Genomic DNA, 227,398 nt, shown 5'->3' with positions numbered 1-227,398 from the left:
CACAGCTGGTAAAGATGCCGCGCCCCTGGTCGTACCAAGCGGGCGAGCATCGTGAAGAACGGCCGCGGATCGTCGGCCGCCCACCACGCCAGCTCCGTACCGCTCGCGCGGGACGGGGCGTGCGGGGTCGTATATCCACTGCGCCGGTAAGCGAGCAGGGCGGGCAGGTCGATGTTCTCGACCACGTACTGATGGCCCGCCCGCTGTTCCCCCTCCGGGACGTCGCGGCCGGTCAGCGAAAGGTGCATGGCGCGGACGACGTCGACGCCCGCCTCGTTCTCGAACAGGCGGAACTGGGCGCCCATCCGCGGATTGAAGTCGAGCAGCTTGTACTGTCCGTCGCGCCGGTCGAAGCGCAGGTCGAGGTCGACGATGCCGGTGAAGCCGATCTGCTTGATGAAACGCGCGGCGATGTCCGCGAGTTCCGGATTGTCGACGACGTACGCGTTCGCCGTCATGCCCGCGTGCGGCGGCCACGAGCGGACCTTCACTCCGGTGAACATGGCCTGTGGCGTGGAGTCCTGGTCGAAGTAGGCGTGCACGATCCAGTCCTCGGCGTCCTCGCGCGGCAGGTACTCCTGAAGGATCACGCCGGGCCGCTCGCCCCAGTCACGGGCGAGTACCCGCAGCCCCTCGGGGGACGCGATCTTCGTCGTCCCGTTCACCGCCGGGCTGCTGCGGCGTGTGAACGCCTCCCGGTTCTTCGCGACGACCGGGAAGCGCGCCTTCTCCGCGAACTCCTCGATCTCGGCGTGACTCGCCGGGAACACCGCCGCCGGGGACGGGATCCCGTGCTCCGCGCACAGCTCGTGCAGCCCTTGCTTGCTGGCCAGACGGCGCGGCAACTCCCGCTCCACGCGCGGGAAAAGGTACCCCGCGCCGGCGAGCGGATCCTGGTGCTCGGCGATGAGGACGGCCGCTTCCTCATCCGTCGGGATCAGCACCGAGGGCCGCCCGATGCGACGCGCGATGCGCAGCAGCCCCTCGACGAGGCGCCCCGACTCCTCCGCCCCGCTGGTCCGCCAGGGAAAGGCCCGGTGCAGATAGCGCGAGGCCGCCGCGGGCGTGAACCGGTCCTCGGTGATCGCGTACATGGGCACGCCGAGACGGCCCAGACTGCGGATGGCCCCCACACCACCGTGGTGCAACGGGTAGTCGCCGAACTTGACGATGAGACCCGGTACGTCCCGGTCCACGGCGAGCGGCACACCTCTGGCGCCGCCGCGAGCACTACCGGCACCGGTACTCCTGGCCACGGGTCCCCCCACGTGTCCTGTTCCCCCCTTAGGACATGGACCCACCCCGTCCGCGTCCACCGGACATAGACGCTAAGCCGGAACCGACCACTCCATCAACGGGTCATTCGGACATTGCGAACTCTTTAGGCACTGCCCGAACCCGCGTCTCCCACGTAACGTGAACCGCAATCGATGGAATGTGAGGCAGGTAGGTATGGCTGGCACGCCCGAGCACACCCCGCTCGACCTCCCCGAAGGCGACCCCTTCGGACCGCACAACCTTCCCTACGGGGTCTTCTCCCACGGCACCGACGGTGCGGAGCGCACGGACGGCGCCGACGGCGCGCGCCGGGTCGGTGTACGCCTCGGCGACCACGTCCTCGACGCGGGCGCGGCGGCCGCGGCCCTCGGCTCCCCCTACGTCTCGCTCCTGGCCCGGCCGAGCCTCAACCCCCTGCTGGCGGCGGGTCGTACGACCTGGTCCGACGTGCGCCGCGCGCTGACCGCCTGGGTGACGGTGCCCGCCCACCGCGAGACCGTCCTGCCTTTCCTGCACCCCCTCTCCTCGGTCACGCTGCACCTCCCCTTCGACGTCGCGGACTACGTCGACTTCTACGCATCCGAGAACCACGCCTCGAATCTCGGCCGGCTCTTCCGGCCCGACGAGGAGCCGCTGAAGCCCAACTGGAAGCATCTGCCCGTCGGTTACCACGGCCGGGCCGGCACCGTTGTGGTCTCCGGAACCGACGTGGTACGCCCGTCGGGCCAGCGCAAGGCCCCCGCCGACCCCGCCCCGGTCTTCGGCCCGTCGGTCCGCCTCGACATCGAGACGGAGGTCGGCTACGTGGTCGGAGCCCCCTCCGCGCAGGGCACCTCGGTGCCGCTGTCCGCCTACCGCGACCACGTTTTCGGCCTCTGCCTCCTCAACGACTGGTCGGCGCGCGACATCCAGTCCTGGGAGACGGTGCCGCTCGGCCCGCACCTCGGCAAGTCCTTCGCCACGTCGATCTCCGCGTGGATCACGCCGCTCGACGCGCTGGACGCTGCGCGCGTGCCCGCACCGCCACGCACGGTCCCGCTGCTCCCCTATCTGGACGACGCCGAGCCGGCCCTGGACCCCGCGGGCTACGACCTGCGCATCACGGTCTCCCTCAACGGCCATGTCATCTCCGAGCCCCCCTTCTCCGGCATGTACTGGACGGGCGCCCAGATGCTGGCCCATATGACGGTGGGCGGCGCCTCGCTGCGCCCCGGCGACCTCTACGGGTCCGGCACCATCAGCGGCACCGAGGAGAACGAGCGCGGCTCGCTCATCGAGATCACCTGGAACGGGCAGCGGCCCCTCGAACTCCCCGACGGCAAGCGGGGCTTCCTGGAGGACGGCGACGTGGTCACCCTCTCGGCATGGGCCCCGGGCCCGGACGGCACCCGGGTGGGCCTCGGAGACGTCACCGGCAGGATCGTCGCCGCGCCCCACTGACAACCCACCGGCCCCGCACGCACAGACGGACCAGCGCCCCGTAAGGGGCGCGGGGAACTGCGCGAGCAACCACGACGGCGCCGCACCCGCCAACGAATCAGCAACCGGCAACGGCGCCGAGGCGCCCGTCGGCCGGAGGACGCGTCACCAGTCGATGTCCTCGGGCTCGGGCTCGGGCTCGGGCCCGAAGTCCGGCTCCGACTCCGACGCCGGAGCCTGGGCCTGGGTCTGGGTCTGGGTCTGGGCCTGGGCCTGGGCCTGGGCCTGGGCCTGGGCCTGGGCCTGGGCCTGGGCCTGGGTCTGGGTCTGGGCCTGCCCCAGGGGCTGGGACTGAGCCGGCACACCATGGCCGGCACCGCCCCCGTCAAGCGCGGCGGCCAACGCCGCAAGCGCACCGTCGCCCCACGTAGCCAGCTTCTTCTCGCCGACCCCGCCGATCGTGCCCAACTGGGCGAGCGACGTGGGCTGTTGAACGGCGATCTCCTTGAGCGTCGCGTCATGGAAGATGACGTACGCCGGAACCCCGTTCTCCTTCGCCTGCGCCCCGCGCCACGACCGCAGCGCCTCGAAGACGGGCAGCAGCTCCTCGGGCAGATCGGCGGCGGGCGACTTGGCCTTGCGGTCGCGCGCGGTGGCCCGCGTCGCCGCCTTCGGGGCCTCCTTGCGCAGCCGCACCTCGCGCTCCCGCCCGAGGACGCTCGCGCTCTCCTCCGTGAGCACCAGCGTCCCGTACTCGCCCTCGACCGCGATGAGCGACTGGGCCAGCAACTGCCGCACCACGCCCCGCCATTCGGTCTCGCTCAGCTCCTCGCCGATACCGAAGACGGAGAGCTGGTCGTGGTCGAACTGGATGATCTTGGCGGTGCGCCTGCCCAGCAGGATGTCGATGATCTGGCCCGCGCCGAACTTCTGCCCGCGCTCGCGCTGCAGCCGCACCACGGTGGAGAGGATCTTCTGCGCGGCGACGGTGCCGTCCATGGTCTCGGGCGGGGTCAGACAGGTGTCGCAGTTGCCGCAGGCCTCGGGCGCGTCCTGGCCGAAGTAGGTCAGGAGCTGGGTGCGGCGGCACTGCGCCGTCTCGCACAGCGCCAGCATCGAGTCGAGGTGGGCGGAGGCGCGGCGGCGGAACGCCTCGTCCCCCTCCCCCATGTTGATCAACTTCCGCTGCTGGACGACGTCCTGCAGCCCGTACGCCATCCAGGCCGTGGACGGCAGCCCGTCCCGCCCGGCGCGGCCGGTCTCCTGGTAGTACCCCTCGACGGACTTCGGCAGGTCGAGGTGGGCGACGAACCGGACGTCGGGCTTGTCGATGCCCATGCCGAACGCGATGGTCGCGCAGACGACCAGGCCCTCCTCGCGCAGGAACCGGGACTGGTGCCTCGCACGCGTGCCCGCGTCGAGTCCCGCGTGGTACGGCACCGCCTCGATCCCGTTCCGACAGAGGAACTCGGCCGTGGCCTCCACCGACTTGCGCGACAGGCAGTACACGATGCCCGCGTCGCCCTCGTGCTCCTGCTTGAGGAAGGTGAGCAGCTGCTTCTTCGGGTCGGCCTTGCCGACGATCCGGTACTGGATGTTGGGCCGGTCGAAGCTCGCCACGAAGTGCTTGGCGTCCGGCATGCCCAGGCGCTGGGTGATCTCCTGGTGCGTGGCATGCGTCGCCGTCGCCGTCAGGGCGATGCGCGGGACGTCCGGCCAGCGCTGCCCGAGCACCGACAGGGTCAGATAGTCCGGGCGGAAGTCGTGGCCCCACTGTGCGACACAGTGCGCCTCGTCGATGGCGAAGACGGAGATCTTGCCGCGGGAGAGCAGATCGAGCGAGGAGTCGAGCCGCAGCCGCTCCGGCGCCAGGTAGAGCAGGTCGAGCTCGCCCGCGAGGAACTCGGCCTCGACGGTGCGCCGCTCGTCGAAGTCCTGCGTCGAGTTCATGAACCCGGCGCGCACACCGGCCGCCCGCAACGCGTCCACCTGGTCCTGCATCAGCGCGATCAGCGGCGAGACGACGACCCCGGTGCCGGGCCTGACCAGGGCCGGGATCTGGTAGCAGAGCGACTTGCCGCCGCCGGTCGGCATGAGGACGACGGCGTCCCCGCCGCTCACCACGTGCTCGATGACCGCTTCCTGCTCGCCGCGGAAGGCGTCGTACCCGAAGACTCGGTGGAGCGTGCTCAGCGCCTCACTGCCCACGCCCTCGCCGCGGAAGCTCTCGCCGCCGATGCCTTCGCCGCCGATGCTTCCGGCACGCTCGACGTCCTCGCGCTCCGTCACCTCGCTCATACTCACAGTCCCATTCATCGCCTGTCCCCCGCGCGCCGTGGCTCGACGTCTCCAGCAACGATAGGGGTCCAGACCGACAACCCCCGAAGTTATCCACAGGTGCCTTGACAGCGAAGTGCCCGACACCCCTTTCCAGGGGCGCCGGGCACCGGAACGCTCGTACGAACGCGGCAGCGGCTACCGCACGAAGACGCTCGCCTGACTCGCCAGGTCCAGGAAGTACTGCGGCGCGAGGCCGAGCACGACCGTGACCGCTACGCCCACCGCGATCGTCGTCATCGTCAGCGGCGACGGCACGGCGACGGTCGGCCCGTCCGCCTTCGGCTCGCTGAAGAACATGACGACGATCACTCGGATGTAGAAGAACGCGGCGATCGCCGACGACACCACACCGACCACGACGAGCGCACCCGCGCCGCCCTCGGCCGCGGCCTTGAACACCGCGAACTTCCCCGCGAACCCGGAGGTCAGCGGGATACCGGCGAAGGCGAGCAGGAAGATCGCGAAGACCGCGGCCACCAGCGGCGAGCGCCGGCCGAGCCCCGCCCACTTCGACAGGTGCGTCGCCTCGCCACCCGCGTCGCGCACCAGGGTCACCACGGCGAAGGCGCCGATCGTGACGAAGGAGTACGCGCCCAGGTAGAAGAGGACCGACGAGATCCCGTCGGGGCTCGTGGCGATGACACCGGCCAGGATGAAGCCGGCGTGCGCGATGGACGAGTACGCGAGGAGCCGCTTGATGTCGGTCTGCGTGATCGCGACGATCGCGCCCGCGAGCATCGTGACGATGGCGATGGCCCACATGACCGGCCGCCAGTCCCAGCGCAGACCGGGCAGGACGACGTAGAGCAGGCGCAGCAGCGCACCGAACGCCGCGACCTTCGTGGCGGCCGCCATGAATCCGGTGACCGGCGTCGGGGCGCCCTGGTAGACGTCCGGGGTCCACATGTGGAAGGGGACCGCGCCGACCTTGAACAGCAGGCCCATGACGACGAGCGCCATGCCGATGAGCAGCAGCGCGTCGTTGCCCATGGTGCCGGCGAGGGCCGGGTCGATGTTCTGCACGGAGCCGTCGGCGACGCTCGCGATGGTGGCGTACGAGACGGAGCCCGCGTAGCCGTACAGCAGCGCGATCCCGAACAGGGTGAAGGCCGAGGCGAACGCGCCGAGCAGGAAGTACTTGACCGCGGCTTCCTGCGACAGGATCCGCTTGCGGCGGGCCACGGCGCACAGCAGGTAGAGCGGGAGGGAGAAGACCTCCAGGGCGACGAAGAGCGTCAGCAGGTCGTTCGCCGCGGGGAAGACCAGCATTCCGCCGATCGCGAAGAGGACGAGCGGGAACACCTCGGTGGTGGTGAACCCGGCCTTCACGGCGGCTTTTTCGCTGTCGCTGCCGGGTACGGAAGCGGCCTGCGCGGCGAACGAGTCGACGCGGTTGCCGTGCGCCTCCGGGTCGAGCCGCCGCTCCGCGAATGTGAAGATCGCGACGATGCCTGCCAGCAGGATCGTCCCCTGGAGGAAGAGCGCGGGTCCGTCGACGGCGATCGCGCCCATGGCCGCGATGTGTGCCTTCGTGGTGCCGTAGCCGCCGGCCGCCAGCGCCACGACCGCCGCGAAGGCGGCGGCGAGCGCGACGACCGCCAGGAACACCTGTACGTAGTAACGGGACTTTCGGGGCACGAACGCCTCGACCAGGACCCCCAGGACGGCGGCACCGATAACGATCAAGGTCGGGGACAATTGCCCGTATTCGATCTTCGGTGCGTCGATCTTGGAGATCGGATCGGCGGCAGTTGTCCACAGGCTGTGGACGGCTGAAGCGCTCACTTGTGGGCCGCCTCCACTTCCGGCTTCGGGTCCTTCTTATGGACGTCGGACATGGTGTGCTTGACCGCCGGGTTCACCAGCTCGGTGAGCGGCTTCGGGTACACGCCCAGGAAGATCAGTACGGCGATCAGCGGGACGACGACGGCGAGCTCACGCACCCGCAGGTCGGTGATGCCTTCGGTGGAGGGCTTCACCGGGCCCGTCATAGTGCGCTGGTAGAGGACCAGCGTGTAGAGCGCGGCGAGGACGATGCCGAAGGTGGCGATGATGCCGATCACCGGGTAGCGCGTGAACGTGCCGACCAGGACCAGGAATTCACTCACGAACGGGGCGAGCCCCGGCAGCGAGAGCGTCGCGAGTCCGCCGATCAGGAACGCGCCGGCGAGCACCGGGGCGACCTTCTGCACACCCCCGTAGTCCGCGATGAGCCGCGAGCCGCGCCGCGAGATCAGGAACCCGGCGACGAGCATCAACGCGGCGGTGGAAATACCGTGGTTGACCATGTAGAGCGTGGCGCCGGACTGGCCCTGGCTGGTCATCGCGAAGATGCCCATGATGATGAAGCCGAAGTGCGAGATCGACGCGTACGCCACAAGGCGCTTGATGTCGCGCTGGCCGACGGCGAGCAGCGCTCCGTAGACGATGCTGATCAGGGCGAGCACCAGGATCACCGGTGTCGCCCACTTGCTCGCCTCCGGGAAGAGCTGGAGGCAGAAGCGGAGCATCGCGAACGTGCCGACCTTGTCGACAACTGCCGTGATCAGTACGGCGACCGGGGTCGTGGCCTCGCCCATCGCGTTCGGCAGCCAGGTGTGCAGCGGCCACAGCGGGGCCTTCACCGCGAAGGCGAAGAAGAAGCCGAGGAAGAGCCACCGCTCGGTGTTGGTCGCCATGTCGAGCGAGCCGCTCGCGCGTGCCTGCGCGATTTCCTGGAGCGAGAAGTTCCCCGCCACCACGTAGAGGCCGATGACGGCCGCCAGCATGATGAGGCCGCCGACGAGGTTGTAGAGGAGGAACTTGACGGCCGCGTACGAACGCTGGGTGGCCGCCTCCTTCTCGCCGTGCGGGCCCGCGCGGTCACCGAAGCCGCCGATGAGGAAGTACATCGGGATGAGCATGGCTTCGAAGAAGATGTAGAAGAGGAAGACGTCGGTGGCCTCGAAGGAGATGATCACCATCGCCTCGACCAGCAGGATCAGGGCGAAGAAGCCCTGCGTCGGACGCCAGCGGCCCGCAGCGAAGCTGCCAAGAGATTCAGCGCCGGTCTCCTGCGGGTCCGCGTCGTGCCACCCGGCGAGGATCACGAACGGGATCAGCAGCGCGGTCAGCGCGACGAGCGCGACCCCGATGCCGTCCACACCCAGTTCGTACCGGACTCCGAAGTCCGCGATCCACGCGTGGGATTCGGTGAGTTGGTAGCGGCTGCCGCCCGGGTCGAAGCGGATCGCGACCACCGCCGCGAGGACGAGCGTCCCGACCGAGACGAGGAGCGCGAGCCACTTGGCCGCGGTGCGCTGTTTCGCCGGCACGGCGGCCGTGGCGATCGCGCCCACGGCGGGGAGCACCGCTGTCGCTGTCAGCAGAGGAAAGGACATCGGTATCAGACCGCCCTCATCAGCAGGGTCACGGCGGTGATGAGCGCCGCACCGCCGAACATCGAGACGGCGTACGAGCGCACGTAGCCGTTCTGGAGCTTGCGCAGCCGGCCGGAGAGACCGCCCACGGAAGCCGCCGTCCCGTTGACCACACCGTCGACCAGGGTGTGGTCGACGTAGACCAGCGAGCGCGTGAGGTGCTCGCCGCCGCGTACGAGGACGACGTGGTTGAAGTCGTCCTGGAGCAGGTCGCGCCGGGCGGCGCGGGTGAGCAGCGAGCCGCGCGGGGCGAGCACCGGGACCTCTCGGCGCCCGTACTGGAGCCAGGCAATGCCGACACCGATCACCAGGCACACCATGGTGGCCCCGGTGACCACGCCGGCGCTGATCGGAGCGTGGCCGTGGCTGTGACCGGTGACCGGCTCCAGCCAGTTCAGGAAGCGGTCGCCGATGGAGAAGAAGCCGCCCGCGAACACCGAGCCGATGGCGAGCACGATCATCGGGATCGTCATGGACGACGGCGACTCGTGCGGATGCGGCTCGTGGCCGTCCGCGTCGGGCTGCCAGCGCTTCTCACCGAAGAACGTCATGATCATCACGCGGGTCATGTAGAACGCGGTGATGGCCGCGCCGAGCAGGGCCACGGAGCCGAGGATCCAGCCTTCCGTGCCGCCCTTGGCGAACGCCGCCTCGATGATCTTGTCCTTGGAGAAGAAGCCGGACAGGCCGGGGAAGCCGATGATGGCGAGGTACCCGAGGCCGAACGTCACGAAGGTGACCGGCATGTACGTGCGCAGCGCGCCGTACTTCCTCATGTCCACCTCGTCGTTCATGCCGTGCATGACCGAACCGGCGCCGAGGAAGAGCCCGGCCTTGAAGAAGCCGTGCGTCACCAGGTGCATGATCGCGAAGACGTAGCCGATCGGGCCGAGGCCGGCGGCCAGGACCATGTAGCCGATCTGCGACATCGTCGAGCCCGCGAGGGCCTTCTTGATGTCGTCCTTCGCGCAACCGACGATCGCACCGAACAGCAGCGTGACCGCGCCGACGATCGTGACGACCAGCTGCGCGTCGGGGGCGGCGTTGAAGATCGCCCCGGACCGCACGATCAGGTACACGCCGGCGGTCACCATGGTCGCGGCGTGGATGAGGGCCGAGACCGGGGTCGGGCCCTCCATCGCGTCCCCGAGCCAGGACTGCAGCGGGACCTGCGCCGACTTGCCGCACGCGGCGAGCAGCAGCATCAGGCCGATCGCGGTGAGCTTGCCCTCGGACGCGTCACCGACGCTGTCGAGCACCGGCTTGAAGGCGAACGTCCCGAAGGTGGTGAACATCAGCATGATCGCGATCGACAGGCCCATGTCGCCGACCCGGTTGACCAGGAACGCCTTCTTCGCGGCCGTGGCCGCGCTGGGCTTGTGCTGCCAGAAGCCGATGAGGAGGTACGAGGCGAGGCCCACGCCCTCCCAACCCACGTACAGCAGCAGGTAGTTGTCGGCGATGACCAGCAGCAGCATCGCCGCGACGAACAGGTTCAGGTAGCCGAAGAAGCGGCGGCGCCGCTCGTCGTGCTCCATGTACCCGATCGAGTAGATGTGGATCAGCGTGCCCACACCGGAGATCAGCAGCACGAACGTCATCGACAGCTGGTCCAGCTGGAAGGAGACGTCCGCCTGGAAGCCCTCGACGGGGATCCAGCTGAACAGGTGCTGGCTGAACGTGCGGTCCTCCGGGCCCTTGCCGAGCATGTCGGAGAAGAGCACGACGGCGATCACGAAGGAGACGGCCGCGAGCAGCGTGCCGAGCAGGTGACCCACCCGGTCCAACGCCCGCCCGCCGCACAGCAGTACGGCCGCTCCGAGCAGGGGCGCCGCTACCAGCAGCGCAATCAGGTTCTCTGCATTCATGTGGTTCGCGGCCCCTTACAGCTTCATCAGGCTGGCGTCGTCGACCGAGGCCGAGTGGCGGGAACGGAACAGCGACACGATGATCGCGAGTCCGACCACGACCTCCGCGGCGGCGACGACCATCGTGAAGAACGCGATGATCTGGCCGTCGAGATTGCCGTGCATCCGGGAGAACGCGACGAACGCGAGGTTGCACGCGTTCAGCATCAGCTCGATGCACATGAAGACCACGATCGCGTTCCGCCTGATAAGCACGCCGGTGGCGCCGATCGTGAACAACAGGGCGGCGAGATACAGGTAGTTGACCGGATTCACTTCGACGTCTCCTCCGAACGCTCCAGACGGTCGGCCGAGCGCTGCTCCAGGGCCTTGAGGTCGCTCAGCGCCTCACCGGAGACGTCCCGGATCTGGCCGCGCTGGCGCAGCGTCTGCATGACCGTGAGCTCCGAGGGGGTGCCGTCGGGCAGCAGGCCCGCGATGTCCACCGCGTTGTGCCGGGCGTAGACACCGGGGGCGGGCAGCGGCGGCAGGTGCTTGCCCTCGCGCACCCGCTCCTCGGACAGCTCCCGCTGCGTCTTGGCCCGCTCGGTGCGCTCGCGGTGCGTGAGCACCATGGCGCCGATGGTGGCCGTGATCAGCAGGGCGCCGGTGATCTCGAAGGCGAAGACGTACTTGGTGAAGATGAGGGTGGCCAGGCCCTCCACGTTCCCGTTCGCGTTCGCCTTGCCGAGTCCGTTGAACTGCTTCAGCGAGGCGTTTCCGATCCCCACGATCAGCAGGACACCGAAGCCGAGCCCGCACAGGGCGGCCAGCCAGCGCTGCCCCTTGATGGTCTCCGTCAGGGAGTCCGCCGCGGTGACACCGACGAGCATGACCACGAAGAGGAACAGCATCATGATCGCGCCGGTGTAGACGACGATCTGCACGATGCCCAGGAAGTACGCCCCGTTGGCCAGGTAGAACACCGCGAGGATGATCATGGTCCCGGCGAGGCAGAGGGCGCTGTGCACGGCCTTCTTCATCAGGATCGTGCACAGCGCGCCGATGACGGCGACCGTGCCGAGGACCCAGAACTGGAAGGCCTCGCCCGTAGAGGTCGAGTAGGCGGCGAGCTGCATCATGCCTCGGCCCCCTCGGGGTCGGGCTTCTCGCCCTTGCTGACGGCCACTTGCGGCTCGGTGCCCGGCGCCGCCTCGGTGACCAGACCCCGGTAGTAGTCCTGCTCGTCCATGCCGGGGAAGATCGAGTGCGGCGACTCGACCATGCCCTCGTCGAGTCCGGCGAGCAGCTGCTCCTTGGTGTAGATCAGGCTGGCGCGGCTGCTGTCGGCCAGCTCGAACTCGTTCGTCATCGTGAGCGCGCGCGTGGGGCACGCCTCGATGCACAGGCCGCACAGAATGCAGCGCGCGTAGTTGATCTGGTAGACGCGGCCGTACCGCTCACCCGGGGAGTAGCGCTCCTCCTCGGTGTTGTCCGCGCCCTCCACATAGATGGCGTCCGCCGGGCAGGCCCACGCGCACAGCTCGCAGCCGACGCACTTCTCCAGGCCGTCCGGATGGCGGTTGAGCTGGTGCCTGCCGTGGAAGCGCGGAGCAGTGGTCTTCGGCTGCTCCGGGTACTGCTCGGTCAGCCGCTTCTTGAACATGGCCTTGAAGGTCACACCGAAGCCGGCAACGGGGTTCATGAACCCGGGCGCGGTGTCCTTCTCGTTCTCGTCAGCCATCGGACGCCTCCTTTCCGTCACGAGATCCGCCAAGTGATTCGTCACTCGCAGTATCGGGGCCACCACTGACAATCAACTCCCGCTCATGGCGCGGGCGTCGGCGCGGCACGGGCGGCAGGGTCTGTCCGGGCAGCGGAGGCACCGGGAAACCGCCCGCCATCGGGTCGAAGGCGGCCGGCTCCTCGACCTCCGCACGCTGCTTGGCTCCCCGGTCGCGGAAGATGTCCACGACGAACGACAGCAGCAGGATCACGAGGATGGCGCCGCCGATGTACAGGGCGATATCGGCGAAGTCGTAGTTCTCGTTGTGCAGGGTCCGCACGGTCGCGACGAGCATCAGCCACACCACGGAGACCGGGATGAGCACCTTCCAGCCGAGCTTCATCAGCTGGTCGTAGCGCACGCGTGGCAGCGTGCCGCGCAGCCAGATGAAGAAGAACAGCAGGAGCTGGACCTTGATGACGAACCAGAGCAGCGGCCACCAGCCGTGGTTCGCGCCCTCCCAGAACGTGGAGATCGGCCACGGTGCGCGCCAGCCGCCCAGGAAGAGCGTCACGGACACGGCCGAGACCGTCACCATGTTCACGTACTCGGCGAGCATGAACATCGCGAACTTGATGGACGAGTACTCGGTGTTGAAGCCGCCGACGAGGTCGCCCTCGGACTCCGGCATGTCGAACGGGGCGCGGTTCGTCTCGCCGACCATCGTCACGATGTAGATCAGGAACGAGACCGGCAGCAGGACGATGTACCAGCGGTCGTGCTGCTGGGCGACGATCTCCGAGGTCGACATCGACCCCGAGTACAGGAACACCGACGCGAACGCGGCGCCCATCGCGATCTCGTAGGAGATCATCTGCGCGCAGGAGCGCAGACCGCCGAGGAGCGGGTACGTGGATCCGGAGGACCAGCCGGCGAGGACGATGCCGTAGATGCCGACGGAGGCGACCGCGAGGATGTAGAGCATCGCGATCGGCAGGTCGGTGAGTTGCATCGCCGTACGGTGACCGAAGATCGAGACCTCGCCCCCGGACGGACCGAAGGGGATCACCGCGATCGCCATGAAGGCGGGGATCGCCGCGATGATCGGCGCAAGGATGTAGACCACCTTGTCCGCGCGCTTGACGATCACGTCTTCCTTGAGCATCAGCTTGATGCCGTCGGCGAGCGACTGGAGCATGCCCCAGGGACCGTGCCGGTTCGGGCCGATGCGCAGCTGCATCCAGGCGACGACCTTGCGCTCCCACACGATGGAGAACAGCACGGTCACCATCAGGAAGGCGAAGCAGAACACCGCCTTGACGACGACCAGCCACCACGGATCGGTGCCGAACATCGACAGGTCTTCGAGTGCCATCGGGCTCAGTGCCGTGGGGCTCATGACTGCACCTCCGGGGCCGCGGCGGGCGCCGGGCCGATCTTCACCAGGTCGCCGGGGACGGCACCGGTGTCCGAAGCGACGCCGCCGCCGACGGAGTTGAGCGGCAGCCACACCACACGGTCCGGCATCTCCGTGACCTGGAGAGGCAGAGCGACCGCGCCCGCGGGCCCGGTGACGGCCAGCGCGTCGCCGTGCCGCAGACCGATCTCGGCGGCCGTGGCGGCGGACACGCGCGCGTGGGCGGCATGCCGCGTACCGGCGAGCGCGTCGTCGCCGTCCTGCAGACGGCCCTGGTCGAGCAGCAGCCGGTGCCCGGCGAGAACGGCCTCACCGGAGGCCGGATGCGGCAACTGGGCGCCGGTGTCCAGCGGTTCGGTCGCGTGCGGCCCGTCCCAGTTGCCCAGACGGTCCAGCTCCCCGCGCGCGGCGCGCAGATCGGGCAGCCCCAGGTGTACGTCCATGGCGTCGGCCAGCATCTGCAGCACGCGCGCGTCCGTGGGCGCGACGCGGCGCGTCATCTGCTCGGGCTTGAGCGCGGCCTCGAACATCCGGGCCCGGCCCTCCCAGTTGAGGAACGTGCCCGCCTTCTCGGCGACCGCGGCCACCGGGAACACGACGTCCGCGTGGTCGGTGACCTCGCTGGGCCGCTGTTCGAGGGAGACCAGGAAACCCACCTCGTGAAGCGCTTCACGCGCGCGTACCGGGCTCGGCAGGTCGGCGACCTCGACTCCCGCCACGACGAGGGCCAGCAGTTCGCCGGTGACGGCGGACTCCACGATCTGGCCGGTGTCCCGCCCGAAGCGGTGCGGCAGTTCGGCCACACCCCAGGCGGCGGCGACCTCGCCCCGCGCGCGCGGGTCGGTCGCCGGACGGCCGCCCGGCAGCAGCGACGGCAGCGCGCCCGCCTCGACGGCGCCGCGCTCACCTGCGCGCCGCGGGACCCACACCAGCTCGGCGCCGGTCGCGGCCGCGGCCCGCACGGCGGCGGTGAGTCCGCCCGCGACGGCCGCGAGCCGCTCGCCGACGACGAGCACGGCGCCTTCGGTGCGCAGCGCCGTCGCGGCGGCCTCTCCGCCGTCCTCCAGGCCGACGCCGGAGGCGAGCGCGTCCAGCCACTCGGTCTCGGTGCCCGGCGCGGCGGGCAGCAGCGTGCCGCCCGCCTTCTCCAGGCCACGCGTCGCATACGTAGCGATCGAGAAGACCTTCTGCCCGTGGTTGCGCCAGGCCTTGCGGAGCTTGAGGAAGACGCCGGGCGCCTCCTCCTCCGATTCGAAGCCCACGAGAAGCACCGCGGGGGCCTTCTCCAGCTTCTTGTACGTGACTCCGCTGCCGTCCAGATCACGGCCGCGGCCCGCGACCCGCGCGGCGAGGAAGTCCGCCTCCTCGCTGCTGTGCACGCGCGCGCGGAAGTCGATGTCGTTCGTGTCGAGGGCGACGCGCGTGAACTTGCTGTACGCGTAGGCGTCCTCGACCGTCAGCCGGCCCCCGGTGAGGACACCGGTCCTGCCGCGCGCCGCGACGAGCCCGCGGGCGGCGGCCTCCAGCGCCTCCGGCCAGGAGGCGGCCCGCAGCTCACCGGAGTCGGCGTCACGGACCAAGGGAGTCGTCAGCCGGTCCGGCTTCTGCGCGTACCGGAAGCCGAACCTGCCCTTGTCGCAGATCCACTCCTCGTTGACCTCGGGCTCGTTGGCAGCGAGGCGGCGCATGACCTTGCCGCGCCGGTGGTCGGTGCGGGTCGCGCAGCCACCGGCACAGTGCTCGCACACCGACGGCGACGACACCAGGTCGAAGGGCCGGGAGCGGAATCGGTACGCCGCCGAGGTCAGCGCCCCGACCGGGCAGATCTGGATGGTGTTCCCGGAGAAGTACGACTCGAAGGGGTCGCCCTCGCCCGTGCCGACCTGCTGGAGCGCGCCGCGCTCGATCAGCTCGATCATCGGGTCGCCCGCGATCTGGTTCGAGAACCGGGTGCAGCGGGCGCACAGCACGCACCGCTCGCGGTCGAGCAGTACCTGCGTGGAGATCGGGACCGGCTTCTCGTAGGTGCGCTTCTTGCCCTCGAAGCGCGATTCCGACTGGCCGTGCGACATAGCCTGGTTCTGCAGCGGACACTCGCCGCCCTTGTCGCAGACCGGGCAGTCCAGCGGGTGGTTGATGAGCAGCAGCTCCATCACGCCGTGCTGCGCCTTCTCGGCGACGGGCGAGGAGAGCTGGCTCTTGACCACCATGCCGTCGGTGCAGGTGATGGTGCAGGATGCCATCGGCTTGCGCTGGCCCTCCACCTCCACGATGCACTGGCGGCAGGCGCCGGCCGGGTCGAGGAGCGGGTGGTCGCAGAACCGGGGGATCTCGATGCCGAGCAGCTCGGCGGCCCGGATGACCAGGGTGCCCTTGGGCACGCTGATCTCGATGCCGTCGATCGTCAGCGAGACGAGGTCCTCCGGCGGAACGGCCGCCTCGCCGCCCCCGGAGGGAGCGCTTGTGGTCACAGTCACGCGTTCACCTCCGTGCGGTGCTTGTCGGTCCCGTCCGCCCAGAGCGTCGAGCGGGCCGGGTCGAAGGGGCAGCCCTTGCCCGTGATGTGCTGCTCGTACTCCTCGCGGAAGTATTTGAGCGAGGAGAAGATCGGCGAGGCGGCGCCGTCGCCGAGGGCGCAGAACGACTTGCCGTTGATGTTGTCGGCGATGTCGTTCAGCTTGTCGAGGTCGTCCAGGGAGCCCTTGCCGGCCTCGATGTCGCGGAGCAACTGGACGAGCCAGTAGGTCCCTTCGCGGCACGGCGTGCACTTGCCGCAGGACTCGTGGGCGTAGAACTCGGTCCACCGGGTGACCGCGCGCACCACGCACGTCGTCTCGTCGAAGCACTGCAGCGCCTTGGTGCCGAGCATCGATCCGGCGGCGCCGACACCCTCGTAGTCGAGGGGGACGTCGAGGTGTTCCTCGGTGAACATCGGGGTCGAACTGCCGCCCGGTGTCCAGAACTTGAGGCGGTGCCCCGGCCGGATGCCGCCGCTCATGTCGAGGAGCTGGCGCAGCGTGATGCCGAGCGGGGCCTCGTACTGGCCGGGCGAGACCACGTGGCCGCTGAGCGAGTAGAGCGTGAAGCCCGGGGACTTCTCGCTGCCCATCGACTTGAACCAGTCTTTTCCGCGATTGATGATCGCGGGAACCGACGCGATGGACTCGACGTTGTTCACCACAGTGGGGCACGCGTAGAGGCCCGCGACCGCAGGGAAAGGAGGGCGGAGTCGCGGCTGACCACGGCGGCCTTCGAGCGAGTCCAGGAGTGCGGTCTCCTCACCACAGATGTACGCGCCTGCGCCGGCGTGCACGGTGAGTTCAAGGTTGAGGCCGCTGCCCAGGACGTTCTGCCCGAGATACCCCGCGGCGTAGGCCTCGCGCACGGCCTCGTGCAACCGCCGCAGTACGGGGACCACTTCACCGCGCAAGTAGATGAACGCGTGCTCGGAACGGATCGCGTAACAGGCGATCACGATGCCCTCGATGAGGCTGTGCGGGTTCGCGAAGAGGAGCGGGATGTCCTTGCAGGTCCCCGGCTCCGATTCGTCGGCGTTGACAACTAGATAGTGCGGTTTGCCGTCTCCCTGCGGGATGAACTGCCACTTCATCCCGGTCGGGAAACCGGCGCCACCACGTCCGCGGAGCCCCGCGTCCTTCACGTAAGCGATGAGATCGTCCGGCGACATGGCGAGGGCCTTGCGCAGCCCCTCGTAGCCGTCATGGCGGCGATACACATCCAAAGACCAGGACTTGTCCTCGTCCCAGAAGGCCGACAGGACCGGTGCGAGCAGCTTCTCCGGACTGGTGTCGTTGTTGTCGATCTCGGCTGCCAAGGTCATCACTCCCCCTCCTCGGCGGCGGGACCCGCCGGGTGGGACGGGTCGGAGGCCGATGTGTCCTGCGGCGCGTCGTGCGAGCTCAAGTGCTCGGCGGGCGACGGTTCATGGGGCTGTCCGCTCTCCGTGGCCTCACCGCGCGGGTGGACCACGCGCGCGGGCGACGCCTCGCCCTTGGCCAGGCGCAGGCCCGTCAGCGAGGCATGGCCCGCGCTGCCGCTCGCCTCGACGGCGCCGGGGCGCTCGTCGGGGAAGCCGGCCAGGATGCGCGCCGTCTCCTTGAAGGTGCACAAGGGGGCGCCGCGCGTCGGTGACACCTGCGCTCCCGCGCGCAGGTCGTCGACGAGCCGCTTGGCGGACTCGGGCGTCTGGTTGTCGAAGAACTCCCAGTTGACCATCACCACGGGGGCGAAGTCGCAGGCCGCGTTGCACTCGATGTGCTCGAGCGTGATCTTGCCGTCGTCCGTGGTGCCGCCGTTGCCGACGGCGAGGTGCTCCTGGAGCGACTCGAAGATGGCGTCGCCGCCCATGACGGCACACAGGGTGTTGGTGCAGACGCCGACCTGATAGTCGCCGCTGGGGGCCCGCCGGTACATCGAGTAGAAGGTCGCGACGGCCGTGACCTCGGCGGTGGTCAGGTCGAGCAGGTCCGCGCAGAACCGCATGCCGGTGCGCGTGACGTGGCCCTCCTCCGCCTGGACGAGGTGGAGCATCGGGAGCAGCGCCGAGCGGGAACCGGGGTAGCGGGAGATGATCTCCTTCGCGTCCGTCTCCAGCCGGGCTCGGACGTCGTCCGGGTAGGCGGGCGCGGGCAGTTGGGGCATGCCCAGACTGACGCCCTGCTCCGAAGAACTGGTGGTCACCGGTCGACGCCTCCCATCACGGGGTCGATGGAGGCGACGGCGACGATGACGTCGGCGACCTGGCCGCCCTCGCACATCGCCGCCATCGCCTGAAGGTTGGTGAAGGACGGGTCGCGGAAGTGGACCCGGAAGGGGCGGGTGCCGCCGTCGGAGACGACGTGCACGCCCAGTTCGCCCTTGGGTGACTCCACGGCGGTGTACGCCTGCCCCGGCGGGACGCGGAAGCCCTCGGTCACCAGCTTGAAGTGGTGGATGAGGGCCTCCATGGAGGTACCCATGATGTTCTTGATGTGGTCGAGCGAGTTGCCGAGACCGTCGGGGCCGAGAGCCAGCTGAGCGGGCCAGGCGATCTTCTTGTCGCCGACCATGACCGGGCCGGGGGCGAGCCGGTCCAGGCACTGCTCGACGATGCGCAGCGACTGGCGCATCTCCTCCAGGCGGACCAGGAAGCGTCCGTAGGAGTCGCAGGAGTCCGCGGTCGGGATCTCGAAGTCGTAGTTCTCGTATCCGCAGTACGGGTCCGTCTTGCGCAGGTCGTGCGGCAGACCGGCGGAGCGCAGAATCGGTCCGGTGGCGCCGAGGGCCATGCAGCCCGAGAGGTCCAGGTAACCGACGTCCTGCATACGGGCCTTGAAGATGGGGTTCCCGGTGGCGAGCTTGTCGTACTCGGGAAGGTTCTTCTTCATCTTCTTCACGAACTCGCGGAGCTGGTCCACCGCGCCGGGCGGCAGGTCCTGGGCGAGTCCGCCGGGCCGGATGTACGCGTGGTTCATGCGCAGGCCGGTGATGAGCTCGTAGAGGTCGAGAATGAGTTCACGATCACGGAAGCCGTAGATCATGATCGTGGTCGCGCCGAGTTCCATGCCGCCGGTGGCGATACAGACCAGGTGCGAGGACAACCGGTTCAGCTCCATGAGCAGGACCCGGATGATGCTCGCGCGGTCGGGGATCTCGTCCTCGATGCCGAGGAGCTTCTCGACGGCGAGGCAGTACGCCGTCTCGTTGAAGAACGGCGTCAGGTAGTCCATGCGCGTCACGAACGTGGTGCCCTGCGTCCACGTGCGGTACTCGAGGTTCTTCTCGATGCCCGTGTGCAGGTAGCCGATGCCGCAGCGGGCCTCGGTGACCGTCTCGCCGTCGATCTCCAGGATGAGTCGCAGCACACCGTGCGTGGACGGGTGCTGGGGCCCCATGTTGACGATGATGCGCTCGTCGTCGGACTTGACGGCGGACTGGGCGACCTCGTCCCAGTCGCCACCGGTGACCGTATATACGGTGCCCTCGGTGGTCGCGCGCGGAGTTGCGTGGGGAGTAGTCATCAGCTGTACGACCTCCGCTGGTCCGGAGCCGGGATCTGGGCGCCCTTGTACTCGACGGGGATGCCGCCGAGCGGGTAGTCCTTGCGCTGCGGGAAGCCCTGCCAGTCGTCCGGCATCATGATCCGCGTCAGCGCCGGGTGGCCGTCGAAGAGGATGCCGAAGAAGTCGTACGCCTCGCGCTCGTGCCAGTCGTTCGTCGGATACACCGGGACCAGGGACGGAACGTGCGGGTCCGCGTCGGGCATGGACACTTCGAGGCGGATCAGCCGGCCGTGGGTGAGCGAGCGCAGGTGGTAGACGGCGTGCAGCTCGCGGCCCTTGTCGTGGGGGTAGTTCACCCCGGAGACGCCGGTGCACAGCTCGAAGCGGAGCGCCGGGTCGTCGCGCAGCGTCTGCGCCACGCGGAGCAAGTACTCGCGCTCGATGTGGAAGGTGAGCTCGCCGCGGTCGACGACCGTCTTGTCGATGACGGTGCCGGGCACGAGGTCCTGCTCCTCCAGGGCGCCCTCCAGCTCGTCGGCGACCTCGTCGAACCAGCCGCCGTAGGGGCGGGCGGTCTCGCCGGGCAGCCGGACCGAGCGGACAAGTCCGCCGTATCCAGAGGTATCGCCACCATTGTTGGCGCCGAACATGCCGCGCTGGACGCGGATCTCCTCGCCCTGGTCGCCGCGCTGCCCCGGGAGGTTGGCGGCACTCAGGTCCTTCTCGGGGTTGACCCCGTCGTTCTGCGCGTCACTCACCGCAGCAGCCCCTTCATCTCGATCGTCGGGAGCGCCTTGAGCGCGGCTTCCTCCGCCTCACGGGCCGCCTCCTCGGCGTTCACGCCGAGCTTGGAGGACTGGATCTTCTGGTGGAGCTTGAGGATCGCGTCCATCAGCATCTCGGGCCGGGGCGGGCAGCCGGGCAGATAGATGTCGACCGGCACGATGTGGTCGACGCCCTGCACGATCGCGTAGTTGTTGAACATCCCGCCGGACGAGGCGCAGACACCCATGGAGATGACCCACTTGGGGTTGGGCATCTGGTCGTAGACCTGGCGCAGGACGGGCGCCATCTTCTGGCTCACCCGGCCCGCGACGATCATCAGGTCCGCCTGGCGGGGCGATCCGCGGAACACTTCCATGCCGAACCGCGCCAGGTCGTAGCGCCCCGCGCCCGTCGTCATCATCTCGATGGCGCAGCACGCGAGCCCGAACGTGGCAGGGAAGACGGATGACTTGCGCACCCATCCCGCGGCCTGCTCGACGGTGGTCAGGACGAATCCGCTCGGCAGCTTTTCTTCGAGTCCCATTGGTCTGTGGCTCCTGGTCTCCCCTATACGGGGCTCAGTCCCATTCCAGGCCGCCGCGCCGCCATACGTACGCGTACGCGACGAAGACGGTGAGCACGAAGAGCAGCATCTCTACGAGCCCGAACACCCCCAGGGCGTCGAAGGTGACGGCCCAGGGGTAAAGGAAGACGATCTCGATGTCGAAGACGATGAAGAGCATCGCCGTCAGGTAGTACTTGATGGGGAAGCGCCCGCCACCGGCCGGCGTGGGGGTCGGTTCGATCCCGCACTCATAGGCCTCAAGCTTGGCCCGGTTGTACCGCTTTGGGCCGATAAGCGTGGCCATGAGCACGGAGAAGATCGCAAAGCCTGCCCCGAGGGCTCCCAGTACGAGGATGGGCGCATACGCGTTCACCGCTCCTCGCTCCTCTCAGTCGGCACTGACTGCTGGCGGATGTTGCACGGGTCCGTGACCTCGTAAACGGTCGAAGATCGCTTACATGTGAAGCAGGTCACAAGCCCCAACTTGCCCCGCATCCTATGCCCGGCACTCTGTGATCTGCGACACGGGGTGCGCCAACTACTTTGTGATCTCTGCCACCTGACGAAGGATCATGAAGTCGGATGAGCGGTGATCTTCACACTCGAAGCGCCTGAGTGATCACCAGAGGTGACAACTTGCCTCGTCGTCGCTGGTGAGAGGCGTGCCGCAATATCAAGCGGCGGGATCCGTAGGCAAATTGGCGCTGGACGGCGGTGGCTGATAGTGGACGCCGTTCACGCATTCGAGGGAGAGGTGTGGACGGAAGTGGACGCGAGGGGCTACCCCTAGGGGTCCCATGTGACCTGTGTCACGCGCTGGAGGGTGTCCCGAAAACCGGGCTTGGCCAACGGTGTCAACGAGTGGTAAGCGTCGGGCAATTCGGACGTATTGCGGAAACAGCGTGATCACAGCCTCGATCATGGCTGTCCAAATTGCCCTTTACGGCGTCAATAAGGGCCGTCGCACCCGGGATTCACGCCGCGGCTTCACAACTGTGGCGCACCACACGTTTCTTGATGGGAACCGTGAACCCCTGATAGCGGTTGTACTCATGTCCCACACCGCTCACATACCCAGCCACCGCAAGCCCCGCCGCAGCGCCTCGAAAATGGCCCTGCGTGCCGGAGTTACCGGTGGCGTCCTCAGCACCCTGGCAGTGGCTGGTGCGTCCGGTGCGGCGAGCGCGGCCGAGCCGGTCACGCAGACCATCGAGCTGCCGACGCTCACCACCGACCTGTCCTCCCAGGTAGCCCAGTCCGCGGACGCCACCCAGCAGGCCGCGGCCAACTACCAGCTCCAGGCCGAGCGCGACGAGGCCTTCGCGAACGCCGCAAAGCAGGCCAAGAAGGACCAGGCCACCGCCGAGAAGAAGGCGGAGGCCAAGAAGAAGGCCGAGGCCGCCGCCAAGGCGAAGGCCGAGCGCGAGGCCGCCGAGCAGGCCTCCTCCCGCTCCAGCGTGCGCACGACGCTCTCCACCGCCTCCACGAACGCGGTCGCCCCGGCCAGCGGTTCCGTCGGCGGCGTCCTGAGCTTCCTGCAGTCCCAGGTCGGCGACGCGTATGTGATGGGTGGCACGGGCCCCAACTCGTGGGACTGCTCGGGCCTCGTCCAGGCCGCGTTCAAGCAGGCCGGCGTGGACCTGCCGCGCACCTCGCAGGAGCAGTCGACCGCCGGCACGTCGATCCCCCTGTCCAGCATCCAGGCCGGCGACATCCTGTACTGGGGCGGCGCGGGCTCGGCGTACCACGTCGGCGTCTACATCGGTAACGGCCAGTACCTGGACGCCGCCAACCCCTCCAAGGGCGTCGTCATCCAGGACCTGTCCGGTTACCCGGCGAGCGGCGCGGTCCGCGTCCTCTGAGGTCTCTGCGTCCCCTGTAGGCCCCTGCGTCCCCTGAGGGCCTCTGTACGTACGGCGAAGGCCGCCGCACCCCATTCCGGGTGCGGCGGCCTTCGCGCGTCGTGTGCGCGGCGTCAGGCGGCTCTGCGGCGCATCACGAGGACGACCGCGGCGCCGAGGCCCAGGACGACGACAGCGGCGCCGCCGATGAGCAGTACGCCACCGGCGCCGGTCAGCGCGAGTCCGCCGCCCGAGCCCGAGCCCTGCTCGCCGGAATTACCGCCGGACGAGCCGGAGTTACCGGACGTACCGGAGGAAGCAGAAGAACCGGACGTATCGCCGCTCGCGCTCGGGGACGGGCTCGCGGAGGAACCGCCGTCGGACGAGCCACCCGCGGACTGCCCGGCGTCGGTGCCGTTGAGGACGATCCAGGCGGTGTTGTTGGACTGCTCCGGCTCTCTCGGGTTGTCCCAGGCCGGCAGCGCCACCTTGCCCTTGGCGCCCTTCACGACCTTGTCGATGCGCAACTCGAAGGGGAACGTCAGCTTCGCGTCCTCCAGGAGCGGGGTGTCCACCCAGCACATGTAGCCCTTCACACCCTCCTCGATCGTGGTGAGGTTGCAACGGTCCGGAGCCTTCGTGACCTTTGCGCCCTTGGGCACCTCGACCGTGAAGACGATCGGCTCGCCGCCTGAGCGCAGCGCGCTGAGCCAGCCCGGTCCGTCGTTGCGGAAGCCGATCTCCGCCTTCACCGTGTCGCCCACCGCGCCCTTCGCGGCGGCGCCGGTCAGCACCAGGTCATAGGTGTTGGTGCTGGGCAGGTCCAGCTCGGCGTAGCGCGTGTAGTCGGCCGGGGCGGTGCCCGAAGCCTCCTTGAGCGTCAGGGGCGCGCCGGTGCCGGGCGTGTAGCCGTCACCGTCGAGGAGCGCCTTCGCCCTGGCCGGGGCGACCGCGGAGAAGCCGTAGTTCACGATGTCGTAGAGCGCGAAGTCGGCCGTCTTCACCTTCAGCGGCTCGGCGAGGGCGTAGGCCGTGCCCGCCTTGTAGGTGCCGGGGAAGGTGCAGATCGCGTCCGTGCCCTGGCGCAGCAGCGGGCCGTCGGTGGTCGCCTTGTACGCGCAGTTGCCGTAGCTGTCGGGGAAGCTCAGACCGCGCGAGCCGTGGAAGCGGAGCACCGCGCCCTCGGCCGCCATGCCGCCCGCGTTGCGGAAGCCGACCGGCGCCTCGTACGTGTCACCGGCCTTGAAGCCCGTCGGCTCGGTCAGCTTGTGGCCGAGGAACTCCGGGCCGCCCACCAGGACGTCGATGCTCAGCGGCGTGAAGTCGACGCCCTCGCCCTCACCGGTGACCTTGATGGAGCCGAAGTCCCCCGCCGCGCTCTCGCTGTTGATGTCGAGGCGGATGCCGCCGAGCCGGTTGTAGTCCTCGCCCGCGTTGATCTCGTTGCCCGCGCACTCGGCGGTCAGGCCGCTCGCCTCGCAGGGCAGCTTGACGGCGGCGACGCCCTTGAGCCCCGTGGCGTCGATCTTGATCTTGTAGTCGCCGTGGTGGACGACGGGTATCACGCCGTCGTCGCCCGGCTCGTCGCTGCCCGGTGCCGCGAGCCGCAGGGTGACCTGGGGCTCCGTCGCGTCGCCGTTGTCGCCCTGCAAGGACAGGTCGACCCGGTTCTCGCCGGTGATGGCCACGGTCAGCGGGGCGTCGGCGGCGAGCGCGGGCGCGGCGGCCGCGAGCCCGCCGCCGGACAGAGCCACGGCCGCGGCGAGCCCGAGGGCCGCGCGGAAGGCGGAGCGGCGCATGTGACGTCTCATCAACGCTCTCTCATCGAAGTCGAAAAAAAGGGGGGTGCCGGTTCGCGGCACACCCCTTTTCGACTCCGCGCGCGGGCTGATCGTTGCCCACAGACGCGTCACAGGAACATCACGGGTCGGGCTCAGCCCTGCGGAGCCAGCTCCCCCATCGCGCCCCAACCCTCGTTCGGGATATCGGCGTTGATGATCTCGGGAGTGGCGGCGATGAGCGGCGCCATGGCCGCGAGGCCGTCCTTGAAGTGGGCGGAGGAGACGTGCGCCGCGCCCGCGTCGCCGTCCCGGAAGCCCTCCAGGAGGACGTACTGGTGCGGATCATCGACGCTGCGGGACCAGTCGAAGAAGAGGTTGCCCTCCTCGGCGCGGGTCGCGGCGGTGAACGCGGCGGTCTTCTCCAGCCAGGAGTCGGCGTGCTCGGGGCGGGCGGTGAACTTCACGGCGATGAAAATCATGGTTCCACCCTGCCCCTGCACCGCAACGCCGCCAAATCGGCGTACCTCTCACGCCTTCGGCGACGTACGGACGGCCTACGCCTTCGGTGCCACCTTGCTCAGCCCGTTGATGATGCGGTCCATGGCGTCGCCGCCCGTCGGGTCCGTCAGGTTCGCGAGCATCTTCAGCGTGAACTTCATCAGGATCGGGTGGGTCAGGCCACGCTGCGTCGCGATCTTCATGATCTTCGGGTTGCCGATCACCTTCACGAAGGCGCGGCCCAGCGTGTAGTAACCCCCGTAGGTGTCCTTCAGCACCTTCGGGTAGCGCTGGAGGGCGAGTTCGCGCTGGGCGGGGGTGGCGCGGGCGTGGGCCTGCACGATGACATCGGCGGCGATCTGTCCCGATTCCATGGCGTACGCGATGCCCTCGCCGTTGAACGGGTTGACCAGGCCGCCCGCGTCACCGACCAGGAGCAGACCCTTGGTGTAGTGCGGCTGGCGGTTGAAGGCCATCGGCAGGGCGGCGCCGCGGATCGGCATCGTCATGTTCTCCGGGGTGTACCCCCAGTCCGCCGGCATCGACGCGCACCAGGCCTTGAGGACCTCGCGCCAGTCCAGCTCCTTGAACGCCTTGGAGGAGTTGAGGATGCCGAGGCCCACATTGGAGGTCCCGTCGCCCATGCCGAAGATCCAGCCGTAGCCGGGCAGGAGGCGGTCCTCGCCCGGGCCGCGCCGGTCCCACAGCTCCAGCCAGGACTCCAGGTAGTCGTCGTCGTGGCGGGGCGATTCAAAGTACGTACGCACCGCGACGCCCATCGGCCGGTCCTCGCGCCGGTGCAGGCCCATCGCGAGGGAAAGCCGCGTGGAGTTGCCGTCGGCGGCGACGACGAGCGGCGCGTGGAAGGTGACCGCGGTCTTCTCGTCGCCGAGCTTGGCGTGCACGCCCGTGATGTGGCCGGTGCGGTCGTCGACGATCGGCGCCCCGACGTTGCACCGCTCGTACAGCCGGGCGCCCGCCTTCTGCGCCTGCCGGGCGAGCTGCTCGTCGAAGTCGTCGCGCTTGCGGACCAGGCCGTAGTCCGGGTAGCTGGCCAGGTCGGGCCAGTCCAGCTGGAGGCGGACGCCGCCGCCGATGATGCGCAGGCCCTTGTTGCGCAGCCAGCCCGCCTCTTCGGAGATGTCGATGCCCATGGAGACGAGCTGCTTGGTGGCACGGGGCGTCAGACCGTCACCGCAGACCTTCTCGCGCGGAAACGCGGTCTTCTCCAGGAGCAGGACGTCGAGCCCCGCCTTCGCGAGGTAGTAGGCGGTCGTCGAACCGGCAGGACCGGCTCCGACGACGATCACGTCTGCGCTGTATTCGGAGAGGGTCTTGGGTTCGGTCACTGCGGGTTCTCCCCAAGGCTCGAAAAGAGTGTGCCGTGCGGCACGGACATGGGCAGTCTATTCAGCGGCATCGATCACCCAGCCGAAGGGCCAGCCCATGAGTCGAGTCCTGCCCGCCGTGGATCTGCGCGTCCCCACCCACGAGGACGCCTTCGCCTGGCACCGGGTGTTCGACGACCCCGACGTCATGGAGTTCCACGGGGGCGCCTCGGCCGAGCTGTCCGTGTACGAGGAGCTGACCGCGCGCCAGCGCCGGCACGACGCCGAGCACGGGGTCTGCCTGTGGACGATGACCGACGGATCCCGCCAGGTCATCGGGTTCACGGGCGCCCAGCCGTGGCCCCACGCGTGGGGTCCGGCCGGCGAGATCGAGATCGGCTGGCGGCTCGGCCGCGCGTACTGGGGCCAGGGGTACGCCACGGCTGCCGCGCTCGCCACCCTGGAGCGGGTCCGGGCGTCGGGCATCGGCAGTGTCGTCGCGATGGTCGACGCGCTCAACGAGCGCTCGATCGCGGTGACCCGCCGGCTCGGTATGGAGCGGACGGAGACGTTCGTGACCCCGTCCGGCCGGCAGGGCCACTGCTTCCGCCTGGAGTTGTGAGCCCTGGCACCTGGTCGCCAGGCGGCGGGAGTTGCGACGGTCGCGTCGTTACGGGCCGTTTCGCGCGGCGCTCCGCGGGGCTACCCTTCCGGTACCTCCTGGGGGTGACCTCTGTGCACACACCACCCGAGAACCCACCGGAAGTCCGGGTTCCGAAACTGGTCGGTCTGATGGCAGTCGACGCGCGCAGCACGGCCGAGGGCCATGGCGTGCGGCTCGCGACCCCTGACCGGCCCGACTTCCCGATGACGACCGTCGACTACGTGGTGCGGCAGTATCCGCCGCCCGGCGTCGAGGTCCCCCGGGACGCGGCGGTCACGATCTGGTTCGACCTGGGCGAGGGCGGCGGGGGCGGGGGCGCGGGCGTGCGCGTGCCCCGCGAGCCGGGCCCGCGGGGCGGTGGCATCCGCCGTGAACTGAGCGAACCGGCCGAGCCGTTCACTCCGTGTCCGTGAGCCGCCAGGAGTCGAGTCCGATCTGGTAGGTGCCCGCCAGGTCTGACCACATGTCGTCCTTGCCCGTGAGGAAGATCGTGTACTCGGTGCCGTCGGCGACGATGTACGACTGGTCGACGCCGTGGACAGTCTGCCCGGCCTCGTTCTCGTACGTGTACTCCCACCGGGCGCCGTCCACGCCCTGGAAGGTGTTCGTGTCCAGGAGGATGCGTCGGTAGTTCGTCTTGTTCTTGTCCTCCTTGAGGTGCTTCTCCATGGCGAGGAGATTGCCGTACGACGTGTAGTCCGCGTTCGGGATGACGCCGACGACGTACTTCTCCATGCCGGTGCTGCCCGCGTACGTGATCTGGCTGTCCCTCTCGACGCCGAGGCGGTCCCACACGTCCGGGATGACGAAGGAGAAGCCCTTCTCGTCGACGACCTGGTGGTAGCCGGCCGGGATCTCGGCCACCCCGGTGGGCGCGGCGACGTCGGTCGACGCCGTCGAGGTGGGTGCGGGTGTCGGAGTCGGTGACGCGGCCGGGTCGCCGGAGTCCTGCGTCCTGGTCGCGACCGGCCCGTTGCCCTTCGCGTCCTTCTTGCCGGCGCCGCCGTTGCCGTCGTCACCGCCGTCGTCCTGGAGCAGCAGGACACCGGCCGCGGCACCGCCGCCGATGACGAACGTGCCCACGATGGTGCCGACCCAGATGCCGACGTTCCGCTTCGGCCGCGGGCCGCCCGCGGGCGGTGGGGCGAGGTGGACGGCGCCCGGATCGTACGGGTCCGTGGCCTGCTCCGGTGGGTATCCGTACGCCGCCGGGGCCTGACCCGGGAGCGGCGGAGGGGCCTGGCCGGGCATCGTGGCCTGCCCCTCCACCGGCGTCCGACCGGGCATCGCCGGGACCGGCGCCGGTACGATCCCGGTCCCGACCCCCGCCATCTGCATCAGGTACGGCGCGAGGAACGCGGCGCCGCCGACCCACAGCAGCCCGAACAGCAGCGCGTCCGGCACGCTCAGGCCCAGCTCGATCCGGCCCGCCCCGCTGCCGAGGTAGTCGAGGTCCCCGGTGAATTCCGCGGCCAGGCCACCGACGCCGGCGAGCAGCAGGAACAGGCCGAAGAAGAGCCCCGCGGACAGGAGTTGCTCCCGCCGGTCGAGGGAGCGCCGGGCGGTCAGGACACCCATGACCAGGGCACAGATCAGGCCGACGGCGAGGGCGTAGGCCAGCGCCCCCGAGCCGAGCTGGTCGCCGAGCCGGGACAGGCCGAACGACTCCTTCTCGTAGCCGCCGCTGCCGAACGACGACGAGCCGCGGCCCTCGACCTCCAGCGGCGCGCCCCAGCAGAGGCCGAGCACGCCGAGAGCGAGGTTGGGCAGCATCATCAGGACGGCGCCGAGCGCCGCCGCGGTCGAGCCGTCGTCGGAGGAGTCGGCGAGGTCGGACGGGTTCGAGCCGCCGTCCTCGCCGAAGATCGCGAGCCCGATCCAGCCGAGTACCAGGGCGATCAGCAGCACCCACCCCATGGCGCGCACGGCCGTGCCGAAGGCCCGCACCGCCATCCGCACGCCCGGCCGGGCCGCCGCGACCCGGTACTTCAGGTCGTCGCCGTGGAGCACGCCCCCGGCGACCCCGAGGGCGAGCAGCAGCGTCCACAGCGCGGTCAGGAACGGCGCCGTGGACAGGGAGACGCCCTGGATGTCCGGCTGCCCGATCAGCGCGAGCACCAGTGTCGCGCCGGTCACCAGCAGGGCGACGCGGACGGCCGCTTCGAGGCCCGCGCTCGCTCCGTCGGGTGCTCCCGGCACGATCCGCGCGTACAGGCGAGTACGCAGCATCCGTACGCCGATGACGAGCGCCACGATCCACACCACGGTCACCAGGAGCGGGATCACGGAGCCCGAGGCGCTGCCGGACGAGCCGGAGTCGTAGCCACTGTCGTACAGCGACCCGCCGGAGCTGCCGCCGGAGACCTCCAGGCTGCCGCCGAGGCCTTGGAGCAGGGCGGCCAGCGCGATGCGCATCCGGTCCGCGAAGCCGACGACGACGTGGTCGGAATCCTGCCCGTACGAGGGGATGGCGAGGGCGAACGCGGCGATCAGCAGCAGCCCGACCGGCCACAGCGCGGCCTGCGCCGCCCCGGCCCAGTCGCCGCGCAGCGCCCGGCCGAGGAACTGCCCGAAGGCCGAGGGCTGAGCGGGGCCCGGGGCGTAGGCAGGCGGTGGTGGTGTGGGGGCACCACTGGTGGGGGCCGCGACAGGGACGGGCGGGGCGCCCGGCGGGGCGCCAGGTGGGGCGGCGGGCGGTGGCGGGGGCGTGGCCGGGGATCGTTCGCGCCCGCATCTCATGCAGAAGCGGGCCTCTTCAGGAGCCTCGGCTCCACAGTGCGGGCAGAACGACGCCATCGGGAAGCTCCCTGATGATCCGGGGACGACCGGGTGACGCACCGTCACCGGACGTCACCACGTAATCAACGGACACATCTTTCCCGCGCGGTGGTTCCCGTCAACTGCATTGCACAGAACGCGACTTACTTGATACCGCGGTGCAATGCGACGATGCCGCCGGTGAGGTCGCGCCAGGCCACCCGGGACCAGCCCGCGCCCTGGAGCCGGGCGGCCAGCTCGGGCTGCGTGGGCCAGTTGCGGATCGACTCGGCGAGATAGACGTACGCGTCCGGGTTCGAGGAGACGGCGCGCGCGACCGGCGGCAGGGCCCGCATCAGGTACTCGGTGTAGACCGTGCGGAACGGGGCCCACGTCGGGTGGCTGAACTCGCAGATGACGACGCGGCCGCCCGGCTTGGTGACGCGGTACAGCTCGCGCAGCGCCTGGTCGGTGTCCTGGATGTTGCGCAGCCCGAAGGAGATGGTCACCGCGTCGAACGTGTCGTCCTTGAACGGCAGCTTCGCACCGTCGCCCGCGGTGAACGGCATCCACGGGTGGCGCCGCTTGCCGACCTTGAGCATGCCGAGCGAGAAGTCGCAGGGCACGACGTACGCACCGGCCCGCGCGAACGGCTGCGAGGACGTGGCGGTGCCGGCGGCCAGGTCGAGGACCTTCTGCGCCGGGCGCGCGTCGACCGCCCTCGCGACCTCCTTGCGCCACAGCCGCGCCTGCCCGAGGGAGAGCACGTCGTTCGTGAGGTCGTACTTCTCCGCCACGTCGTCGAACATCGAAGCGACTTCGTGCGGCTGCTTGTCCAGGGATGCGCGGGTCACCCGCCCATTGTGGCAGGAAGGGCTCTGACCCTGGGCGACCGGTACCTGTCTAGGATGCGGGTCGGTCGAACCGATCATGGGGGTGGGCGAGTTGGCGACGCGAAGACAGGTACGGGTCCGGGTGGCCGGGGTCTGGGTGGTGCTGGTGGCGGGCGGCTGGGTGGCGACGCAGGCGCTGGGCGGCGGGGTCGAGCCGACGAGCGGTTCGCAGCCGTCACGGCCCACACCGTCGGCGTCTCCGACCGGGCGGCCCGCGGACTGCACGACACCGAGCCCGCTGCCGAGTCCTGCGGCCGACGGCAAGGTCGTCATCGCCTGCTCGCGGATCGAGACGTGGGCCGACGTCGCGACGGCCGACACCACGTGCACCGCCCCGCGACCCGGCGAGGCCCGGGACTGCCTGTCCTTCGAGCGCCACCGCTGACCGGCGGTTCAGCGCGCCCGGAACACCAGCCGCCCGCCGATCACGGTCGCCACGCAGGTAGCGGCTCCGCGCCGGACCAGGTCCTCCCGGTCCGCCACGTCGAACACCGCGAACCGGGCCGGGCCGCCCACGGCGAGACCGGGCAGCAGCACCAGCGGCTTCGGCGACAGGGAGACGGGTCCGCGCAGCCGGTCGGGGCGTGCGGCGAAGACGAGGCCGGAGCGCTTCGCCACGTCCAGGGCCGCCTTGGCCCGCACCTCACCCGCCAGGGCCACCGTGCCGTGCGCGAACAAGCGCTGCACTCCGCGCCGGGCACTGGCACCCAGCGCGGCCGGGTGCGCCCGGAAGATCTCCCGCGCCCGCTCCCCGCCGATCGGCAGGGTGCCGTACGTGTCGGCCTCGCGCGGATCGGGGTGGTAGGTGTGCTCCAGGATCTCCGGGCCGTACGGGTTGAGCAGGCCCGGCGTGAGGATGCCGGGCCAGCGCCTGACCCGGGCCCCCGGCTCGGCGGCGGCGAGTTCCTCGTACGGGCCGACCGCCTTGATCTGCGCCCCGTCCACCAGGACGGAGGTCTCGGCGGTGACGTGAAGTGTCAGCACGTAGTTACGTAGGCCCTAGTTCGTGGCGACGAGCTTCAGCTCGGGGTGAGCCGTGCCTCCGTCGATCGCGGTGGAGGAGATGTGCGACATGACGCGCTCGTCGACCGGGTCGTTCGCCGGGTCGTCGTGCACGACGAGGTGCTCGTAGGTGGTGGCGCGCTGCGCGGGGACCCGGCCGGCCTTGCGGATCAGGTCGATGATCTCCATGCGGTTGGAGCGGTGCTTGGCACCGGCCGAGGAGACGACGTTCTCCTCCAGCATGATCGAGCCGAGGTCGTCGGCGCCGTAGTGCAGGGAGAGCTGGCCGACCTCCTTGCCGGTCGTCAGCCAGGAGCCCTGGATGTGCTGGACGTTGTCGAGGAAGATCCGGGCGATCGCGATCATCCGCAGGTACTCGAAGAGCGTGGCCTGCGTGCGGCCCTTGAGGTGGTTGTTCTCCGGCTGGTACGTGTACGGGATGAAGGCGCGGAAGCCGCCCGTCCGGTCCTGTACGTCGCGGATCATGCGCAGGTGCTCGATGCGCTCGGCGTTCGTCTCGCCGGTGCCCATGAGCATGGTGGAGGTGGATTCGACGCCCAGGTTGTGGGCGGCCTCCATGATCTCCAGCCAGCGCTCGCCGGACTCCTTCAGCGGGGCGATGGCCTTGCGGGGACGCTCGGGCAGCAGCTCGGCACCGGCGCCGGCGAAGGAGTCGAGGCCGGCGGTGTGGATGCGCTGGATCGCTTCCTCGACCGACACCTTCGAGATCCGCGCCATGTGCTCGACTTCCGAAGCGCCCAGGCTGTGGATGACGAGCTGCGGGAAGTCCTTCTTGATGGCCGCGAAGTGCTCTTCGTAGTACTCGACGCCGTAGTCGGGGTGGTGCCCGCCCTGGAACATGATCTGCGTGCCGCCGAGCTCGATCGTCTCCGCGCAGCGGCGCAGGATGTCGTCGAGGTCCCGGGACCAGCCCTTCTTGGTGTCCTTCGGGGCGGCGTAGAAGGCACAGAACTTGCACGCGGTGACGCACACGTTCGTGTAGTTGATGTTGCGCTCGATGATGTACGTCGCGATGTGCTCGATCCCCGCGTACTTGCGGCGGCGGATCGTGTCGGCGGCGGCGCCGAGCGCGTGCAGCGGGGCGTCGCGGTAGAGGTCGACGGCCTCTTCGGGGGTGATCCGCCCACCGGCGGCGGCACGGTCGAGGACAGACTGAAGAGCGGCCTTCTCGGTCACCGGGTGTGCCCCTTTCGGAGGTTCTGAACAGGGTCAGGGCGGACCGTCTCAGCGTACGTCAGGCGGCCAGTGCACCCAGCAGAACCCCCACGTAGGCCCCCATGATCATGAAGGGCCCGAAGGGAATCTCCGACTTGCGGCCCGCGCGCCGGGACACGACCAGGACCCCCGCGTACAGGGAGTTGAACAGCACTCCCGCGAAGGCTCCGATGAACAGCACGCCCCACCCGTACCAGCCGAGGGCGGCCCCGAGTCCGAGCGCCAGCTTCACGTCCCCGAAGCCCATGCCCTTCGGGTAGATGAGGAGCAGGAGCAGGTAACCGCCGCAGAGCCCCGCGGCGCCGAACAGCGCGCCGCGCCACGAACCGCCCGGTTCGGGCAGTGCGGCGGCGGCCCCGAGGGCGAGCAGCGTGAGGGCGGCGAGCGGCAGCGTGAGCACGTCCGGCAGGCGGTGCACGGCGAAGTCGACGGTGGCCAGCAGCACGCAGAGGGGGGCGAGCAGCAGCCAGGCGCCGAGTTCGGGCCGGGTGCCGGTGGCCGCGGCGAGCAGGGCACAGGCGAGAGCCGCACAGAACGAGAGGACCAGGGTGCTCGGCCCGTAGCGCGCGGTGCCGAGCCAGCCGCGGATCGGCCGCCCCGCGGGGTCCTCGGCACGCCACGGCTCCTCCGGCTCCACGGAGAGGCGGTACGCGGGCCGCGGCAGCAGCACTCCGATGGCGGCGCCCCACAGGGCGGCGAGGATGCTCAGCACGTCTGGCGTCAGCCGATCCGGTCGAGGTCCGCTGTGGGGTCGCCCGCCTGCGGATACCGCGAGGTGTACTTCAGGGCGGCGCCGTCGCGCGTGAGGTGCACGGTGTGGGTTCCTTTGGCGCAGGTTCCGGGGTTGTCCGGCGCGGCCCGGCCCCCGGCCACCAGCTCCTTGTCGGTGGCGGACTTCAGCGTCAGTACGTCGACGCACCGGATGCCCAGCGGGTCGGTCGACGTCACCTTGCCGACCTGTTCGCCGACGGCCGCCTGCTTGAGGTCGACCCGGAACGTGCCGAAGGGGATGCCCGCCTGTACGGCCGGGCCGTCCCACGCGCCGAGGTAGGACGCGGGCACGGCCGTCGGCTTCGCCGGTCCCGGGGCCGACGTCGAGGGGGCCGCACTGTCGGCCGACCCGGCGCCCTGATGTCCGGGGTGGTTGTCCGGCAGCATGTTCGCCACGAACACCCCGCCGACCGTGACCAGTGCCAGCGCGCCCGCGACCGCGAGCGCCACCGAGCAACTCAGCCTGCGGCCCCGGCCGTTGCCGGGCGTGGGCGAGGAGGTCGCCGACACCGAGACGGAGAACCGGCCCGGCGCGGCGTCCCGCGGCTCCTCCGGCGGCGCCCCGGTACGTGGCACCGGCACCGCCGCGTACGCCGGGTCCGGCGGTCCGAAGACGCCCGGCGCGGCCGAACTCCCGGTCACCGAGGCGCTGGTGAAGCCGACCGGGCCCGATGACGGGGCCGCCGCCGGGGCGCCTTCGAGGTCCAAGAGCTGCACCGCGCTGCGCGACACCTGCTCCACCAGCGCGCCGGGCAGCCAGCCCGCCGCGACGAGCCGGGCCGCCCCCTCGGGCGCGAGGCGCCGCGCGACCTCCTCCGGCGCGGGCCGCGCGGCGGCGTCCTTGGCCAGGCAGGCCGCCGCGACCTCCCGCAACTCGCCTGTCAGCGGGCCGAGTTCGGGCTCTTCGTGGACGACCTTGTAGAGCAGCGCGGCGGACGAGTCACCGGGGAAAGGGGATGCTCCCTTCGCCGCGTACACCAGGACCGCGCCGAGCGAGAAGACGTCCGCCGCGCCCGTGACCGCCTTGCCGAGGATCTGCTCGGGCGACATGTAGCCGGGCGAGCCGATGGAGACGCCGGTCGAGGTGAGGGAGGCGGTGCCGTCCGTGGCGCGGGCGATGCCGAAGTCGATGAGGCGCGGCCCGTCCACGGTGAGCAGCACGTTGGAGGGCTTCACGTCCCGGTGCACGAGCCCCAGTCCGTGCACGGCCGCCAGCGCTTCCGCGAGGCCCGCGCCGAGGACCCGTACGGAGTGCTCGGGCAGCGTCCTGCCGTCACCGGCCGCCTGCGCGAGCGAGGGGCCCGCGACATACCCCGTCGCGACCCACGGCACCCGCGCCCCCGGGTCCGCGTCGAGCACCGGCGCGGTCCACGCCCCGCCGACCCGCCGCGCCGCGTCCACCTCGCGCCGGAACCGCTCCCGGAACTCCTCGTCGAGCGCGAAGTGCGGATGCACCACCTTCACGGCGACGGTCCGGCCGCCCGCGCTGCGGCCCAGATACACCCGGCCCATACCGCCGTGCCCGAGCCTGCCGAGGAGACGGTAAGGACCCACAGTCGTCGGTTCGTCGGCCTCAAGCGGCTGCATCCCGTGAACCTCCCCCGGCCTCTGCCCCACTACGCGCCCATCTACGCGCGCGTGCCCCAGCAGCGTAGTCGCGCGGCACGAATACCGTGCGTTCACCGTGATTTCATACCGGGCCCACTGAATTCGGTAGCGGCGTTCATAGGAATTCCATGGAACGGGCTACCGAATTCAGTGCGAGTCCGACAAAGGGATCACGGCACGGCGTGCGCGTTCACGGCGCGAGGAGTTCCACCGACACGTCCGCGGGAAATCCGGTGGTCGGGCCGACCCGCCGCGCAAACTCCGTGACGCCTTCCAGCTGCGCCGTACCGAACCGGAAGTCGAGGGTCGTGAAGTACTCCTCCAGAACGGCCTCGTCGAAGACCTCCCAGCGCGCCGCCTGCTCGGCGACCTTGGTGACCTCCTCCAGCGACACGTCCCGCGACGACAGGAACGCCTCGTGCACCTGGCGCGTGATGGCCGGCTCGCGCGCGGCGTACTCCTTGCGCGCGGCCCACACGGCGAAGACGAACGGCAGCCCCGTCCACTCCTTCCACATGGCGCCCAGATCGTGCACCTGGAGCCCGAGCCGCGGAGCATCGTGGAGGTTGGCCCGCAGCGCCGCGTCCCCGATGAGGACGGCCGCCTCCGCGTCCTGCATCATCAGGCCCAGATCGGGCGGACACGTGTAGTACTCGGGCTGTACGCCCACCCGCTCGGCGAGCAGCAACTGCGCCAGCCTGACCGACGTACGCGACGTGGAGCCGAGGGCCACGCGCCGCCCGTCGAGCTGGTCGAGGGGCACCTGCGACACGATCACGCAGGACATCACGGGCCCGTCGCAGCCGACGGCCAGATCGGGGAAGGCGACCAGCTGGTCGGCGGCCTTCAGGAACTCGACGAGGGTGATCGGACCGATGTCCAGATCGCCCTGCACCAGCTTCTCGCTGAGCTTCTCCGGGGTGTCCTTCGTGAGCTCGAAGTCGAGGAGCGATCCGGTCCTGGCGAGGCCCCAGTACAGAGGCATGCAGTTCAGGAACTGGATGTGGCCGACGCGCGGCCGGGTGGGCCGAGCGGTCTGAGGAGTCTCGGGAGAATTGTCCACATCGGCGAGGCTAGACCCCATGAGATACGGTGCGCGCTCCGGGTCACGCGCGACACCGGACGACCCACTTCGGGCCACTTCGGGCCTCCGTCAAACCTCCGGGTGACGTGATCTTGCCCCCTATTGCTTTCCACTCCCTGCGTGCTAAGCTCGCCGCAAGTTGCAGTTTGGTTTCCCTTGCAGTACAGAGCCTGCGGAGCATGTAACCGCAGGCTCTCGTCGTTTTCAGACTTTTGCATTGTTCGCAAGTGCATTTGCAGGTTCTGGAGCAGGGCGACCCTTTGGCCCATAGGAGGGCTTATGGCTACCGGAACCGTGAAGTGGTTCAACGCTGAAAAGGGCTTTGGCTTCATCGCCCAGGAAGGCGGCGGCCCGGACGTCTTCGTCCACTACTCCGCGATCAACGCGAACGGCTTCCGTTCCCTTGAGGAGAACCAGGCCGTGACCTTCGACGTCACGCAGGGCCCGAAGGGCCCGCAGGCGGAGAACGTCACCCCCGCCTAACCCTTCGCGATCCCACGGCTGTAGTCGTGATCTGATCCGGAACCTAGCGCAGTACCCAAGGAGCCCCGCTCCTCCGCCGACTTGTCGGCGGGGTGAGACGGGGCTCCTGCCTTTGCCTCCTGCCTTTGCCTCCTGCCTTTGCCTCCTGCCTTTTGCCCTACGAGCGTCAGGGTTCGCGCTCGTTACGTCAGCGCCGCCTCGACCGGCCGGGTGCGCCGCCCGGCCCAGCGTGCCGCCGGGCCCATCGCCGCGCCCGCCCCCACGAACACCGCCCCGAGCACCAGCCAGCCGGGCACGCCCCACGTCACCAGGAGCGCCGTCAGGACGAGCGGGCCGACCGTACGGGCGAGCGGCACACCCGTACCGAAGAAGCCCTGATATTGGCCCACTTGGCCGGCCGGAGCCAGCACGAACGCCAGATGCCACGAACCGGCCGACTGCTGCATCTCCCCTATTAGTTGGAGGATCGAGGCGAGGACGAGTACCGCCGCCGCGCCCCAGGGGCTCAGGCCGCCCGACGCCGACGCGGCGAACACCGCGCACGAGGCCAGCATCACGATGCCGGAGCGGCGCACCGTGCGGGCCGCGGACCGCACCCCGTCGGCCGGGGCCCCGGCTCCCACGCCCCGCGCCATCCGCACCTGGAAAGCCATCACCCCGGCGGTGTTGAGCACGAACAGCGCCGACACCAGCCAGCTCGGCGCGTCCGTGTGCCGCACGATCCACAGCGGCACGGCGAGCGAGAGCAACGGCATACGCAGCAGGAGCACGGCGTTGAGCAGCGTCACCGCGGCGTACGGGCGGTCGCGCAGCACCGCAAGGCGCGGCTCCTTCGCCGTCCTCGCCGGCGCGGGCGCCACGACGGGCAGCCGGCCCAGGATCAGCGCGCAGGCGACGAAACCCGCGCCGTCGAGCGCGAACACCGCGAGATAACCGGCCGGTGTGTCGTGCCGCAGAGCCAGGCCGCCGATCGCCGCCCCTACTGCCAGCCCCGCGTTGAGAGTCGACTGCAGGCGGGCGATGACGCCGGTCCGCGACTCGGGCCCGACCAGACCCGCGAGCAGCGCCTGCCGTGCCGCCGCGAGGCCGCACTGCGCGACGGCGTACGCGACCACCGCGAGCAGGAACCCCGAGTAGGACCGGATCACCAGAAAAGACAGCACCGCCGCCGCCGTGGCCAGGGCCAGCAGCACGGACGCGCCACGCGGGCCGCGCCGGTCCGCGAGCGCGCCCAGCGGTACCCCGGCGACGGCCCCGATCGCCCACGCCAGAGTGAGGGCCAGGCCGATCTGGGTTGCCGAGAGGCCGACGATGCGCGTGAAATAGAGCGCTGACGTCACGTAATAGGCGCCGTCCCCAACCGAGTTGGCGAGCTGGGCCGCTGCGAGTGCTCGTACGCGCGATCTGTTCGGCATGCGTTCAACGTAGGCAGGAATGGCCCAGCGCGGTTAGGCAACTCTGACCGCTCCGCACTGGGCCAATCGGCGCGAGCGCCGCCGGGACGGGACGGGCGATGTCAGGTGTGCATTCGCGCGCCCTTCAGAACCTTGTCCACGGCGTTGCGCGGCCCGTACACCGCGATCCCCACCAGGTCCAGATCGGCGCCCGCGACAGCGCGTACCGCCGCCCTGTTGTCCGTGTCATTGCCCGTCGCGAACAGGTCCGACGTGAACACCGCCCGTGGCAGCGCCCGCTGCAGCGCCCTGTCGTGCGCCTTGGTGAGCATCTCCTTGCCGCCCTCGAAGACAAGCACCGGCTGCCGGAACATCGGCAGGTACGCGGCGCCGTCGGCGTCGGCGTACGGCTCCCCGACCACCTCGGGGACCTGCGTACCGAGCCCGCTCACCAGGAACGCCGTCACGTTGAGCCGCTGCCAGGTCTCCAGGTCGTCCCGGAGCAGTACGGCGATCTTGGTGTCGAAACGTGTCTCTGTGCTCATGCCTTGAGACTGCCGACCGGGCCGTGGTCCCGTCTTGTACGTTTTTTGCATGGTGGCCGGCGGTGCGCGGACCGGAGAGTCCGAGAAAATCAGCGCGTGGCGTCCCGACGTGAAGGGCGTCACGGAAGTCTTCCACGCCCACTTCACCCGGCACGCCTACCCGATGCACGTGCACGACACCTGGACGCTGCTCATCGTCGACGAGGGCGCCGTCCGCTACGACCTGGACCGGCACGAACACGGCACCCCGCTCGGCACCGTCTCCCTCCTGCCCCCGCAGGTCCCGCACAACGGCTCCGCCGCGACCCCGCACGGCTTCCGTAAGCGGGTGCTGTACCTGGAGGCGTCGTCGGGCGGGCCGCTGGACGCGTCGTTCATCGGGGCCGCGGTGGACAGCCCCGACCTCGTGGATCCGCTGCTGCGCAATCGCATCAGCCGGCTGCACGCCTGCCTTGCGCGGCCCGGCGACGAGCTGGAGGCGGCCGCGCGGCTCGCGCTCGTCGGGGAGCGGTTGCGGGAGCGGCTCCGCCCCCGGCTGGCCGACGTGCCGCGGCCCGGGCCCGACCGGCGGGTGGCGGGGGCGCTGCGCGAACTGCTCGACGCGCGCGTCGTCGAAGGCGTCGAGCTGAGCGAGGCCGCGGGGCTGGTCCATGCGCACCCGGCGCATCTGGTGCGCTCGTTCGGGGCGGCGTACGGGATCGCTCCGCACCAGTACCTGATGGCGCGCCGGGTGGACCGGGCGCGGCGGCTGCTGCTCGACGGCCTCTCCCCGGGTGAGGTGGCCGCGGAGTGCGGCTTCTACGACCAGTCGCATCTGGCCCGGCACTTCAAGCGGGTGGTCGGGGTACCACCGGGCCGGTACGCGCGCGGGCTCTGAGGGGCTGGGCTTTGCGCCCTGTTTCGTGGGTGGGGCGGGGCCGTGTCGGGGTGCCTCCTCGGCCGGATCGGTCTCCACCCCTGATTGCGCCATGGGCGGTCATCCGGCGCTGAGTTCCCGCGGTGTCCTGCGGGGGCACCCCGACACGTCCCCTCCCGTCGCGATGCGAGTGCCGGCCGGTGGAGCGTCTGGCATTTCGAGTGCCGACCGGTGGAGCGCCAGGGATCTCGGGTGCCGACCGGTGGAACGTCTGGCATTTCGAGTGCCGACCGGTGGAGCATCTGGCATTTCGAGTGCCGACCGGTGGAGCGCCAGGGATCTCGGGTGCACCACCGTCGACTGTCACCCGGTGACGACCAGGGCGCGCCGCCGTCGGCTGTCGCCCCGGTGACGACCCGGGTGCGCCGCCGTCGGCTGTCGCCCCGGTGACGACCCGGGTGCGCCGCCGTCGGCTGCCGCCCCCGCCGCCTCGTCGCCCCCGCCTTGGGCAATCTGCCTCCCCCAGACTCCGTCCGGGGGGACCCCCAGGGCGGCAGGGTGGGCAAGGCGGCACCTCAGCGCCGGGGCACCGTGAAAGCAGGCCCCCACAGAAACGCCGGCCCCCGCCATGTCACCGCCCCGCCCGCGGCAACAACCACCCCGCAAGCGCAGCGGTCCCGCACAGCAGACCCCCGGCCACCACCAGACTCACTCGCATCCCGGCCAGGGAGAACACCCCCTCCCCACCGTCGGCGACAAGCGTGCCGAACAGTGCCACCGCCAGCGCCCCGCCGGTCTGCCGGAACGCGTTCAGCAATCCGGATGCCGTACCCACCCGCTGGCCAGGGACGGAGTCCATCAGCATGGCCGTGACCGCCGGGATCGCGAACGCCCCGCCGAGGCCGGTCGGCACGAGCAGCAGGATCACCAGCCACATCGGCGTACCGTCGTCCAGCGGCAGCAGTACGAACATGGCCAGCGCCAGCACGAGTTGGCCGATCACGATGACCGGCCGGCGGCCGAAGCGTTCGGCCATCCGCGGCGAGACCAGGTTCGTCGCCGTGATGATCGCCGCGAGCGGCACGAACACCAGGCCCGCCGTCAGCGCCGACATCCCGCGTCCCTGCTGAAGGTAGAGGCCGAGCATGAACACGAGCCCGTAGAACGCCACGTTGATCGCGAAACCGACCGCGAGCGACACGGACACGGTGCGCCGGCGCAGCATCGGCAGCGGCACCATGGGAGCACGGTGACGCCTCTCGGTGACGTAGAACGCGATCGCGCCGACCACGGCGAGCGCCGCGGACGTCAGGGCCGGCGCGGACGTCCAGCCCGCGTGCCCGCCCTCGATGACGGCGAAGGTGAGCCCGGCGAGCGTGAGCACCGCCGTGATCTGGCCGGGCACGTCGAGCGGTGCAGGCCTGCGCGGCGAGGGCGCCACCCTGAGGAGGAGCGTCAGGATGGCCGCGCCGACAGGGAGGTTGAGGAAGAAGACCGCCCGCCACCCGACCGTTTCTGTCAGGACTCCGCCCAGGACCGGGCCCGCCGCCATCGCCACCGAACCGCCCACGGTCCACAGGGCGATGGCCCGCGCTCTGCGCCGCGCGTCGTCGTAGGCCTGCCTGATCAGCGCCAGGGACGCGGGCATCAGGATGGCCGCGGCCCCGCCCTGCACGACCCGTGCGCCGATCAGCGCACCGATGCCGGGGGCGAGGGCGCAGGCCAGCGAGGCGAGTGTGAACAGGCCCGTGCCCCAGGCGTAGGCACGGCGGGCCCCGGCGCGGTCGGAGAGTGCCCCGGCGGACAGCATCAGCCCCGCGAACATCAGCGTGTACGCGTCCACCACCCACTGCAGCCCCGTCATGCCGCCGTGCAGCGAGGCCCGGATGTCGGGCAGCGCGATGTTCACCGCCGACACGTCGACCGTGATGACGGTGAAGCCCAGCAGCGCCGCGACCAGCGCGGTGCCCCCGGAGGATGCGCAGGCGTCGACCGGTGGGGTCGTACGTGCGGCGACGGCAGGTGTACCTGTGATGGTCACTCGAACCTCCGGGCAGGTGAGGTGATGGGGAGGAGATGTGCGGGTGGACGGGCCTCCGGCCGCGGCCCGGTGACGTGCACCCCCTGGGCCCGGTGGCCCCGGCCACCCGCAACGGGACCCACTCTCCCGGCGGCCCGCGCGAAGTGGCAGGCCGCGCTCCACCGGGGTGCCGCGTTCCAGGCCCTGACACGGCCCCCCGCCGAAAGCACCGACCGGGGACAATGGGCGTATGGCTGACAGCAACGGCGGTACGGGCGGTGGCACCACCGGCACCGAACTCGGCACGTACCTGCGCGCCCGCCGCGCCCAGGTCACCCCCGCCGAGGCGGGCCTGCCCACGGGCATGGGGCTGCGCCGCACCCCGGGCCTGCGCCGCGAGGAGCTGGCGACCCTCGCCGGGGTGAGCGTCGACTACTACACGCGCCTGGAGCGGGGCCGCGAGACCAACCCGTCGACCCCTGTCATCGACGCCCTCAGCCGCGCCCTGCGCCTGCGCGGCGACGCCCACGAACGCCTCCACGAACTGGCCGAGCTGGCCTCCGGCCGGCTCACCGTGCCGCACCCCACGACCGACGACACGGTCCGTGACTCGGTGCTGCAGATGCTGGAGGCGCTGCGCCCGATGCCCGCCTACGTGGTCAGCCGCCACAGCTACATGCTGGCCGCGAACCCGGCGGGCCGCCGCCTGCTGCCCGGCATGTGGGACCTGCCGCCCGAGCAGCGCAACGTGACCCGCTATCTCTTCCTGCACCCCGTCGGCCGGACGCTCTACGTGCCGTGGGAGGACACCGTCGCCAAGTCGGTGGCGCACCTGCGCGCGGTGGGCGGCACCGACCCGGACGATCCGCGAATGACCCGCCTGGTGGGTGAACTGCTGTTGAAGTCACCGGAGTTCGCGAGTATGTGGGGCCGGTACGACGTGCAGGAGCGAGGCGGCGGCACGAAGACGTTCGACCACCCGAAGGTGGGCGGGATGACCCTCACGTATGAAGTGATGCAACTGGCGCGAACGGGCGGCCAGCGCCTGGTGGCCTACCAGGCACCGGCCGGATCTCCGGACGAGGCGGCGATGTTGGGGCTCGACCCGTTGTCCAGCCCCGGCAGACCAAGCCCCTCCGGCGATTGAGGAGCGGGGTCCGGGGCAGCGCCCCGTGGCCTCAGGCCCGTTCCAGGATCGCCGTCACACCCTGGCCTCCGGCCGCGCAGACGGAGATCAGCCCGCGCCCCGAACTCCCGCGTTCGGAGAGCAACTTGGCCAGGGTCGCGACGATCCGCGCCCCCGTCGCCGCGAAGGGGTGCCCCGTCGCCAGCGAGGATCCGGCGACATTGAGCCGCTCCCGGTCGACCGGCGCGAGCCCCCGCTTCTCCCACGCGGCGAGTGTCGCCAGAACCTGGGACGCGAATGCCTCGTGCACCTCGACCAGGTCGAAGTCCTCGATCCCGAGCCCGGCCCGCTCCAGCATCCGCGGCACGGCGTACGCGGGCGCCATCAGCAGTCCGTCGCCGCCGCCACCCGTGACGTCCCCGCCCACGAAGTCCACGGCCGCGGTCTCGTACGCGGTCAGATACGCCAACGGTTCGAGCCCGCGCGCCTCGGCCCACTCCTCGCTCGCGAGCAGCACCACGGCCGCGCCGTCCGTCAGCGGAGTCGAATTACCGGCTGTCATGGTGGGGTTGGGGTCCTTGACTCCGAACACCGTCTTCAACGTGGCGAGTTTGTCGACGGTCGAGCCGGGCCGCAGGTTCTGATCACGCTCAAGTCCCCTGTAAGGGACCACGAGTTCGTCGAAGAGTCCGCGGTCGTACGCTGCCGCGAGCCGCTGATGGCTGGTGGCGGCGAGTTCGTCCTGGTCCTCCCGCGCCACGTCCCACTCGCGGGCGGTGACGGCGGCGTGCTCGCCCATGGACAGGCCGGTGCGCGGCTCGGCGTTGCGCGGGATGTCGGGCACGAGGTGGCCGGGCCTGATCCGGGACAGCGCCTTCATGCGGGCCCCCGCCGACTTGGCGCGGCGCGCGGCCAGGAGGATCTTGCGCAGGTCGTCGTTGACTCCCAGCGGGGCGTCGCTCGCGGTGTCGGAACCTCCCGCGACGGCGCTCTCGGTCTGGCCGAGCGCGATCTTGTTGGCGGCGGCGATCACCGCTTGCAGGCCCGTGCCGCAGGCCTGCTGAATGTCGTAGGCGGGCGTGCGCGCGTCCAGCATGGAACCGAGCACGGTCTCGCGCGCGAGGTTGAAGTCCCGGCTGTGCTTGAGCACGGCGCCGGCCACGAACTCGCCCACCGCTCCGGGCTCGTGGAGCTTGAAGCGGCCGGCCAGGCCGTCCAGGGCCACGGTCAGCATCTCCTGGTTGGAGGCCGTCGCGTACGGGCCGTCGGAACGCGCGAACGGGATGCGGCTGCCGCCGATGACGGCGACTCGGCGGGGCGGTGCCGGGGTTTTGGCGGGGCGTACCATCTCGACAACTCCTGACTCCTGAGTAACCTTACTCCGAAGTAAATTTACGACCGAGCAGGGAGTTGGACAATGGCCGACCGCTATCTGAACTTCACCGGCACGGCCCCCGGCCGCTTCCTCACTCGCAGCCTGGGCCTCCCGCAGCCCGCGCCCCTGCGCCGCTGGTCCACCGCCCACCCCACCTTCGAAGGACAGTTGCTGCACTTCACGGCCGGTCCGTCCGCGTACCGCAAGGAGCTGTCCGAGCTCCTCGCCCGCACCGGCCTCCAGGTGCGCGGCTCGCTCTCCGGCGCCGACCTGGACACGCGGCGCCCCATCGGCGTCATCGTGGACGCGACCGCCGTCACCGACCTGGCGGCGCTCGCCGAGGTGCACGCCGCACTGCATCCCGTCGTCCGCTCGATCGCGGCGAGCGGCCGCGTCATCGTGCTCGGGGCGCCGCCGTCCGCCGACGACCATCACCAGGCGGCGGTGCAACAAGGCCTCGAAGGGTTCGTACGCTCCCTCGGCAAAGAGATCGGACGCGGCCGCACGGTGAACCTGGTGCGGATCGCGGGCCCCGTGGCGGCCGCCGAGTCGACGCTCCGCTTCCTGCTCTCCCCCAGGTCGGCCTACGTCAGCGGCCAGGTCGTCGAAGTCGGCGCTGAGGGCGCCGAGTTGGCCTCCGTCGAGGACTGGGCGCAGCCGCTCGCCGGGCGCACCGCGCTGATCACCGGCGCCGCGCGCGGCATCGGGGAAGCCGTCGCCGAGACCCTCGTACGGGACGGTGCGCAGGTCGTTCTCCTTGATGTGCCGTCCGCCGAGGCCGAGTTGAGCAAGGTCGCAGAGCGGCTGGGCGGGCGCGCGCTGCCGCTGGACATCACCGCCGAGGACGCGGGCGAACACATCGCCGAGTTCACCTCCGGGGCCGGCGGGCTCGACATCCTCGTCCACAACGCGGGCATCACGCGCGACCGGCGGCTGGCCAACATGCCTGCGGAGCGCTGGAGTTCGGTCCTCGACGTGAACCTCGCGAGCGTACTGAGCACCACGGACACCCTGCTCAAAGCGGGGGCGGTGCGCCGCGGCGGCAGCATCGTCACCACCGCGTCCATCGCGGGCCTCGCGGGCAACACCGGGCAGACCAACTACGCCGCGAGCAAGGCCGGCATCGTCGGTCTCGTACGTTCCCTCGCACCGCGCGCCCTCGCCGAGCACGGCGTCACCGTGAACGCGGTCGCCCCCGGCTTCATCGAGACGAAGATGACAGCGGCCGTCCCGCTCTTCATCCGCGAGGCCGGGCGGCGGATGAACTCCCTCGGCCAGGGCGGGCTCCCGGTCGACGTGGCGGAGACGACGGCATGGTTCGCGTCGCCCGGCTCCGGCGCGGTGAACGGGCAGGTGGTCAGGGTCTGCGGCCAGAGCCTGCTCGGAGCCTGACCCAGCACCCCGCCGCCCTGCCGACCCGCCCCGGTCGAACGCCGCTCCCTCCTCCCCCAGGACCCGACATGACCGCACCGCGCACCCCCGCTCCCGCCCCCACGCGCACCGTCACCCTCACCTCCGCACCCTCGCTCCTCCCCCTCATGGCCCGCGGCGCCCTCCTGTCCCCCCTGAAGCGGCCCCGCCCCGACGCCCCGCTGCCCGGCACCCGGCTCGTCCTGCCCGGTCTGCGGGTCTCGCAGTCCCACCTCGCCGCCTACGAACGCGTCTGCGCCTTCCCGACCGGGCGGGACGAGCTGCCCGTCACGTATCCGCACCTCCTCGGGTTCCCGGCGGCCATGCGGCTGATGTCGGAGCGCGCGTTCCCGCTGCCGCTGCTCGGGCTCGTCCACACGTCGATCGACATCACGCAGCGACAGAGCCTGTCCCCCGCGGAGGTGTATGAACTGGGCGTGCAGGTAACGGAGTTGAGGGCGCACCGGCGCGGCACGGAAGCCGTCGTCAGCACCGAACTGCGTACCGGCGACACCCGCGTGTGGCAGTCGACGAGCACCTACCTGGCCCGCCACAAGACGCCCGGGTCCGCGGGCCAGAACCCACCCGCCCCCGAACCGGGCGCCGCCGAACCGCTCCCCCCGCTCACGGAATGGACCCTGGGCGGCGACCTCGGCCGCCGCTACGCCGCCGCGTCCGGCGACCGCAACCCGATCCACCTGCACCCGCTCACCGCCCGCCTCTTCGGCTTCCCGCGCGCCATCGCCCACGGCATGTGGACGGCCGCCCGGTGCCTGGCCCAATTCGGCGCGAGCGGCCCCGTACACGTACACGCGCAGTTCAAGGCGCCGGTGCTGCTCCCGGGCACGGTGACGTACGCGGCGCGGGGCACGGCCTTCGAGCTGCGGGCCACGAAGGGGGACCGGGTGCACCTCACCGGGGACGTACGGGAAGTCGCCCCGCTAGCGGACTGACCAGCCACTCCACCCAACCTCTGGCCAACGATGGGCGCAGCCTGCCCTGATGCGGGGAAATTCTCCGTTCAGGTACGCCACCAGCTCTGACACACCGGCGAGTTCGGCGATCTCGTCCATCGAAGCGGCCCGGTACCCACGCTCCCCGAACACCCGCACCGCGGCATCCGCTTCCGCCCCGCCCGGCCCGCGCGCCCCTGAGGTCCGGGAGCGGGCGCCGAGACAACCTTGGCCCACCTGCGAGTGGAGCTTCAGACTCTGCGCACACGTGAGGCAGCGACTGTCATCCGCCGCTCCCGCGCCGAGACCGATGCGCTGACGACCTGGAAGGACGACAGCATCGAGAATCTTGAGCGCCGCCGAGCCATCGTGGCAACGGCGATCGATCGCGTCGACGTGTTCAGCGTCGGACGCGGACGCCGCAGGCCCCCGGAGTCCACATCGATCAAGATCACGCCAGCCGACGCGTTGGCGAAGCCTTCCTCGTATCGACCGGGCGCGCCTGAAAGTCAGGTCATCGGCCGTTCGATCGCTTGGTGACCCCGTCGCGGTCGATGGCGGGAGCGTGCACAGGCAGGCGCTTCCCCGAATGCCTCAACGAAGCGTGCCCCACACCCATCCGAGGGTTCGGGGCACGTTCCGTACGAACCGGGGGACGTCAGGCAGCGGCAACCACAGCCTGCGGCTCGTCCACAGGAGACGAGGTGGCCGCGTCGTACATGTCACGGTCGAGGATCTTCTCCCGTGAAGCCACGATCAACGGCGTTACAACTTGGCCCGCGACATTCGTCGCCGTCCTCATCATGTCCAGGATCGGGTCGATCGCCAGGAGCAGGCCGACGCCCTCCATGGGGAGGCCGAGCGTGGAGAGGGTCAGGGTCAGCATGACCGTGGCGCCGGTCAGGCCCGCCGTGGCGGCGGAGCCGACCACGGAGACGAAGGCGATGAGCAGGTAGTCACCGATGTTCAGGTCGATGTCGAAGATCTGCGCGACGAAGATCGCGGCGATCGCCGGGTAGATCGCGGCGCAGCCGTCCATCTTGGTCGTGGCGCCGAACGGGACCGAGAAGGAGGCGTACTCCTTCGGGACGCCGAGGCGCTCGGTGACCTTCTGGGTCAGCGGCATGGTGCCGACCGAGGAGCGAGAGACGAAGGCGAGCTGGATCGCGGGCCAGGCGCCCTTGAAGAACTGCAGCGGGTTCAGCTTGGCGACGGTCGCGAGCAGCGTCGGGTAGACGACGAACATGACCAGGGCGCAGCCGACGTAGATGTCGGCGGTGAAGGTCGCGTACTTGCTGATGAGGTCCCAGCCGTACGTGGCGATCGCGTAGCCGATGAGGCCGATGGTGCCGATGGGCGCCAGCTTGATGACCCACCACAGGGCCTTCTGGAGCAGTTCGAGGATCGACTCGGAGAGCGTGAGGATCGGCTTGGCCTTCTCGCCGATCTGGAGGATCGCGATGCCGGCGACCACGGCCATGAAGACGATCTGCAGGACGTTCAGTTCGGTGAACGGCGTGATGACGTCGGTCGGGACGATGCCCGTCAGGAAGTCGATCCAGGAGCCCGCGTGGTCCGGCTTCGCGCCGTCCTTCGGGGTGAGTCCGGTGCCCGCGCCCGGGTTGGTGAGCAGTCCGATGGCGAGGCCGATGGCGACCGCGATCAGCGACGTGATCATGAACCAGAGGAGGGTGCGGGAGGCGAGCCGCGCGGCGTTGTTGACCTTGCGGAGGTTGGTGATGGACACCAGGATCGCGAAGAAGACGAGCGGGGCGACCGCCAGCTTCAGCAGCTGGATGAAGATGCCGCCGACCTTCTCCAACGTGGTGACCAGCCAGGATATGTCCTGGCTGCGGGCGAGCCAGCCGAGCAGCACGCCGAGGACGAGACCGCCCAGGATCTGCGACCAGAACGGGATCTTCGGTATGCGGAAGCCGGACTTCGGCTCGGCCGGCTTGGCGTCGGCAGGGGTGGTGTTCGCGGACACGGAGGCACTCCAGTGAAGGCACGCGGGGACAAGGCGGGGATGCGGGGAAGTACAGGACGTACTGGAGCGGCGACCGTGGGACGAGGTCAGCGGCGCCGCTGCATCGGGATGGTCGCGTCAGGCGCGACAGGCCGCGGACATGCAACGGCAGAGATCGACATGCAGGCGCGCCACGAGCGGGACGCTCATGGCAGTGCGGTGCGCGGCTGATGTCTTCATGTCAGGAACGTTAACACCAGTGCTTTGGGAACATCAAAGGGCTTCTTTGGGGAAATTGAGGGGCACGCATGCCTCTTAACGCGCATTTACCTTGAAATCCCAGGCGAAACGCAGCCGCCCCCGACACCGGATCGGTGTCGGGGGCGGAGTGGTCTGTGAGGAAACTTACGCGCCTTACGCGCCCTGGGCGCGGGCGGCGTCGTCCGCCTCGTCCTCCATGGTGCGGTTCGCGTCCATGTTGGCCTTCGCGCGGTCCACGCGGGCGACGATCTTCTCGGAGGCCCGGTCGCGCTCGCGGCGCAGCAGCACGAAGCTGAGGGGCGCGGAGATGACCAGGGCGAGCAGTGCGATCCACAGGTAGTTGGAGCCACCCAGGCCGCGCGGAACGATGCCGGTGCCGACGAGACCCCAGACGACGAGGAAGCAGCCCACGAAGACCCCGAGGCGCATCAGCGTGTAGCGGAGCATCTCAATCCACTCTTCCGTAGCGATCCGTTGCTAAATGGTCCTCCCAGTGAAGCACGGCCCCGGAGTACCTTGTTGAGCGGACCCGCGTGTAATGGGTACCGTCGAGCTATGCCACTTACCTTCACCCTGGACCCGTCGATCGATCCGGCCCTGCGCGACGGTCTCCTCACCCTGTGGGCGGACGTCTCGAACGCGGGCGGGGCCGTCGGATTCGTCCCGCCGGTCACCCCCGACGACATCCGCCCCGAGCTGGTGAAGCACCTCGCGGGGATCGCCGAGGGCCGCACCAGGCTGCTCATCGCCCGTGACACGGAGGGTTCGGTCGCGGCGACGGCGTTCCTCGCCTACAACCAGCACCGCCTCATGCGGCACCACCTGTGGCTCTACACGGTGATGGTGCACCCCCGCCACCAGGGCAAGGGGTACGGGCGGGCGCTCATGTCCGCCGCCGAGGACGCGGCCCGCGGCTTCGACGGCATAGAGGCGCTGCGGCTGACGTGCCGCGGCGGCACGGGCGCGGACTCCTTCTACGCGGCGTGCGGCTACAAGGAAGTCGGCCGTATCCCCGGGGCGATCCGAGTGGCCCCGGGGGACGACCGCGACGACGTGCACATGATGCTGCCGCTGAACTGAGGGGCCGGGTACGGCCTCAGACGCGCATCGGCTGCGGGGCGTCGCGCCGCGCCGGGTCCGGGCCGTCGTACTCACGGATGATCTCGTACCGCGTGTTGCGCTCGACGGGCTGGAACCCGGCGTCGCGGATGAGGTCGAGCAGGTCCTCGCGGGTCAGCTTGTTCGGCGTGCCGTAGTTGTCCGCGTCGTGCGTGATCTTGTACTCGACGACCGAGCCGTCCATGTCGTCGGCGCCGTGCTGCAGCGCGAGCTGCGTGGTGTGCAGGCCGTGCATGACCCAGAAGCACTTCACGTGCGGCACGTTGTCGAAGAGCAGGCGCGAGACCGCGAAGGTCTTCAGCGCCTCCGCGCCCGTCGCCATCGTGGTGCGGGCCTGGAGGCGGTTGCGTACCTTGCCGTCCTTCATGTCGACGAAGTCGTGCTGGTAGCGCAGCGGGATGAAGACCTGGAAGCCGCCGGTCTCGTCCTGCAGTTCGCGCAGGCGCAGCACGTGGTCGACGCGGTGGCGAGGCTCCTCGATGTGCCCGTACAGCATCGTCGCGGGGGTCTTGAGCCCCTTCTCGTGCGCGAGGCGGTGGATGCGCGACCAGTCCTCCCAGTGGGTGTCGTGGTCGACGATGTGCTGCCGGATCTCCCAGTCGAAGATCTCCGCGCCGCCGCCGGTCAGCGACTCCAGGCCCGCCTCGATCAGCTCGTCGAGGATCTCGGAGGCCGGAAGCCCGGAGATCTTCTCGAAGTGGTGGATCTCGGTGGCCGTGAACGCCTTGAGGCCGACGTCCGGCAGGGCCTCCTTGAGGGCCTTGAGCGAGCGCGGGTAGTAGCGCCAAGGGAGCGTCGGGTGCAGACCGTTGACGATGTGCAGTTCGGTGAGGTTCTCCGACTCCATCGCCTTGGCGAGCTTGACGGCCTCCTCGATGCGCATCGTGTACGCGTCCTTCTCGCCCGGCTTGCGCTGGAACGAGCAGTAGGCGCACGAGGCGGTGCACACGTTGGTCATGTTGAGGTGACGGTTCACGTTGAAGTGCACGACGTCGCCGTTCTTGCGTGTGCGCACCTCGTGGGCGAGGCCGCCGAGCCAGGCCAGGTCGTCCGACTCGTAGAGCGCGACGCCGTCCTCGCGGGACAGCCGCTCGCCGTCCCTGACCTTCTGCTCCAGCTCGCGCTTGAGCCCTGCGTCCATGCCCGTACCTCTCCTCAACAACACGACCCTTAAGTCCGCTCCACCGTACGCCCACGCTCCGACAGCGCCGCGCTCACACCTCTTCGGGCAGCTCCCCCACCCGGTTCTCCCACTTCGTGGAGAGCACGATGGTGGTGCGCGTGCGCGAGACGCCCTTGGTGCCGCTGAGACGGCGGATCGTCTTCTCCAGGCCGTCGACGTCGCCGACGCGCACCTTGAGCATGTAGGAGTCGTCGCCCGCGATGAACCAGGCGTCCTCGATCTCGTGCAGGTCCTTCAGGCGGCGCGCGACGTCCTCGTGGTCGGCGGCGTCGGAGAGGGAGATGCCGACGAGGGCGGTGACGCCGAGGCCGAGCGAGGCGGAGTCGACGGTGGCCCGGTAGCCGGTGATGACCCCGGCCGCCTCGAGGCGGTTGATGCGGTCCGTGACGCTCGGCCCGGACAGGCCGACGAGACGGCCCAACTCCGCATACGAGGCGCGGCCGTTCTCGCGCAGGGCCTGGATGAGCTGCCTGTCCACGGCGTCCATAGGTCCAAAGCCTTTCATTATCCAGCGTTGACGCGAGTTTACGTGTAGAATCTAAGGCACGCGGGGGCAACGCCCCGCAAAATCTAAAGCCCAGTCACCGGATCAGCGAAGAAACGTCGAAGATCCATCGATTTCCAGGAGTGTTGTCACCGTGTTCACGATCGAGATGGCGTACGCCCGCATGCGCGAGATGCAGGCCGAGGCCGTTCGTTCCCGTGTCCACCAGTCCGCCACCACCGAGCGCCGCGCGGCCAAGAAGCCCGCCGCCCGCGCCAAGAAGAGCTAGGCCCCTCCCGGCGGAGGCTGGTCACCCCGAGAGCCTCCCCCCAGCTCTCCCTCCCACCGGCGGTACAGCGTGTGCGGCACTCCTGCCGCGTCCAGCGCCCGCCCCGCGACGAAGTCCACCAGATCCTGGATGTGCGTCGCCCCCGCGTAGAACGCCGGCGAGGCGGGCAGCACGACCGCGCCCGCCTCGTCCAGCGTCACCAGGTGCTTGAGCGTCTGCCCGTTGAGCGGCGTCTCGCGGACCGCGACCACCAGCCTGCGCCGCTCCTTGAGCGTCACGCTCGCCGCGCGCTGCAGCAGATCCTTCGACAGGCCGAGCGCCACACCCGCCACGCACGCCGTCGAAGCGGGCACGATGATCATGCCCTTGACCGGGTACGAGCCGGAGGACGGCCCGGCGGCCAGATCGCCCGCCGCCCAGTGCCGTACGCCGCTCAGATCGATCTCCCCGAACGTGTCCGGCTTGCCGTCCGCGCCCCGCGCCAGCCACTGGGCCAGATCCTCCCGCCAGTGCGCGTCCCGGAACCCGATGCCCGTCTCGTCGAGCAGCGTGAGCCGCGAGGCCCGCGAGACGACCAGGTCCACGGCCTCGCCCGCGTCGATCAGTGCGCGCAGCACGGAAGCGGCGTAGGGCGTTCCGGATGCGCCGGACACCCCGATGATCCAGGGCCTGCGGCCCGGTGCGTTAACGTGCTCCACACCACGAGCCTATCCGGCGTCCTCCCAGGGGAACTTGAGCAGGGGCCGTGGTCGTTCTTCCCGCGACGTCGTTCTTTCCGCGACGGCGGGCCCATGGGGGTGGGGGCGGTAATGACGGACAGCACGAGCACGGTCCGAGGGCCGGCGCGCGGCCGCGCGCTGGCCGCGGGAAAGCTCATGGTGGGGTGGGTCGCCCTGCTGTGGCTGCTCGAAGTGGTCGACACGGCGTCGGGTCACGCGCTCGACCGTTTCGGCATACAGCCGCGTGATCCGGCCGAGCTGGTCGACGTCGTGCCGGCCTCGTTCATCCACTTCGGCTTCGACCACGTCGCGGCGAACTCGATCCCGCTGCTGGTCCTCGGCTTCGTCGCCGCGCTCTCGGGGCTGCGCCGCTTCCTGCTGGCCTGCGCCCTGATCATCGTCGCGGACGGGCTCGGGGTGTGGCTGGTGGCCCCCGCCCACTCGAACACGGCGGGCGCCTCGGGCCTGATCTTCGGCTTGTTCGGCTTCGTCGTGCTCAGCGGCTTCGTCGAGCGCAGACCGCTCGGCATCGTCGCCGGCCTGCTCATCGGCGCGTACTGGGGCACGACGATCCTGGCGGGCCTCTCCCCCGCGAACGAGGGCGTGAGCTGGCAGGGCCATCTGATCGGCCTTCTCGCGGGCGTGACAGCGGCGTTCGTCGTCCGCCGGCGCCCGGAGCCGCCGCGGCCACGGCTGCCGGTCTGAGCTCCGGCTCGGCCGAAGGACCGAGCCCCGGACGGCTGAGTACCCGGCCCCGGGGCGGCTGAGTACGCGGACGCATGCGGTGCGCGCCGCCGCTCGCCACAGTGGGCCCATGAAGGCCCGATACCTGGTGTTCTGCGGGGTGGCCGCCGTCGCCGCCCTCGTCCTGGTCCGCGTGCTCGGCATCGCCGCCGAGACCGTGCTGCTCGCCGTCGGCGGCGCGATCTGCCTGCTGTGGCTCGTGCTCCTGCTGACCGTGCCCTGGAACCTCTACTTCCGTGCCCGCTCCGTGGTCCACGAGGCCCGCGTCAGCCGCGAGAAGGGGCTCGCCGTCCCGGCCGACCGGGATGCGGAGGCCGCCCGGATCGCCGCCGTGATGCTGCGCATGGCGGTCGGCGCGCATCTCGTCACGGGGACCGCCACGGTGTGCGCCGCCTGGGCCACGGGCCGGACGGCGGGCTACTGGATCGCGGGCTGCTATCTGCTCAGCACTCTCTTGCGCCCCGCGGGCGCCTACTTCGGGGCGCTGCGCCGCCGCCTCACCACGCTCCACGGCGAGGTGCGCTTTCCGCGCGACGACGTGGCCGCGGTGCGCGTCGCCGTCGCCGCGCTGCAGAAGGGCGCGGCCGTCCTGGAGGAGAAGGCGGAAGAGACCTACCGGGTCCTTGGCGAGCTGCGGACGTCGGTGGACGCCGTCGGGCTCTCCGCCCACCAGCGCGCTGACCGCGTCGAACTGCACCTCGAAGCGGTCAGCCGCGAGTTCGAGTCGGTGGTGAACCGGCTGACGGACAACCAGGAGGTCATCACCGGCCTCAAAGCGTTCCTGCGGCTGCTCCGCACCGACGAAGGACCGGCGCGGAGCACTGCCTGACGGGCGCTACACGGAGAGGCCGCGCACCAGCAGATCCAGCAGCGCGCACACGAACAGCGCGATCCCGATGAATCCGTTGACCTGGAAGAACGCCCGGTTCAGGCGGGACAGATCATGCGGCTTGACGATCGTGTGCTCGTAGAGGAACGCGCCCGCGACGATCACCAGGCCGACCCAGAAGAAGGTGCCCGCACCGGTGGTCAGCGCGTACCAGACGAACAGGGCCGTCGTGAGGGTGTGGCAGACGCGGGCGCCCCAGATGGCGGCGGGGATGCCGAAGCGGGCCGGTACCGACATGACGCCGACCTCGCGGTCGGTCTCCACGTCCTGGCACGCGTAGATCAGGTCGAAGCCGCCGATCCAGATTCCGACGGCGAGACCGAGGATCACCGCTTCCCACGACCACGAGCCGGTGACCGCGATCCACGCGCCGATCGGGCCCATCGCCTGCGCGAGGCCGAGGATGGCCTGCGGGAAGTTCGTGAACCGCTTGCCGTACGGGTAGACGACCATCGGGATCACGGCGATGGGCGCCAGGGCGAGGCAGAGCGGGTTCAGGAGGGCCGCCGCGCCGAGGAAGATGACCAGCGCGATGAGCGCGCCGGTCCACGCCGACTTCACCGACACCGCGCCCGTGACCAGTTCGCGGTGGGCGGTGCGTGGGTTGCGGGCGTCGATCTCGCGGTCGATGATCCGGTTCGCCGCCATCGCGAAGGTGCGCAGGCCCACCATGCAGATGGTGACCAGGAGCAGCCGGCCCCAGTGGATGTTCTTGTCCAGCTCGAACATCGCGGTCAGCGCCGCGGTGTAGGCGAACGGCAGCGCGAAGACCGAGTGCTCGATCATGACCAGGCGCAGGAACGCCTTGGTGCGGCCCGGCTGCTGCGGGATCGCCGCGGATGCTGAGGTCACTTGAGTCCGTACTCCTTCCAGCGGCGGTCCACCAGAGCCGCCGTTCGGGGGTCGGAGACGACCATCTCGGGCCAGCCGCCGTCCCGCGTGTAGCCCTCCTCGGGCCACTTCTTCGTCGCGTCGATGCCCGCCTTGCCGCCCCAGAACTGCTGGTACGAGGCGTGGTCGAGATGGTCGACGGGCCCCTCGACGACGGTCAGGTCACGGGCGTAGTCCGTGTTCCCGAGCGCGCGCCACGAGACTTCATGAAGATCGTGCACGTCGCAATCGGAGTCGACGACGACGATCAGCTTGGTCAGCGACATCATGTGCGCGCCCCAGATCGCGTGCATGACCTTCTGGGCGTGCTTGGGGTACTTCTTGTCGATCGAGACGATCGCGCAGTTGTGGAAGCCGCCCGACTCCGGCAGGTGGTAGTCGACGATGTCCGGGACGATCACCTTGAGGAGGGGGAGGAAGAAGCGTTCCGTCGCCCGGCCCAGCGGCCCGTCCTCGGTCGGCGGGCGGCCGACGACGATGGACTGGAGCAGCGGGCGCTTGCGCATGGTGACGCAGTCGATGGTCAGCGCGGGGAACGGTTCCTGCGGGGTGTAGAAGCCCGTGTGGTCGCCGAAGGGGCCTTCGGGCAGCATCTCGCCCGGCTCCAGCCAGCCCTCGATGACCACCTCGGCGTTGGCCGGGACCTGGAGCGGGACCGTCTTGCAGTCGACCATCTCGACGCGCTTGCCCTGGATGAACCCGGCCAGCATGTACTCGTCCATGTCGCCGGGCAGCGGGGCCGTCGACGCGTACGTGACCGCGGGCGGGCAGCCGAAGGCGATGGCGACGGGCAGCTTCTCACCCTTGCGGGCCGCCACCTGGTAGTGGTTGCGGCTGTCCTTGTGGATCTGCCAGTGCATGCCGATGGTGCGCTTGTCGTGGCGCTGCAGCCGGTAGAGGCCGAGGTTGCGCACGCCGGACTCGGGGTCCTTGGTGTGGGTCAGGCCCAGGTTGAAGAAGGAGCCGCCGTCCTCGGGCCAGGTGAACAGCGCGGGCAGCTTGTCCAGGTCGACGTCGTCACCGTGCAGCACGACCTCCTGCACGGGCGCGTCCTTGACCTTGCGCGGCGGCACGTGGGTCATCGCGCCGAGCTTGCCGAACGCCTCACGGACACCGACGAAGCCGTGCGGCAGCTCGGGCTTGAGCAGACCGCCGATCTTCTCGCTGATGTCGCTGTACGACTTCAGGCCGAGGGCTTTCAGCAGCCGCCGGTCGGTGCCGTACACGTTCATCGCGAGGGGCATCGCCGAGCCCTTCACGTTCTCGAAGAGCAGGGCCGGGCCGCCGGCCTTCTGTACCCGGTCGACGATCTCACCGACCTCCAGATAGGGGTCGACCTCGGCCTTGATGCGCAGCAGGTCGCCCTCGCGCTCCAGCGCCCGGAGCAGGGAGCGAAGATCGTCATAAGCCATGCGTTCCAGTTTGTCATCCCTGGTGAGGGATCTTGTCGCGGGCCGGTCACTGCCCGGCCCCGGCCGCCCTCAGCGCTCGGCGCGGGCGAGATCCGCGGCGTGCTCCCGCAGGTCGAGCGCGACCGATCCGGCGGCGCGCAGCGAACCCCCGACGGCCGCCAGCGGGGCGCCGATCAGCAGCGCCGTGACCGGGGCCGGCCAGTCGCGCTGCTCCGCGCACAGCGCGATCTTGCGCCGGGCGGTCTCGCCGTCGGGTCCATCGAAGTCGTACAGGCCTTCGCGGTCCGCGACAGCGGGGCCGGAGCAGTGGACGCTCCAGATCCTGGTCTCGTACGGCGTGAACAGCTGGAAGGCGGCGTACCCCCAGCACAGCCCGGCCGCGATCAACAGGCCGATGCCCCAGGCCTTCCGGCGCTCGGCCCGGGTCCGAAAGCGGTCCTCGACCACGGCCGGATGCTGGTCCCCCGTCATGACTGCCCCCGTCTCGCTCCGCGGTTCCCGCGGGAGTTCTCGTGCGATGCGCGCCAGACGCTACCCTGGCCCCGCCTTCGCGTACCCAGCGAAATCTCCACACGTCCCGGGGGGACCGCACCGACATGCTCAGGTATCTGCCGTTCCTACTGGTCCTGGCGCTGTGGATCTACGCGTTCATCGACTGCCTGAACACCCCGGAGGAGGAGGTGCGCGGCCTGCCGAAGGTGGTGTGGGTCATCATCATCCTGCTCTTCGGCGAGGTCCTCGTCGGCCCGGTCGCCTGGCTGGTGGCCGGCAAGCGGCGGCACGCCCCCGCCGGTGGTTCGACGCCGTCCGAGTGGCACCGCGACCGCAGGGCGCGGTTCGTCGCGCCGGACGACAACCCGGAGTTCCTGGACTCCCTCAAGGACTCCGGTGACAAGAAGGACGAGGCGCTCCTCAAGGACTGGGAGGCGGATCTGCGCCGCCGCGAGGAGGAGCTCAAGCGCCGCGAGGACGGTCAGGAGGGCAGGGGTGAGTGACGTCATGGACCCCGGTCTCGCCCGCACCTGGCTCGCCACCGCCGTGGAGGAGGCGCGGGCCGGTCTCGCCGAGGGCGGCATCCCGATCGGCGCCGCCCTGTACTCGGCCGACGGAAAGATCCTCGGCCGCGGCCACAACCGGCGGGTGCAGGACGCGGACCCGTCGGCGCACGGCGAGACCGACGCGTTCCGCGACGCGGGCCGGCAGCGCTCGTACCGGGGCACCACGATGGTGACCACGCTCAGCCCCTGCTGGTACTGCTCGGGCCTGGTGCGCCAGTTCGGCATCTCCCGCGTGGTCGTCGGCGAGGCGCGCACCTTCCACGGCGGGCACGACTGGCTGGCCGAGCACGGCGTCGAGATCGTGCTGCTCGACGATCCCGAGTGCGTCGCCATGATGGAGGAGTTCATCGCGGCCAGGCCGGAGCTGTGGCACGAAGACATCGGGGACATCGGGGGCAGTGGGGAGTAGCGGGGAGTAGCGCCTGAATGCGTGACCACTTGCCGGGTGTTCGCTTGGCGTCGTACAGTCCGAGCCTGAGGTGTTCGTCAATCGACGAACACCGTGGGTTGTGACGGAAGGCGTATGCCATGCGGGCAGTGCGTTTCGACGAGTACGGCGGTCCCGAGGTCCTGACGACGGTGGACGCGGACGTCCCCGAGCCGGGCCCCGGGCAGGTGGCGATCGACATCGCGTACGCCGGGGTGAACTTCGCCGACCTCAAGGCGCGCTCCGAGGGGTACCGGGTGCCGTCGCTTCCCTTCGTCCCGGGGCTGGAGGTCTCGGGCCGGATTCGCGCCCTTGGCACGGGAGTTACGGGCCTGACCGTCGGCCAGGAGGTCGCCGCGCTCACCGAGGGCGGGGCGTACGCGGAGGTGGCCGTGGCCGACGCCGTCACGGTCTTCCCGCTGCCGGCCGGGCTCACCCTGCGCGCGGCCGCGACCCTGCCGACCGTGCTGCCGACGGCGTACGCGCTGCTGCACTCGGTGGGGCGACTGCGGGCCGGGGAGAGCGTGCTGGTGCAGGGCGCGGCGGGCGGGGTCGGCACGGTGGCCGGGCAGTTGGCGCGGGCCGCGGGCGCGGGGGCCGTGTACGGGGTCGTGTCGAGCGCGGCCAAAGCGGAGTACGCCCGCAAGTACGGGTACGACGAAGTGGTCCTGGCCGACGGATTCGGCTCTGCTGTACGGGAGTTGACCGGCGGCCGGGGTGTCGACCTGGCGCTCGACCCGGTCGGCGGTGACACGTTCCGCGAGACGCTCGGCACGCTGGCGGTGTTCGGCCGGGCCGTCTCCTTCGGCAACGCGTCGTCCGCCCCGGCCTGGCAGGTGGGGCAGCCGGAGCTGTACCCGGCGTCGCTCTCGGTGGGCGGCTTCTCGATTCTGAATCTGGCGAAGACGGCGCCTCAGGAGCTGCGCGCTCTCGCCGAGCGGGCCTTCGCCGTACCGGGCGTCGAACTCCCGGTCACCGGCGAGTTCGCCCTGTCGGACGCGGCCGAGGCCCACCGGGTGATGGGCTCGCGGACCAGCACGGGGAAGCTGTTGCTGCGGGTGTCGTCGGTGGCGGGCTGAGGCGCTACGCCCGGCCCCACCGCGAGGCGCTACGCCCGGCCCCACCGCGAGGCGCTACGTCCGGCCCCACCGCTGGGAGGCCTTGCTGGAGGCGCAGGTCTGGGTCGACACTCCGCCACCGTAGGCCAGATCGAGGCAGCCGCCGTTCGACGTACTCCTGAGGGCGCCGCCCGTTCCCCAGCGCCAGAGGCGGGCGGCGCCCTGGGTGCAGTCGCCCACGAAGACGGCCTGGCCGTTCATGTTCGCGACCAGGCAGGACCCGGACCGCTTGTTGACGACCTTGAAGCTGTTGTTCTCGGCGCTCACTGTCTTCCAGGAGGCGCTCGCGTCGGAGCAACTCCCGTCGTCCGCGGACCCGTACACCTGCGTCAGGCAGGAGCTGTTATCGGCGTTCTTCAGGCGGAAGGTGCCGGTGGTGGGGGCTGTGGTCGAGCCACCGCCCGATGAACTGCCGCCGCCTGTCGTCGAGTTGCCCCCGGTGCCGCCCGTGCCCGTGTCGCCTTTGCCTGTGTCGCCTGTGCCCGTGTTGCCTGTGCCCGTGCCGGACGCCTCCTGGCCGCCGGCACCCGCTCCCCCACCGTCGCCGCCGTTCGCACCTCCGGCGGTTCCGGCGGTTCCGGCGCCAGCCGCGGACGCTCCCGCCTCACCTTTGCCCGCGCCGCCGTCCGTCTTCTTCCCCTTCTTACCGCCGTCCTTCTTCTTCGCTCCGCCCGAGCGCTTCGCCGCGGGCAAGGGCGACCCCGTCGGCCCGGTCGACGCGGCGGGGTCGGCGGGCGCGCCGGACGACACGGACGACTGCGGGCCGGCGGCCCCGTCGCGTCCGGCGTCGTACGGCAGATGGCGCAGCGCGAGCGTCGTCCCCGTGGCGACCACGACGACGGGCACGACCGCGAGCAGGACTCTCGTACGCCGTCGCCGCTCGCGCCGCGGGGCACGGGCACCGGCCCCGGTCGCCCCGGTGTCCGGCACGGGCGGCGGCGCGGATGTCCCCTCCGGCACCCGCGCCGCGAACTCCGCCCGCTCGGCCAGCGGAGCCCGTAACGGGCCGGGCCACGCCGGCGCGCCCAAGTCCGCGTACCCGAGGGCCGTTTCAAGAATCTCCGCGACTGCCGGGCGGCCCTCCGGATCCTTGTCCAGGCAGGCCGCGACGGCGTCGGCGAGCCGGGGATCGCGCTCGCGCACCGGCCCGAGGTCGGGCTCGTCGTGCACGATGCGGTAGAGCGGGTCGCCCTCCCCCTCGCCGAACGGCCAGCGCCCGCCGGCCGCGTACGCGACGAGCAGGCCCAGCGCGAACACATCCGATGCGCCGGTCAACCGCCTTGATCCCGAGGCCTGTTCGGGCGACATGTACGCGGGTGTGCCCACGATGAGGCCGGTCCGGGTGAGCCGGCTCTGTTCGGCGGCGCGGGCGATCCCGAAGTCGATGAGGGTGACGCCGCGGGCGGTCAGCATGACGTTCGACGGCTTGAGATCCCGGTGCACCATGCCGAGCGCGTGCACCGGCGCCAGGCCCGCCGCCGCCTCCAGCAGCAGGGACCACAGGCCGGGACCGTCGAGCACACCCCCGTGCCGCTCGACGGTCTCGGCCAGGGTGACCCCGGGGACGAACTCCGTGGCGAGCCACGGCGGTTCGGCGTCACGGTCGCCCGCGAGCAGCGGCGCGGTGGCCCCGGCGGGCAGCCGCGCGAGGTTGTCGAGTTCCTGCCCGAAGCGGCGCACGAAACCCTGATCCTCGGCGACGACGGACGCCAGCAGTTGCTTGACGGCGGCGAACCGGCCGTCCATGACGCCGAGATACACCCGCCCCATGCCTCCGGCCCCGAGCCGTCCCACCAGCGGGATCGCCCCGATCCGGCGGGGTCCTGCGGGCGCAGCGGCTCGGCACCGCTGCCCGCGAGGTCGAGGCCCGATTCCCCGGTGCGCCCGTTCACCGCACGCCCCTTCACCGCGCGTACGATCCGAGGCCGACGAGGCAGTACACGTACTCGTTGATGACCGCGCCATTCATCGTGTACCGGGACGAAAAGGCGTACTGCGTACCGGAGTTGCTGTCGCACTGGCTCAGCTCGGACGTCATGGGGATCGTCTGGATCACCCGGTAGTGCGCGTCGGAGGCGGAGCAGTCCACCTCGTCGACGTCGTCGACGGCCTGCGCGGTGGTCGAGTCCGGCAGCGTCCCGTCGAGGCAGGTGCCCGAGGTGTACGGGCTGGGCGGCGGCTCACTCGTGGGGGTCCCGTACGGATCACTCGACGCGTACGGGTCGAAGGTGTCGCTCACGGCTGGGGGCGAGTACGACGAATACGAGGACGAGGCTGCGTCGTCGGTGGCGTCGCTGTCGTCACTGGCGTCGCCCCCGCTGCCGACCTGGCTCAGCAGGAGCACGACGAAGGCCACGGCCGCGACGGTGACCACCGCGACCAGACAGCCGCGAGTGCTGTTCGGTGATCCGGGGCCCGGCTGCGGCGCAGGAGGTATCTGGTGTTCGGACACGGCGATCAGTGTGGCCCAGAGAACGCCAGAACTGGAGTCATTTTCTAGAAATTCACTTTAGAAAGACGAACGGAAGCCGGTGTTCTACGCTGGTCGTCACCATGAGCCCCAAGCAACAACGCGGCGCGGAGACAGCCGACCGCCTCCTCGACACCGCTCTGCGCGTGTACGCCGACGCGGGCGAACAGGGCGTCACCGTCAGCGCCCTGACGAAGGCGAGCGGAGTCAGCCTCGGCAGCCTGTACCACCACTTCGGCAGCATCGACGGGCTCATGAACGCGCTGCTGATGCGCTGGCTCGGCCGCCTCCTGGGCGAGTTGGGCGCCGCTCTGCTGCCCGCCCGCACGGCCCGCGGCGGCGTCCGCGCGCTCACGGAGGCCTATCTGGGGTTCATCAAGGAGCACCCGGACGCGGCCCGCCTGATGCACTCCTCACGCGCCGACCAGCTGGGCATGGCGCAGGCGCGGCAGCTGCGGGACGCCCAGGAGGCCAGGCTGTCGCCGCTCACCGAGTGGATCCGGCAGCACATCGAGTCGGGCGAGGTCGCCCCGCTGCCCGACGCGCTGATCGAGTCCCTGGTCCTGGGACCGGTCATCGGGGTCGCGCGCAGCTATCTCGCCGGGGTCGGCTCCATCGACCTCGACGAGGCCGCGCGGATCCTCCCCGACAGGATCTGGCGCTCGCTGGCGCCCTGAGAGCCTGTCTTTGAAAGTCCGCCGACGGGGCCTGGGACGCGGCTCCGTCGGGAAGAGTGGACGGTATGACCGCTTCTGACGGTATGACCGCTTCTCCGGGTACGTCCCGCACGTCCCGCATCCCCACCATCGACCTGCGGCCCTGGCGCTCCGGCGACCCCGCGGCCCGCGCCGAGATCGCCTCGACCGTCGACTCCGCCCTGCGGACTGCGGGGTTCCTGCTGGTCACGGGCCACGGCGTGGACCCGGCGCTGCGGGCGCGGATCAGGGATGCGGCCCGCCCCTTCTTCCGGCAGCCCGCATCCGTGAAGGAGCCGTACACGGTACGGGTGGGCGGCCGCGGCTGGCTCGGCCCCGGTGCCGAGGCCAACGGCTACGCCGAGGGCACCGAGACGCCGCCCGACCTGAAGGAGTCCCTCTCCTTCGCCACCGACGCGCCCGCCGCCGCAGGTACGCCTTTCGACGACCCGGCGGTGCGCGCCGAGTGGTCCGGCGAGAACGTCTTCCCCGCCGAGTCGCCCGGCCTGCGCGAGCCCGTCGAGACGTACCTCGGGCAGCTGCGCGCCCTCTCCGACGAGCTGCTCGGACTGCTCGCCGTCGCCCTGGCCGAGCCCGCCGACTTCTTCACCCGGCACACCGCGCACCCCACCTGGGGCTTCAACATCAACTGGTATCCGGGCACGGAGGTCGTCGGCGAGCCGGAGCCCGGCCAGTTCCGCATCGGCCCGCACACCGACTTCGGCACCGTCACCGTGCTCGACCGGCAGGCGGGCAAGGGCGGACTGCAGGTGTACACGGATCCCGCGGACGGGGGCGGCGGCTGGGAGGACGCGCCGTACGACCCGGCCGCGTTCACCATCAACATCGGTGATCTGATGGCCCGTTGGACGGGTGACCGCTGGCGTTCCGGGCGTCACCGGGTACTCCCTCCTCCGGCGGACGTGCCCACCGAGGAGCTGATCTCACTCGTCTACTTCCACGAATGCGATCCGGGCACGACGGTCGAACCGGTGCCCGCGCCGAAGGGACGCGTCGCGTACGAGCCCGTCGACAGCCACGTGTACCTGCGCGGCAAGCTGGACTCCATCACGGTCGGCTGACGTAACCGTCCCTGAGGGTCTGCCAGCGGCCGGGGGTCCATGCAGCCCAGGTCTCCGGGGTCATGGGCCGCCCGTTCAACGCGTCGAGCAGGCACTGGAAGTGGTCGTGCCAGCCGGCCAGGCAGTCCAGGCGCAGCGCGTCGTCGCCCTCGAACTCGTTCGTGAAGCGCAGGGTGGTGGCCGGTTCCAGGTGGCAGCGGATCCGGCCGTGCACGCCTTCGAGGGTGTACTCGGCGACGCGCTGCACGTCCCAGGCGGTGACCCGCCCCCGGTGCGCGCCGCCCCCGTTGAGCCAGCGCAGCGTGACGGCGCCGCCGAGCCGGGGCTCCAGTACGTCGGCGGCCGCCAGCCACCCCTCGAGGCCTTCCGGGGTGGCCACGGCCCGCCAGACCTGTTCGACGGGGTGGGGCAGACGCAGGGTGAAGAACAGGGTGTGGGTGGTGCCGTCGGTGCGGCTGGTGCCCGGTTCGACGAGGGTCTCGGTCATGGGGCCAGCTTGCCCTGCGGGTACCGAAAGGCCGGTTCTCACGACATGGAGTCGCGGGAACCGGCCTCGGGTGTCAGCGCCTTTTGCACTCCGGCGGATCAACTCCGGCGGATCAGACTCCGGCGATCAGACTCCGGCGTAGGAGTGCTTGCCGGTGACGAAGATGTTCACGCCGTAGTAGTTGAAGATCCAGCAGCCGAAGGCGGCCAGTGCCAGGTAGGCGGCCTTGCGGCCCTTCCAGCCCGCGGTCGCCCGCGCGTGCAGGTAGGCGGCGTAGGCGACCCAGGTGATGAACGACCAGGTCTCCTTGGGGTCCCAGCCCCAGTAGCGGCCCCAGGCGTCGCCGGCCCAGATGGAGCCCGCGATGATCGTGAACGTCCACAGCGGGAAGACCGCCGCGTTGACGCGGTAGGAGAACTTGTCGAGGGACTGCGAGGCGGGCAGCCGCTCCATGACCGACGTCGCGAACCGGCCGGGCGCGCCGCCGCCCGCGAGCTTGCTCTCGTAGCTGTCCTTGAAGAGGTACAGGATCGTGCCGACCGCGCCGACGTAGAAGACCGCGCCGCAGAAGATCGCCGTCGAGACGTGGATGTACAGCCAGTACGAGTGAAGAGCGGGAACCAACTGGTCGCTGGCGGTGTACAAGACAGTGACAGCGAGACCGAGGTCGAGGAGGACCGTGGTGACCAGCGGAAGGCCGAGCCAGCGGACGTTCTTCTTCAGCGCGAGCAGCGCGAGGTACACGCCGACGGCGACGGTGGAGAACGTCAGGTTGAACTCGTACATGTTGCCCCACGGCGCGCGCTGCACGGAGAGCGCGCGGGTGAGGACACCGGAGAATTCGACGAGGAACCCGAGAGTGATGAGCGAGATGGCGATACGGCCGTAGAGGTCGCCCTGCTCGTCACCTCCGGAGGCGCCGGGCCCGTCCGGCACGTCACGGGCGCCGGCGGCGGCCCGGGTGACGACCGTCGGCCGCTCCAGTACGGCGGTGCCGCCGTTCTTCTGCTTGACCTGGACCTGCACCGCGGAGGCGGCATCGGCGGTCCCGGTGAGGGCGGCCGCGGTACGGCCGACCTTGCTGCGGCTGCCGAAGATCCACTCGGCCATGTTCGCGAAGAACGCCAGCAGGTAGACGGCCATGGACGAGTAGATGAGGACGTTACTCGTGTGCGCCAGGGTTTCGTTGGTTGCGGCGGCGAGAGTCACTTCTCAGCCCCTTCGGCGGCAGGAACAGCGGTGGTTGGTTCGGTGGTCTCTGAAGGTGCAGAAGGTTGAGAGGGGTCGGGCGCGCTGGGCACCCGTGGGTGCAACCGGCCGACCAGGTCGCCCAGTTCCTCGGGGAGTTTCGCGGATTCGCTGCGGCCGAGGCCGGCCATCTCGACGACGGTCACGCCGTCGGGGCCTTCGACGGCGCGTACCCAGACGCGGCGGCGCTGGATGAACAGGGAGCCGGCCAGACCGGCGATCGCGGCGATGGCGCCGGCGAGTGCCCACTGGTCACCGGGCTGGTGGGAGATCTGGAAGGTGACCCATTCCTTGATGTCCTTGTCGAAGGTGATGGAGCCCGCCCCGTTCGGGAGCTTCATCGTCTCGCCCGGCAGCAGGCGCGACTTCAGCGCCTTGCCCTTGGCGTCCTTGAACGCCTTCATGTGAGAGGTGTCCAGTTGGTACACGTTCTGCGGCAGGCCCGCGTCCACGCCGAGGTCGCCGTGCGTCGCGTTGAGCGCGAGCACGGGATAGTCGAGCGCCGGGAACTGGGAGAACATCGTGCCCTTGCCCGCGCCCGCGAAGGTCGGTACGAACCAGGCGCTGAAGCCGAGCTGCTCCTTCTCACCCTTCGCGTTGCGGTAGCCGTCCATCACCTTGATCGCGCCCTGCGACGAGATGTTGGAGTCGATCGGCAGCATCGGCACGGCCTGCTGCGAGACGACCTTGCCCTTGCCGTCGCGGACGGTGACGTTCACGGCGTAGCCGTGGCCGTTGAGGAAGATCTTGGTGCCGTCGATGTCCAGCGGGTGGTTGGACTCGATGGCGGTCTTCTTCGCCGTGCCGTCGGCGCCCTCGTTGTAACTGACGTTCGCGCGGAAGGTACGGGGGGTGCCCTTCTCCGGGCCCGTGCGCGCGTAGGTCGCGGTGAACTTGTCGAGCTTGAAGCTGAACGGCGACAGGTCCCGGTCGCTGTCGAAGAGGTTGCCGGACTTGAAGTCGTCGTACTGCGGCAGCACGTTGGAGAAGCCGTCGCCCTCGACGACGAGCTTGCCGCCCTCGAACTTGAAGAGCTGCCCCCAGGCGAAGGCGATCAGCATCACGATCAGCGCCATGTGGAAGGCCAGGTTGCCGACCTCGCGCAGATAGCCCTTCTCGGAGGCCACCGCGTTCCCGGCGAGATGCGCGCGGTAGCGGCGCTTCTTCAGCAGAGCGAGCGCTTCGGTGCGCACCTGCTCGGGGGCGGCCTCGGTGCGCCAGGTCGCGTACGCGGGCAGCCGGTCGAGGCGCCTGGGCGCACCCGGCGGGCGGCCGCGCAGCTGGCCGACGAACTGCCAGGTGCGGGGCACGATGCAGCCGATGAGCGAGATGAACAGCAGGATGTAGATCGCGGAGAACCACACCGAGCCGTAGACGTGGAACAGGCCGAGCTTCTCGTAGATCGGCCCGAGCGTGGTGTGCGCCTTCTGGAAGTCGGAGACCTTGAGCGGGTCCGTCCCGGACTGCGGGATCAGCGAGCCGGGGATGGCGCCGAGCGAGAGCAGGAACAGCAGGATCAGGGCGACCCGCATCGAGGTGAGCTGCCGCCAGAACCAGCGGACCCAGCCGATGACGCCCAGCTTGGGCAGGTTGGGGGACTGGTCCTCCACGGGGGCCGTACTGAGCTGGGCCCCGGCCTCCTGCTCCGTGGTCTCCGGTCCCTCAGGGGTGTGTGTGTTGCTCATGGATCAGATTCCCACCTGGAAGCCGGTGGACCAGGTCCGCATCTGTCCTACGAGGCTGTCCCAAGCGCCCGTGAGCAGGAGGAGTCCGGTCAGGATCATCATGATGCCGCCGATGCGCATCACCCATACGTAGTGCCTCTTGACCCAGGCGAAGGCGCCGAGAGCCTTGCGGAAGGCGACCGCGGCGAGCACGAAGGGCACGCCGAGGCCGAGGCAGTACGCGACAGTCAGTATGGCCCCGCGACCGGCGCTGCCCTGCTGCGAGGAGAGCGCGATCACCGAGCCGAGGGTCGGGCCGATGCAGGGCGTCCAGCCGATGCCGAACAGGGCGCCGAGCAGTGGGGCGCCGACCAGCCCGGTGACGGGCTTCTTGTGGATGCGGAACTCGCGCTGGGTCATCCACGGCATCAGCCCCATGAAGAACACGCCCATGAGGATCATGCAGGCGCCGAGCACCTTGTTCAGGACGCCCTGGTACTCCTGCAGCGTCTGCCCGAAGTAGCCGAACAGCGCGCCGCCCGAGACGAACACGGCGGTGAAGCCGAGGACGAAGAGGCTGGCGCCGGCCACCATGCGGCCCCGCCGCTGCTCCATCAGGTCGGTGCCGGTGACGCCGGTGACGTAGGAGAGGTAGCCGGGCACGAGGGGGAGCACGCACGGGGAGAAGAAGGAGACCAGGCCGCCGAGGAGAGCCACGGGGATGGCGAGGAGCAGCGCGCCGCTCAGGATGGTGGCGTTCTCACTGTCGTAGGCGGCGAGAGTGACCAGCGTGGGGGACACCGTCGCTCACTTCTCCGCGACTACCGGATCGAGCATGTCCCGCAGGCTCTCCTCGCTGAGCGGCTTCAGCGAGCGAGCGGCGATCTTGCCCTCCCGGTCCACGATGATCGTGGACGGGATGGCCTGCGGGTTGAGCGTGCCCTTCTCGAATTTGAGGAGCAGCTTGCCCGTGGGGTCGTAGTAGCTCGGGTACGAGACGTCGAAGCTCTTCTCGAACTCCTTGGCCGGGCTGGTGCTGGTGTCACGGGTGTTGATGCCGAGGAACTGCACGTTCTGCTTCGCGGTGGCCTTGGCGACCTTGACGAAGTTGGGCGCTTCGGCGCGGCAGGGCGGGCACCACGAGCCCCAGACGTTCAGCACGACCACTTTGCCCTTGTAGTCGGCGAGGTCGAGGGTCTTGCCCTCCAGGTCGTCACCGGTCAGGTCGGGGGCGTCGTGCCGCTCGCCCTTCTTGACGGTGGCGATACCGCCGGAGCTGGTCACGAAGTTCGTGTTGTTGCCGCCCCCGGACGTGCCGCCGGAGCCGCACGCCGTCAGCGCCAGGGCCGCGACGGCGGCTCCCACGGTCAGCTTGGCGGCGCGGCGCGTGGTCGCGGAGTTGCGCGGGGCGCTGCAGGCGGCACTCATGTGAAAAGTTTCGCATGTCTGTTTAGGGGATCTTCCGCACCCCCCTCATGGACGGAAAAGCCCATTTCAGGAGGGGTTTGTCACCGGCTCCGCAAGGAGCTTGCGCCAGCTTTCGGCGGGCTGCTGACCGACGTCGAGTGTCCGGAGCCGCGCGAGCACCTCGGGGTCCTGCGCGTCCATCCAGTCGACATACTGCCGGAAGGAGACGAGGCGTACGTCGTGGTGCTTCTCGGCGGTGGCGGCGATGTGCTTGAGCGCTTCCTCGACGGCGTCCATGTAGATGCCGCCGTTCCACTCCTCGAAGTGGTTGCCGATGAAGAACGGCGCCCGGTTCGTCTCGTAGGCCCGCTTGAATCCGGCGATGTACGCCTCGGTGGCCTGCTTGCGCCAGCCCGGGTAGTTGTACGCGGGGGCCTTGGTGGAGTTGACGGACTGGTTCGCCAGCATGTTGTAGTCCATCGACAGCACTTCGAAGCTGTGCCCGGGGAACGGGACGGCCTGCAGCGGCAGGTCCCAGACGCCCTGCTCCTTGTCGGGCCAGCGCTGCCGGCCGCCGGGCGAGGACGCGTCGTAGCGCCAGCCGAGCTCGCGGGCGGTGGGCAGCAGATTGTTCTGCCCGAGCAGGCAGGGGGTACGGCCGCCGACGAGTTCCTTGTCGTAGTCGAAGGGCAGCGAGGGCAGGTCGTGCCAGCCCGAGTTGGTCCGCCACTGCTTCACGAACGATTTCGCCTGGTCGACCTCGTTGCGCCACTGCTGGGGCGTCCAGTTGGCCACGGTCCCCGAGCCCGTACAGAAGTGCCCGTTGAAGTGCGTGCCTATCTCGTGCCCGTCGAGCCAGGCCTGGCGCACGTGCTTGAGCGTCGCCTTGATGTGCTCGTCGGTGAGGTAGCCGATGTCGGAGGCGCCCACCGCGTTGTTCGGACCGTGGTAGAGCCGCTTCTTCGACTCCGGGAGCAGGTAGAGGCCCGAGAGGAAGAAGGTCATGTGCGCGCCGTGGTTTTTGGCGAGCTCGAGGAAGCGCGGGAAGAGGCCGTTGCCCACTTCGCCCGCGCCGTCCCAGGAGAAGATCACGAACTGCGGCGGCTTCTGCCCCGGTTCGAGCCGCTCGGGCGCCGCGGGCTGGTGCGGCTGCTTGCCGGTGTACGAGGTCGAGCCGTCCCCGATGGGCTTGGCGGTCGGCCGCCCGGGCTTGCCGGAGTGCCCGGAGCCGCCGTGTCCGCCCGGCGAGACAGTCGGGGATCCACCCGATCCGCACCCGGCGAGCGCCGCCGCGGCCGCCGTCCCGGCACCCAGACCGAGAAGTCCCCTACGACTGACATCGCGCATATCGTCCCCATTCATTGCGCCCCGTCCTCATGCATGGCGGGCACACAGTTAGAGGGTTCAACGAACGCGCGGGTTCCGACAAGTCACGGGTATTTGCGGTGGTTTGACAGGAAATGGCACGGGCCGCCGTGTGACGGCGGCCCGTGGCCGGGGAATCTCCGGGGTGCGAGCGCCAGGGCCCTAGGCGCCGAACGCCTTGCCGCCCTGCGCGCCCTTCACCGGCTTGGCACCCGCCAGCAGATGGGCGGGGACGAGATCACGCGCGGGCTCCGTGTAGCCGACCGAGACGATGCGGTCGCCCTGGTACGTGAACGTGGTGAGCGAGGCGAGCGTGCACTGCCGCTTCCGCGGATCGTGCCACAGCCGGCGCTTCTCGACGAAGCTGCGCACGATCCAGATCGGCAGCTGGTGACTGACGCACACCGCCTCGTGCCCGCGCGCCGCGTCCTTGGCGGCGTCGAGCGCGCCCATCATCCGCACGACCTGCTCGACGTAGGGCTCACCCCACGACGGTTTGAACGGGTTGACGAGGTGCTTCCAGTTGTCCGGGTTCTTCAGCGCGCCGTCGCCGACTCCGAAGGTCTTGCCCTCGAAGACGTTGGCCGCCTCGATGAGCCGGCCGTCACTGTCCAGATCGAGGCCGTGCGCCTTGGCGATCGGCGTCGCCGTCTCCTGCGCCCGCTCCAGCGGGGAGGCGACGACGTGCGTGATGTCGCGGGCGGACAGGTGCTCGGCGACCCGGTCGGCCATCTGCCGGCCCAGCTCGGAGAGGTGGTAGTCGGGCAGCCGCCCGTACAGGACCCCCGAGGGGTTCTCCACTTCACCGTGCCGCATCAGGTGGACGACGGTGATGTCCTCGTCGCTCTTGCCGACTCCGCCCTTGCCGATGCCGCTCTCGCCCATGCCGCTCTCACCCATGCCCTTACCGCTCTTGTCCGTTCTCTCACTCATGCCGTGGCCTCCGCGGCCGCGCGCGCGGCCGCCGGGAGCGCGGTGGCGATGCGCTCGACCGCCCGCTCGTCGTGGGCGGTCGAGACGAACCAGGATTCGAACGCCGACGGCGGGAGGTAGACGCCCTGCTCCAGCATCGAGTGGAAGAACGCGGTGTAGCGGAAGGAGTCCTGCGCCTTCGCATCCTCGTAATCCAGGACCGGTTCGTCGGAGGTCTTCGTGAAGAAGACGGAGAACATGTTGGAGGCGTTCTGCAGCCGGTGCGCGACGCCCTCCTTGGTGAACGCCTCCGTGACCAGCGCGCGCAGCTGCTCGCTGACCGCGTCGACCTTCGCGTACGCGGCGTCGTCGAGAAGGCGCAGCTGGGCGAGGCCCGCCGCGGTGGCGACCGGGTTCCCGGACAGGGTGCCCGCCTGGTAGACCGGGCCGACCGGCGCGAGGTGCGCCATGACGTCGGCGCGACCGCCGAAGGCCGCGGCGGGGAAGCCGCCGCCCATGACCTTGCCGAAGGTCATCAGGTCGGGCACGACACCGTCGACGCCGAACCAGCCGGTCCTCGACGTACGGAAACCGGTCATCACCTCGTCGGAGATGTACAGCGCGCCGTCCTCCTGGCAGGCGGCCTTCAGCCCGGCGTTGAAGCCGTCCCGCGGCGGCACGATGCCCATGTTGCCGGGCGAGGCCTCCGTGATGACGCAGGCGATCTCGCCGGGGTGCGCGGCGAAAGCGGCGCGCACGGCGTCCAGGTCGTTGTAGGGCAGGACGATCGTGTCGCCGGCCTGCGCGCCGGTGACCCCGGGGGTGTCCGGCAGGCCGAGCGTGGCGACGCCCGAGCCCGCGGCGGCGAGCAGCGCGTCCACGTGCCCGTGGTAGCAGCCGGCGAACTTCACGACCTTGGCCCGGCCGGTGAACCCGCGGGCGAGCCGGATCGCGGACATGGTCGCCTCGGTGCCGGAGGAGACCAGGCGGACCTGCTCGACCGGCGCGATCCGGTCGACGATCTCCTCGGCGAGCGCGACCTCGCCCTCCCCCGGCGTACCGAAGGAGGTGCCGCGGGCGACGGCGTCCTGAACAGCCGCGATCACCTCGGGGTGGGAGTGGCCGAGAATCATCGGCCCCCACGAGCACACGAGGTCGACGTACTCGCGGCCGTCGGCGTCCGTCAGGTACGGACCGGTACCGGACACCATGAAACGGGGCGTACCGCCCACGGCCCGGAACGCGCGCACCGGAGAGTTCACGCCGCCGGGCGTGACCACGGCCGCACGGTCGAAGAGCCCCTGTGAAACAGGTGCCTCAAAGGGATAGGGGGTGTTGTTCGCCTCTGCCATGCCTCTCAGCGTACGGCCCGCTTCCTCAGCCCCCTTCGCACGGACCCCGGGCGCCATAGACTCAGGCTGTCAGTGCGCTGCACGGCTTCCGGCTGTGCTGCGTCCGTACTGCTTCTGTACGGCGGCGGGGGCGGCCACTCGCGCAGTTGTTTCACTCGGACGTTTCACCGGGTGACCGTGGGGGAGGTCACTGACACGATCATCGGGTTGCGCGTGGGCGGTCGCGCGGCCTAGAAAAGGGGCCGGGCGCCCTGAGAACAGCAGTCGGGTGGAGATATGCATCGCGGTGGTGGCGGACTGGGTGAGGGGACCGACGACCTGGGTCCCCGGCGTGCCCGGCGGGGAAAGCACCGGCGCGAGGCCTTCGACGACACGGCCGACACGGCCGACACGGCGGGACGGATCCAGAGAGCGACGGGCAGCGGGAATGGTGGCCGGGTGGGGGTGACGTACAAGTACTTCGGCGCGCCCGACGGTGCGACGGCGGCCCGCGTCCCGATCTCCATGCGCCCCGAGGAGCTCGGCGGTGACGAGCTGGGCATGGGCGGCATGTTCACCAAGATCAAGCCGGAGACGGTGGCGGCGATGGTCCTCACCGGCATCGAGGGCATACCCCTGCACAAGGTTCCCCCGCTGGAGCTGGTCGTCCTGCACCCCGACTACGCGGTGGTGAAACTGCCGATGACGGTCGTCGACCCGCTGCGCGGCGTCGGCGAGGAGTCCGTGGGCGCGGCGGCGTTCATCTGGTCGACCGTCCCCGACCGCGGCGGCCCCCGCGACGCCTTCAACGTGTACCAACTCCTGCACGAATGGCAGGATTTCAGCCACCGTCTGCACGACGCGGGGCATCAGGCGTACTGCCTGGTGTGGCCGTGACTCCGGAGTGACCGTGAGCGCTTCCGAAGCACCGCCCGAAGCACGGGACCCGGAGATCCGGGCGCTCCTGTCCGCTCTGCACGGACAGCGCCGGCACGTCCTGGGAATCCTGGAAGGACTCGAAGCCGACGCGCTGCACCGGCCCGTACTGCCGTCCGGCTGGAGCTGTCTGGGGCTCGTCCAGCATCTGGCGCTCGACGTCGAGCGGTTCTGGTTCCAGGCCGTCTTCCGCGGCAATCACGGCGTCATCGCCTCCCTGGCCGGCATCGAGGACGCCTGGCAGGTCGCGCCCGGCACCTCACCCGACGCCGTGCTCGCCCGCTACCGCGCGGAGACGGAGCTGGCGGACGCCGTCGTCACCGCCGCCGCGACCGCGGACGCCCCGCTGGCCTGGTGGCCGCGCGACCTCTTCGGCGAGCCTCATCTGCACACGCTGCGCGACCTCCTGCTGCACGTCGTCACGGAGACCGCGTGCCACGCCGGTCACCTGGACGCGGCACGCGAACTCCTCGACGGGCGGCGCTGGTTGGTCCTGACCTGAGAGCCCGCCTTTGAGCGATCGGGCTCCCCGGGTCACAGCCGCGGCGGCCCCGCCTCGATGCGGCGCAGCACGGCCTCGTACGAGTCGACGGTGCCGCCCGTCTGCAGCTGCCGCTCGTCCCACCAGGTGGCGCCCGCGTCGGCCAGCGGGCCGATGACGTCGAGGGCCCCGGCCTTGTCGGCGGGGCTGAGGCCGCCGACGACGATGTCGAAGGGGTCGTCGGGGAACTCCCTGTGCTGCTGTACGTAGGCGACGACGTCCGCGAGTTCGTCGGGGCGGGGCGGGACCCCGTGCAGGGCGGTCGTGAACAGCGGGGCGGCGCCGTCCCAGCGGGCCGCGCGGCGCATGGGCCGGCGGTGCGGCCAGAAGCCGCCGATCCACACGGGCGGGCGGGGCCGCTGCGTGGTGGCGGGCAGCAGGGCCGTCTCGTGTACGCGGTAGTGGGAGCCGGTGTGCTCGACGCTCTCGCCGGTCCAGTACCGGGTGAGCAACTCCAGTGATTCGTCGAGGCGTTCGGCGTGCACCGCCCGGTCGACGGTGTCGCCGAAGCTGCCGTACTCGTCGTCGGCCGGTCCGCCGAGCCCCGCGCCGAGGATCACCCGGCCGCCGCTGAGCGCGTCCAACGTGGCTACTTGCCGGGCGAGTTGTTCGGGCCGGTAGCGCGGCACTGCGGCGACGAGTGGGCCCACCTTCAGCCGGGACGTGGCGAGCGCGGCGGCGGTGAGCAGCATCCAGGGGTCACCGAACGGTTTGCCGCGCTGTTCCCGCTTGTCGTGCACGACGTGGTCCCAGACGAACAGGCCGTCCCAGCCCGCCTGTTCGGCGGCGACGGCCGTGCGGGCGACGGTGTGGGCGTCGGCGAAGTCACCGAAGTTCGGGATGTTGACGGAGAAGCGCATGTCCGACATCGTGCCGGGCCGGTCGCCGGGCGGCCAGCTGATTGACGGTCCGCGTCAAGCCCGGGCCCTGAGCCGTTTCCCGTACCGGGCCGTATCAAGCACCGTGCCCGGCGGTCCGCGCGGCCCCCTTCACCGTGAACCCGATGACCGCTCCCCCGCCCGCCCGCCGCGCGGCGAACGGCACTCCGTCGTGGCCCGCCGCGACCTCCCGCACGATCGACAGGCCGAGGCCCGAGCCGGGCAGGCTGCGGGCCGCGGGGGCTCGGTAGAAGCGGTCGAAGACGCGGTCGGTGTCGCCCTTGTCGCCCTCGTCGAAGCCGGGGCCGCGGTCCAGGACCTCCACGCGGACGCCGCCCGAGACGCGGCTGACGACGATCTCGATGGGGGCGGTGCCGTCGGCGTCGAACTTGGCGGCGTTCTCCACGAGGTTGGTCAGGGCCCGCTGCAGCTGGGCGGGGCGGCCCGCGATCGTCGTGTCGCCCTCGGAGCGGACGGTGACGGTGCGGCCGGTGCGGCGGCGGGCCGGCGCCGCGACGTCCTCCGCGGTGTCCGCGAGGGCCACCTCGACGACCGGCTCGTCGTCGCCCTTGCCGGCCGCGAGGTCCACCAACTCGTTGACCAGGTCGGTCAGTTCGCGGGACTCCTGGGCCAGATCGGCGACGAGTTCCTCGCGGGCCGCGGGCGGCAGTTCGTCGATGCGGCGCAGCAGGGAGATGTTCGTCCGCAGGGAGGTCAGCGGCGTACGGAGTTCGTGGCCCGCGTCCTGGACCAGGCGCCGCTGGTCCTCCACGGAGCGGGCCAGCCGGCCCAGCATCCGGTCGAAGGAGCGGCCCAGGCTGCCCACCTCGTCGCCGCCCGCGACCGGCACCGCGACATCGAGCCGCCCGGTGGACGCGACGACCTCGGCGGTCTCCGCGAGGCGGACCAGGCGGGAGGTGACGCGGCGCGCCAGCCACCAGCCGACCAGGCCCGCGGTGATCACCACCGCCCCGGCGAGGAGCACCGTCCGCTTCTGCAGCTCCCGCAGCAGGTCCTCGGTGTCGCTGAACTCCTGCGCGACCTGCACGGCGCCGCGCCCGTCGCCGAGCGCGACCGTGGCCATGCGGTAGGCGTCGTCGTCGATCTCCACGTCGTCGTCCTCGCTCACCGTGCCCGCGGCCCTCTCACCGGCGACCCGGCGCGCGGCGGCGTCGACGGGCAGCCGCGGGTTGCCCCGGTCGACGAGCACGCCGCGCGGGCCGAGCACCTGGACATCCGTTCCGGCCGGGCGGGACAGGTCGTCACGGGGGCCGTCGTGGTCCGGGTCGCCGGAGGTGAAGTCGTGCGGCGTGAAGGTCTGCTGCCGCACCTGCCCGCGCAGGCCGTGCACCACCTCGTCGAAGACGGCCTGCTGATCCACCCGGACGAGGCGCGCCGCCGCGTCGTAGGACAGGAACCCGACCAGGGCGGTGACGCCGGCCGCCACGGCGGCGAACGAGATGGCCAGGGTCGTGCGCAGGCTTCTCGCCCGCCGGTTCCTGGAGGGCGGCGTGCGGTCGGCGCTCACCTCACCCCTCCCTCAGCACGTAACCCACGCCCCTGACCGTGTGGATCAGCGGCACCCCGTGCGGCTCGTCCACCTTGCGCCGCAGGTAACCGACGTAGACCGCCAGGTTCTTCGAGCCGGGGCCGAAGTCGTAGCCCCAGATGCGGTCGTAGATCGTGGCGTGGTCGAGGACGATGCCGTGGTTGCGGGCCAGCAGTTCCAGCAGGTCGAACTCGGTGCGGGTCAGCTCCAGCTCGCGCGCCGCGCGCCAGGCCCGCCGGGCCGCCGGGTCGATGCGCAGATCGGCGGCGACGACCTGCCGGCCGGTGGCGGGGCCAGGACCGGGGGCGGGTGCCGCCGCCGTGCGGCGCAGCAGGGCGCGCAGCCGGGCGAAGACCTCCTCCACGTCGAACGGCTTTACCACGTAGTCGTCGGCGCCCGCGTCGAGACCCGCGATCCGGTCCGGGGTCTCCACGAGGGCGGTCAGCATGAGGATCGGCGTGCCGTTGCCCTCGGCGCGCAGCACCCGGCAGACCTGGAGGCCGTCGATGCCCGGCATCATCACGTCGAGGACCAGGATGTCGGGCTTCGTACGGTGCGCGGCGGCGATCGCCTCGACGCCGTCGGCGACGGCCGTGACGGCGTATCCCTCCAGGGTCAGGGCGCGGGCCAGCGCGTTGCGGATCGCGCGGTCGTCCTCGGCGAGCAGCACGGTGGGCGCGGACGGCGAAGAGGTCGGGGCGGAGTACGACACGCAGCCAGTGTGCCCCGCCCACCTGGACACATCGCCTGATCAGACGTCGGCCAGTGGGCTTCTTACCCGCCTCTCACCCGGCGCGGAACGGCGGCTTACCTGCTCACCGCAGGCTGTCCCGGTACATCGAGGGGTGCGCGGGCTCGTACCGATCGCCCGCGGGGGAAGGCACTACGTATGAAGATCGTGTTCCTGCTGCACAACGCCTACGCCGTCGGCGGCACCGTACGCACCACGCTCAACCTCGCCGCCGCGCTCGTGGAGCACGGCGGTCACGAGGTGGAGATCGTGTCGATGTCGCGGCACCGCGAGAAGCCCCGGTTCGCCGTCGACCCGCGGATCACCCTCGTACCGCTGGTGGACACGCGGGCCGGCGGCGCGGACACCCGTGAGCCCGCCTTCGGGCAGCCGTCGCGGGACTACCCGGCCGCCGAGAAGCGGTACAAGCAGTACACGCTCCTGCACGACCGGCGGGTCCGCGCCTATCTTCAGGACCACTGCGCCGCGGACGTCGTCGTCGGCACCCGGCCCGGCATCAACGTCTATCTCGCCCTGTGGGGTCCGCGGCAGGCGCTGCGGATCGGGCAGGAACACCTGCGGCACGACGCGCACGGCAAGAAGCTGCGCGCCACGCTCGCCCGGCACTACCGGCAGCTCGACGCGCTCGTCACGATGACGGAGGCGGACGCGGCGGTGTACCGGGCGCGGATGACACTGCCGGGGGTGCGGGTGCTCGCCGTGCCCAACATCGTGCCGCCGGCCGCCGTCCCGCCCTCCGACGGCACAACGAAGATCATCGCGGCGGCGGGGCGGCTCGCCCCTGGCAAGCGCTACGACCTGCTCCTGGAGGCGTTCGCCGCGGTGGCAGCCAAGGAACCCGAGTGGGAGCTGCGGATCTACGGCGGCGGCCCGCAGGAACCGCATCTGCGGGCGCTGGTCGGCGGTCTCGGGCTGACCGGACGGGCCCGGCTCATGGGCACGGTCTCACCGATCGAGCCGGAGTTCGCCAAGGCGTCCCTCGTGGTGAGCGCTTCCGACGCCGAGTCGTTCGGCATGACGCTGGTCGAGGCGATGCGCTGCGGGGTGCCTGTGGTCAGTACGGACGCGCCGCTCGGCCCCGCCGAGATCGTCACAGACGGCGTCGACGGACGCCTCGTCCCGGTCGGCGACGCGCGGGCGCTCGCCGAGGCGATGGCCGGGCTGATCGAGGATCCGGCGACCCGCAAGGAGATGGCAGCGGCCGCCCTCGCCTCGGCCCACCGCTTCGATCCCGCGCCCATTGTGGCGCGATATGACTCCCTTTTCATGGAACTTCGGGCGTCGCGCCATCGTCGAGCATGGCAACGGTTCCGCGCTCGGGCCGCCAACTGGGCGCGCAGAAAGGTCCGTTCGGTACGCCGTGCGCGGCCGGGCGGTCCAGGGGGGACGCCGCATGACCGCCGACGCAGTCGGACCCACGGCGCAGCACAGCCCGGAAGCTCGTAGGACGCGCGCGGTGCAAGCTGCCAGGTCCGGTGCCCCTGCCGCTACGACCGGCGGCAGGGGCACCGGCACGGAGCGGGAGGCGGTGGGCCGGGCACGTCGGGTCATCCGGTGGCGGCCCGCCTCCCGCGCCGCGCCGCGCGGGGACGGCTTGCTCGCGATCGTCGCCGTTCTCTACTGCCTCACCCAACTCATCCTGGTCGTCCCCCGGTTGGGGCACGGTCTCGGCTGGGACGAATCGGTGTACGTATCGCAGTACGACCCACGCGATCCGGCCGTCTTCTTCAGCGCACCGCGATCGCGCGGTACGAGCCTGCTGACGGCGCCGCTCGTCGCGGTGACCGACTCGACGGTCGTGCTCCGCATCGCCCTCGCCGTCCTGTCGTCGGCCGCGCTGTACGCCGCGTTCCGCGTGTGGCGGCCGCTGGTCGGGGCGCGCACGGCGGCGCTCGCGGCGCTGCTCTTCGCCGGACTGTGGATCACGGTGCTGTCCGGCGCGATGGCCATGCCGAACCTGTGGGTGGCGTTCGGCTCGGTCGGCGCCGTGGGCTGGTTCCTGCGAGCCGACGGCAAGGGCGCGGACAGGGGCCGGGACTTGTGGCTGGCCGGGTGCGTCGCGGCGGTCGCCCTGTTCCGGGCGCCGGACGCGGTGTGGCTGGTGCTGCCGCTCGCCGTCGCCGCCCTGCTGCTGCGCGAGCGGCGCCGCACCCTGCCGTTCCTCGCGGCGGGCCTGGCGGCGGGGCTCGCCCAGTGGGTCGTGGAGGCGTACGTCCGCTGGGGCGGGGTGCCCGAGCGGCTGCGCGTGTCCAGCGCCACCGAGGGCGACATGGGCCTGCACCTGAACCTGGGCACGGCCTGGCGCTCCGTGAACGGGCCGCTGCTGTGCCGACCGTGCACGGCGGGCTCTCCGACGGACCCCGGACTCGCCCTCTGGTGGCTCGTGCTGCCGCTGCTCGCCGCGGCGGCGGTGTACGTCGCTCTCCACGAGCGCCGCATCGCCGGGCCGCGGGGCGAGAAACGGCACATCGCCGGACGCCGTGTCCCCGCGACACTCGTGCCGGTGGCCTGCGCGGCCGCGCTCGCGGTCCCGTACCTCCTGCTCATCGGCTACTCGGCGCCGCGCTTCCTGCTGCCGTCGTACGCGCTGCTCTCCCTGCCGGTGGCGGTGCTGATGCGGCGGATGCGGCGCAAGCCCGCCCTCGCCGTCGCGGCGGTGGCCCTCGTCGCGCTCCAGCTCACCTCACAGTTCGTCGTGCTGAACCGGCAGGTCGACTCGACGGGACACACCGTCGCCCGTTACGTCGCGGCCGCGCGGGGCCTGCGCGCGATGGGCCTGACACCGCCCTGCCTGGTCACGGGCCCGCGCGCGCTGCCCATCGGCTATGCGGCGGGCTGCGCTTCGGCGCAGACGAAGGGCAACAACCGCTCCACGACCCATGACGCGTTCCTGCGCCGGGCCGCGCAACGTCCCACCGCCGTTCTCGCCGCGCCGGGCGACCGGCCCCCGCGGTACGCCCTTGACTGGACCCCGTACGAACTGCCGGGCACCGGCGGCTGGACGGCGTGGAAGGCACCGGTCCCGTACAGGTTGCAGCTGCTCAACCCGTAGATGGCGCGGCTCGCGGCTTCAGCTACTCGGACCGCAGAGCGGCCAGTCGCTGCTCGAACGGCACGATCTCGAAGCCGTCCGCCGGGTCCACCGACGTGATCGCCCCCGTCAGCGAGCGGGGCGCGATCGCGGCGGCCGTGTCGACGTCCGGCCCGGCGTCCGACGCGGCAGGCGCCATGAACCGGGCCAGCTCTGCGCCCGCGCGGGCGATCCGCCGCTGCAGGCCCTCCTCGCCCCAGTCCTCCGACGCCGCGTACACGGCGGTCGGCAGGACGAGGGCACGCAGGTACGTGAAGAGCGGGCGCAGCGCGTGCTCGGTGACCAGCGAGTGCCGGGCCGTGCCGCCGGTCGCGGCGACGAGGACCGGCTTTCCGGTCAGCGCGTCCTTGTCGATGACGTCGAAGAACGACTTGAACAGTCCGCTGTACGACGCCGCGAACACCGGGGTCACGGCGATCAGGCCGTCCGCCGCGGCCACCGCGTCGAGCGCGGCGGCCAGCCGGGCGGGCGGGAACCCGGTCACGAAGTGCTGGGCGATCTCCGTGGCCAGGTCGCGGAGTTCGACGACCTCCACCTCGGCATCGACGAGCCCCACGGTCGCGGCCGTGAGCCGGTCGGCGAGCAGCCGCGTCGAGGACGGCGAGCTCAGCCCCGCCGATACGACGACGAGCCTCATTCCGAACTCCCTTCAGAAACCGCCGACTTGGCGGCGACGCGGGCGGCGTGGGTGGGCGCGTCCGGCACGTTCGCCGGGCGCTTGTTGGCGAACTCCTTGCGCAGCACCGGCACGACTTCCTCGCCGAGCAGGTCGAGCTGTTCCAGGACGGTCTTCAGCGGCAGGCCCGCGTGGTCCATCAGGAACAGCTGGCGCTGGTAGTCGCCGACGTAGTCACGGAAGGACAGGGTCCGCTCGATGACCTCCTGCGGCGAGCCGACGGTCAGCGGCGTCTGCGAGGTGAACTCCTCGAGCGACGGGCCGTGCCCGTAGACCGGCGCGTTGTCGAAGTAGGGGCGGAACTCGCGCACCGCGTCCTGCGAGTTCTTGCGCAGGAACACCTGGCCGCCGAGCCCGACGATCGCCTGCTCGGGGGTGCCGTGCCCGTAGTGGGCGTAGCGCTGCCGGTACAGGTTCACCATCTGCTTGGTGTGCGAGGCGGGCCAGAAGATGTGGTTGTGGAAGAAGCCGTCGCCGTAGTACGCGGCCTGCTCGGCGATCTCCGGCGAGCGGATGGAGCCGTGCCACACGAAGGGCGCGACGCCGTCCAGCGGGCGCGGGGTCGAGGTGAAGGACTGCAGCGGCGTGCGGAACTTGCCCTTCCAGGTGACGACGTCCTCGTCCCACAGGCGGCGAAGGAGTGCGTAGTTCTCGATGGCGAGGTCGATGCCGTCGCGGATGTCCTTGCCGAACCAGGGGTAGACCGGGCCGGTGTTGCCGCGGCCCATCATCAGGTCGACCCGGCCGTCCGCGACGTGCTGCAGCATCGCGAAGTCCTCGGCGATCTTCACCGGGTCGTTCGTGGTGATCAGCGTCGTGGAGGTGGAGAGGATCAGGTTCTCGGTGCGGGCGGCGATGTAGCCGAGCATCGTCGTCGGCGAGGACGGCACGAACGGCGGGTTGTGGTGCTCGCCGGTGGCGAAGACGTCGAGGCCGACCTCCTCGGCCTTCTGCGCGATGGCGAGCATCGCCTTGATGCGCTCGTGCTCGCTCGGCGCGCGTCCGGTCGTCGGGTCGGTCGTGACGTCACCGACGGTGAAGATCCCGAACTGCATGCTGCTCACCCTCCCGGGGTTGTTGACGGTTCAACTATACCCCGGAACGGTGAGCGCGGGCGCGGTATTCCCCGCACCCCTCAGGGCCGACGGCCCGTCGCCCCCAGCAGGCGGTCGAACGCCGACGCGTCCGCGCCCACCTCCACGGGCTCCCCGAACACCCCCATCGCCTTGGCCGTCGGCGACAGCTCCGCCACCGCGTCCGCGAGCGGCTTCACCACCTCCGGCGGCGCCTCGTACGACTGACCCGTGGCCCGCGCCAGGTCCCACGCGTGCACCGTCAGATCCAGCAGCGCCATCGAGCCGACCAGCCGCGCCGGCATGTTCATCGCGCCGCTCGTCCCCTCCTCCGCGCCCGGCGCCGACCACGCGGCCACCAGCGCCCGCGCCTCACCGGCGAACCGCTCACGCCAGTCCGCGCCCTCCGCCACCCGGTCCGCCGTCACGGAGAAGTCGGCGTCCTTCTTCACGGCCAGCTTCTGGAACTCCACGACCACCTGAAAAAGGTGGTTGACCAGGGATTTCACGTCGTAGTCCGCGCACGGGGTGGGCGCGGTGAGCGCCGGGTCGCCGATACCGGCCACGACCGGCACCGCCCGCTCCGCCGCCATGGCCATCAGCTCCCCGATCCCGTACGGGTACGCCTTCTGCTGCTCCTGCGTGTCGTTTTTGTCCATACCCCCGACGCTACGAGTCCGGCGCCCGCACCTCTTGAACAAACGCGACGCTGTCAGTGCCCCGCCGTACGATCCGGCCATGGATCGGGATCAGTCCACACCCGGCGGCACCCGCGGGATCGTCGACCCGTCCGCGCTGCTCACACGCGTGCGCTTCCGGCGGCACGAACCCGCCGAGGCGCTGCGTCCGTACGTCGAGAACTACTGGCTCATCGACTGGGACCTGCCCGCGCCGTACGCCTCGCACATCGTGCCGCACCCGTCCGTGAACCTGACGTTCCAGTGGGACGAGGAGGACGGCCCGCCCTACGGGGAGCTCACCGGGGTCGCCGCACCCGGGCTCTACACGCGCAAGATCGGCGGGCGCGGCCGGGTCTGCGGGGCGAAGTTCTGGCCGGGGGCGTTCCGGCCGTTCGCGCCGGACGTGCCGGTCGCCGAGTGGACGGGCCGCGCGCTGCCCTACGAGGAGGTCTTCCCGCCCACCGACGTGGCCGCGGTCGTGGGCCCCGCCGACGACCCCGCCCGGATCGCCGCTCTCGACGCCTGCCTCCTGCCCCTCGCCCCGGCCGAACCGGACCCGGCCGCCGAGCTCGCGCGCGGCCTCGTCGCCCGGATCCGCGCCGAGCGCGGAGTGCGCCGCGTCGCCGACCTCGCACGCGCCGAAGGACTGTCGGTCCGCTCGCTGCAGCGGCTCTTCAGCGGATACGTCGGCGTCAGCCCCAAGTGGTGCATCCTGCGCTACCGCATCCACGAGGCCGTCGAAGCGGCCGGCACCCGCACCGACGTGGACTGGGCCGCCCTCGCCGCCGACCTCGGCTACGCCGACCAGGCCCACCTCGTCCGCGACTTCACATCAACGGTGGGCGTCCCGCCGACCTCGTACCCGACCTCGTAGAAGCGGCCGCCCGGTCCTACTTCGCGTGGTGGATCGCGTAGATCATCACGAACGCCACGATGTGGATCCCGAAGAGGAAGTAGCCCAGGTACCACCACATGTACCGCTCGCCCTTCCTCTCCTGGGCGAGGCGGCGCTGGTCGTACTCCCGCTGGAGCACGTCCAACGGGTCCGGGGCATCACTGCTCACGGTGGACCTTCGTATTGGAGGCCTGGGCACGCGGCCTGACCACCAGCAGGTCGATGTTGACGTGGCTGGGCCGGGTGATCGCCCACGTGATCGTGTCCGCGACATCGTCCGCCGTCAGCGGCTGCGCGACGCCCGCGTACACCTTCGCCGCCTTCTCCTCGTCCCCGCCGAACCGGGTCAGCGCGAACTCGTCCGTCTTCACCATGCCGGGCGCCACCTCGATGACCCGGACCGGCGTGCCCACGATCTCCAGGCGCAGTGTCTCCGCGAGCACGTGCTCGGCGTGCTTGGCGGCCACGTACCCGCCGCCGCCCTCGTACGTGCCGTGCCCGGCGGTCGAGGACAGGACCACGACCGTGCCGTCACCGGACGCGGTCAGCGCGGGCAGCAGGGCCTGCGTGACGTTCAGCGTGCCGATGACGTTCGTCTCGTACATCTGGCGCCACTGCTCCGGGTCGGCGGACGCCACGGAGTCCGCGCCGAGCGCGCCACCCGCGTTGTTCACCAGCACCCCGACCGTCTTGAACGCCGTCGCGAACTCGTCGACGGCCGCCCGGTCGGTGATGTCGAGGGCGTACGCGGCGGCCTGGTGCCCCGCGCCGTTGAGCTCCTCCGCCAGCGCCTCGATCCGGTCCTTGCGGCGGGCCGTGAGCACCACCCGGTACCCGGCGGCGGCCAGTTGCCGCGCGGTCGCCGCGCCGATACCGCTGCTCGCGCCGGTGACGACGGCGATACGGGAAGACGCTGCGGGGGCCATGAGCTACTCCTCGGACAACAGGACGGCTGTGCGAACGATCGACGCCGTCCAGCGTACGTCCCGGCCGGTCCCGGCCCTCAGTCTCCCCGGGGCGCGTACATGATCACGGCCATGCCGACCAGGCAGATCAGCGCTCCGGCCACGTCCCAGCGGGTCGGCCGGTACCCGTCCGCGACCATGCCCCACGCGATCGAACCCGCCACGAACACCCCGCCGTACGCCGCCAGGATCCGCCCGAACTCGGCATCCGGCTGCAGCGTCGCCACGAACCCGTACAGGCCGAGCGCGATCACCCCGGCACCGATCCACACCCACCCGCGATGCTCCCGCACCCCCTGCCACACCAGCCACGCACCGCCGATCTCGAACAGGGCGGCGAGCACGAACAGGGACACGGAGCGGGCGACGAGCATGGGCCACAGAGTGCCATGCGGCGTCACACGGGTCCCGCACGTGTCCCCACGCATGGCCGATTCCCCCATTGCGTCGCGCCATCAACGGCAGTGATATCGAATCGGTAGCCGTCCTCGCAATGTAGAGCGTGCAACGAATTCCACCTGGCAGAATTAGGGAGATGTCATGCCCGAGAAGAGCCCCGGGACTTCACGGAGCACGACCGAAGGCGAAACATACGAGGAGTCGCAAAAAGGAACTCGTAAAGCAATCGAAAGCAAAGGATCAGCATTACCGTCCGGAGCGTCGGCCGATGACAGCCGGGTGAGCGTCGTCCTGGCAGGAGCGGGCGCCCGCGGCGCGTACGAAGCCGGCATGCTCGCCACGCTGCTGCCGGAGCTCGACGCGGCAGGCCAGCGGCCGAGGACGTTCGTCGGCACCAGCGCGGGATCACTCAACGCGGTGCTCTTCGCCTCGCTCGCCCACCTGCCCGCGCAACAGGCGGCGGACGAAGCGCTCAAGATCTGGCGCGGAATCACCAAGAACGAGGTCTTCAAACCGTTTCTGTCGACCGCCCTGCCCGGAATCCTGCTGCAATACGTCTCCGGGCTGGTGAATCCGTCCGCGCAGCCTCTCTCCGCTTTCCTCGACACAAGTCCACTGAAAACCATGCTCAAGAACAAAGTGGACTGGAACCAGCTCCACGCCAATATGCTGAGCGGAGAGGTGCAGGCCGTCGCGGTGGCCACCACCGCCTGCTCCAGCGGCCGCACCGAGGTCTTCGTCGAGGGGCCCGCTGCCGCGCGGCTGCCCTTGACGGACGTCGACCGGGCGGTGGACTACACCCAGGCAGTCCTGAACGAGGACCACGTTCTGGCCTCCGCCTCGATCCCCGGCGCGTTCCCGCCCGTACGCATCGACACGGCGCGCGGCTGGTACATGGACGGCAGCGTGCGGCTCAACGCCCCCATCAAACCGGCGATCTCACTCGGCGCGAAACGCGTCGTGGTCATCGCCACCACCCCCCTGCGCCATCTGCCCCGCTCGCGCGGGCGCGATGAGCCGGCGCCGTCCGTCATGGACGTCGTCGCGCAGATCACGACCGGTCTGATGACCGACCGTATGGTGGAGGACACCCGCACGCTCGGCAAGGTGGACGAGCTGCTCAAGGCCGGCGCGAAGAAGGTCAGCCCGCTCGGACGCGAGTACAGCATCATCGAGTACGTCTTCGGCGGTCCGGTCCCCGGCCAGCTGGACCAGCTCAACGAAGCCGCCACGTACGTGCTCGACACGCACTTCCGGGGCACCCGCCGCCTCACCAACCCCGACCTGACGATGCTCGCGACCCTCCTCGGGCCGGGCCACAGCCGGGGCGAACTCCTCAGCTACCTCTTCTTCGAGCCGGAGTTCATCGACCGCGCCATCAAACTGGGCCAACGGGACGCGCAGATCATCCTCGACGAGGCAGGCGACGACCCGAGCAACCTGTGGCGGAGCGACGCGGACTAGTCCTTCAGACAGGAGCAGCACGACGGCGAGGCCCACGACAGTGACGTGGGCCTCGCCGCTCGCGTCCACGACATGGAAGTACGCACGGCGCCACTCACACGAGTGACGGTGATCGATAGTGCGGACGGGAAGGGAACGGGCTGGCTGGCGTCGGGCCGGACAAGTGAAAACCAGAACGGCCCTCGACGGGACGGCAATCCCGGCCGAGGGCCTGACCATCAAGGAAAGCAGCTTCCTTATGGCTGAACGCGAGCCTAAGGGCTGTCCCGTAATCCCTGGCGGGCGCACGACGACAGCTACGGCACCTCGCCGCGTTGTCGAAACGCCCGAATACATCCAGTATGCGGGCGCTCCTCCGCCTTGCGATGCACCGCATCTGACGCCGCGCGCTGATCCACCAGGGATTACGGGACAGCCCTTAGCGCTCACCAGTTCACATTCGACGAGGCCCTCGGCTGGGAGCCGCCCAACGCGCCGGCGTCAGGGTTCATGGATCTGGAAGTACCCGAGTACGCGTACATGTTCGGGTTTCTACAAATGGATGGGCATCTGGCACAGGGAGCCGGACAGAAGGGTCGGCTGTCCGCCGAGATCAACATCAGGGATGTCGAAATCCTGCGCCGATTCCAGGAGCTGACGCCCTACAACAGCAGCATCACGGAGCGGGTCCGGTCGACGAACTTCGCAAAGTCGCATCACTCGGCGACTTGGGCACTCTGTGCCCTGGAGGCCCGCACAAAGCTCACCAAACTCGGCCTGCCCTACGGCCGTAAGTCCAAGAAGATCGCGCCGCCGCGAGGCGTGCCCTTCTCGCGCCGCGACTATCTGCGCGGCGTGATCGACGCGGACGGCTCGGTCGGCTACACGACGCAAGGCCTGCCTTTCATCTCCCTCACGACGGCGAGCACTGCCATCGCCGCCTACTTCTGCTTCTACGCAAAGAAGATCACCGGGGCTACACGGCACCCCAACCGCAACCAGCGGGACGGGATCTACAACGTCCTGTACTGCAAAGAGGCGTCCCAAGAACTGGCAGCCCACTTCTACTATCCAGGTTGCCTCGCTCTGGATCGAAAGCAGGCTTCAGCGGAGTCGCTGAGTAACTGGATTCGCCCGACCGACATGAAGGTCTCCCCGAACCGTCGCCGCTGGAAGGAGTGGGAGGACCGGGTGCTCCTCAGGCACGGCAATGCGGCCGACGCCGCCGGGGAACTGGGCCGTTCCCTGCAGAGTTGCAGTCTGCGTCTCTGGCGACTGCGCACCGGACAGGTGCCGACGCCTCTGTGATCAAGAGCCCGAGCCGTCAACGGCTCGGGCTCTTCTGTCGGCTCAGCCCTTCACGCAGATGACCTGCTTGAGCTTCGCCACGACCTCGACCAGGTCCCGCTGCTGGTCGATGACCTGCTCGATCGGCTTGTACGCGGCCGGGATCTCGTCGACGACGCCGGAGTCCTTGCGGCACTCCACACCCTGCGTCTGCTCTGCCAGGTCGCGCGTCGAGAAGCGCCTCTTGGCCGCGCTCCGGCTCATCCTCCGGCCCGCGCCGTGCGAGGCGGAGTTGAACGACGCCGCGTTGCCGAGGCCCTTCACGATGTACGAACCCGTGCCCATCGAGCCCGGGATGATCCCGTACTCGCCCGAGCCCGCGCGGATCGCTCCCTTACGGGTGACCAGCAGGTCCATGCCGTCGTAGCGCTCCTCACTCACGTAGTTGTGGTGCGCGCTGATCTCGGGCTCGAAGGTCACCTTCGCCTTCTTGAACTCCCGTCGAACAACATCCATCGAGAGCGCCATCATGATGGACCGGTTGTACTTCGCGTACTCCTGAGCCCAGTAGAGGTCGTTTCGGTACGCGGCCATCTGCGGGGTCTCCGAGATGAACACGGCCAGGTCACGGTCGACGAGGTTCTGGTTGTGCGGGAGCTTCTGGGCGACGCCGATGTGGTGGTCGGCGAGCTCCTTGCCGATGTTGCGGGAGCCGGAGTGCAGCATGATCCAGACAGAATCGGACGTATCTATACAAAACTCCCAGAAGTGGTTGCCCGTGCCAAGGGTCCCCACTTGCTTGCGCGCCCGCCCCTCACGGAACTTCACCGCGTCCGCCACACCCCCGAACCGCCCCCAGAAGTCCTCCCATCCCGCGGTCCCGAAGCCGTGCAGCCGGCCCGGGTCGACCGGGTCGTCGTGCATGCCGCGCCCCACCGGGATCGCCTGCTCGATCCTCGAGCGGAGCCGGGACAGGTCGCCGGGCAGGTCGTTCGCCGTCAGGGAGGTCTTCACCGCGCTCATGCCGCAGCCGATGTCGACCCCGACCGCCGCCGGGCACACCGCACCCCGCATCGCGATCACCGAGCCGACCGTCGCGCCCTTGCCGTAGTGGACGTCGGGCATGACGGCGAGGCCCTTGATCCAGGGGAGGGTCGCCACATTGCGGAGCTGCTGCATCGCGCCGTCGTCGACGGACGCCGGGTCGGCCCACATACGGATGGGAACCTTCGCCCCCGGTACCTCTACGTACGACATGAAATCCCCCGAAAGCAGGCGTGGTTGAAGCTAGTGGATCTATCGGAACTACTGGAGTTGAAGTAGGAAAACGCAGATACCGGAGCCAAGGTCCATGAAACGGATGACGGACCGGCGTCCACAGCGGTGCGTGCGATAGACATTGTCATCACCGGTCGCCGTGCGGCGGCAACCGATTAACCAGGCGCAACCCGCCGAGAGGAGCCTTACGGTGCAGCGGAAGTCGTACGCGTGCGTGCCGGGCGTAGCCGTACTCCTGACGGCGCTGCTCGCCGGGTGCAGCGGGAGTTCCGGTTCCGACGACGGCGTGGACGACTCCAAGCCGGGCGAGGTGAGCGCCTCCGCGTCGGCGGCCAAGCCCGGCAAGTACCAGACGCTGCCGGAGCCGTGCAGTCAGCCCGACCAGGGGACGCTGGACACGATGCTGCCCGGCATCAAGGCGCTGACGGACGAGCGCGCGCGGGAGAAGGCGTACGAGGGCACGGCGACGGCCACGTACGACACGGACCGCCGGGCGGGGTGCGGGTGGAAGGACGATTCGGCGGCGGGCGGCACGCACCGGCTGACGTTGGACTTCGAGCGGGTGGTGTCGTACGACGCCGCGGTGAGTGACGACTCGCGCGCGCAGGACGTGTTCGCCTCGAAGGAGGAGAAGGCGGATCTGCCGGCGCCGTCGTCGACGGGGGCCGTGGGGGAGCCGGAGGGCTCGGGGGGATCCAAGGGCTCAGAAGGCTCAGAGGGTTCTGCGGGTTCCGCGGGTTCCGCGGGTTCTGCGGGTTCTGCGGGTTCCGACAGCGGGGCCGGGGGCGGCGACGGGTCGCCGGACACCTCGCCCTCGTCCTCGGTGACGTCGGCCGAGTTGCAGCCGCGGATGCTGGAGGGGCTCGGCGACGAGGCGTTCATCGACGACGCGCTTTCGGGGCCGACGGCGTCCCGGAGCCGGACGGTGACTGTGGTGTTCCGCACGTCGAACGCGCTCGTGACCGTCCAGTACGTGGCGCAGTCGGCGACGCCGGGTGAGGCGCCCGACAGCAAGGAATCGCAGGACACAGCGCAGGAACTGGCGCAGAAGCTGGTCGGAAAGTTCGGCGAGTAGGGGGCGCGGGGCGGCCGTCGTGGCTGTGGGGAAGTCGAGGCGTGCGGGTCGGCTACGGCGTACGGTGGCCCATCGGACCCGGGTTCGTGGTGGCCTTGTGAAGAAAGCCGCCGTGTTTCCGGGACCGTGTTCTTGTCAGCGTCCTAGTGAAGGAACCATGCACCGTCCGACCAAGCGACTCACCCGCATCCTCGCCTGCGCAGCCGCCGTGCCGGTGGTTCTCGTCGTAGCCGGCTGTTCGTCCGACTCCGGGTCCGACTCCGGGGACGGGGCGAAGGCCGGGTCCGAGGCGAAGACGTCCGCCTCGACCGCCAAGGACGCGGCGAAGAAGGTGACTCCGGCGACGTACAAGTCGCTGCCGAAGGCGTGCTCGGCGCTGTCGAAGAAGACGCTGGGCGATCTGGTGCCGAAGGGCGACAGCAAGGCGGGCGCGTCGGACGACGAGTCGACGCGGGACAACTGCTCCTGGTCGAGCCTGGAGAACAACGGGGTCAAGGGCTCCCAGTTCCGCTGGCTGAATGTCTCGATGATCCGTTTCGACTCGGATGTGAACCGGGGCAGCGGCGACAAGCTGGCGTCGGCGTACTACGCGAAGCAGGTCAAGGACGCCCAGGCGACGGAGGGCGCGAAGAGCGTCAAGACGGAGCCGGTGTCGGGTACGGGTGACGAGGCGACGCTGGTGCGCTTCGACAGCACGTACAAGGAGAAGAAGAAGGACGTCACCTCCAAGCAGCAGACGGTCGTCTCGCGCGTGGACAACGTGGTGGTGACGGTCAACTACAACGGCTCAGGTCTCGCGGGCGAGAAGACGCCGGACGCCGCCGACCTGTCGAAGGACACCGAGAAGGCGGCGAAGGAAGCCGTTGCCTCGGTCAAGGACTCGGCGAAGGACTCGGCGGAGGGCTCGAAGAGCTCGACGGACCCGAAGAGTTCGCCCTCGGCGTCGCAGTCCTCCTCGGGGAAGCCGTCGGACAAGTCGTCGAAGAAGGCTTCGGACAAGCCTTCGGCCTCGGCTTCGACTTCCGCCTCCGAGAAGGCCGACGACAAGGACAAGTGACCGCTGTTTCCCGCGGTTTGAGGAGCCCGGCCCCTTTTGGGTGCCGGGCTCCGGGCGTACCGGCCCACGGTCGTCCGGGGGCGTGTGCCAGTCTGTTGGCGCAATATGCCGAACTGGGAGGGGAACTGGAGTGGCCGCGCCACTGAAGCTGACACGGACGCACCGGATACTCATCGGGATGGTGGTGGCCGGTGCGGTCGTCATCGCGGGGATCGGTTTCGCCGGTTCGTATGCGGCCGTGCGCGAACTGGCCCTGGAGAAGGGCTTCGGGAATTTCAGTTACGTCTTCCCGATCGGCATCGACGCGGGCATCTGCGTACTGCTCGCCCTCGACCTGCTGCTGACGTGGATCCGGATCCCGTTCCCGCTCCTTCGCCAGACGGCGTGGCTGCTGACGGCGGCGACGATCGCGTTCAACGGCGCGGCCGCCTGGCCCGACCCGCTGGGTACCGGCATGCACGCCGTCATCCCGATCCTGTTCGTGGTCTCGGTCGAGGCGGCGCGGCACGCGACCGGGCGGATCGCGGACATCACCGCGGACAAGCACATGGAGGGCGTGCGCATCACGCGCTGGCTGCTCTCCCCGCTCCCTACGTTCCTGCTGTGGCGCCGGATGAAGCTGTGGGAGCTGCGTTCGTACGACGCGGTGATCAAGCTGGAGCAGGAGCGGCTCGTCTACCAGGCGCGGCTGCGGTCGCGGTTCGGGCGGGCGTGGCGTCGTAAGGCTCCGGTGGAGTCGCTGATGCCGCTCAGGCTCGCGAAGTACGGGGTGCCGCTGGCCCAGACCGCTCCGGCGGGGCTCGCCGCGGCCGGGATCGAGCCGCAGTTGCTGCCGCCGGCCCCGCGCGCGGCCGAACTGGAGCAGAAGGCGTTGGCCCCGGAGGAGTCGGTGGCGCCCGAACCGGCGGAGTCGGCGGAGTCCGCGGCCGTCGTGGAGGCCCCGAGCCAGTGGTTCGCGACGCCGCCGCAGGCGCAGCAGTATCAGGGCGGCTACGACCCGACGTACGTCCCGGAGCAGGAGCACCAGGACTGGTACGAGGAGCAGCCGCAGCAGATTCCGGTGCCGCGGCCGCGGGCGGCGGAGCCTCAGCCGGTGCCGGGGCCCGAGTTCATGGAGCCGGAGTTCCCGGTGCCGAACGGGGCCGGTGGGACGCGGCCGTTGGGTGACGGGATCCAGGAGGCGGAGGTTCCGGCGCCGTCCGAGGAGGACCTGTACCGGGTCTACCGTCAGGCCATACAGGGTGAGGGTGTGCCGTCGCCGGGAAGGTTCGCGGCGGAGGTGGAGGACTCGTTCGGTATCGGGCTCCAGCCGCGGGACGTGAACCGCTTCGCGGAGCAGTTCGAGGCCCGTTACAACGCGGAGCTGATGGAGGACCACATCGCCTGAGGGCAGATGCAAAGAGGGGCGGCGCCGGAATTCCGGTGCCGCCCCTCTCCGTATGTGCCCTCAGGCGCCGAGCAGCTTGCGGACGCGGTCCGCGCCGACGGCGAGGAGCAGCGTGGGCAGGCGCGGGCCGGTGTCGCGGCCCACGAGCAGGTGGTAGAGCAGCGCGAAGAACGAGCGCTGCGCGACCTTGATCTCCGCCGGCAGTTCCTTGGCGGTGGCGTCGGCGGGGAAGCCCGCCTGCACCTTCGGGACGCCGTAGACGAGGTGGGTCAGGCCGTCGAGCGACCAGTGCGAGTCCAGGCCGTCCAGGAGCAGCGCGATGGACTTGCGGCCCTGCTCGTCGAGGGCGGCGAGCGCCTCCGCGTCCGGCTCGGAGCGGACGATGGTGCGCGACTCGGCGGCCACGTACTTGGTGATCCAGGTCTCGGCCTTGTCGAGCCGGGGACGGACCACGGACAGGTCCGTGACCGGGTTCTCCGGGTCGAGCTCGGTGAGGATGCGCAGCGTCTGCTCGGCGTCCCCGGCCGTCACGTCGGCGACGGACGCCAGCGTGCGGTAGGGCAACGGGCGTTCGGTGCGCGGCAGTTCACCGGCGGCGGTGCCGACGGCACGGCTGTACGCGGCCGCGTCCGCGGGCAGCACGGCGCTGTCCGTCACCTTGACGGCGAGCTTGTCCCACTCGTCGTAGAGCCGCTGGATCTCCTGGTCGAAGGCGATCTTGAACGACTGGTTGGGGCGGCGACGGGCGTAGAGCCAGCGGAGCAGCTGCGGCTCCATGATCTCCAGCGCGTCGCCCGGGGTGGGCACGCCGCCCTTGGACGACGACATCTTGGCCATGCCGGAGATACCGACGAAGGCGTACATCGGGCCGATGGGCCGCTCGCCGCCGAAGATGCTGACGATCTGGCCGCCGACCTGGAAGGACGAGCCGGGGGACGAGTGGTCGACGCCGGACGGCTCGAAGATCACGCCCTCGTAGGCCCAGCGCATCGGCCAGTCGACCTTCCAGACGAGCTTGCCGCGGTTGAACTCGGACAGCCGGACCGTCTCGGCGTACCCGTCGACGGTGCAGGTGTAGGAGAGCTCCGTCGTCTCGTCGTCGTACGACGTGACGGTGGTGAGGTCCTTGCCGCACTGGCCGCAGAACGGCTTGTACGGGTAGTAGCCGCCCGCGCCGCCACTGCCGTCGTCCTCGGACGCGGCGCCGGAGCCCTCCGCGGCCTCCACCTCGGCCTCGTCCAGCGGCTTCTGCTTCTGCTGCTGCTTGGCCGGGGCCTTCTTCGTCCGGTACTGCTCGAGGATCGCGTCGATGTCGCCGCGGTGCTTCATGGCGTGCAGGATCTGCTCGCGGTAGACGCCCGAGGTGTACTGCGCGGTCTGGCTGATGCCGTCGAACTCCACGCCCAGCTCGCCGAGGGCCTCGACCATGGCGGCCTTGAAGTGCTCCGCCCAGTTCGGGTACGCGGACCCGGCCGGGGCGGGCACGGCCGTCAGCGGCTTGCCGATGTGGTCGGCCCAGGACGCGTCGGTGCCGGGCACGCCGTTCGGAACCTTGCGGTAGCGGTCGTAGTCGTCCCAGGAGATCAGGTGCCGCACCTCGTACCCGCGGCGGCGGATCTCGTCGGCGACCAGGTGCGGGGTCATGACCTCGCGCAGGTTGCCCAGGTGGATCGGGCCTGACGGGGAGAGGCCCGACGCGACGACGACCGGTTTGCCCGGGGCACGACGCTCGGACTCGGCGATGACATCGTCCGCGTAGCGGGAGACCCAGTCCGAGTTCTCGGTGGTCTCCGCTCCTGTGCTCTGGGCTGCCACGATCGGTGGGCCTTTCGGTTCGGCGGGATCTGTTTGCCCGCCCATTGTCCCAGGCGGCGGGGGCTGAGCGAAAACGCCTTATGAAGGGGGTGGCTCGGGTGGCGACGCGGCCGCGGCCCGGTGGGGGCTGGTCGCGCAGTTCCCCGCGCCCCTGGAGAGATCTTCGCCCGCGGCCCGGTGGGGGCTGGTCGCGCAGTTCCCCGCGCCCCTGGGGAGATCTTCGCCCGCGGCCCGGTGAGGGCTGAGCGCGCCGTTCCCCGCGCCCCTGAGATGCGCACTGCGTGCGCCATCTCAGAGGGCGCACGAAGCGCGCCCCATGGGGCTGCGGCGAAGCCGCATGCCTCAGGGGCGCGGGGAACTGCGCGAGAAGTCCCCACCGGGCCGCGGCCGGGAGCGGACCCTGGAAACCCCTTTGCGGCCCCGTGGGATACTGGGCGGACCTATCAACCCAGCCCCGACCAGAACGGCAGCCCATACCCATGGCCCCGGTCACGTCCATCACCGCTTCCGTCAACCAGCGCCTCTCCGACGCCCTCACCTCCGCCCTCCCGGAGACCGTCGGAGACCCTTTGCTGCGACGTAGCGACCGGGCCGACTTCCAGGCCAACGGGATCCTGGCCCTCGCCAAGAAGGCGAAGGCGAACCCGCGGGAGCTGGCCGCCCAGGTCGTGGAGAAGATCGTGAACGGCGATCTCCTCAAGGAGGTCGAGGTCTCAGGGCCCGGCTTCCTGAACGTCACGGTCACCGACAAGGCGATCACCGAAACGCTCGCGGCCCGCGCCGCCGACGGCGACCGGCTCGGCGTGCCCGTCAAGGAGCACCCGGGCGTCACGGTCATCGACTACGCGCAGCCGAACGTGGCGAAGGAGATGCACGTAGGCCACCTGCGCTCGGCGGTCATCGGCGACGCGCTGCGCGGCATGCTCGACTTCACCGGCGAGAAGACGATCGGCCGGCACCACATCGGCGACTGGGGCACCCAGTTCGGCATGCTGATCCAGTACCTGATCGAGAACCCCGGCGTGCTGGCCCCGGCCACGGATGTCGACGGCGAGCAGGCCATGTCGAACCTGAACCGGGTGTACAAAGCGTCGCGTGCGGTCTTCGACGCGGACGAGGAGTTCAAGGAGCGGGCCCGTAAGCGGGTCGTGGCGCTCCAGTCCGGGGACAAGGAGACCCTCGATCTGTGGCAGCGGTTCGTGGACGAGTCGAAGGTCTACTTCTACTCGGTCTTCGAGAAGCTCGACATGGAGATCCGCGACGACGAGATCGTCGGCGAGTCGGCGTACAACGACCTGATGCCGGAGACGGCGCGGCTCCTGGAGGAGTCGGGTGTCGCCGTGCGCTCGGACGGCGCGCTCGTCGTGTTCTTCGACGAGATCCGCGGCAAGGACGGCGAGCCGGTACCACTGATCGTGCAGAAGAAGGACGGCGGCTTCGGGTACGCGGCCTCCGACCTCTCGGCGATCCGTAACCGTGTCGTCGACCTGGACGCGACGACGCTCCTGTACGTCGTGGACGTACGGCAGTCGCTGCACTTCAAGATGGTGTTCGAGGCGGCCCGCAGGATGGGCTGGCTCGGCTCCGACGTCACCGCGCACAACATGGGCTACGGCACGGTGCTCGGCGCGGACGGCAAGCCGTTCAAGACGCGTGCGGGCGAGACGGTGAAGCTGGAGGACCTGCTCGACGAGGCCGTGGAGCGGGCGACCGCCGTGGTGCGGGAGAAGGCCGAGAAGGTGGGCCTGTCCGAGGCGGAGATCGTCGAGAACGGGCGGTACGTCGGGATCGGCGCCGTGAAGTACGCGGACCTGTCGACGTCGGCGAACCGGGACTACAAGTTCGACCTGGACCAGATGGTGTCGTTGAACGGCGACACGAGCGTCTACCTCCAGTACGCGTACGCCCGTATCAAGTCGATCCTGCGCAAGGCGGAGGGCGCGAGCCCCGTCGCCCGCCCGGAGGTCGAACTGGCCCCGGCCGAGCGGGCATTGGGTCTGCACCTGGATTCGTTCGGTGATCTCCTCGCGGAGGCGACCGCCGAGTACGCGCCGCACAAGCTGGCCTCGTACCTGTACCAGCTGGCGTCGCTGTACACGACGTTCTACGACCAGTGCCCGGTGCTGAAGGCCGGCACGAGGGAGCAGATGGAGAACCGTCTGTTCCTGTGCGACCTGACGGCCCGGACGCTCCACCAGGGCATGGCCCTGCTGGGCATCCGGACCCCCGAGCGCCTCTGAGGGGTCAGCTCTTCAGGGCCCGGCCGAGCCGTTCGAGCCCTTCCGCGATCTCCTCCGGTGTCTGCGTCACGAAGCAGAGCCGGAGGGTCGTGGGGTCGGGGTCCGCGACGTGGAACGGGGCGCCGGGGACGTACGCCACGTCGCATGCGACCGCCTTGCCGAGCAGGGCGGTCAAGTCGTATCCGCCCGTTCTCGGCAGGCTCGCCCACAGGAACATGCCGCCTTCGGGGCGGGACCAGGTGGAGCCCTCGGGCAGGGCGGCGGGCAGGCCTTTGAGCATGGCGTCGCGGCGCGTCCCGTACGCCGCGGCGACCTTCGCGACGTGCGCGTCGAGGTCACGGTCGGCGAGGTAGCGGGCGGCGGCGAGCTGGTTGACGGTCGGGGTGTGCAGGTCGGCGGCCTGTTTGGCGACGGTGCAGGCGCGGCGCAGTGCGGCCGGGGCGCGCAGCCAGCCCAGCCGCAGCCCTGGCGCCATGACCTTGGAGAAGGAGCCGAGCAGGACAGTGCGGTCGCGGGCGCCTTCGTGCGTGGCGATCCAGGGCACGCGGTCGCCCTCGAAGCGGAGTTCGCCGTACGGGTCGTCCTCGACGATCCACAGTCCGCCGCGGGCGGCGACCTCGGCGACGGCGGCGCGGCGCCCGGCGGGCAGGGTGCGGCCTGTCGGGTTCTGGAACGTGGGCACCGTGTAGAGGAGTTTGGGCCGGTGTTCGGCGACGAGCGCGTCCAGGGCCTCGGGGTCGATGCCGGTGTCGTCGCAGGGGACGGCGACGATACGGGCGCCGGCGAAGCCGAACGTCTGCAGGGCCGCCAGGTAACAGGGGTTCTCGACGAGGACGGTGTCGCCGGGTTCGAGGAGGGCGGTGGCGAGGAGGGAGAGGGCCTGCTGGGATCCGGTGGTGATCAGCAGGTCGTCGGCGGTCGTGGGCAGGCCGCGCACCGTGGTGCGGGCGGCGAGCGCCTCGCGCAGGGCGGGTTCGCCCTCGGTGGTGGAGTACTGGAGGGCGCGCCCCGGGTCGTTGGCCAGGACGTGGCCGAAGGCGGCGGCGATGCCTTCGGTGTCGAAGAGTTCGGGCGCGGGCAGGCCGCCGGCGAAGTTGATGATCTCGGGGCGGGCTGTCACCGCGAGGATGTCCCGGATCGGCGAGCCGCCGATGGCGGAGACGCGGGCGGCGAGTCGAGCGGGGGGCACGGTGGCGGTCATGATGCGGTGGGTCCTTCCCGGCGGCGGCTTTCCGTGACCCTAGAGAGGCGAGTGCCCTCTGCACCTGCTTTTTCGCGATACGGACGCCGGGCCGCCGGTTGCGACACCGGTCCCGGTCGCCCCGCGCTCGCTATCCCTCCCGCTTGATCCACTCGCCGCCGCCCAGCGGATAGTCGTAGCCGGGGCGGCCCTTGTCGGCGCTGGTGCGGAACGCGGTGCCGTTGTTGTCGATGTGCACGGTGCCGCGGCGGCTGCCGCTGGACCACTCCAGGCTGAGGTCCCAGCGGACGTCGTGTGCCGTGGTGTGCGCGGTGACGTAGAAGACTTCCGGGTCGGATTCGCTGACCTTGTACGGGAAGTCGCGCTGCCCGTTCCTGACGGCGGCGGCCGGGTTCCCGGAGTCCAGGTTCACGTCGAACGACTTCGTCCCGACGCCGCCGCCGCAGCCGACGCCCATCGAGTAGTCGTTCCAGGCGAGCGGGGCGTTGCTGCTGATGACGCGGACGTGCAGCGCTTCCAGGACGACGGTGTCGTGGCCGGTGCCCTGCACGGTGAGGGCCAGGCGCTGTTCGTCGGAGGAGACCGCGCCGTACGCCGCCGCCCAGCGCGGGGCGTCCTGTTCGGAGGCGGGCGGGCCCATGCCGGCCGGTTCGCTGTCGACGAGGAAGTGCTGGCTGCACGGGCTGTCGTAGACGTAGGGGCGGGTGGCGACGGTCAGCGGGGTGCCGGTGGCCTGAGCGGTGGAGCGGGAGGGTGCGGCCTGCGGGGCGCGCTTTTCGGTGGATGCCGAGGGTGAGGCGGACCTGGTCGCCGACTTGGAGGGCGAGGGGGATGCGGACGGCGACCGGGACGGGGTCCGGTCGGCGGAGTTCCGCCCGGCGGAGGACGCCGTGGCACCGGCCGCTTTCTGATCGCCGCCCTTGTCGCCGCCGGAGGGCAGGTTCACGGCGAGGACGACGGCTCCGAGCACGGCGATGGCCGCTGCTCCGGACACGAGCGCGGTGCGTCTGCGCCGCGACCGGGGCGAGGGCTCGGCCGCGCCGGGCAGTTCGACCGGGGCAGGCGCCTCCGCCGCCGCGCCGGGCTCCTGCCCGGACACCGGACCGGACTCCCCCGCAGGAGCCGCAGAAGCCGCAGAAGCAACGGCAGCGCCGGCACCCGCCGCCTTACGCCCTCGCCCCGCGTCCGCCAGGATCCACCGCCGATGCAGTTCGACCAGCTCCTCCGCCGACGCCTTGCAGAGCCGCGCGAGGCGCTCCACGGGAGCGTAATCGGCGGGCACCGCCGTGCCGTTGCAGTAGCGGTGCAGCGTCGACGTGCTCATGTGCAGGCGCTTGGCCAGCGTTCCGTAACTGAGCCCCGAACGGTCCTTCAGCTCCCGCAGCAGCGCCGCGAAGCCGTCCGCCGCGCCCCCGGACAAGTCCCCAGACACCTGTTCCTCCATCCCCCGCGTCCCATTCGACCGTTCCAGGGGAGTCATGTTCCCCCTGGTCAGCGCCATTTCAGCGTTCCAGTGTCCCCAACTGACCGCGGGCCATGGCGGTGGGGACGGATCACCCCACAAGCTCTGGTCATCCAAGCACCACCCCCACTGAAACGCCGAAGGGGCTCCACCACATGAACAGCAACCGCACCTCCCGCACCCGCCTGGTGACCGCCGCCGCGACCGTGGCGCTCGCCGCGTTCTCGCTGACCGCGTGCAACGACGGATCGGGCGTCAAGGACGAGGGCGCGTCGGCCGCCTCCAGCGCAAGCTCGGACCCGTCCGCCGCCACCCCCTCTGCAACGGACGCAGAGTCGGCCCCTTCCGGTTCGAAGGGCACCTCACCGAAGCCGGACGCGCGGTCCGCCGCGTCGAAGTCGACCTCCCCGAAGCCCGCCGCATCGGGGGCCGGGTCGAAGCCGGCGGCCTCCGGCAAGCGCGCCGTCTGCGACGGCTCCAACACGCGGACCACCGCCGCCCCGGTCAACCGTCCCGTGAACCACATGCTCCTCACGGTCACCAACACCGGCACCGGCCTCTGCGACCTCTACTACTACCCGGCGGTGAAGTTCAGCGAGGCCCAGTCCGTGCCGCCGGTCATCGAGGACTCCAAGCCGCAGGCCGTGGTGACCCTCGCGCCCGGCGAGTCCGGTTACGCGGGTGTCGCCCTGGCCGCGACGGACGGCAGCGGCTCGAACGGCTACACGGCGAAGTCCCTCTCGCTCTACTTCGCGGATTCCAAGGGCCACGCGGACTACAACGGCAGGTCCGCGCAGCCGGCGCTCCCCGCGAAGGGCGTCTACCTGGACGACTCGATCAAGGTCACCTACTGGCAGCAGTCGATGGACTCCGCCCTGACCTGGTGACCTGTGTTCTGTGCACGGAGACCTGACAGGCTCCTGCCCATGCAGTCGTACGTCGATGAACTGACCGCCCGCGCACGAGCCCTGGCCGCGTCCGGCCCCCGCCGCGTCCTCGGAGTCGCGGGCCCGCCGGGCGCGGGCAAGTCCACGCTCGCCGAGGCCCTCGTCCGCGCCCTGGACGGATCGGCCGTGCTCGTCCCGATGGACGGCTTCCATCTCGCCGACAGCGAACTGGCCCGACTGCGCCGCGCCGACCGCAAGGGCGCGCCGGACACGTTCGACGCGTACGGGTACGCGGCGCTCCTCGCCCGGCTGCGGGCGCCGCGCGAGGGCGAGACGGTGTACGCGCCCTGCTTCGAGCGGGAGTTGGAGCAGCCGGTCGCGGGCGCCCTGCCGGTGCCGCCGGACGTCCCGCTGGTCGTGACCGAGGGCAACTACCTGCTGCTGGACGAGGAGCCGTGGTCCACGGCGGTGCGTCCGCTGCTGGACGAGGTGTGGTGGGTGGCCGTGGACGACACACTGCGCGTCGAGCGGCTGATCGCCCGGCACGTCGCCTTCGGCAAGTCCCCGGCCTCCGCCCGCGACTGGGTCCTGCGCTCGGACGAGGCGAACGCCCGCCGGGTGGCCTCCGGCCGCGAACGTGCGGACCTGGTCGTGGACTTGAGCCGCCTCGTCTAGGGCCCTTCTGACGGATCTCCGCGGCGTCACGACGCCCGGCACGCCCCCTCACCGCACGGCGCTCCTTCTCCCACGGAGATCCGTCAGAAGGGCCCTAGTTATCCGGCTCTGGGGGGCCGGTACGCGGGACGCGGTGGGTCCTGGCCGTCGGGGTACCCATGGTGGCGGTGCCCGTGCTGGTGGGCCTCGCGGCCGGACGGTGGACACCGGTGGGTCTGGTCTGGCTACTGGTCCTCGCCGCGCGCCGGCCGGGCCTGTACGAGCAGCGGTTCCCGCGGGGCAGGAGGGTTCTGTCACTCCTGTCACGCAAGTGACCCGCACACTCCGCCGCGGTGCAACCACCCGTCACGCACCGCCCTCGCGGCACCGGGCTGACGCCACCCGATACCCGCAGCCCCCGTGACGTCCAGCGGCGCCGCACCCGTATGCTCACCGCGCCCGCAACTCCCTCTTCACCACCTTCCCGCTCGCGTTGCGCGGCAGCTCGCCCACGAAGGTGACTTCTCTGGGCACCTTGAAGTTGGCCATCTCGCGGCGGGCCCAGGCGATCAGGTCGTCGCCGGTGAGGACGGCGCCCCGGTGCCTGACCACGTACGCCTTGCCCACCTCGCCGAGCCGGCCGTCCGGTACGCCGACGACCGCCACGTCGGCGACGTCCGGGTGCAGGCCGAGGAGCTGCTCTATCTCGGCGGGGTAGGCGTTGAAGCCGCCCACGATGAACATGTCCTTGATGCGGTCGGTGATCCGGAGGTAGCCGTCGTCGTCCATGATCCCGACGTCGCCGGTGCGCAGCCACCCGTCCTCGGTGATCGCCTCCGTGGTGGCGGCCGGGTCCTCGAAGTACTCCCGCATGACGTTGAAGCCGCGGACCAGGATCTCCCCGGGCTGCCCCGGGCCGGCCGACTCCGCGCGGAGCTCGGTGCCGGGAATCGCCCGCCCCGAGGTCTCCGCGATCAGCTCGGCCGGGTCGCCGCGCCGGCACATCGTGACGATGCCGCTCGCCTCCGAGAGCCCGTACGCGGTGAGGACCGTGTCCACCCCCAGTTCGCCGCGCAGCCTCTCGACCAGGCGCAGCGGCACCACCGCCGCGCCCGTCACGACGAGCCGCAGCGCCGACAGGTCGTGGGCGTCGCGGCCCGGGTGGTCGAGGAGGGACTGGTGCAGGGTGGGCGGGCCCGGCAGCACGGAGATGCGCTCGGCCGCGATGTTGGCCAGCGCGGTGTCCACGTTGAAGACGGGTTGCGGGATCATCGTGGCGCCGCGCATCAGGCAGGCGATGATCCCCGCTTTGTAGCCGAAGGTGTGGAAGAACGGGTTCACGATCAGGTAGCGGTCGCCCTCGCGCAGACCCGCGAGGTCGGCCCAGATCTCGTAGCCGCGCAGGGTCTGCGTGTGCGTGATGACCGCGCCCTTGGGCCGTCCGGTGGTCCCCGACGTGAAGATGATGTCGGAGGCCGATGACGGGGCGATCCCGTCGGAGCGCTGCCGCACTTCCTCGCCCGTCACCTTGTCCCCGGCCGCGAGGAACTCCTTCCACGCACGGTATCCGGGCACGTCGGGCGCGGTGTCGCCGAGCACCACCACCTGTTCCAGGCAAGGGAGTTCGGCTCCGGCCTGGTGCGCGCGGCGCAGCGAGGCGACGTACGACGTGCCGAGGAAGGTGCCGGTGACGAAGAGGAGGCGGGCCCGGGAGCGGGCCAGGATGTCGGCGGCCTCGGCCCCTTTGAAGCGGGTGTTGAGGGGGACGAGGACGGCGCCCGCGCCGACCGCGCCGAGCGCGGAGACGATCCAGCCGAGGGTGTTCGGGGCCCAGATCGCGACGCGGTCGCCGGGCTCGATCCCGGCGGCCAGGCAGGCGGCGGCGGCCCGCTCGACCCGCTCTCCGAGTTCCGTGTACGTGATCCGGGTGCGGCCGTCGACGACGGCCTCCCGGCCGCCGTACCGATCGGCCGCCACCCGCACCAGTTCCGGGATCGTCCCCCACTCGCCGTCCCTGCCGCCGCCGTCCTCGCCGTCCGTACGCATCGAGTGACCTCCCCGGAACCGTCCCGCCGTAGCTGACTATCCGTCAGATTAGCGGTAGCCTGACGCGCTGTCAGCACACAGGCATCCAGGTGAGGGTGGACATGGCGCGGGCGACAGCAGGCATCAAGGACGCGACGGCCATCGTCGGCATAGGCCAGACGGACTTCGCGAAACAACTCCCCGACTCCGAGAAGACGTTGGCGTGCCGGGCGATCGTCGCCGCGCTCGACGACGCGGGCATCGCACCGTCCGAGGTGGATGCCTTCGCCTCGTACACGATGGAGGAGACGGACGAGGTCGAGATCGCCAAAGCCATCGGCGCCGGCGACGTCACCCATTTCAGCAAGGTCGGCTACGGGGGCGGCGGTTCGTGCGCGACCCTCACCCACCTCGCGTCCGCGATCGCCACCGGCCAGGCCAGTGTCGGGATCGCCTGGCGCTCCCGAAAACGGGGCAGCGGGCCCCGTCCTTGGAAGAACACCGCCGTCCAACTCCCCACGCCCGCACAGTGGACACGGCCTTTCGGGCTGCTGCGCCCCGCGGACGAGATCGGCATGCTGGCCCGCCGCTACATGCACGAGTACGGCGCGACCCGCGACCATCTCTTCAACGTCGCCCTCGCCTGCCGCAACCGGGCCAACCAGAACCCCGCCGCGATGATGTACGAGCGCCCCCTCACCCGGGACATGTATATGACGGCCCGCTGGATCAGCGAACCGCTCTGCCTCTTCGACAACTGCCTCGAAACGGACGGGGCGTTGGCGTGCGTCGTGGTCTCCGCCGAGCGGGCGCGCGACTGCCGGCAGAAGCCCGTCTACGTGCACTCGGCCGCGCAGGGACTGCCCGCCCAGCACCACGGCATGGTCAATTACTGGAACGACGACCCGCTCACGGGCCCCGCCTGGACGGCCGCACGCCACCTGTGGAAGAACTCCGACCTCACGCCGGAGGACGTCGACGTGGCCCAGATCTACGACGCGTTCACCCCGCTCATCCCGCTCTCCCTGGAGGGCTACGGGTTCTGCGGGCGCGGCGAGGGCGCCGCGTTCACCGAGGGCGGCGCCCTGGAGATCGGCGGACGGCTGCCGATCAACACCGGCGGCGGCGGCCTCTCGGAGGCGTACGTCCACGGCTTCAACCTCATCAACGAGAGCGTGAAGCAGCTGCGCGGCGTCAGCACGGCCCAAGTCCCGGACGCGCGAACGTGTTTGGTGACGGCGGGCGAGGGAGTCCCCACGTCGGCCGTGCTACTACGAGCCCCGTAAGGGGCGCGGGGCCGTATCGATATGCGGCTCCGCCGCGTGAGCGCGACCAGCCACAACGAAGCCGCACCCGACAAAGGACCGCTCATGGCAGACGCGCCCACCGAAACGACAGCAGCGCTACTGGCCCCGGCCCCCGACGACGACGGCGCCCCCTTCTGGGACTACGCCGCCCGAGGCGAACTCCGCATACAGGCCTGCGCCAACCCGGATTGCAAAGAACTCCGCTTCCCACCGCGCCCGTGCTGCCCGCACTGCCAGTCCTTCGACTCGGAGTGGAAGAAGATGAGCGGCCACGGACGGATCTGGTCCTACGTGGTCCCGCACCCCCCACTGCTCCCGGCCTACGCCGCGCAAGCCCCGTACAACGCGATCATCGTCGAACTGGCGGAAGCGCCCCGCATCCGCCTCGTCGGCAACCTGGTGACCTCGGCCGGCGCCCGCCTCGACTCGGTCGACCCGGACCGCATCCGGATCGGCGCGAAGGTCCAGGCCGTCTTCGCGGAGATCGACGGCGTCACGCTCCCCCGCTGGGTACTGGAGCGGCCGTGACCCTGCGCACGGAGACCGACAAGGAGACCGGGGTGGCCGTGCTCACCCTGGACCGGCCGCACCGGCTCAACGCCATCGACAGGGAGACGGCACGCGAACTTGCCGCCGCCTGGCGGGGGTTCCGCTTCGACGACGACGTGCGAGCGGTCGTCCTGACCGGCGCCGGGGACCGCGCGTTCTGCACGGGCATCGACCGCGACACCGACGTGCCCCAGCCGAACTCCCCCTACTCGATGGACGATCCGCTGCTCACGATCGGCCCGAAGGCCAACGACCTGTGGAAGCCGGTGATCGCCGCCGTCCAGGGCATGGCGTGCGGCGGGGCTTTCTACCTCTTGGGCGAGGCCGAGTTCGTGATCGCGGACGAGACGGCCACGTTCTTCGACCCGCACACCACGTACGGCATGGTCAGCGCGTACGAGTCGATGTATCTGGCGCAGCGCATGCCGCCCGGCGACGTGGCGCGGCTCGCGCTGATGGGGTCGGCGGAGCGGATGTCGGCCCGGCGAGCCCGCGAAACGGGCCTCGTCAGCGAAGTCACCGCGCCGGGCGCCGCGTTGGGCGCGGCAGTGCGCTGCGCCGCCACGATCGCGGCGTACCCGACGGAGGCGGCCCAGGGCACGGTACGGGCGGTGTGGGCGGCCACCGAGGCCGCCCGCACCCATGCCTTCGCTCAGGCCCCACACCTGATCGCCCTCGGAAACCTGCCCGCCGACCGGCAGGCGGCGCTCTTCAACTCCCGTACACAGAGCGGGTTTCAGGTGCGCTGACGGTCACCTGTGCGGCGACGCGTCGGGGTTGACCTCGCAGTGGTCCACCACGGCGTCCGGGTCGTCGCCGCCGACCGGCACCTTGGTGGTCACCTTGCCCTTCCCTGGCACCTTGACCTCGTGGAAGAGCGCCGACACCGTGCTGCCGTACGCGTCGACGAAGGTGACATGGACGTCGAACCGCACGGACTTGCTGTTGGGGTTGCGGACCTCGACGGTGGCGTACGGCGTCTTCGCGTCGGCGCACTTGATCAGGCGCGCGGTGCCGTCCTGCGTGGACCTACCGTTGCCGCTCGCGGACGACGTCGGCGTGGACGGGTACCCGGGCCGCCGGGTGTAACTGCTGCCGCCCGACGAACCCGACGAGTCGCTCCCGTACAGGTCGTCATCGTCGTCATACGTCGAACCGGAAGAGCCGGAAGAGCCGGAAGAACTTGAACTGCCCCCGGATGTCGATGAGTTCGACGAGCTGTCGTGACTCTGCGACGAGCTGCTGCACCCGCCCCCGCCACTGCCACTGCTGTGTCCGCGCGAATGTCCATGTCCACGGCCGGTGGAGAAGCCCGTCAGGGCCAGCACCACCATGGCCGCGACGGCCGTCAGTTTCAATCCCCGTTTCATCACGCCCGGGACCCTACCTGTACGGGGCTGCCGCGTGGCACCCCGCACTTACCCGGCGTAGCGTCGGAACGGAGACCGAGGAGGCAGTTGATGGTACGCAGCGTCGTCGGATCGGTCCTGGCCGTCATCGGAGCGGCGGCTGCCGTGTGGAGCCCCTTCCGTGCCTGGTACGACGGCCGTCGCGGGCGCGACTACCGCCTCGGGGATTTGTTCTCGGGCGGCGGCGTCACGGGCGCGCGGGCCGAACTGTTCGGGTCCATGTTCCTGCCCTTCGTGATCCTCGCGCTGCTCGCGCTGGTGGGCCTCGTGCTGCGGTCCCGGGCGCTGGTCGCCCTGGCCGGGATCGTCGTGCTCGGGTTCACGGTGCTGTGGATGGTGCGGGTGGCCCAGGCCGAGGACGAACTGGTCCTGACGGCGAACGGGCACGGCCTCGGCGTCGGAGTGGCCGGCGCGCTGGGCGGCGGCCTCCTGCTCCTGGTGGGCGCCCTGCTCATGAGCGGCCGGGGCCACCACGGCCGCCATCGCCCCGAACCCGCGACCGGCTCCACCGAGGCGTACGACCAGCCTTATCCCGAGACCCAGACCCAGGCCCGGACCTGGGATCAGCCCCAGGCCCAGAGCCGGCCCCAGCCCTGGGATCAGGATCAGAACCAGACCTGGGCGAACGACGAGACCTGGGCGAACGGCCACCCCGACACCGACCGGACCGGCGGCCCCGGCCCCGGCCCCGGCGGCAGCTCCCGGCAGGACGGCCCCGCCTGACGGCCGGCCGGCCCCACGGGGGCTAACGGCTGGTCCCGGTCCCCTTCTCCGCGTCCAGGGCGTACACGCACCGGTCCTTGCTGCACGCGTACACCACCCCGTCGCGGACGACCGGTGTCCCGGTGATCTCGCCTCCGGTGGCGAGCTTCCACCGCAGCCGTCCGTCGTCGGCCTTCAGCGTGTACAGCAGGTGGTCCTTCGACCCGAAGTGCACCCGGCCGTCGGCGACCACCGGCGAGCCGACGATCTCCCCGCCGGCCTGGAAGCGCCACTTCGGTGTCCCCGTCACGGCGTCCAGGGTGTAGAGCCCCTGGCCGCTGCCGACGTGCACGTGGCCCTGCGCGACGAGTACCGGGTCGATCGACGTGGGCCGCGACTCCGTCGCGATCCGCCAGCGGTCGCGGCCGTCCGTGGCGTCGAGCGCGTACACCGTGCCGAGGTGGTCGGCGAGGTACACGCCGCCGCCGGTCACCGCGGGGCCCGGCGCGTACGCGGGCGGACACAGGAACACGGCGGGCGCCTCGAAGTGCCAGCGGACGTGCCCGGAGGCGACGTCGATGGCCAGCACGCGGGTGCCCGCCGATACGTACACATAGCCGTCGGGCGCCGGGGTCAGCCGGACGGGGACGCCGCCGCAGGACGCCGCGTCGCCGATCGGGTACGACCAGCGTTCCTCGCCCGTGCGGGCCTCCAGGGCGCGCAGCCGCGCGTCCTGCCACACGTACACGGTGCCGTCGTGGACGACCGGTCCCGCCTCGGGCGACTCGAAGTCGGTCTGGCAGCCGGTGATCTCCCACAGCTTGTCCCCGCCCGCGGCCTCGCGGGCCTGGACGCCGCCGCCGCGGGTGCCGGTGACGACGGTGCCGTGGTCGGCCTGGAGCGCGTAGACCCAGGCGTCGGTGCCCAGGCGCCACAGGTCGCCGCCCTCGCGGGCGTCCAGCGCCCACAGGGTCGGGCCGTCGGAGGCATGGATGCGGCCGTCGGCGACCGCCATGGACCAGGCGACGTCGCGGGTCTTGAAGCGGCGCCGGCCGGTGGCCACGTCGAGCGCGTGGACCTCGAAGGACGTGACGTAGACCAGGTCACCCGCGACCTTCGGGGTGCCCCACACGTCGTTCGACATGCGGAAGCGCCAGGGCCGCCAGGCCGAGCCCTCGGCCTGGGCGGGCACGGGCACGGCGGGGTCCTGCGTGCCGTTCACGGACGGCGCGGCGGGCTTCGCGCGGGACCAGGACGCGGCGAGGCCCGATTCCGCGGGCGGCGCCTTCACGGCGGCGGCGCGCGCGTCGGCGACCCGCGGTCCTGGCCCGATCGGCACCTGCGCCCCGGCCAGATGGACCGGGCCGTCGGCGCCGAAGCCCGTCCCCGCAAGGGCCGGCGCCGGGCGCCGGGGTTCGGTCACCACGGGGGACGGCGGCTGCTGCGGCATCGCGGGCACCGGGGCGCCGGGCCCCGGGCCGCGGCCGGCCGGGGGCTTGGCGACGGTGCGGATGCCGCGGCGCGTCTCGATCAGCGCGACGGACCGCTCGGGCAGCCAGGCCGACGCCGTACCGCTGTCGTCGCTGCCGGAACCGAAGAGGTGCGGCGCGAGCTGGGCCTGCAGGTCGGCGGGCGAGGGGCGGCGGGTGGTGTCCATCTGCATGCACGACTCGATGAGCGGCCGCAGCTCGTCCGGCAGGCCCTCCAGGTCGGGGCCTTCGCGCAGCAGCATGAAGACCGTCTCGACCGGGTTGGCGCCGTGGAAGGGGGCGTGCCCGGTGGCGGCGAACACGAGCATGGAGCCGAGCGAGAACACATCGCTCGCGCCCGTGACGCTGCGCGAGTCCTTCGCCTGCTCGGGCGACATGTACGCGGGCGTGCCCACGGCCACGTTCGTCATGGTCAGCCGGGTGTTGGAGACGCCGGACGCGATGCCGAAGTCGATGACGCGCGGCCCGTCCTCGACGACCAGCACGTTCGACGGCTTGAGGTCGCGGTGGACGAGGCCCGCGCCGTGGATGGACTGCAGCGCCTCGGCGACACCCGCCGCGAGCCAGCGCACCGCCTGGGCGGGCAGCGGCCCGCACTCGTTCACTATTTCCTCGAGGGAGGGCGCCGGCACGTACGCGGTGGCGAGCCACGGCACGGCCGCGCGCGGGTCGGCGTCGACGACGGCGGCCGTGTAGAAGCCGGACACCGCCCTGGCCGCCTCGACCTCGCGCGTGAAGCGCACCCGGAACAGCTGGTCCTCGGCCAGTTCGGTGCGCACCGTCTTGATCGCCACGCGCCGGCCGGACGCCGAGCGTGCCAGATAGACCAGACCCATGCCGCCCGCGCCGAGCCGTCCCAGGACCTCGAACGGACCGATCCGCCTCGGATCGTGCTGCGTCAGCTGATCCATCACTTGCCTGCCACCTCCCCGTGCGATGCCGGAACCCCCGGGTTTCCAGGTCGATCGCACATACGGCCCCCGTCAGCGTCTCACCACCGCAGCGCTACGGAGGCACGCACCCTGATTGTTCCTGTCCGAGGCCCCGGTGGCGAACCTGGGCGCAAATCGGGGTGTCCCGGGATGTCCCGGACCCTCTCCGCGCTCCTCGGCTCCCCTCAGGCGGCGCACACCGCGAAATCCGCACCCTGGTCGTCCATGAGGACCGCGATCCGCCCGTACGGGGTTGACTGCGGCGCCACCCGGATGTGTCCGCCGAGCCGGAGCGCCTCGGCGCAGGTGCCGGGCAGATCCGCCGAGCCGAAGTACAGGAGGAAGCGGGCGGCCTGCCCCGAAACCCGCCGGCGGCTCGTCCCGGGGACGGCGGGACCGGCCGCCTCGGGGCTGCCCGCCCGCCATATCCGCAGGTCAGGGGCGTACATCTCGGCGGGGTCGGGCAGCGGGGCCGGATAGCCGAACACGGCCGTATAGAAGGAGTCGCTGAGCGTCGCGTCCGGGGTCCACAACTCGGCGCGGCAGAGTGTGCCCGGTGCCCCGGTCCGCTCGAAGCCCTGGTGGCTGCCTGCCTGCCACAGCCCGAACAGCGCGCCCTCGGGTCCCGCCGCGAGCGCGACGGTGGCCACGGCGCCGTCGGACCAGGGTCCTGCCGCGATGCGCCCGCCGTACGCGGCGACCTTCTCGGCGGCCGCGTACGTGTCCCGTACCGCGAAATGCACGGTCCAGCCCGTGCCGCCCGGGGCGAGGGCGGCGACGGCCCGGTCCTCGCCGTACGCCGCCGTGTAGAAGCCGCGCTCGGCTCCCGCGCCCTCGTCGAAGGTCCACCCGAAGAGGTATCCGTAGAAGCGCTTGCCCGCCTCGACGTCGGGCAGCCGGGCATCGGCCCAGCACGGGGCGCCCTCGGGGAAATCCGGGTACATGACGTCACGCTAGGCCCGGCTGCCGGGGCCATGTGCCTCCGGTTCGTGCGTCTGGCCAATTCCAGCCCCTCGGCCACCGCTTTTGTCCGGCGGCCGGTCCCTCTCCCGCTCCGGTGCACGCTCTGCCCGCCGCCCCGGCCGTCCTGCTCGTGGCCCTGTTCGCGGCCCTGTCCGAGGGGCCCCAACCCCATTTGCAGTCGGTCAGATCGCGCTCCGATCACCCCTCGGTAAGCTGACGGCATGACAGGACAAGTACGTACCGTCGACGGCCGTGTGGCCGGACGGCGTGGTCAGGCAACACGTCAGAAGCTGCTCGACTGCCTCGGCGAGATGCTCAGCTCCTCGCCCTACCGGGACGTCAAAGTCATTGATGTGGCCCGAAAGGCGGGCACTTCACCCGCGACGTTCTACCAGTACTTTCCGGACGTCGAGGGTGCCGTCCTGGAGATCGCCGAACAAATGGCCACCGAGGGTGCCGGATTGACGGAGCTGGTCGCCGACCGCTCCTGGGTCGGCAAGGCGGGGTGGGCCACCGCTCAGGAACTCGTGGACGGATTTCTGGAGTTCTGGCGGCGCAACGACGCGATTCTGCGCGTCGTCGACCTCGGTGCCGCCGAGGGCGACAAGCGCTTCTACAAGCTCCGTATGAAGATCCTGAACTCGGTGAACAACTCCCTTGCGAATGCTGTCAAGGAGCTCCAGGACAAGGGCAAGGTCGACAAGGACGTGAGCCCGGGTGCGGTGGCCGGTTCGCTGGTCGCGATGCTCGCGGCGGTCGCCTCGCACCAGAAGGGCTTCCAGAGCTGGGGCGTCAAGCAGGCCGAACTGAAGCCAAATCTCGCCCTGTTGGTCTACTTGGGCGTGACCGGGAAGAAGCCGACCAAGTAGCCCCTTCCCCACCCCCCTTTCCCTTCCTGGTCCTGTCGTGCGGCGGCGGTTCGCGTGTTCAGCGTGAGCCGCCGCCGTTGCAGTTGCAGTGGGGGTCAGCGTCTCTCGATCCGGAACAGTCTGATCTCCCGGTCCACCCGCGCCTGATACGCCGCGTACGGTGGCCAGAACTTCAGCGCGGCGGCCCAGGCCTCCTCCCGCTCCTGGGAGTTGAGCAGCCGGGCCCGTACCGCGATGTCCTCGCCCCGCCAGCTGATCTCGGCGTCCGGGTGCGCCAGCAGGTTCGCCGTCCAGGCCGGATGTCCGGGCCGCCCGAAGTTCGACCCGATCAGCAGCCAGGTCCCCGTCCCCTCCTCGGGCATACAGGCGAGCGGGGTGCGCCGCACGATCCCGCTCTTCGCGCCGCGGACACTGAGCACCACGCCCGGCAGCATCTGGGCGCTGAGCAGCACCTTGCCGCGGGTGAGGCGGTGGACGGCGCGGTCCATGGCGGGGATGAGGTGCGGGGCGACGCGGGCGAAAGCCCTGGTCGACGACACTTTCTGGACGATCCGGATGCCTGGCGGGGCCATCAGGCGCTCACCCCGGCCCGCGGCGCGAAGAGCTCGGCGGCCCCTGCCGCGCGGGCCCGCAGCAGGTGCACGGGCCCGAAGAGCAGCTCGTCGCCGGTGGCCCGCTTCAGGTAGAGGTGCGCGTCGTGCTCCCAGGTGAAGCCGATGCCGCCGTGCAGCTGGACGGCTTCGGCGGCGGCCGTGCGCAGGGTTTCGAGGCACTGGGCGAGCGCGAGCCCGCCGACCCGTTCGCCGTCCTGGACACTCGCGGCCCAGGCGGCGTAGTACGCGGCCGAGCGCGCCGCCTGGACCTGTACATACACGTCGGCCAGGCGGTGCTTGACCGCCTGGAAGGACCCGATGGGGCGGCCGAACTGCTCGCGCTCCTTGACGTGTTCGACCGTCCGCTCCAGGGCCCGGTCGGCGGCGCCGACGGCCTCGGCGGCGAGCAGCGTGGCGACGATGTCACCGGTGGCGGCGAGCGCGCCCGCCACCTCGGCGTCCTCGCTCCCCAGCAACTCCGCTCGTACGTCACGGAGTTCGACGCGTGCTTGCGGTCGGGTCTCGTCGAGGGAGGTCTGCCGTGTGCGTACGAGTCCGGTGGCGTCGTCCCGTACGAGGAACAGCAGGGTCCGGGAGCGGGCGAAGCCTCCGGTGTGCGCGGCGACGAGGAGCAGTCCTGCGCTGTGCCCGTCGAGTACCTGCTCGGCCTGTCCGTACAGCCGCCAGCCGTCGCCGCGCCGGGTGGCCTGCACCCCGCCCGCGCGGCCGCCGCCCGCCCAGTCGCCCGTGTTGTCGGCGACGAGGCCGAGGGCGGTGGCGAGCCCGGTGCCGGGCACGGCGAGGGCCGCGGTCAGGCTCCCGTCGGCGATCTTCGGGAGCAGCGCCGCCTGCTGCCCCTCGGTGCCCAGGGCGGCGATCAGCGGGGCCGCGAGGGCGCCGGTGGCGAACAGCGGGGTCGGCGCGAGGACCCGCCCCAGCTCCTCCTCGACCAGCGCCAGCTCGGTGATCCCGGCGCCGGCGCCGCCCCGGTTCTCGGGCAGTGCGAGCCCCGGCAGTCCGAGCTCCGCGCCGAGGGTGCCCCACAGGGCACGGTCGTGGCCGGACGGGGTGCGGGCCGCGGCCTTGACGTCGTCCGGGGTGCAGCGTTTGGTGGTGAGTTCGCGCAGGGTGCGGCGGATCTCTTGCTGTTCCTCGGTGAACCTGGCGTCCATGCGGGCCCCTTTCTGACGGGTCGTCATGTTAGGGCCGACGGCCGCGTATGCCCAGAGGGGGACGCACCCGTTACGGAGCCCGACAACTGATGTACCGTCAGATATATGACTGGCCCCCACCGTAAGGCCGCCATCACGGGCATCGCCCTCTCCGACTGCGGCCGCGTCGACGACGCCACTCCCTACGCCCTGCACGCCCAGGCCGCGCGCCGCGCGCTCGCCGACGCCGGGCTCACCCCTGACGTCGTCGACGGGTTCGCGAGCGCGGGCCTCGGCACGCTCGCCCCGGTCGAGGTCGCCGAGTACCTGGGCCTCAAGCCCCGCTGGGTCGACTCCACTTCGGTCGGCGGCTCCACCTGGGAGGTCATGGCGGCCCACGCGGCGGACGCCATCGCCGCCGGGCACGCCCGCGCCGTCCTCCTGGCCTACGGCTCCACGGCCCGTGCCGACATCAAGGCGAAGCGGCGCACGTCGAACCTGTCGTTCGGGGCGCGGGGTCCGCTGCAGTTCGAGGTCCCCTACGGCCACACGCTCATCGCCAAGTACGCGATGGCGGCCCGCCGCCACATGCACGAGTACGGCACCACGCTCGAACAGCTCGCCCAAGTCGCCGTCCAGGCACGGCAGAACGCGTCCCGCAACCCCGACGCCATGTTCCACGAGCCGATCACCGTCGACGACGTCCTGGCCGGGCCGATGATCGCCGACCCGTTCACGAAACTCCACTGCTGCATCCGCTCCGACGGCGGCGCCGCCGTACTCATGGTCGCCGAGGACCTGGTGCCCGACTGCGCCAAGTCGCCGGTCTGGGTGCTCGGTTCGGGCGAGTACGTATCGCACACGACCATGTCCGAGTGGGCGGACTTCACGGTCTCCCCGGCGGCGGTGAGCGGCCGGCTCGCCTTCGAGCGGGCCGGGGTGCGGCCTACCGAGATCGACATCGCCGAGATCTACGACGCGTTCACGTACATGACGCTGGTGACGCTGGAGGACCTCGGGTTCTGCGCGAAGGGAGAGGGCGGGGCGTTCGTCGAGAAGGGCCGGCTGCGGCACGACGGGGAGCTGCCGACCAACACGGACGGCGGCGGGCTCTCCGCCCAGCACCCGGGCATGCGCGGCCTGTTTCTGCTGGTCGAGGCCGTACGGCAGCTACGCGGCGAGGCGGGCGGACACCAGGCGCACCGGCCGGACGGCTCCCCGCCCGCCCTCGCGGTGGCCTCCGGCACGGGCGGATGGTTCTGCTCGGCCGGGACGGTGGTCCTGGGCCGGGACTGACCGGCTGGCGGTGCCGTCGATCGGGCTTCATCAGCAGGCACCGTCCGCCTGCTTCCGGAACCCCGCATGGCCCATGGCCGCTCCGCCGGCCCGATACCGCGCGGCGCCAAGCCCTGATTCGGCCGCCGACCAGCGACAATCGGGTCATGAAAGCCGACCGGGAAATGGAAACCCTGCTGAGGTCCCTGCGCGTCTGGGACACCGAGCTGCCCGCCTTCGACCTCGACGCCGCCCCCGAGACACCGCTGCCCCTGTTCGTGGAGTGGTTCGCGGCGGCCGTGGCGGCCGGGCAGACCGAGCCGCACACCCCGTCGCTCGCGACCACGGACGCCGAGGGCCGCCCGGATGTCCGCACCGTCATGCTGCACGGCGCCGACGACCGCTCCCTGCACTTCGCCTCGCACTCCGGGAGCGCCAAGGGCCGGCAGCTCGCCGCGCACCCGTTCGCGGCGCTCGGCTTCTACTGGCCGGCGCAGGGCCGCCAGATCCGGGTGCGCGGCACGGTCCGCACGGCCCCCGCCGGGGTCGCGCACGCCGATCTGCACGCCCGCTCGACGGGTGCGCTCGCCTCGGCCCTGGTCGGGCACCAGAGCGAACCCCTGTCGTCACAGGCAGAGTTGGTGCGGGCCTCAGAGGCCGCCTGGGAACGGGCGCGGAGCGAGCCGAACGCGTCCGTACCGACGTGGACGGTGTACGAACTGGAACCGTACGAGGTGGAATTCTTCCAGGGCGACGCACGCCGACGACACCTGCGCCTCAAGTACACGAGGCAAGACGAGAGTTGGGCCACCTCACTGCTGTGGCCGTGAGGACCGGAGCCCTGCCTCAGTCGCGGATCGTTCGAGCCCCGCGGGCCGGAACACGGGCACGGCATAGACACCCCCCGCGCCCCCGCCGTCCTGCCGGAAGGTGACCTGGAGGCGCATTCCCATCCGCAGGTCCGCCGCCGCGCAGTCCACGACCTCCGTCATCATCCGCGGGCCCTCGGCGAGGTCGACGACGGCCGCGACATAGGGGGTGCGGGCGCCGAACGGCGGCAGGTCGTTCCGGTGCACCACGGACCACGTGTAGAGCACGGCACGCCCACTCGCGACGCGCCACCGCACGACCCCGGGGTCGTCGCTCCAGCAGAACGGGCAGAACTCGCGCGGATAGTGATGCGCGCGCCGACAGGCGGCACAGTGCCGCAGCAGCAAGCGCCCCTCGGCGGCCGCGTCCCAGTAGGCGCGGGTGAAGGCATCGGGCTCGGGCACGTCGAACCGTACGCCGACACCAGCGGTGGTCATGGCTTCGGTCGCGGCCCCGGTCGCGGTCGCGGCCCCGGTCGCGGTCCCGGTCGCGGCTTCGGTCGCGGTCGCGGCTCCGGTCGGGTCGCCGGCCGTGGCCATCAGAACAGTCCGATCGCGTGGTCGAGGGACCAGGTCTGCCAGGACATGGCGAACAGCGCGACGAGCGAGGCGAGGCCCATCATCGCGTTCTGCCCCTGCTCGGCCCAGTCGTGGATCATGAGCAGGAAGTACAGGAGATTGAGCAGCAGCCCGCCGATGAGCGCGACCGGCGTCAGGAACCCCGCGATCAGGCCGAGCCCCAGGGCGAGTTCGGCGTAGACGACGAGGTAGGCCATGACCCTCGGCCGCGGCTTCACGACGGCGTCGAAGCCGCTGCGCACCGCGGCCCACCGGTGCTTGCCCGCCACGTCCGCGGCCCACGCGATGCCGCTGCCGCTCTCGAACCAGCTCTTCCTGTCCTTGTGCCGCCAGCTCTCCAGCCACCACAGGCCGAGCCCGATGCGCAGCACGGCAAGCCATTCGGCGCCGCTGAGCCCTATCGCGTCCATGCGCTACAGCCGCCTCCCGATCGGTTTCTGACGGGACGTCAGTTCAGCGCATGCGGCGCCGTGCGCGCAAGAGCCCGTACCCGCGAGACCTCCCACGTGGACACCGTGATCAATTCGCAACCGGTTCAGATCTTGACCGAGACCCATCAACTTGGCGCGCGATTACGCTCCCGCACATGACCGACCCGAACCCTTCACCGGCCGCCCGCAGCCACGAACGCCCGCCCGTGTACGTCATCGGCGGCGGCCCCGGCGGGCTCGCGACGGCGGCGGGCCTCAAGGCGCACGGTGTGCGGGCCGTCGTCCTGGAGAAGTCCGACCGGGTCGGCGCCTCCTGGCGCGGCCATTACGACCGCCTCCACCTGCACACCACGCGCCGCCTCTCCAGCCTGCCCGGACTGCCGATCCCGCGCCGCTTCGGCCGCTGGGTCTCGCGCGACGACGTCGTGCGTTACTTGGAGAAGTACGCCGAGTTCCATGATCTGGAAGTCGTCACCGGGGTCGAGGTCACCCGCGTCGACCGCGCGCCGGACGGCGAAGGATGGCTGCTGCGGGCCACCGGCGGCCGCGAGCTGACGGCCGCCGCGGTCGTCGTCGCCACCGGCCACAACCACACCCCGCGGCTGCCGGACTGGCCGGGCGCCTCCTCGTACACCGGGACCCTGCTGCACGCGAGCGCGTACCGCTCCCCCGCCCCCTACGCGGGTCAGGACGTTCTCGTCGTCGGGATCGGCAACACCGGGGCCGAGATCGCCGTCGACCTGGTCGAGGGCGGCGCCGCGCGGGTCAGGATCGCGGTGCGCACCGCCCCGCACATCGTGCGCCGCTCCACGCTGGGCTGGCCGGCCCAGCGCACCGGCATCCTCTGCCGCCGCCTGCCGGTGTGGCTCGTCGACCGCCTCGCCGTCCCCCTGGGCAGGCTGAGCGTGCCGGACCTGGCGGCGCAGGGACTGCCGCGCCCCGGAACGGGCCTGTACTCGCGGGCGCGCGAGGGCGCCATCCCGGTCCAGGACGTCGGGCTCGTCGACGCGGTCCGCACGGGGAAGGTGCGCCCCGTGGCGGCGGTGGCATCCTTCGAGGGCGCGGAGGTGGTCCTGGCCGACGGCACGCGCCTGACCCCCGACACCGTCATCGCGGCGACCGGCTACCGGCAGGGCCTGGAGGACCTGGTGGGCCACCTCGGCGTCCTCGACCCGGCGACGGGCCGCCCCCGCCCGCACGGCGCCCGCACCCTGCCGACGGCGCCCGGCCTCTACTTCTCGGGGTACACGAACCCGATCAGCGGCATGCTCCGCGAACTGGCGCTGGACGCGGACCGGATCGGCCGGGCGCTGGCCAAGTCCGCCTGACGGGCAACCGCACTCCGCGAGCGCCCACCGACCACTCCACGCCATCCGGCCCCGCCCCCGTTCGGACCGTCCCCGCGGCGGGCAGAAGAAGAGAATCCGCGCAGCGAAGAGAGCGGAAGAGAACCGAGGAGAACCGAAGAGAGCCGCCGGTACGGCATCGGCACCGCATCCGCTCCAGCCTTTGCGTGCAGCCCTGTTCCTGACGGAGCGTCAGTTAAGTAATCTGACTGGGCGTCAGTTAGAGCTTCACGTCAGAGTTGTCGCTGTCACACAGGAGCGGGGCGGACCGATGCTTGGATCGACTTACGGCACCCTGACCACCGACTCCCGCCGGGCCCGCGTGATCGCCTGCGGCGAGCAGCCCGGTCCTGCCGTGCACGGCAGGACCGGCACCGACGAGCGGGACGTCAGCGGACGGCCACTGCACGGCGAGGTACCGGACCTGGACCGGTTCTTCCGGCCCGAGTCCGTGGCCGTCGTCGGGGCGTCCGACGCCGAGGGACGCCCCAACACGGGCATCACCCGCCAGCTGATGGGCTGGGCGGAGCGGGTCGGCGCCCGCCTGTATCCGGTGCATCCCACGCGGGAGTCGGTCTTCGGGCTGCCCTGCCGCCCGTCCGTCGCCGACCTGCCGGAACAGGTCGACCTGGCCGTGCTGCTGGTCGCCGACCCGCTCCCGGTCATCGAGCAACTCTCGGATACGAAGGTGAAGTTCGCGGTGGCCTTCGCCTCCGGGTTCGCCGAGACCGGCGAGGCGGGCGCGGCCGCGCAGGAGCGGCTCGCGGCGACCGTCGAACGCTCGGGCCTGCGACTGCTCGGCCCGAACACCAACCTCAACGCCTTCGAGCGCTTCCGCGACGATCTCGACGGGCCCGCCATCGCGCTCATCACGCAATCCGGCCACCAGGGGCGCCCGGTCTTCGCCCTCCAGGAGCTGGGCATCCGGCTCTCGCACTGGGCCCCCACGGGCAACGAGGCCGACCTGGAGACCGCCGACTTCATCTCCTACTTCGCCCAGCGCCCCGAGGTCGGCGCCATCGCCTGCTACGTGGAGGGGCTCAAGGACGGACGGTCCTTCCTGCTCGCCGCGGACCGGGCCGCGCGCGAGGGCGTACCCGTCGTCGCGGTGAAGGTGGGGCGGACCGAGACCGGCGCGCGCACCGCCGCCTCGCACACCGGGAAGCTGACCGGCGCGGACACCGTCGTGGACGCGGCGATGCGGCAGTTCGGCGTGATCCGCGTCGACGGCCTCGACGAACTCCAGGACACGGCCGCCCTGCTGGCGCGAGCCAGGCCGCCACAGTCCGACGGAGTCGTCGTCTACTCCATATCCGGCGGCACCGGCGCCCACTTCTCGGACCTGGCGACGGCGGCGGGTCTGACCCTGCCGACCCTTCCCGAGGCCAAGCAGGCCGAACTGCACGAGTGGATCCCCGAGTACCTGAACGTCGCCAACCCGGTCGACAACGGCGGCCACCCGGTCGGCGACCACCGCGGCCGCAAGATCATCGACGCGATCCTCGCGGACCCGTCCGTCGGCGTGCTCATCTGCCCCATCACCGGCCCCTTCCCCCCGATGAGCGACAAGCTCGCGCAGGACCTGGTGGCCGCGGCCGAGCGGACGGACAAGCTGGTGTGCGTGGTGTGGGGCTCGCCGGTCGGCACCGAGGCCGCGTACCGCGAGACGCTCCTCGGCTCGTCCCGGGTCGCCACCTTCCGCACCTTCGCCAACTGCATCACCGCCGTCCGCGCCTACCTCGACCACCACCGCTTCACCGCCTCCTACCGCTCGCCCTTCGACGAGGCACCGCGCACCCCGTCGCCCTCCTTCCGCAAGGCACAGGCCCTGATGCGCCCCGGCAACCAGCTGAGCGAGCACGCCGCCAAGCAACTGCTGCGGGCATACGGCATCCGCGTACCGCGCGAGCAGCTGGTGACCAGCGCGGCAGCCGCGGTGCGCGCCGCGTCGCTCGTCGGCTACCCGGTCGTCATGAAGGCATCGGCGCCACAGCTCGCGCACAAGTCGGAGCTCGGCCTCGTCAAGATCGAGCTGACGTCCGCGAGCCAGGTCAGGGACGCGTATCGCGAACTCACCGACATCGCCCGCTACGAGGGCATCGGGCTCGACGGCGTCCTCGTCTGCCAGATGGTCGAGCGGGGCGTGGAGATGGTCGTCGGGGTCACGCACGACGACCTGTTCGGCCCGACCGTGACCGTCGGCCTGGGCGGCGTACTCGTCGAGGTCCTGCGGGACACCGCCGTGTGCGTACCTCCCTTCGGGGAGCGCCAGGCCCGCGCCGCCCTGGACGAACTGCGCGGCCGCCCCCTGCTCGACGGCGTCAGGGGAGCGCCCCCCGCGGACATCGACGCGCTGGTCGAGGTGGTGCTGCGGGTCCAGCGCATGGCGCTCGAACTCGGAGACGACCTCGCGGAGCTGGACATCAACCCGCTGATGGTGCTGCCGCGCGGCCAGGGCGCGGTCGCCCTCGACGCGCTGGCCGTCTGCCGCTGACCCGCACCCGCACCCGCTCTCGGAACGGAGCTCCCCATGACACCGCCACCCCCGCCTCCACCTCCACCCCTGCCCCCACCCCCGCCCCCTCTGGACTCATTGGTACTGCACGCCACTGACAACAACGTCTCGTGGATCACCCTGAACCGCCCGGAGGCCATGAACGCCGTCACCTGGGACCAGCGCGAACGCGTCATCGAGCTGCTCGCCGCCGCCTCCGCGGACCCGGACGTACGCGCCGTCGTCCTCACCGCGACCGGCAAGGGCTTCTGCGCGGGCGCGGACCTGCGCGGGGCGCCCGCGGCCGGGGAGCGGGTCGCGGGCGATGTCTCCCGCACGATCCGGTTGGGCGCCCAGCGCCTGATCGCCGCGGTCCTGGACTGCGAGAAGCCGGTGATCGCGGCGGTCAACGGCACGGCGGCAGGACTCGGCGCGCATCTCGCCCTCGCCTGCGACCTCGTACTGGCGGCGGAGTCGGCCCGCTTCATCGAGGTGTTCGTGCGCCGGGGCCTGGTGCCCGACGGCGGCGGCGCCTATCTGCTGCCCCGCCTGGTCGGTCCGCAGCGCGCGAAGGAGCTGATGTTCTTCGGCGACGCGCTGCCCGCCGCCGAGGCGGAACGCATCGGGCTCGTCAACAGGGTCGTGCCGGACGCCGAGTTGGCGAAGACGGCGCGGGCCTGGGCCGAACGTCTCGCCACCGGCCCGACCCGCGCCCTGGCCCTCACCAAGCAGCTGGTGAACGCGTCCCTGGACTCCGACCGGGCGACCGCGTTCGCGGCGGAGGCGACGGCGCAGGAGCTGAACATGACCACGCACGACGCGAACGAGGGCGTCACGAGCTTCGTGGACCGCCGCCACCCGCACTACCGGGGCCGCTGACGGACGGCAGCCCACAGCCATACCCCTTCCACCCATCCCTTCCAATCTGACGATCCGTCAGCTTCACTGGGAACCATGATGGGACACGCAGGGATGGCGGCCACCGTCGTCCGGTACCTCAGGTCGGTCGGCGCCCCCACCACGGCGGGCCCCGTGGAGCCGCTGCCCCGGCCCGAACTGCGCGCCGTCGGCGACGACGAGCGCGCCCCCGTCGACCCGGCCGAGTTCCGCCGCGTCCTGGGTACCTTCGCGACCGGCGTCACCGTCGTCACGGCCCCGCCCGGCGCACCCGGCGAAGGCCCGGCGGGGTTCGCCTGCCAGTCCTTCGCGTCACTCTCCCTCGACCCGCCGCTGGTCGCGTTCATGGTGGCCCGTACGTCGACGACGTGGCCGCGGATCGCCCGCGCGGGCGTCTTCTGCGTGAACGTACTGGGCGCGGACCAGGGCGAGTTGTGCCGCGGATTCGCGGTCAGCGGAGCCGACAAGTTCGCCGGCGTCGACCACACCTCGGCACCGGTGTCCGGCTCCCCGCGGCTCGACGGCGCCGCGGCATGGATCGACTGCGCCATCCACGCCGTCCACACCGGCGGCGACCACCTGATCGTGGTCGGCCGGGTCACCGCCCTGGGCACTCACGCCGAGGAGAGGGCTCCCCTCCTCTTCCACCGTGGCCGCTTCGCCCGCCTGGGCGACTGAGAGCACCTCACCCCGCGGCGACAGCGGCGACCGGCGCAGCGGCCCCCGTCTCCCGCCCCCGCCGGATCACCAGCGACATCAGAGCGGCAACGGCGCACAGCGCCCCGGACGCGTACCACATGAGGTTGTAGGAGCCGGTGACGTCGCGCACCACACCGCCCAGGAACGCGACGACCGCGGCACCCACCTGGTGCGAGGCGAGCACCCACCCGAAGACGATGGCGCTGTCCTCGCCGTAGTGCTCGCGGCACAGGGCGATGGTGGGCGGCACGGTGGCGACCCAGTCCAGTCCGTAGAACACGATGAACAGAACCATCGGCGGATGCACGGTCGGGAAGAGCAGCATCGGCAGGAAGAGCAGCGAGATCCCGCGCAGCGCGTAGTAGACGGCGAGCAGCCGTCGCGCCTCGAACCGGTCGGTGAACCACCCCGAGGCGATCGTCCCGATGATGTCGAAGACGCCGATGACCGCGAGCAGCGAGGCGGCGGCCTGGACCGGCATGTGGTGGTCGTGGGCGGCGGGCACGAAGTGCGTCTTGACGAGCCCGTTCGTGGAGGCACCGCAGATCGCGAACGTACCGGCGAGCAGCCAGAAGGGCCCGGTCCGCGCGGCCTTGAACAACACGCCGACGGCACGCCGCGCGGCCCCGCCCACCGGGCCCGGCTTCGCCACGAACTCCTTTGCCCCGTAAGCCTTCACGCCCACGTCGGCAGGGTGATCCCGCAGCAGCAACCACACGAAAGGCACCACGGCGAGCGCGGAGAGAGCCACGGTGACGGCGGCGGGCTCCCATCCGTGCCGCTGCACGATCCACGACAGGAGCGGCAGGAACACCAACTGCCCCGAGGCTCCGGCGGCGGTCAGGATGCCGGTGACGAGCCCGCGCTTGGCCACGAACCAGCGGTTGGTGACGGTCGCCGCGAACGCGAGCGCCATCGACCCGCTGCCGAGCCCGACCAGCACACCCCAGTACAGGACGAGCTGCCAGGCGGCGGTCATCCAGACGGTCAGCAGCGATCCGACGGCGATGACGGACAGGGCGAAGGCGACGACCTTCCGTATCCCGAACCGGTCCATCAGAGCGGCGGCGAACGGAGCGGTCACCCCGTACAGCGCGAGGTTCACGGACACGGCGAACCCGATGGTCCCCCGCGACCAGCCGAAATCATGGTTCAGCGGCTCGATGAGCAGTCCGGGCAGCGAGGCGAAGGCGGCGGAGCCGATGATCGTCACGAAGGTGACCGCGGCCACGGCCCAGGCCCGGTGGAACCCTCGGCCGCCGCGCCGGCCACGGGTGCCGGGGGAGTCATGAATCTCTGTCGTCGTCACATCCAGAGCCTCCGCCACCGCACGATCCCGCACGAGTGGCCCGAACGACAGCATTCGCTAGGATCGGGCCATGAGTGTTCCCCGGCACCGCGTGGCCGTGCTCGCGCTCGACGGCCTGATCCCGTTCGAACTGGGCATCCCACAACGGATTTTCGGCAAGGCCCGCACTCCGGCCATGCAGCCGCTCTACGAGGTCATCACGGTCGCGGTCCGCGAGCCGGGCCCGGTCCAGACGGACGCGGACTTCGCGATCCTGGTCGAGAACGGCCCCGAGACCCTGGCCACCGCCGACACAGTGATCGTCCCGGCGTCCTACGAACTCGGCCCGGTATACGAGGAGGGCCGCCTCACCGAGGACCTGAAGGCGGCCTTCTCCCGCATCCGGCCGGGCACGCGCCTGGTCTCCATCTGCACCGGCAGCTACGTCCTCGCGGCCGCGGGCTGTCTGGAGGGCCGCCCCGCCACCACGCACTGGGCGGAGGCAACCCGCTTCCAGGAGCTCTTCCCCTCGGTCCGGGTCGACGCGGACGTGCTCTTCATCGACGACGGTGACGTCCTGACCTCCGCCGGGGTCGCCGCCGGCATCGACCTGTGCCTGCACATGGTCCGCCGCGACCACGGCACGGCCGTCGCCAACGACGTCGCCCGCCGCACCGTCGTCCCCCCGCACCGCGACGGCGGCCAGGCCCAGTTCATCCAACGCCCCGTACCCGAAACCCAGTTGGCGACCACCACGGCGGCCCACGCCTGGGCCCTGGCCCGCCTCCACGAACCGATCCAGCTCCGCGACATGGCCGAGCAGGAATCCATGTCCGTGCGCACCTTCACGCGCCGCTTCCGCGAAGAGGCCGGCCTCAGCCCCGGCCAGTGGCTCACCCAGCAACGCGTCGAGCGTGCCCGCCATCTCCTGGAGACCTCGGCGCTCTCCGTGGACCAGGTGGCCGGTGCCGCCGGGTTCGGTACGGCGCAGTCGATGCGGATGCATTTGCAGTCGGCGCTCGGGGTGACGCCGACCACCTACCGCCGAACGTTCCGCTCCGCGGGTTGAGCTGTATCAGCCGGGCTGTCCCCCAGCCCCGGGGCTCCGCCCCAGACCCCAGACCCCGCTCCTCAAGCGCCGGAGGGGCTTGAATTACCGGCGCTCAGCCGCCCACGAGACAGAAGACGGCGGCCGGGAGGGGGCGGAGAACCGAGCACACCACTGCCCTCCGGTCGCGTACGAGACGGGAGGGGACGGTCGGGGTATGTGCGCGCGCAGCACAGCGGCACGCGGTAGCGCCCGGCGAAGCAAGCGGCGAGGCCATCAAGATGGCGAGCACGGACATACCCCGGGCGGCCCCGGACCCACCACACACCTATCGGAACGCACCCGACAGCCGCCAACGAAACCCCAGACGGCCACCCTCCCTCCAGGCGGGCCCCTAGAACGTCAAAACCCCCCGAGCAACCCGCCCGGCCTCCGCATCCGCAACCGCCTCCCCGAACTCCTCCACCGGATAGGTCCGCGTCACCAACTCATCCAGCAACAGCCGCCCCTCCCCGTACAGATCCGCGTACAGCCGAATATCCCGCTGCGGCCGAGACGACCCGTACCGGCACCCGAGCACCGACTTGTCCAGGAACAACGCGGCGGGCACAAAGGACGCCTCCGCGTCGGCCGCCGGCATCCCGAGCAGCACCGCCTGCCCATGCCGGTCCAGCAGATCGATCGCGGCCCGCACCAGCTCCACCCGCCCCACACACTCGAAGACGTGATCGGCCCCGTCCGGCAGGACGCCCCGCACCTCCCCCACGTCCCCCAGAAACTCGGTCGCCCCGAACAACCGGGCAACCCCCTCCTTCCCCGGATTCGAATCAACGGCGACAATCTTCGACGCCCCCGCGATCCGGGCCCCTTGCAGCACGTTCAACCCCACTCCCCCCGTCCCGATGACGACCACGGAGTCCCCCCGATCGACCCGGGCCCGGTTCAGCACCGCCCCCACCCCGGTCAGCACCCCGCACCCGATCAACGCCGCCGACGTCAGCGGAATCTCCTTCGGGATCTTCACGGCCTGCACCGCCTTCACCACGGTCCGCTCCGCGAACGCCGAGTTCGAGGCGAACTGGTACACCGGCTTCCCGCCCCGGGAGAACGGCTGTCCCGGCATCCCGATCGCCTTGCGGCACATGGTCGGCCGCCCCCGGTCGCACTCGGCGCAGGTCCCGCAGTTGGCCAGCGTGGAGAGCGACACATGATCCCCAGCGACGACATGCGTCACCCCGGCCCCCACGGCCTCCACCACCCCGGCCCCCTCGTGCCCGAGCACGACAGGCCGGGGGAACGGAATGGTCCCGTCGATCACCGACAGATCGGAGTGGCACAGCCCGGCGGCGGCGACAGCGACGAGCACTTCCCCGGCCCCCGGCTCCCGCACTTCCAGGTCATCCACCACCACGGTCTGCCGCCCGTCGAACAGAACACCCCGCATACGACTCGACCCACGCAACCCATTCGACCCACTCAGCCCGCTCGACCCGCTCGACCCACGCAACCCACTCATGACCTACGCCTCCCTGGGCAGGCCGAGCACACGCTCGGCGATGATGTTCCGCTGAATCTCGTCCGACCCGCCGTAGACGGTGTCGGCCCGGCTGAACAGGAACAGCCGCTGCTGTTCATCGAGCTCGTACGGGGACTCGGCCGACCAGTCCCCCGGCCCGACCGCCCCGCCGGCGCCGCGCACCCGCAGAGCGAGCGCCCCGAGCCGCTGGTGCCACCCGCCCCACAGCAGCTTGGCGACGCTCGGCGCCCCGCCCCGCACGGCATCCGGCGCGCCTCCCAGGGTCCGCAGCGCGTTCCACCGCATGATCCGCAACTCGGCCCACAACCGCACGATGTCCCCGGCGACCACCGGATCACCCACGGCCCCCGACTCCACCGCACGGCTCACCACACCCCGCAACTCCTCCTCGAATCCGACCTGTTGGGCCAGGGTCGACACCCCCCGCTCAAACCCGAGCAGCCCCATGGCAACCGTCCATCCACCCCCCGCCTCCCCCACGACATCGGCCGCGACGGCCCCGTCGAAGAACACCTCGTTGAACTCGCTCGTCCCGGTCAGCTGCCGGATCGGCCGTACGTCGATACGCCCCGGCTGATCCATCGGCACCAGCAGGAACGACAGCCCCCGGTGCCGCCGCGACCCCGCCTCGGTCCGCGCGAGCACGAAGCACCAGTCGGCCTCGTGGGCCAGTGACGTCCACACCTTCTGCCCGGTGACGCGCCACCGCCCGTCCCCGCCCCGCTCGGCGGCGGTCCGCAGCGAGGCGAGGTCCGACCCGGCGCCCGGCTCGCTGTACCCCTGGCACCACAGTTCCTCCCCGCGCGCGATGGGCGGCAGGAAGCGCCGCCGCTGCTCGTCGCTGCCGTACGCGAGCAACGTAGGAGCGAGCAGGTTCTCGCCGATGTGCCCGTACCGGCCCGGGGCCCGCACCCGGGCGTACTCCTCGGCCCACACGACCTGCTGGGTCAACGTGGCGACACGGTTGCCGTACGAGCCATCACCCCACCCAAGACCGATCCACCCGCCGCTCCCCAACTCCTCTTCCCAGGCCCGCCGTTCACCGGCCGCCACATGTTCGCTACCGGGCCCGCCCCGCCCCACGACCGCCGCGAACCGCCCGACGAGATGAGCCTCCAGCCACTCCCTGGCCTCGCGCCGAAAGACGTCGTCCTCAACCCCGAGCCCGAACTCCATTTCGCCACCGCCCACTTGAAAGCCGCCGACCAGAACCGATCACCAGACCGCGACGACTGATCACTGATTGGGTCGCTCCTTGGCGGCGGCGGCCCGCGCCATCTCCTCCAGCACCGCGAGCATCGGCATCGGATCGACGCCGACCGTCCCGGGCAGGAAGTCGGCGATCCGCTCGGGCGTCCACGGCCCGTCCGCCGCGTACCCGGCCCGCAGCTCGCGCGGCTGCGCCCACACGGCGATCTTCGGCCCGGCCACGGTGTACACCTGCCCGGTGATCCTCTCGGCGCGGGCCCGCTCGCTCAGCAGGTAGACGACCAGGGCCGCGACGTCCTCCGGCTCCCCGATCTCCTTGAGCTCCATCGGTACGTTCGCCGACATCCGGGTACGGGCGACGGGCGCCACGGCGTTGGCGGTGACCCCGTACTTGTGCAACCCCAGGGCGGCGCTGCGCACCAGCGAGATGATCCCTCCCTTGGCGGCGCTGTAGTTGGCCTGCGCGACGGAACCCTGATGGTTCCCGCTCGTGAACCCGACCAGAGTTCCCGAGCCCTGTTTGCGCATGACGGCGGAGGCCGCCCGGAAGACGGTGAACGTCCCCTTCAGATGAGTGGCGACGACCGGATCCCACTCCTCCTCGGACATGTTGAAGAGCATCCGTTCCCGCAGGATCCCGGCGACGCACACCACTCCGTCGAGCCGCCCGAACTCCGCCACGGCCGTGTCCACGATCCGCTGCCCGCCGGCCATGGTCGACACGTCGTCGGCCACGGCCACGGCGGCGCCCCCCGCGGCCTCGATCTCCTTCACCACCCCCAGGGCCACTTCGGACGTGGGCTCGGAGCCCTCCATGGAGACCCCGTAGTCGTTGACGACAACCTTCGCGCCCTCTGCGGCGCACGCCAGTGCCACCGCGCGTCCGATGCCGCGTCCCGCCCCCGTCACGGCGACGACCTTGCCAGCCAAGAAGTTCCCCACGCCCGGCCCCTTCCCGCAGTTTCTGACGACCCGTTAGATTTCTCTCGGGTTCGGATTCTACGACCCGTCAGATACCGGAACACAAGACCCGGGAGGCTCCGATGCCGCTGCCCGCCGAGTTCCACGACATCGCCAAACGCGTGAACAACTGGGGGCGTTGGGGTACGGCCGACGAGATCGGCACCCTGAACCTGATCACGGACGAGGTGGTCCGCGAGGCCGCCACCGAGGTCCGTACGGGCCGCCGTGTCCCCCTCGCGCTGCCCCTCAAGGAGGACGGGGTACAGGTGGGCCTGATCCCGGGCCGCATCAACCCGTTCCACACCATGGTCCAGATCAACCAGCAGATCTTCGGCCCGGACACGGTCGCCACCAGCGACGACGCGGTGACGATGGGCCTGCAGGCGGCCACCCACTGGGACGCGCTCACCCATGTCTCGCACTCGGGCCGCCTCTACAACGGCCGCCCGGCGGACACCATCACGGCCCATGGCGGCGCCGAGTTCAGCGGCATCGACAAGGCCCCGTACATCGTCTCGCGCGGTGTTCTGCTCGACGTGGCGGCGGCGAAGGGCCTCGACCGGCTGCCCGGCGACCACGCCGTGACGCCCGAAGACCTGGACGGGGCGGCGGAGTTCGGCCGCGTCACGGTCCGCGCGGGCGACATCGTGCTGGTGCGGACGGGCCAGGTGCAGGTGTATCTGACCGGCGACAAGCACGGGTACGGCTATCCGTCGCCCGGCCTGTCCGTCCGCACCCCGGAGTGGTTCCACGCCCGCGACGTGGCGGCGGTCGCGAACGACACCCTGACCTTCGAGATCTTCCCGCCGGAGATCGAGAACCTATGGCTTCCGGTGCACGCGCTCGACCTCGTGGAGATGGGCATGCTGCAGGGCCAGAACTGGAATCTGGAAAGTTTGTCCACAGCCTGTGGAGAAGAAGGCCGCTACACGTTCCTGCTCTCGGCGATGCCCGAGCCCTTCGTGGGAGCGACGGGCACCCCGGTGGCACCGGTCGCGGCGCTCTGAGCTCGACGATCTCGGCGATCTCGGCGAACTCGGCGAACCCGGCGAACCCGGCGAAGGAGGCGGCGCCTCAAGGGGCGCGGGAGCTGCGCGAGGAGCGGCCACGAGCCGCAATCGGCAGCGAACCCCACCCCCACGGCGACGATCCGGATTTCGTCGAGGACCCCCGTCACAAGGGCCCTCGACGTCCCCTCACAGCGAATCGCTGACTACAAGCGTGATCAAACGGACACTCCGCGTCAACCGCCGTCCGGGTATTTGCCTTTAATGCGCCTATTGTTCGGGGCGCGCACGGAAGCACCGGGCGGGGGTGGGCCCGGCGCATTCACACCTGAACCGCCCGAGCCGCGTGGGTCGCCAGGGCCGCGCCGACATCACACCGCCTCGAAGGCCACTCCGTCGTACACGGGGACTTCCCCGGCTCCGGACGCGGCACAGCGGTCGATCTCGCACCAGATCGCCTTGCCCGCACCCTCGGGGCGCCAGCCCCAGCGGTCGGCGAGCCCGTCGACCAGTTCCAGACCGCGCCCGTTCGTCTCCTCGCCGGCCGCGTGCCTGGGCGCCGGTGGACGGTCACTGGCGTCGGCCACCTCCACACGCACGGTCCCCGGACACTGCTCCTGGACGCCGGGCAGCACCATGCGGAGCACGGCCGGATGACCGGTGTGCACCACCGCGTTGGTGACCAGTTCGGAGACGAGCAGGATCAGCGTCTCGGCGAGCGACTCGTCGGCCTGTATGCCCGAACCGGCTAGGCGCGAGCGCACCCACCTCCGGGCCCGCCCCACCTCTGCGGGGTCGGCCCCGACCTCCAACTGAACCTGAAGCACCTGCACCGCTCACACCATCCGAACCGGCGGACACGTCGCCTCGCGCCACTGACCATCCTGGACACTGCCAGGGATCACGGTCCGTGATCCCGTTGCTGCACAGCATGGTTGACGTACAGTCACCCCAACAAGCGCTTCGGGCATATTCCAGCGCGAAGGAGTACGCGTACGGCATACTGTGCGACGCGTCTCGCGGGGGGTCGAACAGGCGGGCGTGACACTCCGCCCTGCACTGCGAGCGGCGCACATCCCCGGTCCGGGAGCCGCCTCGGAGGCAACCCCGGCACCTTCGCTCGGGTTCAGCACCACTCGCATCTGCCACAAGGTACCGGAGCCGGATGCCGACTCCGCGCCGTGACGAGCCTCCCGAAGGACACAACCCGGTATCGACGCACGGTCACTGTGCGTAGACCTCTCCGGACACCCTTCACCACGCTGTGCCGCGCACCTTGCCGGACGCCCTCGCTCATGGCATCGTCCGGACTCTCACAGGGCGGCGGCGAGCACGTCCTCGGCGGCCCGCGCGCTGCCGCCCAACTCGGCCCGCACCCAGGCCCGCTTCAGGTGCAGATGGACGTCGGCCTCCCACGTGAACCCCATGCCGCCGTGCACCTGGAGGCAGTCGCGGGCGCCCTGGACGGCGGCCTCGTCGGCGAGCAGTTCGGCTGCCGCGATCTCGACCGGGTCCCGGGTGACGGAAGCGGCGTAGACGGCGGCGCGGGCCACCTCCACCCGTACGAGCATCTCGGCGCACAGGTGCTTGACGGCCTGGAACGCGCCGACGGGCTGCCCGAACTGCTCGCGGTCCCGGGCGTGTTGGACGGCCGTCTCAAGAGTGCGGCCGGCCGAGCCGAGCTGTTCCGCGGCGTACAGGAGGGTCGCCGCGGCCGTGGTCTGCCGCTGGTCGCCGGGCACCCTGTGCAGCGGGGTGAGGGGGTCGACCGACGTGAGCGGCTCGGCGCCCGCCGTCTCCCCGCGCACCACGTCGGCCGCGTCCAGCCAGGGCACGAGCCCGCCGAACGGGCGGGTCACGACCGCCTCGCCGGATGCCGCACCCGGCACGTCCCCGGCCGCGAGGAACGTGGCCACCAGGGGCCCCGGCAGCAGCGCACGCCCGCACTCCTCGAACACCACGACGGCCTCCGGCAGGCCGAGCCCGATGCCGCCCGCCGCCTCCGGCAGGCACAGCGAGAACAGGCCCGCCGCCCCGAGCTCCCGCCACAGCGCCCGGTCGACCTCGGGCCGTTCCACCGCGCCGCGCAGGGCGTCCCGGCCGAACCGCCCGGCCAGCAGGTCCCGCGTCCCGTCCCGCAACGCCCGCTGTTCGTCCGTCAGTTGGAAGTGCATGGTCAGCGGCCTCCCTTCGGCCCTCTGGGCAGTCCGAGAATGCGCTCGGCGACGATGTTGCGCTGGATCTGCGACGTACCGGCCGCGATCGTGTACGACAGCGACGACAGCCGGTCGAGCGTCCACTCATGGCGGGTGTCCAGCGCCCCGGCGGGGCCGAGGACCCGGGCCGCGACGTCGTAGAGCCGCTGCCGTGCGTGCGAGTACCGCAGCTTGAAGACCGAGCCGCCCACCCCCGGCACCCCGCCGCTCGCCTGCGCCTCGCTCACGTTCCACTGCGTGAGCCGCCACAGGGCGCTGAACTCGGCGGACAGCAGAGCGAGTTCGCGGCGCAGCACCGCGTCGTCCCAGCGTCCGCTCTTGCGCGCGTGCGCCGCCAGTTCGCCGAGGACGCGCCGACAGGCGACGACCTCGCCGACGAAGGCGGTCCCGCGCTCGAACGACAGGGTCACCATCGTGACGCGCCATCCGTCGTTCTCGTCGCCGACCCGGTTGCCGACCGGCACGGTCACGTCGTCGAGGAACATCTCGGCGAACTCCGTCGACCCGGCGAGCGTGCGCAGCGGGCGCACGGTGATCCCCGGTGTGTCCATCGGCAGGGCGAGCCATGAGATGCCGCGGTGTTTGGGCGCGTCCGGGTCGGTGCGCACGAGCAGCTCGCACCAGTCGGCGACCTCGGCGTGCGAGGTCCAGATCTTGGAGCCGTTGATCACGTACGTGTCGCCTTCGCGCACCGCGCGCGTACGCAGAGCCGCGAGATCGGAGCCCGCGTCCGGCTCGCTGAACCCCTGGCACCACACCTCGTCGCCGCGCAGGATGGGTGCCAGCCAGCGGGCCCGCTGCCGTTCGCTGCCCTCGGCCGCGACGGTCGGTCCCGCGTGCAGCAGGCCGACGAAGTTCGCGCCCACGTACGGCGCGCCCGCCTTCTCCGTCTCCTCCAGGAAGAGCAGCCGGGTGGTCGGCGAGGCGTCCCAGTGGACGTCCCCGTACCCGGCGTCGTAGAGCCTGCGCTGCCAGCCCGTGTCGTACGCGCGCCGCCCCGGCCAGTCGTCGGGCGACGGCTTCGCCGGCAGCGTCGGCAGCACGCCTGCGAGCCACGTCCGCAGCCGCGCCCGGAACTCCTCTTCCTCCTCGGTGTACGTGAGGTCCATCCGCGCACCCCGCCCCTCCACCGCATCCCATGACCACATCTGATGGCTCGTCAGGTGCAGGCTAGCTCCGCACCTCTGGACCGACAAGGAGCAGGGACCTACGCTCGTTCCTGGATCTGACGCATCGTCAGGTGGCGGGATGTCACTCGGGTACTCATCGGGGGTCACGGCAATGACGCAGAGCACCGCACACGCCCTGGGCGCGTCCCGCACGCTCTGGGAGCTGGTGGAGCGCCGGGCCGCGCTCACCCCCGACCGCCCGGTCCTGCTGCAGGGCGAACGGGCGCTGACCTTCGGCGAGTTGCGCAACCGGGCCGAGCGGGTGGCGGCCGCCCTGTACGAGCGCGGCGTCCGCCCGGGCACCGTGATCGCCTGGCAACTGCCCACGCGCATCGAGACGGCCCTGCTCACCTTCGCGCTCGCCCGGATCGGCGCCGTGCAGACCCCGGTCATCCCGTTCTACCGTGACCGCGAAGTCGGCTTCGCGCTGCGGGAGTCCAAGGCCGAGTTCTTCGCGACGCCAGGAGTGTGGCGCGGCTTCGATCACACCGAGATGGCCCGTCGGCTCGGCGCGCGCGGCGTCTTCGAGGCGTACGAGAACCTGCCCGAGGCCGATCCGTCGGTCCTCCCGCCCCCGCCCGCCGACGGCACGTCGGTCCGCTGGATCTACTGGACCTCCGGGACGACCTCCGACCCCAAGGGCGTGCTGCACACCGACCGTTCGCTCATCGCGGGCGGTTCCTGCCTGGCCCACGCGCTGCACCTGTCCGGGTCGGACGTCGGCTCCATGGCCTTCCCGTACGCGCACATCGCGGGCCCCGACTACACGGTGATGCTGCTCCTGTACGGGTTCCCGGCGGTGATGTTCGAGCAGTTCGCCCTGCCGGACGCACTGGCGGAGTACCGGCGGCACGGGGTCACGGTGGCGGGCGGGTCGACGGCGTTCTACTCGATGTTTCTCACCGAGCAACGCAAGGACCCGGACCGGAAGTTGATCCCGACGCTGCGTCTGCTGGCGGGCGGCGGCGCCCCGAAGCCGCCCGAGATCTACCACGCCGTGGTGCGCGAGATGGCCGTCCAGCTCACCCACGGGTACGGCATGACCGAGGTGCCGATGATCACCATGGGGGCGCCGGACGACACGGCGCACCATCTGGCGACGACGGAGGGCCGACCGCCCGAGGGCATGGAGATCCGGATCGTCGACCCGGACGGAGGCGGCGAGCAGGTGCCCGCCGGGGTCGACGGCGCCGTGCGGCTGCGCGGGGAGGCGGTCTGCCAGGGCTATCTGGACCCGCGGCAGAGCGCGGACGCCTTCGACGCGGACGGCTTCCTGATCACGGGCGACCTCGGCCATGTACTGGCCAGTGGCCATCTGGTCCTCACGGGCCGGGCCAAGGACATCATCATCCGCAAGGGCGAGAACATCTCCGCCAAGGAGATCGAGGACCTGCTGCACCGGCACCCCGCGGTCCAGGACGCGGCGGTCGTCGGCCTGCCCGACGCGGAGCGCGGGGAGCGGGTCTGCGCGGTCCTCGAACTCCGGCCGGGCACCGGCCCGTTGACACTGGACGCGGTCACGGCGTATCTGCGGGAGCAGGGCCTGACCACGTTCAAGCTGCCCGAGCGGCTCGAGATCCTGAACGCCCTCCCCCGCAACGAGACGCTGCGCAAAGTCCTCAAGTACAAGCTGCGGGAGCGTTACACGGACGGAGGTTGACGGGGGATGACGGGGGATGACGGGCCCTGCCGGCGGGCTCAGTCCGGGACGGTGAAGTACCGCGCGAAACCCTGCACGACCTCTTCCTCCGAGATCCGCCCGTCCCCGTCCGTGTCCAGCGCCGCGGCCGCCTCCGCGGCGACCTCCGCCTCGACTCCCAGCACTCTCAGCACACGCTCCGCCGCGTCCGGGCCGAGTCCGGTGCCCTCCGGGTCCGCCAGCGCGATGGCACCGCGCAGGAACGGCCGCGCGATCTCGGCGAACCGCTCCGGGCTGTCCCGCAGCCGCTTCACGGCCCCGGTCACGAACTCGCCCCGGGTCACCCGCTGGTCCCCGTCCACGTCCGCGATCCCGGCCATGCCCTGCCAGAACGCCTCGGCCCCGGCGAACAGCGCCTGCCCCTTGTCGCAGCGGGCCGTCGTGCCGAACTCGGCGAGCAGCGCCTTCGCCGCTACGTAGAAGTCCTCACGGTCGATGTATCCGTTGCCGTCCTGGTCGAAGCCGGCGAACCGGGCCGCGATCCTCCGCTCGTCCATGCTTTTGAGCCGCCTCTCGCATCGGTGGGTCCTACGCCTGGGAGCGTACGTCGGACGGCGGCACTCAGGGCCACAAGTGCGACGTTCGTGGCAGGACCGGAGGATTTCCGGGACAAGGAGGTGGCCCGGCGTCTCCCTGTCAGGCCGACAGCGGCTCCGCCTCGTCGTCCACCGCGGCCGCGACGTCCGGGTACACCTCGAAGAGGCGGCGGACGCCGAGGGCGGCGAGCACCCGGTTCACGTGCGAGCCGTCCTCCGCGCCCTTGGCCGGCAGGATCACCCGGAGCCGGCCCTGGCAGGAGCGCATCAGACGGCGGGCGGCTATGAGCACACCGACGCCGCTGGAGTCGCAGAACAGCACGTCGGAGAGGTCGAGCACGACGCTGCGGCGGCCGTCGGCGACCGCTTCGTGGACCTGCTGGCGCAGCGCCGGGGAGGTCACGAGGTCCATCTCGCCCGACACCCGCACGACAGCCCAGTCGCCCCGTCCTGATTCGGTCACCCTGAGCGTCACTCGCCGCGCCTCCTCTCACTCATGATCCGGAACCTGTCACTACGCTTGCACTGCGCGGCTGCCCGGCCGCACCGCGCTGAAACAACCCCTGCAGACCTATCACATATGGCCTGGTTAAGACCTGGCCGGTCGCATTCGAGCATTTCCGGTCAGGGAGTTGGGGTCGGAACGAACCGGATCCGCTTGCTCTTTGTCACCCACAGCCACACCGGAAAGCACAATGCGGCAAAGGGTCGTGCGTTGTCGGCCCCGCGGACTACATTCGAGTAGGAAGCACGCGGTTCGAGAGTTACGCAGTTCAGGAGTACGGGCGGTCGGTGAGGGGGCCCCATGCCCAAGGACACTCCGTCCCGCTGGGACCGGAGGATGCAGCAGCGCCTCGCGCACGGGGAGGCCGCCGCGCTCGGCGAGCTGTACGACCGGTTCGCGTCCCTGGTGCACGGACTGGCCCATCGCGTTCTGGACGACGAGGACGCAGCCGACCAGATCACCCGCGAGGTCTTCACCCGCATCTGGGAGAACCCCGACTCCTACGACCCCAAGCAGGGCCCCCTGCGCTCCTTCGTCGCCACGCTCGCCCACCACCAGGCCGTCCAGCGGCTGCGCCAGACCGAGTCCGCCGCCCTCGTACGCAGCGGCCTCGGCACCACCGAGGATCTGGAGCGCAAGGTGCGCCGCGCCTCCGCCGCGGCCCGCGCCGACTACATCGTGACGTCGATGCCCGCCCCACTGCGCGCCGCCCTGGAGCTCGCCTACTTCCAGCGCCGTGACTACCGCCAGACCGCCGCCGACCTCGGCGTCACCGAGGACGAGGCGCGCCGCCGCCTCCGCCTCGGCCTGCAACTGCTGTCCACGGCGCACGACAGCGGCACACCGCCAGGCCGGTACGGGAGGCCGGCGTGAGCGGGACCCACGGGCCAGGGCGCTTCGATCCCTTCGACGACGAACCGGAGGGCGGGCAGCACGCCGGCGGTCCGGCGGACGCGCCGCGCATACCGGGACCCCGCGTCTCCGTCGAGGACACCGGACGCCCCCTTCCCGGTCTGCCCGCGCCCGAGCGTCTCTCCCTCGACCACCGCGTCCTCAAGTCGCTGCTCGGCGCCTGGGCGCTCGCCGCCTGCTCCCCCGAGGAGTCCGCGGCCGTCGACGAGCACCTGGTCGACTGCGGCACCTGCGCCGAGGAGGGGCTGCGGCTGCGTGACGCCGTCGGCCTGCTGCACGCCGAGGAGACCCTCGACCTCGACCCGCTGCTGCGCTCCCGCGTCCTGGAGGGCTGCCTCACCCGACGCCCGGCGCGCATCCCCGTCCCCGGCTGGGCCACCCCGTACGACGCCGAGACCGCCCGCCTCGACGCGCTGCTCCAGGACATCGGCGACGGCGAGTGGCACGCGCCGGTGCGCCTGCGCTGGTACGAGCACGAGGAGCAGGTCAGCCGCAGGACCACCGTCGCCGGGGTGATCGCCCACCTCACCAGCGTCGACGGCCTGATCGCCCGCGCCCTCGGCCTCGACGACCCCCTCGGGCCGCCCACCCAGGACACCCTCGGCCCCGCCGCCCGCACGGAGGCGTACTGGAAGGCGTCGTACTACCCGCCGACCCGCGCCGTGCGCGCGCCCTGGCGGGACCAGTCCCACGCACTGATCCGCACGGTCTCCTTCGCCAGGTCGGACGCGCCGGGCGCCGCGGGATCGGGCCAACTCCCGATCTCCTACGGCGACTTCGACCTGGCCCTGCGCGACGCCATGATCGACCGGGCCTTCGAGTGCTGGATCCACGCCGGTGACATCGCCGACGCGGTGGACTACCCGTACGAGCCGCCGGCCCCGCGCCACCTCAACCGCATGATCGACCTCGCCGCCCGGATGCTCCCCGGCTCGCTCGCCGCGCGCGGTGCGGCTGCCGCCGGTGCGCCCGGCCGCAGTCTGCGCCTGGAGGTCGAGGGGGCAGGTGGCGGCGAATGGCTGATCGCGCTCGACGGCGGCTCCACCGGGCGGGAGGTCGCCCATGTCGCCCTGGACGGGGTGGAGTTCTGCCGCCTCGCCGCCGGCCACGTCTCGCCGGACGAGGCCGCGGCGGGGCAGCTGGGTGACCGGGAGGCGATCAGGGACGTCCTGTCGGCGACGGCGGCGCTGAGCCGGATGTGAGCCGTTGCCAAGTGCCGGCCGGTGGGGGCTGGTCGCGCCCCGCGGCGGAGCCGCTGATCGATACGGCCCCGCGCCCCTGAAATGCGCACTGCGTGCGCCATTTCATAGGCGTGCGTAGCGCGCCCCTATGGGGCTGCGGCGGAGCCGCATGCTCCATAGGGGCGCGGGGAACTGCGCGACGAGCCCCCACCGGCCCGCACCCGGAAACCCACGGAGAGACCCGCCCCCCGGCGACGGGCTACGCGAAGACGACCGTCCGCCGCCCGTTCAGCAAAATACGCCGCTCCGCATGCCACTTGACGGCCCGCGCCAGCGCCTGGCACTCGACGTCGCGCCCGAGCGCCACCAGCTGATCGGGCGTGACACCGTGCCCGACCCGCTCGACCTCCTGCTCGATGATCGGCCCCTCGTCGAGGTCGGCGGTCACGTAGTGCGCGGTCGCCCCGATCAGCTTCACGCCCCGGGCGTGCGCCTGGTGATACGGCTTCGCGCCCTTGAAGCTCGGCAGGAACGAGTGGTGGATGTTGATGATCCGCCCGCTCAGCTGCTTGCACAGGTCGTCCGAGAGGACCTGCATGTACCGGGCGAGCACGACCAGCTCGACCCCCTCGTCCCGCACCAGGTCGATGACCTGCTGCTCGGCCATCGCCTTGGTCTCCTTGGTGACCGGGATGTGGTGGAAGGGAATGTCGTACGAGCCGACGAGCTCGGCGAAGTCCCGGTGGTTGGAGACCACGGCGGCGATGTCGACGGGCAGCGCGCCGATCCGCGCCCGGAAGAGGAGGTCGTTCAGGCAGTGGCCGAACTTGCTGACCATCAGGACGATCTTCATCCGGTCCGAGGCCCGGTGGATCTGCCAGTCCATCTGGAACGAGTCGCCGATCGCGGCGAAACTGGCGCGCAGCTTCTCCGCGGTGACGGGGGCTTCCGCGCTGAAGTGGACGCGCATGAAGAACAGTCCCGTGTCGTGGTCACCGAACTGCTGACTGTCCTCGATGTTGCAGCCGGTCATGAAGAGGTAGCTCGACACGGCGTGCACGATGCCCTGCTTGTCGGGGCAGGAGAGGGTGAGGACGTACTGCTCGGGGCCGGTGGCGACAGGCGCGGACGCGTTCATGCGAAAAGGTTCGCACATCCCTCTGTTCCGGACCTACGCCAGACCGGGCCGGACCTACGCGGCCCGCGTCACGATCCGCAGCACTTCGAGGGTCTGGGGCGGCGCCCCGGGATCGTCACCGTCGCTCGTGGCGAGCCGCACGTGCGCGTCCCAGGCCGCCTGTACGGCCTCCGGCCATCCCGGATCGTCCAGGTAGACGGAGACGTGCGCGTCGGGACCGACCTGGTGCATGATCCGCAGGACCCGCAGCACGGCGGCATCGACCAGGGCCGCCTCCTGCGCGTCCCTGAATATCGTTCCGACGTATTTCTCGGCGGACCAGTTGTCCAGCCAGGTGTCCTCGACCAGGCGGTAGACGGCATCGGTCACGTCCCCGTACCCGTCCACACCGGCCAGCCAGACGTTTCGCTGGAACGAGGGGTCGGAGAGCATGTGCAGCGCGGAGCGCACATTGCTGCGCCAGCGCCACCACGGCATGTCGTTGAGTGGCATGCCGTCCATCTTTGTGGAGCGACGGCCGCGACGGGAAGAGTTCTCCGAGCTTTGCACGGTCATCGATCGTACGTGCCGGGCTCCGGCGCCCCGACCACCCCCCGTAATTCACCTGCGCGTCACCACACGTCGACCCCGGGTCACTCGGCGGTTCGGGATGCGGGGGAATCGTGCGGGACCATGACCGGTCGGCGTCACACCACCATCAGAGGCACCTTCCGTATCGCTGCCGTCGTCACGGGTGCTGCCCTGGTGACCGGCTGCGGACTGGTCCCCGGGGCCACCGAGAGCTCGGGGGACGGCACGGTCACCGTGATGACCTGGGCCCCGGAGAAGACCGACGCGACGAACATGCCCGGCATGCCGGCCATGGCCCGGGCGTACGCGCGCTGGGTCAACGCCCACGGCGGCATCGGCGGCCGCAAGCTGAAGGTCCTCACCTGCAACGACCACAACGACAGCGTCGCCGCCGCGAAGTGCGCCCGCACGGCCGTCGACCAGCACGCCGTCGCCGTCGTCGGCTCCTACAGCCAGCACGGCCGCGCGTTCCTCTCGCCGCTGGAGTCCGCCGGCATCCCCTACATCGGGGGCTACGGCGTGAGCGACGCGGAGTTCACCAGCCCGCTCTCCTACCCGGTCAACGGCGGCCAGGCCGCCCTCCTCGCGGGCAACGGCGAGCAGCTCGCCGCCGACTGCGGCCGCACCGTCCTGATCCGCCCCGACACCATCACCGGCGACGAACTCCCGACCCTGCTGAACACCGGCCTCGCCCTGCGCGACCGCCCCGCCGCCACCGACCTGCGCGCCCCGGAGAACGCCACCGACTTCGGCGGCCAGGCCCGCCGGGCGCTGGCCACCGCGAGCGCCGACCCCGGCGGCAACGGCTGCGTCGCGGCCGTCCTCGGGGACCGTACGGACAATTTCTTCGACGCGTTCCGGCGGCTGCGCGCGGACTATCCGGCGGTCCGCACCGCCACCGTCCTCGGCAGCGTCGACCAGACCGTCATCAACCGCACCGGCGGCGCGAGCAGCCCCTACGAGGGCGCGTACGTCACGGGCTGGTACCCGGCGGCCGACGACGCGCGCTGGAAGCCGATGCGCAAGGCCATCAGCGAGCAGGCCTTCGGCGACAACAGGATCGACCCGGCGGACGCGGGCGTGCAGACCACCTGGATCGCGTACACCGTCCTGAAACAGGTCATCGAGAAGCTCGGCGACGCCGAGGTGACCGCGCGCGCCCTGCAGATCTTCCTCGACAAGGGCAGGGAGGTGACCACCGGCGGCCTCACGCCGACGCTGCGCTGGGGCTACGACCACATGTCCGCGGCCGGCGACTTCCCCCGCCTGGTCAACGCCCGGGTCGCCTTCCAGAAGGTGCGGCAGGGCCGTCTCGTCGCGACCCGCACGGGCCTGGTCGACGTGATGGACACGCTGGCGAAGGCGCCCTGAGCAGGGCGCCCCGCACTACGACCGCCCGCTCACAGCTGTACGGCTGTCCGCTGGGTCAGCCCGTACTTCGTGGCGATCTGGTTCCACAGGCCTGCGGCCTTCGTCTTCTGGGTGGAGGCCGTCCCGCTGGACGAGTCGCCCGCGTGGCGCTGTCCTGTCACCTTGGCGTGCCCCTTGTGGCAGCCCTTCTTCCCGGCCGCCTGGTCGCCCCACGCCGCGTAGTGGCTGTCCGCCGACGCGGACGCCTTCCACGCCTGGGTGAGCGCCTCCTTCAGCTCGGCGTTGCCGGGGAGCTGGTCCATGGCGAGGCCGTTGAGACGGGTCACCAGGTTGGTGCGCTGGGTCGCGGCGTCCCGCAGCGCCTGGGAGGCCGGGCCGAGCTCCTTGCAGCCGCCGATGTTGGCGACGGCCCCGACGACGGCCTCGCGGCTGTTGTTGGAGTCGGCGAGCAGCTTGTCGAGGGCGACGGCCTGCGCCTTCGCCGGGTCGGCGGCCGGCGACGACTGGTCCGAGGCCGCGGGCGCGGAGTCCGAGACGGTCTTGGTGGAGTCGGCCTTCTTGTCGTCGTCACCGCCGCTGAGCAGGGCGCCCGCGCCCACACCGACGATGAGCAGTCCGACCCCGATCGCGGCGATCAGCGGCACCTTCGAACCGGTGCGGGCCTTGCGGCGCGACGGCTCCGGCTCGTACGACTGCTGCGGCGGAGGCGGGGTCTGGGGCCCGCGCCCGCCCGGGGCGTGCTGCTGGGCGTGCGGGTCGAAGCGCGGCATCTGCTGCGTCGACGCGGCCTCGCCCTCCGGCTGCTCCGTACGGAACAGGGCGTCGAACTCGGCCGGCGGCTGCCGCTCGCCCGGCGCGCCGGGGCGGATGTCGTAGGGCGCACCCTGCGGCGCCGACGGCTGCGCGGGCACCGGCGGTATGTACTGGGTCGCCTCGCTGTCCGGGCCCCCCGGTACCGCGTCGGGCAGCGCCCCCGGCATCGGCTGCCGTACCGCGCGCCCCAGGAACTGCGTGGCGTCCGCGACGGGCGCCTCGGGCGGCAGCGGAGCGGCTCCGTACTGCTGGGGCTGCTGGTACTGCTGCTGAGGCAGCGGCTGCGACTGCGGCTCCGCGACCGGCGCGATGTACTGCGTGGCGTCGCCGTCGAAGGAACCGGCGTACGCGGCGCCGTAAGCGCCGCCGTGCGACCCGTCGTAGCCGGTGGGCGCGGCGGGCGGCAGCGGGGCCGCGGCGCCGTGCCGGGGCGGCAGCGGCTGGGGCTGCGTCTGCGGCGGCAGCGGGGCGCCCGCCTGCTGCGGCTGCCCCCACTCGTACGTCGGCATCGGCCCCGCGGCCTGTGCCTGCTGGGACTCGGGCCCCCACGGCTGGCCCCACGGGGAAGCGCCCGCGGGTCCTGCCTGGTCGCCGAACGTGCCCGGCAACAGGGGCTCTCCGCCGTCCGCGGGCAGCACGACGCCTTCATGCGCCTGCCGTGCCGCGGGGAGATGCGGATCTTCGCCCTGTCCGCGCTGCTGGGTCACCGGGACTCCTACGTATGGGGGACCTTCGGAATCGTCGGCTCACGCTACCGGGTCCCCGTACGCCCGTGCTACGCACCTCAAAACCCGGGAGCCTCCCCCGTGACGGGAGTAACAAAACAAGGCTGTCGGGCGCTGATTACGCGCCCTGCCCCCGGCTTTCGTCCCTCGTCCATCGATTTACGCGGCCTGCAGCTCCACCCGCGCCCCGAACTCCCGCACCACAGGCTCCTCCCGGAACGGTTCCAGCCGTTCTCTGAAGTCCTCCAGATACTCCGCGCCCCGGTTGGAACGCAGCGTGCCGAGCAGCTCCACGGCCCGGTATCCCGTATGGCAGGCCTGCTCCACCTCGCGCTGCTGCACCTGTGCCGTGGCCAGCAGGACGAGCCCGATCGCACGCCGCCTGGCCCGCGACTCCGGGTGCCCGGCGAGCGACTCCTGCGCACATCGCGCGGCGTCGCGCGACTGCCCCAGATCCCGGTGGCAGTGCGCGAGTTCATCGGCCAGATAGGCGCGGTCAAAATGGCCGATCCACACCGGGTCGTCCCCGGAATCGGGCCGCCCCTCGGCTCGCTCCAGCGCGGCGACCGCCTTGCCGGAGGCGTCCTGGGCGGACCTGGCGTCCCCGAGAAGAGCGTGGCCGCGCGCTTCGGCGGCGTGGAACATCGCCTCCGCGCGCGGCGTCACACGTCCGCGCGCCCCCTCCTGAGCCGCGCGGGCGAGCTGGGCGATCTCGCGCGGATTGCCGAGCTGCGCCGCCAAGTGGCTCATGGACGCGGCCAGTACGTACCCGCCGTAACCGCGGTCCCCCGCCGCCTGGGCAAGTCTGAGTGCCTGGATGTAGTAGCGCTGGGCGAGGCCCGGCTGCCCGGTGTCGACGGCCATGTATCCGGCGAGCTCCGTCAACCGGGCGACGGCGGCGAACAGTTCACGCCCCACCGCCTCCCGGTACGAACCGGCGAGCAGCCCGCTGACCACACTGTTCAGGTAATGCACGACCACCGGGCGCACATGCCCGCTGCCGTACTGGTGGTCGAGGTCGGTCAGCGCCTGCGTCATCGCCTGCACCGCCGCCACGTCCGACGGGCCGACGCGCGGCCCCGCGGCCCGCGCGACCTGCGAATCCGGCCCGGAGATCAGCCAGTCACGGCTGGGCTCGACGAGCGCGGACGCCGCCACCGAGGACCCGGACAGGAAGTCCCGTCGCCCTACGTCACTTCGCCACAGCTCACACACCTGCTCGATGGCGCCGAGCACGGTCGGCGAGAACTGCAGGCCGACGCCGGACGCGAGGTTCTTCCCGTTGGCCATGCCGATCTCGTCGATCGTCACGGTGCGGCCGAGCTTGCGGCCCAGCGCCTCGGCGATGATCGCGGGTGCCCGGCCGCGCGGCTGCTGTCCGCGCAGCCAGCGCGCCACCGACGTCTTGTCGTAGCGCAGATCGAGACCGTGCTCCGCTCCGCACATGTTGACCCGGCGGGCCAGACCCGCGTTCGAGCAAGCCGCCTCCTGGATGAGTGCCTGCAGCCGTTCGTTGGGCTGTCGCGCGACGAGTGGCCGTGCGGCCATGGCTAACCCCCTGCTGTGCCCGTCTCCCGGTGTCCGGCTGCCGATGGACAGCCGGTCGATGGATCAATGCCCGGCGGAGAAACGGAAGATGCACCACAAACGGGTATGAAAGTGCGCGCCCGGCGTGGCGTCGCCACGTGTGGACCTCTGCTCCGGTCTCGCCGTCGTTCCCCCACCGCACTACCCATCCCCCGCGGCCGCCTCGCATGCGCGCCCCCACCCATGCATCCATGCGCCCCACATGCGGGGAGGATGCTCCCGCCCCGCCCTTGTGTGCGCCCGTAACCCCAGATGGCGCCGGGAGTTGAGAACGTCGTGGAAGAGACCCTCGCAGGCACATCGGACGTCACCTCACCCGTCACCGCTGCCGGACAGATCCCTCAGCAGCGCGGCGAATCCCTCCTCGACACGGCCGTGCGCTACGCGGAAGAGCGGCACTGGGACGTGGTCCCCGGCACCTGGCTGGAATTCGACGAGGGCGTCCAGCGCTGCTCGTGCGACGACGTCCGGTGCGCGACGCCCGGCTCCCACCCCGCGCGCCCCGACTGGGCGTCGCAGGCGACCGGCAGCGCGACGGTGGCCCGCCGCATGTGGTCGAAGCACCCGAAGGCGTCGATCCTGCTGCCCACGGGCCGTACGTTCGACGCGATCGACGTGCCCGAGACCGCCGGGTTCCTCGCGCTGGCCCGCATGGAGCGCATGGAGCTCACGCTCGGCCCGGTCACCTGCACCCCCGACCGCCGCATGCAGTTCTTCGTGCTGCCCGGCGCGACGCTCAAGGTCCCCGACCTCATCCGCAAGCTGGGCTGGCCGCCGGCCTCCCTGGACCTGGTGGCACTCGGCGAGGGCCAGTACGTGGCGGCGCCGCCCACCCGCTTCGGCAGCCAGGGCGCGGCCCAGTGGGCCTGCCGCCCCACCGCGGCGAACCGCTGGCTGCCCGACGCGGAGGAGCTCATCTCCCCGCTCGCGTACGCCTGCGGGCGCGAGGAAGGCCGCGGCTAGGGTCGTCGTATCGTGCGCGGACGCACGACAACGCCGGTGAAGGGAGCGGGCCCAGGTGACCTCGGCCGAGGAGACAGCAGCCGTACGCGTACATGACCTCTGGAAGTCCTTCGGGCGGCAGACCGCGGTCGCGGGAATCGAACTCGTCCTGCCCGCGGGCAAGTTCATCGGGCTCGTCGGTCCGAACGGGGCCGGCAAGACCACCACCCTGTCCATGGTCACCGGGCTGCTGCGGCCCGACCGCGGCACCGTGCACGTGGCGGGCCACGACGTCTGGGCCGACCCGGCCGAGGTCAAGGCCCGTATCGGCGTCCTGCCCGAGGGCCTGCGGCTCTTCGAGCGGCTGTCGGGGCGTGAACTCCTCGCGTACACGGGCAGGTTGCGCGGCCTGCCCGGCGCGGAGGTCGACAAGCGCGCGGCCCAGCTCCTGGACGTACTCGACCTCTCCTCGGCCCAGCACAAACTGGTCGTCGACTACTCGACCGGCATGCGCAAGAAGATCGGCCTCGCCGCGGCGCTCCTGCACAACCCCGAAGTGCTCTTCCTGGACGAACCGTTCGAGGGCGTCGACCCGGTGTCGGCCCAGACGATCCGCGGGGTCCTGGAACGCTTCACCCGGGGCGGGGCGACCGTCGTCTTCTCCTCCCACGTCATGGAACTGGTCGAATCGCTCTGCGACTGGGTCGCCGTGATGGCGGCGGGCCGCATCCGGGCGCAGGGCCCCCTGGCCGACGTACAGGGGGACGCGGCCTCGCTCCAGCAGGCGTTCCTGCACCTGGTCGGGGCGGGCGGCCGAAACGACGGCACCACCCTCGACTGGCTGGGCGGCGGACGATGACCCGCGTACTCGTCCAGCTCAAACTCGCTCTCCTCCGCAACGGCCTGCGCCAGTCCGCCGGACGGCGCGCCGCCTACATCGCCTCGGTCGCCGTCGTCCTGCTGATCGCGGCGCTCCAGCTGCTCGGCCTGGTCCTCCTCCACGGAAACGCGCACGCCGCAACCGTCGGCGTCCTCCTCACCGCCCTCCTCGCGCTCGGCTGGGCGGTACTGCCGCTCTTCTTCCCCAGCGGCGACGAGACCCTCGACCCGACCCGCCTCGTGATGCTGCCGCTCCGCCCCGACCCGCTGGTACGCGGGCTGCTCGTGGCCTCCCTTGTCGGCATCGGGCCCTTGTTCACGCTCTGCCTGACGTTCGGCGCGGCGTACGCGGCCGCGCGCGGGCCCGCGGCCACGGTCGTCGCGGTACCGGCCGTCCCCCTCGCCGTCCTCACCTGCGTCGCGCTCGCCCGGGCCGTCGCCGCCGCCAACATCCGGCTGCTCACCAGCCGCAAGGGCCGCGACCTCGCCGTCCTCAGCGGCCTCGTCGTCGCGATCGGCGCCCAGCTCGTCAACTTCGGTGCGCAGCGCCTCGGTTCGGCGGGCGGGGTGGGGGCCCTCGACCCCGTGGCGGACGTGCTGCGCTGGGTGCCCCCGGCGTCGGCGATCGCCGCGGTCGATGCCACGAGCAGCGGCTCGTACGCCGTCGCGGCGGCCCAACTGCTGCTCTGCGCATGCGGGTTGGCGGCGCTGCTCGTCAGCTGGCGGCGCTCCCTGACCCGCCTGATGACGTCCCCCGACGGGTCGACGATCCAGGCCGCGGAACCCGTCCGCCGCCGCACCGGCAGCGGCCGGCGCCTGCTCCCGGACGGCCGCACCGGCGCCGTCATGGAACGCAGCCTGCGCTACGTCTGGCGCGACCCGAAGACCAAGGCCGCCTGGATCACGTCCCTCGCCATCGGCCTGATCGTCCCGGTCCTCAACGCCCTCCAGGGCACCGGCTCCGTCTACTTCGCGTGCTTCGCCTCCGGCATGCTCGGCATCCAGATGTACAACCAGTTCGGGCAGGACACGTCCGCGTTCTGGACAGTGGCGATGACGATCGCCTCGCCCCGCGACGCGTACGCGGAACTGCGCGCGCGGGCCCTCGCGCTCCTCCTGATCACCCTCCCCTACGCCACCCTCGTCACCGTCGTCACCACGGCGATGCTCGGCGCCTGGGCGGACCTTCCCGAGGTCCTGGGCCTGTCCTTCGCGCTCCTCGGCGCCATGCTGGCGACGGGCGCCTGGTCCTCGGCCCGCTTCCCGTACTCGATCCCGCAGGAGGGCTACAAGAACGTGGCCCCCGGCCAGGCCGGTCTCGCCTGGATAGCCATCTTCGGCGGCATGGTGGCCGCGGCCCTCCTCTGCGCCCCCGTCCTCGCCCTAACGATCACCCTGCACGCCTCGGGCGCGGACGCCTGGACCTGGCTCCTCCTGCCCGTCGGCGCGGCCTACGGCGCGGCAGCGGCCTACTTCGGCGTGCGCCTTGCGGCCCCGCGCACGGCGGCGCGGCTGCCGGAGATCCTGGCGGCGGTGAGCAAGGGCTGAGAGCGCCCCGCGGGGCCGGAACGCAGGCGACCCGCGAGCCATGGTTCCTCCCGTACGAGACGGTCGGAAGCCGGCCGGACGTACCGGCGGCTCGCGGGTCGGGTGACTGCTTGGGAATAAGGCCGGCTGCACGCACAACACACGTGCTGGCCCGGCGCCGTATTCGAGACGCGACGACGGGCCGCTAGCCCGCAGTCACCTCAGACGTCCGGTGTTCATACATGCTCCGAACCACCTCCTCTCTGCTGTGGTGCACAGCCTAGGAAGCAACACCTCGGGTCTCAACCGGTTTTCGAGCCCCTGCGACTCGGGGCGGACGGATGGGGCGGCCGTCGGGGTGGTTGCCATAGGAGGCATGCTGGGTGGGTGATCTCGTCGGATTCTGCAAAGTTGACCGAACTCCGTGTGGGATGCGTCACGTTCGAGTTGAATGATCTGAAGCAGTACGGAGACTGCGCGGTATTCGTAGCGCCGACACAGCCTGCAGGGGGTGCCAGGTGAGTGCTTCCCGGCGTAGTGGGACCACCGATGCGCTCGGGCCCGATGAGCCCGAGCGGGACGGGGCCGATCTGCTGGCCGCGTTGCTGGACGGGATGGATGCCGCGCTGTGCGCCTTGGACGCCGATGGGGTGGTGACCCATTGGAATCGGGAGGCCGAGCGGATTCTGGGCTGGTCGGCCGAGGAGGCCGTCGGGCGTACCGGGTTCGCGGGGTGGGCCGTGCGGTCCGCCGACGCGGACGAGGTGCAGGAGCGGTTGCTGGCCGCGATGCACGCCCCGGGGCGGCAGGTGAACGAGTTCGCGCTCGTGACCAAGGACGGGGGCCGGGTTCTCGTACGTACGCAGTCGGCTGCCGTGCGGGCACCCGACGGCAAGCCTGCCGGGGTGTACTGCGCCTTCAGTGAGGTGCATACGCAGATCGATCTGGAGCGGTCCATCGCACTGAGCGAGGCGCTGTTCGAGGACGCCGCGTGGGGTGTGGTGCTGGTCGACGCCGATCTGCGGCCCGCCGTGGTGAACGCGCACGCCGCGCGGGCCCTGAACTCCGGGCGCAGCGCGGTGCTCGGGCGCCCGCTGGGGGATCTGATCTCCCAGGGCGTGGAGGAGCTGGAGAGCGCCCTCGCCCATGTGCTGTCGGAGGGCGCGCCGCCCTCGCCCACGGAGGTGTGGGTGACGCTGCGGCTGCCCGGCGAGAGCGGGGTGCGGCAGGAGCGCCGGTGCTGGCGGAGCGGGTTCGTACGGCTGGCGTCGCCGCTGGCCGAGGAGCCGGTGCCGCTGGGTGTCGGATGGCTGTTCCAGGACGTGACCGAGGCCAAGCAGATCGAGCAGGAGGCGGCGGGGCTCCGGTTCCGGGCGCATCAGTTGCACCGGGCGGCGCGGGCGGCCGCCGAGTGCGAGGATCCGGCCGAGGCGGCGACCGTGCATCTGGATTTCGCGCTGGCCGGGTTCGCCGACCACGCGGTGATCGACCTGGTGGAGAACGAGGAGCCGCTGCGCCTGGTGCGCGCGGCCGCCACGCCGTCGGGCGCGCCGGGACCCAGCCTGCTCGTGACGCGGGGCGCGCTGCCCGTGCGGTACGGGGAGGGGCATCCGGCGGTGCAGTGCGTGGAGCGGGCCGGTTCGGTGCGGGCCGCCGTGCCGGAGCCTGCGGGTGCCGGTGCCGCGGAGTGGGCGGCGGCCCGGCAGTGGCCCGAGGGGTCGGTGTACGCGCTGTGCGCGGTGCTGCGCAGCCGGGGTCGCACGCTCGGGGTGGTGACGTTCCTGCGGGGCGTCAGCCGGGCCGGGTTCGAGCGCGGGGACGCGATGTACGCGGAGAGCGTGGCCGTACGGATCGCGGCTCTGGTGGACCTGGCGGCCCTCGGTTCGGCCGGGGCCTGAGGGCCGCTCCGGGTCTCCGTACGGGCGCTGCTCAGTGCTGGTAGAAGATGCGGTCGCGGTACTCGGCGAAGACCTTGGCGTTCCAGTCGTGGCCGCCGTCCACGTTGCCGGAGCGGAGCAGCGGTGGCTGGATGCCGCGGTCGGCGAGGGATGTGGCGCAGGTGGCGAGGGTGGCCTGCATGAGGGCGCTGGTGGTGACGGTGGAGGCGGAGGCGAAGGGGGCGTCGACGCCGTCGTGGCGGAGTTCGGCGTCACCCACCTCGATCTTCGAGTCGAGGACGATGTCGCAGTGGTCGCGCAGGTACGTGCCGGAGACGTGCCGGGATTTCGGGGCGTCGGGTCCGGTGGCGTACGCGAGGGAGGTCACGCCGATGACCTTGAGGCCGAGCGCGCGGGCGTTCATGGCCATTTCGACGGGGAGCGCGTTGCGGCCGGAGAGGGAGATGATGACGAGGGCGTCGCCCGCCGTGGCGGGGCTGGAGTCCAGGACCGCGGCGGCCAGTCCTTCGACCCGCTCCAGGGCCGAGCCGAGGGTGGCCGGCATGACGTCCACGCCTACGGCGCCGGGGACGGCCAGCAGGTTCATCAGGGCGAGGCTGCCCGCGCGGTAGACGACGTCCTGCGCGGCGAGCGAGGAGTGTCCTGCGCCGAAGGCGAAGAGGCGGCCGCCCGCGACTACGGTGTCGGCCAGCAGGGTGCCCGCGGCGGTGATGTTCTCCGTCTCCTCGTCGCGGACCCGCTGGAGCAGGCCGATCGCGGCGTCGAGGTACTGCGTGACCGGCTTGCTCTCGCGCATCGGCGTAGCCCCCAGAGTCGTGGTGTCGCGGATCACGGTGCGGTCTGGACCAGGGCCGTGTCAATACGGTCCTGGGCCTTGCCCGGCCGCTGTTTCCGCGGCGCGGGACGGTTGTCAGTGGGATGCGTCAGAATTGACGGCAGGGCTGGACTCTGCTGCTGGGTCTCCGCGGCGTCGCGACGCCGCGGAGACCCAGCAGCAGAGTCCTGGCGCACGAGCGACGCGGCGAGCCAGCGGAGCTGCTGCGGAGCAGAGAGCTACACGAGGGGCACGTATGTCCGGACTGATCGACACCACGGAGATGTACCTCCGCACCATCCTCGAGCTCGAAGAGGAAGGTGTGGTCCCCATGCGCGCCCGGATCGCCGAGCGGCTCGACCAGAGCGGCCCGACGGTCAGCCAGACCGTGGCCCGTATGGAGCGGGACGGCCTCGTCGCCGTCGCCGCGGACCGGCACCTGGAGCTGACCGAAGAGGGCCGCCGGCTCGCCACGCGCGTGATGCGCAAGCACCGGCTCGCCGAGTGTCTGCTGGTCGACGTGATCGGCCTGGAGTGGGAGCAGGTGCACGCGGAGGCGTGTCGCTGGGAGCACGTGATGAGTGAGGCCGTGGAGCGGCGCGTCCTGGAGCTGCTGCGGCACCCGACCGAGTCGCCGTACGGGAACCCGATCCCGGGCCTGGAGGAGTTGGGCGAGAAGGACGGGGCCGACCCGTTCCTGGACGAGGGCATGGTCTCGCTCGCCGATCTGGACGCGGGCGCGGACGGCAAGACGGTCGTCGTGCGGCGCATCGGCGAGCCGATCCAGACGGACGCGCAGCTGATGTACACGCTGCGCCGTGCGGGGGTGCAGCCCGGTTCGGTGGTCAGCGTGACGCAGTCGCCGGGTGGTGTCCTGGTGGGCAGCAGCGGGGAGGCCGCGGAGCTGGAGGCGGATGTCGCCTCGCACGTCTTCGTCGCCAAGCGCTGAGAGCTCCTGCCCGAGCCGGTCCCGGCGGCGTCAACTGCCGTACTGGGCAGGGTGGTTGCCTCGATCCTGCGTGTGCGGCACATGCACGCGGAAAGCAAGATTCACTGTGCGGAATCGCAGCGGCGGGACGCTGCGCGTGCAAGGCTGTCGCGTGAGGCATATGACCGGAGGGGGCCAGGTATGGACCACCTGCCGTTCGGAGCGCGACGGTGCCGGGGTGTGCGGGGGCTGCGCGAAGCAGAGGGCCCCGGCGCCTTGCGGCGCCGGGGCCTGTCCTCCCCTGTGCTGACCCGGAGCCCCGAGCTCCCAGGGTCATCCCCTGCGGACCGATTTCCCCGAGCGGTCCGCCTCCCGAGGAAGAGATCCCCTCGGCGACGCAGGTCATTCCTTGAGGCATGTCACTCAAACGAGGGGTGTTACCCCAGAGCGCCGCGCTTTCGAAAAAAGGTTCGATAGCGTGCGCGGGTACGCGACTGCAGGCGCGACCACAAGGGGGTGCCGAGGCCTATGGCACGGCGCATCGACGTGACCGGCGCGGGCGGGGTCCGCCTCGCCGCCTGGGAGTTCGCCGACCCGCCCAAGCCGGGCGACGGCGGGCGCACACCCGGGGTCCTGCTCCTGCACGGCTTGATGGGCCGGGCGTCCCACTGGGCCGGAACCGCGCGCTGGCTGGCCGAGCGGCACCGGGCGGTCGCCCTGGACCAGCGCGGGCACGGGCAGAGCGACAAGCCCCCGCAGGGGCCGTTCGACCGGGAGGCGTACGTGCTGGACGCGGAGGCCGCCCTGGTCCAGCTGGGCCTTGAGCCCGCGGTGCTGATCGGCCACTCGATGGGCGCGCTGACGGCCTGGCAGCTCGCCGCCCGCCGCCCCGACCTGGTGCGGGGCGTCGTCATCTGCGACATGCGGGCCTCGGCGCTCGGCGCCGCCTCCCAGCGGGAGTGGGAGGAGTGGTTCACGTCCTGGCCGCTGCCGTTCGCGACGCTCGCGGACGTACGGAAGTGGTTCGGGGAGGACGATCCCTGGGTGGAGCGGCCCAATCCGGCGCGCGGCGAGTTCTACGCCGAGGTGATGACCGAGTCCACGGACGGCTGGCGACCGGTGTTCTCGCGGCGCCAGATGCTTCAGGCCCGGTCGACGTGGGTGTACGACGCGCACTGGGAGGAGCTGGCCGCCGTCCAGTGCCCGACGCTCGTGGTGCGGGGCCTCGACGGGGAGCTGGGGCGGGCGGAGGCGCAGGAGATGGTCCGGGTGCTGCCCCGGGGCGAGTACGCGGAGGTGGCCGACGCCGGTCACCTGGTCCACTACGACCAGCCCGAGGCGTGGCGCGCGGCGATCGAGCCGTTCCTGGACGGGGTGCTGGCCGAGCTGTGAGGGGCGGCGGCGACCGCGCGGCTAGGGCGCGAGCCGCTCGACGCGCCAGGTGTCCGCTCCGGCCGCGGCGTAGCGCAACCGGTCATGGAGCCGGTTCTCGCGGCCCTGCCAGAACTCCACGGCTTGAGGAGTGACCCGGAAACCGCCCCAGTGCGGCGGCACCGGAACCGCCGAGCCCGCCGGGTAGCGGCGGACCAACTCCGCGTACGACACGTCCAGTTCGTCCCGGCCCGACAGCACGGACGACTGCGCGCTGGCCCACGCTCCCAGCTGCGAGCCGTGCGGCCGCGAGCGGAAGTACGCCGCCGTCTCCTCCCTGGATGTACGCGCCGCCGTCCCCGTGACGAGGACCTGCCGGCTCATCGGGTGCCAGGGGAAGAGCAGCGCGACATGCGGGTTGGCGGCCAGGTCGAGAGCCTTGCGGGAGCCGTAGTTGGTGTAGAAGACGAAGCCCTCGTCGTCGTACGACTTCAGCAGTACGGTGCGGGAACTGGGACGGCCCTTGGCGTCCGCGGTGGAGACCACCATCGCGTTCGGTTCGGCGCACGCGGAACCGGGCGCCGCCGCCTGCTTGAACCAGCGGGTGAACTGCTCCATGGGGTGCGCGGCGAGGTCGGCCTCCAGGAGACCGCCGTCGTGGGTGCGGTACTGCTCCCGCATCGCGGCGGGATCGGGGACCCGACCGTCGAACTCGACGCGGTCTGTGGGGTCTACGGGCTCTACGCGGTCGTCGTGGGCGCTCACGGCGTCATCCTGCCGCACCCGGGGCCCCCGGGGTGAAACATGGCACTCAGTGCCGCAACCTCTCGCCATCCGTGGCACTGAGGGTTATCGTCCAGAGGCCGAAACGATGTCGGAACAGATCCCGGATCGGTTGGGTGACCCCGCGTCCCACGGGGCATCACCGGGGTGACCGACCCGGAGCGCGAGTCGTGCGAGACCGCGCATCCACTGCTCCAGAGTCGCAAAGCAGCCAGCAGAGCAGCGAGCACGATCCAGTTTCACGTCCCCGCATTTTCACGTCCGCGCATTCAGAGGAGCCGCCTGATGTCCGACCCCGGTTTCGACCCCGGTTTTGTACCCGGCCTCGAGGGAGTCGTCGCGTTCGAGACCGAGATCGCCGAACCCGACAAGGAGGGCGGCGCCCTGCGGTACCGGGGCGTCGACATCGAGGATCTGGTCGGCCATGTGTCGTTCGGGAACGTCTGGGGCCTGCTCGTCGACGGCGCCTTCGACCCCGGGCTGCCGCCGGCCGAGCCGTTCCCGATCCCCGTCCACTCCGGTGACATCCGCGTCGACGTGCAGTCGGCGCTCGCCATGCTGGCCCCCGTGTGGGGCCTCAAACCCCTCCTCGACATCGACGAGGAGCAGGCGCGCAACGACCTCGCCAGGGCCGCCGTCATGGCCCTGTCCTACGTCGCGCAGTCCGCGCGCGGGCAGGGCGTCGCGATGGTGCCGCAGAGCGAGATCGACAAGGCGCAGTCCGTCGTCGAGCGGTTCATGATCCGCTGGCGCGGAGAGCCGGACCCGAAGCACGTCGCGGCCGTCGACGCGTACTGGACGAGCGCGGCCGAGCACGGCATGAACGCCTCCACCTTCACCGCCCGGGTCATCGCCTCGACCGGCGCGGACGTCGCCGCCGCGCTCTCCGGTGCCGTCGGCGCCATGTCCGGGCCGCTGCACGGCGGCGCCCCCTCCCGTGTCCTCGGCATGATCGAGGAGATCGAGCGGACCGGCGACGCCGAGGGCTTCGTCCGCAAGGCGCTCGACAAGGGCGAACGGCTCATGGGCTTCGGGCACCGCGTGTACCGGGCCGAGGACCCGCGCGCGCGGGTGCTCCGCAGGACCGCCCGGGAACTGGGTGCGCCGCGGTTCGAGGTCGCCGAGGCGCTGGAGAAGGCCGCGCTCGCCGAGCTGCACGCGCGCCGGCCCGACCGGGTGCTCGCCACCAACGTGGAGTTCTGGGCGGCGATCGTGCTCGACTTCGCCGAAGTGCCGGCGCACATGTTCACGTCGATGTTCACGTGTGCGCGGACCGCGGGCTGGAGTGCGCATGTCCTTGAGCAGAAGCGGACGGGGCGTTTGGTTCGTCCCTCGGCCCGGTACATCGGGCCCGGGACCCGGCGCCCGCAGGACATTGGCGGTTACGCCGGCATCGCCGCCAAGTAGCTCGGGCCGGTCCGTTTCGTTCGCGCCCGCGGCCCGGTGGGGCTTCTCGCGCAGTTCCCCGCGCCCCTGAGATGCGCACTGCGTGCGCCATCTCAGAGGGCCCACGAAGCGCGCCCCATGGGGCTGCGGCGGAGCCGCATGCTCCAGGGGCGCGGGGAACTGCGCGAGAAGTCCCCACCGGGCCGCAGGCGCAGAACAACCAGGGGCGCGGGGAACTGCGCGCTCAACCCCCACCCGGGCGCGCCCGGCGTACGACACCCGTGCCTACGGCGAGAGCGCCCGGTCCACGATCCCGGTCCACTCGGCGACGACCCGTTCGCGTCGCGCGCTGTCGTCCGTCAGCAGATGGGCCAGGCCAAGCCCCCGCCCCATGTCCAGCAGACCCTGCACAACCTCCCGCACCCCGGCCACCGCCTCATCCGCGCCAAGCAGCCGCACGGCGATCCGGTGGGTCTCGCGGCCGACCCGGGCCTCCAGCTCGGCGACGCGGTCGCCCAGCGCGGGCTCGTTCGACGCGGCGACCCACAGGTGCAGCGCCGCCCGGAACAGCGGGCCCGTGTAGAGGTCGACGAGGGCCGCCACCGCCTCGGCCCGGCCTTGCGGGCGCAGGGCGCGCAGAGCCACGGAGCGTTCCTCGGCGACGTATTCGACGGCCGCCGTGAACAGGTCCTCGCGGGTCGGGAAGTGGTGCTGGGCCGCGCCGCGCGACACTCCGGCGTGTTCGGCGACGACGGAGACCGTGGAGCCGGACCAGCCGTGCTCGGCGAGGCACGCCACGGCCGACTCCAGGAGCTTCTGCCGGGTGGCGCGCGAGCGGTCCTGCTTCGGCGAGGTCACGGCTCGGGGGCTCACAACACCCATGCGGGGTCCCGTCGTTCGAGAAATGCGGTCATCCCTTCGCGGGCCGGGGAGGAGCCGAACAGCCGCGCCGACAGCGCCGTCAGCGACTCCGCGTCCCGGTCGAAGGCTTCCAGGACCTTAACCGTGAGCAGTTTCTTCGTCTCGGCCAGGCCCTGCGGGGACGCCCTGCGCAGCCCGTCGACGACCGGTTCCAGGACCTGGTCCACGTCCGGTCCTGCCACCGTCACGAGCCCGATGCGCGCCGCCTCCGCCGCGTCGAACTTCTCCCCGGTCAGGTAGTAGCGGGCCACGGCGCGCGGGTCCAGGCGGGGCAGCAGCGGCAGGGAGATCACGGCGGGGGCGACGCCGATACGTACCTCGGTGAAGGCGAACGTCGACGCCGAGGAGGCCGCCGCGACGTCGCAGGCGCCCAGCAGGCCGAGACCGCCCGCGCGTACGTGCCCGTCGACCCGGGCGACCACCGGTTTACGCAGCTCCACGATGGTCCGCAGCAGACCCACCAGGGTGTCCGGGTGCGGCGGGTCGCGCAGGTCGGCGCCCGCGCAGAACGTGTTGCCGGTGTGGGTGAGGACCACGGCGCGTACGTCGTCGTCCTTGTCGGCGCGGGCGAGCCGTTCGGCGAGCTCGCCGACGAGGGCCGTCGACAGGGCGTTGCGGTTGGCGGGCGAGTCGAGGGTGAGGGTGGTGACGCCGCGCTGACGCGCGTCGTGGACCAGGTTCACAGCGGCCATCAGCTGTCAGCTCTCCCTCAGTTGGCGGCGCAGGATCTTCCCCGATGCCGCGCGCGGCACCTCCCCGATGAACGCCACCCGGCGGATCTTCTTGTACGGGGCGACGCGTTCGGCGACGTACGCCATGACGTCCTCCGCGGTGAGCCCCGTGTCGGTGGGGTCTGCGGCGGAGCGCACGACGAACGCCTTCGGGATTTCGTTGCCGTCGCCGTCGAGCACCCCGATGACGGCCGCGTCCGCGATGCCGTCATGGGTGAGCAGCAGTGCTTCCAGGTCGGCGGGGGCGACCTGGAACCCCTTGTACTTGATGAGTTCCTTGACCCTGTCCACGACGAACAGCCAGCCGTCGGCGTCCACTTGGCCGACGTCCCCGGTGTGCAGCCAGCCGTCGCGGTCGATCATGTCGACGGTGGCCTGGGGGCGGCCGAGGTAGCCCTTCATGACCTGCGGGCCGCGGATGAGGACTTCGCCGGGTTCGCCGGGGGCGACGTCCTTCGCCGGGTCGTCCAGGGACAGCAGCCGCATCTCGGTGGACGCGATGAGTTTGCCGACGGTGCCCGGCGGCGGGCTCTCGCCGTTGAGGGGGACGACGTGGGTGCCCGGCGAGAGTTCCGTCATGCCGTACGCCTGGCCGACGGGCGGCAGGCCGAGGCGGCGCGAGCAGGCCTGTGCGAGTTCGGCGTCCAGGGGCGCCGCCGCGCTGATGACGTACTCGAGCGACGACAGGTCGTACCCCTCCACGGCCGGGTGTTTGGCGAGGGCGAGGACGATCGGCGGGGCCACGTACAGCGCGTTGATGCGGTGCTTCTCGATCGCGGCGAGGAACGTTTCGAGGTCGAAGCGGGGCAGGACGACGACCGTCGCGCCCTGCCGGAGCGGGGCGTTCATGAGCGCGGTCAGGCCGTAGATGTGGAAGAAGGGCAGGACCGCGAGGATGCGGTCGCCGGGGCCCATCGGGACGAGGGGGGCCAGCTGCGAGAGGTTCGTGGCGATGTTGCGGTGGGTGAGCATGACGCCCTTGGGGACGCCGGTGGTGCCCGACGAGTACGGCAGCGCGGCCACGTCCTCGGCCGGGTCGAGCGCGACGGACGGCTCGGCGGCGCTCCCGGCCAGCATGTCGAGCAGCGATCGGTGGCTGCTCTCCCCTGCCGGGTCACAGACGAATATCTCCCGTACGCCGCCCGCGAGTTCGGATGCGGCGCGGGCCTGGGTGAGCAGCGGGGTGACGGTGATGATCCAGCTCGCCGCGGAGTCCCGCAGCTGCTTCGCGAACTCCTCCGGCGTGGCCAGCGGATGCACCGTCGTCACGGAGGCACCCGCGCGCGTGGCGCCGTAGAACGCCACCGGGTAGGCGACCGTGTTGGGGCTGTGCAGGGCGACCACGTCACCTTTGCGCACGCCGGCGTCGGCGAGACCGGCGGCCACTCTGCGGTGGAACTGGTCGAGTTGGGCGTACGTGATGGTCGTGCCGGCCACCCCGTCGACGAGGGCAGGGGTGTCACCGCGGGCGGCGGCACCCCCGAGCACGGCGTCGTGAATGGGCTCGTCGACGACGGCTACGTCTTCGTACTCACTCCGGTACACCATGCTGAACTCCTCGTCAGTGAGGGGGCGATGGGCTCAGGGGACCTCAGTACGACTTGGGCAGTCCCAGGGTCTGGTGGGACACGTAATTGAGGATCATTTCCCGGCTCACCGGGGCGATACGCGCCACCCGCGAGCCGGTGATGAGGGAGGCGAGGCCGAACTCGCGGGTGAGGCCGTTGCCGCCGAGCGTGTGCACGGCCTGGTCGACGGCGCGCACGCAGGCCTCGGCGGCGGCGTACTTGGCCATGTTGGCGGCCTCGCCCGCGCCCATGTCGTCGCCCGCGTCGTACAGGCGGGCCGCCTTCTGCATCATCAGGCGGGCCAGCTCCAGTTCGATGTGGACCTGGGCGAGGGGGTGGGCGATGGCCTGGTGGGCGCCGATGGGGGCCCGCCAGACGGTGCGTTCGCGGGCGTACTCGACGGCCCGGCTCAGCGCGTAGCGGCCCATGCCGATGGCGAACGCGGCGGTCATCACGCGCTCCGGGTTGAGTCCGGCGAACAACTGGAGCAGGCCCGCGTCCTCGTCACCCACCAGAGCGTCGGCGGGCAGCCGTACGTCGTCGAGGGTCAGCTCGAACTGCTTCTCCGGAGCCTGGAGTTCCATGTCGATCTGGCGCCGCTCGAAGCCCGGGGTGTCGCGCTCCACGATGAAGAGGCAGGGCTTGAGGTTCCCGGTGCGGGCGTCCGACGTGCGGCCCACGATGAGGGTGGCGTCGGCGATGTCGACGCCCGAGATGAACACCTTGCGGCCGGTCAGCACCCACGAGCCGTCGTCGTCCTTGCGGGCGGTGGTGGTGATCCGGTGCGAGTTGGACCCGGCGTCGGGCTCGGTGATGCCGAAGGCCATGGTGCGGCTGCCGTCGGCGAGCCCCGGCAGCCAGGCCCGCTTCTGCTCCTCGGTACCGAAGCGGGAGATCACGGTGCCGCAGATCGCGGGCGAGACGACCATCATGAGGAGCGGCGACCCGGCCGCCCCCAACTCCTCCAGCACGATGGAGAGTTCGGCTATGCCGCCGCCGCCTCCCCCGTACTCCTCGGGGAGATTGACGCCGAGGTAGCCGAGCTTGGCGGCCTCGGCCCACAGTTCCTCGGGGTGGCCGTCGGCCGCGGTGACGCGGGTCATGTAGTCGCGGCCGAACCGCTTGCCGAGTGCGGCGACGGCGGCGCGCAGCGCTTGGTGCTCTTCGGTTTCGAGGACGGGGCTGTTCACGACGCTTCCTCCTGGACTACGGCGAGCAGGGCACCGACCTCGACCTGGCGGCCGACGGCGGCGTGCAGAGCGGTGAGCGTTCCGGAGGCGGGAGAGGCGATGCGGTGCTCCATCTTCATGGCCTCCAGCCAGATCAGGGGCTGCCCGGCGCTGACGGTGGCGCCCTCGGCGAGTCCTTCGGCGACGCGGACGACGGTGCCGGGCATCGGCGCGAGCAGAGAGCCGGGGGCGCGCTGTTCGCTCGGGTCGGTGAAGCGGGGCAGGGTGGTGAGAGCGGTGCCGTTCACGTACACCCGGTCGCCGTACGCCGAGACGGCGAACTTCCGTTGCACACCGCCCACTTCGAGCACCACGCGGCGCGGCGAGGCGTGCACGACGCCCACGCCGTCGTCGGCTTCGAGTCCGTCGCGGGTGTGCCGGTAGCGGACCTCGTGCTCGGTGCCGTCGGGTTCGGTGCGGTAGCGCTGGACCTGGTCCTGCGAGGGGACGTTGCGGAAGCCGCCGAACCGGTGTGCGCCGGCCCCCGCGAGGGCGGCGGCGAGCGGCGCGTACGGGTCGGGTTCCGGGGCCGTCAGCTCGGCGAGATGCCGCTCGTAGAACCCGGTGTCCATCTGGCCGCCCGTGAACTCGGGGTGGCGCAGGGAGCGGACGAGGAGATCGCGGTTGGTCACCGGACCGTGCACCTCGGCGCGCTCCAGGGTCCCGGCGAGGGCGCGGATCGCGGCGGCGCGGGTGGGCGCGTGTGCGACGACCTTGGCGAGCATGGCGTCGTAGTGCACGCCGATGGTGTCGCCGTCGGTGTACCCGGTGTCGAGCCGGCAGTACCCATCAGCCGCTCCGCGGCGCGCCTCCGGTACGGACAGGCGGTGCAGCGTCCCGGCCTGCGGGGCGAATCCGGCCGCCGGGTCCTCGGCGTACAGGCGGGCCTCGACGGCGTGCCCGCGCGGCGCCGGGGGCTCGGGGTCGAGCGTCTCGCCCTCCGCGATCCGCAGCTGCAGCGCGACCAGGTCGATGCCGAACACGGCCTCGGTGGCGGGGTGTTCGACCTGGAGGCGGGTGTTCATCTCCAGGAAGTGCGCGGTCCCCCCGGCGACGAGAAACTCCACGGTCCCGGCACCCACATAACCGGTGGCCCGCACGGCGCGCTCCGCCAACTCACGTACAGCAGCGGATACTTCAGGAGTCAGTCCGGGCGCGGGCGCCTCCTCGATCACCTTCTGATGGCGGCGTTGCAGTGAGCAGTCGCGCGTCCCGAGCAGCCATACGGTGCCGTGCGAGTCGGCGAGGACCTGCACCTCTACGTGGCGCCCGCCCTCCAGGTACGGCTCGACGAACACCTCGCCGTCCCCGAACGCGGACAGCGCCTCGGCGCGGGCAGCCTTCAACTCACTGTCCAGATCGGCGAGTTCACGTACGACCCGCATGCCGCGGCCACCGCCACCGGCGGCGGCCTTCACGAGGACCGGCAGATCGCCCTCGGTGACCTCGCCGAGCGGCGCGATGCCCATCAACTGCTTGGCGCGCGTCTTGGACGCCATCGCCTCGATCGCCTCGGGCGGCGGCCCGATCCAGACGAGCCCGGCATCGGTGACGGCGCGCGCGAAAGCGGCGTTCTCGGAGAGGAACCCGTAGCCGGGGTGGACGGCGTCGGCGCCCGCGTCCAGGGCGGCCTTCACCACGAGGTCGGCGCGCAGATAGGTCTCGGCGGGGGTGGCCCCGGGCAGGCGCACGGCGAGGTCGGCCTCGCGTACGTGCAGCGCGCCCGCGTCCGGGTCCGAGTGCAGGGCGACCGTACGGATGCCCAGGTCACGGCAGGTGCGGAAGACGCGGCAGGCGATCTCGCCACGGTTGGCGACAAGAACGGAGGAGATCACGTGAGGCTCACATCCTGAAGACGCCGAAGCCGCCGCGGGCGCCCTCGTACGGTGCGGTGTGGAGGGCGGACAGGCAGATGCCGAGGACGGTGCGGGTGTCGCGCGGGTCGATGACGCCGTCGTCGTAGAGCCGTCCCGACAGGAACATCGGCAGCGACTCGGACTCGATCTGCTGCTCCACCATGGCGCGCAGCGCGGCGTCCGCGTCGTCGTCGTAGGGCTGCCCCTTGGCGGCGGCGGACTGCCGCGCCACGATCGAGAGGACGCCCGCGAGCTGCTGGGGTCCCATGACGGCGGCCTTGGCGCTGGGCCAGGCGAAGAGGAAGCGGGGGTCGTAGGCGCGCCCGCACATGCCGTAGTGCCCGGCGCCGTACGAGGCACCCATGAGGACGGAGAGGTGGGGGACGCGCGAGTTGGAGACGGCGTTGATCATCATCGAGCCGTGCTTGATGATGCCGCCCTGCTCGTACTCCTTGCCGACCATGTAGCCGGTGGTGTTGTGCAGGAAGAGCAGCGGGATGTCCCGCTGATTGGCCAACTGAATGAACTGGGCGGCCTTTTGTGACTCCTCGCTGAACAGAACTCCCTGGGCGTTGGCGAGGATCCCGACGGGATAGCCGTGCAGGGCCGCCCACCCGGTGACAAGGCTCGCGCCGTACAGCGGCTTGAACTCGTCGAAGTCGGAGCCGTCGACGATCCGGGCGACGACCTCGCGCGGGTCGAACGGCACCTTCAGGTCCTCGGGCACGATCCCGAGCAGCTCTTCGGGGTCGTACTTGGGCGGCTCGGCCGGCTGCGGATCGGCGTACGCCTTACGGTGGTTGAGCCGGGCGACGACGCGGCGTGCCTGCCGGATCGCGTCCTGTTCGTCGACGGCGAAGCAGTCGGCGAGCCCGGAGGTGCGGGCATGCATCTCGGCGCCGCCGAGCGACTCGTCGTCGCTCTCCTCGCCGGTCGCCATCTTCACCAGCGGCGGCCCGCCGAGGAAGACCTTGGCCTTCTCCTTCACCATGATGACGTGGTCGGACATGCCGGGGATGTACGCGCCGCCTGCCGTGGAGTTGCCGAAGACGACGGCGACAGTGGGTATCCCGGCCGCCGAGAGCCGGGTGATGTCACGGAAGATCGCGCCGCCCGGGATGAAGATCTCTTTCTGCGACGGCAGGTCGGCGCCGCCCGACTCGACGAGCGAGATGCAGGGCAGCCGGTTGGCGAAGGCGATCTCGTTCGCGCGCAGGGCCTTCTTCAGGGACCACGGGTTGCTGGCGCCGCCGCGCACGGTCGGGTCGTTCGCCGTGATCAGGCACTCCACCCCTTCGACGACACCGATCCCGGTGACGAGGGACGCGCCCACGGTGTAGTCGCTCCCCCAGGCGGCGAGCGGCGACAGTTCCAGGAAGGGCGTGTCGGGGTCGACGAGCAGCTCGATCCGCTCGCGGGCCAGCATCTTGCCGCGCTTCCGATGCCTTTGTACGTACTTCTCGCCGCCTCCGGCCAGCGCCTTCGCGTGCTCGGTATCGAGCGCGTCGAGCTTGTCGAGGAGGGCCGCGCGGTGGGCGGCGTAGTCGTCGGACCGGGTGTCCAGGGCGCTGGCCAGGACGGTCACAGCAGTGCCTCCGGTATGTCGAGGTGGCGGGAGCGCAGCCATTCGCCGAGCCCCTTGGCCTGCGGGTCGAAGCGGGCCTGCGCGGCGACGCCTTCGCCGAGGATGCCCTCGACGGTGAAGTTCAGGGCGCGGAGGCGGGGCAGCACGTGCCGCGTCACGGTGAACTCGGCTGTCTCGGGCAGGAGTTGACGCAGTGCGTCGACGGTGAGGGTGTGGGCCAGCCACGGCCAGGCCGCTTCGCTCGTGGCCCATACGCCGATATTGGCGTCGCCACCCTTGTCGCCGCTGCGGGCCCCGACGACGCGGCCGAGGGGCGCGCGGCGGGTGGGTCCGGTCGGTGGCCGCGCGGGGAGGGCGGGCTCGTCCACGGGGATCAAGGCGCGGGTGGGGCCTTCGTGCGGCGGCACGGGGTACCGCTCGCCGCCCGGCAGGACGGCGACGTGCGGGACGTCGCCCCGGTCGATGTACGCGGCCTCGAAGACGCCGTACGGGGAGCCCTTGCCGGGCGGCGCCGTGACATGGAACCCGGGGTAGGACCCGAGCGCCAGCTCCACGGCGGCCCCGCTCAGCGCCCGCCCGACCGCGTCCTGGTCCTGGTCGCGCACGACGAGCCGCAGCAGGGCGCTGGCGGTCTCCTCGGTGTCGGCGTCGCTCCGGTCGGTCCGGGCAAGCTCCCAACGCACGTCGGCGGGGCGCGACTTGGCCTTGCCGAAGGCTTCGTCCATCTGCCGCCGCACGAGCGCCGCCTTGGCCTCGATATCGAGCCCGGTGAGCACGAAGACGACCTCGTTGCGGAACCCGCCGAGCCGGTTGAGCCCGACTTTGAGGGTGGGCGGCGGCGCCTCACCGCGTACGCCGTGGATACGGACGCGGTTCTCGCCGTCCGGATCGAGGAGGACGGAGTCGAGCCGGACGGTGACGTCGGGTCCCGCATACCGGGCGCCCCCGGTCTCGTACAGCAGCTGCGCGGTGACGGTACCGAGGTCGACGAGGCCGCCGGTTCCGGGGTGCTTGCCGATGACGGCGGACCCGTCCTCGTGGATCTCGGCGAGGGGGAACCCCGGCCGACTCAACCTCTCCGCGTGGGCGGCGAACTGGGAGTAGTTCCCGCCGGTGGCCTGCGTCCCGCACTCCAGGACGTGCCCGGCGACGACGGCCCCGGCGAGCCGGTCGTACGCGTCCGGGGCCCATCCGAAGTGCCAGGCGGCGGGCCCGCTGACCAGCGCGGCATCGGTGACGCGCCCGGTGACCACGATGTCGGCGCCGGCCTCGAGGCAGGCGGCGATCCCGGCGCCGCCGAGGTAGGCGTTGGCGGTGAGGGCGCCAGGGAAGCGTCCGGTGCCGAGCAGGTCGTCGCCCTCGACGTGGGCGACGCGCACGGGGAGACCGAGCCTGGCCGCCAACTCCCTAATGACGTCGGCAAGTCCACCGGGATTCAGTCCCCCGGCGTTGGCCACGACCTTCGTCCCACGCTCGACGGCGAGCCCGAGGCACTCCTCCAGCTGCCGCAGGAAGGTGCGGGCATAACCGCGCCCCGGGTCCTTGAGCCGGTCACGGCCGAGGATCAGCATGGTCAGCTCGGCGAGATAATCGCCGGTGAGCACGTCGAGCGGCCCGTCGGTCAGCATCTCCTTCATGGCGTCGAACCGGTCGCCGTAGAACCCGGACGCGTTGCCTATCCGCAGCGGCGGCCGACTCATACGGCGGGCCCCATCGGCCCCTTCGGCGGGCGCCCCTGCCCGGGTGGCCCGGCGAAGGCCTGCGCGATCTCCAGCCAGCGGTCGGCGTCGGCACCTTCGGCGCGCACGTCGAGGTCGTCGCGGTGGGCGCGCTGGGTGACGAGGAGGCAGAAGTCGAGGGCGGGCCCGGTGACACGCTGTGCGGCGCCCTCCGGTCCGTAGGTCCACAACTCACCGCTCGGCGCTACGAGTTCGACGCGGAACGGGGCATCCGGGGCCGGAACCCCGTGCACGGCGAAGGCGAAGTCCCGGGCGCGCACGCCGATGCGCGCGACGTGCCGCAGCCGGTCGGTGGGCGCGCGCACGACGCCGAGCGCCTCGGCGACATCCTGCCCGTGGGCCCAGGTCTCCATGAGGCGCCCGGTGGCCATGGAGGCGGCGGACATGGGCGGCCCGTACCAGGGGAACTTGGTCTTCGCCGCGGCGGCGCCCCGCAACACCTTCTGCAACTCCTCGCGGCCGCCCCGCCATTGGGCCAGCAGCACGGCGGGCTCCTGGGCGGCGCCCGCATCCGCCCCGTCATCGACGAACGACTCCGGCGCGGCGATGGCCTTGTCGACCTCCCCGGCGAACGCGTCCGGATCACCCATGGCGAGCAGCGCGGCGCGGTCCGTCCAGGCGAGGTGGGCGATCTGGTGGGCGACGGTCCAGCGGGGGGCGGGCGTCTGCGCCGCCCATTTCTCTGGCAGCAAGTCCCGTACCAGCTCGTCGAGTTGTGCACTCTCGGCTCGCAGATCGTCGAACACGACCAGCGTTTCGGACACGGTGCGCTCCCCTCGGGGCACGGCGGTGTGCGGCGTGGTTGGAGCATGGCAGCGCAGCTGGAAACAATCAAGCGTGCTTGCATGGAAATTGGCGGACGCCGGCCCGGGGGAACCGGCACACAGGTTCAGGGGTCCGGGCGGGCAGCCCGTGCCGATACGTGCGGGGGGCTGCGCGCGGCTCAGGTGGTCGGGCGGGTCGGCGCGACAGGACGCGCAACCCGGCCTAGGTGCCCATCATCGGTGTCGATGCCGGCCAGTCCCACGACTACGCCGCCATGGTCGTCCCAGTACATGCCCGCGAACATCTACCCGGCCTGCACCCCTACCCCTCGATCACGGATGAGTCGGCGAAGGTGTGCGCGCAGCTCACAGACGCCTCCCTGTCTCAGAGGGTGCGGGTGATCCTCGGTGTGACCGCTGTCGGGGATCCGGTCGTCAAGGTGTCCCACCGCCGCTTCCGGGCCGGGCGTCTGCCGTACGTGAAGGCCGTCGCCCTGCACAAGCAGCGTGGTGCTGCCCAGCGTTCCAGCGCCGGAACGATCCGGCGCAGCGACATCATCGACGGGCTCATCATCACCCTCAGAAAGCTCGCCTCTCACCCCCGGAGACCAGGCAGGGGCGTGCGCTCGGTGACCAGTTCCTCAGTACTCGGTGTTCAGGTCCGTGCCCTTCGGCGCCCGGAAGCAGCCGGAGACGACCGTGACTACGAGCAGTGGTTCCTTCTTCCCGGACTCGCCTGTGATCTGAAGCGAGGCGTTGACGGAGAACCGCTCGGTCTTGGAGTCCGCGGTCAACTCCAGATTCCTATTGGCGCTGCTGTCGCGCCCGTAGCCGACGACCTTCCAGCCGTGTTCGGGCAGCCCGTTCTTAAGCCTTTGGAACCCCGCCTCCAGTTTCTCGGGCGCCACCCCGTAGATCGACCACGGGTGCCGCGCTTTGTACAGGTGGTCGGGGTCCTCGTCACACGTGGAGATGCCAGGTCCCGGTTCGGTGACCTTGCCTTCCTTGATGGCCAGCATGTCGAGGAGCTGGCTGGAGAGTGAGCTCGCCTTCTCACGGGCCTTGTCGACGGAGAGAGTGGTGGGCTTGTCTCCGAGATCGTCCTTCACGTCTTTCACGTCCTTGGAACATCCTGTCAACAGAAGCGGTATGGCCACAGCGCTGGCGAGAGCGCCCCTCCGCCAGCCGGGCCGGTTCCTGAGCGGATTCACGGTCATTCCTTCACATTGCCGTACTTGCCGACCACCACGGCCGCCTGATTGTTCAAGGACACGGAATCAGCATCCCAGTAGCCGCTGTGGCCGCTGGTGTCGACGTCCATGCGGTGCGCTCCGAAGGATTCGTCGGAGGGGATCGAGATGATCGGGCCGGCGTTGTAGGGGATGCCGTTCCACGTAGAGACTCCGAGCTTGCGGCCTCCCAGAGCCTCTTGCCCCAGAGCGGGAACTACGTCGTTTCGGGCCGCCTCCGACCACACGTGGTCGCTTCCGACGTTGAGGTCGGAAGCATCGCTGACCAGCATGCCGGGACTACCCGCGACGACGATGTCGTCTGCGGCGATGTCACCGGGCAGCTTGGCGGCGGCGCCGATCGTGGTGGTGCCGTAGCTGTGGCCGACCAACGTGGTGTGACTGTTGTCGGGGCCACCCTGGGTTGTCTGGAGGCCGTCCATGAAGCTGCTGAGGGGCGCCGCACCGTCGTAGGCGTAGTGCCGGGCGGTTGCGTTGGGGATCTGGTCCGGCGCGTCGTAGCCGATCCACGTGACCGTTGCGGTGCTCTGCCCAGGGGAAGCCGTCTGCGCGGCACGCCACAGTTCCGACATGCGGCCGATGTCGCCGTGCGCGTTTGCGAGGCTGGCCCCGGTTCCGGGCACGTAGACGGCCGTGTTGTCGGCGGTGTCGGGGTTGCCGCTGGCGACGATGGCATGTCCATCATCCTTGGTGTCGAAGCCGAGGAGGTACGCCTGCGGCAACCCGGAGGTCGACTTGCCCTTCGAGCCCTTGCCCGGCGTGCCGCTCGCGTCGAGGCGGGCCTGGATCGCTTCCATGCCGTTCTTGTCGGCGGTGAGCTTGACCCATTTCTGCCACGCCGGGTTCACAACCGAGGAGGGCGGGTCGCCCTTCTGGATGTATTGGGGTGGGTTCGCCGGCAGCCCGTCGAGCTCGATCTGGGTCTGCGCCATCGTCTGCGCGAGCACCATCCGGTTCGACGTGTCCCGAGCAATGCTCGGGATTCCGTCCAGAGCGCCCACTTCGGCCGGGTACAGCGTCATGTACTCGTCGCGCTGCTCCTGGCTGAGGTGGTCCCACCACCCCTTGTTCTCCGCCGGACTCTTACCGTGCGGGATATCGCCCTTGCCGACCAAGCCACCGGCCGTCTCCTGAACAGCCTTCATGTCCTTGCCCTCGTCGGCAAGCATTTCCTTCGTCACCGCCAGACCGGCCGGCGCCTTGAGTCTGCGCAGCACTCCGGCATGGCGGGAGTCGATCTCGGCGGCGTCATTGACGGCGGTGGAGATCCGCTCGGCGATGTCCTCGGCCTTGCCCTTGTTCTCGTTTCCCTGCCCCTCGCCTTTACCGGGCAGGAGCGGCAACGGCGCTCCAGGGGTGGCCTTACCGTCGCCCGGTGCGAGCGGGACGGGGTTGGGGTACGTGACCGAGCCGTCCGAGTTGACGGTGAATCCCAGGCTCTCGGCGTCTTCGAGGGCTTGCGTGAGCTTGCGCAACGGGGCGGCAAGGTCTGTCGCGAGCGCGTTGAGAGTGGTGCGGATCAGGCCGCACTCACTGTGCAGGTACTGGTAGTTGTCGCGAAGCCGGTTCAGTCGGCCGACCGCCGCGTCCGGCGTCTCCCCCTTCTGTGTGCTGCGCACGGGGATGGACATCTCCTGGTCCACGCGGACCCGGGACGCATCCGAGCGGTTGCTGACATTGCCCCAGCCGTCGGCGGCGTCCTCGTACTCGCTGATCTTCAGATCGCGCAGTTGCTGCCAGGTGGGCATCTAGATCACCTGGCCCAGCCGGGCTTGTTGGGGTTGTGCACGCCGCCGACCTCGTCCTTGACACCGTGGTCGACCTCGCCGAACTTCTTGCCGGTCTGACCGAGCGTGCCGTGCAGGTGGTCGCACTCGTCGCGAACCGCCGTCAGGCGCGCTTCCCACGTCGGCTGGATCTCCTTCAGCGCCACCGTGCAATCGAAGCCTTCAGTACCGCCACCGATGCCGTCGGCCGACTTCTTCAACGCAGTGAGACCGTCCTGGGTGGAGGTACGCAGTTCCTCGGCCACGCGGGCGGCACCGGTCCACGGGGTATCGGTGATCAGCAGATCGGGACCGCCGCTTCCCGTGGTGGGCGTGGAGTAGCCCCCGTCGACCGAGGCACTGTTGAGCTGCATGTGTGCGGCGTGCTTATCAGCAGCGTGGCTCTTGAGCTGTTCCCACTCGTCCCATGCCATGGGTTCTTCCTCCCCCCCGTCTCCCGAGCGCCGCCCGGAAGATTCCCCTACCTGCCATCCGCTGCGCCTGATGACCCCGCCCGGCACCGACCGTACGAGACGGGTACGCCATTAGACGTCCGCGAGGCTGCTCAGATCGGCCCCGAGTATCCGTACCTAGACCCGCCACGCGGGCCGGAAACACGCGGGCCGGGTCCGGTGTGGCCTAATACGGCCGGTGCTCGTCCGGCGGATTCGTACTGGTCGGGCCGGACGACGGCGGAGCGCCATATGGCGTCTGGGAGTGGGCAACCTGTCCGAATTCGGTCGTGTGCTTGCGGCGCTGCGTCACCGCGCAGCCAGCGACCGCAACAACGACGCCCACAGCTCCTGCTCCCGCAGCCACCCATATCGTCGTGCCCCGCGAAGAGTGATGCGAGCCTCGGATTGTTCTCGAAGAACACCTACTCCTCGTCCGGGGTCACGGCGAAATCGAAATGCCCCCCCCCGGCCCCCAGGTCGCTTCTGTACGGGCTCGCTCGTCGGCCAGGTCGAGACGACCAAGAAGGTCCCGACCCGCGACTTCAGCGAGCGGGCCGATGCCGCGCTCGACACGGGCGGTCTGTTCTCCCGCCTGCTGGGCCTGGTGCTGCGCAGCCAGCTGCCCACGTGGTTCCAGCCGTACGCGGAGCTGGAGGGTCGGGCCACGTGCATCTCCACGTATCAGTGCCAGTTGGTCCACGGGCTCCTACAGACCGAGGAGTACGCGCGGGCGCTGCTCGGCGTGGACCACCCCGAGCAGGTCGAGGAGCAGGTGGCAGCCCGCATGGAGCGCCAGCGCGTTCTCGACCGGGGAACGCCGCCCGCCCTGTGGGTGGTGCTCGCCGAGGCGGTACTGCATCAAGAGGTCGGCGGCCGTGAGGTCATGCGAGGGCAGCTGCGGCACTTGGCGGGCTTCGCCAGGGACCCCTGGGGGAAGATCCAGGTCCTGCCGTTCACGGTGGGCCAACACACGGGAATGATGGGCTCGTTCACCCTCCTCCGCTTTGATGATGACCCCGACCTCTTCTACACGGAGAGCTACGACCAGGGGCACATGACGGCCAACCCGCAGGCGATGAGGGGGCGTTCGGTCGGTTATGCTCGCTTGCGGGCCTGCGCCCTCTCCCCCAAGGAATCGGCCCAATTGATCGTTCGTGTCACGGAGGAACGCTATGGGCAGGAACCCGAACCCGAACCAGGCGGACGCACAGTGGCGTATGTCGTCCTACAGCGGCACCAGCGGCGGCGAATGCGTCGAGGTCGCCACGCTCCCCGCGACCGTGGCGGTCCGCGACTCCAAGAACCCGGACGGCGACCTCTTCCGCGTCACGCCGATGGCCTTCACCGCGTTCGTGGCGGCGGCCTCGCAGGGCCGGGTCTGACCCGGCTCCCTCCCTCATGGACCTACTCGACGCCCTCGCCGTCATGGCGAGGACGGGCCGGCTCGCATGACCGACGGCTGACTCGACGAACTGCTCGGCACCCCGTGCTCGTCGAGCTGCGTTGTCAACGCCGCGTCGGAATACGCCCGTTCCAGATATCCGGGCTCGCCCCACTGGATCGGATGCCAGGACCCGCCGGCTCGCTGCTCCTCGAACCGGGGGACGAACACATGCCGGGGCACAAGCGCGAACGCCGTGTGCCAGGGCGAATCGGAGTCGGCAACCACATCGGTGGCGAACGCGCCGCGCAACTCGACGGCCGCATCGGTGTCGGGCCCGTTCATTCGGTGACTCCTTGCAGATAGTCGGCGTGCGCGGCGGCGATCGGCAGCCCGGTGCGGTGCTCGACCCAGCCCCAGGTGCCGGCCGGGTTGTTCTCGAAGAACACCCACTCCCCGTCCGGGGTCACGGCGAAGTCGAAACTGCCGAAGACGATCCCGTACGAGACCAGGAACCGGCGCACGGCCGTGGCGTCGAAACCCCATGTCCCCCAGCAACCCCGCCTGTTAATCTCACCCTGCTCACGCGGGGACGATCGGCACTTTCACCAGCCTCCTCCGCGTCGGCCACCCTGGGGAGGGAATCTTTTCGTGACTCGTCCGTCGACTCGTCCGCGTCCGTTGAACAGACGGGCCCCGCGCCGTACACGCGCGCTCGGCCTCACCGCTCTCGTCGTCACGCTCGCCGTGACCGGCACCATCGGCACCACCGCGGGGCCGGCCCTCGCCGCCGCTGCCGCCGCGTCCGCCGATCCCGTCGTCATCAGCCCGGGGGCCCGCTTCGTGCCCCGCGCCACCATCGTCCTGAACGCCGGTGAGACCGGGTTCCTCACCGCCCAGGAGGGCGACGACCGCCTCCGGTGGATCGACTACGCCTCGGGCGCGACGACCGTCCTCGACCACCGGCTGCCCAAGCCGCTCGACTACGACGTGGACCGGTTCCGTTTCACCGAGTACCCGGCGGACTTCGGCCACGGCTCCGACACCGTGGCCGTCTACGCGGACTCCCCCGCCCCGCACGTGACACTCCAGCAGCGGGCGGGCGGCGGCGCGACGGCCACGGTCCCGGTCCCGGACGGCCAGTCGTACGTCGCGACGTACGGCGACACCGTCATCACCCGGACCGGCCCGGAGGGCGCCGAGACGAGCCTGCACCTCCTGCGCCTGGACGACGGCCAGGTGCGGGACCAGGAGCTGGCGGGCCTGCCGCAGGGGTGGAACCTCACCATCAGCGAGGGCGACGCCCGGTCCGTGGCCGTGCGCGGCATCAAGTGGGAGGACAGCACGATGTCCCAGGGGTGGTGGGTCGTCGACCTCGCCACCGGGAAGGTGAAGGCCCTCTCCCCGCAGGGCGACAGCGTCTCCTTCGACCAGGACACCGTCTTCCAGCTCGGCGCCCCGTCCAGCTACGCCGCCCAGGTGTACAGCCGTGCCGACCTGGACGCGGAGCCCACCACCCTCGACCTGCGGGACGTGGCCTACGACGACGTCGTCCGGCGCTTCGGCGACGACCTCGTCACCGTGTCCCCGCCCAACCCCGGCAACAACGAGTACCGGGGCAACCAGCTCGTGCTGCGCGACACCTCGGGGAACCACCTGGAGTCGCTGCTTGCCGTCGCCTCCACCTCGGTGCACCGCACGCCCGACGGTTCACTCCTGGTGGCCGGCGCGGAGGAGAACACCACCGACGGCGCGCTCGACTGGGGGTACTACCGCTTCACCCGCGCCGCCGACGGCACCATCACCCGCAAGCGCCTGGCGGACATCGAGGACCGGGAGGCCGACCCGGCCGGCATCTCGCTGGGCAGCGGCATCCTGACCACGGCCGACGACTCGCAGAACTACGCGCCCGGCACCCTCGTCGGCGGCTACCGGAGCACCTGGCTCAAGACCTCCGGCCGCCCGGATGAGTTGCGGTCGACCGTCGACGGCCCGGTGTCCGGTCGCGACGCCGACTGCGGCTCCAGCTCCGGTGAGGGCCCGTACTGCGTCACCATGTTCGCGAGCGGCGACGGGTACCACGGTCGCAAGGCCGGGACCGAGCAGGACGTCACCATGCTTTACAAGAACGGCGAAGCCGCGAGGGGGCCGCGGGTGACCTCCGGGCTCGGCAGCCCCGAGCTCGTCGACCTCTCCGGACGCTTCGGCATCGTGAACCAGGGGTGGGGCGGACAGCAGGCGGTCCTCCGGTTCGGGGTCGCCGACAGCGGGAGCGTGCTCATGAAGCGCGAGCCGGTCGCGGCCTCGGTCTGGGGCAACACCCTGTGGAGCGCCGCCGGTGCGTGGGACGACACGAGCTCGGGTGTGTCGACCCAGGTGGCGGCCCGCAACCTGGCGACGAACGCCGCCGGTGAATCCTTCGACGCGGGCTGTGTCCCCAGCGACCTCCAGGCCGTGGGACGTTGGGTGTACTGGCGTTGCAGCGACTACTGGAACGACTTCCAGGGCGCCGGTGTGTACGACCGGCAGACCAAGGCGTCCGTGAAGCTCGGCGCCGACGAGACGCTCCTCGGCGACGGCTACCTGGTCCACCGCTCGGCCGCGGCCGGCCTCACCCTCGTAGATCTGCATGACGGCCTGAAGACCGGTGCCAAGGAGGCGGATCTGCCGCAGCGGGTCGTGGTCACCGCCGCCGAGCTCGGCGAGCGGACCGGGCGCAGGTCCGGCTGGACCGTCGACCGCTTCGGCGGCCATGTCGCCTACACGGGCGGCGACCGGCGGGTGCGGATCGTCCCGTCGGGCGTCCCCGCGTCCCCCGTCACTGCCATCGACGCCGATACGCCCGCCACCGTAGACCTCAAGTCCGGTGCCTGGGCGCCGCGTTGGTGGCTTTCGAAGCCGGGCGCCTCGTGGTCGCTGGCCCTGAAGCACAAGGCGACGGGCACGGTCGTGCGCACCCTGACCGGGGGCGAGGTCCGCGGTCAGGTCACATCGTCGTGGGACGGGAAGGACACGAGCGGCAAGCTCGTGAACAACGGGGCCTACACCTGGACCCTGACCGCGCGGCCCGCCGACGGGCAGGGGGCCGCTCTCACGGTCTCCGGGACCGTGAACGTGAGCGGTGGCGCCGCCGTGTGGCGGGACATGGTGGGGGACGACGGGTTCGGCGATCTGCTGGCCACCGACCCCGACGGGACCGTGTCCCTGTACCGGGGCACGGGGACGGGCACCCTGTCCGCCCGTACCGCCGCGTCCGGCGACAAGTTCGCCGCGAACACCCTGCTCGTACCCTTCGGGGACGTGGACGGCGATCGGTGTGACGACGTGCTCGCACGCGTCGGGAACGAGCTTCGGGCGTACCGGCCCGGCTGCGGGAAGATCGTCTCCGCGTCGTCGCCGTACACGCTGATCGGGTCCGGCTGGGGACAGTACGACCGCCTGACGTCGTCCGGCGATGTCAACGGCGACGGTTACGCCGACCTGATCGCCCGTCAGACCACCACCGGTGACATGTACTTCTACGCCGGCACGGCCGATCACCGGCTGAAGACGAAGGTGCGGATCGGCACCAACTGGAAGCTCTACAACCGGATCGTCGGGGCGGGCGACCTCAATGGCGACGGGCGCGGCGACCTGCTCGGGGTCGACTCCGCCGGTGCGCTGTGGCGGTACTACGGAACGGCTACCGGCGGGGTGACCGCGCGGGTCAAGATCGGTCCGGGCTGGGCCGGTTACACGGCTCTCGTCGGCCCCGGCGACCTGACCGGCGACGGGCGGGCCGCGCTGCTGGCCCGGGACGCCTCCGGCAAGCTGTGGCGGTACGCCTCCACCGGGGACGGCAAGTACGCGGCCCGGGTGCTGGTCGGCACGGCCGGCTGGAACAGGTTCACGGACCTGTTCTGACGCGGAATGGGGAGCGCTGGGCCGCGCGGCGGCGGCTCAGCGCTTCTTCTTCCGCCCCACCTGCGTCCGCACCGCCCCCATGCTCGCCCCGATGACCAGGGCGATCGCCAGGGCCTGGATCAAGGTCAGGGCCTGGCTCAGGACCAGGAAGCCGGCCAGGGCCGCGATCGCCGGTTCGAGGCTCATCATGACCGCGAACGTGGACGCGGGCAGGCGGCGCAGGGCGATGAGTTCGAGGGTGTAGGGGAGGACCGAGGAGAGGATCGCGACGGCCGAGCCCAGGCCGATCGTCACCGGGTCGAGGAGCCGGGTGCCGGAGGCCGCGATGCCGAGCGGCAGGCTGAGCACCGCCGCCACGGCCATCGCGAGCGCGAGCCCGTCGGCCTGGGGGAAGCGGCGGCCGGTCCGGGCGCTGAAGATGATGTACGTCGCCCACATGGCGCCCGCCGCGACCGCGAAGGCGACGCCCACCAGGTCGAGGCCGCCGAGCCCGTCGCCCGCACCGCCGAGCAGGAAGACGCCGCACAGCGCGAGGCCCGCCCAGACGAAGTTGACCGCGCGGCGCGAGGCCACGACGGAGAGGGCCAGCGGTCCGAGGACCTCGAAGGTGACCGCCAGGCCGAGGGGGATACGGGCCGCGGCCTGGTAGAAGAGCATGTTCATGGCGCCCATGGCGACGCCGAACGCGACGACCGTGCCCCAGTCGGCGCGCGAGTGGCCGCGCAGCCGCGGACGGCACACCACCATCAGCACGAGCGCCGCCACCACCAGGCGCAGCGTCACCACGCCGACCGCCCCCACCCGCGGCATCAGGCTCACCGCGAGCGCGCCGCCGAACTGGACCGAGACGCAGCCGGCCAGCACCAGGCCGACCGGGCCGAGGGAACCCCCGCGGGCCTCGGCGGCCGGTTCCGCGCCGCCGGACCCCGTGAGGACGACGGCCTCCGGCACGGGCGACTGCGACTGTTCGGTGCGCGAGCCGTTCACAAGGCCTCGTTTCCTCTCCCCGATCAGGAATGCCAGGAATGCACTGCCCCGAGGTACCTCGGTACCTCGGTACCGTCTCTCGACCCGGAGTGCATTATTTTAGACTTACGCGTCCACGGTACTGGACTGAGCGCCGCGCGTGAACCATCACGCTAGAACCGCCGGGCGCGGCCTGTGAAATGCCTTCTGCGCTCCCGTTATGCTCCGCGGACATGAGCCGGGACCGGGACCACGCCATCGAAGTGCGCCACCTGCGCTGTTTCCTCGCGATCGCCGAAGAGGGCGGCGTCACCCGCGCCGCCGCCCGGCTGCGCCTCACCCAGCCCGCGGTCTCCCGCACCCTCGCCGCCCTGGAGACCGCGCTCGGCGTACGCCTCGTCGACCGCTCCACGCACCATCTCGCCCTCACCCCCGAGGGCCGCGCGTTCCGCGAGAAGGCGACCGTCGCCGTCACCGCGTTCGAGGACGCGCTCGCCGCCGCCCGCACCCCGCTGCGGCCCCTGCGCCTGGGCCACGCCTGGTCAGCGGCGGGCGACTTCACCACGCCTCTCCTACGCCGCTGGCGCCACGCCCACCCGGACGTGCCGCTGGAACTGCTGCGCATCGACGACCGCACGGCCGGACTCACCCGCGGCGCCGTCGACGTCGCCCTGCTGCGCGGCCCGGTCGACGCGCCCGGCCTCGTCACCGAGCTCCTGCGCCACGAGACCCGGGTGGCGGCGCTCCCTTCCGACAGCCCGCTCGCCCGGCGCCCCGCGCTCACCCTCGACGACCTGCGCGAGCAGGTCATCGCTCTGAACACGGTCTCCGGCACCACCACCCTCGGCCTGTGGCCGCCGACCGCCCGGCCCGCCCGGACGCTGGCGGTCGCCAACACCGACGACTGGCTCGCCGCGATCGCCGCGGACCAGGCGGTCGGCATCACGTCGACCGCCACGGTCGGCATGCATCCGTACCCGGGCGTCACCTACGTCCCGCTCACGGACGCCCCGGCCCTGCCCGTGCACCTGGCCCGGCGCGAGGGCCCCGGCCACCCGTCGGTCCCCGCCCTCATCGCGCTGGCCCACGAGGTGGCGGCCCAGGGGCGCGGGACCCCTGGCTGAAGTGACTGAAGCGGCCGAAGCGGCTGAAGTGGCTGAAGTGGCTGAGGAGCCCGCGTCTGCCGAGCCCGTCCGCGAAGAGACCGCGTCAGCCGAGCCCCTCCGCGAAGAGACCGCGTCAGCCGAGCCCCTCCGCGAGGACCTCCGCGAGGTGCCGGGCCCGCACCCCCGCCAGCTGCTCCACCTGCGTCCGGCACGAGAACCCGTCGGCCAGCACCAGCGTCCCGTCCCCGGCCGCCCGTACGCCGGGCAGCAGGGACTCCTCCGCGCAGGCCACCGACACCTCGTAATGCCCCTTCTCAAAACCGAAGTTGCCCGCGAGCCCACAGCATCCGCCGCTCAACTCGCCCTCCAGACCGGCCCGTTCGCGCAGCCGCCGCTCCGCCGCGTCGCCCAGCACCGCGTGCTGATGGCAGTGCGTCTGCCCCACGACCGGCCGGTCGATCCGCGGCGGCGTCCAGTGCGGCGCGAACCGCTCCAGCGCCTCGGCGAAGGTGACCACCCGGTCGGCGAGCAGCCGCGCCCGTGGATCGTCCGGCAGCAGCTCCGGCAGGTCCGAGCGGAGCGCGGCCGCGCACGAAGGCTCCAGGACGACGACCGGCCGCCGACCGGCGAGCACCGGCTCCAGCAGGTCGAGGGTGCGGCGCTGCACGGCGCGGGCCCGGTCGAGCTGCCCGGTGGAGACATACGTGAGCCCGCAGCAGACCCGGCCGCGCACCGTAGGCGTGCGGCCGTACGTCCGCGTCGGCGGCAGCGTCACGGCGAGCCCGGCCGCCTCCAAGACCCGCGTCGCGGCCCCCGCCACCTGCGGTGCCAGGTGGTCGGTGAAGGTGTCGGGCCACAACACCACTTCCTGGCCGTCACTCCCCTGTCCACCGCGCCGTGCCGCCGCGAACCGGCGCCCGAGCCCGCGATGCCAGGCACCGCTGAACGTCCCCCGGGCCACCCGCGGAATCTCCCGCTCCCCCGCGATCCCGCCGACCCGTTTCGCGATCCCCGCCAACACCCCTACTGAACCGAAGTAGTTGACGATCCCTGCCGTCCGTGTCCGCTCGACGAGGCGGAGCCAGCGCGGCAGCCACCCCATCGCGTAGTGCGCCATCGGCCGGCGCCGCCCCTCGTAATGGTGGTGCAGGAACTCCGCCTTGTACGTGGCCATGTCGACGCCCACCGGGCAGTCACTCCTGCACCCCTTGCAGGACAGACACAGGTCGAGCGCGTCCCGCACCTCCTCCGAGCGCCACCCGTCGGTGACGACCTCACCGGCCAGCATCTCGTGCAGCAGCCGCGCCCGCCCGCGCGTGGAGTGCGCCTCTTCGCCGGTGGCCCGGAAGGACGGACACATCACACCGCCACCCGAACCAGCGCTCTCCGTACGGCACTTGGCGACGCCGACGCAGCGGCGCACGGCGGCCGAGAAGTCGCCGCCGTCGTGCGGGTAGCCGAAGACGACGTCCACCGGTTCGCGCGGCAGCACGGCGAAGCGCAGGTTCTCGTCGAGCCGCGCGGGCCGCACCAGCATCCCCGGATTCAGCACGTCGGCGGGGTCCCACACGCCCTTCACCCGCTCGAAGAGGCCGACGAGCTCGGCGCCGTACATCGTCGGCAACAGCTCGGCGCGCGCCTGACCGTCCCCGTGCTCGCCGGACAAGGACCCGCCGTGCGCGGCGACAAGCGCGGCCAGCTCCTCGGAGAACCGGCGGAACCGCCCGATCCCCGGCTCCGTCAGCAGATCGAAGTCGATACGGACATGAATGCAGCCGTCACCGAAGTGCCCGTACGGGGTTCCGCGCAACCCGTGCTCGCGCAGCAGCCCCCTGAACTCCCGTAGATACGGCCCCAGTTGCGCGGGCGGCACGGCGCAGTCCTCCCAGCCGGGCCACGCCTCGCTGCCGTCCGGCATCCGCGTCGCCGTCCCGCTGGCGTCCTCCCGGATCCGCCACAGCGTCCGCTGCCCGGCCGGATCGTCGACCACCAGCGCGTCCGTCACGTCCGCCGCCCGCACGATCCGCTCGGCGGCGGCCCGCGCCTCGCCCGGCGTCGCGCCCCCGGTCTCCACGAACAGCCACGCCCCGCCCTTCGGCAGCCCCGAGTCCGCCGGTACGAGGTCGGCGGCCATCCCCTCGACGGTCAGCGGCCCGTGCGGCAGCAGGCCCGCGGCGGCTTCCGCGGCGGCGCTCTCGTCCGCGTAGCCGAGCACGGCGAGGGCCTTCGCGCGCGGCGCCTCGACGAGCTTGACGGTCGCCCCGGTGACAAGCCCGAGCGTGCCCTCGGTGCCGCAGAAGAACCGGGCCAGATCGGTGCCGTGCTCGGGCAGCAGCGCGTCCACGGCGTACCCGGAGATGCGGCGCGGCAGCCCGGCGAACGGGGCGAACCCTGTCCTGATCGTCGCCAACTCCCGCTCCACCAGGGCCCGCAGCCCTTGCGGCGCACCGTCCCAGCCCTGCCCGAGCCGGTACGCGGCGCCGTCCGATGCCGCGACGTCCAGCGCGGCGACGCTGTCGGCCGTCGTGCCCCACGCCACCGAGTGCGAGCCGCACGAGTTGTTGCCGATCATCCCGCCGAGCGTGCAGCGGCTGTGCGTCGAGGGGTCGGGCCCGAACCGCAGCCCGTGCGGGGAGGCTGCCGCCTGGAGCCGGTCGAGTACGAGCCCGGGCTGCACGACGGCGGTGCGCGCCGCGGGGTCCACGTCCAGGATCCGGTTCATGTACCGGGTGAAGTCGACGACGACACCCGTGCCGGTGGCCTGCCCGGCGATGGACGTACCGCCGCCGCGCCCCACCACGGGAACGTTCCGCTCCGCGCAGAGGGCGAGAACGGTTTGGACGTCATCGGCATCCCTCGGCGCGACGACGCCGAGCGGGACTCTTCGGTAGTTGGACGCGTCCATGGTGTTCAGCGCGCGGGCGCCGATGCCGAAGTCGACGTCGCCCCGGATGACCTTGCGTAGTGCCCTGCCGATGTCATCAGCCATGCCTCCCAGGATGCAGCCCCCGGGTACCTCTCGCGCCACCCCGCGCCACACGGCGTCCCCCGCCTTGCCCCGATCCGGTGCAGGACCCTCCCCGGCCGGTCACCAACTCTCCTATAGTGACGCCGACTTGATCACAGCCTGTCCCGGCCGCGCCCAGGCCACCACCCCTGACAGCCCCTGGAGAGACTCGTGACCACACCCCCGTCACCCTCGGCATCCCCGGCATCCCCGGCACTCCCGACACCCCCGGCTGACTGCCCCCACCACGACTCCGGCCGCATCGCCCTCGACCCGTTCGTCTCCGACCTGGACGGCGAGAGCGCCCGGCTGCGCGCGGCGGGCCCGCTGGCCGAGGTGGAGCTGCCGGGCGGCGTCCCGGTCTGGGCGGTCACCCACCACGCCGAGGCCCGCCGGCTCCTCACCGACAGACGCCTGGTGAAGGACATCGAGGTGTGGGGCGCCTGGCGGCGCGGCGAGATACCCGCCGACTGGCCGCTGATCGGCCTGGCCAACCCGGGCCGCTCGATGCTCACCGTGGACGGCGAGGACCACCGCAGGATGCGCGCCCTGGTCGCCCAGGCGCTCACCGTGCGGCGCGTGGAGCGGATGCGCGAGCGCATCACCGAACTGACCACGGGCCTCCTGGACAAACTGCCCGCGGACGGCGGTGTCGTCGACCTGAAAGCCGCGTTCGCCTACCCGCTGCCCATGCACGTGATCAGCGACCTGATGGGCATCGACGAGGCGGACCACGCCCGCCTGAAGGTCCTGTTCGACAAGTTCTTCTCCACCCAGACCCCGCCGCACGAGGTCGTCGCCACCCTCGGCGAACTCGCCGCGATGATGGGCGCCGTGGTGGCCGCCCGCCGCGCCGAGCCCGGCGACGATCTGACCAGCGCCCTGATCCAGGCCTCCGAGGGCGGCGACCGGCTGACCGACGCGGAGATCGTCTCCACCCTCCAGCTGATGGTCGCCGCGGGCCACGAGACGACGATCTCGCTCATGGTCAACGCGGTGGTCAACCTCTGCGCCCACCCCGACCAGCTCGCCCTCGTCCTGTCCGGCGGCGCGACCTGGGAGCAGGTGGTGGAGGAGACCCTGCGCCACTCGACGCCCACCTCCCACGTCCTGATCCGCTTCGCCACCGAGGACGTACCGGTCGGCGAGAAGACGATCCGGCAGGGCGACGCCCTGATCGTGTCCTACGCGGCGATCGGCCGGGACGAGCAGGCGCACGGCCCCACGGCGGACGCCTTCGACATCACCCGTGCCTCAACCAACCGGCACATCGCCTTCGGCCACGGCCCGCACGTCTGCCCCGGCGCGGCGCTCTCCCGCCTGGAAGCCGGGGTGGCGCTGCCCGCCCTGTACGCCCGCTTCCCGGGCCTGCGCCTCGCGGTGGAGCCCGGCGAGCTGCGCCACAAGCCGGTGGTGACCCAGAACGACCTGTACGAGCTGCCGGTACGGCTGACCGCTCCCGAGGTCGCGGCGGAGCCCGTCCCGTAGATCACCACAAGTCCACGGGCCGGAGAAGTCGTCTCATCGAACGGACACGTTTCCGTCCGGTTTCTCCGAGGGGATACCCTCCGGCTCGTGGCTGAGATCCAGATTCCCGCTGACATCAAGCCCGCCGACGGACGTTTCGGCGCTGGCCCCTCCAAGGTGCGTACGGAGGCGCTCGACGCCCTGGCCGCCACCGGTACCTCCCTGCTCGGCACCTCCCACCGCCAGGCCCCGGTCAAGAACCTGGTCGGACGCGTCCGCGAGGGCGTGAAGGACCTGTTCTCCCTCCCCGAGGGCTACGAGGTCATCCTCGGCAACGGCGGCTCGACCGCCTTCTGGGACGTGGCGACGCACGGCCTGATCGAGAACAAGTCGCAGCACCTGACCTTCGGCGAGTTCTCCTCCAAGTTCGCCAAGGCGTCGAAGCTGGCCCCGTGGCTGGCCGAGCCGACCGTGATCAGCTCGGACCCGGGCACGCACCCGGAGGCGAAGGCCGAGGCCGGTGTCGACGCCTACGGCCTGACCCACAACGAGACCTCGACGGGTGTCGCCGCGCCGATCAAGCGCGTCGCCGGTGCCGACGAGGGCGCGCTCGTCCTGGTCGACGCCACGTCCGGCGCGGGCGGCCTGCCCGTCGACATCGCCGAGACGGACGTCTACTACTTCGCCCCGCAGAAGTCCTTCGCCTCCGACGGCGGCCTGTGGATCGGCGTCTTCTCCCCGGCGGCCATCGAGCGCGCCGAGCGGATCCACGCGTCCGGCCGGCACGTCCCGGAGTTCTTCTCGCTGCCCACCGCGATCGACAACTCCCGCAAGAACCAGACGTACAACACCCCCGCGCTCTCCACGCTCTTCCTGCTCGCCGAGCAGCTGGACTGGATCAACGGGCAGGGCGGCCTCGCCTGGTCGACGGCGCGCACGAAGGACAGCTCGACCCGCCTGTACTCGTGGGCCGAGGAGTCGAAGTACGCGACCCCGTTCGTCACGGACGCGGCCAAGCGGTCGCAGGTCATCGGCACGATCGACTTCTCCGACGAGATCGACGCGGCCGCCGTGGCGAAGGTGCTCCGCGCCAACGGGGTCGTCGACACCGAGCCCTACCGCAAGCTGGGCCGCAACCAGCTGCGCGTCGCCATGTTCCCGGCGATCGACCCGGCCGACGTGCAGGCACTGACCGCCTGCGTCGACTACGTCATCGGCCAGCTCTGACCGATTCGAGTCTCTCGGCGACCGAGGAGCGGGGTCCGGGGCAGCGCCCCGTGACCCCGCTCCTCTGCCGTTCACCCACCCGGTCGCCGCAGCCTCCCGGCCTGCCGGCCTGCCCAGGGTCCGGTGTCACTTCGCCTTCGCCTTGGGCCGCCGCAGCAGCCGCCCGACCCCGATGACGGCGATCAGAGCGACGGCGGCCCCGACGGCCCCGGCCTTCCCGGTGAACCCGCCGCCGCCGCCGTCGTCGTCCGAACTCCCGCTTGCGCCGCCGGAGTTATCGCTGCCACCCGCGCCCTCGACCTCCACGGGCTTCACGGAACTCCCCTTCCCCTCACTGCCGTAGAGGAGGGTCTTCCCGTCGAGGGTGTACGTCACCGACTCGCCCTGCGCCTGCATCGGCACGCTCAACTGGCCTTGCCGCTTCGGCTTTCCGTCGTTCCAGGAGTACGAGATGCCGCCGAAGTAGCCGCGCAGGGCGAGCTGTTTCCCGTCGGGCGAGAAGGCGCCGTCGGTCACCCACAGGTCGATGTCGGCGACGCGCTTGAAGACGTTCGTGGCGGACGAGTCCAGCGGGTCGGGGCCCTCGTACAGGCCGCCCCCGTCCTCGCCCTTCTCGACGATGTAGACCCGCCCGGTCTTGGGGTGGACCATCATCGCCTCGGCGTTGCGCGGCCCGTCCGCGTACTTCACGACGTACTGCGTGGCCCGCACGGTCTGGTCGCGCAGTTCCTTCGGCTCGGGCAGCTTGTAGATCCACACGTGGTCCCACTTGCCGCCGAGGTTGTCCCCGATGTCGCCCACGTAGATGTCTCCGTCGGGGCCGACGGAGATCGCCTCGACGTCGCGCGGGTCACCGATCCCGGTGAGGGTGAGCGTGGCGACGGTCTTCCCGGTCCGCCCGTCGACCGCGTACAGGTACGCGCCGTCGTCGCTGTCGTTGTGGGTCCAGTAGACGCCGGGGTGGGCGCGGGAGGCCGCCAGGCCGCTGGACTCGGTGATCCGCGGATCCTGGAGGGTGAACCCGTCGGAGCCGGCCGGCCGGTCGTCGGCGACGGCGGGACCGACCGCGAAGACCGACAGCAGCACGGCGGCGGCCGCGACCCCACCCACACGTGACGCCTTGAACGACGCCTTGGACGACGACTTGGACGCCGCCTGGTACGAACGCATGCCCCCAGCTTGCCAGGCGTGTTCGGACTCACACGCACGCGGCCCGGGTGATCGACGATGATGAGCGGATGCTCAGGTTCATGTTCGTCGGCGACTCGATGACGATAGGCAGCGCGGGCGAGCACACCTGGCGCCACCGCATGTGGCAGCACCTGCGCGCCACCGGCACCGACTGTGCCGTCGTCGGTCCCCGCACCGCCCTGTACGGCGGCGGCCACGACTACGCCGAACCGGACTTCCCGCAAGCCCACTTCGCGGGCTGGGGCGAGGGCTGGCTGCACATGGCCCCGGCGATCGCGGCCACGGTCGCCGAGACCCGCGCCGACGTCCTGTTGATCTCCCTCGGCCTGATCGACCTCGGCTTCTACACGAACGCCGAGCAGACCGCGGAGAACCTACGCCGCTTCGTCACCGGAGCCCGCACCGCGAACCCGGCCCTGCGCATGGTCGTCCTCCCGGTGATCCCGAACATCCGGGCCGAGTCCGACGCCCCCTTCGCGGCGCAGGTCGCCCGCTTCAACTCCCTGCTGGCGAAGGCGATCGCGGACCTCGACGAACCCCGCTCACCGCTCCTGCTCGCCTCGGTCCCGGAGTCGTACGACATCCACACGGACACCTACGACGGCACGCACCCGAACGCCTCCGGCGAACACAAACTGGCCGGCGCGTTCGCGGACGCGCTGCATCAGGCGTGGGGGGTCGGCGGCCCGTACCGCGCCCCGCTCGCCGCCCCGCTCACACCCGCCACCGGCTGACTTCGAACCCGCTCCCCGCCCGCCGGATCTCCGCCGCGCCGGGCCCGGGGAAGTGCGCAGGGATCACCAACTCGCCCTCATCGGCGGCGCGTTGCAGGACCCGGACCCGGCTCTTCGACGACTCCGTCGGGTCCACGCACATCGCGCTGCTGCACGTGGGCGCGAGCAGCTGGGCCGGGCTGTGCAGCAGGTCGCCCACGAAGACGGCCCGGTCGGTGCCGGAAGCGAGGCGCAGGACGGACGAACCGGGGGTGTGCCCGGGCGCGGGTTCGAGGACAAGCCGGGCGTCGATGCGGTGGGAGTCCTCCCAGAGCACGGCCTGCCCGGCCTCGATCACCGGCGCGATGCTGTCCGCGAACAGGAACCGGTGGTTGCCGTGCGGGGTGCGGGCGGCGCCGCCCGGACCGAAGTAGTCGTGATCGGGGCGGGGCACGAGATACGTGGCATTGGGGAACATGGGAACCCAGCTGCCGCCCTCAGCCCGGGTGTTCCAGCCGACGTGATCACCGTGGATATGGGTGTTGACGACGACGTCCACGTCCTCGGGCCGCACGCCCGCCCGCGCCAGCCGGTCGGGGAAGTCCGTGTCGAGCCCCGAGAAGTGCGGGGTGCCGGGCCGCTTGCGGCCGTTGCCGACACCCGGGTCGACCACGATGGTCCGGCCCCCACTGCGCAGCACCCACGCCTGCACGGCGGCCAGAACCGCTCCGCTGTCCGCATCCTGGAAGTCGGGGGTGAGCCATTTCTCGTTCGCGTGCCAGGTGTCCTCGATGCCGGGGAACAGGTCGCCCGGGGCGCCGAAGGGGCCGCGCACCTCCACGACCTTGATGATCTCGATGTCGCCGAGCGTGATGCGTTCGTTGTCGTCCGTCTCTGTGGCCATGTCCACCACGGTAGAAACCCGGGTCGAGCGATCCAATGCGTCAGGGACTCGCTCGGATACGCAATCGGCTCACCGGCCGCGCGCAGGTCCGCCTACTCTGGGCCCCATGGACGTGGTCAGCGACGCGATAGCCGCCGTACGGACGGGCAGCCCGTCCGCCAACCGCATCCGGGTGAGCGGGAGTTGGTGCGTGCGCCTGGAGCCGTACGAGGGCGCGGGGTTCCACGTGGCCCTCACCGGCGGCTGCTGGCTGCTGCCCGACGGCGGGCCGCCGCTCACCCTGCGCCCCGGCGACGCCGTGCTGCTGCCGCACGGTGCGGGCCACATGCTGGCCGACGCCCCGGTGGACCCGGCCGCAGCCGCCCGCGCCGTCTCCTTCGACGCGCTCCCCGAGGCACCCCGGGCCGACCCGGCAGCCGCGGATGCCGCGGAGCTGCTCTGCGGCAAGTACCGCCTCGACCGCAGCCACACCCACCCCCTTCTCGCCGAGCTGCCGGACGTCGTGCACCTGCCGTACGACGACACCACGCGTCCCGAACTCCGCGCGGCCATCGACCTGTTGAGCCGTGAAGTGGCGACCGCCGGGCCCGGCTCCTGCGCGGCCGTGCCGAGCCTCCTCGACCTGCTCCTCGTCTACATGATCCGCGCCTGGACCACGGCCCCCGACCGCCGCGGCACGGCCCGCTGGCCGCGCGCGCTCGCCGACCCGACGGTGACCGAGGCGCTGCGCCTGCTGCACAGCGACCCGGCCCACGCCTGGACCGCCGACCGGCTGGCGGCGCGGACAGGCGTCTCCCGGGCGACCCTCAACCGCCGCTTCACGGCTTTGGTGGGCCGGCCCCCGATGACGTACCTGACGTGGTGGCGCATGACCCGCGCGGCAACACTCCTGCGCACCGCCGACACCCCGCTCGGCTCGGTGGCCCGCGAGGTCGGCTACGGCTCCCCGTACGCCCTCTCGCATGCCTTCAGAAGGGAGTTCGGGGTGACGCCGGGGCGGTACCGGGGCGCGGCGCGCGCGGCGTGAGCCCTGCGTGTCCCGGTCACCGTGCGTATCGTTGTACTGCGCGGCCGCCTGCATACGGGAGGTGGCCGGGGAGGAGCGCCACGATGACCGTCGAATTGACCGACAGGATCAACATGGCCGACAACAACGCCGAGCAGCTGGACGAATGGTTCGCGCTACTCGACCGGATGGTCCCCGAAGGGTTCAAGGCGGAGATCGTCGAGGGGGCCGTCCATATGGTGCCGCAGCGGGATGTGCACTGGCAGATCACCCGGAGGATTCTGTACGCCTTGGACGACAGGTTCGGGCGGGACGCGCGGGTGGTCTCGGACGTACGCATCGACTTCCCCGGCTACCAGAACGGATTCTGCCCGGACATCGCGAAGTTCCGCGACGGAGCCGAGCCGGACGACAAGGGGCGCTGGCTCCATGAGGACGTCGAGTTCGTGGCCGAGGTCATCTCACGCGGCACCGGAATGAACGACTACGGCCCGAAGAAGACGGCATACGCGGAGGCCGAGGTCCCCATCTACCTCATCGCCGACCCGTATCAGGGCCGATGCCACGTCTACACGGACCCCAAGGGCGGCGAATACCGCACCGAGTCGAGGCTCGACTTCGGCGACAGGCTCGACCTGAGCTACACCGTTATGGACCTGACCCTCGACACCACCGAGTTCCCGCGCGACTGACACCCGACCCAGTGGCCTGATCCTCTTGCCTAGAGCGCACTCCACGTCCTTGGCTGGGGACCATGAAGTACACGCAGCTCGGACGCACGGGACTCAAGGTCAGCCGACTGGTCCTCGGCACCATGAACTTCGGACCGCAGACCGACGAGGCCGACAGCCACTCCATCATGGACGCGGCGCTGGCCAGTGGCATCAACTACTTCGACACCGCGAACGTGTACGGCCAGGGCGAGAACAAGGGCCGTACCGAAGAGATCATCGGCAGCTGGTTCGCGCAGGGCGGTGAGCGGCGCGACAAGACCGTCCTCGCCACCAAGGTGTACGGGAACATGACGGCCGACAACGGCAACGTCTGGCCCAATCACGACCGGCTCTCCGCCGTGAACATCCGGCGTGCCGTCGAGGCCAGCCTCAAGCGGCTCCAGACGGACTACATCGACATCTACCAGTTCCACCACATCGACCGGGCCACCCCGTTCGAGGAGATCTGGCAGGCCGTCGACGTCCTGATCCAGCAGGGCAAGATCCTCTACGCGGGTTCGTCCAACTTCCCCGGCTACAAGATCGCCCAGGCCAACGAGACCGCCGCCCGGCGCGGCCGCGTCGGCCTCGTCAGCGAGCAGTGCCTCTACAACCTGGCCGAGCGCCGCGCCGAGATGGAGGTCATCCCGGCAGCCCAGGAGTACGGCGTCGGCGTCATCCCGTGGTCCCCGCTGCAGGGCGGACTGCTCGGCGGGGTGCTCAAGAAGGAGAGCGAGGGCAAGCGCCGCAAGGGCGGCCGCAGCGCGAGCTCGCTGGAGAACAGCAAGGTGCGGGAGCAGGTCCAGCGGTACGAGGACCTGCTGGACAAGCACGGCATCGAGCCCGGCGAAGCCGCCCTGGCCTGGCTGCTGACCCGGCCGGGCGTCACCGGCCCGATCGTCGGCCCGCGCACCCAGGAGCAGCTGGACTCGGCGCTGCGCGCGGTCGAGCTGGAGCTGAGCGAGGAGGTCCTGACGGAGCTGGACGAGATCTTCCCGGGCCCGGGCCCGTCCCCGGAGGCCTTCGCCTGGTAGCCGTGCGGGCAGGGCGGCGGCCGGGGTCTACGATCCGACGGCCGCCGCCACCGCCACCACGACGAACATCAGCACAAGCACCCCGGCCATGATCCGGTTCCGCGTCTTCGGGTCCACGCACCGAGCCTAACGCGCGCCCGGAAGTTCCCAGGCGGCGACCTTCTCGTAGCGCGGCCGCTCCCCCGGCACCCCGGACACCGGCAGGTTGCTGCGCACGAGCGCCAGCTCGCCCACGGTCCAGGGCGTGCCCTCGAAAATGTCGAGCGCCGCTGCGTACGGCCCGAGGTCGAGATCGGTCCGGCTGTTGCGCGCCAGCGTCAGATGTGGCCGGTAACGACGATGCTCCCCCGGCAGCCCGGCTTTCCGGCCGGCCGCCTCCGCCCGCTCGGCCAGCCGCTTGAGCTCCGCGACGTCGCCGCGCACTCCGGCCCACAGCGCCCTGTCGCCGAAGTGCCCGCCCCCGCGCAGGGCCAGGCCGAACGCCTCCGTGCGCGCCGCGGCCCGCCCCAGCCGCTCCTCCAGCTCGAGGACGGTCTCCTCGGGTACCTCCCCGTAGAACGCGAGCGTGAGGTGCCAGCCGTCCCGTCCGGTCCAGCGCAGCCCGTCACCGGGCGGCAACCGGTCCACGTGGGCCCCGAGTTCGGCGATGGCCTCGGCGGGCGGCAGCACGGCGGCGAAGAGTCTCATGGAGCCAGTCTCGCTCGCGGGTGCGGACGGGTGTGGCCGGTCGCGCAGTTCCCCGCGCCCCTGGGGCGTGCGGCTTCGCCGCTGCCCCAGAGCGCCCCTGAAATGGCGCACGCAGTGCGCATTTCAGGGGCGCGGGGAACTGCGCGAGAAGTCCCCACCGGCCGGCCGGATCACGAACGACCCGCACCCGCACCCGCACCCGCAACGGCGCCAGGGCCAAGGCACCCACACCCGCACCGCCGCTAGGCCACCGCAGCCAGCTCCTGCGGCTCGCGCGGCACGAACTGCAGATGCCGCTCACCGCGCCGCAGGTCGACCTTGAGGCGCAGGTTCGCCGCGCGGGCCAGCATCAGGCCGACCCCGGCCGCCGCCACGGCGCAGATCACGCCGCCGAGCGTAAAGCTGACCCGTACTCCGTACTGGTCGGCGATCCAGCCGAAGAGCGGGCCGCCCAGCGGCGTACCGCCGGTGAACACCATCATGAACAGGGACATGACGCGGCCGCGCATCTCCGGGTCGGTGCCCATCTGGACGGTGGAGTTGGCCGTCACGTTGACCGTCAGGCCGAGGATGCCGAGCAGCACGATGAGCGGGGCGAACGCCCAGACACCCGGCACCCACGCGGCCGCGAGCTCCAGGACGCCGAAGCCGATCGCGGCGCCGACCAGGACCCGCAGGCGGGTCGAGCGGCGGCGCGCCGCGAGCAGTGCGCCGGCCAGCGAGCCGATCGCCATCAACGTGTTGAACAGGCCGTACTGGCCGACCCCGCCGTGGAACACGTCGTCGGCGTACGCGCTCAGCCAGATGGGGAAGTTGAAGCCGAATGTGCCGACGAACCCGACGAGCACGATCGGCCAGATCAGCTCGGGGTGCACCGACACGTAGCGCAGTCCCTCCCGCAGCTGTCCCTTGCCGCGCGGGGCCCGCTTGATCTCGTGCAGCTCGCGCGTGCGCATCAGCATCAGGCCGGTGAGCGGCGCCAGGAAGGACAGGCCGTTGGCGAGGAACGCCCAGCCGGGTCCTACGGCCGCGGTCAGCGCGGAGGCGACGGCGGGGCCGATGAGCCGCGCGGACTGGAAGTTCGCGGAGTTCAGGGACACCGCGTTGCGGACCTGGTCAGGGCCGACCATTTCGGAGACGAAAGACTGCCGCGTCGGGTTGTCGACGACGGTGACCAGGCCGGTGAAGAACGCGGCGGCGTAGACGTGCCAGACCTGCACGTTGCCGGAGAGGGTGAGTACGGCCAGGAACAGGCCGGACAGGCTCATCGCGCCCTGCGTGCAGAACAGCAGGCTCCGCTTGGCGAACCGGTCGGCGATCACGCCGCCGTAGAGTCCGAAGAGGAGCATCGGCAGGAACTGCATCGCCGTCGTGATGCCGACGGCGGTGGACGAGCCCGTGATGGACAGGACCAGCCAGTCCTGGGTGATGCGGGCCATCCAGGTGCCGGTGTTGGAGACGACTGCCCCGGTCGCGAAGAGGCGGTAGTTGCGCACCTTCAGGCTGGCGAACATCGAGGGCTTGCGGGGGCGGGCGGTGGTGTCGTGGGCGGTTGGTGCGGGGGCGGAGTCTGCTCCGGATCCCGTACTCAAAGTGGGTTCGCCTCCTCGGCGGTCGTCGTGTTCGGAAGTGTCTTTCAAAGTTGTGCGAGCTTCTCCAGTACGGGGGCGGCGGCGCGCAGCTTGGCCCACTCGTCCTCGTCGAGTCCGACGGCGAGGTCGGCCAGCCACGCGTTCCGCTTGCGGCGGGACTCGGCGAGCATGGTCTCGGCCCGCTCGGTCGACGTGACGACCTTCTGCCGGCGGTCCTCGGGGTGAGGCTCCAGCCTGACCAGTCCCTTGGCTTCCAGGAGAGCGACGATGCGGGTCATCGACGGCGGCTGCACATGCTCCTTGCGGGCCAGCGCGCCCGGGGTCGCCGAGCCGCATCCCGCGAGGGTGCCGAGCACCGACATTTCGGTGGGGCTCAGCGATTCGTCGACCCGCTGGTGCTTGAGCCGACGCGACAGGCGCATCACGGCGGAGCGCAGAGAGTTCACGGCGGCTACGTCATCGCCATGGGAGAGGTCCGGCATGTTCGTTAGCGTAACTCATTACTGTGTCTAACTACTACCGGACAAGCCCGGCCTGCCCGTGATTCGCGCCACCGAACCCTTACATCACCCATACGAGTGAGTCGGCTCCAGAAAGTGACACGCCGGGCGCCGCGCTCCCGGGACCCTGTTCCGTATGGGATCGACAGTGCTCAGCCTGCGGATAGACGGTGAGCTGCTCGACCGGCTCAAGGGGCATGCCGCGAAAAGGGGAATGAGCGTCCAGGACTACGTGGCCCGGACGCTCGTTCGAGACGACTTCGACGAACGCTTCAAAACGGCGGTCGAGGAGACGGAGAGGTTTTACGGGGCGGCCTGAGCCGCCCCGTACGGCCCGGTCAGGTGAGGCCGAGTGCCGGCATCAGGTAGTAGAAGACGAAGACCGCCGAGACCGCGTACATGGCGACCGGCACTTCCTTGGCCCGGCCTGCCACGATGCGCAGCACGGTGAAGGTGATGAAGCCCATGCCGATGCCGTTGGTGATCGAGTACGTGAACGGCATCATCAGCATCGTCACGAACGCCGGGATCGCGATCGTGTAGTCGCCCCAGTCGATGGCCCGGATGCCGCCGGACAGGATCAGGAATCCGACCGCGAGCAGCGCCGGAGTGGCCGCCTGGGACGGGACCATCGTGGCGATCGGCGTGAGGAAGAGCGCGACCGCGAAGAGGCCGCCGGTGATGACGTTGGCGAAGCCGGTACGGGCACCTTCGCCGACACCGGCCGTGGACTCCACGAAGCAGGTGGTGGCGGAGGCCGACGAGGCACCGCCGGCGGCGACGGCGATGCCGTCGATGAACAGGACCTTGTTCATGCCCGGCATCTGACCGCGCTCGTCGGTCAGGTGCGCCTCGTCGCTGATGCCCATGATCGTGCCCATGGCGTCGAAGAAGCACGACAGCAGCACGGTGAAGACGAAGAGGATGCCGGTCAACACGCCGACCTTGCTGAATCCGCCGAACAGGCTGACGTCGCCGACCAGCCCGAAGTCCGGGGTGGAGACCGGGTTGCCGGGCCACTTCGGGGTGGTCAGACCCCAGGACGGCACCTTGGCGACGGCGTCCACGATCACCGCGGCGACGGTCATCACGACGATGGAGATCAGGATCGCGCCCGGCACCTTGCGGACGAGGAGCGCCAGGGTCAGCAGCACACCGACGACGAAGATCAGCACGGGCCAGCCGTTGAGGTGACCGTCGGCGCCGAGCTGCAGCGGCACGGTGGTCTGCGCGGCGTCCGGCATGCGGGAGATGAACCCGGAGTCGACGAGGCCGATCAGCATGATGAAGAGGCCGATACCGATCGCGATGCCCTTGCGCAGGCCGAGCGGTACGGCGTTCATGACGCGCTCGCGCAGCCCGGTGGCGACGAGCAGCATCACCACGAAGCCCGCGAGGACGACCATGCCCATCGCGTCCGGCCACGACATGCGCGGCGCGAGCTGCAGGGCGACGACGGTGTTCACGCCGAGGCCGGCGGCGAGCGCGATCGGCACATTGCCGATGACGCCCATGAGCAGTGTGGTGAACGCGGCGGTCAGCGCGGTGGCGGTGACCAGCTGGCCGTTGTCGAGCTGGTGCCCGTACATGTCCTTCGCGCTGCCCAGGATGATCGGGTTCAGCACGATGATGTAGGCCATGGCGAAGAACGTGGCGAAGCCGCCACGGAGCTCACGGCCGACCGTCGAGCCACGCTCGGAGATCTTGAAGTACCGGTCGAGGCCGTTCTTCGGTGCCGACGGCGGCTGTTCGTTGGCGTCGACCGGAGCGGTGGCCGAAGTGGACATGGATGACCTCAGCGGTATTCAGGAGAGCGGTGCTTCCGCGGGCGGGAACGTGATCGAGTCTGGTCCTCGCGTGATCACCAATCGGTTACCCCGATGTTTCCGTTGGCATTTCGTACGAACAGAAGTGGCCAGACTCAGGCCGTTTCAGTATGAACATATGAGCCAGAATTCGCTATCTCCGCGCGTAGACCCTTGCGGCACACGGGTGACGCAGGGTTGCGGCACCGACCGAATCCGATCCCTCGTAAGCTGTGCACATGGCTGAGTCTTCTACGGGATCCCCGAAACGCGAGGCACCGGAACCTCTCGAGGGTCCTGTGGTCGCCACCGTCACCGGCGGCACGATTCTGTGGTTCGTCCTCTTCCTCGTGCAGCTGCCGTTCTACGGCTGGTTCGACGACCGCGGACAGACCTGGTGGGTATGGACGTGCCTGGCCGGGGCCGGGCTCGGACTCATCGGCATCTGGTACGTCCGAGGCCGCGACGCGGCGATCAAGCGGGCGGCGGCAAAGACCCCCTAAGGGGCGCGTACCCCCCAAATCGCCCGTACTGTCGATGCCATGACGCACATCGACGCGGGCGCCGAACTGGATCCGGTGCACCCGGTGCCCGTCCCGGGGCGGGCGACGGGGCTCACCGGCGCCGAGGTCGCGGAGCGCGTCGACCGCGGCGAGGTCAACGACGTACCCGTACGCAGTTCACGCTCGCTCACCGAGATCATCCGGGCGAACGTCTTCACCCGGTTCAACGCGATCATCGGCGTGCTCTGGCTGATCATGCTCTTCGTGGCACCGATCCAGGACAGCCTCTTCGGCTTCGTGATCATCGCCAACACCGGCATCGGCATCATCCAGGAGTGGCGCGCGAAACAGACCCTGGACTCGCTTGCCGTGATCGGCGAGGCCAGACCGACGGTCCGGCGCGACGGGACCGCCACCGAGATCTCCACCTCCGAGATCGTGCTCGGCGACCTGATCGAGATCGGACCCGGCGACAAGATCGTCGTGGACGGCGACTGCGCCGAGGCCGACGGCCTGGAGATCGACGAGTCGCTGCTCACCGGTGAGGCCGACCCCGTCGTGAAGCGGTCCGGCGACCCGGTCATGTCGGGGTCGTTCGTCGTCGCGGGCGGCGGCGCGTTCACCGCGACGAAGGTGGGGCGCGAGGCGTACGCGGCCCAACTCGCCGAAGAGGCCAGCCGGTTCACGCTCGTCCAGTCCGAGCTGCGCTCCGGCATCTCCACCATCCTCAAGTACGTGCAGTGGATGATGATCCCGACCGCGATCGGCCTGGTCATCAGCCAACTCGTCGTCAAGGAACATGACTTCAAGGACTCCGTCGCCCGCACCGTCGGCGGCATCGTCCCGATGGTCCCCGAAGGCCTCGTCCTGCTCACCTCCGTCGCCTTCGCGATCGGCGTCATCCGCCTCGGCCGCAAGCAGTGCCTGGTGCAGGAGCTGCCCGCCATCGAGGGCCTGGCCCGCGTCGACACGGTCTGCCTCGACAAGACGGGCACGCTCACCGAGGGCGGTATGGACGTCGCCGAGCTGCGCACCCTCGGCGGCGCCGACGAGGAGTACGTACGCACCGTGCTCGGCGCGCTCGGCGCCTCCGACCCGCGGCCCAACGCCTCGCTCCAGGCCATCATCGACGCCTACCCCGACAGCTCGGGCTGGCGCTGCGGCCAGGCGCTGCCGTTCTCCTCGGCCCGCAAGTACAGCGGCGCAGCCTTCAGCGAGGGCGACGGGACCACCAGCGCGTGGCTGCTCGGGGCGCCCGACGTGCTGCTGCCCGACGGCGACCCGGCCCTCACCGACATCGAGGAGCTCAACGAGCAGGGCCTGCGCGTACTCCTGCTCGCCCGCGTGGCCAAGGACCTGGAGGACCCGAGGGTGCAGGAGGGCGCCGAGCCGGCCGCGCTCGTCGTCCTGGAGCAGCGCCTGCGCCCCGACGCCGCTGACACGCTGCGCTACTTCGCCGAGCAGGACGTCAAGGCCAAGGTCATCTCCGGTGACAACGCCGTCTCCGTCGGGGCGGTGGCCGGGAAGCTCGGCCTGGCCGGCGCGGAGCACACCGTCGACGCCCGTGCCCTGCCCAAGGAGCAGGCGGCGATGGCGGACGCGCTCGACGAGGGCACGGTGTTCGGCCGGGTCACCCCGCAGCAGAAGCGGGACATGGTCGCGGCCCTCCAGTCCCACGGGCACACCGTGGCGATGACCGGCGACGGCGTGAACGACGTGCTCGCCCTGAAAGACGCCGACATCGGTGTCTCGATGGGCTCGGGCTCGGAGGCCACGCGCGCGGTCGCCCAGATCGTGCTGCTGAACAACTCGTTCGCGACGCTGCCCTCGGTCGTCGCCGAGGGCCGGCGCGTCATCGGCAACATCACGCGCGTGGCTACGCTGTTCCTGGTCAAGACCGTCTACTCGGTGATCCTGGCGCTGCTCGTGGTCTGCTGCCAGGTCGAATACCCGTTCCTGCCACGGCACTTGACTCTGCTGTCGACCCTGACGATCGGCGTCCCGGCGTTCTTCCTGGCGCTCGCGCCCAACAAGGAGCGCGCGAAACCACACTTCGTGAAGCGCGTGATGCGGTACGCGATTCCGGGCGGGGTCGTGGCCGGGCTCGCCACCTTCTTGATGTACATGATCGCCCGGCACTTCTACACGGGCTCGGGCGCGCTGGGCGCGGAGACCAGTTCGGCGACGCTGACGCTGTTCCTGATCTCGATGTGGGTGCTCGCCATCGTCGCCCGCCCGTACACGTGGTGGCGGGTCTGTCTGGTGGCGGCGATGGCGCTCGCGTTCCTGCTCGTCCTGGCCGTGCCGTGGCTGCAGGACTTCTTCGCGCTGAAGCTGGTGGGCACCACGATGCCGTGGACGGCGGTGGGTGTGGCGGTGGTGGCGGCGGCCGTCCTGGAACTCCTGTGGAGGTGGATCGGCCGCCGCTTTCCCGACTAGCGGACGTCGACGTAGTCGCTCACGGAGGTCGCCGCCGGGGTGGTGGAGGTACCGGCGAACTTGTAGCGGAAGTAGCCGTCGGCGGACGCCTTGACCGTGGTCTTCAGCGCGCCCGTCGAAGAGGACGTGACCGTCTTGACGTTCGAGTACGTGCTGGACGTCTTCTTACGGTACTGGAGCGTCACCGTCTGCTTGGTGTAGCCCATGTACTTGGCGGTGTCCCAGTTGGCGCGGGACAGCAGGCCGGTGACCGTGATGGTCTTGCCCTTCGCGACCGGCTCGGGGGCGGCGTTGGTGGTGAGCTTCGAGTAACGCTTGGCGGCGAACGACCTGGCCTTCTCGTGGATCGAGTAGTCGCCGTCCTTGGCCTGCGCGGCCGCGTAGACCTTCCAGCCACCGCCGGCGTCCGTGTTCCACAGGGAGCGCGGGTCGACGGTGAAGGAGAGCGTGCAGGTCGACGTGGTGGCGTTGACCGTCTTGCAGGTGGTGGCACCGTCGGCCTCGTTCGGCAGGGCCCCGGTGTTGGAGGAGTCCAGGTCGGTGCCGTGGTACACGATCGCGTACCCCGAGGTGTTGTCGATGCCGGCCGGGTCGGTGGCGGTGAAGGTCACCTTGAAGTTGGCCTTGGCGGAGGTGCCGAGGACGATGCCCTTGCCGCCGTTGACGGTGGTGTTGGAGAGGACGGTGTCGCCCCACTGCTCGTCGTAGCCGGTGCTCGCGGCGAACGCGGAGGCGCGCGAAGCGGCGTGACCGTCCTGGTAACCGGCGGCCAGCTGCTTGGCGGCGGCGGTCAGGGCCTTGTTGCCCTGGCCGTCCGCCTGCGCGGCCGGGACGGCGAGGGCGGTGAGGGCCAGGGCGCCGGAGATCGTCACGGCGGCCGCGGTGGCACGAATGCGCATGTGTTCCCCATGGTGGAGAAGGGGATCCGCGGTGCAGATGCCGTCACGCGGGTCCCAAGTGGTCTAGGAGTCTGTTGACTCGTGAAATAGACCAGCGATGCAGGCAACTGGTTGCACGGCAGTCACATAATCTTCACGTGATCTACATCTCACCGCGGGGGCGGTTAGTCGAACCAGCGGTCCCGCTCCAACTCCTGCGTACGGGACGGATCTTCGAGCAGCGCCGCCACCTCGAACCGACGCGGCCACTGCCCCGCCGCCCACGCGAGCCCGGCGGCGACGCCCTCCAGGGTCGCCGCGTGCACGGTGCCCTCGGGGGTGCGGCGCCAGTCGACCTCGGTACCGGCGACGAACAGCTCCTCGTGTTCGACGTACGAGGCAGGAGTCGCGGGCCCGAGGAGGGCACGGACGGAGTCGGGCACGGGGTGCTCGGCGCCCTCCCCGCTCACCTCCGCGTCGATGTCCGTGCTCAGGCGGCGCACTTGGAAGAGCTCCGCGAGGTGCGCGGCGCCGGCCGGCGCGACGGGCAGCAGCGCGCGGCCACCCGCGAGCGGGATCAGGTCGGGGGCGTCGGCGACGAGGGCGTCCGCGGCGTCGACCACGACCACCTCTCCGTCGCGCACGGCACGCAACTCGTCGGGCAGGGTGACCTGTTCGGGATCGAGCGCGGCCAGCCGGCCGTAGACGGCGTGCAGGTGGGCCGCGCCCACCGTCCGGTCCGGGTCGGCGAGCCGGTCCAGGAGTTCGGCGGCGCCCCCGGGTTCGTCGAGCAGCGCGGCGACGGAGGTGCGCACGCCCAGGGTGCGCAGCACCTGCTCGTCGTCGAAACCGCTGGCGTCGGCGGCCTCGTACAGGCCGACGAGGAGCGGGTCACCGCCCTCGGCGCGCAGTCCGGCGGGGCGGCGGCCGTCCAGGACCGGATTGCCGCGCAGCCACCACGCCGTGTACGGGCGGACCAGCTCATGGGTGCCGTCGGGCAGCAGGACGCGTACGGGCTGGGTGAGGGCGTCGCGCAGCGGCGGCTGCGACAGCAGGGCGAGCGCCTGCGGCCAGCGGTCCTCGTCGACCAGGTCGAGATCGCGTACGGCGATCAGCTCGGTGGCGACCGGCGGCACCGGGGTGTCGGGGAGTCGGTCGAGGACGTCCTCGCACCAGACGTCGACGGCGTCGAGCAGACCCGGGTCATCGGGCTCGGGGAAGTCGCCGTCACGCGGCTCGAGTTCGTCGGGGTCCAGGACGACATCGGTGGCGCGCACCAGGGCGAAGGTGGCGAGCACCCCGCAGGCCGCGAGGGGCTGTTCACCCCACCGCTCGGCCAACTCCTCGTCGACGTACGGCAGCTCGCCCTCACGCAGGACGGAAGCGAGAGGACTGTCGGGGAGCAACAGTTCGGACGCGGGGGCGAGTTCACCGTTCTCGTCGGGCAGGGCGAGGGCGCCGAGCCACGGTTCGTCGCCGGTGTCGAGGTGGGCGTCGCGCGCCAGAGTGAGGACGACATCCGCCAACTCGTCGACGCTCAGCGTGCCTTCGTCGTCCCAGGCGGGCTCGTCGTCCAGGGACGCGGCGACGGCGGCCCGCAGCTGCGGAGTCGTCAGGACCGCGTGGGGCGTCGCGGGCTGCGCGCCCAGCTTCTCCAGGAGCGGGTGGGCGGCGTCGGGGTGGGCGACCTTGAGGCCGAGCCGGGCGAGGGCGTCGCCGGGCAGCGCCGACGCGCCGGCCGTCGGCAGCAGCACCTGGCGCGGTCCGATGACGGTCCGGCCCCCGGCGAGCGGCACGGGCAGCCCGCTGAGCCGGTCGGGGTCGACCCCGGCGAGGGAGTCGTAGAGCCGCCGCCACCAGCCGGGGTCCCGCTCCAGGCCGGCGAGCCGGTCGATCGCCTCGGTCAGCGGGACACGCGCGACGCCCACCGTGCGCAGCTCCGCGCGCCGTTCGAGCCCGGCGGGCAGCAGACCGGTCAGCACCTCGGCGAGGACGCGCACGGTGTCGGCCCCGACGCCCTCGACGACCTCGGCCTCGCGCGGCTTGAGCGAGACGGGCCGCTCGTCGTCATCGTCATCGTCATCGGAGACGGGTGCCAGCGCGGGCGGCAGGAAGGCGGTGCGGGGCAGCCGCTCCAGGATCGCGGCCCGCAGCGCCCCGTCCAGCTCACTCTTGCCGAGCGGCCCGGGTACGAGGTCGAGGATGCCGGTGCCCACGGGCCGCCAGTCGCCGAGCAGTTCGGCGTACGCGTCGGCGGCACGCCGCACGAGATGGTCGGTGAGCGGGCCCGGCGCGACATGCCGCCGCGCGGTGTCGAGCGGGAACGAGCCGATGAGCAGCGCGGGCACCCCGAGTGCCTCGTCGCTCGGGGTGGGCGCGTACAGCACGGGCGCGCTGCCCGGCCGCTGCGGAGCCCCGTCGCCGTCGACCGGCACGGCCCAGGTGACCGACCAGTGGGGGCGCAGGCGCTCCTCGACGGGCCGGTCGGCGAGCAGCTCGGGGGCGAGGGCGCCGGTGCGAGTGACGGTGCGCCAGCGCAGCTCGGCGGGGACCCGGGCGTCGTCCGAGATCACCGTGTACGCGTCCTCGGCGCCCCGGCGCAGCACGCGCGTCCCGGCGTCGGTGGTGACCGTGACCTCCGCGAGGCCCGGCAGGGCGAGCAGCAGCGTGTCGTCGATGTCCGCCAGGAGCCGGGCGGCGAGCGCCTCGGCGGCCTGGTCCCGCAGCGGCAGGATGACGACGGTGTCGTACGTGTCGGGGGCCTGCCCCTCGGCCGCGAACGGCAGCCGAAGCAGCGGTACGTGTCCGTCCCTGCGGCGCAGTTCGTCGCCGAGTGCGGGGCTGTGCCGGGCGACCTCGGCGGCGGCCAGGCGCGCCTCGCCGAGGGACCACCGCACGCCTCCGGTACGCCCGACGACGGCGGGCTCGTCGCTGACGGCGAGCACGGCGGCGAACCCGACACCGAAACGGCCCACGGCCGCCTCGGTGTCCTCCCGCTTGGCGGACGCCCGCAGCGTGGACAGCGACTCGACGCCCGTGGCGTCCAGCGGGGCCCCGGTGTTCGCGGCCGCGAGGACCCCGTCCCGCAGGGTGAGTGCGAGCCGGCCCTCGGTTCCCGTGCGGGCCGCGGCGTCCGCGGCGTTCTGGGCCAGCTCGACGACGAGCCGGTCACGGTAGCCGCCGAGCGCGAGGTCCTCTTCGGCGTTGGCGTCCTCCCGGAACCGGGCCGCGCTCCCGGCCCACGCGTCCAGCACGCCGCGTCGCAGCCTCGCGGTGCCGAACGGGTCCATGCCCTCGGGCGCCGGCCGCACGATCTTGCTGACGCTCACGGGGGTCTCCTCTGGGGGGCTGTCATGGGTCGGCCCGCACGGTATCGCGGCGCTCGGCGGTACCGGGTTCTTCGCCGGGCGGGGCCAGCGCCGGGTTCGTCGCCGGGTGCGGGCTGGGCGCGCAGTTCCCCGCGCCCCTGGGTTGTTCTCCGCCTGCGGGCCGGTGGGGGCTGAGCGCGCAGTTCCCCGCGCCCCTGGGGGCCTGCGGCTTCGCCGCTGCCCCAGGGGGCGCCTCTGAGATGGCGCACGTAGTGCGCATCTCAGAGGCGCGGGGAACTGCGCGAGAAGTCCCCACCGGGCGGCAGCGGGCAGACTACGAGTGCCCCAGATCGTCCGCGCCGTCGGCCGGCGCAGCCCCGACGGACCCTGCATCCGGCTCCACGCGGAGCGGCATCGCGTCCACCAGCGTCTCGTCCACCACCGGCGGAGCGGGCCGCGGTGGGGTCGGCATGACCGCCGCCTCGGAGTGCCCGCCACACCCGTACGCCAGGGACACCACACGCCCGTCCGCGGGCGAGAACTCATTGGCGCAGACGCCGAAGGCCTGGCCGAGGGAGCCGCCGACGGCCTGGAGGAAGCCGCAGGAGACACAGGTCGCGGGGGCCGCCTGCGCCATCGGGGTCTTCGCGCCGTAGGACTCCTCCCAACGGTCGGCCGCGACATGCAGCCCGTACCGCGAGAGCACCCGCGCACGGCGCATGCCCAGTTCCTCGGCGACCGCCGCGATCGAGCCGCGGGCCGGGGCGACGGGCAACTCGGCCACGGGCCCCGCCGTGATCTCGGCGTCCTCCGCCTCGATGAGCTCCGCCATCTCCTCGGACAGCGGCGAGTTCGGCGGCGGCGTGTCCTCCCCGGTGTAGCCGGGCTCAAGACGCAGGTCGTCGGCCTCGGTGGGCAGGAGGTCGCCGGGTCCCAGGTCGCCGGGGCGCAACCGCTCGCTCCACGGCACCCATTCGGGGGCCAGCAGGGCGTCGGAGCCCGGCAGCAGGACCGTCTCGTCGAGCGTGACGTACTTGGCGCGGGAGGCCCGGGCCACGGTCACGGCCCAGCGCCAGCCGCGGTAGCCGAATTCCTTGCACTCGAAAAGGTGCGTGACGACGCGGTCGCCCTCGACGACCATTTCGACATGCTCGCCGACCACACCGGGCGCGGCAGCCTCCTCGGCCGCCGTACGGGCGAGGTCTACCGCCTCGGCGCACAGACGGTCAGGGGTGCGGCTTCGCGTTGTCGCTGCGCTCACAGGTATCGCTTCTCTCCTACGCCGTCTCTCGAGTGCGCCATCCTGTGTGCGGGAGCGCGGACGGAGCGGACCGGAGGGCCGCGTCGACGTCCGTGCCCGACGTTCCGGGCGCACCTACGTCATCCATTCTGCGGGATGGCCGAGAGGCGCGCGGCCGATAACAACCGCCGCGGGCGCGCTACGCACGCTACCTCCTCCTGCGCCCTGCGCCCACACCGACGTACGAGCCGCGCCTCACGTGAAAGCCGACCCGCACCCCCATATCGGCACTAGTACGCCCGTTCACGGGGCACTATGACTGGGTGGCTACCGCAAGGTCGTCGTCCGGTTCGTCACGTTCGGCGGGAGAGTCGGCGTACGTACACAGCGGTTCGGGCCCGGTGCGCGGGGCCGTCCGCAAGGTGGGGCGTGCCCTGCGTCTGCCGTTCACGGGCACGGCGCGCGGTATCCGAAAAGTCACCCATGCGCACGGCGCGGGCGAGTCGGGCCTCGGAAAACTCATCGAACTTCATGCGGTGAACGGCGCGGGCGACGTCATGATCACCGTCGCCCTCGCCTCCACGGTCTTCTTCTCCGTACCCACGGACGAGGCGCGCGGCCGGGTCGCTCTCTATCTGGCCATCACCATGGCGCCCTTCACTCTTCTCGCCCCCGTCATCGGTCCGCTTCTGGACCGGCTGCCGCACGGGCGGCGGGCCGCGATGGCCGCCTCGATGCTGGCGCGGGCGCTGCTCGCGCTCGTTCTGTCGGGCGCGGTGGTGACCGGCGGCATCGAGCTGTATCCGGCTGCGCTGGGCGTCCTCGTCGCCTCCAAGGCGTACGGGGTCGTCCGTTCGGCGGTCGTGCCGCGGCTGCTCCCGCCCCGGTTCTCCCTGGTCAAGGCCAACTCGCGGGTCACTCTCGGCGGGCTGCTCGCCACCGGGGCCGCGGCGCCTGTCGGGGCGGGCCTGCAAGCGCTCGGGCCGCGCTGGCCCCTCTACGGCGCCTTCGTGATCTTCCTGGCGGGGATGGTCCTGTCGTTCTCGCTGCCGCACAAGGTGGACTCGGCCAAGGGCGAGAGCAGGGCGCTGCTCGCCGCCGACGAGGAACATCTGCACGGAGCCCGGCGCAAGCAGCGCAAGCCGGGCCTGCGGACCGTGGGCACAGCCGTGACCCACGCCCTCGCCGCGAACGCCGCCCTGCGCTGTCTGTCCGGGTTCCTGATCTTCTTCCTGGCGTTCCTGCTGCGCGAGCATCCGCTGACCGGGGAGAGCGCGGCCGTCTCGCTCGCCCTGGTGGGCGTGTCGGCCGGGGCCGGGAACGCGCTGGGTACGGCCGTCGGGGCGTGGCTGAAGTCGCGGGCGCCCGAGGTCATCATCGTGACGGTGGTGGCGGTGGTGCTCGGCGCGGCGATCGTCTCCGCGATATTTTTCGGGGCGTTCATGACGGCGTGTCTGGCGGCGGTCGCCGGTTTCGCCCAGGCTTTGGCGAAGCTTTCGCTGGACGCGACGATCCAGCGGGATGTCCCGGAGGCGGTGCGTACGTCCGCGTTCGCCCGTTCGGAGACGTTGTTGCAGGTGGCGTGGGTTCTGGGCGGGGCGATCGGGATCGCGCTGCCGTTGAACGGGGTGCTGGGGCTTTCTGTGGGGGCGGGCATTGTGGCGGCGGGGTGGTTGTCGACGGCGCGGGGTCTTTTGTCGGCCGCGCGTCGAGGTGGGCCGGTGCGGACGCGTGTGGCCTAGCGTCTGCCGGCCCCTGTTCGTTGCCGGGTGCGGCGCCGCCGTGGCTGGTCGCGCAGTTCCCCGCGCCCCTGGGTTGTTCTCCGCCTGCCGCCCGGTGGGGGCTGATCGCGCAGTTCCCCGCGCCCCCGGGACGCATCTCGACCGCGCGCCCGGTGGGGGCTGGTCGCGCCGTTCCCCGCGCCCCCGGGTTGCTCTCCGCCTGCCGCCCGGTGGGGGCTGATCACGCCGTTCCCCGCGCCCCCGGGACGCATCTCGACCGCGCGCCCGGTGGGGGCTGATCGCGCCGTTCCCCGCGCCCCCGGAGGCTTGCGGCTTCGCCGCTGCCCCATGGGCGCGTGATGCGCGCCGATGGAATGGCGCACGCAGTGCGCATTTCAGGGGCGCGGGGAACTGCGCGAGAAGTCCCCACCGGGCCCGCGGATGCCCACGTCCCCTCACCCTCGCGGCGCGCCCGCGCGGACCGGCCACGCCGACGGACGACCCACCCAGAGACGAGAGTGCGACGCCAGATAGCCTTCCGCCATGACCTCCCAGCGTTTCGTAGTGCGCCACAGGCGCACCGTGGCCGCCGTCGGTGCCGTCGGCGCCGGACTGCTCGTCCTCTCCGCCTGCGACAAGCCGTCGCCGCTGGCCACCGTCACGGTGGGCCGCAGCACGGTGAACTCCGAGGCCTCCTGCTACGACGACGGCAACGCGCTCAAGCCGTCGTCGCTGGAAGGGTGTCTGAAGGACAAGGACGCCAAGACCATCAAGGTCGATCCCGATGAGACGGTCCGCTTCGGCGTCGACCCGGAGATCGCGGACAAGGGCTGGACGATCCTGATGAACGGTCAGCCGCTCACGGACTCCAGCAAGAAGACGTATCGCACGGTCCCGGGCAGCGTCTTCTTCAACCAGCAGTACGGCGCCACCGGCGGCTCCACCACGGTGACGATCCTTCAGGGCAGCGACTCCAAGGCGTACGGCCTGTGGTCGTTCAAGCTCAAGAAGGACTCCTGACGGATACCGGCACCGCGCACGTTCGCGTACTGATCGCCACCGCCGTCCCGGCCGAACGGGACGCGGTGGCGCGCGGAGTGCGTGAGCGGCATCCGGCGATCGATGTGGTCGCCGTCGGCGTGGGCCCCGCGGCCGCCGCGGCCGGCACCGCCACCGCGCTCACGAAGGCCGCGCTGTCCGGCCGCCCGTACACGCTGGTCGTCTCGGCCGGTATCGGCGGCGGCTTCACCACCCCGCCCGGCACGGTCCTGATCGCCGACGCGATCACCGCCGCCGACCTCGGCGCCGAGACTCCCGAGGGTTTCCTGCCGGTCACCGAACTCGGGTTCGGCACCGTCACCCACCGTCCGCCGGCATCCCTCGTACGAGACCTCGCCGCGGCGACCGGCGCCGCCCCCGGGTCCGTCGGCACCGTACTCACCGTCTCCACGGTGACCGGCACCGCCGATCGCGCCGCGTTGCTCGCCCAGCGCCACCCGGGCGCCGTCGCCGAGGCGATGGAAGGCTTCGGCGTCGCCGAGGCCGCCGCCGCGCACGACGTGGCCGTGGCCGAGATACGCGCCGTCTCCAACGCCGTCGGGCCCCGCGACCGCGCCGCCTGGCGCATCGGTGACGCGCTCGCCGCGCTCACCGACGCGTTCGGGAAGTCGGCGCCCGTACTGGAGAGTTGGAACAACACATGACAGACACGACGAACACAGCGAGCACGACGGGCACGGGCACGACGGACGCCGTCCGCATCGCCTTCTCGCCCTGCCCGAACGACACCTTCGTCTTCGACGCCTGGGCCCACGGCCGCGTCCCCGGCGCCCCGGCGCTGGACGTGACGTTCGCCGACATCGACATCACCAACGGTGTCGCGGAGCGCCGCGAGGACACGTTCGACGTCCTCAAGGTCAGTTACGCGGTCCTGCCGTACGTCCTCGACGACTACGCGCTACTGCCGTGCGGCGGCGCACTCGGCCGCGGCTGCGGTCCGCTGGTCCTCACGCGTGAGGCGGGCGTGGACCTCTCGGACAAGCGGGTCGCGGTGCCGAGCGAGACCTCGACGGCGTATCTGCTCTTCAGGCTGTGGGCGGCGGACACCGTCCCCGGTGGCAAGGTCGGCGAGATCGTCGTCATGCCGTTCCACGAGATCATGCCCGCGGTGCGCGACGGGAAGATCGACGCGGGGCTCGTCATCCACGAGGCCCGCTTCACGTACCAGAACTACGGCCTGCACAAGCTCGCCGACATGGGCGAGCACTGGGAGGCCACGACGGGCCTGCCGATCCCGCTCGGCGCGATCATCGCGCGCCGCGACCTGGGCGCCGAGACGCTGCGCTCCTACGCGGACGCGGTCCGCACGTCCGTCCGGATGGCCTGGGACGACTCCGAGGTGTCGCGGCCGTACGTCATGGAGCACGCGCAGGAGATGGACCCGGCCGTGGCCGACCAGCACATCGGCCTGTACGTCAACGAGTTCACGGCCGACCTCGGCGAGGACGGATACGCGGCGATCCGGGGCCTGTTGACGCGGGCCGCGGCCGAGGGCCTGGTCCCGGCGCTGGCTCCGGACGCGCTCGCGTTCCCGTAGAACCGTGTGGGCTCAGACGTCCAACTGGTCGGCCACGGCGCGCAACAGACCGGCGATCTTCGCGCCCGCGGCCTTGTCGGGATAACGGCCGCGCTCCAGGCTTGGCGTGATGTTTTCGAGCAGAGTCGTCAAGTCCTGGACAATGGAAGCGAGTTCGTCCGGCTTACGGCGCTGCGCCGCGGCGACGGAGGGGGTCGGGTCGAGGATCGTGACGGAGAGCGCCTGGTCGCCGCGCTGGCCGGCGACCACTCCGAACTCGACGCGCTGGCCGGGCTTGAGGGCGTCGACACCATCGGGAAGTACAGAGGAGTGCACGAAGACGTCACCGCCGTCGTCGCGGGAGAGGAAGCCGAAGCCCTTCTCGCTGTTGAACCACTTGACCTTGCCGGTAGGCACGTGAAGTCCTCGTCCTCGTACTAGAAAGAAAACGCTCTGGATAGGGCCCTGGATAGCAGGACAGCGGGTCGTGGTACGACCCGCCGCCACCAAGACTATGGGTCCCTGGGCCGGTGACAAGACGTCGCCGAATGGTTCGCTTGCTTGTCCCTACGGCCTGGGAACTACCCTTGCTGGGTGCGCGACAAAACCCAAGTCAATTCCAGGGCGACCGAGGCGGGGCCCGGTGACGGCCTCGTGAAAGCGGGCGGCATCGTTTTCCTCGTGGGAGCGATCGCCACCCTCGTCACGGTGGCCCCGCTGTTTCTCGACACCGACCCGTTCCCGCCGATCGCTTATGCCGTCTGCATGCTCATGGGCGTCGGTTTTCTGCTGGCCGCGGCCGGCGTGATCCGCGGCATCTCGGCTCAGCGCAGGGCGGCGCGCGCCACGTAGCTTTCCAGCCAGGCCGGGAATCCGGTCAGATCCGGGAGCACCACGTCGGCGCCCGCCGTCCGCAGTTCGTCGGCGTCGCAGGGTCCGGTCGTGACGGCCACCGAGAACGCGTCGGCCGCGCGCGCCCCGCGCACGTCGCCGACGTGGTCGCCGACGTAGACGGTCGCGCCGTGCTCGCGCAGCGCCTCCGCCTTGCCCTCGGCCCAGAGGTTGCCGGCGACGATGTCCGCGTCGATGCCCAGGTGCGCGAGGTGCAGCTTGGCGTTCGGCTCGTACTTGGCGGTGACGACCATCGTGCGGCCGCCCGCGGCGTGCACGGCGTCCATCGCCTCATGGACGCCCGGCAGCGGCAGCGTCGGCTCGATGGCGTATGTGGGATACATCTCACGGTAGAGGTCGGCCATCGCCGGGATCTGCTCCGCCGGGAACCACTCGGCGAGTTCGTCGACCAGCGGCGGCCCGAGCCGGGTGACGGTCAGGTCGGCGTCGACGTACGTACCGGTCCGCTCGGACAGGGCCACCCAGGTCGCCCGGATTCCGGGACGCGAGTCGATCAGCGTCATGTCGAGGTCGAAGCCGACGGTGGGGCCGGTGGGGGCGGGATCTATGTGGGCAGCCATGGGGTCATTGTGCCCGGCATACGATGACCTCCTCACAGCCCATACTTAGCTAAGCCTTACCAAGCCCAGTCGGCCGCGCCGCCGGCCCGCCAGTCCATCGGGAGCCCCATGCCGGTCGTCAGACGTCGTGACGTCAGGGTTCTCGCGCTCGTGGCCGCGGCCGTGGCGCTGGCCCTCGCGGTGCTGTTCAGCCTCGCGGTCGGGGCCCGCGCGATCGCGCCGTCCGCCGTGTTCGACGCCCTGCTGCACGGCGGGCACAGCGACGCGGCCGAGGTGATCAGGGGCCTGCGCCTGCCGCGCACGGTCGTCGGCCTGATGGTCGGCGCAGCCCTCGCGCTCGCCGGCACGGTACTCCAGGGCATCACCCGCAACCCCATCGCGGACCCCGGCATCCTCGGCATCAGCCAGGGCGCGTCGGTCGGCGTGGTCCTGGCCATCGCCTATCTGGGCATCCACACGCTCACCGGTTACGTGTGGCTGGCGTTCGCCGGGGCGGCCATCGCCTCCGTCGCCGTCTACGCGATCGCGTCGAGCGGCCGGGGCGGCGCGACCCCCGTGAAACTGGCCCTCGGTGGCGCCGCGATCAACGCGCTCCTCGTCTCGGTCACCACCGCGATCCTCACCACCAAGGCCTCGGCGCTCGACGAGTTCCGCTTCTGGCAGGTGGGCTCGCTCTCCGGCCGGGACACGGAACTCGTCAACCAGGTCTGGCCCTTCCTCCTCCTGGGCACGGTCCTCGTCCTCTCGGTGGCCCGCGGCCTGGACGCGCTGGCGCTCGGCGAGGACATGGCGAAGGGCCTCGGACAGCGCGTGGCGACGGTACGCATCGTCGGCGGCCTGGGCGCGACGATCCTGACCGGGGTCGGCGTGGCGGCCGCGGGCCCGATCGCGTTCATCGGCCTGGCGGTGCCGCACATCGCCCGCGCACTCGTCGGCTCCGACCACCGCTGGCTGCTGCCGATGGCGGCGCTCACCGGCCCGGTGATGCTGCTGGTCTCCGACACCGTCGGCCGGGTGATCTTCCCGCCGAGCGAGGTGCCCGCGGGCGTCATGACGGCACTGATCGGGGTCCCGTTCCTGGTGACCCTGGTACGCAGAAAGGCAGTGCCCGCATGAGCACGCTCCCGGGGGTGCGCCCGGCCGGCTACACGGTGCTCCGCGCGGGCCGCGCCCGCTTCCTCCTGCACCGCAGGGCGGCGACCGTGGCAGCGCTCCTCACCGTCCTCCTCGCCGCGAGCTGCCTGGCCTACCTCTGCGTGGGCGAGACGTTCACGAGCCCGGCCGAGGTCTTCAAGGTCCTCACCGGACAGCCGTCCCCCGACGAACTCGTGGTCGGCACCTTGCGCGAACCCCGCATGGTGGTCGGCCTCCTGGTCGGCGCGGCGTTCGGCGTGGCGGGCGCGCTGATCCAGACCGTCGCCCGCAACCCCCTCGCCAGCCCCGACATCATCGGCATCAGCCAGGGCGCGAGCGCGGTGACGGTGGCCGCGATGACCTTCGGCCTGACGTCGTACACGCTCCTCCCCTACGTATCCGTAGCGGGCGGAGTCATCGCGGCAGCCCTGGTCTACGTCTTCGCCTGGCGGGGCGGCCTGCACGCCACCCGCTTCGTCCTGATCGGCATCGGCTTCGCGATCGCGCTCCGCTCCATCACCACGCTCTTCATGACGAAGGGCGACTACCTGGTGGCCCAGCAGGCCCAGATCTGGATGACGGGCTCGCTCAACGGCCGAGGCTGGCCCGAAGCACGACCGCTCGCCTGGATCCTGCTCCTCCTCGTCCCCTTCGTCGCCTGGGCGGCCCGCGCGCAGCGCACGGTCACGATGGACGACGACACGGCGACGGCACTCGGGGTGCGCCTGGACCGCGTACGCCTCGGCCTCGTCGCCCTGGGCGTGATCCTGGCGTCCCTGGCTACCGGAGCGGCGGGCCCGGTGGACTTCGTGGCGCTGCTGGCCCCCCAGATCGCCCGCCGCCTGACCCGCACCGCCCAGATCCCGCTGCTCTGCTCGGCGCTGATGGGCGCGGTGATCGTGGTCGTGGCCGATCTGCTGGCCCGCCGCCTGTTCTCCCCCACGGAACTGCCCGTCGGCGTCCTCACGGCGGCCGTCGGCGCCCCCTACCTGATCTATCTGATCGTCCGCAGCCGCTCCGTCCGCACTTCCGGAGGCACCGCATGAGCCGGCTCACGGCCCGCGACCTGACGCTCGCCTACGACGACCGCACGGTCGTGCACGGCCTCGACCTCACCGTCCCCGACGGCAAGGTGACGGTGATCGTCGGCCCGAACGCCTGCGGCAAGTCGACGACGCTACGGGCGCTCGGCCGCCTCCTGAAACCGGCCGGCGGCTCGGTCCTCCTGGACGGCAGGACCCTCACCGAGCTGCCCACCAAGAAGATCGCCCAGCAGATCGGCCTGCTCCCCCAGTCGCCCACCGCCCCCGAGGCGATCACCGTCGCCGACCTCGTCTCGCGCGGCCGCCAGCCGCACCAGAGCTGGTGGCAGCAGTGGTCGGAGGCGGACGAGAAAGCCGTCACCGAAGCCATGCGGCGTACCGATGTCGCGGCCCTCGCGGACCGCAACGTCGACGAGCTCTCCGGCGGGCAGCGCCAGCGCGTCTGGATCGCGATGGCTCTCGCCCAGGAGACGGACATCCTCCTCCTCGACGAGCCCACGACGTTCCTCGACATCGCGCACCAGGTCGAAGTCCTCGACCTGGTACGGCAGTTGAACCACGACAAGGGTCGTACCATCGCTCTCGTCCTGCACGATCTCAATCAGGCGGCCCGCTACGCGGATCACCTGGTCGCCATGAAGGAGGGCCGCATCGTCGCCGAGGGCGCGCCGGCGAAGGTCGTCACCGCGGAGCTGGTCCGGGAGGTCTTCGGCCTGCATTGCGTGGTGGTCCCGGACCCGGTCACGGGGTCACCGCTGGTCGTCCCGGGTACGCCATGGCGGGCCGCCGGCTGAGCGGATCGGGCCGCGCTCAGCCCCTGCCACCTGGTCATGCGCCCGGCACTGTCCCCCAGCCCCGGGGCTCCGCCCCAGCCCCCGCTCCTCAATCTCCCCCCAGACTCCGTCCGGGGGGACCCCCAAGGGGCTTGATCAACGCATCCGGCGATCAGACGCGTACGAGACGGGAGGGGACGGTCGGGGTATGTGCGCGCGCAGCACAGCGGCACGCGGTAGCGACGCCCGAAGCAACCGGCGAGGCCATCAAGATGGCGAGCACGGACATACCCCGGGCGGCCCCGTACCCACCACGCACCTGTCGGAACGCACCAGACAGCCGCCAACGAACCCCAGACGGCCACCCTCCCTTCATGGCGAAAGGCAACCCACATGACTGCCTCCCTCACCCCCCGTGGCCCCTTAGTCGGGGTCCTGGCCCTGGGCGCGGCCCTGCTCCTGACGGCCACAGCCTGCAGCTCCTCCGGCTCGGCGAAGGACGAATCCGCCTCCACCGCCGGAGGCACGGGCACGACCCACACCGTCAAGACCGCCATGGGCGACGTAAAAGTCAAGAACGACCCGAAACGCGTGGTCGTCCTCGACACCGCCGAACTCGACTCGGCGATCACCCTCGGAGTGAAGCCCGTGGGCGCCACCCGGGCCGGCGCGGAGCAGGCCCTGCTCTCGTACCTGCCGACGTCGCGGACGACCGGTATCACCCAGGTAGGCGAGATCGCGAACCCGAACCTGGAGAAGATCGCGAGCCTCAAGCCCGACCTGATCCTCAGCAACAAGGCCCGCGACGCGCAGCGCTACCAGCAGCTCAGCGCCATCGCCCCCACGGTCCTCACCGAGTCGACCGGCTACCCCTGGAAGCAGAACTTCCGCGTCCACGCCGACGCGCTCGGCAAAAAGGCCGAGGCCGAGACGGCGATCGACAAGTACGAGACCCACGTGGCCGCGGTCACCAAGGCGCTGGGCGGAAAGCAGAAGGCGGCGGCGACCGAGGTCAACGTCGTCCGCTTCGTCGAGGGCGCCGACATCCGCATCTACGGCAAGAAGAACTACATCGGCACGATCCTCGCCGACGTCGGCCTCGGCCGCCCCGCGGTCACCGACAAGGCCGAGGACGGGTTCACGTACGACGTCAGCCCCGAGCAGATCGACAAGGCGGACGCGGACGTCATCTTCACGTCGACGTACGGAAATCCGGGCAAGGCGAAGGTCACGCAGACCACGACGAGCGGCCTGTGGCGGGGCCTCAGGGCGGTCAGCGACGACCGGGTGTTCCAGGTGGACGACGAGCTGTGGATCCAGGGCATCGGATACACGGCGGCGAACAAGATCCTGGGCGAACTCCAGTCGGACCTGACGAGCTGAACCGGCCACCCCCCGAACCCGGCACTCCCCCCGAATCCGGGATCCGGGAACTCACCCCCGGCTGCGCTGCGACCGCCACACCAAATACAACGCGGAGGCGATCGCGGCGCACCGGAGTACCCAGGGCCACGTCTCCCCGAGGGCGCCACTCATGTGCCCGTCAGGTATCGGCGCGCCCCACCGCCCGACGCTGCGCCCCCAGAGCCAGACGATGCCGCCCACCGCGGTGAGACCCGGCAGTCCGAAAACCGCCCATTTCTTCTGGCCCATGGACAGCCGCCGGGACAGATAGACGACGGCCCAGCCGATCAGCAGGGCCAGCGGATTGCCGAGCGCGGCACCGGCGACGAGGGCGGCCGCGGCGAGCAGCAGCACGGGGTTGGTGAACCCACCGGCAGGCACGACCCGGGACATGCGCCGGGGCACGAACCGCCGCGCGCCGCCCGCCCCGGCAGCCTCGACGGCGTCGCCCTCAGCACCGACGGCGTCGGCGTCAGCGTCCGCGTCATCGGCCGGATCCGGCTCGACCGGCACCCGCTTCTTGCGCAGATCGGGCCCGCCGTCCTTGGGCGGCGGCTTGAGGATGTCCGGGATCTCCACCCCGCCGGTGAACCCGGGCACGCTGTCCGTGTCGGAGAGCGGCCCGGCGCCGATGCGCCACCAGTCGGTCTCCCCACCGGACGCGCCGAGTTCATCGGTGCCGGCGAGGTGCGGCGGCGCCGGCACGTCGGAGTCGTCCCGGCCGGCCTCGGGCGCGGGCTCGCGCCGGGGCCGTGGCACGATCCGGCGCCGCCCGGCGCTCTTGGGGGCGCGCTGTTCGGGCACCGGCCGGGTGAGGGAGGCGGCCGGGTCGACGGTGGGTCTGCCGTCCTGGGCGCCGCTGACCAGCCGGTCCGGGCTGCCGAGCCGGTCGAGGATGCGGCGGACCGCGGCCGGGCTGTCGACGGTGACCTGGGCGCGGTGCCGGTCGATCTCCCCCCGCAACTCGGTCACCAGGCGCATCCGGGCCGCCGACGGCAGCTGCCGCTGATGGGCCAGGTCGCCGACCCGGCTCAGATAGTCGAAGACGAGCTGATCACTCTCGATCCCCACGAAGTCCCCTCCGGGGTGCAGCAGTTGTTGTGTCGACGGTATCGCGAATGCCGGGCCCGACGGAGTACAGGCCCCGGGGCTCCGTCGCGTACCCCGCTCCGCAAAAGCCGGAGAGGCTTGAACTGCTCAATCGCTGCCTGGACCCACCCGCCCGCTACCGTGGGTCAGATGAGCCCCAACGAGCAGAACCCGGCGGCGACCACCACAGCCCCGCGGTCCCTGGCGGAAGCCCTCCGCGCCAGGGACGACGCCTCCTTGGCCCGCCTCCTGCGGGCCCGCCCCGACCTGCTCGGCCCGGTCCCGAACGATCTGACCCAGCTGGCCACCCGGGCCGGCACCCGCGCCTCGGTGATCCGTGCCCTGGACCGGCTCGACCGGTTCACGCAGCAGGTGGCGCAGGCGCTCGCGGTGGCCCCGGAACCGGCGACGTACGACGCGCTGCTCGGCCTGCTGCCGGGCGAGCACACGGCGCGGGCGCTGCCGGGCGCGGTGACGACGCTGCGCGAGCAGGCCCTGCTGTGGGGCGGCGACGACCAGCTGCGCCTGGTGCGGACGGCCCGCGAGCTGCTCGCGCCGGCCCCGCAGCATCCGTCCCCGACGGGTCTTGGGCCCACGGTCGCCGAGGCCACGGCCGGTCTCTCGCCGACCCGGCTCCAGGAGATCGTCGCGGCGGCGGGGCTGCAGTCGACGCACGACGGCGTGTCGGCGGTGGCGGCGCTGACGGGTCTCTTCGCGGACGGCACGCGGATGTCGGCGCTCCTCGACGAGGCCCCGGCCCAGTCCATCGACGTACTGAACCGGCTGCTGTGGGGGCCGCCGTACGGGCAGGTGACGGCGCAGCCGGCCGCGCATCTGCGCTGGCTGCTCGACCGGGGTCTGCTGCTGCCCACGGCGCCGGGCACGGTCGTGCTGCCACGGGAGGCGGCGCTGCACCTGCGCGGCGGCCGGGCGCACCGCGAGCTGGAGCCGGTGGCACCGGACGTGCGGGAGAAGGCGACGCACCGTCCACAGGTGGTGGACGCGACGGCGGCGGCGCAGGCGTACACGGCGCTCGCCACCGTCGAGGAGCTGCTGAAGGACTGGGACGAGGGCGGTCCGACGGTGCTGCGGGCGGGAGGTCTGAGCGTCCGGGACCTGAAGCGCACGGCGACGGCCCTGGACAGTACGGAACCGCAGGCCGCCTTCTGGGTCGAGCTCGCTTATGCGGCGGGTCTGCTGGCCCCGGACGGCGAGGCCGACGAGCGGTACGCGGCGACGCCCGCGTACGACGAGTGGCTGAAGCGGCCCCCGGCCGAGCGGTGGACGCGGCTCGCGGCGGCCTGGCTGCCGGCGACCCGCACGGCGGGCCTGGTCGGCGGCCGGGACAGCAAGGACCGCACGCTGTCGGCGCTCGGCCCGCACCTGGACCGCTCGGCGGCGCCCGAGGTGCGGCACCGGGTCCTCGCCCTGCTGGCCGGACTGCCGGAGGGCGCGGCACCCGACCCCGAGTCGATCGTGGCCCGGCTGACCTGGGAGCGGCCTTCGCCCGCCGCCCGGGATCTGCGGACGCGGCTGGCCCAGTGGACGCTGTCCGACGCCGAGTTCCTGGGGGTGACGGGCCGCGGGGCGCTCTCGGCGCACGGCCGCGCGCTCCTCATGGAGCAGGATCTCGGCCCCGCGGAGCGGGCCGCGGCGACGGCGAGAGCGGAGAAGCTCATTGCTCCGCTGCTGCCCGAGCCCCTGGACCACGTCCTGCTCCAGGCGGACCTGACGGCAGTGGCGCCGGGGCCTCTGGTGCGCCCGCTGGCGGACGCCCTGTCCGTGCTGGCCGACGTCGAGTCGAAGGGCGGCGCGACGGTGTACCGGTTCACGCCGGGGTCGGTGCGCCGGGCGCTCGACGCCGGACGCACAGCCTCCGACCTGCACGTCTTCCTCACCGAACACTCCCGTACGCCGGTCCCCCAGCCCCTCACGTATCTGATCGACGACGTGGCCAGGCGGCACGGGCACCTGCGCATCGGGGCGGCGTCGGCGTACGTCCGCTGCGACGACGACGCCGTGATGAGCGAGATCCTCGCGGACAAGCGGTCGGCGCCGCTGCGCCTGCGGCGGCTCGCCCCGACCGTTCTCGCGGCGCAGGTGGACCCGGGCTCGCTCCTGGAGGGCCTGCGTTCGATGGGGTTCGCCCCGGCCGCCGAGACGTCCGATGGCGATGTCCTGATCACCCGCGCCCACGCGCACCGCACCCCGCCGCGCACGCCCCCCGAGCCGGTCCCGGACGGGCCCGCGCTGCCCGACGGCACGCTCCTGGACGCCGCGATCCGGGCGATCAGAGCGGGCGACGTGGCGGCGACCGCGCCTCGAAAGGACCCCCCCAAGACGGCGCCCGCCCACTCCGGAACGGGCGAACTGCCCCGTACCGCGGCGGCCGAGACCCTCGCCACGATGCAGGCCGCGGTCCTCACCGGCGACACCCTGTGGATCGGCTACGTGAACGCGGAGGGCGCCGCCAGCCAGCGCGTCATCGCCCCCATCCGCGTCGAGGGCGGCTTCGTGACGGCGTACGACCACACGGCCGACGAGGTCCGTACGTATCCGCTGCACCGGGTGACGGGCGTGGCGGAGCTTTCGGACAGCTGAGAGCTGCCACGGCCCGGTTCCGCCGCTACGGCTTGACCCAGGGCTGCCACGCCCCGGCCTGTGCCACGCGAGCCAGTTCCGCGGTGGTCAGCGGCGGCGTGGCGGTACTCGCGGGACCGCGTTCGGCGTCGGCGGCGTTGGCCGTGGTGACGACGATGCGGGTGCCGTCCTTGCGGAGCAGGTCGGCGGTGCGCCGCACGAGGCGCCCCTCGTGTTCCTCGTACGTGATCAGGACCGCGTCGTCGGCGAGGTTGCGGGCGTCGCAGCCGCTCACGGTGATGCCGGGCGCGGCCCTGGCGGCGCAGGAGTAGAAGGCGCGCAGTTCGGCGCGGGTGACGGGACGCACCTTCTTCGCGCCCTTGCCCGAGGCCTTCGCGCCCTTGCCCGAGGCGTCGCGGGCGGCTTCCTTGTCGGGGGCGGCGGTGCCGGACTTGTCCTGCCGTCCCGCCTCCTCGGCGGCGGCGCGCGCCGCATCCTTGCCGAGCGCCTCGACCGCGGTCAGCTGCACGTTGCCCTGGACGCTGACGGCGACCTCCGCGCCGGCCACGAGAAGCCGGCCGCCCGCGTCGGCCCGCGCCGCCTCCCGCGGCCCCTGCCAGCCGCGCTGTCCGGTCGTGGCGGGCGCGCCCGGCAGCAGCCCGCGCAGGGTCGTGACGGCCTCCTCGCCGGTCAGCGGCCGCGTTCCGGCCGGTGGGCCCGAGGCGGCGGCGACCGGCTCGAACACCGGGATCGTCACCCCGTCCGCCTGCGCGGCGGGCCCGCCGCGCGGCCCCGCGCCGAGCGCCGCCCCGCCGGCGACGACGCCCGCGCAGACGACCGTGGCCGCGCCCCACAGCGCCCGGCGCCGGACGCGCATCCGCCGGCCGCGGACCATGCCGCCGGTTACCAGGTCCTCGCCCGGTCCCGGCAGTTCCCCGGCGTACCCGTCGAGGAGCGCTCCGAGACGGCGCTCGAACTCCGCTTCGTCCGGGGCCTGCCGGACGGCGTCGCGCCCGTCCCCGTACTGCTCCACTTTCTTCACGACAGCTTTCTTCATGACAGCTTTCTTCACGACAGCTTTCTTCATGACAGCTCCCTCAACTCCCCTGTTCCCGGCGAGGACGGCTACTTCCCGGCGAGGATGTCCTGTTCGCCGGCCAGCGCGCCCCGCAGGGACTTCAGCGCCCGCATGCTGCGAATGCGTACGTTCCCCTGGCTCAGACCCAGTTCGGCGGCGGTCTGGGCGACGCTGCGGTCCTCCCAGTAGCGCAGCACGACCACGGCCCGGTCCCTCGGCGGCAGCTGTGCCAGTGCGTGCACCAGCGTCAGCCGCAGGGCCGGGTCGTGAGCGCCGGTGGCCTGCTCCGGCAGCTCGTCCGTCGGTCTCTCGGACGCCCGATGCAGCCGGGCGTGCGAGAGGTAGGTGCGCATCAGCATCGCGCGCACATACGCCGTCGGATGGTCGGCCCTGCGCACGCGCCCCCAGGACACGAACACCTTGCCCAGAGTCGTCTGCACCAGGTCCTCGGCGAGGTGATGGTCCCCGCAGACCAGGAGCGCCGACCTGAACAGGGCCGGGCTCACGGTCCGCATGAACTCCTCGATCTCCTCGGTCCTGCGTGCCGCTCTGCGCATCTGTGCCCCCTCCTGGCCACGCGTCCGCTCTGCACTGTTGACGCTTCGGCCGGGCGGCCGCGTTACAGGGAGCGGCTCCCCGGCTTCGGCGTCCACACCACCGTGCCTCCCGATGAGGCACACTGGACGTTTGGCCAGATGGGCCCAACGGAAGGGTGCCGCGCGTGAACGGTCCACTCATCGTCCAGTCGGACAAGACCCTGCTCCTGGAGGTCGACCACGAGCGGGCCGACGCATGCCGCCGGGCCATCGCCCCGTTCGCCGAGCTGGAGCGGGCGCCCGAGCACATCCACACCTACCGGCTGACACCGCTGGGGCTGTGGAACGCGCGGGCGGCCGGGCACGACGCGGAGCAGGTCGTGGACGCGCTCGTGGAGTACAGCCGGTACCCGGTGCCGCACGCGCTGCTCGTCGACATCGCCGAGACGATGGACCGCTACGGGCGGCTCACCCTCTCCAAGCACCCGGCGCACGGCCTGGTCCTGTCCAGCACGGACCGCCCGGTCCTGGAGGAGATCCTGCGCTCGAAGCGGGTGCAGCCGCTGGTCGGCGTCCGCATCGACGCGGACTCCGTGGCCGTGCACCCCTCCGAGCGCGGCCAGATCAAGCAGACGCTGCTGAAGCTGGGCTGGCCTGCCGAGGACCTCGCCGGATACGTGGACGGCGAGGCGCACGCGATCGACCTCGCGGAGGACGGCTGGGCGCTGCGCCCGTACCAGAAGCAGGCGGTCGAGGGCTTCTGGCACGGCGGTTCCGGCGTCGTCGTACTCCCCTGCGGCGCGGGCAAGACACTGGTCGGCGCGGGCGCGATGGCGCAGGCCAAAGCCACCACCCTCATCCTCGTCACGAACACCGTCTCGGCCCGCCAGTGGAAGCACGAGCTGGTCAAGCGCACCTCGCTCACCGAGGAGGAGATCGGCGAGTACAGCGGTACGCGCAAGGAGATCCGCCCGGTCACCATCGCCACGTACCAGGTGCTGACGACGAAGCGGAAGGGCGTCTACCCGCACCTGGAGCTGTTCGACTCCCGCGACTGGGGTCTCGTCATCTACGACGAGGTGCATCTGCTGCCCGCGCCGGTCTTCAAGTTCACCGCCGATCTCCAGGCGCGTCGCCGCCTCGGCCTGACCGCGACGCTCGTCCGCGAGGACGGCCGCGAGTCGGATGTCTTCTCCCTCATCGGCCCGAAGCGGTTCGACGCGCCGTGGAAGGAGATCGAGGCGCAGGGGTACATCGCCCCGGCGGACTGTGTCGAGGTCCGCGTCAATCTCACCGACTCCGAGCGGCTCGCGTACGCGACCGCGGAGGCGGAGGAGAAGTACCGGTTCTGTGCGACGACGGCGACGAAGCGCAAGGTGACCGAGGCGCTGGTGCGCAAGCACGCGGGTGAGCAGACCCTCGTCATCGGTCAGTACATCGACCAACTCGACGAGCTGGGCGAGCACTTGGACGCCCCGGTCATCAAGGGCGAGACGACGAACGCGGTGCGCGAGAAGCTCTTCGAGGCGTTCCGCCAGGGCGAGATCTCGGTACTCGTCGTCTCGAAGGTCGCGAACTTCTCCATCGACCTCCCCGAGGCCACGGTCGCCATCCAGGTCTCGGGCACGTTCGGCTCGCGCCAGGAGGAGGCCCAGCGCCTGGGCCGGGTGCTGCGCCCGAAGGCGGACGGCCACGAGGCCCGCTTCTACTCGGTGGTCGCCCGCGACACCATCGACCAGGACTTCGCGGCGCACCGCCAGCGCTTCCTGGCCGAGCAGGGCTACGCGTACCGGATCGTCGACGCGGACGAGCTGCTCGCCGACGGCTGACGCAGCGCAACGACGAGGAGGCCGAGCCCGAGCAGCGGATAGGGCGACGCCAACGGCTGCTGCCACCAAGCGAGTTGGAGGTCCAGGTCGCCCTGGTGGGGCAGCAGCCACATGGTGCGGGCGGTGAAGAGCAGCGCCACGGCGACCGTCGTACGGCGATGGCCTGCCGCCCACAGGACCGCGAGCAGCGGCACGCACCACACCCAGTGGTGGGACCAGCTGATGGGCGAGACAAGGAGCGCGGTCAGCGCCGTGAGGGCGACACCGTGCGCCTCGGTGCGGGCGCGCGAGGCGGCGTAGAGCCCGCCCAGGGCGACGAGAACGGCGGGGACGGCCCAGAGCAGCCCCGGTTCGGCGGTGTGCACCGCGCGGGCGATCAGCCCCTGCAGCGACTGATTGTCCACGATCCACGCCTTGCCGACGCGCCCGGTCTCGTAGAGCCGCCGCGTCCAGAACTCCCAGCTGGCGTACGGGAGTACGAGCGCGCCGAGCACCACGGTGCCGGCGCACCCGGCCGCCGCGCAGGCCGCTTCGCGGCGGCGGCCTGTCACGTACAGGTAGACGATGAAGACGGCCGGGGTGAGCTTGATACCGGTCGCGACACCGAGCAGAACCCCCTTGCCGCGGGCGCCGTCCGACCTGACCAGATCGCCCAGGATCAGGCAGGCCAGGACGAGATTGATCTGCCCGAACAGCACGGTCTGGAAAAGGGGTTCGAGCCACAGGGCTCCGCCGGTGAGCAGGCAGGTCCTGGCCCGCGTCGCTGTCAACCCGGCCAGCCGGCAGGAGAGGTGCACCAGGAGGGCGACGAGTCCGATGTTGCCGAGCAGAAAGACGCCCTTGAGGACGGCGAGCGGCATCCAGCCCATGGGCACGAAGAGCAGCGCCGCGAACGGCGGGTAGGTGGCGGGCAGTTGCCACTCGGTGACGGTGAACCCATAGAGATCACCACCACCGCCCGCGGCGGCGACGCCCTCGGCCCGGTAGACGAGAACGTCGGCCATGGGCGCGTGCTGGAAGACACAGAGGCCGACGAAGGCGGCGACGGAGAGGCCGAGCAGCAGGTAGGCGGCAACTTTACGCGTACACATGATCACGCTGAGCAACCATAGATCACCCCTACTAAGCCCCTGCGGCGCTTGAGCAGCGGATTCCGAGCAAATCAAGCCCCCACCGCACGCAAGCAGCCAGGTCCGAGCAAATCAAGCCCCCACCGCACGCAAGCAGCGAGGTCCGGGCAAATCAAGCCCCCGCCGCACGCAAGCAGCGGGGTCCGAGCAAATCAAGCCCCCACCGCACGCAAGCAGCGAGGCCCGAGCAAATCAAGCCCCTGCGGCGAGTGAGCAGCGGGGTCCGGGCAAATCAAGCCCCCACCGCACGCAAGCAGCGAGGTCCGGGCAAATCAAGCCCCCACCGCACGCAAGCAGCGGAGTCCGAGCAAATCAAGCCCCTGCGGCGATTGAGCAGCGGGGTCCGGGGCGGAGCCCCGTGACCTCAGCTACCTCCCCGCTGAGCTAAAAGCCCGCCCGGAACCGCCGCAACCGCAAACTGTTCCCCACCACGAACACCGACGAGAACGCCATAGCCGCCCCGGCGATCATCGGACTCAAGAACCCCGCCGCGGCCAGCGGCAACGCAGCCACGTTATAAGCGAACGCCCAGAACAGATTCGACCGGATCGTGCCCAGCGTCCTCCGGGACAACCGAATCGCATCGGCGGCAACCCGCAGGTCACCCCGGACCAGCGTCAGATCCCCCGCCTCGATGGCCGCATCCGCACCCGTCCCCATCGCAAGCCCCAGATCGGCCTGCGCCAGCGCGGCCGCGTCGTTGACCCCGTCGCCGACCATGGCCACCGAACGCCCCTCCCCCTGGAGCCGCTTGACGACGTCGACCTTGTCCTGGGGCAGCACCTCGGCGATGACGTCCCCGGCCGCGATACCGACGTCGGCGGCGACCGCACGGGCGACGGCCTCGTTGTCACCGGTCAGCAGCACCGGGCGCAGCCCGAGCGCGCGCAGCCGTTGGACGGCGTCGGCGCTGGTCTCCTTCACCGCGTCGGCGACCTCCAGGACGGCGCGGGCCTCGCCGTCCCAGGCCACGGCGATGGCCGTACGCCCGGCGGCCTCGGCGTCGGACTTGGCGCGGGCCAGCTCGTCGGGCAGTTGGATCTCCCACTCGGCGAGGAGCTGTTCCCTCCCCACGAGCACCGCGTGCCCCTCGACGACGCCCTGGACGCCGAGTCCGGCGCTGTTCGCGAAGTCCTCGGGGACGGGCAGCGCCCCCACCCGGTCCACGGCCCCGGCGGCCACGGCCTGCGCGATCGGGTGCTCGGAGGAGTGCTCAAGAGCGCCCGCGAGCCGCAGCACGTCGTCCTCCGAAGCGCCGTCGGCGACGTACGTGGCAAGCAGCGTCATCCGACCGGTCGTCACGGTCCCCGTCTTGTCGAGGACGATCGTGTCGACCTTGCGGGTGCTTTCCAGTACTTCGGGGCCCTTGATCAGGATGCCGAGTTGGGCGCCGCGCCCGGTGCCGACCATGAGCGCGGTCGGTGTGGCCAGGCCGAGGGCGCACGGGCAGGCGATGATCAGTACGGCGACGGCGGCGGTGAATGCGGCGGTCAGGCCCGCGCCGCTCACGAGCCAGAATCCGAGCGTGGCGACGGAGAGTGCCATGACGACCGGCACGAAGACGGCCGAGATCCGGTCCGCGAGCCGCTGGGCGGCGGCCTTGCCGTTCTGTGCGTCCTCCACCAGCCGTGCCATACGGGCGAGTTGGGTGTCGGCGCCGACCCGGGTGGCCTCGACCACGAGCCGCCCGCCGACGTTCAGCGTGGCTCCGGTGACCGCGTCGCCGACGGCGACCTCGACCGGCGCGGACTCTCCGGTGAGCATGGAGACGTCCACGGCTGATATGCCCTCGACGACCGTGCCGTCGGTGGCGATCTTCTCCCCGGGACGTACGAGGAATCGCGTACCGGCCCTCAACTCGCCGACGGGGACGGTCTGTTCGCGGCCGCCGTCCCGTACGACGGTGACATCCTTCGCGCCGAGCTCCAGGAGCGTCTTGAGCGCGGCGCCCGCCTTCCGCTTCGAGCGCGCCTCGAAGTAGCGGCCCGCGAGGATGAAGGCCGTCACTCCGGCCGCGGCCTCCAGATAGATGTTCCCGGCGCCGTCGCCGCGCGCGATGGTCAGCTCGAAGGGGTGTGTCATGCCGGGCATGCCGGCCGTGCCGAAGAACAGCGCCCACAGGGACCAGAGGAACGCCGCCGACGTGCCGACGGAGATCAGCGTGTCCATCGTCGCGGCGCCGTGCCGTGCGTTGGTGACCGCCGCCTTGTGGAAGGGCCAGGCCGCGTACGTCACGACGGGCGCGGCCAGGGTGAGCGAGAGCCACTGCCAGTACGTGAACTGGAGGGCCGGGATCATGGCCATGGCGACGACCGGCGCGGCGAGTACGACCGCCGTGATCAACCGCTGCCGAAGCGACAGCAACTCGGCGTCACCGTCACCGTCAATGTCACCGGCGGGGCTGTCCTCCCGGGCGGGCGCGGGCTCCCGCGCCGTGTACCCGGTGGCCTCGACCGTGGCGATCAGGTCCGCGACCTCGACCCCGGCGCCGACCCCGCCGTCGAAGGTGACCTTCGCTTTCTCGGTCGCGTAATTGACGGTCGCCTCTACGCCCTCCATCCGATTCAGCTTCTTCTCGATGCGGGCGGCGCACGACGCGCAGGTCATGCCGCCGATGACGAGTTCCACCTGCGCGGGTGGGGCGACGGTCCGCGTCGACATACGACCTCCTCTATACGGGGGGCGGGTATCCCCTCCTCCTACATATACCCCTAGGGGGTACCCGTTGCAAGGTCTACGAGATCGTCTTCCCGCGCTCCCGGCCCGACCGGCGGGTCAGGACAGCTGCGTTCACGGTGCACGCGGCGTAGGCTGGGCAGGACATTGGACTAGACCTATAGCCGGTACCCCGGGCAGGTCGTCTTGACAGGAGTCTCATGAGCAAGCGTGCAGTCCTGGAGGTGATCGCCCTCGACGCCGAGGACGCGATCGCCGCCCAGGCCGGGGGTGCGGACCGCCTGGAACTGGTCACCGACATGGCGGCGGACGGGCTGACGCCGTCGGTGGAGACGTTCACCGCGATCCGCGCCGCCGTGGACATCCGGCTGCGCGTGATGCTCCGCCTCGCGGACGGCTTCTCGGTGGGCGGCCCCGCGCAGGTGGACGCCCTGGTCACGGCCGCGCGGGCGCTGCGCGCCGCGGGTGCGGACGAGTTCGTGCTCGGGTTCCTGGACGAGCACGACGGCCCCGATCTGGTCGCCGTCGAGCGGATCGTGGCGGAGCTGGACGGCTGCCGGTGGACGTTCCACCGGGCCATCGACCGGGCCGCGGACCGGGATGCTCTGCGCAAGCAGCTGGCGGACCTGCCGGGGCTCGACACGTATCTGACGGCCGGATCGCCGGACGGCGTCGACGCGGGTCTCGAGGTGCTGATCGCGGAGGCGGCGCGCGCCGGAGACCCCGGGTACGAGCAGCAGCTCCTGGTAGGCGGCGGCCTCCGCCTGGAGCATGTGCCGGGCCTGCGGGCCGCCGGGATCTCGGCGTTCCACATCGGCGGTGCGTCGCGTCCCGCCGGCTGGGACGAGCCGGTTTCCGCGGACGCGGTGCGGGTCTGGCGCTCAGCCCTGGACGCCTGACGCGTCCGCTGGGTTGGGGCGCCGTTGGGGTGCGGGTCCGTATCGCGCGCCGTTGCAGGTCCGGATCGTGCGCGAGTGCCGCGCCATCGTGGTTGCTCGCGCAGTTCCCCGCGCCCCTGGCGGGGCCCCTGACCGGCCCCGCTCGTGTTCCGCCCCCGCGCCGTGGCCGAGACCGGAACGTGCGCGAGTGCCGCGCGCCGTTCCCCGTCCCTAGCGGGGTGCCAGCAGCTCCGGGAGCGGGGTCTCGTGCGTCACCGTCAGGCCGGAGACCGCTCGGGTCAGTGCTACGTACAGGCGGCGCAGGCCGGTTCGTTCGTCGGGCTCGGCGGAGACCAGCGCCGACGGCTCGTCCAGGACCACGTAGTCGTACTCCAGGCCCTTCGCCAGCGACGCCGGGACCAGCGTCAGCCGGGAGTCGGCCGTCGTCTCCTCGCCCGGGGCGAGATACGTGAGGCCCGCCTCCTCAAGGGCCGCGCCCAGCGCGGCGCAGCGCGCGTCCGCCGCGATCAGGCCCACCGAGCCCTCCTGCTCCAGCGCCCGCACACACGCGGCGACGACCTCCCCGGGGCCCGACACGGCCCGCACCTCGAACGCCCCGGGGTTCTCCCGGACCGACTCCACCGGGGCGAGGCCGGGTGCGATGGACGGCAGCAGCCGCGACGCGTACGTGATGACGTCCGTCGGCACCCGGAAACCGGCCGTCAGCTCCTCCACCACCGCGTCCGGCTTGCCGAGGTGGGCCAGCGCCTCGGCCCAACTCCGCGTCGCCCACGGCGTGGTGCCCTGCGCGAGATCCCCGAGAACCGTCACGGACCCGGTCGTCGCGCGCCGCCCCACCGCCCGGTACTGCATCGGCGACAGGTCCTGCGCCTCATCCAGGACGACGTGCCCGAGCGAGTGCGTGCGCGCGACGAGATCGCCCGCCTCGTCGATCAACACGGCATCCGCGGCGGACCACTTGGCGCTCTTCACGCTCCGCGCCGGCTTCACCCACAGCACGGCCTTCTGCTCCTCCGCGTCGAGCAGCCCGTCGGCGTGCTCGGCGAGGAATTCGGCGTCGGAGAGCAGCCGCAGCACCAGCTTGGCCGGGTCGACGGCGGGCCAGACCTGCTTCACCACGGCCTTCACCGCGGGGTTGCGCGCGACCGCGTCCTGCACCCGGTCGTCCGGGGCCTCGCCCGCCCGCTCCATCTGGACGAGCACGGCGTGCGCGATGCGCTGCGAGAGGGCGTCGCGCGCAGCCCCGTACCGCATGTCGCGCTCGCTCAACTCCCGTACGATCTCCGCCAGTTCGTACGACGCCACGCGCCAGCGGCGGGACCCGCGCACGACCACGACGCCCTCGGCCGGCTCCGTGATGTGCGAGCGCAGCGCCCGCCGGACCACCTCCGCCATCCGGGCGTCCCCCTTGATCAGGGCGGTCCCCGCGCTGTCCGTGCCCCGCACCTCCACCTGCGCGACGAGCTGGTCGACCGTCGCCTGCTTCACCTCCAACTCACCGAGCGCGGGCAGCACTTGCTCGATGTAGTGCAGGAAGGAACTGTTCGGCCCGATGACCAGCGTGCCGGTGCGGGCGAGCCGCTCGCGGTGCGCGTAGAGGAGATACGCGACGCGGTGCAGGCCCACGGCGGTCTTGCCGGTCCCGGGGCCGCCCTGCACGCACACCGACCCGGCGAGCCCGCTGCGCACGATCTCGTCCTGCTCGGGCTGGATGGTGGCGACGATGTCGCGCATCGGGCCGACGCGCGGCCGCTCGATCTCCTGCTGGAGCAGCTTGCTGGTCCGCTCCACCTCTCCCGGGTCGGAGAGATGCTCGTCCTCGTACGCGGTCAGCTCACCGCCGGTGTAACCGAACCTGCGGCGCAGCGCGACATCCAGCGGATCCTTCTTCGAGGCCCGGTAGAACGGCTGCGAGACCGGCGCACGCCAGTCGATGACCATCGGATCGCCGTCGCCGTCGTGCACATGCCGCCGCCCGATGTAGAACCGCTCACCGTCGGCCCCCTCGGCCAGCTCGACCCCCGGGGCGTGCAGGTAGTCGAGGCGGCCGAAGAACAACGGTGTGTGGCTCAGATCGGCGAGCGCCTTGATCCGCTCGTCGATCTGGCGCTGCAGCACCTCGGCGTTGACCCAGTTCGCGGTGACGTCGCGGATGTCGAGCGCCTCCGCGTCCTCCCGCATGGCGCGCAGCGCGGCCCGGGACGAGACGAGGTGCGCGCGCTCACGGTCGAGCGGCGAGAACGAGGGCGGGGGTGACGTGCTCACGGGTGGTGCCTCCGGCTCCGGGTACGCGAATGCGATGCGACGGGTCCGGCCGGTTTCCGACCGGTCGGCGGCGCTCCGGCTTCAGCGGTTCCGGTGAAGGGAGGCGGGCAAGACGCGCGAGTGTACGGGACGGGCGCGTGCCCGGGCCAACGAATTTGCCGCGCCCTGAGTCGTACCCGGAGCCCCAGGGCTCTCTCGGGGTCGGCATCCGCCGAAAGTCGTACCGCGACGACTCCGATTACCTCGCGGGACGGATGTGCGCGCGAGGCCGGAATCGCATTCTGGAGTCATGACTACTTCGAGCATCACGCGAGCAATCCGGGCCTTCGCGACGGCGGCGTTCAGCGTCGTCGTACTGGGCGACTCCGACCGTTCCCTGTACCGCGAGGCCGGGGTCGTCGAGCGGCACTGAACCCCGCTGCATTCGCTCACCCGAATTCGCTCAGCCGAACAGATTCAGTTCGGCCTCCCGGACCCCGGCCAGCTCGTACCGCACCCCCACCAAGGGCCGCCCCGCGTACAACCGCACCAGCGTCGCCGCATCCCCGATATACCGAGCGGGCGGCTTCTCCCCGTCGCGGGCCCCGAGCACGAGCGGCTCGTCCGATCCGTCCACGTCGGCGTGGAGCGCCACCTGCCCCCGCTCCCGGCTGATCCGCGCCAGCAGTTCGAGCGCCATCGGCAGCCGGTCCCCCGCGTACGCCCCGGGCTCGCCGAAGGCGTCCCGTACGTCCCCGGCGTGCACCCACTCCCCCAGGGCGACACCGTCGAGCACCCCGCCGGCCTTGGCGATGGCGGCACCCGCCCCCGTCATCCCCCGCTCCAGCTCGTCCACGATCTCCTGGTGCGACCGGCCCGCCCGCTCCGCGATGTCCCGGTCGTTGCACTCGGGGCTGAACACATCCCGCCCGAAGCGGCTCTCGACCACCCGCGTCAGCGCTGCCGAACAGTGCGCGAGCACAGCCCGCACGGTCCATCCCGGACACGCGGTCCGCAGCTCGAAATCCGCGTCGGGCCGCGCCCTCAACAGCGGTATAAGGGCGTCCCGTTCGGCCGCAAGGAGCCGTCCGGGCAGCTCGGGGTCACGCGCGTCGTCCCGTACTACGTCTGCAGTCATCGCCCCACGGTAGGGCTAGGGTCGGGGCATGACGTACGAGCACGACGAAGACCCGCGGGAACTGCGTGAGCGCTGGGCCCGCACCCTGCGCGCGACGACGGGCACCCCGGACATCGACCCGTACCCGTACGCCGACAATCTTCTGGCCCGCTGGTCCGAACCCCAGCGCAAGTACCACACGACCACCCACCTCGCCGCCGTCCTCGACCACATCGACGTACTGGAGGACCACGCGGACGACCCGGCGCTGGTGCGCCTGGCCGCCTGGTTCCATGACGCGGTGTACCGCCCGGACCGCTCCGAGAACGAGGAACGCTCCGCCGACCTGGCTGAACGCGCTCTGACGGAAGCCGGATTGACGGCTCATCAGGTAGCGGAGGTGGCCCGCCTGGTACGGCTCACCGTCTCGCACGACCCGGCCGACGGCGACGCCGACGGCGAGGCCCTGTGCGACGCCGACCTGGCGATCCTGGCCGCTGCCCCCGAGGCGTACGCCGCCTACACCAAGGCGGTCCGCGAGGAGTACGCCTTCGTGCCCGACGAGGCGTTCCGCGAGGGCAGAGCGGCCATCCTGCGTCAACTCCTGGACCTGCCACGGCTGTTCCGCACGCCGTACGGGACGTCGCACTGGGAGGCCACGGCCCGGGAGAACCTCACGACGGAACTCGACCTCCTGGGAACACCTGACCAGGATCGGGAGAAGTAGCGGGAGAAGTAGCGGGAGCGCCTAGGGACCGGGAACCGGGGGGCGGGAGCCGGGAGACCTGGAGACCGGGAGCCGGGGGAATGCCACCCCCACTCCCCCGGTTGACCCCTTACATGCCGCCAAATCCCACCCCCACCAGCGCGCCCATCCGTACTCCCACCCGCATGCCCCTGGCCGTCTACATCCTCGGCCTCAGCGTCTTCGCCCTCGGCACGAGCGAGTTCATGCTCTCCGGGCTGCTCCCGGCGGTCGCCGACGACATGGACGTCACGATCCCGCAGGCGGGCCTGCTGATCTCGGCGTTCGCGATCGGCATGGTGGTGGGCGCCCCGCTCCTCGCCGTGGCGACGCTGCGCCTGCCCCGCCGCACGACCCTGATCACGCTCATCTCCCTGTTCGGCCTGGGCCAGATCGCGGGCGCGCTCGCCCCGACCTACGCGATCCTGTTCGCGTCCCGCGTCGTCTCCGCGCTGGCCTGCGCCGGTTTCTGGGCGGTGGGCGCGGCGGTCGCCATCGCCATGGTTCCGGTGAACCAGCGGGCCCGCGCGATGGCCGTGATGATCGGCGGCCTCTCGGTCGCGAACGTCCTCGGCGTCCCGGTGGGCGCCTTCCTCGGCGACGGGCTCGGCTGGCGCGCGGCGTTCTGGGCGGTGGGCGCGGCCTCGGCGATCGCCCTCGTCGGCATCGTCACGCTCGTCCCGCCCATTCCGGTACCGGCCGAACGCCCGCAGCTGAGGCGGGAGCTGACCATCTACCGGGACCGCCAGGTGTGGCTCTCCATCGCGATCACCGCGCTCGCCGCGGGCGGCGTCTTCTGCGCGTTCAGCTACCTCTCACCGCTCCTCACCGATGTCGCCGGGCTGCCGGAGGGCTGGGTCCCCGGGGTCCTCGCCCTGTTCGGCATCGGCGCCCTGACCGGCACGGTGATCGGCGGCCGGATCGCGGACGCGCACCTTTTCGGGGTGCTGCTGACCGGCATCACGGCGTCGACCGCCTTCCTGGCCGCGCTCGCCGTGCTCGGTCACATCGAGATCGCGGCGGTGGCCCTGTCCTTCCTGCTGGGCCTGTCCGCCTTCTATACGGCCCCGGCCCTCAACGCCCGTATGTTCAACGTCGCGGGCGCTGCCCCCACCCTGGCCGGCGCCACCACGACCGCCGCCTTCAACCTCGGCAACACGGGCGGCCCCTGGCTCGGCGGCACGGTCATCGACGCCGATCTCGGCTACCCGGCCACCGCGTGGGCGGGCGGCGCGATGACGGTGATCGCGCTGGCGCTCACCGCGGTGTCGCTGCGGCTGCACCGGCGGACGCCCTCGAAGGTCGTGGCGGGGTCGGCGGCGGAGACCGCGCCGCTCACGCGGCCCGCCGGTGCTTCGGTCTCCTCAGCCCCGCGGCCGTGATCCTGCGCACGAGTTCCTTCGAGCCGATCTCGACAGCTCCCGAGCGCACCGCGTCCTCGTACCGGTGCGACGGGATGTCGTAGTGGTCGCGCTCGAAGGCGCGCGGCGGAGCCCCCAACTGCTCGGCGAATTCGTGGAGTTCGGCGAACGAGACATCGCTGACCAGATGTGACCACATACGGCCGTGCCCCGGCCAGTTCGGCGGATCTATATAGACCGTCATCTCGTCACCCCGGGTACGCCGCACATCCCGCTGCCCCGCGCACCCCGTCTCCCCATTACCCCGTCACCGTGCCCAGCGATCCCACCGGCGCCACCACGACGCCCGCCTCCGAGCACACCCAGTGCGGGTCGGCACCCAGCTCGGGTTCGACGTCCAGGGCGTGCGGGCCCTCCGAGCCCGAGCCGGGGCCGCACACCGGGCACAGCGGCCAGCGGCCGCGCCGCTCCAGGAGCCCGTCCTTGACGTCCTGGGCGACGAGCCCGGCGACGTACGCGACACCCTCCGGCCACTGCTCGACCCACCAGCGGCGGGAGGTTATCGACTCCTCGACGAGCGAGACGACGTCCGGGTCGGCGACGTCCACCGCTTTCAGATCCGCGAGCACGAGCGCGCGGGCCGCGTGCAGGGCCTGCTCCAGGGGGCTGATGGTGTCCATGCCCCCAATTGTGCGCCCCGCCGGCCGCGGCATGTGAGTCGTGTGTGAGCCGCGCGACAGAACCGCGTGAGGGCACCGAAGGACTCTTGACCGACCCCCGTTTTGAAAATATCTTTCAGAACGTGAGCAATGACGTGAAGGAAAGTTTCTCAAGCGACGCGCCGCCCGCCCCCGCGGCCCTCGCGGCCAAGGTGCGCACCCTCGCGCCCTCGATGACGCGCTCCATGCAGCGGGTCGCCGAGGCCGTCGCCGCCGACCCGGCCGGCTGCGCGGCCCTCACGGTCACCGGCCTCGCCGAGCTCACCGGCACGAGCGAGGCGACGGTGGTCCGCACCGCCCGCATCCTCGGCTACCCCGGCTACCGGGACCTGCGCCTCGCGCTCGCCGGGCTCGCCGCCCAGCAGCAGTCGGGCCGGGCCCCCGCCGTCACCGCCGACATCGCCGTCGACGACCCGATCGCCGACGTGGTGGCCAAGCTCGCCTACGACGAACAGCAGACGCTCGCCGACACCGCGGCCGGCCTGGACACCGTGCAGCTGGGTGCGGCCGTGAACGCGCTCGCGGGCGCCCGCCGCGTCGACGTGTACGGCGTCGGCGCGTCCGGCCTCGTCGCCCAGGACCTCGCGCAGAAGCTGCTGCGCATCGGTCAGGTCGCCCACGCGCACTCCGACCCGCACCTGGCGATCACCAACGCGGTGACCCTGCGCTCCGGCGACGTCGCCGTCTCCATCACGCACTCCGGCGCCACCAGTGACGTGATCGAACCGCTCCGTGTCGCCTTCGAGCACGGCGCGACGACGATAGCCATCACCGGTCGGCCCGACGGCCCCGTCTCGCAGTACGCCGACCACCTCCTCACCACGTCCATCGCCCGCGAGAGCGAGCTGCGGCCCGCCGCGATGTCGTCCCGCACGAGCCAGCTCCTCGTCGTGGACTGCCTGTTCGTCGGCGTCGCCCAGCGGTCCTACGAGACGGCGGCACCGGCCCTGGCCGCCTCGTACGAGGCCCTGGCCCACCGCCACCGGGCCGCTCCGCGGGGGAGCCGGTCGTGAGCGCGGGGCGCTGCTGCACCGGTCCCGTCCGTGGCCGGTCGACCGCGAGCCGGTGGGGGCTGGTCGCGCCCACGCGGCGGAGCCGCACATGTCACAGCCCCGCGCCCCTGAGATGCGCACTGCGTGCGCCATCTCAAGGACGCGCCTAAAACACGCGCCCTCCTGGAGCAGCGGCGAAGCCGCATGCTCCAGGGGCGCGGGGAACTGCGCGAGAAGTCCCCACCGGGCCGCACCCGGCAACGAGCCCGCACCCGGCAGACGCCACCCCACCCCGACGCACCCCACACCCGTCACCCCACCCGCCGCACCGGAAAGAGCCGACCGAACATGACCACCACCGACGCCACCGGCGCCACTCCCGCTGCCGAAGGCGACTACAGCGAACTCCGGGCCCAGCTGG

206 protein-coding genes and 2 pseudogenes (2 of these 208 only partly in view) are annotated in these 227,398 nt (G+C 71.2%); 88 read left to right on the top strand and 120 right to left on the bottom strand.

From position 1 onward, the window contains the following. Positions 1-1,208 carry the 5' portion of an ATP-grasp domain-containing protein gene (locus ACIREE_RS07225; protein WP_404148199.1) on the bottom strand. The gene continues 43 nt to the left of window position 1, outside the view, so only the first 1,208 of its 1,251 coding nucleotides appear in the window; its start codon is at positions 1,206-1,208; the stop codon falls past the left edge of the window. A 244-nt stretch (positions 1,209-1,452) separates the two neighbouring features. Between ACIREE_RS07225 and fahA the strand changes: the two genes are divergently transcribed. After that, complete coding sequence (gene fahA / locus ACIREE_RS07220) at positions 1,453-2,718, top strand: fumarylacetoacetase (protein ID WP_404147530.1); 1,266 nt, start codon at positions 1,453-1,455, stop codon at positions 2,716-2,718. 144 nt (positions 2,719-2,862) lie between these two features. Here the strand turns inward: fahA and recQ are convergent, their stop codons facing one another. From recQ to ACIREE_RS07145, 15 genes are all read right to left on the bottom strand, one after another. Further along, the gene (gene recQ, locus ACIREE_RS07215; protein WP_404147527.1) at positions 2,863-4,995 is read right to left on the bottom strand and encodes a DNA helicase RecQ; all 2,133 of its coding nucleotides are present in this window, start codon (positions 4,993-4,995) and stop codon (positions 2,863-2,865) included. A gap of 177 nt (positions 4,996-5,172) precedes the next feature. After that, entirely contained in the window at positions 5,173-6,822 is a 1,650-nt protein-coding gene (gene nuoN, locus ACIREE_RS07210; RefSeq protein WP_404147525.1) for an NADH-quinone oxidoreductase subunit NuoN, read from the bottom strand. Next, positions 6,819-8,417: an NADH-quinone oxidoreductase subunit M gene (locus ACIREE_RS07205; protein WP_404147522.1), complete on the bottom strand. Its 1,599-nt coding sequence runs from the start codon at positions 8,415-8,417 to the stop codon at positions 6,819-6,821. The genes nuoN and ACIREE_RS07205 overlap by 4 nt, the downstream gene beginning before the upstream one ends. A gap of 5 nt (positions 8,418-8,422) precedes the next feature. Further along, positions 8,423-10,324, bottom strand: a complete 1,902-nt coding sequence (nuoL, locus tag ACIREE_RS07200; RefSeq protein WP_404147519.1) for an NADH-quinone oxidoreductase subunit L — start codon at positions 10,322-10,324, stop codon at positions 8,423-8,425. A gap of 15 nt (positions 10,325-10,339) precedes the next feature. Further along, entirely contained in the window at positions 10,340-10,639 is a 300-nt protein-coding gene (gene nuoK, locus ACIREE_RS07195; RefSeq protein WP_003974374.1) for an NADH-quinone oxidoreductase subunit NuoK, read from the bottom strand. Continuing rightward, the gene (locus tag ACIREE_RS07190) at positions 10,636-11,445 is read right to left on the bottom strand and encodes an NADH-quinone oxidoreductase subunit J (RefSeq protein ID WP_404147517.1); all 810 of its coding nucleotides are present in this window, start codon (positions 11,443-11,445) and stop codon (positions 10,636-10,638) included. Before ACIREE_RS07190 ends, nuoK begins: the two co-directional genes overlap by 4 nt. Continuing rightward, on the bottom strand, positions 11,442-12,047 hold the full coding sequence (nuoI, locus tag ACIREE_RS07185; protein WP_404147514.1) for an NADH-quinone oxidoreductase subunit NuoI: 606 nt from the start codon (positions 12,045-12,047) through the stop codon (positions 11,442-11,444). Before nuoI ends, ACIREE_RS07190 begins: the two co-directional genes overlap by 4 nt. Further along, entirely contained in the window at positions 12,040-13,413 is a 1,374-nt protein-coding gene (nuoH, locus tag ACIREE_RS07180) for an NADH-quinone oxidoreductase subunit NuoH (RefSeq protein ID WP_404148197.1), read from the bottom strand. The genes nuoI and nuoH overlap by 8 nt, the downstream gene beginning before the upstream one ends. 11 nt (positions 13,414-13,424) lie before the next feature. Beyond that, complete coding sequence (locus tag ACIREE_RS07175; RefSeq protein WP_404147511.1) at positions 13,425-15,923, bottom strand: NADH-quinone oxidoreductase subunit G; 2,499 nt, start codon at positions 15,921-15,923, stop codon at positions 13,425-13,427. Next, a complete protein-coding gene (nuoF, locus tag ACIREE_RS07170) occupies positions 15,920-17,287 on the bottom strand; it encodes an NADH-quinone oxidoreductase subunit NuoF (RefSeq protein WP_363192712.1) in 1,368 nt (455 codons plus the stop codon). The genes ACIREE_RS07175 and nuoF overlap by 4 nt, the downstream gene beginning before the upstream one ends. After that, positions 17,287-18,147 (bottom strand): NADH-quinone oxidoreductase subunit NuoE, encoded by an 861-nt coding sequence (nuoE, locus tag ACIREE_RS07165; RefSeq protein ID WP_404147508.1) that lies wholly within the window; start codon positions 18,145-18,147, stop codon positions 17,287-17,289. Before nuoE ends, nuoF begins: the two co-directional genes overlap by 1 nt. Beyond that, the gene (locus tag ACIREE_RS07160) at positions 18,144-19,466 is read right to left on the bottom strand and encodes an NADH-quinone oxidoreductase subunit D (protein WP_404147505.1); all 1,323 of its coding nucleotides are present in this window, start codon (positions 19,464-19,466) and stop codon (positions 18,144-18,146) included. Before ACIREE_RS07160 ends, nuoE begins: the two co-directional genes overlap by 4 nt. Continuing rightward, complete coding sequence (locus ACIREE_RS07155; RefSeq protein ID WP_404147503.1) at positions 19,466-20,206, bottom strand: NADH-quinone oxidoreductase subunit C; 741 nt, start codon at positions 20,204-20,206, stop codon at positions 19,466-19,468. The genes ACIREE_RS07160 and ACIREE_RS07155 overlap by 1 nt, the downstream gene beginning before the upstream one ends. After that, on the bottom strand, positions 20,203-20,757 hold the full coding sequence (locus tag ACIREE_RS07150) for an NADH-quinone oxidoreductase subunit B family protein (RefSeq protein ID WP_363192716.1): 555 nt from the start codon (positions 20,755-20,757) through the stop codon (positions 20,203-20,205). Before ACIREE_RS07150 ends, ACIREE_RS07155 begins: the two co-directional genes overlap by 4 nt. Positions 20,758-20,791: 34 nt before the next feature. Next, entirely contained in the window at positions 20,792-21,151 is a 360-nt protein-coding gene (locus tag ACIREE_RS07145; protein WP_404147500.1) for an NADH-quinone oxidoreductase subunit A, read from the bottom strand. A gap of 679 nt (positions 21,152-21,830) precedes the next feature. Between ACIREE_RS07145 and ACIREE_RS07140 the strand changes: the two genes are divergently transcribed. Continuing rightward, positions 21,831-22,640 (top strand): C40 family peptidase, encoded by an 810-nt coding sequence (locus tag ACIREE_RS07140; RefSeq protein WP_404147497.1) that lies wholly within the window; start codon positions 21,831-21,833, stop codon positions 22,638-22,640. A 113-nt stretch (positions 22,641-22,753) separates the two neighbouring features. Here ACIREE_RS07140 and ACIREE_RS07135 read toward each other — a convergent pair whose 3' ends face one another. The 3 genes from ACIREE_RS07135 to ACIREE_RS07125 form a co-directional block, all read right to left on the bottom strand. Continuing rightward, the gene (locus ACIREE_RS07135) at positions 22,754-24,418 is read right to left on the bottom strand and encodes a hypothetical protein (RefSeq protein ID WP_404147495.1); all 1,665 of its coding nucleotides are present in this window, start codon (positions 24,416-24,418) and stop codon (positions 22,754-22,756) included. Positions 24,419-24,552: 134 nt separating this feature from the next. Continuing rightward, positions 24,553-24,879, bottom strand: a complete 327-nt coding sequence (locus ACIREE_RS07130; RefSeq protein ID WP_404147492.1) for a putative quinol monooxygenase — start codon at positions 24,877-24,879, stop codon at positions 24,553-24,555. A gap of 75 nt (positions 24,880-24,954) precedes the next feature. After that, positions 24,955-26,247 (bottom strand): geranylgeranyl reductase family protein, encoded by a 1,293-nt coding sequence (locus tag ACIREE_RS07125; RefSeq protein WP_404147489.1) that lies wholly within the window; start codon positions 26,245-26,247, stop codon positions 24,955-24,957. A gap of 97 nt (positions 26,248-26,344) precedes the next feature. On the opposite strand from ACIREE_RS07125, the gene ACIREE_RS07120 reads away from it, so the two are divergent. After that, the gene (locus tag ACIREE_RS07120; RefSeq protein WP_404147486.1) at positions 26,345-26,848 is read left to right on the top strand and encodes a GNAT family N-acetyltransferase; all 504 of its coding nucleotides are present in this window, start codon (positions 26,345-26,347) and stop codon (positions 26,846-26,848) included. 170 nt (positions 26,849-27,018) lie between these two features. Then, the gene (locus ACIREE_RS07115) at positions 27,019-27,303 is read left to right on the top strand and encodes a PASTA domain-containing protein (protein WP_404147483.1); all 285 of its coding nucleotides are present in this window, start codon (positions 27,019-27,021) and stop codon (positions 27,301-27,303) included. Here ACIREE_RS07115 and ACIREE_RS07110 read toward each other — a convergent pair. Both ACIREE_RS07110 and ACIREE_RS07105 read right to left on the bottom strand, forming a co-directional pair. Continuing rightward, positions 27,287-29,686 carry a zinc-ribbon domain-containing protein gene (locus ACIREE_RS07110; RefSeq protein ID WP_404147481.1) on the bottom strand — a complete coding sequence of 800 codons (2,400 nt, stop codon included), beginning with the start codon at positions 29,684-29,686 and terminating at the stop codon, positions 27,287-27,289. The two genes, ACIREE_RS07115 and ACIREE_RS07110, sit on opposite strands and share 17 nt — an antisense overlap. Before the next feature lie 125 nt (positions 29,687-29,811). Next, positions 29,812-30,501 carry a demethylmenaquinone methyltransferase gene (locus ACIREE_RS07105; protein WP_404147478.1) on the bottom strand — a complete coding sequence of 230 codons (690 nt, stop codon included), beginning with the start codon at positions 30,499-30,501 and terminating at the stop codon, positions 29,812-29,814. Positions 30,502-30,592: 91 nt separating this feature from the next. On the opposite strand from ACIREE_RS07105, the gene ACIREE_RS07100 reads away from it, so the two are divergent. Next, positions 30,593-30,925: a hypothetical protein gene (locus ACIREE_RS07100; RefSeq protein ID WP_404147475.1), complete on the top strand. Its 333-nt coding sequence runs from the start codon at positions 30,593-30,595 to the stop codon at positions 30,923-30,925. 8 nt (positions 30,926-30,933) lie between these two features. On the opposite strand, the gene ACIREE_RS07095 is transcribed toward ACIREE_RS07100, so the two are convergent. The 5 genes from ACIREE_RS07095 to ACIREE_RS07075 all read right to left on the bottom strand — a co-directional run bounded on the left by ACIREE_RS07095 (position 30,934) and on the right by ACIREE_RS07075 (position 36,241). Further along, entirely contained in the window at positions 30,934-31,524 is a 591-nt protein-coding gene (locus ACIREE_RS07095) for a hypothetical protein (RefSeq protein WP_404147472.1), read from the bottom strand. A 15-nt stretch (positions 31,525-31,539) separates the two neighbouring features. Continuing rightward, positions 31,540-32,739, bottom strand: coding sequence for a cyclic dehypoxanthinyl futalosine synthase (gene mqnC / locus ACIREE_RS07090; protein ID WP_404147469.1), 1,200 nt, complete (start codon positions 32,737-32,739; stop codon positions 31,540-31,542). 58 nt (positions 32,740-32,797) lie between these two features. Continuing rightward, positions 32,798-33,490, bottom strand: coding sequence for a prepilin peptidase (locus ACIREE_RS07085; protein ID WP_404147466.1), 693 nt, complete (start codon positions 33,488-33,490; stop codon positions 32,798-32,800). Positions 33,491-33,498: 8 nt separating this feature from the next. After that, positions 33,499-35,136: a protein kinase gene (locus ACIREE_RS07080; RefSeq protein WP_404147463.1), complete on the bottom strand. Its 1,638-nt coding sequence runs from the start codon at positions 35,134-35,136 to the stop codon at positions 33,499-33,501. Positions 35,137-35,347: 211 nt separating this feature from the next. Then, complete coding sequence (locus ACIREE_RS07075; protein ID WP_404147461.1) at positions 35,348-36,241, bottom strand: menaquinone biosynthetic enzyme MqnA/MqnD family protein; 894 nt, start codon at positions 36,239-36,241, stop codon at positions 35,348-35,350. Positions 36,242-36,520: 279 nt separating this feature from the next. Between ACIREE_RS07075 and ACIREE_RS07070 the strand changes: the two genes are divergently transcribed. Then, complete coding sequence (locus tag ACIREE_RS07070; RefSeq protein ID WP_003948780.1) at positions 36,521-36,724, top strand: cold-shock protein; 204 nt, start codon at positions 36,521-36,523, stop codon at positions 36,722-36,724. A 182-nt stretch (positions 36,725-36,906) separates the two neighbouring features. Here ACIREE_RS07070 and ACIREE_RS07065 read toward each other — a convergent pair whose 3' ends face one another. Beyond that, positions 36,907-38,139, bottom strand: a complete 1,233-nt coding sequence (locus tag ACIREE_RS07065) for an MFS transporter (RefSeq protein ID WP_404147457.1) — start codon at positions 38,137-38,139, stop codon at positions 36,907-36,909. A 101-nt stretch (positions 38,140-38,240) separates the two neighbouring features. Then, complete coding sequence (locus ACIREE_RS07060; protein ID WP_404147454.1) at positions 38,241-38,714, bottom strand: DUF2000 family protein; 474 nt, start codon at positions 38,712-38,714, stop codon at positions 38,241-38,243. On the opposite strand from ACIREE_RS07060, the gene ACIREE_RS07055 reads away from it, so the two are divergent. Continuing rightward, on the top strand, positions 38,713-39,540 hold the full coding sequence (locus ACIREE_RS07055; protein ID WP_404147451.1) for an AraC family transcriptional regulator: 828 nt from the start codon (positions 38,713-38,715) through the stop codon (positions 39,538-39,540). The two genes, ACIREE_RS07060 and ACIREE_RS07055, sit on opposite strands and share 2 nt — an antisense overlap. A 610-nt stretch (positions 39,541-40,150) precedes the next feature. On the opposite strand, the gene ACIREE_RS07050 is transcribed toward ACIREE_RS07055, so the two are convergent. Continuing rightward, complete coding sequence (locus ACIREE_RS07050) at positions 40,151-41,560, bottom strand: MFS transporter (protein WP_404147448.1); 1,410 nt, start codon at positions 41,558-41,560, stop codon at positions 40,151-40,153. Positions 41,561-41,789: 229 nt separating this feature from the next. Here ACIREE_RS07050 and ACIREE_RS07045 point away from each other — a divergent pair, with 229 nt between their 5' ends. Then, positions 41,790-42,686, top strand: coding sequence for a helix-turn-helix domain-containing protein (locus tag ACIREE_RS07045; RefSeq protein ID WP_404147445.1), 897 nt, complete (start codon positions 41,790-41,792; stop codon positions 42,684-42,686). Positions 42,687-42,717: 31 nt separating this feature from the next. On the opposite strand, the gene ACIREE_RS07040 is transcribed toward ACIREE_RS07045, so the two are convergent. Beyond that, a complete protein-coding gene (locus ACIREE_RS07040; protein WP_404147443.1) occupies positions 42,718-44,013 on the bottom strand; it encodes an acetyl-CoA C-acetyltransferase in 1,296 nt (431 codons plus the stop codon). 69 nt (positions 44,014-44,082) lie between these two features. Here ACIREE_RS07040 and ACIREE_RS07035 point away from each other — a divergent pair, with 69 nt between their 5' ends. Both ACIREE_RS07035 and ACIREE_RS07030 read left to right on the top strand, forming a co-directional pair. Next, complete coding sequence (locus ACIREE_RS07035; protein WP_404147440.1) at positions 44,083-45,432, top strand: 3-oxoacyl-ACP reductase; 1,350 nt, start codon at positions 44,083-44,085, stop codon at positions 45,430-45,432. 68 nt (positions 45,433-45,500) lie between these two features. Continuing rightward, positions 45,501-46,403 carry a MaoC family dehydratase gene (locus ACIREE_RS07030; RefSeq protein ID WP_404147437.1) on the top strand — a complete coding sequence of 301 codons (903 nt, stop codon included), beginning with the start codon at positions 45,501-45,503 and terminating at the stop codon, positions 46,401-46,403. 69 nt (positions 46,404-46,472) lie between these two features. Here the strand turns inward: ACIREE_RS07030 and ACIREE_RS07025 are convergent. Then, positions 46,473-46,562 (bottom strand): annotated as a pseudogene (locus tag ACIREE_RS07025) (TetR family transcriptional regulator); the annotation flags it as partial. Positions 46,563-46,646: 84 nt separating this feature from the next. On the opposite strand from ACIREE_RS07025, the gene ACIREE_RS07020 reads away from it, so the two are divergent. Next, positions 46,647-46,943 (top strand): hypothetical protein, encoded by a 297-nt coding sequence (locus tag ACIREE_RS07020; protein ID WP_404147434.1) that lies wholly within the window; start codon positions 46,647-46,649, stop codon positions 46,941-46,943. A gap of 118 nt (positions 46,944-47,061) precedes the next feature. Here ACIREE_RS07020 and ACIREE_RS07015 read toward each other — a convergent pair whose 3' ends face one another. Further along, on the bottom strand, positions 47,062-48,390 hold the full coding sequence (locus tag ACIREE_RS07015; RefSeq protein WP_404147431.1) for a dicarboxylate/amino acid:cation symporter: 1,329 nt from the start codon (positions 48,388-48,390) through the stop codon (positions 47,062-47,064). Between the two features lie 393 nt (positions 48,391-48,783). Then, positions 48,784-49,077 carry a DUF4229 domain-containing protein gene (locus tag ACIREE_RS07010; protein ID WP_404147428.1) on the bottom strand — a complete coding sequence of 98 codons (294 nt, stop codon included), beginning with the start codon at positions 49,075-49,077 and terminating at the stop codon, positions 48,784-48,786. Between the two features lie 108 nt (positions 49,078-49,185). Between ACIREE_RS07010 and ACIREE_RS07005 the strand changes: the two genes are divergently transcribed. Beyond that, the gene (locus ACIREE_RS07005) at positions 49,186-49,710 is read left to right on the top strand and encodes a GNAT family N-acetyltransferase (RefSeq protein WP_404147425.1); all 525 of its coding nucleotides are present in this window, start codon (positions 49,186-49,188) and stop codon (positions 49,708-49,710) included. 16 nt (positions 49,711-49,726) lie between these two features. On the opposite strand, the gene mqnE is transcribed toward ACIREE_RS07005, so the two are convergent. Next, complete coding sequence (gene mqnE, locus ACIREE_RS07000; protein ID WP_404147422.1) at positions 49,727-50,890, bottom strand: aminofutalosine synthase MqnE; 1,164 nt, start codon at positions 50,888-50,890, stop codon at positions 49,727-49,729. A 73-nt stretch (positions 50,891-50,963) separates the two neighbouring features. Beyond that, complete coding sequence (locus ACIREE_RS06995) at positions 50,964-51,419, bottom strand: Lrp/AsnC family transcriptional regulator (RefSeq protein ID WP_404147419.1); 456 nt, start codon at positions 51,417-51,419, stop codon at positions 50,964-50,966. 151 nt (positions 51,420-51,570) lie between these two features. Here ACIREE_RS06995 and ACIREE_RS06990 point away from each other — a divergent pair, with 151 nt between their 5' ends. Beyond that, positions 51,571-51,705, top strand: coding sequence for a hypothetical protein (locus ACIREE_RS06990; RefSeq protein ID WP_404147417.1), 135 nt, complete (start codon positions 51,571-51,573; stop codon positions 51,703-51,705). On the opposite strand, the gene ACIREE_RS06985 is transcribed toward ACIREE_RS06990, so the two are convergent. Continuing rightward, positions 51,702-52,403 (bottom strand): UbiX family flavin prenyltransferase, encoded by a 702-nt coding sequence (locus tag ACIREE_RS06985; RefSeq protein WP_404147414.1) that lies wholly within the window; start codon positions 52,401-52,403, stop codon positions 51,702-51,704. The genes ACIREE_RS06990 and ACIREE_RS06985 overlap by 4 nt on opposite strands. Before the next feature lie 111 nt (positions 52,404-52,514). Between ACIREE_RS06985 and ACIREE_RS06980 the strand changes: the two genes are divergently transcribed. Both ACIREE_RS06980 and ACIREE_RS06975 read left to right on the top strand, forming a co-directional pair. Further along, complete coding sequence (locus ACIREE_RS06980) at positions 52,515-53,129, top strand: rhomboid family intramembrane serine protease (RefSeq protein WP_404147411.1); 615 nt, start codon at positions 52,515-52,517, stop codon at positions 53,127-53,129. Positions 53,130-53,238: 109 nt separating this feature from the next. Beyond that, positions 53,239-53,997: a hypothetical protein gene (locus ACIREE_RS06975; protein WP_404147409.1), complete on the top strand. Its 759-nt coding sequence runs from the start codon at positions 53,239-53,241 to the stop codon at positions 53,995-53,997. A 6-nt stretch (positions 53,998-54,003) separates the two neighbouring features. Here the strand turns inward: ACIREE_RS06975 and mqnP are convergent, their stop codons facing one another. The 3 genes from mqnP to ACIREE_RS06960 form a co-directional block, all read right to left on the bottom strand. Next, positions 54,004-54,909, bottom strand: coding sequence for a menaquinone biosynthesis prenyltransferase MqnP (mqnP, locus tag ACIREE_RS06970; RefSeq protein ID WP_404147406.1), 906 nt, complete (start codon positions 54,907-54,909; stop codon positions 54,004-54,006). Beyond that, positions 54,906-56,360, bottom strand: a complete 1,455-nt coding sequence (locus ACIREE_RS06965) for a menaquinone biosynthesis decarboxylase (RefSeq protein WP_404147403.1) — start codon at positions 56,358-56,360, stop codon at positions 54,906-54,908. Before ACIREE_RS06965 ends, mqnP begins: the two co-directional genes overlap by 4 nt. Before the next feature lie 69 nt (positions 56,361-56,429). Next, entirely contained in the window at positions 56,430-56,831 is a 402-nt protein-coding gene (locus ACIREE_RS06960) for a hypothetical protein (RefSeq protein ID WP_404147400.1), read from the bottom strand. A 125-nt stretch (positions 56,832-56,956) separates the two neighbouring features. On the opposite strand from ACIREE_RS06960, the gene ACIREE_RS06955 reads away from it, so the two are divergent. The 3 genes from ACIREE_RS06955 to ACIREE_RS06945 all read left to right on the top strand — a co-directional run bounded on the left by ACIREE_RS06955 (position 56,957) and on the right by ACIREE_RS06945 (position 58,924). Next, positions 56,957-57,355, top strand: coding sequence for a PLD nuclease N-terminal domain-containing protein (locus ACIREE_RS06955; RefSeq protein WP_404147397.1), 399 nt, complete (start codon positions 56,957-56,959; stop codon positions 57,353-57,355). Between the two features lie 4 nt (positions 57,356-57,359). Next, positions 57,360-57,827, top strand: coding sequence for a nucleoside deaminase (locus ACIREE_RS06950; protein ID WP_404148195.1), 468 nt, complete (start codon positions 57,360-57,362; stop codon positions 57,825-57,827). 119 nt (positions 57,828-57,946) lie between these two features. Continuing rightward, positions 57,947-58,924 (top strand): zinc-binding alcohol dehydrogenase family protein, encoded by a 978-nt coding sequence (locus ACIREE_RS06945; protein WP_404147394.1) that lies wholly within the window; start codon positions 57,947-57,949, stop codon positions 58,922-58,924. Positions 58,925-58,978: 54 nt separating this feature from the next. On the opposite strand, the gene ACIREE_RS06940 is transcribed toward ACIREE_RS06945, so the two are convergent. Then, on the bottom strand, positions 58,979-60,733 hold the full coding sequence (locus tag ACIREE_RS06940; protein ID WP_404147391.1) for a protein kinase: 1,755 nt from the start codon (positions 60,731-60,733) through the stop codon (positions 58,979-58,981). A gap of 133 nt (positions 60,734-60,866) precedes the next feature. Continuing rightward, positions 60,867-61,415 (bottom strand): hypothetical protein, encoded by a 549-nt coding sequence (locus ACIREE_RS06935; RefSeq protein ID WP_404147389.1) that lies wholly within the window; start codon positions 61,413-61,415, stop codon positions 60,867-60,869. A gap of 101 nt (positions 61,416-61,516) precedes the next feature. Between ACIREE_RS06935 and ACIREE_RS06930 the strand changes: the two genes are divergently transcribed. Both ACIREE_RS06930 and ACIREE_RS06925 read left to right on the top strand, forming a co-directional pair. After that, on the top strand, positions 61,517-62,110 hold the full coding sequence (locus tag ACIREE_RS06930; protein WP_404147386.1) for a TetR/AcrR family transcriptional regulator: 594 nt from the start codon (positions 61,517-61,519) through the stop codon (positions 62,108-62,110). Between the two features lie 65 nt (positions 62,111-62,175). Beyond that, positions 62,176-63,210, top strand: coding sequence for an isopenicillin N synthase family dioxygenase (locus tag ACIREE_RS06925; protein WP_404147383.1), 1,035 nt, complete (start codon positions 62,176-62,178; stop codon positions 63,208-63,210). On the opposite strand, the gene ACIREE_RS06920 is transcribed toward ACIREE_RS06925, so the two are convergent. From ACIREE_RS06920 to hemL, 8 genes are all read right to left on the bottom strand, one after another. Further along, complete coding sequence (locus ACIREE_RS06920; protein ID WP_404147381.1) at positions 63,197-63,697, bottom strand: SRPBCC domain-containing protein; 501 nt, start codon at positions 63,695-63,697, stop codon at positions 63,197-63,199. The two genes, ACIREE_RS06925 and ACIREE_RS06920, sit on opposite strands and share 14 nt — an antisense overlap. Positions 63,698-63,823: 126 nt before the next feature. Further along, complete coding sequence (gene ccsB / locus ACIREE_RS06915; protein ID WP_404147378.1) at positions 63,824-64,906, bottom strand: c-type cytochrome biogenesis protein CcsB; 1,083 nt, start codon at positions 64,904-64,906, stop codon at positions 63,824-63,826. Then, positions 64,903-66,630 (bottom strand): cytochrome c biogenesis protein ResB, encoded by a 1,728-nt coding sequence (locus ACIREE_RS06910; RefSeq protein ID WP_404147376.1) that lies wholly within the window; start codon positions 66,628-66,630, stop codon positions 64,903-64,905. The genes ccsB and ACIREE_RS06910 overlap by 4 nt, the downstream gene beginning before the upstream one ends. A 3-nt stretch (positions 66,631-66,633) precedes the next feature. Beyond that, positions 66,634-67,410 carry a cytochrome c biogenesis CcdA family protein gene (locus ACIREE_RS06905; protein ID WP_404147373.1) on the bottom strand — a complete coding sequence of 259 codons (777 nt, stop codon included), beginning with the start codon at positions 67,408-67,410 and terminating at the stop codon, positions 66,634-66,636. A 6-nt stretch (positions 67,411-67,416) separates the two neighbouring features. Further along, on the bottom strand, positions 67,417-68,037 hold the full coding sequence (locus ACIREE_RS06900) for a TlpA family protein disulfide reductase (protein WP_404147370.1): 621 nt from the start codon (positions 68,035-68,037) through the stop codon (positions 67,417-67,419). 66 nt (positions 68,038-68,103) lie between these two features. Next, positions 68,104-69,363: a hypothetical protein gene (locus ACIREE_RS06895; protein WP_404148193.1), complete on the bottom strand. Its 1,260-nt coding sequence runs from the start codon at positions 69,361-69,363 to the stop codon at positions 68,104-68,106. Between the two features lie 180 nt (positions 69,364-69,543). Continuing rightward, positions 69,544-70,266 (bottom strand): histidine phosphatase family protein, encoded by a 723-nt coding sequence (locus tag ACIREE_RS06890; protein WP_404148190.1) that lies wholly within the window; start codon positions 70,264-70,266, stop codon positions 69,544-69,546. Between the two features lie 44 nt (positions 70,267-70,310). Beyond that, positions 70,311-71,645 carry a glutamate-1-semialdehyde 2,1-aminomutase gene (gene hemL, locus ACIREE_RS06885; RefSeq protein WP_404147367.1) on the bottom strand — a complete coding sequence of 445 codons (1,335 nt, stop codon included), beginning with the start codon at positions 71,643-71,645 and terminating at the stop codon, positions 70,311-70,313. Between the two features lie 276 nt (positions 71,646-71,921). Here hemL and ACIREE_RS06880 point away from each other — a divergent pair, with 276 nt between their 5' ends. Together ACIREE_RS06880 and ACIREE_RS06875 are read left to right on the top strand one after the other, a co-directional pair. Then, complete coding sequence (locus tag ACIREE_RS06880) at positions 71,922-72,521, top strand: hypothetical protein (RefSeq protein WP_404147365.1); 600 nt, start codon at positions 71,922-71,924, stop codon at positions 72,519-72,521. A gap of 13 nt (positions 72,522-72,534) precedes the next feature. Continuing rightward, on the top strand, positions 72,535-73,062 hold the full coding sequence (locus tag ACIREE_RS06875) for a DUF664 domain-containing protein (RefSeq protein ID WP_404147363.1): 528 nt from the start codon (positions 72,535-72,537) through the stop codon (positions 73,060-73,062). Between the two features lie 32 nt (positions 73,063-73,094). Here ACIREE_RS06875 and ACIREE_RS06870 read toward each other — a convergent pair whose 3' ends face one another. The 3 genes from ACIREE_RS06870 to ACIREE_RS06860 all read right to left on the bottom strand — a co-directional run bounded on the left by ACIREE_RS06870 (position 73,095) and on the right by ACIREE_RS06860 (position 76,240). After that, positions 73,095-73,961 (bottom strand): LLM class flavin-dependent oxidoreductase, encoded by an 867-nt coding sequence (locus ACIREE_RS06870; protein ID WP_404147360.1) that lies wholly within the window; start codon positions 73,959-73,961, stop codon positions 73,095-73,097. A gap of 94 nt (positions 73,962-74,055) precedes the next feature. Next, on the bottom strand, positions 74,056-75,507 hold the full coding sequence (locus ACIREE_RS06865) for an ATP-binding protein (RefSeq protein WP_404147358.1): 1,452 nt from the start codon (positions 75,505-75,507) through the stop codon (positions 74,056-74,058). Position 75,508: 1 nt separating this feature from the next. Then, positions 75,509-76,240 (bottom strand): response regulator transcription factor, encoded by a 732-nt coding sequence (locus tag ACIREE_RS06860; RefSeq protein WP_404147356.1) that lies wholly within the window; start codon positions 76,238-76,240, stop codon positions 75,509-75,511. A 177-nt stretch (positions 76,241-76,417) separates the two neighbouring features. Here ACIREE_RS06860 and ACIREE_RS06855 point away from each other — a divergent pair, with 177 nt between their 5' ends. After that, positions 76,418-77,725: a glycosyltransferase family 4 protein gene (locus tag ACIREE_RS06855; protein WP_404147354.1), complete on the top strand. Its 1,308-nt coding sequence runs from the start codon at positions 76,418-76,420 to the stop codon at positions 77,723-77,725. A gap of 10 nt (positions 77,726-77,735) precedes the next feature. Further along, a complete protein-coding gene (locus ACIREE_RS06850) occupies positions 77,736-79,331 on the top strand; it encodes a hypothetical protein (protein ID WP_404147351.1) in 1,596 nt (531 codons plus the stop codon). 22 nt (positions 79,332-79,353) lie between these two features. On the opposite strand, the gene ACIREE_RS06845 is transcribed toward ACIREE_RS06850, so the two are convergent. The 3 genes from ACIREE_RS06845 to ACIREE_RS06835 all read right to left on the bottom strand — a co-directional run bounded on the left by ACIREE_RS06845 (position 79,354) and on the right by ACIREE_RS06835 (position 81,778). Beyond that, positions 79,354-80,007 (bottom strand): CE1759 family FMN reductase, encoded by a 654-nt coding sequence (locus ACIREE_RS06845; protein ID WP_404147348.1) that lies wholly within the window; start codon positions 80,005-80,007, stop codon positions 79,354-79,356. Further along, a complete protein-coding gene (locus ACIREE_RS06840; protein WP_404147345.1) occupies positions 80,004-81,101 on the bottom strand; it encodes an LLM class flavin-dependent oxidoreductase in 1,098 nt (365 codons plus the stop codon). The genes ACIREE_RS06845 and ACIREE_RS06840 overlap by 4 nt, the downstream gene beginning before the upstream one ends. A gap of 80 nt (positions 81,102-81,181) precedes the next feature. After that, a complete protein-coding gene (locus ACIREE_RS06835) occupies positions 81,182-81,778 on the bottom strand; it encodes a TIGR03086 family metal-binding protein (protein WP_404147342.1) in 597 nt (198 codons plus the stop codon). Positions 81,779-81,857: 79 nt separating this feature from the next. On the opposite strand from ACIREE_RS06835, the gene ACIREE_RS06830 reads away from it, so the two are divergent. After that, positions 81,858-82,673, top strand: a complete 816-nt coding sequence (locus tag ACIREE_RS06830) for a DUF6597 domain-containing transcriptional factor (RefSeq protein WP_404147339.1) — start codon at positions 81,858-81,860, stop codon at positions 82,671-82,673. A 16-nt stretch (positions 82,674-82,689) separates the two neighbouring features. Here ACIREE_RS06830 and ACIREE_RS06825 read toward each other — a convergent pair whose 3' ends face one another. The 3 genes from ACIREE_RS06825 to ACIREE_RS06815 all read right to left on the bottom strand — a co-directional run bounded on the left by ACIREE_RS06825 (position 82,690) and on the right by ACIREE_RS06815 (position 84,033). After that, positions 82,690-82,863, bottom strand: coding sequence for a hypothetical protein (locus ACIREE_RS06825; protein ID WP_404147336.1), 174 nt, complete (start codon positions 82,861-82,863; stop codon positions 82,690-82,692). Then, entirely contained in the window at positions 82,853-83,620 is a 768-nt protein-coding gene (locus ACIREE_RS06820) for an SDR family NAD(P)-dependent oxidoreductase (protein WP_404147334.1), read from the bottom strand. The genes ACIREE_RS06825 and ACIREE_RS06820 overlap by 11 nt, the downstream gene beginning before the upstream one ends. 77 nt (positions 83,621-83,697) lie before the next feature. Continuing rightward, entirely contained in the window at positions 83,698-84,033 is a 336-nt protein-coding gene (locus ACIREE_RS06815) for a YnfA family protein (protein ID WP_404147331.1), read from the bottom strand. A 304-nt stretch (positions 84,034-84,337) separates the two neighbouring features. Between ACIREE_RS06815 and ACIREE_RS06810 the strand changes: the two genes are divergently transcribed. Continuing rightward, positions 84,338-85,522 carry a patatin-like phospholipase family protein gene (locus ACIREE_RS06810; RefSeq protein ID WP_404147329.1) on the top strand — a complete coding sequence of 395 codons (1,185 nt, stop codon included), beginning with the start codon at positions 84,338-84,340 and terminating at the stop codon, positions 85,520-85,522. A gap of 489 nt (positions 85,523-86,011) precedes the next feature. Continuing rightward, complete coding sequence (locus ACIREE_RS06805; protein ID WP_404147326.1) at positions 86,012-86,809, top strand: LAGLIDADG family homing endonuclease; 798 nt, start codon at positions 86,012-86,014, stop codon at positions 86,807-86,809. A 42-nt stretch (positions 86,810-86,851) separates the two neighbouring features. On the opposite strand, the gene ACIREE_RS06800 is transcribed toward ACIREE_RS06805, so the two are convergent. Continuing rightward, positions 86,852-88,045 (bottom strand): RtcB family protein, encoded by a 1,194-nt coding sequence (locus tag ACIREE_RS06800; RefSeq protein ID WP_404147324.1) that lies wholly within the window; start codon positions 88,043-88,045, stop codon positions 86,852-86,854. A gap of 211 nt (positions 88,046-88,256) precedes the next feature. Between ACIREE_RS06800 and ACIREE_RS06795 the strand changes: the two genes are divergently transcribed. The 3 genes from ACIREE_RS06795 (at position 88,257) to ACIREE_RS06785 (ending at position 91,585) form a co-directional block, all read left to right on the top strand. Further along, on the top strand, positions 88,257-89,141 hold the full coding sequence (locus tag ACIREE_RS06795; protein WP_404147321.1) for a DUF3558 domain-containing protein: 885 nt from the start codon (positions 88,257-88,259) through the stop codon (positions 89,139-89,141). A gap of 157 nt (positions 89,142-89,298) precedes the next feature. Continuing rightward, complete coding sequence (locus ACIREE_RS06790) at positions 89,299-90,198, top strand: DUF3558 domain-containing protein (RefSeq protein ID WP_404147317.1); 900 nt, start codon at positions 89,299-89,301, stop codon at positions 90,196-90,198. A gap of 130 nt (positions 90,199-90,328) precedes the next feature. Continuing rightward, positions 90,329-91,585 carry a DUF2637 domain-containing protein gene (locus ACIREE_RS06785; protein ID WP_404147315.1) on the top strand — a complete coding sequence of 419 codons (1,257 nt, stop codon included), beginning with the start codon at positions 90,329-90,331 and terminating at the stop codon, positions 91,583-91,585. Positions 91,586-91,645: 60 nt separating this feature from the next. On the opposite strand, the gene lysS is transcribed toward ACIREE_RS06785, so the two are convergent. Continuing rightward, complete coding sequence (lysS, locus tag ACIREE_RS06780) at positions 91,646-93,445, bottom strand: lysine--tRNA ligase (protein ID WP_404147312.1); 1,800 nt, start codon at positions 93,443-93,445, stop codon at positions 91,646-91,648. Positions 93,446-93,879: 434 nt separating this feature from the next. Here lysS and argS point away from each other — a divergent pair, with 434 nt between their 5' ends. After that, positions 93,880-95,640 carry an arginine--tRNA ligase gene (gene argS / locus ACIREE_RS06775; protein ID WP_404147310.1) on the top strand — a complete coding sequence of 587 codons (1,761 nt, stop codon included), beginning with the start codon at positions 93,880-93,882 and terminating at the stop codon, positions 95,638-95,640. A 4-nt stretch (positions 95,641-95,644) separates the two neighbouring features. Here the strand turns inward: argS and ACIREE_RS06770 are convergent, their stop codons facing one another. Both ACIREE_RS06770 and ACIREE_RS06765 read right to left on the bottom strand, forming a co-directional pair. Continuing rightward, complete coding sequence (locus tag ACIREE_RS06770; RefSeq protein ID WP_404147307.1) at positions 95,645-96,841, bottom strand: PLP-dependent aminotransferase family protein; 1,197 nt, start codon at positions 96,839-96,841, stop codon at positions 95,645-95,647. Between the two features lie 130 nt (positions 96,842-96,971). Beyond that, positions 96,972-98,285 carry a helix-turn-helix domain-containing protein gene (locus ACIREE_RS06765; protein ID WP_404147304.1) on the bottom strand — a complete coding sequence of 438 codons (1,314 nt, stop codon included), beginning with the start codon at positions 98,283-98,285 and terminating at the stop codon, positions 96,972-96,974. 173 nt (positions 98,286-98,458) lie between these two features. Here ACIREE_RS06765 and ACIREE_RS06760 point away from each other — a divergent pair, with 173 nt between their 5' ends. The 3 genes from ACIREE_RS06760 (at position 98,459) to ACIREE_RS06750 (ending at position 100,179) form a co-directional block, all read left to right on the top strand. Beyond that, on the top strand, positions 98,459-99,190 hold the full coding sequence (locus ACIREE_RS06760; protein WP_404147301.1) for a DUF4232 domain-containing protein: 732 nt from the start codon (positions 98,459-98,461) through the stop codon (positions 99,188-99,190). Between the two features lie 39 nt (positions 99,191-99,229). Beyond that, the gene (locus ACIREE_RS06755) at positions 99,230-99,865 is read left to right on the top strand and encodes a nucleoside/nucleotide kinase family protein (protein WP_404147299.1); all 636 of its coding nucleotides are present in this window, start codon (positions 99,230-99,232) and stop codon (positions 99,863-99,865) included. A 158-nt stretch (positions 99,866-100,023) separates the two neighbouring features. Continuing rightward, a complete protein-coding gene (locus tag ACIREE_RS06750) occupies positions 100,024-100,179 on the top strand; it encodes a hypothetical protein (RefSeq protein WP_404147296.1) in 156 nt (51 codons plus the stop codon). A gap of 115 nt (positions 100,180-100,294) precedes the next feature. Here the strand turns inward: ACIREE_RS06750 and ACIREE_RS06745 are convergent, their stop codons facing one another. Then, positions 100,295-101,890, bottom strand: a complete 1,596-nt coding sequence (locus ACIREE_RS06745) for a FadD3 family acyl-CoA ligase (protein ID WP_404147293.1) — start codon at positions 101,888-101,890, stop codon at positions 100,295-100,297. Positions 101,891-101,991: 101 nt separating this feature from the next. Here ACIREE_RS06745 and ACIREE_RS06740 point away from each other — a divergent pair, with 101 nt between their 5' ends. The 3 genes from ACIREE_RS06740 (at position 101,992) to ACIREE_RS06730 (ending at position 104,474) form a co-directional block, all read left to right on the top strand. After that, positions 101,992-103,155 carry a lipid-transfer protein gene (locus ACIREE_RS06740; protein WP_404147291.1) on the top strand — a complete coding sequence of 388 codons (1,164 nt, stop codon included), beginning with the start codon at positions 101,992-101,994 and terminating at the stop codon, positions 103,153-103,155. An 84-nt stretch (positions 103,156-103,239) separates the two neighbouring features. Then, complete coding sequence (locus tag ACIREE_RS06735) at positions 103,240-103,704, top strand: Zn-ribbon domain-containing OB-fold protein (protein ID WP_404147289.1); 465 nt, start codon at positions 103,240-103,242, stop codon at positions 103,702-103,704. Then, positions 103,701-104,474, top strand: coding sequence for an enoyl-CoA hydratase/isomerase family protein (locus ACIREE_RS06730; RefSeq protein WP_404147286.1), 774 nt, complete (start codon positions 103,701-103,703; stop codon positions 104,472-104,474). Before ACIREE_RS06735 ends, ACIREE_RS06730 begins: the two co-directional genes overlap by 4 nt. A gap of 3 nt (positions 104,475-104,477) precedes the next feature. On the opposite strand, the gene ACIREE_RS06725 is transcribed toward ACIREE_RS06730, so the two are convergent. Continuing rightward, positions 104,478-105,095, bottom strand: coding sequence for a hypothetical protein (locus ACIREE_RS06725; protein WP_404148188.1), 618 nt, complete (start codon positions 105,093-105,095; stop codon positions 104,478-104,480). 90 nt (positions 105,096-105,185) lie between these two features. On the opposite strand from ACIREE_RS06725, the gene ACIREE_RS06720 reads away from it, so the two are divergent. Further along, positions 105,186-105,857 (top strand): hypothetical protein, encoded by a 672-nt coding sequence (locus ACIREE_RS06720; protein ID WP_404147284.1) that lies wholly within the window; start codon positions 105,186-105,188, stop codon positions 105,855-105,857. A 22-nt stretch (positions 105,858-105,879) separates the two neighbouring features. Here ACIREE_RS06720 and ACIREE_RS06715 read toward each other — a convergent pair whose 3' ends face one another. Together ACIREE_RS06715 and ACIREE_RS06710 are read right to left on the bottom strand one after the other, a co-directional pair. Further along, positions 105,880-108,240 (bottom strand): PQQ-binding-like beta-propeller repeat protein, encoded by a 2,361-nt coding sequence (locus ACIREE_RS06715; RefSeq protein ID WP_404147281.1) that lies wholly within the window; start codon positions 108,238-108,240, stop codon positions 105,880-105,882. A 203-nt stretch (positions 108,241-108,443) separates the two neighbouring features. Then, positions 108,444-109,202: a VOC family protein gene (locus tag ACIREE_RS06710; protein ID WP_404147278.1), complete on the bottom strand. Its 759-nt coding sequence runs from the start codon at positions 109,200-109,202 to the stop codon at positions 108,444-108,446. Between the two features lie 240 nt (positions 109,203-109,442). Between ACIREE_RS06710 and ACIREE_RS06705 the strand changes: the two genes are divergently transcribed. Beyond that, a complete protein-coding gene (locus ACIREE_RS06705) occupies positions 109,443-110,090 on the top strand; it encodes a TetR family transcriptional regulator (protein ID WP_404147276.1) in 648 nt (215 codons plus the stop codon). A gap of 95 nt (positions 110,091-110,185) precedes the next feature. Here ACIREE_RS06705 and ACIREE_RS06700 read toward each other — a convergent pair whose 3' ends face one another. Together ACIREE_RS06700 and ACIREE_RS06695 are read right to left on the bottom strand one after the other, a co-directional pair. Further along, positions 110,186-110,662, bottom strand: coding sequence for a nitroreductase family deazaflavin-dependent oxidoreductase (locus ACIREE_RS06700; RefSeq protein ID WP_404147273.1), 477 nt, complete (start codon positions 110,660-110,662; stop codon positions 110,186-110,188). After that, a complete protein-coding gene (locus ACIREE_RS06695; protein WP_404147270.1) occupies positions 110,662-111,855 on the bottom strand; it encodes an acyl-CoA dehydrogenase family protein in 1,194 nt (397 codons plus the stop codon). The genes ACIREE_RS06700 and ACIREE_RS06695 overlap by 1 nt, the downstream gene beginning before the upstream one ends. Before the next feature lie 105 nt (positions 111,856-111,960). On the opposite strand from ACIREE_RS06695, the gene ACIREE_RS06690 reads away from it, so the two are divergent. Both ACIREE_RS06690 and ACIREE_RS06685 read left to right on the top strand, forming a co-directional pair. Next, on the top strand, positions 111,961-113,130 hold the full coding sequence (locus ACIREE_RS06690; protein ID WP_404147267.1) for a thiolase C-terminal domain-containing protein: 1,170 nt from the start codon (positions 111,961-111,963) through the stop codon (positions 113,128-113,130). A 146-nt stretch (positions 113,131-113,276) separates the two neighbouring features. Next, entirely contained in the window at positions 113,277-113,939 is a 663-nt protein-coding gene (locus ACIREE_RS06685; RefSeq protein ID WP_404147264.1) for a pyridoxal 5'-phosphate synthase, read from the top strand. Here the strand turns inward: ACIREE_RS06685 and ACIREE_RS06680 are convergent. Continuing rightward, on the bottom strand, positions 113,922-114,416 hold the full coding sequence (locus ACIREE_RS06680) for a Zn-ribbon domain-containing OB-fold protein (RefSeq protein WP_404148186.1): 495 nt from the start codon (positions 114,414-114,416) through the stop codon (positions 113,922-113,924). The two genes, ACIREE_RS06685 and ACIREE_RS06680, sit on opposite strands and share 18 nt — an antisense overlap. A 101-nt stretch (positions 114,417-114,517) precedes the next feature. After that, positions 114,518-114,967 (bottom strand): DoxX family protein, encoded by a 450-nt coding sequence (locus tag ACIREE_RS06675; protein WP_404147262.1) that lies wholly within the window; start codon positions 114,965-114,967, stop codon positions 114,518-114,520. Between the two features lie 176 nt (positions 114,968-115,143). Between ACIREE_RS06675 and ACIREE_RS06670 the strand changes: the two genes are divergently transcribed. The 4 genes from ACIREE_RS06670 (at position 115,144) to ACIREE_RS06655 (ending at position 120,403) form a co-directional block, all read left to right on the top strand. Beyond that, positions 115,144-116,316, top strand: a complete 1,173-nt coding sequence (locus tag ACIREE_RS06670; RefSeq protein ID WP_404147260.1) for a flavin-containing monooxygenase — start codon at positions 115,144-115,146, stop codon at positions 116,314-116,316. 289 nt (positions 116,317-116,605) lie between these two features. Next, positions 116,606-118,828, top strand: coding sequence for an acetate--CoA ligase family protein (locus ACIREE_RS06665; protein WP_404147257.1), 2,223 nt, complete (start codon positions 116,606-116,608; stop codon positions 118,826-118,828). A gap of 159 nt (positions 118,829-118,987) precedes the next feature. Then, the gene (locus tag ACIREE_RS06660; RefSeq protein ID WP_404147254.1) at positions 118,988-119,707 is read left to right on the top strand and encodes an enoyl-CoA hydratase/isomerase family protein; all 720 of its coding nucleotides are present in this window, start codon (positions 118,988-118,990) and stop codon (positions 119,705-119,707) included. 78 nt (positions 119,708-119,785) lie between these two features. Then, entirely contained in the window at positions 119,786-120,403 is a 618-nt protein-coding gene (locus ACIREE_RS06655; RefSeq protein ID WP_404148183.1) for a flavin reductase family protein, read from the top strand. A 7-nt stretch (positions 120,404-120,410) separates the two neighbouring features. Here ACIREE_RS06655 and ACIREE_RS06650 read toward each other — a convergent pair whose 3' ends face one another. After that, entirely contained in the window at positions 120,411-121,787 is a 1,377-nt protein-coding gene (locus tag ACIREE_RS06650) for an MFS transporter (RefSeq protein WP_404147251.1), read from the bottom strand. Between the two features lie 16 nt (positions 121,788-121,803). Between ACIREE_RS06650 and ACIREE_RS06645 the strand changes: the two genes are divergently transcribed. Continuing rightward, the gene (locus ACIREE_RS06645; protein WP_404147249.1) at positions 121,804-122,781 is read left to right on the top strand and encodes a GlxA family transcriptional regulator; all 978 of its coding nucleotides are present in this window, start codon (positions 121,804-121,806) and stop codon (positions 122,779-122,781) included. A 373-nt stretch (positions 122,782-123,154) separates the two neighbouring features. On the opposite strand, the gene ACIREE_RS06640 is transcribed toward ACIREE_RS06645, so the two are convergent. From ACIREE_RS06640 to ACIREE_RS06630, 3 genes are all read right to left on the bottom strand, one after another. Then, the gene (locus tag ACIREE_RS06640) at positions 123,155-124,204 is read right to left on the bottom strand and encodes an alcohol dehydrogenase catalytic domain-containing protein (RefSeq protein WP_404147246.1); all 1,050 of its coding nucleotides are present in this window, start codon (positions 124,202-124,204) and stop codon (positions 123,155-123,157) included. Between the two features lie 75 nt (positions 124,205-124,279). Next, entirely contained in the window at positions 124,280-125,473 is a 1,194-nt protein-coding gene (locus ACIREE_RS06635; protein WP_404147244.1) for an acyl-CoA dehydrogenase family protein, read from the bottom strand. A 60-nt stretch (positions 125,474-125,533) separates the two neighbouring features. Continuing rightward, positions 125,534-126,448 carry an SDR family oxidoreductase gene (locus ACIREE_RS06630; protein ID WP_404147241.1) on the bottom strand — a complete coding sequence of 305 codons (915 nt, stop codon included), beginning with the start codon at positions 126,446-126,448 and terminating at the stop codon, positions 125,534-125,536. 101 nt (positions 126,449-126,549) lie between these two features. Between ACIREE_RS06630 and ACIREE_RS06625 the strand changes: the two genes are divergently transcribed. Next, positions 126,550-127,476: a cyclase family protein gene (locus ACIREE_RS06625; RefSeq protein WP_404147239.1), complete on the top strand. Its 927-nt coding sequence runs from the start codon at positions 126,550-126,552 to the stop codon at positions 127,474-127,476. A gap of 371 nt (positions 127,477-127,847) precedes the next feature. On the opposite strand, the gene ACIREE_RS06620 is transcribed toward ACIREE_RS06625, so the two are convergent. From ACIREE_RS06620 to ACIREE_RS06610, 3 genes are all read right to left on the bottom strand, one after another. Continuing rightward, a complete protein-coding gene (locus tag ACIREE_RS06620; protein ID WP_404147237.1) occupies positions 127,848-128,309 on the bottom strand; it encodes an ATP-binding protein in 462 nt (153 codons plus the stop codon). Between the two features lie 480 nt (positions 128,310-128,789). Further along, a complete protein-coding gene (locus ACIREE_RS06615; RefSeq protein WP_404147235.1) occupies positions 128,790-129,650 on the bottom strand; it encodes an acyl-CoA dehydrogenase family protein in 861 nt (286 codons plus the stop codon). A gap of 2 nt (positions 129,651-129,652) precedes the next feature. Further along, positions 129,653-130,801 (bottom strand): acyl-CoA dehydrogenase family protein, encoded by a 1,149-nt coding sequence (locus ACIREE_RS06610; RefSeq protein WP_404147232.1) that lies wholly within the window; start codon positions 130,799-130,801, stop codon positions 129,653-129,655. Positions 130,802-130,973: 172 nt separating this feature from the next. Between ACIREE_RS06610 and ACIREE_RS06605 the strand changes: the two genes are divergently transcribed. Further along, positions 130,974-132,521: a class I adenylate-forming enzyme family protein gene (locus tag ACIREE_RS06605; protein WP_404147229.1), complete on the top strand. Its 1,548-nt coding sequence runs from the start codon at positions 130,974-130,976 to the stop codon at positions 132,519-132,521. 38 nt (positions 132,522-132,559) lie between these two features. Here ACIREE_RS06605 and ACIREE_RS06600 read toward each other — a convergent pair whose 3' ends face one another. Both ACIREE_RS06600 and ACIREE_RS06595 read right to left on the bottom strand, forming a co-directional pair. Continuing rightward, positions 132,560-133,057 (bottom strand): EF-hand domain-containing protein, encoded by a 498-nt coding sequence (locus ACIREE_RS06600; protein WP_404147226.1) that lies wholly within the window; start codon positions 133,055-133,057, stop codon positions 132,560-132,562. Positions 133,058-133,196: 139 nt separating this feature from the next. After that, positions 133,197-133,571: an STAS domain-containing protein gene (locus ACIREE_RS06595; RefSeq protein WP_404147223.1), complete on the bottom strand. Its 375-nt coding sequence runs from the start codon at positions 133,569-133,571 to the stop codon at positions 133,197-133,199. A 330-nt stretch (positions 133,572-133,901) separates the two neighbouring features. Between ACIREE_RS06595 and ACIREE_RS06590 the strand changes: the two genes are divergently transcribed. Then, positions 133,902-134,474 carry a sigma-70 family RNA polymerase sigma factor gene (locus tag ACIREE_RS06590; protein WP_404147220.1) on the top strand — a complete coding sequence of 191 codons (573 nt, stop codon included), beginning with the start codon at positions 133,902-133,904 and terminating at the stop codon, positions 134,472-134,474. Next, positions 134,471-135,715 carry a maleylpyruvate isomerase N-terminal domain-containing protein gene (locus tag ACIREE_RS06585; RefSeq protein ID WP_404147217.1) on the top strand — a complete coding sequence of 415 codons (1,245 nt, stop codon included), beginning with the start codon at positions 134,471-134,473 and terminating at the stop codon, positions 135,713-135,715. The genes ACIREE_RS06590 and ACIREE_RS06585 overlap by 4 nt, the downstream gene beginning before the upstream one ends. A gap of 238 nt (positions 135,716-135,953) precedes the next feature. Here the strand turns inward: ACIREE_RS06585 and purU are convergent, their stop codons facing one another. After that, on the bottom strand, positions 135,954-136,832 hold the full coding sequence (gene purU / locus ACIREE_RS06580; protein WP_404147214.1) for a formyltetrahydrofolate deformylase: 879 nt from the start codon (positions 136,830-136,832) through the stop codon (positions 135,954-135,956). 54 nt (positions 136,833-136,886) lie between these two features. Continuing rightward, on the bottom strand, positions 136,887-137,387 hold the full coding sequence (locus ACIREE_RS06575) for a hypothetical protein (RefSeq protein WP_404147212.1): 501 nt from the start codon (positions 137,385-137,387) through the stop codon (positions 136,887-136,889). 117 nt (positions 137,388-137,504) lie between these two features. Here ACIREE_RS06575 and ACIREE_RS06570 point away from each other — a divergent pair, with 117 nt between their 5' ends. Further along, positions 137,505-138,773 (top strand): ABC transporter substrate-binding protein, encoded by a 1,269-nt coding sequence (locus ACIREE_RS06570; protein WP_404147209.1) that lies wholly within the window; start codon positions 137,505-137,507, stop codon positions 138,771-138,773. A 29-nt stretch (positions 138,774-138,802) separates the two neighbouring features. On the opposite strand, the gene ACIREE_RS06565 is transcribed toward ACIREE_RS06570, so the two are convergent. Next, positions 138,803-140,293 carry a hypothetical protein gene (locus ACIREE_RS06565; RefSeq protein WP_404147206.1) on the bottom strand — a complete coding sequence of 497 codons (1,491 nt, stop codon included), beginning with the start codon at positions 140,291-140,293 and terminating at the stop codon, positions 138,803-138,805. 177 nt (positions 140,294-140,470) lie between these two features. After that, complete coding sequence (locus ACIREE_RS06560; protein ID WP_404147203.1) at positions 140,471-141,859, bottom strand: transcriptional regulator; 1,389 nt, start codon at positions 141,857-141,859, stop codon at positions 140,471-140,473. Between the two features lie 315 nt (positions 141,860-142,174). Between ACIREE_RS06560 and ACIREE_RS06555 the strand changes: the two genes are divergently transcribed. The 4 genes from ACIREE_RS06555 (at position 142,175) to ACIREE_RS06540 (ending at position 147,144) form a co-directional block, all read left to right on the top strand. Continuing rightward, positions 142,175-142,861: a bifunctional DNA primase/polymerase gene (locus ACIREE_RS06555; RefSeq protein ID WP_404147201.1), complete on the top strand. Its 687-nt coding sequence runs from the start codon at positions 142,175-142,177 to the stop codon at positions 142,859-142,861. Positions 142,862-142,916: 55 nt separating this feature from the next. Beyond that, positions 142,917-143,699 carry an ABC transporter ATP-binding protein gene (locus ACIREE_RS06550; protein WP_404147198.1) on the top strand — a complete coding sequence of 261 codons (783 nt, stop codon included), beginning with the start codon at positions 142,917-142,919 and terminating at the stop codon, positions 143,697-143,699. After that, entirely contained in the window at positions 143,696-145,267 is a 1,572-nt protein-coding gene (locus ACIREE_RS06545; protein WP_404147196.1) for a transporter, read from the top strand. Before ACIREE_RS06550 ends, ACIREE_RS06545 begins: the two co-directional genes overlap by 4 nt. A 497-nt stretch (positions 145,268-145,764) precedes the next feature. Continuing rightward, positions 145,765-147,144, top strand: coding sequence for a PAS domain-containing protein (locus tag ACIREE_RS06540; protein WP_404147193.1), 1,380 nt, complete (start codon positions 145,765-145,767; stop codon positions 147,142-147,144). A 31-nt stretch (positions 147,145-147,175) separates the two neighbouring features. Here the strand turns inward: ACIREE_RS06540 and ACIREE_RS06535 are convergent, their stop codons facing one another. Beyond that, entirely contained in the window at positions 147,176-147,940 is a 765-nt protein-coding gene (locus tag ACIREE_RS06535; RefSeq protein ID WP_404147191.1) for an SIS domain-containing protein, read from the bottom strand. Positions 147,941-148,214: 274 nt separating this feature from the next. On the opposite strand from ACIREE_RS06535, the gene ACIREE_RS06530 reads away from it, so the two are divergent. Next, complete coding sequence (locus ACIREE_RS06530; protein WP_404147189.1) at positions 148,215-148,907, top strand: metal-dependent transcriptional regulator; 693 nt, start codon at positions 148,215-148,217, stop codon at positions 148,905-148,907. Between the two features lie 507 nt (positions 148,908-149,414). Continuing rightward, positions 149,415-150,278: an alpha/beta fold hydrolase gene (locus ACIREE_RS06525; RefSeq protein WP_404147187.1), complete on the top strand. Its 864-nt coding sequence runs from the start codon at positions 149,415-149,417 to the stop codon at positions 150,276-150,278. A gap of 21 nt (positions 150,279-150,299) precedes the next feature. On the opposite strand, the gene pdxH is transcribed toward ACIREE_RS06525, so the two are convergent. Next, a complete protein-coding gene (gene pdxH, locus ACIREE_RS06520) occupies positions 150,300-151,040 on the bottom strand; it encodes a pyridoxamine 5'-phosphate oxidase (protein WP_404147184.1) in 741 nt (246 codons plus the stop codon). Positions 151,041-151,325: 285 nt separating this feature from the next. Here pdxH and ACIREE_RS06515 point away from each other — a divergent pair, with 285 nt between their 5' ends. Then, positions 151,326-152,447 (top strand): citrate synthase 2, encoded by a 1,122-nt coding sequence (locus ACIREE_RS06515; protein WP_404147181.1) that lies wholly within the window; start codon positions 151,326-151,328, stop codon positions 152,445-152,447. A 264-nt stretch (positions 152,448-152,711) separates the two neighbouring features. Here the strand turns inward: ACIREE_RS06515 and ACIREE_RS06510 are convergent, their stop codons facing one another. The 11 genes from ACIREE_RS06510 to ACIREE_RS06460 all read right to left on the bottom strand — a co-directional run bounded on the left by ACIREE_RS06510 (position 152,712) and on the right by ACIREE_RS06460 (position 166,269). Beyond that, positions 152,712-153,308, bottom strand: coding sequence for a TetR/AcrR family transcriptional regulator (locus tag ACIREE_RS06510; protein ID WP_404147178.1), 597 nt, complete (start codon positions 153,306-153,308; stop codon positions 152,712-152,714). Beyond that, entirely contained in the window at positions 153,296-154,039 is a 744-nt protein-coding gene (locus ACIREE_RS06505) for an enoyl-CoA hydratase family protein (protein ID WP_404147175.1), read from the bottom strand. The genes ACIREE_RS06510 and ACIREE_RS06505 overlap by 13 nt, the downstream gene beginning before the upstream one ends. Before the next feature lie 6 nt (positions 154,040-154,045). After that, entirely contained in the window at positions 154,046-155,626 is a 1,581-nt protein-coding gene (locus ACIREE_RS06500; protein WP_404147172.1) for a 4-coumarate--CoA ligase family protein, read from the bottom strand. Positions 155,627-155,669: 43 nt separating this feature from the next. Then, the gene (locus ACIREE_RS06495) at positions 155,670-156,836 is read right to left on the bottom strand and encodes an acyl-CoA dehydrogenase family protein (protein WP_404147169.1); all 1,167 of its coding nucleotides are present in this window, start codon (positions 156,834-156,836) and stop codon (positions 155,670-155,672) included. Then, entirely contained in the window at positions 156,833-158,710 is a 1,878-nt protein-coding gene (locus ACIREE_RS06490) for an acetyl/propionyl/methylcrotonyl-CoA carboxylase subunit alpha (protein ID WP_404147166.1), read from the bottom strand. Before ACIREE_RS06490 ends, ACIREE_RS06495 begins: the two co-directional genes overlap by 4 nt. A 7-nt stretch (positions 158,711-158,717) precedes the next feature. Further along, positions 158,718-160,316, bottom strand: coding sequence for an acyl-CoA carboxylase subunit beta (locus ACIREE_RS06485; protein WP_404147163.1), 1,599 nt, complete (start codon positions 160,314-160,316; stop codon positions 158,718-158,720). After that, entirely contained in the window at positions 160,313-162,016 is a 1,704-nt protein-coding gene (locus ACIREE_RS06480) for an acyclic terpene utilization AtuA family protein (RefSeq protein WP_404147160.1), read from the bottom strand. The genes ACIREE_RS06485 and ACIREE_RS06480 overlap by 4 nt, the downstream gene beginning before the upstream one ends. Next, the gene (locus tag ACIREE_RS06475) at positions 162,013-162,819 is read right to left on the bottom strand and encodes a TIGR03084 family metal-binding protein (protein WP_404147157.1); all 807 of its coding nucleotides are present in this window, start codon (positions 162,817-162,819) and stop codon (positions 162,013-162,015) included. The genes ACIREE_RS06480 and ACIREE_RS06475 overlap by 4 nt, the downstream gene beginning before the upstream one ends. 641 nt (positions 162,820-163,460) lie before the next feature. After that, positions 163,461-163,928: a hypothetical protein gene (locus ACIREE_RS06470; RefSeq protein WP_404147154.1), complete on the bottom strand. Its 468-nt coding sequence runs from the start codon at positions 163,926-163,928 to the stop codon at positions 163,461-163,463. A gap of 104 nt (positions 163,929-164,032) precedes the next feature. Further along, positions 164,033-165,817, bottom strand: coding sequence for an alpha/beta hydrolase (locus tag ACIREE_RS06465; RefSeq protein WP_404147151.1), 1,785 nt, complete (start codon positions 165,815-165,817; stop codon positions 164,033-164,035). Positions 165,818-165,822: 5 nt separating this feature from the next. Continuing rightward, on the bottom strand, positions 165,823-166,269 hold the full coding sequence (locus ACIREE_RS06460; RefSeq protein ID WP_404147148.1) for a hypothetical protein: 447 nt from the start codon (positions 166,267-166,269) through the stop codon (positions 165,823-165,825). A 412-nt stretch (positions 166,270-166,681) separates the two neighbouring features. Between ACIREE_RS06460 and ACIREE_RS06455 the strand changes: the two are divergent. Together ACIREE_RS06455 and ACIREE_RS06450 are read left to right on the top strand one after the other, a co-directional pair. After that, positions 166,682-167,479 (top strand): annotated as a pseudogene (locus ACIREE_RS06455) (DUF5753 domain-containing protein); the annotation flags it as partial. Further along, positions 167,463-167,672 (top strand): DUF397 domain-containing protein, encoded by a 210-nt coding sequence (locus tag ACIREE_RS06450; protein ID WP_404147145.1) that lies wholly within the window; start codon positions 167,463-167,465, stop codon positions 167,670-167,672. The pseudogene ACIREE_RS06455 and the gene ACIREE_RS06450, both read left to right, overlap by 17 nt. A gap of 41 nt (positions 167,673-167,713) precedes the next feature. Here ACIREE_RS06450 and ACIREE_RS06445 read toward each other — a convergent pair whose 3' ends face one another. Together ACIREE_RS06445 and ACIREE_RS06440 are read right to left on the bottom strand one after the other, a co-directional pair. Then, positions 167,714-168,016 (bottom strand): hypothetical protein, encoded by a 303-nt coding sequence (locus ACIREE_RS06445; protein WP_404147142.1) that lies wholly within the window; start codon positions 168,014-168,016, stop codon positions 167,714-167,716. Next, positions 168,013-168,195 carry a hypothetical protein gene (locus tag ACIREE_RS06440; protein WP_404147140.1) on the bottom strand — a complete coding sequence of 61 codons (183 nt, stop codon included), beginning with the start codon at positions 168,193-168,195 and terminating at the stop codon, positions 168,013-168,015. The genes ACIREE_RS06445 and ACIREE_RS06440 overlap by 4 nt, the downstream gene beginning before the upstream one ends. A gap of 157 nt (positions 168,196-168,352) precedes the next feature. Here ACIREE_RS06440 and ACIREE_RS06435 point away from each other — a divergent pair, with 157 nt between their 5' ends. Next, complete coding sequence (locus ACIREE_RS06435; RefSeq protein WP_404147138.1) at positions 168,353-171,574, top strand: FG-GAP-like repeat-containing protein; 3,222 nt, start codon at positions 168,353-168,355, stop codon at positions 171,572-171,574. 36 nt (positions 171,575-171,610) lie between these two features. Here ACIREE_RS06435 and ACIREE_RS06430 read toward each other — a convergent pair whose 3' ends face one another. After that, complete coding sequence (locus ACIREE_RS06430) at positions 171,611-172,525, bottom strand: EamA family transporter (RefSeq protein WP_404148180.1); 915 nt, start codon at positions 172,523-172,525, stop codon at positions 171,611-171,613. Positions 172,526-172,773: 248 nt separating this feature from the next. On the opposite strand from ACIREE_RS06430, the gene ACIREE_RS06425 reads away from it, so the two are divergent. Then, complete coding sequence (locus tag ACIREE_RS06425) at positions 172,774-173,664, top strand: LysR family transcriptional regulator (RefSeq protein ID WP_404147135.1); 891 nt, start codon at positions 172,774-172,776, stop codon at positions 173,662-173,664. Positions 173,665-173,779: 115 nt separating this feature from the next. On the opposite strand, the gene ACIREE_RS06420 is transcribed toward ACIREE_RS06425, so the two are convergent. Continuing rightward, positions 173,780-176,635 (bottom strand): FAD-binding and (Fe-S)-binding domain-containing protein, encoded by a 2,856-nt coding sequence (locus ACIREE_RS06420; RefSeq protein ID WP_404147132.1) that lies wholly within the window; start codon positions 176,633-176,635, stop codon positions 173,780-173,782. Positions 176,636-176,914: 279 nt separating this feature from the next. Between ACIREE_RS06420 and ACIREE_RS06415 the strand changes: the two genes are divergently transcribed. Together ACIREE_RS06415 and serC are read left to right on the top strand one after the other, a co-directional pair. After that, positions 176,915-178,141, top strand: coding sequence for a cytochrome P450 (locus ACIREE_RS06415; protein ID WP_404148178.1), 1,227 nt, complete (start codon positions 176,915-176,917; stop codon positions 178,139-178,141). An 87-nt stretch (positions 178,142-178,228) separates the two neighbouring features. Further along, a complete protein-coding gene (gene serC / locus ACIREE_RS06410; protein ID WP_404147129.1) occupies positions 178,229-179,347 on the top strand; it encodes a phosphoserine transaminase in 1,119 nt (372 codons plus the stop codon). Positions 179,348-179,473: 126 nt separating this feature from the next. Here serC and ACIREE_RS06405 read toward each other — a convergent pair whose 3' ends face one another. Continuing rightward, positions 179,474-180,517 carry a WD40 repeat domain-containing protein gene (locus ACIREE_RS06405; protein ID WP_404147127.1) on the bottom strand — a complete coding sequence of 348 codons (1,044 nt, stop codon included), beginning with the start codon at positions 180,515-180,517 and terminating at the stop codon, positions 179,474-179,476. Positions 180,518-180,585: 68 nt separating this feature from the next. Between ACIREE_RS06405 and ACIREE_RS06400 the strand changes: the two genes are divergently transcribed. Next, complete coding sequence (locus tag ACIREE_RS06400) at positions 180,586-181,272, top strand: SGNH/GDSL hydrolase family protein (RefSeq protein ID WP_404148175.1); 687 nt, start codon at positions 180,586-180,588, stop codon at positions 181,270-181,272. On the opposite strand, the gene ACIREE_RS06395 is transcribed toward ACIREE_RS06400, so the two are convergent. Beyond that, entirely contained in the window at positions 181,253-182,155 is a 903-nt protein-coding gene (locus tag ACIREE_RS06395) for an MBL fold metallo-hydrolase (protein WP_404147124.1), read from the bottom strand. The genes ACIREE_RS06400 and ACIREE_RS06395 overlap by 20 nt on opposite strands. Positions 182,156-182,261: 106 nt before the next feature. Between ACIREE_RS06395 and ACIREE_RS06390 the strand changes: the two genes are divergently transcribed. The 3 genes from ACIREE_RS06390 to ACIREE_RS06380 all read left to right on the top strand — a co-directional run bounded on the left by ACIREE_RS06390 (position 182,262) and on the right by ACIREE_RS06380 (position 184,908). Then, the gene (locus ACIREE_RS06390; RefSeq protein WP_404147122.1) at positions 182,262-183,182 is read left to right on the top strand and encodes an AraC family transcriptional regulator; all 921 of its coding nucleotides are present in this window, start codon (positions 182,262-182,264) and stop codon (positions 183,180-183,182) included. 83 nt (positions 183,183-183,265) lie between these two features. After that, complete coding sequence (locus ACIREE_RS06385) at positions 183,266-183,853, top strand: Uma2 family endonuclease (RefSeq protein ID WP_404147119.1); 588 nt, start codon at positions 183,266-183,268, stop codon at positions 183,851-183,853. Positions 183,854-183,915: 62 nt separating this feature from the next. Next, positions 183,916-184,908 (top strand): aldo/keto reductase, encoded by a 993-nt coding sequence (locus ACIREE_RS06380; protein WP_404147117.1) that lies wholly within the window; start codon positions 183,916-183,918, stop codon positions 184,906-184,908. Between the two features lie 126 nt (positions 184,909-185,034). On the opposite strand, the gene thpR is transcribed toward ACIREE_RS06380, so the two are convergent. The 3 genes from thpR to ACIREE_RS06365 form a co-directional block, all read right to left on the bottom strand. Beyond that, positions 185,035-185,595 (bottom strand): RNA 2',3'-cyclic phosphodiesterase, encoded by a 561-nt coding sequence (gene thpR / locus ACIREE_RS06375; protein ID WP_404147115.1) that lies wholly within the window; start codon positions 185,593-185,595, stop codon positions 185,035-185,037. A gap of 242 nt (positions 185,596-185,837) precedes the next feature. After that, complete coding sequence (locus ACIREE_RS06370; protein ID WP_404147112.1) at positions 185,838-187,187, bottom strand: MFS transporter; 1,350 nt, start codon at positions 187,185-187,187, stop codon at positions 185,838-185,840. Between the two features lie 44 nt (positions 187,188-187,231). Continuing rightward, entirely contained in the window at positions 187,232-187,669 is a 438-nt protein-coding gene (locus ACIREE_RS06365) for a MarR family winged helix-turn-helix transcriptional regulator (RefSeq protein WP_404147109.1), read from the bottom strand. Between the two features lie 154 nt (positions 187,670-187,823). Between ACIREE_RS06365 and ACIREE_RS06360 the strand changes: the two genes are divergently transcribed. Next, positions 187,824-188,006, top strand: coding sequence for a ribbon-helix-helix protein, CopG family (locus tag ACIREE_RS06360; protein WP_363192855.1), 183 nt, complete (start codon positions 187,824-187,826; stop codon positions 188,004-188,006). Between the two features lie 19 nt (positions 188,007-188,025). On the opposite strand, the gene ACIREE_RS06355 is transcribed toward ACIREE_RS06360, so the two are convergent. Next, positions 188,026-189,474, bottom strand: coding sequence for an NCS2 family permease (locus tag ACIREE_RS06355; RefSeq protein WP_404147106.1), 1,449 nt, complete (start codon positions 189,472-189,474; stop codon positions 188,026-188,028). Positions 189,475-189,731: 257 nt separating this feature from the next. Between ACIREE_RS06355 and ACIREE_RS06350 the strand changes: the two genes are divergently transcribed. Further along, positions 189,732-189,995 (top strand): DUF2530 domain-containing protein, encoded by a 264-nt coding sequence (locus tag ACIREE_RS06350; RefSeq protein ID WP_404147103.1) that lies wholly within the window; start codon positions 189,732-189,734, stop codon positions 189,993-189,995. Between the two features lie 39 nt (positions 189,996-190,034). Continuing rightward, positions 190,035-192,434 carry an HAD-IC family P-type ATPase gene (locus tag ACIREE_RS06345; protein ID WP_404147101.1) on the top strand — a complete coding sequence of 800 codons (2,400 nt, stop codon included), beginning with the start codon at positions 190,035-190,037 and terminating at the stop codon, positions 192,432-192,434. On the opposite strand, the gene ACIREE_RS06340 is transcribed toward ACIREE_RS06345, so the two are convergent. From ACIREE_RS06340 to ACIREE_RS06330, 3 genes are all read right to left on the bottom strand, one after another. After that, positions 192,431-193,333: a calcium-binding protein gene (locus ACIREE_RS06340; RefSeq protein WP_404147098.1), complete on the bottom strand. Its 903-nt coding sequence runs from the start codon at positions 193,331-193,333 to the stop codon at positions 192,431-192,433. The two genes, ACIREE_RS06345 and ACIREE_RS06340, sit on opposite strands and share 4 nt — an antisense overlap. 164 nt (positions 193,334-193,497) lie before the next feature. Then, entirely contained in the window at positions 193,498-196,602 is a 3,105-nt protein-coding gene (locus ACIREE_RS06335) for a sacsin N-terminal ATP-binding-like domain-containing protein (protein WP_404148172.1), read from the bottom strand. 352 nt (positions 196,603-196,954) lie between these two features. Then, a complete protein-coding gene (locus ACIREE_RS06330; RefSeq protein ID WP_404147095.1) occupies positions 196,955-197,881 on the bottom strand; it encodes a DUF3027 domain-containing protein in 927 nt (308 codons plus the stop codon). A 380-nt stretch (positions 197,882-198,261) separates the two neighbouring features. Between ACIREE_RS06330 and ACIREE_RS06325 the strand changes: the two genes are divergently transcribed. The 4 genes from ACIREE_RS06325 to ACIREE_RS06310 all read left to right on the top strand — a co-directional run bounded on the left by ACIREE_RS06325 (position 198,262) and on the right by ACIREE_RS06310 (position 202,177). Beyond that, the gene (locus ACIREE_RS06325) at positions 198,262-199,602 is read left to right on the top strand and encodes an MFS transporter (protein WP_404148170.1); all 1,341 of its coding nucleotides are present in this window, start codon (positions 198,262-198,264) and stop codon (positions 199,600-199,602) included. Positions 199,603-200,124: 522 nt separating this feature from the next. Beyond that, positions 200,125-200,601 (top strand): DUF2771 domain-containing protein, encoded by a 477-nt coding sequence (locus ACIREE_RS06320; protein WP_404147092.1) that lies wholly within the window; start codon positions 200,125-200,127, stop codon positions 200,599-200,601. Then, complete coding sequence (locus ACIREE_RS06315; RefSeq protein ID WP_404147090.1) at positions 200,571-201,284, top strand: futalosine hydrolase; 714 nt, start codon at positions 200,571-200,573, stop codon at positions 201,282-201,284. Before ACIREE_RS06320 ends, ACIREE_RS06315 begins: the two co-directional genes overlap by 31 nt. Beyond that, on the top strand, positions 201,281-202,177 hold the full coding sequence (locus ACIREE_RS06310) for a 1,4-dihydroxy-6-naphthoate synthase (RefSeq protein WP_404147087.1): 897 nt from the start codon (positions 201,281-201,283) through the stop codon (positions 202,175-202,177). Before ACIREE_RS06315 ends, ACIREE_RS06310 begins: the two co-directional genes overlap by 4 nt. A gap of 12 nt (positions 202,178-202,189) precedes the next feature. Here the strand turns inward: ACIREE_RS06310 and ACIREE_RS06305 are convergent, their stop codons facing one another. Next, entirely contained in the window at positions 202,190-202,573 is a 384-nt protein-coding gene (locus tag ACIREE_RS06305; protein WP_363192864.1) for a cold-shock protein, read from the bottom strand. A 177-nt stretch (positions 202,574-202,750) separates the two neighbouring features. On the opposite strand from ACIREE_RS06305, the gene ACIREE_RS06300 reads away from it, so the two are divergent. Beyond that, positions 202,751-203,008: a hypothetical protein gene (locus ACIREE_RS06300; protein WP_363192865.1), complete on the top strand. Its 258-nt coding sequence runs from the start codon at positions 202,751-202,753 to the stop codon at positions 203,006-203,008. Here ACIREE_RS06300 and ACIREE_RS06295 read toward each other — a convergent pair. Further along, positions 202,981-203,628 (bottom strand): HAD family hydrolase, encoded by a 648-nt coding sequence (locus tag ACIREE_RS06295; protein WP_404147083.1) that lies wholly within the window; start codon positions 203,626-203,628, stop codon positions 202,981-202,983. The two genes, ACIREE_RS06300 and ACIREE_RS06295, sit on opposite strands and share 28 nt — an antisense overlap. A 108-nt stretch (positions 203,629-203,736) precedes the next feature. Here ACIREE_RS06295 and ACIREE_RS06290 point away from each other — a divergent pair, with 108 nt between their 5' ends. From ACIREE_RS06290 to ACIREE_RS06275, 4 genes are all read left to right on the top strand, one after another. Further along, positions 203,737-204,744 (top strand): FecCD family ABC transporter permease, encoded by a 1,008-nt coding sequence (locus tag ACIREE_RS06290; RefSeq protein WP_404147080.1) that lies wholly within the window; start codon positions 203,737-203,739, stop codon positions 204,742-204,744. Next, complete coding sequence (locus ACIREE_RS06285) at positions 204,741-205,808, top strand: FecCD family ABC transporter permease (protein ID WP_404147078.1); 1,068 nt, start codon at positions 204,741-204,743, stop codon at positions 205,806-205,808. The genes ACIREE_RS06290 and ACIREE_RS06285 overlap by 4 nt, the downstream gene beginning before the upstream one ends. Next, positions 205,805-206,599 carry an ABC transporter ATP-binding protein gene (locus ACIREE_RS06280; protein WP_404147075.1) on the top strand — a complete coding sequence of 265 codons (795 nt, stop codon included), beginning with the start codon at positions 205,805-205,807 and terminating at the stop codon, positions 206,597-206,599. The genes ACIREE_RS06285 and ACIREE_RS06280 overlap by 4 nt, the downstream gene beginning before the upstream one ends. Positions 206,600-206,971: 372 nt before the next feature. Beyond that, positions 206,972-207,961 carry an ABC transporter substrate-binding protein gene (locus ACIREE_RS06275; protein WP_404147073.1) on the top strand — a complete coding sequence of 330 codons (990 nt, stop codon included), beginning with the start codon at positions 206,972-206,974 and terminating at the stop codon, positions 207,959-207,961. 51 nt (positions 207,962-208,012) lie between these two features. On the opposite strand, the gene ACIREE_RS06270 is transcribed toward ACIREE_RS06275, so the two are convergent. Further along, positions 208,013-209,053 (bottom strand): hypothetical protein, encoded by a 1,041-nt coding sequence (locus ACIREE_RS06270; protein WP_404147070.1) that lies wholly within the window; start codon positions 209,051-209,053, stop codon positions 208,013-208,015. Positions 209,054-209,221: 168 nt separating this feature from the next. On the opposite strand from ACIREE_RS06270, the gene ACIREE_RS06265 reads away from it, so the two are divergent. Further along, a complete protein-coding gene (locus ACIREE_RS06265) occupies positions 209,222-211,672 on the top strand; it encodes a helicase-associated domain-containing protein (protein ID WP_404147067.1) in 2,451 nt (816 codons plus the stop codon). Positions 211,673-211,697: 25 nt separating this feature from the next. Here the strand turns inward: ACIREE_RS06265 and ACIREE_RS06260 are convergent, their stop codons facing one another. After that, a complete protein-coding gene (locus tag ACIREE_RS06260; protein WP_404147064.1) occupies positions 211,698-212,738 on the bottom strand; it encodes a hypothetical protein in 1,041 nt (346 codons plus the stop codon). Between the two features lie 38 nt (positions 212,739-212,776). Further along, positions 212,777-213,286, bottom strand: a complete 510-nt coding sequence (locus tag ACIREE_RS06255; RefSeq protein ID WP_404147061.1) for a SigE family RNA polymerase sigma factor — start codon at positions 213,284-213,286, stop codon at positions 212,777-212,779. 164 nt (positions 213,287-213,450) lie between these two features. On the opposite strand from ACIREE_RS06255, the gene ACIREE_RS06250 reads away from it, so the two are divergent. Beyond that, on the top strand, positions 213,451-215,094 hold the full coding sequence (locus ACIREE_RS06250) for a DNA repair helicase XPB (RefSeq protein ID WP_404147057.1): 1,644 nt from the start codon (positions 213,451-213,453) through the stop codon (positions 215,092-215,094). On the opposite strand, the gene ACIREE_RS06245 is transcribed toward ACIREE_RS06250, so the two are convergent. Together ACIREE_RS06245 and ACIREE_RS06240 are read right to left on the bottom strand one after the other, a co-directional pair. Then, complete coding sequence (locus ACIREE_RS06245; protein ID WP_404147054.1) at positions 215,046-216,185, bottom strand: glycosyltransferase 87 family protein; 1,140 nt, start codon at positions 216,183-216,185, stop codon at positions 215,046-215,048. The two genes, ACIREE_RS06250 and ACIREE_RS06245, sit on opposite strands and share 49 nt — an antisense overlap. A 423-nt stretch (positions 216,186-216,608) precedes the next feature. Further along, entirely contained in the window at positions 216,609-218,885 is a 2,277-nt protein-coding gene (locus ACIREE_RS06240) for a heavy metal translocating P-type ATPase (RefSeq protein WP_404147051.1), read from the bottom strand. Positions 218,886-219,100: 215 nt separating this feature from the next. Here ACIREE_RS06240 and ACIREE_RS06235 point away from each other — a divergent pair, with 215 nt between their 5' ends. Next, positions 219,101-219,799 (top strand): copper homeostasis protein CutC, encoded by a 699-nt coding sequence (locus ACIREE_RS06235; protein ID WP_404147048.1) that lies wholly within the window; start codon positions 219,101-219,103, stop codon positions 219,797-219,799. A 210-nt stretch (positions 219,800-220,009) separates the two neighbouring features. Here ACIREE_RS06235 and ACIREE_RS06230 read toward each other — a convergent pair whose 3' ends face one another. Next, a complete protein-coding gene (locus ACIREE_RS06230; protein ID WP_404148168.1) occupies positions 220,010-221,980 on the bottom strand; it encodes a HelD family protein in 1,971 nt (656 codons plus the stop codon). Between the two features lie 373 nt (positions 221,981-222,353). On the opposite strand from ACIREE_RS06230, the gene ACIREE_RS06225 reads away from it, so the two are divergent. Next, the gene (locus ACIREE_RS06225; RefSeq protein ID WP_404147045.1) at positions 222,354-222,476 is read left to right on the top strand and encodes a hypothetical protein; all 123 of its coding nucleotides are present in this window, start codon (positions 222,354-222,356) and stop codon (positions 222,474-222,476) included. Positions 222,477-222,506: 30 nt separating this feature from the next. Here ACIREE_RS06225 and ACIREE_RS06220 read toward each other — a convergent pair whose 3' ends face one another. After that, positions 222,507-223,181, bottom strand: coding sequence for a maleylpyruvate isomerase family mycothiol-dependent enzyme (locus tag ACIREE_RS06220; RefSeq protein WP_404147043.1), 675 nt, complete (start codon positions 223,179-223,181; stop codon positions 222,507-222,509). 28 nt (positions 223,182-223,209) lie between these two features. Between ACIREE_RS06220 and ACIREE_RS06215 the strand changes: the two genes are divergently transcribed. Both ACIREE_RS06215 and ACIREE_RS06210 read left to right on the top strand, forming a co-directional pair. After that, positions 223,210-223,887 (top strand): hypothetical protein, encoded by a 678-nt coding sequence (locus ACIREE_RS06215; RefSeq protein ID WP_404147041.1) that lies wholly within the window; start codon positions 223,210-223,212, stop codon positions 223,885-223,887. A gap of 164 nt (positions 223,888-224,051) precedes the next feature. Then, positions 224,052-225,287: a Cmx/CmrA family chloramphenicol efflux MFS transporter gene (locus tag ACIREE_RS06210; protein ID WP_404147037.1), complete on the top strand. Its 1,236-nt coding sequence runs from the start codon at positions 224,052-224,054 to the stop codon at positions 225,285-225,287. Here the strand turns inward: ACIREE_RS06210 and ACIREE_RS06205 are convergent. Beyond that, positions 225,241-225,510 carry a DUF4031 domain-containing protein gene (locus ACIREE_RS06205; RefSeq protein WP_404147034.1) on the bottom strand — a complete coding sequence of 90 codons (270 nt, stop codon included), beginning with the start codon at positions 225,508-225,510 and terminating at the stop codon, positions 225,241-225,243. The two genes, ACIREE_RS06210 and ACIREE_RS06205, sit on opposite strands and share 47 nt — an antisense overlap. A gap of 55 nt (positions 225,511-225,565) precedes the next feature. Continuing rightward, a complete protein-coding gene (locus ACIREE_RS06200) occupies positions 225,566-225,946 on the bottom strand; it encodes a hypothetical protein (RefSeq protein WP_404147031.1) in 381 nt (126 codons plus the stop codon). A 122-nt stretch (positions 225,947-226,068) separates the two neighbouring features. Between ACIREE_RS06200 and ACIREE_RS06195 the strand changes: the two genes are divergently transcribed. Both ACIREE_RS06195 and murQ read left to right on the top strand, forming a co-directional pair. Then, positions 226,069-226,998 carry a MurR/RpiR family transcriptional regulator gene (locus ACIREE_RS06195; RefSeq protein WP_404147028.1) on the top strand — a complete coding sequence of 310 codons (930 nt, stop codon included), beginning with the start codon at positions 226,069-226,071 and terminating at the stop codon, positions 226,996-226,998. Between the two features lie 327 nt (positions 226,999-227,325). After that, on the top strand, positions 227,326-227,398 hold the 5' end (the start) of the coding sequence (gene murQ / locus ACIREE_RS06190; protein ID WP_404147025.1) for an N-acetylmuramic acid 6-phosphate etherase. Its footprint extends 899 nt past the window's final position; only the first 73 of its 972 coding nucleotides appear in the window; it begins with the start codon at positions 227,326-227,328; its stop codon lies beyond the right edge, outside the window.

Origin of the sequence: Streptomyces sp. NPDC102467 (assembly GCF_044765445.1) — a bacterium.
Taxonomy (GTDB): Bacteria; Actinomycetota; Actinomycetes; order Streptomycetales; family Streptomycetaceae; genus Streptomyces.
Note: the sequence above shows the minus strand (reverse complement) of the source record. Positions and strands in the feature narration are given on the sequence as shown.

Coding starts and splice junctions, on each gene's coding strand:
- ACIREE_RS06275 (WP_404147073.1), top strand. CDS start 206,972: ATGACTGCCTCCCTCACCCCCCGTGGCCCCTTAGTCGGGGTCCTGGCC.
- ACIREE_RS06685 (WP_404147264.1), top strand. CDS start 113,277: ATGAAAGCCGACCGGGAAATGGAAACCCTGCTGAGGTCCCTGCGCGTC.
- ACIREE_RS06210 (WP_404147037.1), top strand. CDS start 224,052: ATGCCCCTGGCCGTCTACATCCTCGGCCTCAGCGTCTTCGCCCTCGGC.
- ACIREE_RS07190 (WP_404147517.1), bottom strand. CDS start 11,445: ATGATGCAGCTCGCCGCCTACTCGACCTCTACGGGCGAGGCCTTCCAG.
- ACIREE_RS06445 (WP_404147142.1), bottom strand. CDS start 168,016: ATGAACGGGCCCGACACCGATGCGGCCGTCGAGTTGCGCGGCGCGTTC.
- ACIREE_RS06655 (WP_404148183.1), top strand. CDS start 119,786: ATGGGACACGCAGGGATGGCGGCCACCGTCGTCCGGTACCTCAGGTCG.
- ACIREE_RS07075 (WP_404147461.1), bottom strand. CDS start 36,241: ATGGGGTCTAGCCTCGCCGATGTGGACAATTCTCCCGAGACTCCTCAG.
- ACIREE_RS06625 (WP_404147239.1), top strand. CDS start 126,550: ATGCCGCTGCCCGCCGAGTTCCACGACATCGCCAAACGCGTGAACAAC.
- ACIREE_RS06950 (WP_404148195.1), top strand. CDS start 57,360: ATGGACCCCGGTCTCGCCCGCACCTGGCTCGCCACCGCCGTGGAGGAG.
- ACIREE_RS06840 (WP_404147345.1), bottom strand. CDS start 81,101: ATGCAGTTCGGGATCTTCACCGTCGGTGACGTCACGACCGACCCGACG.
- ACIREE_RS06660 (WP_404147254.1), top strand. CDS start 118,988: ATGAACGCCGTCACCTGGGACCAGCGCGAACGCGTCATCGAGCTGCTC.
- ACIREE_RS07040 (WP_404147443.1), bottom strand. CDS start 44,013: ATGGTACGCCCCGCCAAAACCCCGGCACCGCCCCGCCGAGTCGCCGTC.
- ACIREE_RS06215 (WP_404147041.1), top strand. CDS start 223,210: ATGACGTACGAGCACGACGAAGACCCGCGGGAACTGCGTGAGCGCTGG.
- ACIREE_RS06745 (WP_404147293.1), bottom strand. CDS start 101,890: ATGCGTACGGACGGCGAGGACGGCGGCGGCAGGGACGGCGAGTGGGGG.
- ACIREE_RS06400 (WP_404148175.1), top strand. CDS start 180,586: ATGCTCAGGTTCATGTTCGTCGGCGACTCGATGACGATAGGCAGCGCG.
- ACIREE_RS06995 (WP_404147419.1), bottom strand. CDS start 51,419: ATGGACGCCGTGGACAGGCAGCTCATCCAGGCCCTGCGCGAGAACGGC.
- ACIREE_RS06720 (WP_404147284.1), top strand. CDS start 105,186: ATGGTACGCAGCGTCGTCGGATCGGTCCTGGCCGTCATCGGAGCGGCG.
- ACIREE_RS06690 (WP_404147267.1), top strand. CDS start 111,961: ATGACTGGCCCCCACCGTAAGGCCGCCATCACGGGCATCGCCCTCTCC.
- nuoL (WP_404147519.1), bottom strand. CDS start 10,324: ATGAATGCAGAGAACCTGATTGCGCTGCTGGTAGCGGCGCCCCTGCTC.
- ACIREE_RS06310 (WP_404147087.1), top strand. CDS start 201,281: ATGACAGACACGACGAACACAGCGAGCACGACGGGCACGGGCACGACG.
- ACIREE_RS06675 (WP_404147262.1), bottom strand. CDS start 114,967: ATGGACGCGATAGGGCTCAGCGGCGCCGAATGGCTTGCCGTGCTGCGC.
- ACIREE_RS06205 (WP_404147034.1), bottom strand. CDS start 225,510: ATGACGGTCTATATAGATCCGCCGAACTGGCCGGGGCACGGCCGTATG.
- ACIREE_RS07130 (WP_404147492.1), bottom strand. CDS start 24,879: ATGATTTTCATCGCCGTGAAGTTCACCGCCCGCCCCGAGCACGCCGAC.
- ACIREE_RS06225 (WP_404147045.1), top strand. CDS start 222,354: ATGACTACTTCGAGCATCACGCGAGCAATCCGGGCCTTCGCGACGGCG.
- ACIREE_RS07005 (WP_404147425.1), top strand. CDS start 49,186: ATGCCACTTACCTTCACCCTGGACCCGTCGATCGATCCGGCCCTGCGC.
- ACIREE_RS06505 (WP_404147175.1), bottom strand. CDS start 154,039: ATGGCCGCTGTGAACCTGGTCCACGACGCGCGTCAGCGCGGCGTCACC.
- ACIREE_RS06385 (WP_404147119.1), top strand. CDS start 183,266: ATGACCGTCGAATTGACCGACAGGATCAACATGGCCGACAACAACGCC.
- ACIREE_RS06800 (WP_404147324.1), bottom strand. CDS start 88,045: ATGTCGTACGTAGAGGTACCGGGGGCGAAGGTTCCCATCCGTATGTGG.
- ACIREE_RS06340 (WP_404147098.1), bottom strand. CDS start 193,333: ATGCGCATTCGTGCCACCGCGGCCGCCGTGACGATCTCCGGCGCCCTG.
- ACIREE_RS07115 (WP_404147483.1), top strand. CDS start 27,019: ATGGCAGTCGACGCGCGCAGCACGGCCGAGGGCCATGGCGTGCGGCTC.
- ACIREE_RS06750 (WP_404147296.1), top strand. CDS start 100,024: ATGGTGGCGGTGCCCGTGCTGGTGGGCCTCGCGGCCGGACGGTGGACA.
- ACIREE_RS07110 (WP_404147481.1), bottom strand. CDS start 29,686: ATGGCGTCGTTCTGCCCGCACTGTGGAGCCGAGGCTCCTGAAGAGGCC.
- ACIREE_RS07065 (WP_404147457.1), bottom strand. CDS start 38,139: ATGCCGAACAGATCGCGCGTACGAGCACTCGCAGCGGCCCAGCTCGCC.
- ACIREE_RS06830 (WP_404147339.1), top strand. CDS start 81,858: ATGGATCGGGATCAGTCCACACCCGGCGGCACCCGCGGGATCGTCGAC.
- ACIREE_RS06560 (WP_404147203.1), bottom strand. CDS start 141,859: ATGGCCGCACGGCCACTCGTCGCGCGACAGCCCAACGAACGGCTGCAG.
- ACIREE_RS07070 (WP_003948780.1), top strand. CDS start 36,521: ATGGCTACCGGAACCGTGAAGTGGTTCAACGCTGAAAAGGGCTTTGGC.
- ACIREE_RS06925 (WP_404147383.1), top strand. CDS start 62,176: ATGACCGCTTCTGACGGTATGACCGCTTCTCCGGGTACGTCCCGCACG.
- ACIREE_RS06760 (WP_404147301.1), top strand. CDS start 98,459: ATGAACAGCAACCGCACCTCCCGCACCCGCCTGGTGACCGCCGCCGCG.
- nuoI (WP_404147514.1), bottom strand. CDS start 12,047: ATGGCTGACGAGAACGAGAAGGACACCGCGCCCGGGTTCATGAACCCC.
- ACIREE_RS06920 (WP_404147381.1), bottom strand. CDS start 63,697: ATGACCGAGACCCTCGTCGAACCGGGCACCAGCCGCACCGACGGCACC.
- ACIREE_RS06960 (WP_404147400.1), bottom strand. CDS start 56,831: ATGACGGGGGACCAGCATCCGGCCGTGGTCGAGGACCGCTTTCGGACC.
- ACIREE_RS06820 (WP_404147334.1), bottom strand. CDS start 83,620: ATGGCCCCCGCAGCGTCTTCCCGTATCGCCGTCGTCACCGGCGCGAGC.
- ACIREE_RS06460 (WP_404147148.1), bottom strand. CDS start 166,269: ATGGCATGGGACGAGTGGGAACAGCTCAAGAGCCACGCTGCTGATAAG.
- ACIREE_RS06645 (WP_404147249.1), top strand. CDS start 121,804: ATGAGTGTTCCCCGGCACCGCGTGGCCGTGCTCGCGCTCGACGGCCTG.
- ACIREE_RS06975 (WP_404147409.1), top strand. CDS start 53,239: ATGAAGGCCCGATACCTGGTGTTCTGCGGGGTGGCCGCCGTCGCCGCC.
- ACIREE_RS06245 (WP_404147054.1), bottom strand. CDS start 216,185: ATGTGTACGCGTAAAGTTGCCGCCTACCTGCTGCTCGGCCTCTCCGTC.
- ACIREE_RS06570 (WP_404147209.1), top strand. CDS start 137,505: ATGACCGGTCGGCGTCACACCACCATCAGAGGCACCTTCCGTATCGCT.
- ACIREE_RS06240 (WP_404147051.1), bottom strand. CDS start 218,885: ATGTCGACGCGGACCGTCGCCCCACCCGCGCAGGTGGAACTCGTCATC.
- ACIREE_RS06200 (WP_404147031.1), bottom strand. CDS start 225,946: ATGGACACCATCAGCCCCCTGGAGCAGGCCCTGCACGCGGCCCGCGCG.
- ACIREE_RS06390 (WP_404147122.1), top strand. CDS start 182,262: ATGGACGTGGTCAGCGACGCGATAGCCGCCGTACGGACGGGCAGCCCG.
- ACIREE_RS06335 (WP_404148172.1), bottom strand. CDS start 196,602: ATGGACCCGTTCGGCACCGCGAGGCTGCGACGCGGCGTGCTGGACGCG.
- ACIREE_RS06255 (WP_404147061.1), bottom strand. CDS start 213,286: ATGCGCAGAGCGGCACGCAGGACCGAGGAGATCGAGGAGTTCATGCGG.
- ACIREE_RS07135 (WP_404147495.1), bottom strand. CDS start 24,418: ATGCGCCGCTCCGCCTTCCGCGCGGCCCTCGGGCTCGCCGCGGCCGTG.
- ACIREE_RS06615 (WP_404147235.1), bottom strand. CDS start 129,650: ATGCACTTCCAACTGACGGACGAACAGCGGGCGTTGCGGGACGGGACG.
- ACIREE_RS06940 (WP_404147391.1), bottom strand. CDS start 60,733: ATGGGGCGGGTGTATCTCGGCGTCATGGACGGCCGGTTCGCCGCCGTC.
- ACIREE_RS06465 (WP_404147151.1), bottom strand. CDS start 165,817: ATGCCCACCTGGCAGCAACTGCGCGATCTGAAGATCAGCGAGTACGAG.
- ACIREE_RS06665 (WP_404147257.1), top strand. CDS start 116,606: ATGCTTGGATCGACTTACGGCACCCTGACCACCGACTCCCGCCGGGCC.
- ACIREE_RS07160 (WP_404147505.1), bottom strand. CDS start 19,466: ATGACTACTCCCCACGCAACTCCGCGCGCGACCACCGAGGGCACCGTA.
- ACIREE_RS06575 (WP_404147212.1), bottom strand. CDS start 137,387: ATGACCGTGCAAAGCTCGGAGAACTCTTCCCGTCGCGGCCGTCGCTCC.
- ACIREE_RS06770 (WP_404147307.1), bottom strand. CDS start 96,841: ATGACCGCCACCGTGCCCCCCGCTCGACTCGCCGCCCGCGTCTCCGCC.
- mqnE (WP_404147422.1), bottom strand. CDS start 50,890: ATGGACGCAGGGCTCAAGCGCGAGCTGGAGCAGAAGGTCAGGGACGGC.
- ACIREE_RS06945 (WP_404147394.1), top strand. CDS start 57,947: ATGCGGGCAGTGCGTTTCGACGAGTACGGCGGTCCCGAGGTCCTGACG.
- ACIREE_RS06955 (WP_404147397.1), top strand. CDS start 56,957: ATGCTCAGGTATCTGCCGTTCCTACTGGTCCTGGCGCTGTGGATCTAC.
- ACIREE_RS06260 (WP_404147064.1), bottom strand. CDS start 212,738: ATGAAGAAAGCTGTCGTGAAGAAAGCTGTCATGAAGAAAGCTGTCGTG.
- ACIREE_RS06480 (WP_404147160.1), bottom strand. CDS start 162,016: ATGAGTCGGCCGCCGCTGCGGATAGGCAACGCGTCCGGGTTCTACGGC.
- ACIREE_RS07080 (WP_404147463.1), bottom strand. CDS start 35,136: ATGCAGCCGCTTGAGGCCGACGAACCGACGACTGTGGGTCCTTACCGT.
- ACIREE_RS06280 (WP_404147075.1), top strand. CDS start 205,805: ATGAGCCGGCTCACGGCCCGCGACCTGACGCTCGCCTACGACGACCGC.
- ACIREE_RS06710 (WP_404147278.1), bottom strand. CDS start 109,202: ATGTACCCGGATTTCCCCGAGGGCGCCCCGTGCTGGGCCGATGCCCGG.
- ACIREE_RS06670 (WP_404147260.1), top strand. CDS start 115,144: ATGACCGACCCGAACCCTTCACCGGCCGCCCGCAGCCACGAACGCCCG.
- ACIREE_RS06965 (WP_404147403.1), bottom strand. CDS start 56,360: ATGGCTTATGACGATCTTCGCTCCCTGCTCCGGGCGCTGGAGCGCGAG.
- ACIREE_RS06640 (WP_404147246.1), bottom strand. CDS start 124,204: ATGCGGGGTGTTCTGTTCGACGGGCGGCAGACCGTGGTGGTGGATGAC.
- ACIREE_RS06855 (WP_404147354.1), top strand. CDS start 76,418: ATGAAGATCGTGTTCCTGCTGCACAACGCCTACGCCGTCGGCGGCACC.
- ACIREE_RS06320 (WP_404147092.1), top strand. CDS start 200,125: ATGACCTCCCAGCGTTTCGTAGTGCGCCACAGGCGCACCGTGGCCGCC.
- argS (WP_404147310.1), top strand. CDS start 93,880: ATGGCCCCGGTCACGTCCATCACCGCTTCCGTCAACCAGCGCCTCTCC.
- ACIREE_RS06835 (WP_404147342.1), bottom strand. CDS start 81,778: ATGGACAAAAACGACACGCAGGAGCAGCAGAAGGCGTACCCGTACGGG.
- ACIREE_RS06590 (WP_404147220.1), top strand. CDS start 133,902: ATGCCCAAGGACACTCCGTCCCGCTGGGACCGGAGGATGCAGCAGCGC.
- ACIREE_RS06515 (WP_404147181.1), top strand. CDS start 151,326: ATGTCCGACCCCGGTTTCGACCCCGGTTTTGTACCCGGCCTCGAGGGA.
- ACIREE_RS06350 (WP_404147103.1), top strand. CDS start 189,732: ATGGCTGAGTCTTCTACGGGATCCCCGAAACGCGAGGCACCGGAACCT.
- ACIREE_RS06605 (WP_404147229.1), top strand. CDS start 130,974: ATGACGCAGAGCACCGCACACGCCCTGGGCGCGTCCCGCACGCTCTGG.
- ACIREE_RS07030 (WP_404147437.1), top strand. CDS start 45,501: ATGACCGCACCGCGCACCCCCGCTCCCGCCCCCACGCGCACCGTCACC.
- ACIREE_RS06635 (WP_404147244.1), bottom strand. CDS start 125,473: ATGGAGTTCGGGCTCGGGGTTGAGGACGACGTCTTTCGGCGCGAGGCC.
- ACIREE_RS06450 (WP_404147145.1), top strand. CDS start 167,463: ATGGGCAGGAACCCGAACCCGAACCAGGCGGACGCACAGTGGCGTATG.
- thpR (WP_404147115.1), bottom strand. CDS start 185,595: ATGAGACTCTTCGCCGCCGTGCTGCCGCCCGCCGAGGCCATCGCCGAA.
- ACIREE_RS06510 (WP_404147178.1), bottom strand. CDS start 153,308: ATGGGTGTTGTGAGCCCCCGAGCCGTGACCTCGCCGAAGCAGGACCGC.
- ACIREE_RS06365 (WP_404147109.1), bottom strand. CDS start 187,669: ATGCCGGACCTCTCCCATGGCGATGACGTAGCCGCCGTGAACTCTCTG.
- ACIREE_RS07010 (WP_404147428.1), bottom strand. CDS start 49,077: ATGCTCCGCTACACGCTGATGCGCCTCGGGGTCTTCGTGGGCTGCTTC.
- ACIREE_RS06735 (WP_404147289.1), top strand. CDS start 103,240: ATGGCAGACGCGCCCACCGAAACGACAGCAGCGCTACTGGCCCCGGCC.
- ACIREE_RS06680 (WP_404148186.1), bottom strand. CDS start 114,416: ATGACCACCGCTGGTGTCGGCGTACGGTTCGACGTGCCCGAGCCCGAT.
- ACIREE_RS06765 (WP_404147304.1), bottom strand. CDS start 98,285: ATGGAGGAACAGGTGTCTGGGGACTTGTCCGGGGGCGCGGCGGACGGC.
- ACIREE_RS06930 (WP_404147386.1), top strand. CDS start 61,517: ATGAGCCCCAAGCAACAACGCGGCGCGGAGACAGCCGACCGCCTCCTC.
- ACIREE_RS06405 (WP_404147127.1), bottom strand. CDS start 180,517: ATGCGTTCGTACCAGGCGGCGTCCAAGTCGTCGTCCAAGGCGTCGTTC.
- ACIREE_RS06650 (WP_404147251.1), bottom strand. CDS start 121,787: ATGCTGTCGTTCGGGCCACTCGTGCGGGATCGTGCGGTGGCGGAGGCT.
- ACIREE_RS07045 (WP_404147445.1), top strand. CDS start 41,790: ATGGCTGACAGCAACGGCGGTACGGGCGGTGGCACCACCGGCACCGAA.
- ACIREE_RS06285 (WP_404147078.1), top strand. CDS start 204,741: ATGAGCACGCTCCCGGGGGTGCGCCCGGCCGGCTACACGGTGCTCCGC.
- ACIREE_RS06230 (WP_404148168.1), bottom strand. CDS start 221,980: ATGCGGGAGGACGCGGAGGCGCTCGACATCCGCGACGTCACCGCGAAC.
- purU (WP_404147214.1), bottom strand. CDS start 136,832: ATGAACGCGTCCGCGCCTGTCGCCACCGGCCCCGAGCAGTACGTCCTC.
- ACIREE_RS07060 (WP_404147454.1), bottom strand. CDS start 38,714: ATGCAAAAAACGTACAAGACGGGACCACGGCCCGGTCGGCAGTCTCAA.
- ACIREE_RS06535 (WP_404147191.1), bottom strand. CDS start 147,940: ATGCGCGAGAGCAAGCCGGTCACGCAGTACCTCGACGCCGCGATCGGC.
- ACIREE_RS06815 (WP_404147331.1), bottom strand. CDS start 84,033: ATGCTCGTCGCCCGCTCCGTGTCCCTGTTCGTGCTCGCCGCCCTGTTC.
- ACIREE_RS06695 (WP_404147270.1), bottom strand. CDS start 111,855: ATGGACGCCAGGTTCACCGAGGAACAGCAAGAGATCCGCCGCACCCTG.
- ACIREE_RS06740 (WP_404147291.1), top strand. CDS start 101,992: ATGGCGCGGGCGACAGCAGGCATCAAGGACGCGACGGCCATCGTCGGC.
- ACIREE_RS06220 (WP_404147043.1), bottom strand. CDS start 223,181: ATGACTGCAGACGTAGTACGGGACGACGCGCGTGACCCCGAGCTGCCC.
- ACIREE_RS06900 (WP_404147370.1), bottom strand. CDS start 68,037: ATGAGTGCCGCCTGCAGCGCCCCGCGCAACTCCGCGACCACGCGCCGC.
- ACIREE_RS06895 (WP_404148193.1), bottom strand. CDS start 69,363: ATGCGCGATGTCAGTCGTAGGGGACTTCTCGGTCTGGGTGCCGGGACG.
- recQ (WP_404147527.1), bottom strand. CDS start 4,995: ATGAGCGAGGTGACGGAGCGCGAGGACGTCGAGCGTGCCGGAAGCATC.
- ACIREE_RS06910 (WP_404147376.1), bottom strand. CDS start 66,630: ATGAGCAACACACACACCCCTGAGGGACCGGAGACCACGGAGCAGGAG.
- ACIREE_RS06870 (WP_404147360.1), bottom strand. CDS start 73,961: ATGCGCTTCTCCGTCAACATCCCGAACTTCGGTGACTTCGCCGACGCC.
- ACIREE_RS06600 (WP_404147226.1), bottom strand. CDS start 133,057: ATGGACGAGCGGAGGATCGCGGCCCGGTTCGCCGGCTTCGACCAGGAC.
- nuoF (WP_363192712.1), bottom strand. CDS start 17,287: ATGACCTTGGCAGCCGAGATCGACAACAACGACACCAGTCCGGAGAAG.
- ACIREE_RS06700 (WP_404147273.1), bottom strand. CDS start 110,662: ATGGCCCCGCCAGGCATCCGGATCGTCCAGAAAGTGTCGTCGACCAGG.
- ACIREE_RS06290 (WP_404147080.1), top strand. CDS start 203,737: ATGCCGGTCGTCAGACGTCGTGACGTCAGGGTTCTCGCGCTCGTGGCC.
- ACIREE_RS07205 (WP_404147522.1), bottom strand. CDS start 8,417: ATGTCCTTTCCTCTGCTGACAGCGACAGCGGTGCTCCCCGCCGTGGGC.
- ACIREE_RS06360 (WP_363192855.1), top strand. CDS start 187,824: ATGGGATCGACAGTGCTCAGCCTGCGGATAGACGGTGAGCTGCTCGAC.
- ACIREE_RS06880 (WP_404147365.1), top strand. CDS start 71,922: ATGCATCGCGGTGGTGGCGGACTGGGTGAGGGGACCGACGACCTGGGT.
- ACIREE_RS06295 (WP_404147083.1), bottom strand. CDS start 203,628: ATGGCTGCCCACATAGATCCCGCCCCCACCGGCCCCACCGTCGGCTTC.
- ACIREE_RS06525 (WP_404147187.1), top strand. CDS start 149,415: ATGGCACGGCGCATCGACGTGACCGGCGCGGGCGGGGTCCGCCTCGCC.
- ACIREE_RS06265 (WP_404147067.1), top strand. CDS start 209,222: ATGAGCCCCAACGAGCAGAACCCGGCGGCGACCACCACAGCCCCGCGG.
- ACIREE_RS06420 (WP_404147132.1), bottom strand. CDS start 176,635: ATGGCTGATGACATCGGCAGGGCACTACGCAAGGTCATCCGGGGCGAC.
- ACIREE_RS07150 (WP_363192716.1), bottom strand. CDS start 20,757: ATGGGACTCGAAGAAAAGCTGCCGAGCGGATTCGTCCTGACCACCGTC.
- ACIREE_RS07120 (WP_404147486.1), top strand. CDS start 26,345: ATGAGTCGAGTCCTGCCCGCCGTGGATCTGCGCGTCCCCACCCACGAG.
- ACIREE_RS06890 (WP_404148190.1), bottom strand. CDS start 70,266: ATGGGCGAGAGCGGCATCGGCAAGGGCGGAGTCGGCAAGAGCGACGAG.
- ACIREE_RS07035 (WP_404147440.1), top strand. CDS start 44,083: ATGGCCGACCGCTATCTGAACTTCACCGGCACGGCCCCCGGCCGCTTC.
- ACIREE_RS06805 (WP_404147326.1), top strand. CDS start 86,012: ATGGATCTGGAAGTACCCGAGTACGCGTACATGTTCGGGTTTCTACAA.
- ACIREE_RS06705 (WP_404147276.1), top strand. CDS start 109,443: ATGACAGGACAAGTACGTACCGTCGACGGCCGTGTGGCCGGACGGCGT.
- fahA (WP_404147530.1), top strand. CDS start 1,453: ATGGCTGGCACGCCCGAGCACACCCCGCTCGACCTCCCCGAAGGCGAC.
- ACIREE_RS06790 (WP_404147317.1), top strand. CDS start 89,299: ATGCACCGTCCGACCAAGCGACTCACCCGCATCCTCGCCTGCGCAGCC.
- ACIREE_RS06355 (WP_404147106.1), bottom strand. CDS start 189,474: ATGTCCACTTCGGCCACCGCTCCGGTCGACGCCAACGAACAGCCGCCG.
- ACIREE_RS06380 (WP_404147117.1), top strand. CDS start 183,916: ATGAAGTACACGCAGCTCGGACGCACGGGACTCAAGGTCAGCCGACTG.
- ACIREE_RS06395 (WP_404147124.1), bottom strand. CDS start 182,155: ATGGCCACAGAGACGGACGACAACGAACGCATCACGCTCGGCGACATC.
- ACIREE_RS06755 (WP_404147299.1), top strand. CDS start 99,230: ATGCAGTCGTACGTCGATGAACTGACCGCCCGCGCACGAGCCCTGGCC.
- ACIREE_RS07140 (WP_404147497.1), top strand. CDS start 21,831: ATGTCCCACACCGCTCACATACCCAGCCACCGCAAGCCCCGCCGCAGC.
- ACIREE_RS07055 (WP_404147451.1), top strand. CDS start 38,713: ATGGTGGCCGGCGGTGCGCGGACCGGAGAGTCCGAGAAAATCAGCGCG.
- ACIREE_RS06545 (WP_404147196.1), top strand. CDS start 143,696: ATGACCCGCGTACTCGTCCAGCTCAAACTCGCTCTCCTCCGCAACGGC.
- ACIREE_RS06500 (WP_404147172.1), bottom strand. CDS start 155,626: ATGGTGTACCGGAGTGAGTACGAAGACGTAGCCGTCGTCGACGAGCCC.
- ACIREE_RS06845 (WP_404147348.1), bottom strand. CDS start 80,007: ATGAGGCTCGTCGTCGTATCGGCGGGGCTGAGCTCGCCGTCCTCGACG.
- ACIREE_RS06425 (WP_404147135.1), top strand. CDS start 172,774: ATGAGCCGGGACCGGGACCACGCCATCGAAGTGCGCCACCTGCGCTGT.
- hemL (WP_404147367.1), bottom strand. CDS start 71,645: ATGGCAGAGGCGAACAACACCCCCTATCCCTTTGAGGCACCTGTTTCA.
- lysS (WP_404147312.1), bottom strand. CDS start 93,445: ATGGGCGGGCAAACAGATCCCGCCGAACCGAAAGGCCCACCGATCGTG.
- ACIREE_RS06530 (WP_404147189.1), top strand. CDS start 148,215: ATGTCCGGACTGATCGACACCACGGAGATGTACCTCCGCACCATCCTC.
- ACIREE_RS06610 (WP_404147232.1), bottom strand. CDS start 130,801: ATGGACCTCACGTACACCGAGGAGGAAGAGGAGTTCCGGGCGCGGCTG.
- ACIREE_RS06345 (WP_404147101.1), top strand. CDS start 190,035: ATGACGCACATCGACGCGGGCGCCGAACTGGATCCGGTGCACCCGGTG.
- ACIREE_RS06980 (WP_404147411.1), top strand. CDS start 52,515: ATGACGGACAGCACGAGCACGGTCCGAGGGCCGGCGCGCGGCCGCGCG.
- ACIREE_RS06725 (WP_404148188.1), bottom strand. CDS start 105,095: ATGAAACGGGGATTGAAACTGACGGCCGTCGCGGCCATGGTGGTGCTG.
- ACIREE_RS06235 (WP_404147048.1), top strand. CDS start 219,101: ATGAGCAAGCGTGCAGTCCTGGAGGTGATCGCCCTCGACGCCGAGGAC.